Origin of the sequence: Paenibacillus glucanolyticus NBRC 15330 (genome assembly GCF_004000885.1) — a bacterium.
In the GTDB taxonomy this organism is placed as follows: Bacteria; Bacillota; Bacilli; order Paenibacillales; family Paenibacillaceae; genus Paenibacillus_AQ; species Paenibacillus_AQ glucanolyticus.
Genome location: NZ_BIMC01000004.1, coordinates 1 through 230,686, shown reverse-complemented (window position 1 = coordinate 230,686; position 230,686 = coordinate 1). Strand labels below are relative to the sequence as shown.

Sequence of the window (230,686 nt, the reverse complement as noted above, 5' to 3'; positions counted from 1 at the left end):
AAAGAAGGTAGCACCCATGAAAAGCTATAAAGGAGACCATTCGATTCATTTGGTAGGACAGGCCTGGCAGATTCGGATTATGCTGAAGCAGTGGCAGCAGCAATGGGGCTCAGAGACGAGAGTTATGGATATTATTTCAAAAAATACAATAAATAAACGCGAAAGCGGGACACAGAATTAGGTTCTAAGACCTATTTTTCGACTTTTTTCTGTTTTTTTCGAATATAGACCATGACCTTTTCACCTAAACGGGTGTTATACCATTGGGAGGCTTCGACATGCGACAATTACCTATTATTGAATCCGAACCAATTACAAATCCACCATCAACTGATTATGAACGCGGAAAATGGTACAAAAGACGCGGGTATCTCGATAAGGCTCTGGAAAGTTTCAAGGAAGCTGCGAAGTCCGATCCAACTGACAATACCCGTTCCGGATGGAAAGAGATTGACCTAAGCTGGCTTGAGTACGGGTTATTAAGCATGCGTATGCGCGCCTTCCACAAATCTGAGGAGGCCTTTAAGACCGTCCTGCATCACGCGGGTACATATGCTCAGGAGGCGCTCAATCACTGGGCAGCCCTTCTGCTTCTGCAAGGGACGACCGATGAGGTTATATATGAGCAGCTATTGGCTGAAACGAACCGCTTTCCCGCATCCCATGCAATGGTTGGCAGGTCGTTGTATTACATCGGAGCTTACCCTTTCGCTTCCCTCTGTTTTGCCAATCAGGAGAACTTGAATCCCGATACCTGCATCCCATACGTGTCCTGTCTCATTATGACCGATCAGCTGCCTGAGGCCATAGAGCTTATTGACAGTTATCTGCATGGCTCCAAGAACAGCCAAGGAGAGCAGGCCTGCCCGAGAGCAGCCGAAAGGAATCACTTGGCTAGAATCAGACAGCTCTGTGAGTGGAAATGGGAAGGTAGAGCTCCGGACAGGTTCATCATCATGTCCGAATTGCTTGAGTTAGCCCGTACCGCCATATCACTTGGCATGGTATCAGTAGCCGAGGAGCTGCTTGCGGATTGCAGCGATCACACTGATTATGCACTGATCTGTTTTCTTTATTATGAAGGTTACAGGGGACTCGCTGTATCCAAAATAAATCAATTGGAAGCGCTCCCTCTCCAAGAACATGGCAGCTATAGTATGAACGTATGTTTTATAGCGGCAGAGAGTCTGTATGACCAAGGAAAATACGATGAAGCCGCATCCTTGCTGGAGCAGCTAAGACGGTCTTATCCTGAACACACCGAGACGCGATTCGGCGAAGCTGCCTGTTATTTACAGTCTGCCTTGATATCCCTCTCCTCACGACTGGAGGAGCAGTATCCATCAGAACCTGCGCGGAAGGAAATCGAGCAATACATGGACAGCATCCATGCCGCGCTGCATGTTGTAGAAAGCACGAACTGGCATACTACCTGGTCGCCTGCACAGAGACGAATAGAAGGCAATTCGTTGACGATGTCATTCTTGAACTGATAGATAAATTCACAATAAAAGCCCGAAGCGGACTTCATCGTCTGCCTCGGGCTCTTTTATTGTATTCCTGTCAACTAAGCCTTAGCCGTTTCTTGGATAATCCCTACGACAATCTGGGCAGCTTTTACCAGATCAGCCGCTTGAATGCGTTCCTGCGTGGTATGGATTTCTTGATATCCGATGGCCAAATTGACGGTTGGAATGCCAAGACCATTGAAAATGTTGGCATCACTGCCACCGCCGGACTGGAAGGTTCGGGTTGGGAAACCTAATCCACGGATGGCACGCTGTGCCAGCTGAACAACCTCATCATGTTCATTAAAACTGAATGCTGGATAAACGATTTCGCTGATGAACTCGCAATTGGCGTTGTATTCGCGAACCGTGGTTTCGAGCGCCTCACGCATATCATTGACTTGTTTATCCACTTTCTCCTGAACGATGCTGCGCGCTTCCGCATCAATCTGTACATGGTCGCACACGATATTCGTTGCGCCCCCGCCCTGAAACTTGCCGATGTTCGCCGTGGTTTCCTTGTCGATGCGTCCCAGCTTCATTTTCGATATGGCTTTGGAAGCCACTTGAATTGCACTGATGCCATCCTCCGGATTGACACCTGCATGAGCAGATTTTCCTTTGATAATCATCTTGATTTTTGCCTGGGTTGGCGCTGCAACAGCAATCGAACCCAATTCGCCATTGGAATCGAGGGCAAACCCGATATCCGCGTCCAAATAATCGGGATCGAGCGCACGGGCTCCGACCAGCCCCGACTCCTCACCTACCGTAATCACAAACTGGATTTGTCCGTGGGGAATGTTATTTTCCTGGATTACCCGAATACCCTCCAGAAGTGCTGCGATTCCCGCTTTGTCGTCCGCGCCGAGAATGGTTGTGCCGTCGCTTCGAATCCAGCCGTCTTCACCAAGTACGGGTTTGATGCCTTTACCGGGTGTTACGGTATCCATGTGGCAGGTAAAGAGCAATTTAGGCGTTTGTTCAGCAGCCTGATCCGCTTTCCAGGTAATAATCAAATTACCCGCGCCGTGACCTGTTTTTTCCTTTGCATCATCTTCGGTGACATCAAATCCAAGACGGGTAAATTTATCTTTAAGCACTTTCGAGATCTCTTCTTCATGTTTCGTTTCGCTATCCACCTGAACTAATTCCATAAACTCTCGAATGATACGTTCTTCTGAAATCACTAGACTTCCCTCTCTTTCGCAGATACGATACAATATCCTTATATCCATTTCTTAAATCGATGATGCAGATGCAAGTCTTGTTCATCATTAAACCTATTTCAAAGGAGTTACACCATGCAACGTAAAAAGTGGTTTCGAATTGTTATCTATCTTATGCTGATTGCTATGATCGGATCAACGCTTCTGATTGTACTTGAGCCTTTGTTCCTTCGTTAAGGCCTTGCCACTACTCACAGCTCCCGTTTACAACCAATGAGCCTCATATGGAAATACCCGGGTGAAGTAAGGCACGATCTCCCGGGCTACTTCCTCTACTTCAAACGTATGCCCCGTACAATCCTCCAGCGAAGTTACACCAAATTCCTGTATTCCGCATGGAATGATGCCTGAGAAGCCCGCGTCGGCAATTCCGGATTTAATATTAAACGCAAACCCGTGGCTCGTCACAAATCCGCGATGCTGTCGACATTTATTAAACTTAACGCCAATTGCGCAGATTTTCGAATCCCCTACCCATACCCCGGTATATTCGGGTTTGCGCCCTGCTTCAATATGATAGGAGGCCAGGTAATCAATAATAACCTGTTCCACATCGCGAAGAAATCCGTGCAGATTCAAATTCTTCCCGCCATCCAGAAGCAGCAGCGGATATCCGACCAGCTGCCCTGGTCCATGATATGTAATATCTCCGCCACGATCAATTTCAAACAGGCCGATTCCCTGTTTCTCCAGCTCCTCTTTACTAAGCAGCAAATGCTCCGGATGGCGCTGTGAACCCATCGTATAGGTTGGAGGATGCTGAAGGAGCATCAAACTTTCGTGACGCTCCCCTTGATCAATGGCAGAAACATGCAATTTCTGAAGTTCCCAGGCCATACCATAATCTACAATTGGCGTATACGATACGTCTAACGGTTTATTCATCTGCTCACGCCTTCTTTCATAGGGTTCCGACTAACCTAATGAAAACTTTATGCCACTGACTTCATACGAAAAAAACGGCAATTTTTAGTAGAGCTTTGTATCCAAGGTATAACCTTCGAGGTTATCTTTAACACGCTGCAGGAACCTTCCGCAGATGACGCCATCCAAAATCCGATGATCCAGAGACAGACACAGATTCGCCATCGAGCGAACAGCAATCATGTCATTGATGACAACCGGCTTTTTAACGATGGATTCAAAGGTCAGAATCGCCGCCTGCGGGTAGTTGATGATCGGATACGACAGAATCGAACCGAAGGATCCCGTATTGTTTACCGTAAACGTCCCGCCCTGCATATCGTCCAGCTTAAGCTTGCCCTCGCGTGTCTTGCGTGCCAGCTCCTCGATCTCTCTTGCCAATCCGGCAATGTTCTTCTGATCGGCACGATGAATAACCGGCGTCAGCACGGAATCCTCTGTTCCGACTGCCAGTGATAGATTGATATCGCGCTTCACCACGATTTTATCCACTGCCCAGAAGGAATTCATGATCGGATAATCTTTAATTGCGTTCACAACGGCTTTGAGCAAGAAGGCCAGGTAGGTGAGATTAACTCCTTCCTTGCGCTTAAACTCGTCCTTCAGCTGATTGCGAAGCAGCACAATGTTGGTCACATCTACTTCAATCATGGTCCAGGCGTGCGGGATTTCCGTCACGCTTTGACGCATATTTCTAGCGATTGCATTGCGCATTGGAGTAACGTCAATAAAATATTCCGATCTTCCGCCCTCCATTCCTTCCACTTCGATGGTTGGAATCTTCGGCGATTCCGTCAGATGCAGCCCGGAGTGGCGCACATTCGGGATAGCCGTACCGAGCGGTGGCGACGGTTCCGACGGCGTCTGATGCTGCAGACCTTCAAATGGTGACATCGAACGATGCTGTACCGTCTCTTTCGGGGCTTGCGATGGATTGAAGGCCGCTCCTTCGGCCGCATAACTTGCGGCTGCTCCACCTTTTTCGATATAAGCCAGTACATCCTTACGCGTTATTCTTCCACCCATGCCGGAGCCCTGTACTTGCGAGAGGTCAATCCGGTGCTCTGCAGCCAGACTCTGCACCGCCGGTGAATAACGCGAGCGCATCGAATACGCTTCATTAGTACCCTCTTGGGGTTGACCCGCTGTGGAAGCACTTCGGTTGACTGCCGTATGTGACAACACCGCTGCCTCCTGAGCGGAAGCAACCGATATCCGGCAAATAACCTCACCTACATTAACGGTTTGACCTTCCTGGGCAAGAATCTCTCCCATGACGCCATCCAGCGTAGATGGAATCTCCGCATTAACCTTATCGGTAATCACTTCGCAGATCGGTTCGTACTGCTCTATGGAATCCCCCGGCTTCTTCAGCCATTTGGCAATTGTCGCGGAAACAAGGGATTCCGCCAGCTGAGGCATCGTAACATCGGTCAATTTCTGATTTTCAGACATGCTCACAACTCCCTGTTCTTAATAAAGCGCCAATTGACGCATGGATTCTTTGACTTTGTCCTTGTTAAGCATAAAGAACTTCTCCATCGGTGGACTGATTGGCATGGCCGGTACATCCGGACCACAGAGACGCATAATCGGGGCATCCAAATCGTAGAGGCAATGCTCCGCAATAATAGCGGATACTTCCCCTCCAACGCCGCCGGTCTTATTATCCTCATGCACGATCAGCACTTTGCCCGTTGTACGGGCTGCTTCGATAATCGCTTCCCGGTCAAGCGGTTGAATGGTACGCAAATCCAGGACATGGGCGCTGATGCCCTCTTCGTTCTCAAGCTCCTCGGCAGCCTGCATAACAAAATGCAGAGGCATGCTGTAGCTGATTACCGTAATGTCCGATCCTTCACGCAGCAAATTTGCTTTGCCAATCGGTACAACGTAATCATCGTCCGGAACATCGCCGGTTATTAGTTTGTAACACTTCTTATTCTCAAAGAACAGCACCGGGTCCGGGTCGCGTACAGCCGCTTTGAGCAGTCCCTTGGCATCATAAGCTGAGAATGGGGCAACAATCTTAAGTCCCGGTGTTCCAAAGAAAACGGATTCCGGACATTGGGAATGATACAATCCCCCGAATATCCCGCCGCCAATAGGTGCACGAATGACAACCGGGCAGCTCCAATCGTTATTGGAACGATAGCGGATTTTTGCCGCTTCGCTAATAATCTGATTGGTAGCCGGGAACATAAAGTCGGAATATTGCATCTCGGCAATCGGCTTCATGCCATACATCGCAGCACCAATCGCCACGCCGGCAATCGCGGATTCTGCCAGCGGCGTGTCAAGCACCCGTGCTTCCCCGAACTGGTCCATTAAACCTTTGGTTGTGGTGAATACGCCGCCTTTTACGCCAACGTCCTCACCAAGGACGAATACCGATTCGTCACGCTCCATCTCTTCCTTCATGGCCAGACGAATTGCATCTATATACTCCATTACCGCCATTCTGCTGCGCCCCCTTCATCATCGGCATATACGTGAAGAAGCGTATCTTCCGGCTTCGGAAACGGAGCCAGGTCTGCAGATTCCGTCGCTTCTTTGATCTCCAGATTCAATTGTGCGACCAGATCCTGATCGCGTGTTTCGTCCCAGAGCCCAAGGTCGATTAAATAGGTCTTAAAGCGGGCAACGCCGTCTTTTTTCCAGTTCTCTTCAACCTCTTCTTTTGTCCGGTAAGCCAGATCGTTATCCGATGTGGAATGAGGGGACAAACGGTACATCATGGATTCAATCAGCGTAGGTCCTTCCCCGCGAATCGCACGTTCGCGTGCTTCCTTCACGGCTGCGTACACTTCAAGCGCATCATTGCCGTCTACTCGAATACCAGGGAAGCCATACCCAAGAGCACGATCGCTCACCTTACCGCTAATCTGTTTATGAAGCGGCACCGAGATGGCATATTGGTTATTCTCACACATGATAATGACAGGAAGCTTGTGAACACCTGCAAAGTTGCAGCCCTCATGAAAATCGCCCTGATTGCTTGATCCTTCACCAAATGTAACAAACGATACAAAGTCCTTCTTCTGCATTTTCGCGGCAAGCGCAATACCGACCGCATGCGGAACCTGGGTTGTCACCGGGCTTGAGCCCGTCACAATCCGCAGACGCTTGCTGCCGAAGTGTCCTGGCATCTGGCGTCCCCCGCTGTTCGGATCTTCAGCCTTGGCAAATGCCGACAGCATCAATTCCCGAGGCGTCATGCCAACGGCCATTACAAATCCGTAGTCACGGTAGTATGGTAAGAAATAATCCTTCTCCCGGTCCAGTGCAAAAGCAGCAGCAACCTGGCATGCCTCCTGCCCGATACCCGATACGTGAAAATTAATTTTGCCCGCACGCTGCAGCAGCAGGTTGCGCTCATCGAACTTTCGCGCCAGTACCATATATTTGTACATGTCTAGCACTTGTCCGTCGGTCAGTCCAAGCTGCTCATGCCTATTGTTGTTCGCCGTAACCGTTTCATGTTCTTTCATGGAGATCCCTCCTTTATGTGAGCCATGACTATCAGGCTTGACCTGCCCATTTCGTTAAGAAGGGGGCATATTAGATCAAGTATTAAAACCTGGTACTAAGACTTGGCTTAATGTTATTATAATCCCTTTCTCCGCAAAAAGAAATGAGGGATTCCACAAAAGAATACACTCATCTCTACAAACCAATAGCCCGTCCATCCACCGCAAGCATCGCTTCGCCTATAATTTCCGACAAAGACGGATGGGCATGGACAGCCGTCCCCACTTCCCATGGTGTCGCATCCAGCACTTGAGCTAATGCCGCTTGACCAATCAGCTCCGTTACATGCGGACCCACCATATGCACACCCAGAATATCCTGTGTCTTCTGATCGGCAATGACTTTAACAAACCCTTCCTTCGTTCCATGGATCAGTGATTTGCCAATCGCCGAAAACGGGAATTTCCCAATCTTGATCTCATGCCCGCGTTCTCTGGCCTGCTTCTCGGTCAGACCAACGCTCGCCGCCTCATGACGGGTGTATACACAGCGAGGAATCCATTCACTGCGGAAAGTCTCCGACTTCTCGCCCGACAGATGGTTTACGGCCGCAATGCCTTCATGACTCGCCGCATGGGCAAGCTGAAGCCCCCCGATGCAATCTCCGATCGCATATATGTGAGGCTCTGTCGTCTGCATATTCGCATTCACCGTTATTACACCGTTCTCCACCCGAACATCGGTATTCTCAAGGCCAATATTCTCGGTATTGCCTACTCTTCCGACTGAGAGGAGCAGCTTGTCCGCGGATAACCTTCTTGTCTCATCGCCTTGCTCGATCGTAATGGAGACGCTATGATCCTGGATTTCGCAGCTGTCGGTCAAAAGATTAATGTTCGTGATCACCTCAACGCCTCTGGCGGAAAGCATCTTCGTAAGCGCTCGCCCGATTTCTTCATCTTCGGATGGCAGCAGATGAGCGGAGGCCTCTACTACCGTCACCTTCACGCCAAAATCGTTCAGCATGGAGGCCCATTCCACGCCGATGACGCCGCCCCCTACGATCATAATGGATGAAGGAAGCTCCTCCAGTTGAAGTGCATGATCGCTTGTCAGTATATGTATGCCGTCCGGCTCAAGGCCCGGTAAGTGACGCGGCCGCGATCCGGTCGCAATGATCAGATGGGCGGGAACCACCGTCTCCATCTCCCCATCCGGAAGCTCAACCGCCACAGCACCGCTCCGCGGGGAGAAAATCGATGGACCGATGACTCTCCCTTTTCCTTGTATGACGGTGATTTTATTTTTACGCATTAAATATTGGACGCCCTGATGCAGCTTATCCACGATGCCGTCTTTACGCTTCTGCACGTTGCCAAATGACAGCCGAATCCCGTTCGTCTCGATTCCGTAACTCTCGCTATCCTTCATTTCTGCATACAGTTCAGCACTGCGAAGCAATGCTTTGCTGGGAATACAACCGCGGTGAAGACAGGTTCCCCCCAGTTTGTCCTGTTCAATGATGACCACATTTTTGCCAAGCTGGGCAGCACGAATGGCAGCTACATAACCACCGGTTCCCCCGCCAAGAATTGCTACGTCACAAGTTATAGCCACAAACGGCACCTCCATAATAAGTCCAGTTTTCACTATCATTGTACTCTCTTTTTTTCGGATTACAAAATCCGAATCGATAATCGAAATAGACATCATCATATGAAAAAGGTATGATAAACGTTAGTTACTTACATCAGTCGCAGGAAGGAATCTCCTATGAAAATGTTAATTTCCCGCTTTATTGCCATCTTGATTTTGGTCATCCCGGGCTTCATGGCAATGAAGGGTTTCTTAATGATGAAGGATGCGGTTTTTCTATATATTTCCGTTCATGGGGATGATAGCGTGGCGAATCCCGCTTTCGGCTGGCTGCCGTTTTTAGGCGGACTTGCGCTGTTTGTCATCGGCATCAGTTTCTTGGGCGGGTGGATCCTGTTCCGGGATCGCAAACGGAATTACGTCGGCCCGAGATTCAAAAAGAAGCGTCCGGCGTCAAAATCAGGAACGCCATCCAAAAGTTAATCAAGCGATATGAAACAAACACCGGAGAGCCATCTCCGGTGTTTGTTTTTTTGATTGTTTGAACCAGCTATTCCATCAAAGCATCCTTCAGTTTGCTCGACATTCTTGTCTGTTTGGAAGTGGCCTTCAAAACGGTTTTGCGGAGATTCATGTTTTGCTTCGTTATAACTTCAAGTTCTTCATACATGGCATGAATTAACGTTGCTGCTTCCAGAGATAAGCCTCCCTGCGACTCCACCTCTTGCATACGTGCCTTCCAGGTTTCCATCTTGTCACTCATGCTTGTCTCCCTCTCAGAGCATTTCACTCTACTCATACTTGAACGATCTATCCGTTCCTATTAACGAACTATCGAACCTTCAGATCAGCAGACAATTCAGCAATCAATTTTGGCATCCATTCCTTCAACTCCCAAAACGAAAAGCCGGCAGCAGCCGCTTTGGCATGATCCATCGTCCAATCCCCCGGAATGCCGAAAGGAGACATATGCTCAGGTGCCGCCGATGTCTGAAGCGGTGCCGATCTTCCAATTTCCTGCTGAATCAAGCCCATGATTTCTCTGACTGATATTGTACCGACGGAACAAGCATTAACCGGTCCTTCAAACTGAACCTGACCTGCCCACTCCAAAAACTCGGCCGCCTCCTCAGCATGCACAAACGATATTTCCGCATCCGGATCGGGCAACCCAATAGCTTCTCCGCTGGCAGCATGCTCAATATGGAAGAGCAGTCTTCTTGTATAATCATCCGGTCCCAGGACAATCGGTAATCGAACGGCGGTGACATTCAGGTTATGTCGGCTAAACAACACGGCCTCAGCCTGACGCTTGCCTTCCTTGTAGCTGTAATCCTGGCTTGCATTCATCATGACAGGATATCTGTAAGGATCGAAGTCCTCTTCCCGCACAGGGTGATCTGCAAAATCATATACCGATAGCGTGGAGGTCAGCACATATTGTCCAACCCGTCCCGTAAAAATATCGGCTGCTTGTCCCGCTTCTTCTGGAGTATAACATATATTATCGTACACGATGTCAAAGTCCTGATTCCCCACCGCTTGCTTCAGGCTTTCCGGATCTTTGCGATCCACGGCAACTCTCTGTACAGCACCTCCAAAAGAATCCTGGTGTTGTCCCCTCGTCAAAATCGTAACGGCATCTCCGTTAGCCAGCAGCCGGTTAACAAGCCTTCTGCCAAAAAAACGAGTGCCGCCCAATACTAGAATCTTTGCCATTTATAATTCCTCCTTACCAGGAAATAAAGTTATCGCGTTTAAAATTCGGTGTATTCTTTCTTAACCAATAGTTATCGTTGTCTGTCCCTTTTTCTCCATCCGCATCGCAGACTCCTTCTTTTCTCCTATTTTATCTTTGTAACCATCTTCCCAAAAAGCAAAAACCGACCAAGCTGGCGCTCAGTCGGTTGGCTGCTGCATATACGGAGCTGCTGCTCCTGTTATACGAATTAGAATCAGGTTTAGGAGCAGAGGTTATGACCTGGATGCCAGATCACTATCCGCTCTCGGTACCCCGAAATCCGGCATTCCATCCTCTGTCCACTGGAAAATCTGCACCCGCGTATGTCGATTCGGATCGTATAAGGGGTCTCCCACAATCTCCTTATAACTTCTCGCATGGTAGACCAGGATGTCCTGCGAGCCATCCTCGGAAACGGTGAAGCTGTTATGCCCTGGCCCATATTGGCCGTTAGCTTCCGATGTAGCAAATACAGGCGATGGTGATTTCATCCACGAGTCAGGATTTAACAGGTCACTGTCCTCATCTGCCGTCAGCAGTCCCATCGCATAGTTATGGTCGGTGGCGCTTGCCGAGTAGGTTATGTAAATACGTCCGTTGCGCTTAAGCACAGCGGCCCCCTCGTTTACGAGATATCCGATCTTCTCCCATTCGTACTCGGGAATCGATATACAGACCTGCTCGCCTGTCAGCGTCCATGCGTTTTCCATCAATGAAATGTACAGATTGGAGTTGCCTGGAATAGCAGGATCCTTCTGAGCCCACACATAATACCGGTTTCCTCTATGCTCAAACGTTGTTGCATCCAAGGCAAACGACTCCCACCGGGTAATCACTTGGCCTTTCTCCACCCATTCCCCATCCAGCGGGTTTGCCGCCTCGTTCTCCAGCACAAACATACGATGATCAAACAACCCGTCCCTTGTTTCTGAAGTATGGGCAGCTGCATAATAGACATACCATTTGCCGTCGATGTAATGCAGCTCAGGAGCCCATATGTTGGCACTCATCAGGCCTGATTCATGCTTGCGCCAGATCGTCGCCTCTTGTGAATCCACGAGCCCTTGTATCGTTGTCGAGCGCCGTAGCACAATGCGGTCGTATTCCGGGACGGAACCGGTAAAATAATAATAACCATCGACATGTTTATAGATCCATGGATCTGCCCGCTGCTCGATCAGGGGATTTTTTATATATAATTCAGACATGGTGACGACTCCTATACCTTATTATTTTATTTGTATTCTATCTAACCCTTGATACCGGCGTTTAAGTTAATAGACTGCACAAAGTATTTCTGGGCAAACAGGAACAACAGCAGCGTCGGAATGATCGCTAGAATGGCAGAGCCCATTAATTGGCCGATCATGCGATAATTGCCGTATATGTCCTGCAGCAGCAATAGACCTGCGGTGACCGGCATTTTCTCCACATCCGTATATACGATGACAGGCCAGAGAAAATCATTCCAGGACCCTGTGAAGGAAAACAACCCGCACACAATCAATACCGGCTTCATAAGCGGCAAGATGATAGAGTAATAGATTTTAAAATCTCCCGCACCATCAACACGAGCCGATTCATCCAGATCCTTGGGAACGCCCATCATAAATTGCCGAACCAGAAAAATGTTACCCATGCCCGCCAACCCCGGAATAATCATCGCCCATGACGTGTTCACCCAGCCCAGCGCATCGATGATTTTGTAAGACGGGATGAGATTAACCACGCCAGGAAAAAAGGAGATACCCAGCAAAGTAAAGAACAATGCATCTCTGCCTTTAAACTTCATGCGTGAATATCCATAACCAGTAAGTGAAATGACCACAATCACCAGCAGTGTATGCAGGGTTGCAATGAACACCGAGTTCATCAGCCAGCGTAAAATAGGGGCCGTCGACGTGTTCTGCAGAATGGTAACATAATTATCGAAAATCCAGTTGACGGGCAGCAATCTGAAACCGCTGGACACCACTTCAGCTTGCGAGCGAAAAGACGTGGTAATACCAAAAATGACGGGAATTGCCCATATGATACACAGCACAATCAGAAATGTGTAAGCTATATATTTTGAGATGCTTATATGAGATGCAGCCTTCTTCGGACCGGATGGACCAAGCCTTGGATTCTTCATATCGGTTTCATTTAATACCGGGTTCGACATTGCACAGTACACCTACCTTTATCGTTTCCGTTGCTTGCAAGCATGACTCGCCATCTATGAAGCGTTTCGGTTCATGACATAGTATTGAAGAGCTGAGATCACAAGTATGACTAATCCCAGCAGCACTGCCATTGCGGAAGCCATACCAGCAATCGATTCTCCATGACCGAAAGCCAGCTGCCGAATGTACATCATCAATACCGTTGTGCTCTGCCTTGGTCCCCCGTCCGTCATCATGAGCGGTTGACCGAATACGTTGAAGGCTCCGGCCGTTGTCATAACAAAGGTATAGATCAGCGGAAAACGAATCGACGGCAGCGTAATGCTCGAAAACCTGCGGACCGGTCCTGCTCCGTCCATTTCTGCTGATTCGTACAAATCCTTGGATACGCCGCTTATGGAGGCGCGGTAGATAATCATGTTTCCACCCACGCCGCCCCATATCGTAATGACAATGATAATGAGCCAAGCGTAGGGTTGATTTGCCGCCCAGACGGTTTCCGAACCGAAGATATTATTGGTGATTCCAAGCTGCTTATTAAATATTAATGACCAAATAAGTGCCGCCGCGGAAATCGAGATGAGTCCGGGTATATAGAGAATGGACTGGATGACATTTTTCATTTTCACTTTTTTATGCTCAAGTGAAACAGCAATCATTAAAGGGATGATAATTAATACAGGCACGCTCAGCACAACGAAAATCAGCGTGTTTTTCAGACCATTCATAAACTGGCTATAGAACGTGGACTCCGTGTTGAACAGAATTGTTTTATAGTTGGCAAGCCCAACCCACACGGGATCATTGATCAAATTCCATTGCGTAAACGATGCATATATCCCGTAAATGGTCGGCAGCAGGATAAATACGATAAATAAAATCAGATGGGGACCTACAAAGAAAAAAGGCGTCAACGACTTCTTATTCATACCCTTTCATGTCTCCTTTGGAGAAGAAATGTGTCTTGGATCCAACGACACGTTTCTTTTTTTCAATCGGTTCGGTTCAGATTCCCTGCCTGTTATTTCGCGCCGCTATTGCCCTCGGCTATTTTATCCTCTACAAACTTTTGCATTGTCACCAAAGTTTCGTCGATATCGACATTTCCTCTTACGATATCCCCTGCATAGGTATCTACGGCTTCTGCCACATACGGATAGTATTCATAGGTGTAGATGTACAACGATTCGATCTCCTTATCGTTAGAAGTGAAGAACGACTGGATGTAGCTGTCGTAATCAGGGCTCTCAATGACTTGTTTACTGGCCACGATCTGTCCCGCCTTTGCCCACTCTATGGAGTGTTCCCGTATGAATTCGAGGAACTGGCCGATGGCTTGTTCTTTTTCATCCGTTCTCTTCTCGTTCTTCAGCATGGAGAATAAGTGTGAGGAGGCACGGTTCGTGAATGTATCTGCACTGGTCGAATAGATGTTGGTTACGCCAAAATCCAATCCTTCCACGCTGGCATGTGCCGTCGAACTCCATGTGCCGTCTGTAGAAAATAAAACGTTTCCAGCTTGGAACATCAAGTATCCGTCTTCGCCGAACGGAGTCATTAACCCCGCATCCGATATCTTCTTAATCTCGGTCAGGGCCTGCTTCATGGCTTCTGTGTTTACGGCCGGCTTGCCGTCTTGCTCGATACCGCCGCCCAGATTCTGAATCTGAGCCAACACAACCCAGCCTAACAATGCATCGTTGACCACATAGTCGCCTTCATCTAACTTTCCTTGCAGGGATAATATTTCATCAATGGTAACGACATCGTCATCGAGAAAACTTTCGACATTGTATTTTTTGAGCAGGTTCTTGTTGTAATACATCGCATTGCTATGAATATCGAGAGGCACAGTATATTGGGTACCCTCCACATTTCCGGTTGCCCAGGCTTGTGGCAAATAATTGTCTTCTTTCAGTTCTGGTTGCGCTTGCATAACCGTTGTCATGGGTTCAAGTACGCCTTGCTTCACAAAGCTCGGCACCCGGTCGGCATGAATAATGGACAAATCCGGTACGCCCTTGCCGGAGTTCAGAACCGTGGATATCTTGGTATACATATCCGAAGTAATCACATGTTTCACTTTATACTCGGGATTTGTTGCATTATAGTCCTTTACGAGCTGATCCATGTAAGCTCCGTCATCACCTGTCAAAGGCGTCCAGAAGGTGATGGTGTTTTTGTCTCCGTTTCCACATCCCCCTAGAACTGCTACGGCTAACCATACAAGTATCAGTGAAACCCCCATTTTTTTCTTCAACAAACTCTCCTCCTATTACTAATCATTTGGTTAATCATTCACCTGTCAGGGAAATGGAAACGATTAACTTTGGTTCAGTATACACTCGCTCTGAAAGCGGTGTCAATAACTTAAATATAAATCTAATATAATAATTTTATATTTAATTAACTATTATGTTAATCATATACTCGAAATTTTGTTTCTATAAAAGAGGTGATTTATATACAGGTTAACCTTGCCTATGGTATGATGCTTATTAGTTAATGATCTTTGTTCATCTTGGTTCATGAAAACTTTTTTGAAAGAAGTGGTCATATGCAATTGGAAATAGACAAGTCATCGCTTGTGGTTTATGAGGCGTTGGCCAGCGAAGTTCGAATCAAGATAATTCAGCTGCTCTCCAAAAACAAAATGAATATCAAGGATTTGGCTCAAGAACTTCAAATTAGCAGTCCGATTGTGACAAAGCATATTAAAAAACTGGAAGATGCGGGGATTATACGCACGGAGAAAATCCCCGGAAAATCCGGACAGCAAAAAATTTCAATCCTGAAAGTGGATCATATCGAAATCAATTTTCCCAAAAAAATTTTTCATTCTTTTGCTTCCTATGAAGCTTCGGTGCCTATCGGCCATTACACGGATTATGATCTGAAGCCTACCTGCGGCCTTGCGACTGAAAAGGAGTTTATCGGAAGGGTGGATGAGCCTAAGTATTTTATGGATCCGAAGCGGGTTGATGCAGAGATTCTATGGTTTACCGAAGGGTTTATCCAGTACAACATCGCTAACTTTCTTCAGAAGGACGAGAAGCTGCAGCAGTTCGAGATCAGCTTGGAGCTGTCGTCGGAATTTCCTTTTTCCAACGATGTTTGGCCTTCGGATATTACGTTCTCATTAAATGGGATTGAACTCGGTACGTGGACAAGCCCCGGGGATTTCGCAGATACGCGAGGGAAATATACACCTGAATGGTGGCCGCACAACATCAACCAATATGGACTACTGAAAACGATCCGGATTACAAGCCATGGCACATACATTGATGGCGACCCGCTCTCCCCTGTCTCTGTGAACGATCTGGATACCACTTGTGACCGTTGGACCTTTCGAATTGAAGTAAAGCCAGACGCGGAGCACGTTGGAGGAGCCACGATATTCGGCAAAAAATTCGGCAACCACGAACAAGATATCGAGTTCAAAATGTATTATCTGTGAGGGGGATAGGCCCGAGCATTAAGAATGAGGAGCATATAGCGAGAAGAAACCAGCCGAATCAACGGCTGGTTTCTTTTGTGGAGATCTTATTTTTTATTTCACTTAGCAGGAAGATAATTTCGGCAAACGCTATTGTGAAAAAACCTGATACGGTACCAATTATCAACCAGGGTAAAGCAACCATATAATTAAAATCATCATATGACATTTCTGGCTTACCAATCATAAAGAAAACAATCACTGAACAGATTACCTCAATAATTCCGATCGAAAATACGATACTTCCAATCGTATTCTTACGCTGATTGCCTGTTTCCACGGATTTAAGAGCGATAGAACTATTCACGTCTGTTTCCTCTTCGTTTGTTGCTGTCCCACAATGAATACAAAACGGTGCATCAACAGGTAGATCTTGTTTACAGTTGTTACAGTACATTTTGACCTCCTACATTTTATCTCCCTTCTCTTTTTATCGTATACTGTAACTTTTTAATGAAGGGTATACTCAATAAACAAACTAACAAAAAAATAAAATCACTCCTTCACAGGTTTCTCATTCGCAACCAATAAAGGAGTGATTTCAATGTTAGTCCTTACCCTTTCAAGAAACCTTGTGCTCGATTCTCAGCTTGTCTGCGACCATCGCGATGAATTCGCTATTTGTTGGTTTGGATTTGCTGATGTTGATGGTATAACCAAACAGATGGCTGATGGAATCGATATTGCCGCGCGTCCAGGCCACTTCAATGGCGTGACGGATGGCACGCTCCACTCGGGAAGGCGTTGTTTTGAACTTCTCGGCAATGGCCGGATACAGCGTTTTGGTTATCGCACCCAAAATTTCGATATTGTTGTATACCATAGTAATCGCTTCCCGCAAATATTGGTAACCTTTGATATGAGCAGGAACGCCAATTTCGTGAATAATCGATGTGATATTCGCATCCAAATTCTTGCCCTTGCCCATAGGAACCACATTGGATTTCATGCTTGAAAACGGCGTGCTGGACGAGATATTGCTTGGCGATCCAACCAGCTGGCGAATGCGGCTAGCCAGAACCTCCATATCAAACGGCTTCAGAATATAATAAGAGGCACCCAATTGCACAGCACGCTGAGTAATATTCTCCTGACCAAATGCCGTGAGCATAATGACTTTCGGCTGTGGAGACAGGTTCATATCGCGTAAACGCTCAAGTACGCCAAGTCCATCCAGATGAGGCATAATAATATCAAGGATTAGCACATCTGGTGCTTTTCCTGATTCCTCAATCATGTTCAATACTTCTTCGCCATTATAAGCGATTCCGGATACCAACATGTCTTGTTGATCCGAAATGTATTCACCAAGCAGGTTTGTAAACTCACGGTTGTCATCTGCCAATAATACTTCGATCTTTTGCAATTCGTGCTCCTCCTTTATCAGATCAGTGATTAGTTTAGAACATTTTCTTGTGTATAAAGTTTTCGACATGCTTATTTAAATTCCTTCTGTCGAAAATTATTTTTCTTTATTTTTTTTTGAAGTTGATTTATAATTAAATATTTTGTTTCAAATTAATCTGTATTTCGTTCTTTTACGACAAAAAATCTCAAGGCATTAACCTGCCTTAAGATTTTGAGGAGTTGACTCTGTAGATTGTAGTACACCGGAATCCTGAAGCATCCATTCAATAAAGCATCCATATCCCGATTTGGGATCATTCACAAACACGTGGGTTACAGCTCCAATCAGCTTACCGTCTTGGACGATTGGACTGCCGCTCATGCCCTGTACGATACCGCCTGTCTTCTTGAGCAGCCTTGGGTCCGTAATGCGCAGCACAAGCCCTTTCGTTGCCGGAACGTCCTGTTTGGACACATGAACAATCTCAACTGTAAAGCGTTCGACTTCCTGACCTTCAACAACGGTCAAAATCTCGGCTGGGCCTTCCTGAACCTCATGAGACATGGCAACCGGTATCGGCTCCTGATAAAGCCCGTGATCCGGCAGATCATTCATTTTACCAAAAATGCCAAAGTGGGTGTTACGCTCGACGTTGCCCAAAATCTTGCCGTCCTTCGTGAAGGTTGCCCGTTTTTCTCCCGGCTCGCCTTCTTCACTACGGCTAATGGACGTGACGTTAGACTGAACGATCTGGCCACTTCCAACCTCAATAGGGGTTTGAGTATTCATATCGGTGATGACATGGCCCAGGGCGCCATAGACTTTCTGGTGGGGTGCATAGAAGGTCAAGGTGCCTACACCTGCGGCAGAATCACGGATATAGAGGCCAAGGCGCCAGCTTTGATCTTCCTGGTCATAAGCTGGACTCAGCTTGGTCTTCATTTCTTTACCGCCCCGCTTAAAAGAGATATCCAGTGGCCGCTTGGCTTTGCCCGCCTTCTCCACGAGATCTGCAACCTTAGTTACGTCATTGAGCGGCTTGCCATCCATCGTCGTAAGCAGATCGCCAAGTTTTAAACCTGCTGCTTCTCCGGGTGACACTTTGGCACCGTTTTGAACGCGTACCAGGTGATGACCAACCACGAGAATTCCAGAGGATTTCACTTTGACACCGATGGTTTGACCACCCGGGATTACCTTGAGTTCAGGCATCACTTTGACATGTACAGTCTTCAGAGGAATTTTACCGAATAATTTCAGTGTAACTTCAGCTTTTCCGCTTTGCTGAGGATTTAAGTGCAGCGGATGCTTCAATGATACTTGAAGCTGCGATTCGCTGGAGCCGTTGAGTTGCACGACATCCGGACGATCTACTGAAGCGAGTGCTTGAACGGGCATGGCAACATCCAGGCGGGACTGCTGACCGGAAATCAACCTAAGCTCATCAGGCAATGAAGCAAAAGATTGGACAGGATCAGCAGATCCAAGGAAACAAAGAAGGAAAGCAAGAACGAAACCGAGCAGTTTTCTCCTGAGGTTAGGCTTCAATGGCTGTCACGCTCCCTTTTTCTTCTTTCGCTTGACGAAAAGGTGGTCGCCAATTGCGTACCTTTAAGTTACCCTGCCCTTAAGGTTTTATAACTGTCAATCATTGACCCAAAGCCTTTCTGGAAGCCTTTTGCGCTGCCGCCAGATTGAGCATTTCCTGGGCATGATGCAGCGTCTTTTCCGTGATTTCGACTCCGCCAAGCATCCGTGCAAGCTCTTTTACACGCCCCTCTTCCGTCAGGTTCTCCACTTGGGTCATCGTTCTGGAGGCTTCAAGTTTCTTCTCGATTAGATACTGATGATCCGCCATACAAGCCACCTGAGGCAAATGCGTAATGGAGAACACCTGACAGGTTTTGGCCAGCAAAAACAGCTTCTCAGCAATCGATTGGGCTGCTCTGCCGCTAACACCCGTATCGACTTCATCAAAGATTAAGACCGGAATTTGATCATGACGGGCAAATATACTCTTCATCGCCAGCATAATTCTGGACATTTCACCGCCTGAAGCAATCTTGGCAAGCGGACGCAGCGGTTCTCCCGGATTGGCGGATATGAGGAATTCCGCTGTATCCATTCCTTGTTTGGTCAGCCGTACTCGATGTCCTTCATATTCATATCCGTTAGGATCCACCTGCAGCTCTAAACGTACCTCCAGAGAGGTTCGCTCCATCTGAAGATCCTTCAGCTCGCCTTCCACTTGTCGTGCCAAATCCTGCGCGCACTGCTTGCGGGCAATACTGAGCTCTTTAGCACTAACCAAAAGCACGCTCAATAGCTCATCCCGTCGCTGCTCCAACGCTTGAATAAATTCGTCCTTGTTTTCCAGCATGTCAGTTTCCTGCTGAATTCTCACGTAGTATTCCAGAATTTGCTCCACATTATCCCCATATTTTCGGCGTAATCCGGATATCATATCTAAACGAAGCTCAATGTCGTTAAGCCGCTCGGGATTGAATTCAATCCCGTCCCGATAATCGCGAAGCTGGAATACGGCATCCTCAAGCTGATAATACGCAGATTGAAGCTGCTCAACCAGCGGCTTTAACCCCTTCTCGTCATAAGCAGATACATCTTCCAATTTCGACAGTGCCCGGCTGACGGATTCGAGACCCGAGGCACCGTACAAGAGGTCGTATGCTCCTGCTACGGAATCCATCATTTTCTCACTATGGGACAGCTTGGTCCTTTCATCGGAAAGTTCCTCGTCTTCGCCTGTTTTTAGCTCGGCTGCCGCTATTTCCTCCAGCTGAAAACGATACATATCCAGCATTTGATACGCCTTTTGGCTGGTCTCCTGCAGGTCCCTAAGCTCTCTTTCCACTTTACTAAACTCGGAGTACAGCTCCTGGTATTTACGCTTGGCAGGTCCTATGACCTTATCTCCGTACGTATCCAACAAGCTCATATGCTGCTCTGAACGCAGCAAACTTTGATGCTCATGCTGACCATGGATATTAATCAGTTTCTCGCCAACTTCACGGAGCATGCTTAGATTCAGAAGCTGTCCGTTAATACGGGACGTGCTTTTCCCTTGGGCTGTCAGCTCTCTTCGGATCAGCAAATGTTCCTCCCGATCCGCTTCCACACCCAGCTCCTTCAGCGTATTCCATACCGGATGATCAATGGGAAGCTCAAATAAGGCTTCGATCTCCGCCTTGTCACAGCCGTAGCGAATCAGCTCAGCAGAACCGCGCCCGCCTGCAATTAACCCAAGCGCATCGATAATAATGGATTTACCCGCCCCAGTCTCCCCTGTAAGGACATGAAACCCCGGATAAAATTGCACATCCACACTCTCAACAACTGCCAAATTACGAATGGATAACGTGTTTAACATGCTTAACACCTCCACAGCCTGCTTATATATAGGACATTGACTTACGATATGAATTTATTGATCTGGGATACAACGTGTTCCCCATCGGCCTCCGTACGGCAAATTAACAATATGGTGTCATCTCCGCAGATGGTTCCCATAATTTGGGACCACTCCATATTATCCAGCAGTACCGCAACCGAGTTGGCTGTTCCAGGCAAACACTTCATGACGACAAGGTTTCCCGTACGATCGATGTATACGAAATTATCGATCAGCGCTCTTTTGAGCTTCTGTACAGGATTGTAACGCTGATCAGTTGGCATGGAGTATTTGTAACGCCCATCGTCCGTTGGCACCTTAATGAGCAGCAGTTCTTTTATATCTCGTGAGATCGTAGCCTGTGTAACCTGAAAACCCTCAGCACGCAAAGCATCCACAAGCTCATCCTGTGTCTCAATATCATGGTGGGTAATTATATCCCTGATTTTAATATGGCGTTGTCCCTTCATAAAGAGCCTCCTGAGTATTAACTGTTGTATTCATCATTGCCGATCCATTCTTCGTCTGACCAATCTAAACCTAAACGGTGAATGACCTGTTCATTCATATCGATATAGAGCAGCCCGGCACATTCCGGATACAGCAGCAAAAATGGCATGAGCCGGTCACGGATGCCCGAGCCTGTCCAATCGACCGGCATTCGGTCCCGCGACACCTTTACCATATACAGCTCACCGCTGTCATCGGATGCAACATAATCGACAAACAGACGACTATGGATCGGCCTCTGTCCCGTTTCGAAAGATAAGTTTATTTTTACTTTACCCCCAACCACATCATATCCTTCTTCTTCAAGCATCCCAATCGCTGGATGATCTGGTATTCGCTCATTGATCGGGATACCCGGCAGCCGGTCCGGTGATGGTGACATCAGCCAACGATTCAGCCTATAGCCGATAAGCAAGGCAATGACGACACCAAGCAATATCATTAATAACCAATCATAACGCTCATTCATCCTCTCACCTCGAATTTTGTATTCGCGGATGAGAACATAAATTCCTCTTTTTCAGCAAAAGAAACCCATCATTTCGATGAGTTTCCCGTAAATGTATGAGCCGCTTGTGTTACAACGGTGTCAATCCATTGACTCAAGTGGACAGCATCTTGTCCATCTCCCTGAATCGGTGCTTCCGAAACTTCAGAAACCTCCGGCTCTAAACGCCAGTGGGCCAGGAATTCAATATTTCCTTCCCCTCCGGTAATCGGTGAGAAAGTAAGATTTTTCAATTTGAATCCTATCTCTTCAGCAAAAGTCAGCACCTGCGTTAGAACTTCCTTATGAACCTTCGGATCCCGAACCACGCCGGATTTACCGACCTTCTCCCGCCCTGCCTCAAATTGAGGTTTGATCAGAGCGGCAACATCTCCGGGTTTACCCAGCAGCATTTTCAAAGGTGGCAAAATAATGCGGAGGGATATAAACGACACGTCAATGCTTGCGAAATTAGGCGGTGGGCCCTTCAAATCCTCCGGTGTCATATATCGGAAATTCGTTCGCTCCATGACACACACGCGCTCATCGTTACGCAATGACCAGTCCAATTGATTGTAGCCGACGTCAATTGCATACACATAACTTGCCCCGTGCTGGAGTGCGCAATCCGTAAAGCCGCCAGTCGAAGAGCCGATATCCAGCATCGTGCGCTCCTTCATATCGATATCGAATTCACGAATCGCCTTCTCAAGCTTTAAGCCCCCACGACTGACGTACGGATGAACAGAGCCTTTGACTTTCAGTTCTGACGTCCTCGGGATTTTCATGCCGGCCTTCTCGATCCGCTCGGTTCCAGCGTAGACCAGTCCCGCCATAATCGCAGCTTTGGCTTTTTCCCTACTCTCATAATATCCCTGCTCCACGAGCAGGACATCAATCCGTTCTTTCTGAGATGAATCCATATTATACTCCCGATCGTTACTAAGACATAAAACTTCTCTTGCCAAGCTCAGCGGTCCGAGCGGTCTTCAAATTCCGGATTTCCTGACACACCGATTCCAAGGTCAGCCCTACTTCTTCACGCTGCTGCGGAATGCTTCCATGCTCGATAAACCGATCCTCAATGCCCATTAAGGATACGACTGCATCATGTATTCCCTGTTCTGCAAAATACTCCAGAACCGCACTGCCCATACTGCCCGCTTGGGAAACCTCCTCTAGAACCAGCATGGACGTACCGGTCTCTGCCAAATTCTTGAGCATCTCTCCGTCGAGCGGTTTAAGGAACCGGGCATTAACGACTTCTACCGAAATGCCTTCCCGCTTAAGCTGCTCGGCCGCTTCCTCGGCTAATTGTACCATCGGGCCCGAAGCCAATATGGCATACCCTTCACCCGGACGAACGATTTCCCAAGTTCCAATAGGAATGGGTACCAGTTCGGTATCCATCGGGACACCACGAACATTGTTCCGAGGGTAACGATATGCAATCGGACCCTCATTATAGTCGAGAGCTGTTTTCATCATATGACGAAGCTCATTCTCATCTTTCGGCATCATAATGACGATATTCGGGATGTGACGCATAAAGGCCACATCGTATACCCCTTGGTGTGTTTCTCCATCAGCGCCAACAAAGCCGGCGCGATCAATCGCAAACATAACGTTGGCATTATGACGGCAAATATCGTGCACGATCTGGTCATAAGCGCGCTGCATAAACGTCGAATACACGGCAAATACAGGCTTCATGCCTTCCATTGCCATTGCTGCGCACAGTGTTGCTGCATGCTGTTCGGCGATGCCCACGTCAATCATCCGGTCAGGGAATTTCTTGCTGAACGGGATTAAGCCGGACCCGCCTGGCATCGCTGGCGTAACGGCCACGATGCGTTTGTCCTGCTCACCCAGCTCAACCAAAGTCTGCCCGAACACTTCCGTGTACATCGGATTTCCTACGGCTTTAAGAACTTGGCCGGATTCAATCTTATAAGGCGTAATTCCGTGCCATTTATGAGAATCTGATTCTGCAGGACGGTAACCCTTGCCTTTGGTGGTTACCGCATGAACCAGAACAGGTCCATCTACGTTGTCAGCCTGATTTAACGTATCGATCAGCTTGTTCAGATCGTGTCCGTCCACAGGTCCCAAATACGTAAAGCCAAGCTCCTCGAACAGAACGCCGGGAACCATCATGTATTTGAGGCTGTCCTTCATCTTCTCCGCAGTCTTTGCCAATTTCCCGCCGATAGCAGGAATCTTCTTCAGCACCATCTCCACTTCGTCTTTAGCGCGAAGATAAAAGCGGTCTGAACGAATTTTGCTTAAATAGTTATGCATGGCACCCACATTGGGTGCAATCGACATTTCATTATCATTTAAAATGACTATCAGCTTTTTCTGCTCATGGCCAATATGATTGAGAGCCTCAAACGCCATGCCGCCGGTAAGGGCGCCATCCCCGATCATGGCGATAACCCGATTGTTCTCACCCTTCAGATCGCGTGCCATAGCCATTCCCATTGCAGCTGATAGCGAAGTGCTGCTGTGCCCGGCTTCCCAGACATCATGCTCGCTTTCAGAACGCTTAACGAAGCCGCACAAACCCTTGTACTTGCGGAGCGTGTCGAACTGATCCATCCGACCCGTCAGGATTTTGTGTACATAGGCTTGATGACCCACGTCAAAAATCATCTTGTCACGAGGGCTGTCAAAGCAATAGTGCAAGGCCAGCGTGAGTTCAACCACTCCCAGGTTCGGTGCAAGATGGCCACCGGTAACGGACAGTTTTTCAATTAGAAAATTACGGATTTGTACAGCTAAATCCTCGAGTTCGTTCACCGATAAGTTCATTAGTTGTTTGGGATGTTTGATATTTGGAAGAAGCACGAAGAATCTCCCCGCTTTCCTTGATTAAGTTTACGTTTCTGAGGCTGACTTGTGAATCAGCCATTAATAGACATTATATCACAAAAAAACCTTATGCATGTAATGCACGCTTAGTGATCCCGAGCCATCAAGAAATCTGCAATCTCAAGCAGTCTGGATGGATCGTTGAAATTCCCCTCGGTGATAACCCGCTTGGCTTCTGCTGTCAGACGTTCAACCTCTCGCCTTGATGGGTCCAAACCGATGAAGTACGGATAAGTTACTTTCTCCTGCTTCACATCGCTCTGTACCGGCTTCCCAAGCTTGGACTCATCCCCGACCAGATCCAGAATATCATCCTGAATCTGAAAAGCAAGCCCGATGTGGTGTCCAAAAGTCCGAAGCGACTCAATCTGGGCTTCCGTGCATCCGGCGATATGCCCGCCTGCCATAAGTGAGAACATGATCAGATCACTGGTCTTGTGCAGATGGATATACTCCAGCTGCTCCAGCGTCGTCAACCCTTGTTCACCCTCCATGTCGGCAACCTGGCCTCCTACCATTCCCCGAGGCCCTGCATACTCAGCAAGATCCTCCACAATCGACAGCACGCGTTCTGCCGGAACGCCAAACTGTCTGGAAGCCTGAATTATGCTATAGAAAGCGTGGGTCAGCAAGGCGTCACCAGCCAAAATAGCACTGGCCTCACCAAATACCTTGTGATTTGTCGGTTTGCCTCGGCGGTAATCGTCATCATCCATCGCTGGCAGATCATCGTGTACGAGCGAATATGTATGGACCATCTCAACAGCACATGCCACCGGAATTGCGGCATCGCGTGATCCGCCCCCCGCTTCGCAGGCAGCAATCACAAGCAGCGGACGCATACGCTTTCCGCCTGCCATTAAAGAATACGACATGGACTTGTGAAGGGTTTCAGGAACTTTCCAACTTGGGGGAAAAAGATTCGTAAGCTCACTATCAAGCCTGTCACAAATTTCATTCATATATTGATTGATCGGTTGTCTATTATTCACCCAGTTCACCTGTCTCCTCCAGCGTCCCGCCAAAGGGCTTGCGCTTAAGTTCCCCGCCTTCTTCAACAATCATTTCGATCTTCTGCTCAACCTGCTCCAGCTTTTGGCTGCACATCTGCGACAGCTTCATGCCCTGTTGAAATAAATCGATGGCCTTCTCCAGAGGTACGTCTCCATCTTCCAATTGCTCTACAATGGTCTCAAGCTGAGCCATTGCCTCTTCAAAACTGATCTCCACGGTTTCATTCCCCATGCCCTTCATCCTCCTTCATTCCCCATACTTGACACTGCAGCTGTCCATCACTGACCCTCACATTAACCAAATCGCCCAACTGCACATCCTCTAAAGACTTCACGAGTCTCTGCTCTTTCTCGTCATACACCAGACTATACCCTCTGGACATAATCTTAAGCGGACTGAGTGCATCGAGATGCCGCATTTCGGTTTGAAGCTGTGACAGCCTGGATTTCATGATGGACTGCATCGCATTCATTAACTGGCGGTTAGCCTGATCTTTCCTTCGCGCCGCAAACTCCGCTTGCGTGCGCGGATTGTACCGAATCAACCCCTGATGCAGTGATTTTTGCCGCTGACGGCTCAGGGATAGCTGCGATTTCAAATTCCCGTGCAGCCGCTGTAACAGCATGTCCAACCGCTCAGCATGCTGCAGCATGTATCGGCGAGGGTGAACAAGGACGGGAGAGCGCTGAAGTGAAGCTAAACGCTCACGGCTCCGCTTCAGGCGCTGCTGAAGCCCCTGATTCAGCTGCCGCTGTCTCTGAACAAGCTGCCCCTTCAATTCTGCGCTGCTTGGTACCGCAAGCTCCGCTGCAGCAGTTGGCGTAGCTGCCCGAAGATCGGCAACAAAATCGGCGATCGTAAAATCCGTCTCATGACCAACGGCCGATATGACAGGAATGTCCGATTCATAAATGGCTCTTGCTACGATCTCCTCGTTAAATGCCCACAATTCTTCAAGCGATCCACCGCCGCGTCCTACAATGAGTACGTCTGCCTCAGCCATGTCATTCATTGTCCGAATCGCTTTAACAATCGAAGGAGCTGCTCCTTTTCCTTGGACCAGAACGGGATACAATATGGTTCTCGCTTGAGGGTACCGCCTTCTAATGGTAATCATAACATCCCGAACAGCGGCTCCCGTCGGCGAGGTAATGACGCCAATCGTCTTGGGATAAAGCGGCAGGGGGCGCTTGCGATCAGCCGCAAACAAACCTTCCTCCTCCAGCTTGGCTTTCAACTGTTCATATGCCAAATACAAACTGCCGATACCATCCGGCTGCATTTGAACAGCATAGAACTGGTACTGCCCATCCCGTTCGTAAACCGACACGTTTCCACGAGCTATGACCCGCGAGCCTTCCTTCGGAATAAAGGGAAGTCTCTGATTGTGTGTGGCAAACATAATTGCACGAATCCGGCTTCCTTCATCCTTGAGGGTGAAGTACATGTGACCGCTGGAATGATGGGTGAAATTCGAAATTTCACCTCGGATCCAAACATCTGAGAGCCGCGAGTCGCCTTCCATTTTCATACGAATATAACGGTTTAAATCCTTTACGGATAAGACGCGTCCTGGATCTGCTGATTTCATATCAGGCCAACCCATTCAGCCTCTTGGCGGCTAACAAGGTATTCTGCATCAGCATCGTGATGGTCATGGGGCCTACGCCTCCAGGAACCGGGGTAATAGGGCCGGACACTTGCTTCACGCTCTCGAAATCAACATCCCCGGCAAGCTTTCCGTTCTCCAGGCGATTCATCCCGACATCGATGACAACGGCTCCAGGTTTCACATAGCTGGCATCGATCATATTGGCTCTGCCGATCGCGACGACCAGAATATCCGCTTGACGAGCAATTTCGGCCATGTTGGCAGTTCTGGAATGACACATCGTAACCGTGGCATTCTCCCGCTGAAGCAGGAGGGACACCGGCTTGCCCACAATATTGGATCTGCCGATTACAACGGCATGCTTGCCCGCAATCTCTATGCCGGTTCGTTTAATCATTTCAATCACACCTGCTGGAGTACATGGAAGCAAGCTGTCATCGCCTATTACGAGGTTACCCACATTAACCGGATGGAAACCATCCACGTCCTTCTCCACCGAGATTGCATCGATGACAGCTTTCTCATGGATGTGTTTGGGCAGAGGCAGCTGAACCAGAATCCCGTGAATGGAATCCTGGGCATTAAGCTTGTCCACCAGCGCCAGCACTTCTTCTTGGCTGGAATCCGCGGATAGCCGATGCACCTCCGAATAATAACCCAGATCCTGACATGCCTTTTCCTTGTTACGAACGTAAACATGCGAAGCCGGATCATCACCTACAAGTACAACAGCCAAACCAGGACGTACATTCTGCTTGGACAATTGTTCTACTTCTAACGCAATCCCCTTGCGAATTTCCTCGGAAATCTGTTTACCGCTAATAATCGTTGCTGCTGTCATCCTTATCTCTCCTCCACTATGATGGAATGATGCGGCCTTTACGTTAAGTGCGCACAGTTCAAGACTGACGCAGCTTCAATTTGACTTGGTCCAGTTCTTGAATCATCCGGCCCAGTACGCCGTTCACGAATTTACCGGACTCATCGGTTCCAAAATGCTTGGACAACTCAATTGCCTCGTTTACGGCAACCTTCCCAGGCACATCTTCACGACTGCTCAGTTCATATACTGCCAAACGCAGAATTTGACGATCCACACGGGAAAGACGACTCACCTGCCAGCCTTTCAAATAATGAGCGAGCAGTTCATCAATGGATTCCTTGGATTCCCAAGTTCCATTAACGAGCTGCAGTACATACTCCTTCATTTGGACTTCGTCACCGATTACCCGCTCGGTCTCATTCTCTTCGGCCGCTTCCGAGAGCAGCATCGACACGGCTTCCATGCTGTCGACTTCGTTCATCTCCATTTGGTAAAGGCTCTGAACGACAATCTCTCTAGCTACACGTCTTTTCATTTCGTTCCTCCTGTGGACCCTGCCTGAATCCATTTTTTCTAATTAGTATGATCCATTTATCATCAAGACTTGACAACAATAAAACTCCAAAAAAAAACCTGTGAATATCTCTCTCCGCAAAAAAGGCGCACTAAACCTGTCCTCAGCATTTTTTCCGGAGAAAGCATATCACAGGGTTCATTTAAACGGCCGCCAACGCTCAGAAAGCCAGCGCCCCCATTCCTGAAAGTGGAACATGGAGCCTTGCTTCAAATCCTTACGTTTGCCAAATATATAGCCGATAAATACCACTAATGCAAAGAACAACATATCCCAAAAACCGGATAATAAATAAATCAGTCCGCACACAAGCCCGCCGGTCACGCCGGCAATTCTTCCTCTGTGACTCTCCCATATTTCTTTCCAGGGCATTTGGGAAGCTCACCTCTATTCCACGCGGCTCTTGAAGCTTGGTGCCTGAACCACGTTAGCAATATACACGGATACGGATGACACAGGTATTCCAGTTGTATCCTCAACAAAGTCGTGCACCTGCTTCTGTACTTCGGTTGTCAGCGTTGGAATGGATTCCTCTCCATCAACCACGGCGCGAATCGCGATATCCAGACCTGACTGGGATACTTTGATTCGGGACTTCAAATCCTTTACGCCTCGGACGCGTGAAGCAGCCTTGAGACACAGATTCTCGATCGTCTCCACAGAGATTTGGATATCGCCAAATTCTGTACGCTGATCAATGGAATTCAGGTTCGAGCGATCACGTCTTACTGAGATGTAGAAGAAACGAATGCTCAGCAAAAACAACACCGCAGCTACGATAATTCCAGCCCAGAAAAGACGTTGTTCCTGCACACTCGTTAACGTATACGGAACAGCGCCGCTCAACAGGAGGATGGCAACTACGGATATAACACCGATGCTTAAGCTGTAGATAAACAGCAGAAGTCTGTCCATTATTTTGGCCACGATTCAGCACAGCCTCCCTTATAAATTAGAGTAAACCCTCGACATCGCTGCCCAGGGCTAGCCTGAAACTATTCTATTTCACGCGTTGAGCCAGATCCAACTCTTCCGTCTTCTCTACGGATTTCATGAAATGGACATCATGAATATGTACATTGACTTCAATAACCGTAAGCCCTGTCATATTCTCTATTGAACGTTTCACGTTGCGTTGGATTTCTCCAGCTACTTCCGGAAGACGATACCCGTATTCCACAATAACGGATACATCAACAGCAGCTTCGCGTTGTCCCACTTCCACTTTAACACCCTTGGATAAGTTTTTGCGTCCGAGCAGTTCAGCAATACCGCCTGCGAAGCCTCCGCTCATTCCTGCAACTCCACGCACTTCAACCGTGGCAAGTCCAGCGATGACTTCAATAACTTCCGGCGCAATCTGAATCTCACCGATATCTGTACGTTCGAATTCTGTAGGCAAAGTTTCCGCCATTGTCTCAACACACCTTTCAGAATAAGTAAGCGGATGCACCCGAACTGCATAAGGCATGCGCTCTTATTACTCATACTATACCATTTGGCCAAGTTTATGACAAACTTGGCCAAAGTATTCAAATCTCATTTTCTTCCAAAAATTTAATATCAAAGTCACCCTTCAGGAAGGTGGGATGATTCATCAGTTTTTGATGGAACGGGATTGTAGAATAGATTCCCTCAATCTCGAATTCCGCCAAGGCGCGCTTCATCTTCGCAATCGCTTCTTCACGAGTCGGCGCCCATACAATCAACTTGGCAATCATGGAATCATAATAGGGCGAAATGGTATAGCCGGGATATGCCGCGCTGTCCACCCGCACGCCAGGACCACCTGGAGGTAGATAGAACTGAATCGTTCCCGGTGCAGGCATGAAGCCTTTGTCCGGATTCTCGGCATTGATGCGGCATTCGATGGACCAGCCGTTAATGACAACATCCTCTTGACTGAAGGAAAGTGTGTTGCCTTCAGCGACAGAGATCATTTCCTGGATCAGATCCACCCCGGTTACCATTTCGGTCACCGGATGCTCTACCTGAATCCGCGTATTCATTTCCATGAAGTAGAACTGACCGTCTGGCGACAATAAAAATTCAAGCGTTCCGGCACCAGAGTAATCAACAGCTTTCGCCGCGCGCACCGCCGCTTCTCCCATCCGGCTGCGTACCTCTTCACTTAGCACCGGACAAGGAGCTTCTTCAACCAGCTTCTGTCTCCGGCGCTGCACGGAACAGTCACGCTCTCCGAGATGCACGGCGTTGCCGTGTTTGTCAGCCATAATTTGAATTTCGACATGCTTCATGCCGGTTAAATATTTCTCAAGATAAACTCCCGCATTGCCGAATGCTTTCTGAGCTTCCTGCTGTGCGTTTGTAATCTGCTTAACGAGCGACTCTTCGTCCTCTGCGATCCGAATTCCCTTACCCCCGCCACCTGCAGTGGCTTTGATAATGACCGGATAGCCGATATCCCGGGCAAGCATAACCGCCTCGTTCAGATCCTCTACCAAACCGTCCGAGCCCGGAATAACCGGTACACCGGCATCCTTCATCGTTTGTTTTGCAACGGCCTTATCCCCCATACGGTTGATTGCGTCAGCCGAAGGACCGATAAAGGTAATATTGCAGGATTCACAGATCTCAGCAAAGTCCGCGTTCTCGGCCAGGAAGCCGTAACCCGGGTGAATGGCATCACACTCGGTCAGTGTGGCAACACTCATAATATTGGTGAAATTCAGATAACTGTCTTTGGATAGTGTAGGGCCGATACAATAAGCCTCATCCGCTAAGCGAACATGCAGCGACTCGCGATCCGGCTCCGAGTATACAGCAACGGTTGCGATGCCGAGTTCCCGGCATGCCCGGATGATACGAACGGCAATCTCTCCCCTGTTCGCAATAAGCACTTTTTGAAATGTCATGCAGTAACCTCCTTCGGACTCTTACGACTCTCGTTCTTGGCGAGTCCCTCCATATTACTCCGGCTTCACCAGAAACAGAGGCTGCCCGAATTCTACAAGTTGTCCGTTCTGAGCGAGAACCTCTACGATTTCGCCTTTGATCTCTGCTTCCAGTTCGTTCATCAGCTTCATGGCCTCAATGATGCAGACCGTCGATTTATCAGTCACCTTGTCCCCGGGACTAACAAACGGCCCAGCTTCTGGAGACGGGGAACGATAAAAGGTTCCTACCATCGGTGAAACGATTTTATGTAATGAGCTGCTGCTATCCTCCACTGTATCCTGCCCCGGTGCGGCTGCAGGCGCCTGATTCCCCGTATTCGGCTGTACGATCTGTGGTGCCATCACTTGCTGTGCTGGTATGTACGCTTGCGGCGCAGCTTGATAGTTGTTTACAACCTCAGCTGCATTGGGTTTCTTAATGGACAAGCGTGTACCTTCGCTCTCAATCTCCAGTTCATGTACGGAAGTTTGATCCACCAGCTTAATAAGTTCTTTGATTTCGTTTAATTTAAACATTATCGACGTTCACTCCTTCACTTTCTTGGAAGCCCTTGCTTAGGACAGTCAGTCAATAGCTTAGAGTATTATATCACAATCAGGCGAAATAGAAAGAGCCCAAGGCAATCCTTAGACTCTTTCAAGAGTATCGTATAAAGATGCTTTATGTTGAATCCTGCAGACGGGCTTACGGCGTAACATATCGGACAGTTACTTTATCCGGTGAAACCTTCAGTTCCTTCATCACAAGATCGACAATGCCGGCTGCGCCTTTGGCATCAAGTTTGTCGCTCAGAACAACAACATTGTACTTCTCGCTTTCTTCTTTTACAACAGCGTTGCCAAATTGCTGCTGCAGCGACTCCTCGATGCTGAGAATCACTTCCTCTTTCTCTTCAGCCGCTTTCAGCTGTTGGGTTGCTTGTGCCGTTTGCTCCGGCTTATCTTCGTGATTGTCGATCTTTGTCATCAAATCATCGTATAATTTCATATTTTTTTGTGCCCGCTCTAATTTATAGGACTCCAATTGAGCTTCAGCGGAAGTTGCGTTGGCAGCCACTTGCTCTAATATTTCTTTCTCTGATCCCTCTCCGGTATTCGTGCTGCTGGTATCTTTGGAATTCTCAGCTCCATCCTTGGATTCCTTCACCTCAGGCTCTGCCGGTTTTTCTGCTGCCCCATTCTCTTTTCCTTCATCCCCTTGCTCTCCCTGTGTCGCTTCCGCAGGGTCTTGGGCACCTGTGGCACCTGTGTCGGTTGTTCCAGCCCCTTGCTCATTAGCACCGGAATCGCCGTCCGTGCCTTCTTCGAGAACTTCGTTCACAACCAGTTCGTCACCAGTGCCTGTAGTTCCGTTTGCTTCTTGTCCAGCACCTGGCTTCTGTCCGTCAACCTGCGTGCTCTCGGCAACAGGCGGCGCTTTGGTTCCGGAATCATCCGTAAATAAGTAGTAGGCTGACAGAATGACCATTAAACTCAGCATGGAAACCAACCAGATGGTTTGTCTTTTGTTATTCATTTGAACTTTTCCTCCTTTAATTGAAAAACCTTGGAATGAACGATCGGCTCATTCGCGAGACTCCTTGCTTACTACTGCTTGCGTGGGACAACGGATATTCGATAGGATGGGACATTGAGGCCGCGCTGGATCGCATCTACGATCAAGCTTTTGACAATTTCATTCTCCGCGCCCTTGGCTACGACAAGCACACCCCGGACCTGCGGCTTGATCTTCTTGGTAATAATGGGCGTTTGATCACCGGCTGAATCGTAAGTGACGATCTGCCCGTCGCGCTGATAGCTTGTAACATGACGTTTCCCCCCGTTTGCATCGGTTTCCTCCGTCAGCTCTTGTGTATCCTTCATGTTGCGCTGAACCACCAGTTCTTCCGTAGAATCCACGGTTACCATCACATCGACGGATCCTACGCCTACAATCTGTTCCAACATGGTCTTGGTACGCATCTCGAAATCCTGCTCTATCGATTCAAAATCCGCTCCGCCGCTGCTTGAAGTCCCCCCTTGCGTTGTAGATACTGAGGCCGATTCGGGCGGTGGCTCACGGCCGATATTCTCGTGATCAAGCTTCTTTACATTCACGAAAGAATTGAACAGCATGATTGCCACACCGATAAGACCCAGAATGATCAACCAGCGGAAGGTTTGTATTTTTCTCGCTCCGCCAGCTCCTCCGCCAAGCCACTGTTCCAATCGCTTCAACCAATTCCCCATCATCCTCACCTCCGTTACAGCTTTTTATCCTGCTCCTGGCCTGGCATATATATCGTGATCAGATCTGGCTCCAAATCCCAGCGACGGCTGATGTAATCCCGTACGGGCTCCGCCCTTCCCTCCTCGGCTATGCTTACGGCCTCTGCGTTATCCTTAGCGTTTGCCTTCCCATCTCTTTCCGTTGATGAAGGCTCAACGTTGACTCGAACAGAATCCACCGGGGGGATGCCGATGGGGTGCTGATTTTCTTCCTCTACTGCAGCATCCGCTTGTTCCATCCCGGTCAGTCTGACATCGACAGAACGTATTGCCGCGCCGGAATATCCCTTGTCCTGACCGGCAACCGCAGCCAGTACCACCTTAACCTCTTGTACCGCTTCCCCAGTTTCTGCGGAAATTTCTTCCTTCATCACCCGTGCCAGTTCATTGCCTGCCCACTGAAGGCTTTGACTCTGCTGCATATCCTTCAGCTTCTCAGCCTGTGCCATAATCTGTTCCAGTTGAACCTCTTCCGGCAGCCCCTTCTCCTGACGCTCCAGCTCCATCGCCAATTGGTTCTCGGGCGGGTCCGTAATCAGCGAGATAATCGGACTTAGCAGTGTGAGCAGAATGAGGAGGCTTAGAACTAACCGGGCATAACGTTCCATCGCCTTGCCAGGCAGTATCAGATCAACGAAGGCCGCAAAGAGGACCACCATAATGACGCTTTTCAGCCAAGCTCCAAGCCAGTCCATTCGTCAACCCTCCTAAACTGCGACTGTTGCATTTACCTTTTCACCTCATCATGACGGTGATGTTGCCTGCGGTGAGCAATATCGTTATCGCCAGGAAGAACATCATGCTCACGGCGGCCAAGGCTGCAAACACATACAGCATCGTCTTTCCGATCGTTTGCAAGCAGGTCCCGATCGGGGTGTCCCCAAGCGGCTGCATCACCGCAGCTGCCAGATTATATATCAAGGCAAGCGTCAAGATTTTGATTGCAGGAAATGCACACAGAAACAAGATGATGATGACCCCTGCCAGACCGATGGAATTCTTAACGAGCAATGAGGCCGAAATCACGGTATCCGTCGCGTCTGCAAACATCTTGCCGACTACCGGAACGAAATTGCCTGTTACATATTTGGCTGCCCGGATCGTCACGCCGTCCGTAACCGAGCTGGTTAACCCTTGAACGGAAATGACGCCGAGGAACACGGTAAGCAGCACGCCCAGAACCCCCATGGAGATTCCTCTAAGCAGATCGGCAAGCTGGGTCAGCTTGTACTTTTCAGACAGCGAACTCACAAGATGCAGCAGTGCCGAGAAGAACAGCAGCGGGAAAACAATCGTGCTTATCAAGGTGCCTACCGTATGTACCATGAATATGACCAGGGGATGAGCAACCGATACCGTTACAACATTCCCCATTGACGCCATGAGCGCAAAGAGCAGGGGAAGCATCGCCATCATGAAGTCAATCATCTGCGTGATCGCATCCCGCGCATATCCAATCGCGATGCTGAAGCTGTTAACAGCAATGACCAGCACGACCATATAACAGATCGTATAGGCTACGCGGCTCACCGTGCTTTTTTCAAAAGCCGTCTGCAGGTTCTCCAGGATGAGGCTCATGATGCTCAGCATGACGATGGTAGCCAGCAGTTTGCCGTTATAGAGCACCTCATGCCATAAATATTTCCCAATGCCGGACATAACCCCTTTGAAACTTAACCCGTCGCCGCCCGGCAGCAGCATATCCATCAGAGACGGCGTCTTGCCGTCCGGGAAGAATCCGCCGTAATCCTTCATCAACCGGTCCCAGTATTTCTCAACCTGGTCCGTCGGCAGCTGCTCCGTCTGCTGCTCCACCCAATCTCCTGCCGGATTTGATGCCTCAGCCGCGGATACCGTGCCGCACAACAAGCCGGAGAGAAACAACATCAAGGTTAGTAAACGAAACACGGCTAAGCTTTTTTGAATGGTCGCTCCTCTTCCCATGTCCCCCCACCTTTATCAAGCCGGGAGGAGCTTCAGGACCGTCTCGATAATGATCCCGATAATCGGTACAGCGAGCACCAATATGAGCACTTTTCCCGCCAGTTCTATTTTGGATGCGATTGATTCCTGTCCGGCATCTCGTACGATCTGGGCTCCCATCTCCGCAATATAGGCAATGCCGATAATCTTCAGGACCGTCTTTAGATATATGATCTGGACTCCGGAGTTCTCCGCCAAATCCTCCAGCATGGATATGACATTTCCGATCTTCCCGATGAGGAAGAGAAAGATCAGCACTGAGGTCGCCACGGCGAGAAGAAAGGCAAAGAGAGGCTTCTGTTCCTTGACCACCAATATCAGCACGGTTGCGATGAGACCCAGCCCTACCACCTGGATAATTTCCATAAAGGTCCACCTACTGGAATAGAAAAATACTTTTGATTTCCTTAAGCAAATCGTCGAGCAGTCTTATGACCATAAACAGCACCACCACAAACCCGATAAGAGTCACCCAATGCGCCATGTCTTCCTTGCCCATTTGTTTCAGAACGGTATGGATCATGGCGATAATAATGCCGATACCCGCGATCTGGAAGATGGCATTCACTTCAATGTTCATTTCCTTGGCACCTCGCTAAAAGATCAAAATGACGATCAATGCTCCAATTAGCAGCCCCAGACTCTTGCTCATCTTTTCATATTTGACCTGGTCGTCCCTAGCCGCTGCTTCTTCATGCTTCAGCTGACCGACGGCCAGAGCTATATGTTTGATCTGGTCCTGCCTGTCACTGGTGCCAAGTACGCCGCTAAGCTGCTCCAACACCTCTCGCTCGGCACTTTTCATCGATGTTCGCTTCCAATATTCGCCAAGTGCCTTCCGGATGCTGTCCTGTGCGGATAACCCGTAGTCGGGTCTCATGTAAAGTGCAGCTGAGGCAAACAAGGATCTGAGCGGCTCTCGAAGGGAAGTGCCAATTCGCTCCAGTGCATCGGGAAGCGGTGTAAAACCGTAGCTGATTTCCGTCTCTAGCCGTTGAAACGCCAGAATGAGTTCTCTTAGCTGCCTGGGTCTTGTCGCAAACTGCTGGGCTTGAAAAAATCCGGCCAAAGTACCTGCTCCCAGCACGAGCACCGCGCCCACCAGTTTAAGCATAGGCATCACCGCCAGGCGGGCCGCTCGCAGCCGGCTGAAGTGTGCGCTGACCTCCGTCATACAGCTTGTATGATCTTTGGTCACCCGTTCTGTTAAGAACGGCATACATCTCAAACATCCGGTTCTCCAGTAATCCGGAGAGTGCTGGTCGGCCCCGCATATCCTGGACGGATGAACCATGCGCCGTTGCAATCACGCTTATGCCTGCATGCAAGGCTTCAATGACAGCTTCGGCGTCTTCCGGGCGGCCGATCTCGTCCACAATCAGCACATCCGGCGACATGGACCTTATCATCATCATCATCCCTTCCGCTTTCGGACATCCATCCAGCACATCCGTACGGGGACCCACGTCAAATCCCGGCACTCCCCGCAAACAACCTGCAATTTCAGAACGTTCGTCAACGATGCCAACTTTCATTCCCGGCCAATGCACGGCCGACTTTCCCCATTTGCCATGGCTGATTTGCCTCGCCAAGTCCCTGAGCAGCGTGGTCTTGCCTTGCTGAGGCGGAGATAGAATCAGCGTGTGCAGGACCCTCTTCCGCTTGCGGTCCAGTAAATGCGGGATGATATCGTCTGCTGCTCCCTGTACTTCCTTGGCAATCCGTACATTGAATCCGCTGATGTCCCGAATGTGTTCAACTCTACCTCCGCTAAGCACGGTCCGGCCTGTGAGTCCAACCCGATGACCGCCGGGTATCGTGATGAACCCTTTGCGCAGCTCCTCTTCCATGGTGTAGAGGGAATGATTACTGATGAGATCCAGCAGCCTGTGGGTGTCTTCGCGTGTCGGTTTATACGCTTCTTCTGGCCGCAGAGTGAGTCCGCCCCGCAGGTCCAGAAAGTGATGCTTACCCGCCGAATTGATTTCGAGCGGACGCTCCTCCCGGATGCGCACCTCCTCCACATGATGGAGAAGCTCGTTCGATAAGCCCAGCAGCATTCGTTTTACGGTTTCGGGAAACAGTTCTAACCAGCTCAGTGTCATCTCAATTTCCCCCAAGTTGTCCTTTTTTGAAATATGGCGCTTTACAGAACGTCATTTAAATAAATAGAACTTCTTATCCCATGTGTATGCTTGTACCGAGAAATTATGCAGCGAATCTATCATTTTTTTAAAACTCCGTATAAGAGACAGGAGACGCCGCACAAAATCCAGCCAATCTTCCCCCAAGACAATTTATCTGCCATTCCTACAAGACCGATCGTTGTCGTAATAATCAACACCAGCGGACCCGTGAAAGCCAGTGCTGAATTAACAGCCAGCGCTTTATCAACTTGATTCAGTCGAAGCATGATGATGGCCGCCACAATCTCGAGACTGCCGGAGAAAATTCGCAATGTAGCCATACTAGCGACAAACTTGTCCAGCATGCTGTTTATCCTCCTTCTTCCTTCTTCACGTCAGTGATGTTTAAAAATATGCGAGTGACTCTCGTTTTATCTCTATTTTTTTCAATTTCATAGAACCGATATCTGAAGCGAATGAACAACGCAAAAAATCCCGATCGATATCGACCGGGATTACTCTATTAAAACAGGTATAATAGCTGAAAATGTTATCGTCGAACCTGCGGTCCGCCAACGGAAGCCTGCTGGTCTGTATCCAGCCCGTACGCAGTATGCAGCGCCTGTACAACACCTTCGAGATTGCTGCCCTCAATTACGCAGGACACTTTAATCTCGGAAGTGCTAACCATCTTGATGCTGACGCCTTGCTGTGAAATCACATCGAACATCTGAGCTGCCACGCCAGGATGGCTGACCATTCCCGCTCCGACAATCGACACTTTCACAAGATGATCTTCCGATGTCACATCACGGTACGGAAGTTTACCGCGAATCTGCTCAATTACGGACAGTGCGCGTTCGCGATCGCTCAGGGAAACGGTAAAGGAAAAGTCCGCTTCGCCATTCTGCACACCACTCTGCACGATAATATCGACGTCAATCGCTTCCTTCGCCAGCTCTCCGAACACTTGAGCCAAGACACCCGGCGTATCGGCAACACCCAGGATACTGATTCTGGCTACATTCTTGTCAAATGCAATTCCGCTGACAACCACACCTTGCTCCATGCTTGTTTCCTCCTTAACAACCGTACCCTCGTTATGATTAAAACTGGATCTGACGACTAGCTTGACTTGATTATGCTTCGCATATTCAACCGCACGCGGGTGAAGGACCGCTGCACCAAGATTGGCAAGCTCCAGCATCTCGTCATAGGAAATCTCCTTCAGCTTCCGCGCGCATTGGACTACCCGCGGATCTGTAGAGTAGATTCCGTCCACATCCGTATATATTTCACATACATCCGCTTGAATGGCTGCTGCAAGAGCAACCGCGGTGGTGTCTGATCCTCCGCGACCAAGCGTCGTAATTTCTCCTTCTTCGGACATTCCCTGGAATCCCGCGACAATGACGATGTGACCATCGTCAAGCGCCTTATGCACGCGCTCAGGCATAATGTCGGTTATACGAGCTTTGCCATGGACCGCTTCCGTACGGAAGCCTGCCTGCCAGCCAGTAAAGGACATCGCCTTGCGCCCCAGGCCGTGAATAGCCATGGACAGCAGTGAAATCGATATCTGTTCCCCTGTGGTCATCAGCATATCCATTTCCCGCGCCGGCGGGTTATCATTCAACAGTTTCGCCTGATCGATCAAATCGTCTGTTGTATCCCCCATAGCAGACACTACAACTACACATTGATGACCTTCATCTTGTTTCTCTACAATTCTTCTGGCAACACGCTTCATGCGTTCTGTATCCCCAACAGAGCTGCCTCCGAATTTCATGACGTACAGTGACAATGCTTCTTTCACTCCCCGCTAATCAGTATGTAACAGCATTCAGGTGGTTTCTCACTTTAAAACAGTATAATACGAAAGTGAGTCATCCCGTCAAGGCTTTTCAAAAGCAAAACGTGCACAGCGCATGGATCCAGACCCGGCTCATCGCAAAAAACTCCCGTACATGCGTACAGGAGTCCTTGATTTAGAACATATTGGCACCCTGCGAGTCTTCGAAGGGTTCCGTTTAAGCCACACTAAGCACGGGAGATATATTTACCTTCGCGCGTATCAATCAGAAGCACATCGTCTTCGTTAATGAACAGCGGAACCTGCACATTGAGGCCGGTTTCCACTTTCGCACTCTTCGTAGCACCCGTAGCCGTGTTGCCTTTGATTCCAGGCTCGGTCTCAACAACCTTCAGCTCAACGCTGTTTGGCAGGTTGATACCAAGGATCTCACCTTGGTAGCTGATGATGTTAACGTTCATATTCTCTCTCAGGAAGTTAAGCTCCCACTCCAGCTGCTCGCTGGTCAAGCTGAACTGATCATAAGTTTCGTTGTCCATAAACACATGCTCTTGTCCGCTTGCGTACAGGTATTGCACTCCGCGGTTGTCGATGATGGCACGACCGATGGTTTCCCCCGCACGGAATGTCTTCTCAACGGTGTTGCCGTTGCGAAGGTTTTTCAACTTGGAGCGCACGAAAGCTGCGCCTTTACCCGGCTTCACATGTTGAAAATCCAAAACACTAAAAATATCGCCATCCACTTCTACGGTCAAACCTGTTTTAAAATCGTTAACTGAAATCACTAAGATTCCCTCCTAAAGATACGGTCTAATGAATTGCATTTCATTCCTGATCAAACATTCTTGGTCATAAGAGACTCCTGGAGCTGCCTCTTTATAGTACAGTGTAATCTTTGGACGAGCTAGTCAGTATATGAATACCCGTTTCCGTGATTACGATATCATCTTCGATACGCACGCCGCCAAGCCCAGGCAAGTAGATACCCGGCTCGACCGTGACCACCATGCCCGGCTGCAGCACATCATCACTCATCTTGGAGAGGCGCGGAGATTCATGAACCTCCATACCCAAACCATGTCCCGTGCTGTGGCCAAAATATTCGCCATATCCATAACGTGAAATGATATCACGTGTTAAGGCATCTGCCTCGCGTCCCGTCATGCCTGGTTTAATATGATCCAGTGCGTGAAGCTGCGCTTCAAGCACAATATCATAGATTTCCTTCAGTTTAGGGTCAGGATTGCCGAGTGCAACAGTTCTTGTCAAATCGGAGCAGTATCCGTCAAGCAGCGCACCGAAATCAAATGTAATGAATTCATTCCCCTGAATGACGCGCTGACTGGCAACACCGTGCGGAAGGGCGGATCGTTCGCCGGAGGCAACGATGGTGTCGAAGGAAGAGGAGGTCGCTCCATGCTTGCGCATGAACATTTCCATTTCCAGATCGATCTCCCGTTCCGTTTTACCGCTCGACAGAATGGTCAGCACATGACTGAACGTTTGATCCGCCAAATCTGCCGCTCGCTGCATGATACTCAGCTCTTCAGCATCCTTAAATATACGCAGTTCCTCCACAAGGCCTGTAACCGGCGCCAAGCTGATTGGTGCAAGCTGTTCGGAATATGTGGAAAACACACCGTATGTAACATGATCCTGTTCAAAACCAAGCGAGGTGATTCCTTCTGCAGCAAGCAGATCTTTAACCGTATCCATGACCTTCGGTCCATGCTCGACCACTGTAAACCCAACCGCTTGCTGCGGAGCCTGTGTCATGTAACGGAAATCCGTCAATAGATAAGATTCATTCAGCGTGATCAGCACATAACCGGCAGATCCGGTGAATCCCGTTAAGTATCTGCGGTTGACCGGACTTGCAACCAGCATAGCCGACAAGCCTTTGCCTTGAAGTTTCTCACGCAGCTCAACAACTCGTTTGTTACTCATTCGTTACCCTCTCCTCTCACCCATTTCCCAAGAGCAAACTATCCTTCTTGGTCATCCAGAACTTGTAAAAGGGCTGACAAGCCCAGTGTGTAACTGGCTGCGCCAAAACCCGCGATTTGCCCGACAGCAACAGGTGCTATGACGGAAGTATGACGAAATTCCTCCCTGGCATGAATGTTCGATAGATGAACTTCCACTGTCGGAATACGGGCGGAACTGATGGCATCACGTACAGCGTAGCTGTAATGAGTCAGTGCGCCTGGGTTAAGGAGTATGCCGTCCGCGAGCCCAATAGCTTCATGGATCCGGTCAATAATTGCACCCTCATGATTGGACTGAAAGAAGGTAATACCGATACCGGCGAGATCCGCCTGTTTGCGCAAATTATCTTCGATCGCCTGCAGGCTGAGTGAACCATAAATCCCCGGTTCCCGGAAGCCGAGCAGGTTTAAGTTCGGTCCGTTTATCACCCATATGGATTTCATAGGGTTTCCCACCTTTTTCGTCAAATAACCAAAAGCTATTTTACCATAGGCAGCATGAGATTGAGAAGTTTTTCTTGTCTAGCCTGTCACCTTCTTCGGTTCGCGCAGTTTCTCATCGGTGAATTCCTGCGCTGCCGTATAGCCGATAAATAGTCCCCACAATATAAAAATACAAACTTCGGAGATGTTTGTATCCCACGGCAGCTTCTTGACCGGGTCCGTCAGTCGGAGCCACGGGTTGAGGGCAATAAACAACACAGCCCACCATAAAATTCCATAAGCAATCCCGGGCCATGGACCCTTGAGTTTCCTTAGCAAGAACACATAGATAAGCGAAGCAATGACGGAAAAGGCGATGAAGGATAGCCACCCGGCGATTTGACCCGCTGTGCTCTTGAGAAATTCATGTTTGAAGAATGGCTCCAACAAAAATCCAGGCAGCACCTTCGTAAAACTCAGCCAGTAAAACAACCAGAGTACAGCCCCCCAGATCAGTCCAGCATAATAGCCCAGCTCCAAGGCAAACAAGAATGGACTCGTTACCTGATTCTGCTGCCGAAATTGATGTTCATGCATCTATCGATTCTCCTCTCTATGCTATGGAAACACTTCATTGCCTCAGTTCTTCTTTCAAAGTAGTATGCACCTCTTCCCTTGCGGCTAATCCAACTAGAAATTACTTTCAAAATTCGATACAATAGTTCATAGAACGAAAAACATGTCAGGGAGGGTGAACTGGTTGTCCGATAAGTCAACCCCGATCAGCTATGGAGGCCAAGCTGTAATCGAAGGCGTTATGTTCGGCGGCAAGCATGTCAATGTGACAGCCGTGCGGCGAAAAAATAACGAAATCAAGTTTCTAGAGGTGCCTCGCGAAGACAAGACATGGGTTCGTAAGCTGCGGAAGATTCCGCTTCTTCGCGGCATCGTCAGTCTCATAGATTCAACAATCAAAGGTTCCAAACATCTGAATTATTCGGCTGATGCTTACGCAGACGATACGCTGGAGCCGGAAGAACGCGAGAAACAGAAAGAGAAGGAAGACTCAGGCTGGAGTTTAAGCATGATTATTGGTGTCGCCGCCGTCAGTGTGCTTTCCTTTATATTCGGTAAGCTGTTGTTTACACTCGTACCTGTTTTTGTAGAAGATTTCTTTTTTGGCGATACATTTGATCACTATATTGTGCATAACCTGATTGAAGGCGTTATTAAATTAATACTGCTCCTTGTGTATTTGTGGGCGATCTCCCAAACACCTGTCATTAAGAGACTGTTCCAGTACCACGGTGCTGAACATAAAGTCATAAGCGCATTCGAAGCAGGTGAAGAACTGACGGTGAAGAACGTTCAGAAATATACGCGCCTGCATTATCGCTGCGGCAGCAGTTTCATGATGCTGACTATTGTGCTCGGCGTTGTGGTTTACTCGGTAGTCCCATGGGATACCATGACAGAGAGGGTCATTCAACGAATCGCGCTTCTTCCGGTGGTGCTGGGCGTTTCCTTTGAGTTTCTGAAACTCACCAATGCCATGCGTGATACGCCGGTGCTTCGTTTCCTCGGATATCCCGGTCTGTGGCTGCAGCTTCTGACTACAAAGGAACCTAATGATGCTCAGGTTGAAGTATCCATCGCATCCTTTAACAGAATGCGTGAGTTAGATGCTCAATACGAGAATGTTACCGTTCACCAATCTGTGACAGGAAGTGTGCTGGATCCCGCGAAAGGGTGATAATCCATGAGAAGGCATGCGATCATTTTTTGGACGGCTAGCACCTTAGCCGCCGTAGGGCTGCTGGTACTCCTGTTAGAACCTGGATCAAGAATGAGTATTCTGATCCCCTTGATTATTGTTGGCGTTGTGTATTTGCTCTACAAGTTTCCGCCGCGCCGCTTAAGCAAGCGTCCCAAGGTGAAGCCTTCCAAGAGAACAGCGGCAAAAATGGCAGCCAAGAATGCTCCGGTGCGAAAGAGCAGTCCAGCTAAACGCAAACAGTACCCGTTTCAGGTCATCGATGGGCAAAAAGGTAAATCAGACCCGCCGGATGATGTTCCTAAATATCATTAACAATAAAAAACCGCCCCCTGCATTTAAATGCCGGGTGGACGGTTTTTTTATTGTTCAGAGCTCCAGCGGCTGAAAAATATCGTCCCTGCCGTTAATCCGGAATTATACAAATCCTCACTCTCGTCCTTCGTCAGGTTGAAATGTGTCGTTCCGATGCCGAGCGTCGGGATTTTAATCGTTCGGTTTCGATTTTTCTGCTCGATATACCGTTCATCGTGGGCCGACAGCATCGTCTCAAACATGGCAGTCAGCATGCCGATGGGCCCCTCGATCAGATGAGGAAAGTTGCTATTCTTTCCAACCATTTGAAAACCAAGCACAGGCAGCGGCTTAGGCCCCCCTTTGGAATCACGGTCAAAGAGCCACAACGGGAAATTGCTAAGCAGCCCTCCATCCACAATGTAGACAAACTGATCTGCCAAGGATTTGCCCTTAGCAGCCCTGCCCAATAAGCGAAGAATGACCGGATCAAAAAAATAAGGAATGCTGCAGCTCATACGAACAGCCTTGGCCACAGGGAACGTTTGCGGGTTAATTCCATATTGACGAAGATCATCAGGAAGCACCAGCAGCCTTCCGTTTGTTATGTCAGAGGCTACAATATACAGCTTGCCTGCCGGTATGTCCGAGAAGGTAAAGATCCCTTTCGCAAGTAAAATGTCTCGAATCCAGTTCTCCAGGGCTTCTCCGGAATACAGACCCTTCTTAATCAACACCCGCAAGGCAGGACCGATAAACTTCGTATTAAATATCGGGGCGCGCTGGAGAAACGAATGAAAAGGCGTTTCCTCGATAATATCCTTGATCTCATCCGCGCGGTAACCGGCTGCCAGCACGGACGCAATGATTGATCCGGAAGATGTTCCGGCAACGCGGCTGAACTCTACCCCGGCATTCTCTGCTGCTTTGACAGCCCCTGCAAGCGAGATGCCCTTGACTCCCCCACCTTCAAAAACCGCATTGATTTGCATACAAAAATCCCCCGCCTCACATGGTCTAATGACTATGTATGAGCACGGGGGAAATTTCATACCTATAGGACTTGCTGGATTATCTATAATATGATTGCAATTGATCTTTAAGACCTAACGGATTGCTTAAAATATTTTCTGCTCTAAAGAAAATGCTGCCTGTAACCTCTGAATAATTCTGATTGTACTTCAATTGGTTAATGATTTCCGATGCGCTTTGCCAACCGATTTCACTGGTTCCAAGCTTGTAGGGTGCATGACCGATAATGAGATCCACGTCCGTTCCTCGAACCTCGCCAACCCACCAGTCAACCAGCTTGTCATAATCGACAGCCGGATTACTCATGCTCCAGTAAATCTGTGGAGCTACATAATCGATCCAGCCGTTCTGGATCCACGCCCGTACGTCGGCATACATGCTGTCATAAGCGGTCACACCGGCTTTGGTATCGGATCCGGTTTTATCCACTGACTGGTTGCGCCATACACCGAATGGGCTGATTCCGTATTCGACGTTAGGCTTCGCACGGTGAATACTCTCACCAAGCGACTGGACAAATGCATTGATGTTGCCGCGGCGCCAGTCTCCGAGATTGGAGTAAACTCCATTGTTGTACTGTCGGTACGCGGCATCATCGTTAAATACCGTATTGGATGGATAGAAGTAATCATCCAGATGAATGCCGTCGATATCGTACCCGTTCACCACTTCCATAATGGTATCAATAATGTGCTCACGCGCATCCGGGATACCTGGATTGATATACAGCTGCTTACCGGTGTTCACGATCCAGTCCGGATGGCTTAAGGCCACGTGAGATGGATCGAGTGTTGCTGTCAGGATATCGGTGTTGGCCCGGAACGGATTGAACCAAGCGTGGAACTCCATATTCCGTTTATGTGTTTCTTCTACCATGAATGCCAGCGGATCATACCCCGGGTCTGCCCCTTGAATGCCAGTCAGCACCTTGGACCAGGGAACCATGGAGGAAGGATACAAGGCATCTCCAGCCGGACGCACCTGCACGTACACGGTATTGATGCCAACTTCCTGGAGTGAGTCCAGTAAGGAGGTATAGGATGCTTTTTGCTGTTCGGCGCTGGTTTTCGATTTTGGCCAATCGAGATTGAACACCGTGGAGATCCACGCCCCTCTGATCTCGTCTCCCGTGGATACGGGCGGCGGAACGACTACCATGCCTGTGAAGAGCGAAATACGCTGTGCCGTTTGATTCCACTCTACTTGCAGGCCAAGATTCTCACTGATAAACCGCAGCGGAACCATAACCCGACCGTTCTTAATCTCAACCGATGCATCCAGGGCTACGGATGCGCCGTTCACAAATGCTGCTTTTTTGCCGGAAGTCAATTGAAGATTGGAACCGTCCTTACCGATCGTTACCGTCTTCGATTTCTGATCCCAATCGACCGATGCGCCAAGCCCCTCACTGATAATACGTGTTGGAACCATCGTCACATAGACCTTGGGCAATATGTAAGGAGATACGTCACTGTTCAGGTTAACACCGTCCAACTGTATGCTGATACCGGCTGTCTTCGCTTGCGCAGTTGGGACCACCGACGGGAGACACAATAGCAGCATAATCAGCACCAACAACCATCTACGAAGCTTCATTTCTATTATTCCTCCGAAAATATGAAATTTGCAGGTAAATCTAACCTATTAATAAAACACTAGAAATATGACAGTTTAGTTTAAAAAAGCATCTGTCACAAGCGGACAGATGCCACATTACGATTCGTTGACTAATTCGTTATGAACGTCACGCAAATCCTGAAGTCGATTCTCATCACGCTTGAAATACTCGACAAGCGTCTCAATTCTCATAATGGAATCCCAGCTCAAATGATGCTCGATTCCCTCAACGTCCTTATAAATATTTTCATCCTGTACACCGATCATCTCAAGGAATTCCTCAAGCAAATGATGGCGTTCCATGAGCCGCTTGCCCATTTTTTTGCCTTTGCTGGTCAACACCAATCCACGATATTTTTCATAAATCAAATATTCGTCTTTGTCCAGCTTTTGAATCATTTTCGTGACGGATGAGGGGTGAACCTCCAAGCCTTCGGCAATATCCGAAACGCGCGCATATCCTTTTTCGTCAATCAGCTTGTAGATGCGCTCCAAATAATCCTCCATGCTAGGTGTCGGCATCTTATTCCCTCTTTTCTATAATTACATAACCATTGCAAAAAAACCTCTTTTACCTGCACTAGTAATGATACATGTTTTTAAGACCCGTTGGCAAGTCCTGGTCCAATCCTATAACATTATTGACTTATGAATTGGACCAGCTTAACCTGCTCATTAGAATTTGAGCCACTCCGGTGTAATGCCTTGCAGCCAAATCGTAATTTTGTACATTTGATCCGTAAAGAGCAGAACCCCCATCAGAATCATCAGGATGCCGCCTACCTTCATCAACGTGCTGGAATATTTCAGGATCCAGCGGGTAGAGCCGATAAAGAATGCCAAGATGAAAAATGGAACGGCAAATCCTAGTGAGTACGAAGTGATCAGCGGGAACCAGGTTCCTGGATCAGAGGCTGCCAGTGCAATGATTGCCGTTAAGATCGGCCCGACGCAAGGCGACCATCCTGCGGCAAACCCGATGCCAAACAAAAACGTTCCTATGTATCCGGTCGGCTTCGATTTAAAATTGAATTTCCGATCCTTCATTAGAAATTTAGGCTGGAAAAGGCCGATCAGCATAAGTCCCATCACAATGATAAGCAGTGCAGACAACTGGCGAATCAGATCCTGATACTCTGTAAAAAACTCCCCGAATAAACCTGCCCCCCAGCCAAGGGTGTAATAAACGGCAGAAAACCCAAGGATGAACGCCAAAGTGTGCGTCATGGTCCGGAAGCGGACCTCCTTGCGGTTCTGCTCGTTCTTCAGGTCATTCACCGACATGCCTGTAATGATGGATAAGTAGGACGGGTATAACGGTAAGCAGCATGGAGATATAAAGGAAGCAAAACCGGCAGCAAACGCAATGCCGATATTAATATCAGCCATTTTATTTCAGAACCCCCTTATGTCGTAAAGCCCTTTTTGCCGACAAGTGTGACGATAAGCAGACTAATCAGCAGCAGCACGATAGTTGCACCCGGTGCCAAATTGAATACGCCCGCAAGCATCAGCCCCCCGATAACGGCAATTTCGGAGATGATAACCGATAAAACGATGGAGCTTCGGAAGCTTCTCGCCAGCAATAAACTGATCGCTACCGGTATGGTCAGGAGCGCAGATACCAGAAGTGCGCCCACAATCTTGATGGCCGTGCTTACGACAAGTGCGGTCAGAACCGTAATGATCATGTTCATCATTTTGACAGGCAGCCCGCTGACGCTTGCCGCATCCTCCTCGAAACTGAGCAGGAAGAATTCTTTGAAGAACATGACCACCACCGCGATCACGATAATCGTTACACCGCCTACCATATAAATATCGGTGGTATCCAGCGTATAGATGCTTCCAAATAAATAACTCATAACATCCGTATTATAGCCCATTCCCAATGTGAAAAACAGCGAAGCCAACGCTACGCCGCCAGACATAATAATCGCGATTGACAGCTCGGCATAGCTTTTGTATGCCTTTCTCAGCTTCTCAATCGCAAAAGAGGCCAGAACCGCAAACACAAGTCCTGCGGCTAGTGGATATACTTCAATCAAAAATCCCAGCGCCACACCCGCAATCGTGACGTGCGACAAGGTATCGCCGATCATGGACAGCCTGCGCAGCACGAGGAATATCCCGATAAGCGGGGCTGTTAAACCGATCAGAACCCCTCCGATCAGCGCCCGCTGAAAAAAATCGCTAAGCAAAATATCAAGCAATGATAACGTCTCCTTCTCCTGCTTCACACAGTTCCGTATGCAAATGCATTATACGAGCGAATGCTGCAGGTCAACTTCCGCGCAATTCTCGATTTCATGGGAATGGCGAACATAAAATTGTATTTTCCCGTTCTGCGATACCGGCGACTCTCCCAAGTAGTCTTTAACCATGTCCAAGTCATGGGTCACCATCAAAAAGGTCATATGATGATGGGCATGCATATGGGTAATCAATTCAAAAAATCCGGCCTGAGTCTCGGCATCAATACCAATCGTTGGCTCGTCCAATATGAGCAGATCCGGACGATTGATAAGCGCACGGGCCAGGAATACACGCTGCTGCTGACCGCCGGACAGGGCGCCGATCCGCTTGTCTGCAATATCCTGAATACGCATGACTTCCAGAGCATCCTCGCATTTCTGATGATCCAGACGGGTCAGACGGCGAAACATTTTCTTGCGGTTATATAACCCGGACATCACCACTTCGCGCACGGTTGCCGGAAACAACGGGTTGAACGAATTTTTCTGCGGAACGTATCCAATCCGCTCCCAGTCCTGAAATTTCCGGATCGGCTGACCAAACAGTTCGATGGATCCTTCCACGGCAGGCAGCAATCCAACGATCATGCGAAGCAACGTGGTTTTGCCCGCTCCGTTAGAGCCGACCATCCCTACAAAGTCTCGTTCTTTGATGGTGAAATTAAGATCCTTGATCACCTGCTGATCGCGATAATGAAAGGATACATTCTTGATTTGTATAATCGGTTGATGGCAATCCTGCGCTGCCGGTTCCATAACCAGGCCGCCTTTCTCTCTGTAGTCTCTCTATCAAGTATACGAGCATATTAACATTCCATGACACAAAAGAAGAGGGGGATATTATCCCCCTTCTTATTTATTGTAATGCCTTCGTTAGATTTTGCAAATTTTTCTCCATCAGCGTGAAATAATTCTCACCGCTGTCCACCTGCTCCTTCGTCAATCCCTCTACCGGATTCAGCACCAGCGTTTCCACGCCCGCTTCATTAGCCAGCGTTTTTGCAAGTTTATCCGATACAAGTTCTTCGAAGAAAATATATTGAACTTCCTTCTCCTTCACCGTTTTGGTCAGGTTCACAATGTCCTGTGCTCTCGGCTCAGCATCTGGAGACAATCCCATAATCGCATGCTGTGTCAGACCATAATCCCGGCATAGATAACCGAATGCCTGATGAGATACAACGATGTCTTTTTTCGGCAAACCGGACAATTGATTCGTAAAGTCGTTATCCAGCTTCACGAGCTTCTCTTTCAATCCTTCATAGCGCTGTTCATATAAGTCCTTATGTTCGGGATCCACTTCAACGAGGCTATTCTTGATGTTCTCCGCCATCGCCAATGCCGATTTCGGACTTACCCATGTATGTGGATCTGCATGATGCCCACTCGCGTTATTCTCCGTTGCGCCTTCTTCGTGGTCATGGCCTTCATGATTTTCTTCGGCACCTTCCTCGTGGCTGTGGTCGTGCTCCTCTTCATGAGCTGCTTCTCCATGCCCGTGACCATCGTCACCCTCTGCATCAATCAACTGAATGCCTTGGCTGACTTCGACTGGTTTCACCTGGGTATCCTTATCAAGCCCCTTCAGAAAACCGGGTACCCATCCCTCAAGACCTGCGCCATTATAAAGAAACAGCTGAGCTTTGGAAGTGTTGACGATATCCTGGCTGCGCGGAGTCCAATCATGCGGCTCTACGCCGGTTGGCAAAAGATTTACCACATTGACCTCGTCGCCGCCGATTTCCTTCGTAAATTCATATATAGGATAAAAGGTAGTAATGACGTTGACCTTGCCTTCTACAACGCCTCCGCCCGATTTACTGCCACACCCGGACAAAATGACAACTGCCAATAACATGGAGGTTATACTCCAGGTCCAACTGTTAAGCATATTCTTTCTCTTACTCATGTTCATCTCCCCACACCGCTCCGTTCATTTAATCGTAAACTTTACTAACAAGATTATAAGAGCAGGAAAACCCAATTGTCAACCAAATCGTAAAAATTACTATTAGATTTCGATAGAGATGTTATGTACTCCTTATTAACGGAAAAAAATAACGGCGTACCCTTAACAGGGTACACCGTCTATTCCGACTTCATTCAACATAGTCGCACATTATTTCACGACAGCTCCATTAGGCATGCTGTCCGGTACCGTTGCAAGCGTTAACTGATCCCCCTCGGAAGCGGCCAGGATCATCCCTTGCGACATTTCTCCTCTTAGTTTCACCGGCTTCAGATTGGTCACACAAATCACTTTGCGTCCCACCAATTCCTCCGGCGTGTAAAACTTGGCAATGCCGGATACCACTTGCCGCTGTTCGAAACCAAGATCAAGCTGCAGTTTCAGCAGCTTGTCTGCTTTCTTCACGGGCTCTGCGGAGATTACCTGCGCCACTCGAAGCTCGACCTTGGCAAAATCCTCTATGCCTATCTCCTCTTTGAGCTCTACAGGCTCTGCTACGCTATTCTCGGATGAAGAAGCACCCGAGGCAGAAGCCTCTTCCTGGACAGCCTTCGTGCCGCCTGTCATCGCCTCTACGATGAACGCCACTTCTTGCTCTGTGTCCAGACGAGGGAAGATCGGCTCGCCTTTTTGCAGTTTCGTTCCGGCCGGAATGGCCCCGAACTGACGGCCGCTCTCCCAAGTCGTCAGCTCACCCTCCACCAGGCCGAGCTGGTCCCACATTTTCTTCGGCGTACGGGTCAGGAACGGCTGCAGCAGAATGGACGCTACGCGGAGCGTTTCCACCAAATGACTCATCACGGATGCGAGTTCGTGGCGTTTGCCCTCATCTTTAGCCAGCGTCCATGGATGTGTCTCATCAATATATTTGTTGCTGCGGCTGACAAACTGGCTGATTGCCGTCAAGGCAACCGAGAATTCCATATTCTCCATAGCGGTCTCGACTTTGTCATACACGGTCTTGGCGGCTTCCTCTATGGCGGCATCAAACGGTGTCACACCTGCAATTAATGCCGGGACTTCTCCGTCAAAATATTTATCGACCATGGCCACGGTGCGGTTCAGCAGGTTGCCCAGGTCGTTGGCAAGATCCGAGTTTACCCGCTCGACAAAGCTCTCCGGCGTAAACGTACCGTCCGCGCCAAATGGAACCTCGCGCAGCAAATAATAACGAAGCGCATCCAGTCCATACCGGTCAATCATCGTGACCGGATCAACCACGTTCCCTTTGGACTTGGACATTTTACCGTCCTTCATCAGCAGCCAGCCATGGGCAAACACTTTTTTCGGAAGTGGCACATCGAGTGCCATCAGGATGATCGGCCAATAGATCGTATGGAAACGCACAATCTCCTTACTCATCAGGTGTACATCGGCTGGCCAGTATTTATCATACATGCTGGTGTCCTCTGCACCGTATCCAAGTGCCGTTATATAGTTCAGGAGTGCATCAATCCACACATAAATCACATGTTTCGGATCGCTTTTGACTTTTACGCCCCACTCATAGGTCGTACGAGAAACAGCCAGATCCTCAAGGCCCGGTTTAATGAAGTTGTTGATCATCTCATTCTTGCGGGACACCGGCTGGATAAAATCCGGGTTCTCTTCATAGTACTGAAGCAGGCGGTCCACATACTTGCTCATGCGGAAGAAGTAGCTCTCCTCCTTCACAAGCTCTACCGGACGACCGCAGTCCGGACAATTGCCGTTCACCAGCTGACGCTCCAGGAAAAACGATTCGCAAGGTGTGCAGTACCAGCCTTCATACTCGCCCTTGTAGATATCATCTTGCTTGAGCAGTCGTTCAAATACCTCCTGCACAACCGTTGTATGGCGCTTCTCCGTGGTACGAATGAAATCCTCGTTCGAGATGTCCAGCTTCTTCCACAGATCCTTGATTCCAGCCACAATGTCGTCCACGAACTGCTGAGGGGTCTTCCCTGCTTCTTCCGCTTTCCGTTCAATCTTCTGTCCATGCTCATCGGTTCCCGTCAAATAACGGACATCGTAACCTCGAAGCCGCTTGTAGCGAGCCATAGCATCTCCTGCCACCGTGGTGTAGGCATGCCCGATATGCAGCTTGTCGCTTGGATAATAGATGGGTGTTGTAATATAAAACGTCTTTTTGTCGGCCATAAAAACCTTCCTTTACCTTAAATTAATTGTTGTATCAAGCCATTGCCGGCATGCAGGAAAACAGCAAAAAACCCCCGTCCCCATGGGACGAGAGTTGTTCTCACGTGTTACCACCCAAATTCCCTGTACCCTTAAGGGCAACAGGCTCTTCTGCCGTCAAGCGGCCGTCCATTAACGCTGGCTCACGCCGCCCCTTTACGGCAGCCTCCCATGCTGGCTGCAGCGCTCAAAAGCGGATCCTCCAAGACCATTTTCCGAAATTCGCCATGACCGGTTTCCAGCTTCCCCGGCTCTCTGTACAAGGCGCAGCTTTTCGTACTTATCTCTTCCTCGGATTTACCTATAATTTCTTATCATTTTAATAAAATGGGCTGCCGGGTGTCAAGCCGGTCTGTGCGGACATCCTATTCCTACTGTCAGCATGCCACAACCGCAAGCATTTTACCAGGGACAAGGGCTATTCCTCCGTCAATGGAGAATGCGACTCTCCTTTGCGCGGCGGAACCATGTCAATGCCGCCAGGATTAAACGGATGACATCTTGCAATCCGCTTGGCCGCCAGCCAGGACCCCTTCAAGGCACCGTGCACTTCAACGGCCTCCAAAGCGTAGGCTGAGCAGGTCGGATAAAATCGGCAGGTTGCCGGTTTTAACGGTGAAATGAATTTCCGATAGAAGTGTATCGGCACCTTCACAACCCTGCGCGCGGTGCTCATGCCCGGTTGTCCCGTTTTCCTCCACTTGAAGGTGAGGTTCCCTTATCGGTATTATCCTTGCTGCAATCCCGGCAGTAGCCAAACACTTCGAATTTATGCTGAACGACTTGAAAATCATCCGGCGCATCGGTCAACTGCATCGGACAGAACGTGATCGGATATGTCTTCTGGCATTGCAGGCAGATCATATGATGATGGTGATGATCCTCGCTGCACCGTCCTCTGAACTTGATCCCTTCCTCGAACACGACCTGCTCCAATACGCCAAGCTCATACAATACCCGAAGATTACGATACACCGTATCAAAGCTCAAACCGCTGTACTTCCGGCCCATATATTCGTATACATCCTTGGCTGTCAAATAGCCGGGATGTTCCCCAAACAATTTGGCAAGCGTCTTGCGCTGATCGGTAATGCGCAGCCCCTGTTCCGACATGGCGTCGATAATCTCTTCTGTCGTAAGCATACGCAATAACCTCCTCTTCATGAAGATACTCTCTCCTTATAATGCCTGAAAAATGAGACATCGTCAATGTAAGCGGTTATGTGCCTGCTGTGTTCGTACATTGAAAGCCATGATTTAATAACGACGGCTTCGGATCACCGCACCGACGGATAAGAATCATCATAAAAAGGGCAGCCCTCTCACCATTTCCGTGGTTGTAAGGACTGCCTTTGTTGTCATAAGAAAGTAATATTAGTTCTTAACCTGCGGCAGCGGCTGCAAGAGGATGTTGATTGGCAGACTGCTTCCCGGTGCTGCTGTGAACAAAATCTCTACGCTCTGCTCGTAATTGCCTGTACGGTACAGTACTGCGGCTTCATTCGGAGCGGAAATTGCGCCTCCGCTTGTATTCGGCGTCTGAATGATGTTTCCGTTCACCATCATCGCGCCCATGTATTTGCCTCCGCGCGGATTCAGGGTAATGAGCGTATTAGGCGCTACGCGATGCAATTTGATTTTGTACAGTACACCGAAGTTGCCGGCATTGGATTGATATGAGCCGTTAATGCCGTCATACCCTTCCAAATTCGGATCATTTGTCTTGTCACCCAGCGCAAGCCGGGAAGGTGTATTCCCTACCAGTTCGTAAGACTCGATGATCCGCGTGGAATCCGGATAGGTTCCCCGATTATGAACGCCATCACTCGGATGCAGAATCAGATAAGGAAGCTTTTGAATCGGATCCTTGACTTCATCAATCATGATAACGTCATATCGGATCGGCGAATCCGAATACAGATCAGCAAACATCGAGAGCACCTGCTGGTTCTTCATCGTTTGCGCGCTTAAATCTTGTAAAATGATTCGACTTTCCCCAGGTGCAAGGGAAATCGTCTTGAACGAATCCGGTGACTGCATCGATTCAAGGTAACGCTGCACGGCTGCTTTGCCTGTCGCTGTAGGAATATTAATCGGTCCGCCCATTCCGGTATACTCGGTTGTCAGGCGTGCCGTCGATGTGTTGATATTAGTTGCGACTACGTACATCTTCATGTTTTTTCCGGTTGCGTTCAAATGGTGAATCATGAAGCGTGTGCTGGCATTGCCAATCTCGCGGTACACAATCCCCTCTTGATATACTGTTTCCGGAGAGTTGCTGCGGATCAACAAGCTGGGCTCGGAGCTTCTCGTAATGGGCATAAGATTCCATGTTGGCACCGCTGTTCCGTCAAACGTATATTTGTCGCCGATACCCGTAAATAACTGATCGAATTGATCCTTTGTATACAAGACCTCATTCGTTACGTTAATGATTTTCTCATAAGAGCTGGTGGCGCCATGCTTATCCGTAACAATCAATAACACTTTATGCGGGCCGGCCGTGAAAAAGGCCTGATCATTGTTTTCCCATTTATACGTAATCTCATCGGCAGGATCACTGTCATAACTCTGGTTGATATACGTAATTTTCTCACCGATCTTATATTCCTTCTTATCGGTATCAAACATCGCTACAGGCGGGGTGTTTGGAGCTGATATATGGATGCTGAGTGTATACGGCTCGCTCCACTCCCCACTCGAATCCTGTACGGAGTAGGAAACCGTATGCACGCCGGGTTCATTGAAAACCTCTTCGCGGCCTTCCCAATGCTCATTTACGATCGCAAGGCCTGTCGGCGAATACGAGTTCGTTTTATACGTAACCTTCTGACCGGCAAGGATCTCACCAGACTGAACGGTAAAGGAAGCCACCGGCTTTGAGCTCACGCTGAGTATAATCCGCTTGTTCGGCTGATCCACCCGATAAGAGATATCAAGCGCCTGCGTAATGCTGGTCAGCGGCACCATGAACGTATTGTTGGACTGGTATGCCGGGCCCTTCATTGATTTTCTCTGACCATTCACAGTATATACGCTGCTGTTCGTCTTGAAGCGAAGCTCATCGCTGCCACGGATAATGATCGTTTCTTTTGTTTTCCCGTCATAAGTCAGTTTCAGGCCGACCCGATCGACAAGGGAACGAATCGCAACATAGGATACGCCATTCTTGACAGCCATCGGCTGTCCAGCGGTATACGTTTTCCCGTTCTGGTACATCTTGTTGCTGTTCATCATCAGGATCAGGTCATTGGGGCCAAGATTCGGTATATTGGGTGTCTCGCTCCCTGGTTCCCCGCCGTTATTTCCACCGGGTTGTTGACCGCTATTGTTGTCATTGCCCATCTTGGATAAATCCAGAATAACCTTCTTCTCTGGCTGATTAACCTTATATGGAATATCAAGCGCTTGCGTGATTGCGGTTAATGGAACCATAAACACATTGCTGCTCTGATAGGCAGCGCCTTTCATTGGGCGCACCTGTCCGTTCACTTTATAATTGCTGCTTCCTGTCGTAAAGCGTAGTTCATTGCCGTCTTTAAGGATGATCGTTTCCTTTGTCTTGTTATCATAAGCCAGCTTTAGTCCTGCGCGTTCAACCATCGCACGGATAGCCACATAGGATACTCCTTGCTTCACAGCCATCGGCTGTCCTGCCTTGTACTGCTTACCGTTGTGATACATCACATTGCTGTTCATCATCAGCACCAGTTCATTGGCTGAAACCTGGAAAGTGCCGATCTCGGACTTATCTTTGGTCGTACTGCCCTCTTCATTTTCTGATACCGTATTATCGGAAGGATCGCTTTCCTGCTCCTCCTGCTGTTCATTTGGTGCAGAAGAATCGGAATCAGGATCACTTATCGTACCTTCGACTGCCTGGGTCGGTGTTTCATTTGGCGTTTCTTCGGCTTGCTGCAATTCCGTCTGCTGTTCTCTGCTCTGCTGGGTTTGTCCTTCCACCGGGGACTGCAGCGCTGAATTGCTAATTAGCGCCGGAGCTGTAATATCCGGTGATTCAGCTGCCACGGGAAGAGCCGTTGATACTTGGGCCGCGGCAAGGACTGTAATCATCGAGATTCTTTTGAAATTCATCCTTTACTCCTTTAAAACACTCAGTATAGTCTGTCTGCCTCTATGGGACATAGTATTAGACGCCAACATTCCCGAAAAGTTGCTCAGAAATAGCTGGAAAATAGGAAAACCGGAGCATTCCCCGTAAGGAAGACTCCGGCTCCAATAACATTTATTTAATTATTGACATAATCCTGGTGGCCGCTCCAACCCAGCGGATAAGTATCGCTAATGCTGACCGGGAGTTTCCCTTCCGGTATCACCTTGCCCAACAAGACGCCGGCAGCCGCATTCATATAATAAGGTGTGTTCTCGTAACTGCACAGATATGTTGCAACGGGAGGAAGGTCATTCATATCATATGGATTGCGGGTTGCAACAACAACGATTGACACACCCTCAAGCTCAGCCAGCTTATTCACCAGCTTCTGTTGTCCCGCGGGGAGACTGCTCTCCGAGGTGTACGTAGCCACTACAATTTGTCTATAGCCTTCAGCAGCCTTAACTGCTTGCTCTACCTCCGCATCCGACATATCGGTTCCGACACGCAGATCGTCTGCCTGCACCCCATAACTTCTCAGCGCATCGCCTAACGTATAGCTTTTGCTCCAAGCTTCATCCACCTGGGTAGCTTGCAGCAGCTCTGGCCAGATAACCGCAATCGCTTGCTCTGCCTGAAGTGGAAGCTGGCCTTCGTCTTTCACCAGCGTGATTCCTCTGCCCGCGATTTGGGCCAGTAATTGTTTGGTCTCTTCCGTCACCTCTCCAATCGATTGGACCGGCAGCTCTTCGGCAAGCTTCGCATTGCGCTCCTTGAGCGCTAATATCCGCTCTACAGACCTGTCAATCAGGTTCATGGACAATCTTCCGCTTTGAACGGCTTCAATGACAGCTGTAATCGCTGCGGTCTGCTCTGACAGGGTATGGCTGACCAGCACGCAGTCCGCGCCGGCTTCAATAGCACGAATCGCTCCTTCAGGAATGCCGTACTCTTTGGAGATGGCATGCATCTCTAGACAGTCTGTCACGATCAGCCCTTCAAACCCCATCTCCTCTCGAAGAAGTCCGGTCAGCACGGCATGCGAGAGGGTTGCCGGGAGATCACTCGATTCGATTGCCGGGAAGCTGACGTGCGCGGTCATAATCGCATCAACGCCAGCCTTGATCGCTTGCGCGAAGGGGTATAATTCTACACGGCGAAGCCGTTCCATATCATGCGGCACAGAAGCCCGCCCCAGATGGGAATCGACGCTGGTGTCGCCATGTCCGGGAAAATGTTTGGCTGTTGCAGATACTCCCTCTTCCTGGTATCCCTTAATCGCAGCTGTCCCAAGGGCAGCAACGGCTTGCGGGTCTTCACTGAAGGAACGTACGCCGATCACCGGATTGCGAGGGTTGTTGTTGACATCCAGACAAGGCGCAAAGTTCATGTTCACACCGAGTGAACGAAGCTCACGCGCCCCAATCTGTGCCACCCTGTAGGAATCTTCCGCGCTTCCCGCTGCGCCAAGCGCCATATTACCAGGAATGCGGCTGATGCCTTCATGATCGATTCGTGCAACCATGCCGCCTTCCTGATCAATCGAGAGCAGAAGCGGAAGCTTCTGGCTGCCTGAGGCGAGCTGCTGCAACGATTCCGAAAGCTCGGCCAGCTGGGGCAGCGTTCTCACGTTTCGGCGGAAATAACAGATACCCCCGACCTGATATTGATCGATCAGTATGTTTGCATGTTCATTCGGCGTTAGGGCATTGAATCCGCATATAAACATTTGCCCTACCTTTTGCTCTAAAGATAAATCCGCTATCGTCCATTTCATGGTTTCAAAAACCTACTTTCTATCAATTTAAGGACCATGCAAGGCTGGTTGAGCGGGTTCGTATGATGACTTGGCAGCCCGCATTCGTACAGGGCAGATCTTAGACCGTTGCCTCCCCGGACATTTCCCGGAATTCGGATGGCGTCATGCCCGTGGCCTTCTGAAACACCTTGGTGAAATAACGGCGTTCATGATAACCGACAAAAGAACCGATCTGCGCAATATTCTTATCGCTGTTCACAAGCAGAAACTTGGCAGCCTCCATTCGCTGTCTCGTCAAGTATTCCACAAAGGTAAGACCCACATGGTTCTTGAACAATAAGCAGAAGTAACTTGAGCTGATGCCCAGATGTTCCGAGAGCTCCTCAATGCCCAAATCCTGCCCCATATGGGTATTGATATACTCTAATGCGGATGTAACCAATTGGTCGGGTGTTTTCTTGACAGCTACAGGATTTGGAGCCTCATCAATTAGCGAAACGGTGCTGTAATACTTCTCTTTCGCTCTCTTCTTGCGGATTTCCTCCCCAATGTCCCGAATCTTCATCTCCAGTTCACCGTAATGAATCGGCTTGCTGATATAATCTTTAACGCCAAGCTTGATTGCTTCCCGCGCATATTCAAATTCCTGATAACCCGTCAGCAAAAAGATTTCCGCCCTGCTCCCCTTATCGCGGATCTTCGTAATAAAGGACAATCCATCCATCACAGGCATCCGGATGTCCGACAGAATCAAATCGAGATGATGCTGATCAGCTACTTCAAGTGCCTCCATCCCGCTTCTGGCAAGTCCGACAACCTTCATCCCCATCTCTTCCCAAGGCAGAACCCTGCTGAGATTGTTCAAGATGGGAGCCTCATCGTCAACTAATAATACCTTCAGCATGCTGCCCTTCCCCCCTGTCATAATTGGGTATGACACATTGTATAACGGTTCCGCCGGGACGGCTGGAGCATATGAACAGACCGTAATAATCCCCGTACTGAATCCTCAGTCGGTCTGCCACGCTTCGCAGTCCTAGTCCACGCCGTTCCTGGTTCACTTTAAGGTTCTGCATCGTTGTCTGTTCGGACACGTTATCCTCGGATACCATATATTCAAACATCGACAGCTGTTCGGAGGTCATTCCAAGCCCGTTATCCTCCACCCGGATGAAAACATTCCCGAGTTCCTTCCACGCGGATATGCGAATCATTCCCGTATAGGCTATCCCTTCAAATCCATGCTGTATGCTATTCTCGACAAGCGGCTGCAGCGTCAGCTTCAGGATACGGCTGTGCATAAGCTCCCTCGGAACGTCGATTTCATATTCGAACAAATCCTCGAACCGAAACTTCTGAATTTCGAGATAGCTCTGCAAATGCTTGATTTCTTCCTCGAGTGTGATCTCTTCCTTGTCCTGTATACTGATTCGCAAAATGCTGGCAAGCCGGTATACCATTTCACTGACCTTGCGCCCTTCATTCTGGATGGCAAGGACATTGATAGATTCCAATGTATTAAAGAGAAAATGCGGCTTAATCTGTGCCTGCAACACCCGCATCTCTGCTTCGGTCTTCTGCCGCTGTTCCTTCTTGATCTGCGCAAACAGATTGTTGATCCGGTTCATCAAATTGTTGAACCCTTTCGAGAGGAGCAGCAGTTCATCCTCTCCCTTCTCTTCAACCCTCGCGCTCAAATCCCCATCCTCCACTCGGCGCATAAAGCGTACAATGACAGCGATCGTGCCGGTAATCCGGTTCATGAACAGACGGTTGAACACAATGGCTGTGACAAGGCTGATGCCCATAATGACAAAGAACCATTTGGCAAAGGAAGTAACCTCCTGCGACAAAGAATTCCAATCGGTAACCGAAACGAGATTCCAGCCATAATCGTTCAGATGATAGATGGAGACAATGTTCTCATTGCCGTTAAATTTGGCTTTAAAGCTCTGGTAGCCTTGTTTAAACTCGACTTTTTGCTTCATATACTGACTGATATTTTGGCCATCCATATCATTCTTTGGATCAAAGAGGATTAATCCCTCATTATTAACTACCATGAATGAGGTGTTCTGCAGATTGTTCGGGAGTGTAAGGTTACGGAAGATCTCTTCAAACTCCCATTTTTTGATCTGAACAACAAGAATACCTAGCTTGCGAAGTGTGGAGACATCCTTAATGAGCCTGATCTGGGTGAAGACCGGGTCCGCACCCGTCAATTCCGGAAATTCATGCGGAGCCAGCCATTTGGGAATTCCGTTCAGTTTGACAACCTCTTCATATAGAGGACTATTCTTAAATTGTTCGTAAGGCAGGGTTCTGAAATTTTCTTTACTAAAAATCGGAATCGGTGGCGACTCTTTGCTGAAATGATACAAAAAAGCATAACTGATCGCAGGATGATTATATAGAAGGTTTCGAAAACTGCGCTGTCTGTCATTGAGTTTCAGCTGATCCGCATTTGATTCCTTGATCAGATTTTGCGCATCGGGGTCCTTGGCATTCAGCGCCATCGCAAATACGGATGTGGCAATCCCGTTATCCGTGACATATTCCATTTCCTTAAACACGTTCAGAATGCTGTAACTGATCGCTTTAAGGGAGTACTCGGCTTGCTGACTGTACTTTTTCTCAATCGAGTTATAGGTAATAAAGAAAGTAAATAGACCTAGCACAAATAACGGAATAATAATGAGCCCCAAAAAGGCCGTAAATAGTTTGTTCCGCAAATTCATACGCATGCTCCCGCTCCTGTATTACCCCTTGACACTTCCTGCGGTGACACCTTCAATAATCTTCTCTTGTAGAACTGCATAGATGATTAGGACCGGAAGTACGCTGAATACGATACCCGCCGACATCTGCGCGTAGTTCATATTATAGGCGTCTCTGAAACCGACCATTCCGACAGGCAGCGTTCTCAGTTCATCATTAGATAGGAAATAGTTAGCAAGCAAGAATTCGTTCCAGTTACCGAGGAAGTTGATAATGAAAACGGTAACGATGGCCGGAACGGTTAGAGGTAAGATAATTCTAGCAAACAACCCGCCAGACCTCAATCCATCAATAACTGCCGCTTCTTCTATTTCTCCGGGCAACGACCGCATGAAGGCTGCCAGAATAATGACAGAGAAGGGTATCGCATTAGCAACATACGGTAGAATGAGAGCCATATGTGTGTTCAAAATGTCGAGCTGTCTCATCATGCCATAAATCGGCAGCATCAGAGAATTGTTAGGAATCAGCATCCCTATTAAAATACATTGGAAAACAATTGCGCTGATCCGGTTGTACCGCATGCGTGTGACCGCAAATGCCAGCATTGCCGCAAACAGGATCGACAAGCAGGCAGACAGCACGCCGATGTACAAGCTGTTCCAGAAGTAGGTGCTGATCTTGGCGTTAACCCACGCATTGACGTAGTTATCGAATACAAACGTGCTTGGCAGTCCAAACGGGTTCGACGCGATGGACTGATTATCCACCTTCACGGAAGAGAACAACACGAACAGGAATGGATAGAGAATGATGAGCAGATAAGCCATCAGGAATATATGCGGGATCAGTTTCTTCAGTGCTCTCATCAGTATTCAATCCTTTCGTTGCGACGTGCAATCAGCACCTGGTAGAGCACGGTTACGATAATCGTGAAGAGGAAGATCAACACGGCAATCGAATTGCCAAAACCATGTTTGAAACTCGTAATTGCATATCGAATCATATATGTTGCCATAACGTCGGTTGAGCCGGCCGGCCCGCCCTTGGTCATAACCAGAATAATATCCGCCGCTTTCATGGCTCCCGCGATCGAAAGCATGATCACTACAGAGATAATTGGCATAATTAATGGAAGCGTGATTTTCGTGGCTCTCTGAACGCCTGTCGCACCATCCATCGCGGCAGCCTCATCAAGCTCCTTAGGTATGGATAGAATCGCCGCAAGCACCATCACGATGTAAAAGCCGGTCCATTGCCAGCCGTTCGTAATGAGGATGGCAATCATGGCCCATTTTCGATCAGACAGCCAGTAAATTGGCTCAACGCCAACCAATCCTAAAATTTCATTCATCAGGCCAAAGTCCGGGTTGTAAATGAACCCCCACAAAATGCCGATAACTGCTGTTGACATAATAGATGGTGCAAAAACCGCTGTCTTGTAAAGTCCCTTCAGACGTTTCACGTTTGCAATAAGCAATGAAAAAATCACGATAATCGGAACCTGGATCAAACAGGAAAAGAGAATGAAATAAACGTTATTCTTAACTGCTTTCCAAAAAGCATCGTCATTAATTGCGGTAACATAGTTATCAAGCCCAATGTACTTCACATCTTTGGAGATGCCGTTCCAGCTCGTAAAGCTGTTATCAAACGCAGTGAAAATCGGGTATATGAAAAAGGCCAGAAACAGTATGAATGCCGGCAGCACAAAAACGATGTAAATCAGAGGATTTCTCAGCGCTTTGTTCATGGTAACCTCCGTATTTATGTCTGTAATTTAGACGAAAGGGCACCCCCATGTCTAGCAGCGGGTGGTGCCCTTTAACGTCTAATCTTGATTATTTATTCCTCTGCAGCGTTAGCCGCTTCTTGTGCTGCTTGAACATTCTCCAGCATCTTCTCGGCATCAAGCTCGCCGCCGATGACCTGTTGAATCCCCATGCTCAGTGCCGTATTCACGTCTGCTTGAACAAGTGCATCAAAGGCAGGGAAGGAATATTTGATTTCACTTACCCCTTTGAAAATATCCTGCATGAGCGGATCGTCCGAAGTGGAGTTCATGGTTGCCAGATCCATCTTCATCGCCGGCAGCACGCCGTCTTCTTTCAGACCGCGAAGCTGCATTTCATCTGTCCACATATTTTTGATGAATTCTTTAACCGCTTGAAGTTTACGAGGATCCTCAGCCACCGAAGCAGAGAAGCCGTATCCATTATTAGCATCCTGCATGACAATCACAGGATCGCCTTCATTAACCGGAGGCAGGTTAAAGTATCCGATCTTGCCTACCATATCGCCTGCTTGAGCTGGATCTCTGAATACGGAGTTAGCCCACGATCCGTCCATCATCATCATAGCTTCGCCGGAGATGATCTGGTTTCTCATGTCCGCATACTCGAAACCGAGCTCGCCTTTTTTGAAGTAACCCTTTTCAACCCATTCCTGATGTTTCTTCACGCCTTCTACGACTTTTGGATCGGTCCATTTGGTTTCTCCGGTCTTAAAGCCATACGTAACTTCCGCTCCTGCATAATAGCTCCATAGATTATTCGTGGTCATGAGCGGAATCCATGCGTCCTTGGAGGATTGTGCAAACGGAATTTTTCCGTCGGCTTTGATTGCTTCCGCAATTTGCTCCAGCTGCGCCAAAGTTTTCGGCACGGTCAGACCTTTCTGTGCAAAGTAATCCTTGTTATAGAAAATCCCTTCAATGGAGCCGCCGATTGGCAATCCGTAAATCTTGCCTTCATGCGTGAATGGATCCAGTGTTGTAAATTTGTCTTTAATGCCGAGTTCTTCCAAAATAGGGGTTAAATCAAGCATCAAGCCTTCTTTGGAATATACGCCTGCGTCCGGGCTTCCGAACACATCGAATACTTCCGGCGGCTTGCCTGCGGCCATCTCGCCTCTTAATTTCTCTTTACGGTTCACTTCGGAGTCTACTGCGTCCAGCTTGATTTTAAGCCCGGGTACAGCTTCTTCGGTTTTGCTGACCACATCGTTCAGCAATGCAAGACGGAACTTCTTGGATTCGCCTACCTGTGTATGGCGAATTGTAATTTCAAACGGTTCATTGCTGGCCGCGCCTTCCGTACCACCTGATGGTTTCTCTGCTCCCTTGTCACCGCATGCGGACAAAAGTGCGGACGAGACGAACAGAAGCGACATTAATAATGCCAGACCCTTTTTCTTCATTGTCTTTGACCCTCCCGAAGTATTTGTATATTTGATAGGCGTTTTCCTTACATCTTCATTATAGAAAGCGATTCCACTTTTCGATAGGTCGATATTTTTCTATCTAAGGGATAAAATCCTCCACAAAAAACAATAACCCTTCCATAATGAGGAAAGGTTATTGTTATAAATAATAACATATTATGTTCAGTATAATACAGCAAAATTAGTTCGCCACCGATTATTTTTGCTCGGCTGCTTCGCCAATCAACTGATAAGCGCGTGCGATTTCTTCCTCTGACGGTGACGGAACTCCTTCTAGCGGATATGCCATTCCGTGTTCCTTCCATTTGTACACACCCATCTGATGGTAGGGCAGAATTTCGAATTTATCAACGCCTTGTAAAGTGCGAATAAATTGACCGAGTGCCCTCAGGTCGTGTTCGCTGTCATGGATACCCGGCACATATACGTGCCGGACCCACATTTTTCGACCATGGTGGGACAGCCAGCGGGCGGTCTTCAGCGTCCTCTCATTCGACTTCCCGGTCAGCTTGATATGCTTCTCATCGTTGATATGCTTCAGATCGAGCAGAACCAAGTCGGTATGCTCCAGCAGCTCCGATATTTTCTCCGGCTCATTATAACCGTTGCTGTCAAGGGTCGTGTGCAGATTCCAGCGGCGCTTTACTTCCTTAAACAGCTCGGTTACAAAAGGATACTGCAGTGTCGGCTCGCCTCCGGATACGGTCAGCCCTCCACCGGAAGAACGATAGTAACTTAGATAAGGCTCAATCTGAGCCAGCACATCCTCTACCGTCATTTCCTGTCCTTCATGCAATCCCCACGTATCCGGATTGTGGCAATATTGACACTTCAGCAGACATCCCTGCATGAAGAGTACAAAGCGGATACCTGGACCGTCCACCGTTCCGAACGTTTCTATGGAGTGTATATGACCTTTAAGCATAGGGCGTCATCCTTTCTGTATCCGCTGTTGTTACTTTCCATTCTTACATCGTACCGTGGAAGGTACGATTGATCACGTCGAGCTGCTGTTCGCGTGTCAGTTTGACAAAATTGACCGCATACCCGGATACCCGGATCGTTAACTGCGGATAATTCTCCGGATGTTCCATCGCATCCATCAGCTGCTCCCGGTCAAACACGTTCACGTTCAGATGATGAGCCTTGCTTCCAAAATATCCATCCAGCATCGCAACCAGATTGTTCACGCGAATCTCGCTTTCCTTCCCGAGGGCTTTCGGTACAATCGAGAATGTATTCGATATCCCGTCGAGGCTGTCCTCATAAGGCAGCTTGGCCACGGAAGTCAATGAAGCGAGGGCACCCTTCTTATCGCGTCCGTGCATAGGGTTCGCACCCGGCGCAAACGGCTCGCCCTCCTTGCGGCCGTCCGGTGTGGTTCCCGTTTTCTTGCCGTATACGACATTGGACGTAATGGTCAGCACCGATTGGGTCGGCATCGCATCGCGGTATGCCTTGTGTTTGCGAATCATGCTCATGAAGGCTTCAACGAGTTCTACGGCGATGTCGTCAACCCGATCGTCGTTGTTACCGTAGCACGGAAAGTCGCCTTCTATTTCAAAATCAACTGCAATCCCTTGCTCATTGCGTACAGGCTTCACCTGTGCATGCTTGATTGCACTCAGCGAATCCGCCGCTACGGACAGGCCCGCTATACCGCATGCCATCGTCCGCAGAATATCCCGATCATGAAGCGCCATTTCAATCCGTTCGTAGCTGTATTTATCATGCATATAGTGGATCACGTTCAGTGTGTTCATATACAGCTTTGCAAGCCATTCCATCATCGGCTTGAATCGCTTCATGACCTCGTCATAACTCAGAACCTCTGCCGTAATAGCAGGGTATTCCGGACCAACCTGGGCGCCGGATTTCTCATCCTTCCCGCCGTTGATCGCATACAGGAGCGCTTTGGCCAGATTGGCTCTGGCTCCGAAGAACTGCATCTGTTTCCCGATGCGCATAGCGGATACGCAGCAAGCAATCCCGTAATCGTCTCCGTAAATCGGACGCATGAGATCATCGTTCTCATATTGGATCGAGCTGGTTTCGATCGATACCTTCGAGCAGTATTTCTTGAAGCCTTCGGGCAGTTTCTCAGACCATAATACCGTCAAGTTCGGTTCCGGGGCAGGGCCCAAATTATACAACGTATGCAGGAAACGGAAGCTGTTCTTGGTTACTCTTGTTCCCCCATTTAACGACATACCGCCAATCGATTCTGTGACCCATGTTGGATCACCGCTGAACAGTTCATTGTAGTCCGGTGTACGCAGGAACTTCACGATCCGCAGTTTCATGACAAAATGGTCAACCAGCTCCTGTGCAGTCTCTTCCGTCAGCTTGCCTTCAGCCAGATCACGCTGGATGTAGATATCAAGGAAAGTAGATACCCGGCCAAGCGACATGGCTGCGCCATTCTGTTCCTTGATAGCAGCTAAATAACCGAAATACAGCCATTGGAATGCTTCCTTCGCCGTATTCGCAGGCTTCGAAATGTCAAAGCCGTGCATGCCCGCCATTTCCTTCAATTCCTTAAGTGCACGGATTTGCTCTGACAGCTCTTCCCGCAATCGGATCACCGGCTCATCCATCGCATCAACCTCAAGCTCACCCAGCTCTCGCAATTTATCCTGGATCAAGACATCTACACCATACAAGGAGATTCTACGATAATCGCCAATAATACGACCGCGGCCATAAGCATCGGGAAGACCTGTAATAATCCCTGCCTTACGGGCTGCCCTCATCTCCGAGGTATAGGCATCAAACACGCCCTGGTTATGTGTTTTGCGTATGCCTGAGAAGATGTCCACTACCGCTTGCGGCATTTCAAAACCATATGCGTTGCAAGCATCAATCATCATTCGGATTCCGCCGAACGGCTGAATCGAACGCTTGAACGGCTCATCCGTCTGTACGCCGACGATCTGTTCCTTCTCCTTATCCAAATAGCCAGGTTGATGGGACACAATCGTGGAAGGCGTATTCACATCAACATCCAGCACCCCGCCATTATCCCGTTCTTTTTTGGTTAAATCCGATACGATATCCCAGAGTGCCTTCGTGTTGTCCGTTGGTCCTGCCAAAAAATCATCAGAGCCATAATAAGGTGTTATGTTCTCTGCAATAAAATCATTAACGTCAATCCGCTTGTTCCATTTACCTGATTTAAAACCTTTCCAGCCCACTTCTTTTTCAATCACCGACATATTGAATCCCTCCTAGATTATGCTGCAGCTTGCTGCACAGGCGGAGTCACACATTGATCCATCTCAGATCTTAATGTGATTATTTTCACGATCAATATGCCTCGACCCCGCCGTGTACCTTCAAGCTTCTATATCAAAGACCTGAGATTCAGCTTTCTTCTACACTTTTATTGTAATCCTGTTCATTCTCAGCATCTGTGATAAAAATCACAAACTTATCTTTTCCCGTGATTTTTATCACTCTGTTTTACCCGCCCGCTTCTGTTATGCAGTCCGCAGTCCACAACCCGTCTCTCGTATTTCTTGGATTTAAAAGCGGCCGTAGAACGTGTTGCGGTATACTTCCGCAAGCTCTGTGACAAGCGGCAGCTTCGGATTGCTCGTAGTACACTGGTCTTCAAAGGCCCGGTCCGCCAAATGCTCAACACGTTTCTCAAAATCTTGAGGATCGATTCCCAGCTGCTGGAACGACTCTTCGATGCCCAGCTTCTTGTTCAGCTCTCGGATTGCACCGATCAAACTGTTGACGCCCTCTTCCGTCGTTCTTGCAGGCAAGCCCAGAATCCTTGCAATTTCTGCATATCTCTCATCGGCTACAAAGTGAGTGTATTTAGGCCAAGCGGCAAATTTGGTTGGCTTCTTGGCATTGTAACGGATGACGTGCGGCAGCAGGATTGCATTGGTTCGCCCGTGAGCTGTGTGATACTGGCCGCCCCATTTATGCGCAAGGCTATGATTGATGCCAAGGAATGCATTCGCGAAGGCCATGCCGGCAAGCGTCGAAGCATTATGCATTTTCTCTCTGGCCAGCTTGTCGCCGGTAAGCGCCGACTGCTCAAGATACTGGAACACCAGCTGTATGGCCTTGATTGCCAAACCATCTGTGAAATCGTTAGCCATGACCGATACATACGCCTCGATGGCATGTGTCAAAACGTCCATCCCGGTATCCGCTACCGCTGTTTTTGGCAGGGTGTATACAAATTCCGGATCGATAATCGCAACATCCGGGGTCAGCTCATAGTCAGCCAGCGGGTACTTGGTATTCCCCAGCACTTTATCCGTAATGACCGCAAACGAGGTCACTTCCGAGCCCGTTCCCGAGGTGGTTGGAATGGCAACGAATTTTGCCTTCTGTCCAAGCTTCGGATATTTATAGACCCGTTTGCGGATATCCATAAATTTTTGCTTCAGATTATTGAAGTTCGTATCCGGGTATTCATAGAACAGCCACATCGCTTTTGCTGCATCCATCGGCGAACCGCCGCCGAGGGCAATGATGCAGTCCGGCTGGAATCGCTTCAGCATCTCCGATCCGCGTTCTACCGTCGTTGTGGAAGGATCCGGCTCAACCTCCGAGAACACCTCGATAGCAACCGGCACTCTGCGCTGATGCAGATAGTGCTCTACCCGCTCTACGTAGCCAAGCTTCACCATCATCGGATCGGTTACGATAGCAACCCGGGTAATATCGGGCATTTTGGCAAGATACTGCGTGGATCCTTTTTCAAAATAGATTTTATCCGGCACTTTAAACCACTGCATATTCACGGTTCTGCGGTTCACCCTTTTCACGTTGATGAGGTTGACGGCTGTTACGTTCGACGAGGTAGAGTTACGGCCATACGAACCGCAGCCCAGCGTCAACGATGGCAGGTTCGTGTTGTAGATGTCACCAATCCCGCCTTGCGAGGATGGCTGGTTCACCAGGATACGGCAGGTCTTCATCCGGTCCGAGAATTTCATGATGATTTCCTCATTGTGCGAGTGGATGACCGACGAGTGGCCCATGCCGCCAAATGCTACCATTTCTTCCGCGCGCGTAATTCCTTCCTCTGCATTTTTCACTTTATAGCAGGCCAGAACCGGACTGAGCTTCTCGGCAGACAGTGGATATGCAGGACCTACTCCCTCCAGCTCGGCGACCAGAATTTTGGTGCTCTCCGGCACTTCAAAGCCGCAGGCCTCGGCAATCTTGAATGCCGGCTGTCCGACGATTGACGGATTAACCGCACATTTCTCCGATACCATCGCGTGTGCAGTCAGCTTCGCCAGTTCCTCCCTGTTTACGAAATAACAGCCGCTGGCCATCATTTTTTTCTTCACTGCCGTATAGATAGGCTCCTCAATAATGACTGCCTGTTCAGAAGCACATATCATACCGTTATCAAAGGTCTTGGACAGAATCAGGTCATTTACCGCCTGATCCAGATCTGCACTTTTTTCAATGAAGCAAGGCACATTGCCGGGTCCTACACCAAGCGCAGGTTTACCGCAGCTGTAGGCTGCCTTTACCATCGCGGATCCGCCGGTAGCCAGAATGCAGGCAACATCAGGATGGTTCATCAGTGTATTGGTTTTATCCATGGAAGGAGCCTCGATCCACTGAATGCAATCGGCCGGAGCACCTTGAGCAACAGCAGCATCCCGCAATATCAGGGCAGCTTCCCTGCTGCATGCCTGTGCGGATGGATGGAATCCGAAAATGATCGGGTTTCTTGTTTTGATGGAGATCAGTGCCTTAAAAATTGTTGTGGAGGTGGGATTGGTTACCGGGGTAATCCCCATGATGATCCCGATCGGCTCCGCAATTTTCTGAAAGCTGTCAAAAGCGTTATCCTCAATGACACCCACCGTTTTGTCATACTTGATGCTGTTGTGGATGTACTCTGTGGCAAACAAGTTTTTGATAATTTTATCCTCATATACACCGCGGCCAGTTTCTTCTACAGCCATTTTTGCCAGCTGCATATGCTTATCAAGGCCTGCGATGGCCATCGCCTGCACAATCCCGTCAATTTGCTCCTGATTCAATTCCATAAACTTTTCTTTCGCCTGGTTCGCTTTGTCAATCAGACCTTGAATGTACTCCCCTGCTGTCTGTCCCTTTACTTCGATCGTTCCTTTGCTCACAGCCATATCTCTCATCCTCCCATGGTTCATGATTCTTTCTCTTCTACGGTTTGATCGTATCACAGCCATTTCTAAAATCATGTGAAATATTTCACAATATTAAAATTTATCTTTTCTGTGTGATTTATACCTGTCTTCGCCCTATTTCAAGTGAAAGAGATCACAAAGTTTGAAAATTCGCCATCATTTCCCTCTTGTTCCGCCCCACAAGTGAATGTTTTCACGTTATAATGTATTTAAAGATTAAACAGATCAAATTTTAGGATGTTAGGGGATACCAACATGAAAACTGTAGACAATGTAATGGAAATCGAAAACCTAGGGAACACTCAGTGCTTCTCGGAACAAAACCGCAACCGTCTGCTGGTCACCATGAAGGAAAGAGTACTCCCTGAAGGCTCCCATTTGTTCTGGGAAGGTGACTTCGCCGACAAGTTGTACTTCGTGAAACAAGGAAGAATTAAGTTAACCAAATCGACTGATGAAGGCAAAGAGCTTATTCTATATATGTATCATCCAGGGGATATGGTCGGTCAGGCCGATCCATTCTTCAGCACCAATCACAGCTTCTCGGCAGAGGTGCTTGAGGATAGTGTAGTCGGGGTTATCGAGCATAAGGATTTGGAGATGCTGATCTGTCAGCATTGTGATTTTGCCATTGATTTTATGAAGTGGATGGGCATTCACCACCGGATCACCCAGACCAAATTCCGTGATCTTATGATGTACGGCAAGCCGGGTGCATTAACCTCGACGCTGATTCGTCTGAGCAATACGTACGGTCAGCATCAGGCAGATGATACCATTCTCATTAATAAGAAGATTACCCACACCGATCTCTCGAACATGATTGGGGCAACCCGCGAAAGCGTGAACCGGATGCTGAGTGATCTCCGTAAAAAAGACGCCATTGAATATGCCGGTGGTATGATTGTCATCAAGGATCTGCCGATGCTGCAGGAAATATGCCATTGCGAGATGTGTCCGCTCGAAATTTGCCGGATTTAATGTCACTGCGTCTCGCTGTGCATAATATACAGCCTTTTGACCACAATAAACCTTGTCTTTCCAAACCAAAATTAAAGGGAGTGCTCAGCATGCGTGAAGGTTTGATTCCTGCTGTTCTTGGAACTGTGGTTTCTGCTTCGGGTGCCGCTCTGCTTAGCAGCAAGTATAAACTTGCCGCAACCGGTATTCTCGGCTTCGGACTGGCTCATCTTGTGCTTGGTGCGATTGACCTGGTGGAACACCGGTAAACGATTGGAAAGACTGCACGTCATAAACACACCTTCCTCTAGAGGGTGTGTTTATCTATGTTATATGATCTGAGCCTCCATATAGGCTCGTTCTCCGCTTGGCACTTTCAGATAAGGCCGGATCCCGGCAAACCCCTTCGCATCCAAATCCACACCCGTCATCCAGTTTCCCTCCAGCCAGTCACTGCCCGATTGCATAATGACAGCCGGTGCCTGAATATGTTCCTGATACAAAATGACGCCACCTTGAATAGCCTTGAACGTCTTCCCTTGTTGCAACAAGGGTTCGGCACTGATGTACGTCGGCACAAAATAAGCAGCAATCACATCCAGCTCCTCCCCGTCAAAAAACGGCTCACTGCCGAGAAATGGATGGAGCATTGCAATCTTCTCATAATGGGACCAGATTATCATCTGCAGAAATCTGCCCAGACGCCCCTTATCCTGCCCGCCGGTTGTTTTTGATTTATCCGTTTCATAACCGATGAATTTCCATCCACGGGGACCCTTCACCCATTTCTGAAACATGTCGTTCACATCGCTGCAATTCCGGCTGGCGGCATCCGCCGATTCTGGGCTTGTTCCGGATAAAGCCAACCACAGCGGCTCGGGCAAATACTGACTCAGCATCCGCTTGGTCTTCTCAAAAATATGAAGGACTTGCATTGAAGCGTTTTCAAGTTCTGAGATATCCTCTTGTCCATAATGAAAATGGGAGATATACGTTCGCTTGATCATGGGCTCGCCTCCTTGATTTACCGCTGGGTTATATACATCATATAGCAGGTGCATCGGATTGGTGCATGTCCACATATCTTGCTTCATTGTAAAAAAATCATACTTCAAATTTTGAAAAAAAACCCTGAAATGAGTTGTCTCATGCCAGGGTTTAATCGTCAACGGGGATCTTAAGATGACTCATCTTTCGACCCATTGCTCTGCCCAGGAAGCCACTTGTTCCATTACCGGACGAAGTGCGTTCCCTTTTTCAGTTAGTTCATATTCGATACGTACCGGCGTTTCCGGATAGACATGACGAATCAATATGCCTTCGCACTCCAAATCCTTCATCCGCTCCGAGAGCATTTTGTCACTCATGGACGGAATCAAATTGGAAATATCCTTAAAGCGCTTAGGCCCGCTCATCAATGTCTGAATAATCAAACCGTTCCACCGTTTGCCCAGAAAAGAAAACGCAGATTCAAAACGGGGACACATCGTAACATTTGTAACTTCCATATCTCTTCACCTCTTTACGAAGTCACCTTGTTTATAGAAACTCAATAAACTAAACCATAATTCTTGCAAAACTTACGAATTGTAAGTATGTTTCATTTTAGCATATTTTCGAGAAGCTGAAAACCACCTAGCCCCTTTTTCCCAGAAAATCAGCACTTATCCTGAAATCATCCGAGCCAATATATCCAAATCGGACTCGATCAAACGGGATAATTTCCTATTATACAGTACCGCAGCTGGATGGAACAGAGGAAAAATCATATAGGTTTCGGTTGAGAACCTATATCCAGCCGAAGCATCCTCCAGGCTAATCGCCTGTTGTACAGGGCCCTCGATCAGCTTTCCATGCAGCGATGTCACCGTTTCATGGCTTCCGATCAGCCGATGCAGCGCGGTATTTCCCATGGGAGCGATGATCTTCGGCTGGACCCATCTGATCTCTTCATCCAGCAAGGGCGCATGCGCCAAAATTTCCGCTTTGGTGGGTGTACGGTTCGAACGGCTGATGATGTTCTCACCGGACGCCCGCACGATCACCTTCTCCTTATAGGGCCTGCTTCTCATGGCACTGGTAATATACACTTGCTCCCGCGTCAAGTTCAGTCGCTCCAGATAAGCATTCATCTCCTGACCGGCCTGCCCTACAAAAGGTCTTCCTTCCAAAACCTCATGGGCCCCGGGCGCTTCTCCAACAAACATCACGGCTGCGGAGCTTGTTCCTCTCCCCAGCAGAAAACCCTCAACAGGTTGATGAGCCAGCCTGGCCTGGCATATGGCGATAATGGTGGGATCGACAGGTGCGCTTTGTACTTCATTCATGCGTACAGCCCCCTTCTTGTATAACATACAATACCCCATACTTACGTATATTCTATCCCTGGCCTCCAAAAAAATTACGATTCTGCCGCCGCAACTGGAAAACGAGCCGAACAAGGACAGATCCTTGAACGACTCGTCGTTGTGTTTACTTAAGTACGCTTGTATAAAAGGCTTAGACTAGTACTGGAAGCGCACGAACAGGCTGGCTGTTGCCGAATGTTTGCTTACCTGCAGTTGAATGAGCCCAGTTGATAGCGTTGGTTATCACTTTCAGTACTTCGGGATTGTAGTAAGTTGGATAGGTCTCGTGTCCCGGACGGAAGTAGAAAATGTTCCCATGACCGCGCTTGAACGTACAGCCGCTGCGGAAAACTTCGCCGCCTTCGAAATTGCTGACAAATACCAGCTCATCCGGGGCTGGAATATCAAAGAACTCCCCGTACATTTCCTCATGCTCGATCATGATAGGACCCGTAATTCCCGCCGCAATCGGATGCGTTGGATTTACACTCCAGATAATTTCCTGCTCGCCGGCTTCGCGCCATTTCAAATCACAGCTCGTTCCCATCAACGCTTTGAACGGTTTGGAAAAATGCCCCGAATGAAGAACGATCAGACCCATACCGTCCAGCACGCGCTTAACGACTTTGCTGACGATCTCGTCACTAACCTGGTCATGAGCCATATGCCCCCACCACAGCAGCACATCCGTCGAATCCAGTACATCCTCAGTCAACCCGTGCTCTGGCTGATCCAGCGTTGCCGTTCTGATGATGAAATCCGGATTATGCAGACCCTCCGCCAGGGCTGTGTGAATCCCTGTCGGATATACACTCCGAACCTCATCATGGATCTTCTCGTGTACGAACTCATTCCATATGGTTACATTAAGCATGTTGCTGTTCCCCCTAATTGCGTATTCGCTAGGTTGCCCTAAGATGTTAGACCCACCACATTTCTCCGAGCGGCTCTTCGATCAGCACTTGCTGAAGGTTTTGCACCGCTTTGGAGAAGCCTTCTTCGATGGACATCAGTCCATCTTCATGTTCAATACTTACTACATAGTCATATCCAACCAGACGCAGAGCACTCATCATGTCTGCCCATTCCTTCACATCGTGTCCATAACCAACGCTGCGGAACTGCCATGCACGGTCCAGCATTTTTTCATAAGACTGCATATCGGTCAGACCGTGCTTGTTCACGTTAATCGGATCGATGCTTGTATCCTTCGCATGGAAGTGATGAATAGCTCCCTCGCGGCCCAGAATTTGAATCGCTTGAACAGGATCAATTCCTTGCCACCACATGTGGCTCGGGTCAAGGTTCGCACCAATGACTTCACCCGCTGCTTCACGCAGTCTGAGAAGTGTGCCTGGCGTATGAACCGAGAAGCCGCCGTGCAGCTCAAGACCGATTTTAACATTACGGTCAGCGGCGAATTTACCCCACTCGGTCCAATAAGGAATGACCTTGTTGTCCCACTGCCAAGTCAGAATCTCTTGGTAGTCGTTAGGCCAAGGTGCTACCGGCCAGTTCGGATATTTAGCATCCTCATGATCGCCCGGGCAACCGGAGAAAGTATTAACGACAGGCACTTCCAGCTTCTCTGCAAGCTCTACCGTTTTTACATACACATCGTGGAACTCTTTAGCGATTGCCTTTTGCGGGTGGAGCGGATTGCCGTGACAGCTCAGTGCGCTAATGATCAACCCGCGGGACTCTACCGCGTTCTTGAAGTTTTTCAGTGCTGTTTCATTTTCAAGCAGCTCTGCAGGGTTGCAATGTGCATTACCCGGGTAACCGCCAGTTCCAATCTCAACCGCTTTAAGACCCTTGGATGCCACATAATCCAAAGCATCCTCCAGCTTACGTCCGCTCAGCAATACCATAAATACGCCTAATTTCATTGTGTACCTCCTGGTTTTTCATTTTGTATTTGTATTTCTTGTCAGGTTCTTAATTATCGAAATAAACGGCTTTTCCTGTCTTGGCTGATTCATAAATCGCTTCCAGAATCTGCGTTACCACAAAAGCCTGCTCCGGCTTAACGACAGGGTCTTTATCTTCAATAATGGCTTCAATCCACATTCTTGCCTCGCGGTCTGCGTCGCTTTCCTTGGAACCGGAGTAGAACGCCACACCGCCAGCATTCAGATCCACTTTGGTTTCATACAGTCTGCTCTTTTTCTCCCCGTTAATGCGCAGACCGTCCTTCATGTCAGCTCCGCCTTCAGTACCTGCCAGAACGGCCTTGGCTTCGCCAGTCTCAACAACGTTAAGCGCCCAGCTGGATTCCAGAACAATCGTTGCACCGTTCTCCATGGTGATGAATCCGAACGCTGAATCCTCCACCTTGAATTCCTTCGGATCCCAAGGACCGAACGCATTCGCAGCATTCTCACGATGTCCCAGCTTATGGAAGGTTGATCCAAGCACACTCTTCGGCTTGTAGTTGTCCATCAGCCACAGCGTCAAGTCCAGCGCGTGGGTACCGATATCGATCAGCGGTCCTCCGCCCTGCTTCTCTTCATCAAGGAATACACCCCAAGTCGGAACGGCACGGCGGCGGATGGCAAGTGCTTTACCGTAATAAATCTCGCCGAGCTCGCCTTCTTCACAGATTCCTTTCAAATACATGCTATCGTCACGGAAACGGTTATTGTAACCGATGGTAAGTTTTTTTCCGGTACGCTCTGCAGCGTCCAGCATCGCCTTGGCTTCAGATACCGTCTTGGCCATTGGCTTCTCGCACATAACGTGCTTACCGGCTTCCAAAGAGGCTACCGTAATTTCAGAGTGGGAATCGTTTGGCGTACATACATGGATGACATCAATACTGCCGTCTTGAAGCAGCTCTCTGAAGTCCGTATATACTTTGGCACCTTCGACTCCGTACTCATCGGCTGCTTTTTGCGCACGCTCTTCTACGATGTCGCAGAAAGCTACCATTTCTGCCTGTTCCTGCTTCTTCAGGCTTGGCATATGCTTGCCGTTGGCAATTCCCCCGCAACCGATGATTCCGATCTTCAATGTTTTCGACATGTCCATTTCCTCCCATACGCATCTGTTAATTTTGGATACACTCCAAATATTATTGCAACGCTTTCATGCGGATTGCTGCCAAGAGTTCATTCCTGCCAAATCCGTCAGAAGCTGGTTTGCAAGTACTTCATAACCAGTTTACAAGAATAGAAGCCGGGCTGCCAGTTCGCTAAAGGCTCATGGATACATACGAGAAAACCAGGACCTGCCTGCTCGCCATTCAGTCACTCACAGTGCCATTTATTCAGCAGATTCTGCCTGCTGCGGCGATGGAAGTCTGCCGAAACGGTATGTGCTTTGCAGAACAATATGTCTGCCTTCAAGCGACGACTGCTGAAATGACTGCATGATCTCCAGCACATGGTAAGCCAAGCGAGCGCTGACGCGGTGGTCCTTCTGCTCATGGATCGATTGAATCATGTCATCAATGCCCAGACCCCGCTCATTCTTGCCGCATTCAAATACAGGATCCAGCAATCCCCACTCTTCGGAGCCTGGTTTACGAAGCTTTACCTCTCCATTGAAGAAATTGGGATCACCCAAACTAAGACTTCCCTGGGTACCGTAGATTTCAAGCCATGGCAGTCCAGAACCGCCGAAGATATCAAAACTTGTAATCATGGTCGCAATGGCACCGTTCTCAAAATCCATCGTTCCGGCTAAATGCGTCGGTGTTTGCACTGTTATCGGTTTTCCCTCCAGCGGGCCGGAGCCGACAACGCGGTCGGGAATCTGAATGCCTGTGGATGCGCTGATCCGGCTTGCAGGACCCAGCAGCTCAACCAAGGCCGATACATAATAAGGCCCCATGTCCATCATGGGTCCTCCACCCGACGCGTAGAAAAATTCAGGATTCGGATGCCAGGCCTCCGGACCGGAACCCATCATGAATGCCGTAGCAGCGATAGGCCTGCCAATCAGGCCGGATTCAATGGCCGCTTTAGCCGTTTGTACACCGGATCCCAGAAAAGTATCGGGTGCGCAGCCGACACGAAGGCCTTTTTGATCCGCAAGATTCAGCACACGGCGGCCTTCATCAAGGGTAATAGCCAGCGGCTTTTCACTGTAAACATGCTTACCTGCTTCCAGGGAGGCAATATCAACATTGGCGTGGCTTGACGGAATGGTCAAATTAATAATGAACTCAATATCAGTCTGTGCGAGCATCTCCTCAACGGTATACACGTTCGGGATGTTGAACTCATCAGCTTTCGTTTTCGCGTTTTCGATAATAAGGTCAGCACATGCCACGATTTCAACCCAAGGGCTGTTCTTTAAGTTCGTGAAGTATATGCCGCTGATGTTTCCGCAGCCAATTATACCTGCTTTCATTTTTTTCATCGCTGTCACTCCTTGAGTGTTTAGATGTGCTCTAGACTAGTACAATGGTATTCTTTTATGCTTTCGTTTAAAATGAAGAATATGATTAAAACATGAACAATCTGGTCATTATTTTCTTATTCTTCAAAGGGGACTTTAGCAATGGATTCAAATCTTTCCAACCAAGTCGTAGCAGCAGATTTCTCTTTTCACCGCAAACCTTTCAAGATGTCCCTGGCGGACGGTTTTGATACCTACTTAATGCGATGGCAGACCGACGGAAAATGCCGCGCGAAAATCGATGATAAACTATCGCTCATTGAGGCCGGAGATCTGTTGATTTTCATTCCCGGACAGCCATACGAGCTCCGAATTGATGATGAATACAACGCTTTGGGAGAGTTAACCATTGAAAGCGGGGATTATCATATTTTTTTCAAAGGGCCTTGGGCTGATGCATGGTGGAATTCGAAGAAACGGCCCACCAAAATCCGTGTTCCGCTCGAAGAACGCTACCTGGGTCTGTTCAGGCAAATCCTGCTGGAGCAGCGGCGCGTATCCGATCCTTATCCGGAAATCTCCGATTATACAGTGCGCATTCTGTGCCTCGAAGTGGACCGTCTGCTGTCGGAGCAGCCTTCGACGACGCCCAAGACGTATCTTGCTTATCGCATGAAGAATTATATTGAAGAGAATGCCTCCTCGATGTTCAAGCTGGAGGATGTTGCCGCCCATGTCGGGATCAGCGTCTCCCGTGCGGTTCATCTGTTCAAGGAGGCATTCGGTACAACCATCATGCAATACACCATGGACGTGCGTCTGAGCATGGCCAAGGAACGGATTGTGTTCAGTCCTCTTTCGCTGGAGGATGTAGCCGAAACCTCCGGCTTTGCCAACTACACTTATTTTCACCGTGTTTTCCGTTCGCGATTCGGTGTTTCGCCTAAACAATTCCGGATGGCCAGCCGAACGTCAAATTAATGAGCCATTCTGACCATAAAAAAGCGGGTCGACCAAGGTTTTCTCCTTGATCGACCCGCTTTTGCCTAAGATCACATGTAAGATATGCCATGAGTTCACGCTTACTTCTTATCGGCACCAAATGTGGCTACTGCCTCAGAGACAACGATCGCCAAATCCTCGTTTCCGAATAATGACAGCACTCCAAGCAGGGTCTGATCCGGTATCTCACCCGCTTCTTCCTTAGGCACCGTTAATGCCAGAACCCGGGTCAACTGATCGTTGGCGGGCTGACTCGGATATGCTTTGCGGTAAAGTTCGGCTGGATCCAGACCGTGATTCACGCACCACTGGGCAAATACGAGGATCATCATATCCTCATCCTGGCGGTACGATTCCGCAATCCGTTCTTCCATGGATTTTCCGGCTGCTGACTCCATGTAATAACTCCTCCTCATGCGATGGGAACTTCTTTGTCGTTCCTTTCGTCCATGAAGATATTATACCGCTTATTGCACCCTATACAAAACCAAAGCTAATCGACCATCTTTACATGGACCGGATTCCTCTTCGCTTTGTCCTCATTCTTCTTCTTCATCCAAGTTCCAACACCAATGATAATGGCGATGACCAGAATTTCAAAACCGTACTTCAGAAAGTCATTTGAGAACCAGTCATGAATCATGGGCTCTGCTACGATCATCTTCGATGCTGTCCATGCAAGCACCGCTGCACCGATGGTAATAATGATTGGAAAGCGATCTGTCAGCTTCAGGATAATGGTACTGCCCCACACCATAATGGGAACAGAAATTGCAAGTCCGATAATGACGAGCATGAAGCTTTCACCCGCTGCTCCGGCTACCGCAAGGACGTTATCGAGTCCCATCATGGCGTCCGCGATGATGATCGTACGGATTGCTGCCCACATTTGGTTGCCGGTAGATATTTCATGCTGTTTCTCATCCACCAGCAGCTTGTAAGCGATCCACAGAAGTGCAATGCCGCCGATCAGGCGCAAGCCGGGAATCATTAGGAGCTGTACAACGAGAAGTGTAGCCACAATCCGAATGACAATCGCACCAACGGTACCCCACAGGATAACCTTCCTCTGGTCTTCTTTCTGGACATTACGAGCCGCAAGTCCGATAACAATGGCATTATCGCCTGCCAGCACCAGGTCAATGAGGATAATCGACAGCAGTGCCGTCCAAAATTCCACCGACATCAAATCCATGCTTCTCCCACCCTTTCTTTGATTTCTTTTAGGTTTCCACCTGCGAATGCCCTCCATCCAAAAAAAATGCTGTTACCTTAATTTATAAGGTCTACAGCGTTTTTTTGAACGCAAAAAGAGACCTTCACCTCATTCATAAATAAATCAGGCAAAGGTCTCGCTAAACAACAAATTCGTTGCCAATAAAGCCGGGGATAGTTAGTCCCGTCATGACGACTTTATTTATGATATAGAACTTATGAGTAATCAGCAGAGCTGGATTAAACTCTATATCGCAAGAAAACCCATCTTCGAATCGCGGTCACTCATCCTTGAAAAAGGCCACGATATAGGTTTTCTTATAAAGCTACTCCCCTTTGGGATATTCAATTTTACATATTATAACATATGGAAAATCGCTTGTATATTCAATTTTTTCCATAAAGTCATAGTCTCTCCGCACCGAAAATCGGGCAGAATTCCCGCTTTTTTGCTATTATTATGCTATTCAGCTTTATCATGCAAAGCGAGGAGACATAATGAAACGATGGTTTATACCGGCAATTTATGCTGCCGTCCTGGCATTAGGTTTTACATACAGAGCAGAAATCATGGACTGGCTTCGAGGAGAACCCTCGCTCTTCCTGATGGTGATGCTGGCCACGCTGCTGGCCCTGTTCCCTATTGCACCCTACAAAGTCGTAATCGCTGTACTCGGATACGCTTACGGCACGATCTGGGCTGCAGCTATTTCTTGGTTCGGCACAACGGTAGCCGCCATTCTCCTGTATGCGGCAGTTCGCGCACTGTACAAGGAGAACGGCAGGCGCTTGCTGGGGAAATATGCGGCTGCAGAAATGTTTACCACAGCGGTGGAACGCCGTCCGTTTCAAGCCATATTGCTCGCACGGCTGCTGCCCGTCATACCGCAGATGGCCGTCAATATCTATGCAGGGGTGGCCTCCATTCCCTTCTGGACATATACAGCTGCTTCCGCCATCGGTAAAATCCCTGCGATTCTCCTGTACGCTTGGATGGGCAGCGGACTTGCCGAGCATCCGGCAATATTCGCTGCCATTGCTGCAGGACTCATGCTGGTAACCGCTCTAGGCCTGGCGATATTCCGCCGCCTGAAGGCAAGGAAACATGAAGATTGAGCAATATTTTGGTTTCGCCAACCAAAAATGATTATAATAATAATAAGACTTACATTTATATTGTTATTACGACGGAGGGATAATATATGAGTAATCGTTCAAACCCAAGCGAATTGGCTACCTTTGCGGGAGGCTGCTTCTGGTGTATGGTCTCTCCCTTTGATGAGCTGCCCGGCATTTTGAATGTTGTATCCGGCTATACGGGCGGACATAAGGAAAATCCGACCTATGAAGAGGTGTGCTCTGATACAACAGGCCATTATGAGGCCGTGCAAATCACCTACAACCCGGAAGTGTTCCCATACGAGAAGCTGCTTGAACTCTTCTGGCAGCAAATCGATCCTACCGATGAGGGCGGACAATTTCATGACCGCGGCTTGTCGTATCGGACCGCTATTTTCTATCATACAGAAGAACAGCGAGAACTGGCAGAGCAGTCGAAGCAGGCTGTAGCGGCCAGCGGACGATTTGATGGACCGATTGTAACGCCGATTATTCCGGCCAGCACCTTCTATGCAGCCGAAGAATACCATCAGGATTATCACAAGAAAAATCCGGGCCACTACAAACGCTACCGCAAAGGATCCGGCCGCGAAGACTTCATTGACCAGCACTGGTCCGATCCCGTCGATACCGAGGATCTGAAACAGCGTCTTACACCGATACAATACGAAGTAACTCAGAATAATGCGACCGAACCTCCGTTCCACAACGAATTCTGGGACCATCACGGAGAAGGAATCTATGTAGACATCGTGTCGGGTGAGCCGCTCTTCAGTTCTACGGACAAGTATGATGCCGGCTGCGGATGGCCAAGTTTCACCCGTCCGATTCGCGAATATAACATCAAGGAAAAAATGGATCTCACCCATATGATGGTCCGCACCGAGGTGAGAAGCAAAAAGGGCGACTCACACCTCGGTCATGTATTCGACGATGGTCCTGAACCCAATGGACTTCGTTACTGCATCAATTCAGCGGCACTGCGTTTTGTTCCGAAGCAAGACATGTTACAGGAAGGCTACGGCGAATATTTGCAGCTGTTTGAATAAACAGGAACATCCAAAGTACATTGTCCAATCAACGGACAATGTACTTTTTTTATGGAGTTAGAGTGTTTATTCATTTTTATAGGACAGGGTAATAATACAGTACATACTGAATCCAATGAAATGGAGGGATCGCAATATGCCTTGGAGCAAAAATGATTATCCGCCATCGATGAAAAATCTGGAGCCCCGTGTGAGGAATAAAGCGGTGGAAATAGCCAATGCCTTACTGGAGGAAGACTACGATGAAGGTCGGGCCATCGCAATCGCCACCGCCAAAGCGCAGGAGTGGGACGAAAATCACCCCAAAGAGGGGAAGTAACATCCATTCATCCCTGACCGCATACTAAAGAAGCTCACCCTGATGCGGGTGAGCTTCTCTTAATGGGACCGTATTATGAACGGCCGCTAACGGTATGCTGTGCTGCCTTCGGAGTAACCGGAGTGCTTGGGGCACGGACCGCCTTCCGAAAAGGTTTCTTTTCCGTTTTCTCGGTACCGTACGTAACTGTGATCGTGATCACTTGTCCGGCAATCGATACGGCTAATATGGTGTATAAAGTCTCAACCAATGGCATGTAGAATAGCGATAATAGCAGTACTACGGCATCCATCAGGAAAAACACCGTCCCTACCTTAAGCCCGCTCCACTCGCTGAAGAGCACGGAGATCACATCGTCTCCACCTGTTGCCCCACCGAATCGGAGCACAATACCGGCTCCAAAGCCTGTTAATAAACCAGACAGCAGCGCGGCTGCCAGTAAATTATGACCCAAATCAATCACGAGCGTAGAATACCGCTCTATTAATGCGTAAAACACAGTGAACATACTCGCTGCAACAACCGTATTGAAAATAAACTTCCGGCCTTTGATAAACAAGGCAACCAGCAGTACCGGTATGTCCATCAGGATCATACTTAATGCCGGCGGAATATCGAGTGCATATTTGCCAAGCAGCGCAAGGCCAACAAAGCCGCCTTCGGTTAAATGATTGTGAAAATTAATGTGATAATACGTAAAAGCCATTAAAAACGTTCCGAACAACATCGCCGACATGGTGATAATTGTGTTTTGTCTTTTCCTCATACAGGATCCCTCTTGTCGTAGTAGATTGGTCAGACATAGGCCAATCTCTACACTGAGGAAACCTGGAGGAGCTCATCCTTCGAACCATAGTTCCCATCCTTTCGTGAGAGACCGTCCTTGTCTTCAGACGTCCGACTTCGCTCTACGAAGGAAGCTATGTGTATGAGAGATCATAACGTTTCCAAATCGTCCTTTGGGGATTCGTCCTTCGGGGACACATGGTATCCTGATCCTTTCTTTCTCGTTATAGTTAACTGCTAACATTATTATAACACAGATTGCAGGCTAGCTAAACAACCATCGGTACTCATTGGAATTTAATGGATGAACACTTGTGTGATGCGGTACATCATCACCCCCAGGAAGATACGCTCTGCCTAAACATTGGCTTACCATGGATTACATGAACATCAACATAATTGCACACTCAAGTTGAATATCCATCCACTCTATTCATGATATGTACGCCTATATCGTGAACATACCAAAAATTATACATTGCGCGAAGCATAATCCTCGAATACGATGTGTATATTAGAACATATGTTCTTATACGTATTTCATTTATGAGGAAGTGTTACTTATGAAGCCTTCAACTCCTCCACTGCCCTCTGAAGAAGACGAAGCATTGATCAGAGACTATCTCCTGTACAACCTGCTCCAATCGCTTCTTAAGCGGGACATTCAAATCCTGAAGACCCTTAGTCTCAAAATGGCAGACCTCTACATTTTAAATTTGCAATACATGCAAAAAGGGAATTCTGATCATGCCTGGTCGGTTCAGCAGCAGATGAGGCAGCGCGGTATCCGGATTCAGAACCAGAGCCGTACCGCAGAAGATGGGGTGCAGGTGCTGTATCTATGCCGCGGATATGAACGCAGGCTGCTCAGCGACTGGGCCTCTCTCAAGGAAGCAATAAAGGAACAGCTTGTTTCGTATCTTGGCACGGATTTGGCGGCATACTAGCTCCAACTACGTACAAGACAGGAGCTTTCATGAAGAATATTTTCCATATTTATTCTACTGATTTAAATAGAATCGTTCGAAACTGGGCCGCAGCCGTCATCATCACCGGGTTGGCCATTCTCCCTTCACTATATGCCTGGTTTAATATTGAGGCCTCCTGGGATCCCTACGGCCAGACTTCGGGGCTGTCCATCGCTGTCGCCAACTTGGATAAAGGAACCACCCTCCGCGGCGAACCGATCAATCTGGGAAAAGAAATCGTGGAGTCTCTCCATCAAAATGAAAAGCTGGGCTGGCGGTTTACGGAGGATAGCGAGAACGCCATTCAGGGGGTAAGGCGCGGTAATGATTACGCGGCCATTGTCATTCCGGAGGACTTCTCTGCCCGTATCGGCACGGTGCTTAGCAACGAGCCTGTCAAAGCCCAGATCCTCTACTATACGAACGAGAAGATTAACGCGATTGCCCCCAAAGTCACGGCACAGGGCGCATCCGGCGTTGTCGAGGAAATCAGCAAAAACTTCATCAAAACCGCCAACGGTACCATCTTCGAGATTTTTAATACGCTCGGGATTGAAATCGAGAACCAACTCCCTGCGATTAATAAAGTGCGAAACCTTCTGTTCCGGCTTGAAAAAAGCTTTCCTGAGCTCAATGAAGCGGTAACCACAGCTCAGGAGGATATTAAGCTGGCCAACCAGCTCGTTCAGCAAGCCCATACCGCCCTCCCCCGCCTGGAAGGAATCGCTACCGAGGGCAAGGAAATGGCGGGCGCACTGGCGGACTTCGCCAATCAGGCTGCCGGTGCCTCGAAGTCTCTGGAGCCTGCCTTGCGTCAAGATTTGGAGGTATTGGGTGCAGCTACTGGTGCCCTCTCTCAGGCGCTGGACGCTTTAGGGCAAGCCGACATGGATCCGAAGGAGCTTGCCGACCGCCTGAACGCTGCCCAGGCTCGCGCCGAGACAGCTGCTGAAGCTGCAGCTCGGCTGAGCCAATTGTTTAAGCGGCTGGGCTCCGTCTCCCCCGCAGCAGCTTCAGGTGCCGCCAGGCTTGAGGAAATTGCGGCAAGATGGAAATCTGCGCAATCCGTGCTCCAGACCCTAACACAAGCGGTGGAACGGGGCGAGGAAGCACCCGCCGATTCCGTTGCTAAGCTGAAAAAACTTGCCGATGACATTACAGATCTGACCAACACACTGTTAAGCCGCTACGATAGCGAGATCGGTCCAGCCATAAGCAAAGCCTTCAGCAAGGGCTCCGATACCGCCAAGCGTGTCCAGAATGAGCTGACACAGGCGCTGACCAGCGTGCCCGACATCCAGCGCCTGTTAAAGGATGCCCAGAGGGGGCTCACAGTGGGGGGAGAAGAGGTGCAGCTTGCCCAGAGCCGCCTGCCGGAGGCCGAGCTTCGCATTACAACGCTGGCCAACCGGCTCCGGGAGATGGAAGCTGAGGGCGATATTCAGGAAGTCATCGATCTGCTTCAGAACAATTTTGAGCTCGAAAGCCAATTTTTTGCCGAGCCTGTCACACTGGAAGAGAATCGGCTGTACCCGATTCCGAACTACGGCTCCGCGATGTCTCCCTTCTTCACGACCTTATCGTTGTGGGTGGGTGCCTTGCTGCTTGTGTCCCTGCTCTCCGTTGATATTCATGATGAGGAGAGAAGCTTTCGCAGCATCGAGGTCTACTTCGGGCGCTACTTAACCTTTCTGACCCTCGCTCTGTTCCAGGCGCTGTTTGTCACCCTCGGCGACCTCTACCTGCTCCGGACCTATGTGGTGAATCCCGGCTGGTTCATCCTGTTTGCGCTGCTGATCAGCTCCATCTTCATGCTGATTGTATACACTCTGGTGTCGGTATTCGGCAATGTCGGAAAAGCAATGGCCATCGTGCTGCTTGTGCTGCAGCTGGCGGGTGCGGGCGGCACCTTCCCGATTCAGATGACACCGCCATTCTTCCAGGCGCTGCACCCGTACCTGCCCTTTACCTATGCCATTAGTATGATGCGGGAAGCCGTTGGCGGCATCCTGTGGGACATCGTGATCCGGGATGCCTTGCTCATGCTCATCTTCGCTGCCATCGCACTGGTCATCGGAATCGTGCTCAAGAAGCCAATCAACCGCGCCAGCAGCGGACTGGTCCGCAAAGCAAAAGCCTCGAAACTGATTCATTAAATCGGCATGCAAATAACCCTAATGAAAAGGACATCCCCACCGGCTTCTTATCACCAGGGGATGTCCTATGTGCTGTCGTTCCATTATCACTTTTTGGTATCCGATATTTCGTTCAATTGCTGCAGTGTATCCTCTCCCACGTCCCCCAGCCGCCAGATCGCAATCTTCGCGATGCCGGATGCCCGCGCCGTTTCAATCCAGCCCGCGACGGTCGTCCCATCCGCATACCACACGGTATGATCAGCGCCGAGGTCGTCGGTATATTCAAAATACAAGGCCCCGCTCGCTGGGTCTCTCTGCGGCTCGTCTGGAATTGAGTTCGCCAGCTCGATCGCCCGCTGCTCCGTCAGCGATGTGACTTTGCCACCCTCCGCCCAGTCAAACCCGCCAAGAGACAGAGCCAAACCATGCTCGCCGGGGATCTGCTGCAGCTTCTCTGCGAGCTCCCGGATCATGGCATGATCCGCCTTCGGTCCAGGTCCGCTGTGACCACCGTGCAAATTATAGGCCATCAGGACATAATCCGGCCCCTTCGGCAGGTCAAGCGATGCCGCGCGGACGCCCGGCTCCAGTACAATTCGAAGAGACAGATCTTCTGTCCGCAGGCGCTCATACAATTCACTGTACAGAGCGGACAGATTATCCCAGTCTTCCTTACGGACCTTCTCGTAGTCCAGTTCCACACCGGTAAAACCATGCCGGGTCACCTCAGCCACGATGTCCCCGATATGCCGGCTGCGGCTTTCCGGCGTAGCCACGATCCGGGATACAAGATCTGCATCTTTCTGCACCGTCGATCCATCCGTATTGAAACGGTCGTTCACGATGGTCAGAACCCTGCGAATCTGTCCGTCTTCCCGGGCAGCCTCCATGACCTTAGGGAGAGCCTCCAAATAATCCGGTGTAATGTGGAGTTCGTCTTGATGATTGAAGTAAACCGCAAACAGATGGATTTCTTCAAGCCCTCCGGCAAGCAGCTTCAAATCCGTTATCCCCGTCTTCCACTGCCAGTCCGTAATCCAGGCGGACAACCTGACCCCTGTCTGGGGCGGCTGTAGTACCCGTTCCTTCTCTTTGCCTTGTGGCCACCAGATGATGACAGCAGCGCACATGCTCACCAAAACTGTTGTTGCTGCCCATTTCACCGTTCGATACCTCATTCGTTGATCACACCCTACGCCACCCTAATTTTAAAAAGTCTCCACGGCCCAGTCGACAGCCCGGTTCACGGTTCTCTGCACGCTTGTTACCATACCGGTAAATCCAGTCGGCTTGTTGGTAAACAGCAGCTTCTGATCCCTGTCCGAAGACTTCGACAGGATCCTGACGTCTTCAAAAATGGCATCGTAGATGTCATCCTTCTCATTCTGCTCATGAAATTGCGATTCGAACGCTACGCCACCGGCACCAATCGAAGCATGCACTGGCTGCTGGTCCAGAATCAGCTGCTGATCAACGCTCAAGGACAGTGAATTGCCATCCACCGAGATCTCCAGCACCCGGCTTCCGCCGATGTTCACAGGATAATCGTTCTCGTCATCACGGGCGCCGGACTGCGTTTGTTCCTTCGTATACACCGACGCCTTGTCGAACTGCAGATCCTCTTCCCCCCATCCTACCTTCGGCAAGGAGTACGTGAACAGTGTCTCGGGAGGCTGCCCCGCAATCTTCTGTTCCACCGCCACGTTATTATTCTCCAGCAGAAGGCGCAGATAAGAACCCTTCATCCGGTCGTAACGAACATAGACGGATTGGCGTCCCACCACATTACCGAGCGCTTTTGCCGAGACGGTAACGTCAGACGCTTCACTTCCCTTCAAATATACGCCACCTGCCTGGGAGGGCGGAGACGTAACCACCATGCGGTTATCCTGGAATTCGGCCGCTCCGCCAAGCAGCTCCCACTTGTCGGCCTGCCGCTTGTCCCCCCGAACAAACTGCATGGGCTGCCCTTGATCCTTGCGCAGCTTCATGACAAGGTGATTGGTGGACCAGTAAGGCGCAGGCTGAACCCGAGTCAGATTATAAAGATCGCTGTCCTTCGTGTTAAAGGCGTTGCCCTCCCGGTTGAAATTCATGCCGAACAGCTGTTGAATCTGATCCGTATTCGCGTTCGCAACAAGCTGATTCATCCCGCTGCCAAGCGCATTGGCGTGCATAATCATGTAAGTGCCGGGAACATAGCCAAGCGCCTCCGTGTAGACCTTATTCATCACCTCATAATCTGCACGGACCCGTTCTTCCATCTCTACGCGATTCTCCAGCGGAATCATATTCTCATCGCGGATGAAATCCATCAGATAGTGGTTGTAATACTCCACGCTGGCTTTGCTGGTCAGCTCGCTCTCGTCTTTAACACCGATATAGCGGCCTTCCTTGTCAAAAATATTAATATACGTCAGTCGGTTGCCGTTGGTCCCCAGCTCCCAAAAACCCGTGCGGGTCATCTTCAGCATATCCTTCGGCTGCAGAAACTTCCGTTCGCTGTTGCCCATTTTGTTCGCGTAAGACAAAAAGGTTGCCTTATAATTGTATTTCTCCAGCAGCGGCTGCGCGAACAGGGCAGAATCGTTCCGCCCGTCTTCAAAGGACAGGTACAGCGCTTTATCCGGCAGCTTCTTGCCTGCGGCGTAATAATCGATAATATCCTGCTGCGATATCGTGACGTAGCCCTGGTCATGCAAAGCCTTCAGCTGGGCATCCAGCTGGCTTTTGGACACCAGCTTGGACGTTCCGGTACGACCAACTCCAAAATAGGACAAAGCGATAAAACCCTGTTCCTGACGCCAGGCCGATTTATCCGGCTCCTTATAGGCTCTGAAATCGAAAATCGCGTTCGCCAGCATAATCGCAACTACGCCCAAAATCAGAATCTGTGCCGTAACCTTTATGATTTTCCCGCGATTCTTTCGCCGAACATTAAGGGCAGTATTTTGTTTCTTCCCCATTTGTCATCCTCACTTCAACCGCTTTGACACATCAGAACGGTAATCCGAATTTTTTGCCTTTGCGCTTGCGGGCTTCCTTCTTCAGTCTGGCTTCAATATCCTGCGGCGTTTCCCTGGTCCCCCAGGTCGATTTCCAGAAGGTAAACCAGGCCACCGGCATTTGCCATAACAGCACAAATTCATAGAACAGACAGAACACGAAGCCGAACACCCAGAGCCTGCTCTTGCGAAACAGTAAATGGGCAAGGCTCATAAGCAGCGCCATCAGCAGCAAGCCCATCAGGAAGGTTCCCGGAAAAATGCCGTGAACGATTGGCACATAAATCAGGTTGTAGGCAACCACAACAGGCGCCGCGATCGGCACAATCAGCCCGATATAGAAGAACAGCGCCATGAACGGCTCTTTCCGCCATATAAAACTGCCAGCCCGCAGAGACTCGCGCAGCCAGGAGCGCTTCCAGCGCATCTGCTGCTTCAGGAATACCTTCATCTGTGAAGGAACGATGGTTGAGCATATGGCCGAATCCTGATAGCCGGTACGGTGTGTTTTTAGAATAAAATTGGTCATGCTCCGGTCATCACCGAAGGTTGCGGGTCTGCCGAGGAACTTCTGGTTCAGCCATGCATCCGCATGCTGGACAATCAGCTCTTTTCGGTAACAGGACAACGGACCCGACAAACAGGTTACGCTGTCAAACCATGATTCTGCCGCTTTCATAATCCGAAACGCAATATAATATCTGACCGTCTGAAGCTTCGTCATATTATTGGTATATTTATTCTCGACGTCTGTCCGTCCGGCCACACCGCCCATTTTCGGGTCCTGGAAGGGTTGAACGAGATGGCGTATGGCCGTCGGGTCCAGAAAACTGTCGGAATCCACAAAAACAACCAGATCATGCTTCGCCATCTCCACACCTTTGACCAGTGCGGCCCGCTTGCCTGCATTCTCCGGCAGCACCGTATAGGTCAGACGTTCCCGGGTAGCGTAACGCTCCGCCTCGGAATGAATCAGTTCGATCATATCCTGGATCTGCTGCACCGATTGGTCCGTCGAACGGTCATCCACCACGATAACCTCCAGCTTCTCAACAGGATAGTCCTGATTGATACAGCTGAGAATCGTGCGTTTGATCCAGTCGGCTTCATTAAAGCAGGGAATGATAATCGACACGCCAGGTGTATACCCGGGATTGATCGGCACATCGCGGTATAAGGCTCCGAATAGGTAACGAGTCAAGAGAAACAGTGCTGCAATAATGCTGTATAAATACAGCACCATATTGTATTTAAAATAGATGATACTCTCGGCGCGCATAAGCATAATGAAGAGCACCGACACGAACAGAAGCGCGCTGGCGGAGTAGACGGAATATCCCCACCGTTTTCGCTGAAAATAATCGGTTAGCGGCTTCTCGAATTCAATGGCAAGCATCAACTCGTCGCCGGATTCCGTTTTGTTTACAAACTGGCGAACAATGCTTGCATCAATCCGCACAGCCGATTCGAAGCCCTCGGGCATCGCACCCGGAGGAATTCGGAATCGGGCCTTCACCATGTCGCCAACTTCAAGGCTCGATGCGTCCGGCACCCTAAGCAGCAGGCCTGTACCCGAAATATCGGCCGCCTGCCCCTTGGTTCCAGAGCTTTTCTTTTTCCCCTTAGGAACAAGCAGCACCTCGAAATCTGCCACATAACGCAAACTGAGCATCCGAAGTTTATTCAAATATTCGGTATTGGACAGATCGTCTCCAGGTTGCAGCGCTCGATTCCCCCTCCGGTCCGCATTCATGCGAATTTGCTCCGGATCAGGCACATAGGAAAGAGTCCTTCTGTCCGTACGCGGTAACGTAAGTACTTCCTTGGTACTCTTTTGTTGCTTACTTTTTTTTATCCCCATTGCGTTCTCCCATCGTTATCTCACAAACTCCAATAATGAAAACCGTTGGCTTCACATTCGGCCTTTGGATAAACTCCCTTCACATCAATCAAGAGTTTCTCCTTCTCCGTGCTGAACATCCCGTTAAAGTCGGAAATCGCAAGCTGCTTGAATTCATGGTGAGCGACCGCTACGATTGCAATTTGGATTCCTTTTAACTCACGCATATCCGACAGCTCGATACCATATTCTTCATATGCCTGCTTCGAATCTACGTATGGATCCGTCACCATCGGCTGTATCCCGTAATCCTGCAGTTCGCGGATAATATCGATGACCTTGGAATTGCGGATATCCTGGCAATCCTCCTTAAAGGCAAGACCCATCACCGCAACCTTCGCTTGCACCAGATCAAGACCTTGGCGAACTGCAAGTTTAATGACATTCTGGGCGATGTATTTTCCCATCCCGTCATTGATATGCCTTCCGGCCAGAATGATCTTGGAATGATATCCGGTATCCTCGGCCTTGTATGTAAGATAATACGGATCGATTCCGATGCAATGTCCACCGACGAGACCTGGCCGGAACGGCAGGAAATTCCACTTCGTTTCCGCTGCCCGGAGGACGGCATTCGTATCGATATCCATCTGGTTGAACAGCATCGACAGCTCGTTCATAAACGCGATATTGATATCGCGCTGAGCGTTCTCAATGACTTTGGCTGCTTCGGCCACTTTGATGCTTTCTGCCCGGTGGACGCCGGCTTCGATAATCAGCTCATATAGCCTGGCGACCGTCTCCAGCGCTTCCGGATCGCTGCCGGACACGATTTTCACAATCGTTTCAAGCCGGTGCACCCGATCTCCCGGGTTAATTCGTTCCGGGGAATATCCCACCTTGAAATCCACGCCAAAGCGCAGACCTGACTCCGCTTCGAGGATTGGAATGCAAATTTCCTCCGTAACGCCCGGATAAACTGTCGATTCATAGACAACTACAGCCCCACGCGATAAGGCACGACCCACCATCCTGCTGGCACTGCGCACGTATTTCAAATCCGGCACATTCCCGCTTTTTACGGGGGTCGGAACGGCTACAATAAAACAACCAGCCTCCCTCAGCTTGTCCGGATCTGAAGTGAATACCGCCCTGCAGTCCCTAAGAGATGCATCTCCGATCTCACCGGTGGCGTCCATTCCGCTGCTGTACTGCTTCACCTTGTCTTCACTCAGATCAAAACCGATAACGTCCAGTTTCTTCGAAAATGCAACCGCCAGCGGAAGACCTACATATCCAAGACCCACCACCGCCAATTTGTCCAAGCGGTCTACCATGCTCTCATACAACCCCATATTATTCCATCTCCGTTGCGGCCTTGTTTTGCTGCATCATGTCCGCCATTTTAACAAACGTGTATCCCTTGCCTTGCAGGCCTTCCAGCACGCTTGGCAGAGCTTCTATCGTGTGAATATCATCCAGCATGTGCAACAAGATGACGCTGCCTCGTTCCGTTTTGGTCATAACTCCGTTCACGATATCTTTCGCACTGTTTGAAATGTCCCAATCCAGCGTTGTCACATCATACATGGCAATCACCGGATAACCGACAGCGGCCAGCGCTTTCGCCCGCTCATCATCTACCACGCCGGTTGGCGGACGGAACAGCATAACGGGCTGTTGTTGAATGGCTTCCGTAATGACCTGATGAGCCTTGACCACATCTTCCTGCAGCTCTTGTGGTGTTAACGAAGTAACAACAGGGTGACTATAGGAATGGTTGGCCACATCATGGCCGCCTTCTACCATCGCCCGTGCCAGGTTCGGGTTGCTCTCCACTCCTTTTGCCCGCAGGAAGAAGGTGGCCTTTACATCATGCTCTGCCAAAATATCGAGAATGCGGGTCACCGTTTTGTCGCTTCCGAAATCGTCAAACGTCAAGGCTACCTCTTTTTTGTTCGTATCCACTTTGTAGACGAGTTCATACTTCGCCTGTTGATAATCCGGATTGATTCGGGCTGCGTCATATCCCGGAATCTGTTCAAGCGGTTTGCGCTCTCCGCCATTCTCAACAAGCTCGTTCAACGTAACAAGCTGATACCCGATATCATCTGCAGCCTGGGCTATATATTGAATAGATGAGATCACTTCCGGATTGACGTCGGTATTCATCGAGATAATACCGCCTCTTGAAATGAATTTGGCCACATACTCTCCGATCTCTTCCGCACTCTGCATATTACGGTCCTTGGGGTTGATGTTGTAACTCACAACCGCCTTCATGCCGAGATGCGCAGCCGCCAGGGGTACATCGGCAGGGTAATCGCCGGAGCGTGTCCGAACATAGCGCGGCTCTGCTCCGGTTTCCCGCTTGATAACGTCATTCGCCAATTTGATTTCCTTATAGATCTGGTCATAATCAAGCTTGTTCATATCCAGTTGGTTCAGTGTATTGTTCTCGATTTCGTGACCTCTGGCCAAGATGGCACTGGCAATATCCGGCTCCTCCGCCACTCTCATGCCCGGCAGGAAGAAAGTTGCCTTGATCCCCCACGCATCCAGTTCATCGATCAGAGCGGTCATGGTCGCTTTATCACCCATGCCATTGAAAGTAAGTGCCAATTCTTTTTTGGCTGTGTAAACATACGGGATCTCCCTGCTCTTCTCCCCGGTATACCGCTCTACCTTCGGCGCGGGCGCCATCGGACCGGTTCCTTCATTAGAGGCTGGTTTACCGCCAAATAGACCACAGCCTCCCAATAATATCAGGATCATGAATAGTGCAGTCATTCTCGAAAGTATGTATGGAACTCGGAATTTAATAGAAACTCTTTTCATCTGGTTACTCCTTCTATATTTCAAACCGGGACTTTTGTCATGCAGTCATCCTGAACAAACCAATAGAATATAACACCATCCGTCCATAATTACTACAGCTGTTTTAAAGAATTCATGGATTTTTTTCTTTTTTTAGATGGCTGTAACCAAATTGAGGGGTATATGGTTCATTATACCTATTCACTCGATCCATCCACTGCTTTTGAATCATCTTTCATCCTCCTAGACTTGATGATTCATTATAAAATTCAATTCTATACAATTTCTAAACAATTCAAAAAACGCATAAAAAATACCCCCGAAGATCTCTGAAGACCTTCCGGGGGTACGCTGAAAGTTGAATGAGTGAATGATATGAAGCTGCTTGCACATTAACCCGGAATACGGACCGGGCTTACTACAAAATCACCGTTTTTCCTCGACCATCACCGTCCGTTTGTGAACCCAAGCCTGGTAATGATGGACAGCCAGGCCTGCAAAGGAGGAATGGACGCTGCCAAGCTTGGCGGCGCTCAGGGCTTCATCCTCCATTTCCTGCTCGCTCTTGGTGAAGAAGGTCAAATGCTCCCCTTCTTCCGTATCCCCAAGCTCCATGCCGATCCAGACGGACTTGCCGAGTTCGTCCGCCTGCTTCAGCTCTTCCTTGGACAATTCATACATTTGCTCCCCGCTGTCCCGGTATGCCATAACGGCAATTGCATCCGTATTCTGAATCATCCAGCGGCTGAACGAATCCGAATTCTCGCCTTTCGGTCCAGGTATGGAATCAAGCCAGAACGGAACGGCGGCACTGAGCGGGAGGTTCTGACGCTCCGCCTCCTGCACCCACACTTTCATGTTCGCGCTCCATTCTTCCACGACCTGCACCTGTTCCCGGTCCCATCTCCTTAGCACATAGGGCTCGACATCGAACTGCACACCCTCAAATTTCTCCTCAGGTGCAGAAGCCTGATTGTACTCGTCCAGCCAGGTTAACAGCTCCATCCCTTGACCCTGGCCTTCCCCATAAGCCCAATCCGGCTGCCCGCCCAAAGCATGTACGCTGATGCCCTTCTGATGGGCAGCCGCCACAAAGCGGCGATATTCCTCTTCCGTAACCTCTTTTTGGATTTGCAAAAAAATCGTTGTAATTCCTTCCCTCCCGCTAAAGGCTACAATCTCCTCCGTTTCACTCCGGATCAGACTTGCATCCCACAGCCAAGTGGCTTTGTTCTGATTCACCTTGCCTGACGGAAGAAGAAAAAGGATCAGCAGCAAAAGGCAGATGCCGGCAACCAGGATGATCAACTTCGCTTTTGCGTTTATATACCTCAGTCTTCTCGTCCACTTCATCAGATCAAGACGGCCTCATCCGGCTCGGCAACATGCTGAACGGAATGGCCAATCTTGTAGATATGAGGCTCGGCATACGCCTTAAATGCATTTCTCGTATCCAGGATCGGCACGCCCGCGGAAGCGATGGAATGGTAATCGAGATTACTATGATTCGTGATCAGCACAATGCAATCGTAACGACTGAATTTGGTGAGGTCATACTCCACGCTGCGGATCGTTGTGCCATGCTTGTCCACAAAGCTGTTGGCGTACGGATCGTAATATTCCACATAGGCGCCGTTCTCCTTAAACTGCTCATATACTTCAAGTCCCGGCGATTCGCGCAAATCGCTGATGTCCGGTTTGTACGCCATGCCAAGCAGCAGGATGTTGGAGCGCTTAATCGATTTGGCATACTCATTCAGAATCGTAGCCGTCTTGTTGATCACATAGTATGGCATATTGTCATTTGTGGATTGCGCCAGCTCGATGAATTTGCTGTAGAAACGGAAACCCTTGGCCTTCCAGGATAAGTACATAGGGTCCAGCGGAATGCAGTGACCGCCGATGCCCGGTCCCGGATAGAACGGCATGAATCCGAAAGGCTTGGTTGCTGCCGCATTAATTACTTCCCAGATATCAATGCCCATGCGATCACACATCATGGCCATCTCGTTCACGAAGGCAATGTTCACGCTGCGGAACGTATTCTCTAGCAGCTTGGACATTTCCGCAACCTTGGGGTTGCTGACAGGCACAACCGTCTCCACGTACTGCTTGTACAACGCCTCGCCCAGTTTAAGGCAAGCATCCGTTGTTCCGCCGATCACCTTCGGCGTATTGCGTGTATTAAACCGGCTGTTGGATGGATCTACCCGTTCCGGCGAGAAGCACAGGTAGAAGTCCTGACCAACCTTATATCCGAGCTTTTCGATCTGCTGCTGGATCAGCTCCTCGGTTGTTCCCGGATAAGTGGTGCTCTCCAGAGTAATCAACAGATTGGGTTTCATGAAGCGTTTGAGCTGATCGACTACCATTGTAATGTAGGATGTATCCGGGTCCTGGTTCTCGCTGAGCGGCGTCGGCACACAGATGCTAACCGCATCAATGACCGTAATCATGCTGTAATCCGTTGTTGGTTTAAAGCGTCCGGTCTCCATGCAGGCTGCAAGCTCTTCGGACGAGATGTCCGTGATATAGGATTCTCCGCGATAGATTCGATCAATCTTGTCTGAATCGAGATCGATTCCAATCACCGTAAATCCCTGTCTTACCATTTCTACGGCGAGCGGTAATCCTACATAGCCCAGCCCCACAACACCCAAAACAGCTTTCTTATTTTCAATGGCACTCAATAAAGTTTCGTATTCCTCATTCACAAGTATTCAACCTCCATCGGATGTATAGTCTGTTAGTCTATCGTCTCACTTTTTGGCTAAAGGATAGACCTCGTTTTGTTGAACTCTCTCCTTGCGATTAAAGAACTTCTCAGCTCAACTAATCACGTATCCATTCTTCATTCAAACATTCCTCATCAAGCTAAAGACGTTAATATCCATGTGTTTAATGAAGGCACCGGCGGATGCGGGCATCCAGCTCTACCGGCGAGAACGGCTTGGTTACATAATCATCCACCCCGTTCTGGAAGCACTGGCTGATGGTCTGCTCCACACGCTTCTCGGTCAATACAACAATCTTCGGCGGTTCCTTCACCTTGAGCTGCTGGATATGATGAATGAAGGGCAAACCATCGATGCCGTGCAGATTAAGCTCCGTCAGCACAAGATCAGGCTCCCATTTCGGGATAAGATCCAGAGCCTCCAAGCCATCCACCGCTTCGAGTGTTTCATAGCCTTGCATGGCCAAGCGTATTTGCAAAAATTCTCTCACCGTGGCGTCCTGATCCACAATAAGAATTCGACTCTGATCACGGTCTGCTTCCTCCTGCGTGAATATATGAATATCCGAAGAGGTGCTGAGCCTAGCCGCTTCCGCCATCTGCTTCATCGTCTGCGTTGACGGTGTTTCAGTAAGCGCTGCAAGCGTAATTCTCGGATCCGACTGCTCCAGCCGGCCCTGAAGATGCTGCTTCAAGAGCAGTGCCTGATAGTGGGCGGCATCCAGCGTATACCCAGGCAATGTAAGGGCCAAGACGCCGGTACTGACATCTCGCAGAACCTCGCTGTTCACACCGGACAGCTGGTCCACAAAGCTTTGGACCTCCGTCAGCTCAGCATCCGTTCCGGACGGATCGCCAGCACAGTACAGAAACAGCAAAGCTGTTCCGTTTCGGTGTCCTCTCACTTCCTCCTCCAGGCGGCCGTAAAAATCAACGGCCTGCACGCGTTGCAATGTTGCGGATTGAGACATAATTGTAAGTCCCACCTCTCTTTATGGTTTGACGCTGTAAAAACATGAACCGGGCCTTGATGTCAGGCTGCCTCGTTCTTGTCTTTCCAGCTCTGCCGGGTCATGGTTCCCCATGAATTGTTGTTTTGCATGTATTGAATATGCCCCTGTACCCTCCACAGCACGCCCAACTGGTGGTAACCCACAAATTTGAGTGCCGAGAAGAGAAGCATCTTCACCAGATCCGACAATTTGGTATACCGCCGGAAGGCCATCTCCTCCAGGATGAGGGCGCCTACACTGAGCAGGTACCCGCTTAAGAAGTTGACGAGTCCAAACACGACCAGTACTTGCCAATTTGTCATATCCAGCATTACATATCCAAGCAGAGCCAGAAGGCCCGTGATTCTGAAATAAGGGTTTAGCGCTTCAAAAATAACGTTGTAGGGCATTGTCAGCAATCCCATGACTTTATATTTCGGGTTGAACAGCATATTGCGGTTCTCGATCATGTTCTTCAAATTTCCCCGTCCCCAGCGCTTGCGCTGGTTGGACAATATGTTGTAGCTGTCCGGCGCCTGCGTCCAGCACACTGCTTCCGGACAGAAGGAGACTCGATATTTGATTTTATTTTCCAGCATATAGCGGTGCAGCTTGATGATGATATTCATGTCTTCTCCGGGATAACCGCCCCGATAGCCGCCTACGGCAATGACATAATCTTTTCGAAACATGCCGAAGGCTCCGGAGACGATGATAAGCCCGTTAAGATGACTCCAGCCGATTCGTCCCCCCAGAAAAGCTTTGAGGTATTCAATCGATTGGAACATGGGCCACATACGGCGCGGCAAGGATACGTCCTTAACCTCTCCGTTCTCAATCACGCAGCCGTTGGCAATTCGAACATCTCCCCCGATGGCCACCGTCTCTTCCGGGTTCTCCATATACATCCGGGCCATCCGGATCAGCGCATCCTTCTCCAGCAATGAATCCGCATCAATGGAAGAGATCAGCGGATAACGGGAGAGGTTGATTCCCGCGTTCAATGAATCCGCCTTGCCGCCGTTCTCTTTATCAATCACGTATAACTGCGGATACTGGGGGTTGTAATAAATCCCGCGCATCTTATGGGTATGGATGTTCCCGCGCAGCTCCGGATTTGGCAGCAGCGTCAATCCATACTCCTCAATCAGCACCTGCAATGTGTCGTCGGAAGATCCGTCATTGATGACAATAACCTCGTACGTGGGATAATTCAGTGTCATCAGACAACGAACATTCTCTGCGATCGTCAGCTCTTCGTTGTAAGCGGGAACCAGCAGGGATACGGATGGTACCAGCTCGGAGCCGGACAGCGTATTGTATTTTGAGTAATTAGCCCGTCTGAAAATATCCCGGATATTTCTGAAAGAGAACAACAGAATTACAAAATAAAGCGCGCTAACGGCCATGACGTAATATATCGCCACCATGCCGTAAGTGAGCAGGATGTCTCTAAGCAGTGTAATCCCCTCCTACTCCTGCAACGGTGCCGATGCGCTTACTCGGTTGAACACCGAAATAACGATCGTACACCAGTTTTCTTTTGTTATAGGCAACCATTTGCTCCACTTGTTCATGTTCGCCTTCCTTGGCCATGATCCGTTCGATCCGGTACAGTGCCGTTTCCCTTGCCGGACCGGTTCCTGTCAACGCAGCCTGACACAGTGTCTCGAAGCCTTGTTCTCCAAGCATGGCAAGACTCTCGGCGCTATGATTACGCACATACCAATTGTCATCCTTCAGGGCAGAAGCCAGAAGCGGAATGCTGCCTGCGGCATGAAGCCGTCCCAGCGCCTTCGCTGCTGCTGAACGTACTTCCCACGCATGATCATTCATTAGCTCCTCAATGGTGTCATCCTTCAGGGCAGGGTTGGAGCTCAGGTACAGCTTGACCGCTTCTGCGCGTACGTCCTTCTCCTCGGATCCCACCAGTTTGCCCAGTGCAGGAACGACCGCCGGAATGGCTTGCCCCCACATGGCAACGAGTGAAACCTTGACCAGTCCCGGATCCGGATCATCCAGAAGCTTACGCATAAGGCTGGCCGAATCCAGCCGGGTCTCGAGCAAAATATCGGCAGCCATATGATGAATGGCTTTATCGTACGAGAGCAGCTTCGACAGCATCTCCCGAATCTGCTGGGACTGCACCGCGCTTTTGGCTATTGCCCGCGCAATGATGATGGTCATGGGACCGTATTTCATGCGATTCATCATATGCTGAAGCTGCGGCACCGCCTCTTCGGCACGCATCCCCCCAAGCCGGTAGGCCGCCTCGATTCGGCGGTCTTTCCGCAGGCTGGACAGTGCCCGGATATCGGCCTCCACAAATCCGGCATCCCTGCACAAGCGAAGCAGCTTCTCTCTGGCATCCCCTTTGAACTGCTCGATCCATTCCATAAACTTGGCCTGAATGACCCGGCGTTCTGCCGGGGTCAGTTTGCCAGGCGGAAGCTCTGGCGTTATATCGCCATGCAGATGGGTCTGCACATACACAAAGTAATCATGGTACTTTTTCTTTAAACGTTCCATTTCTTTCTGCTCGGCATTATGCTTGATCTTCATTTGGAACAACAGGATAATGCCGGCTGCAATGAGGCCGAGACATACATAGATGAATACGTACGCCATGGCTAAATTTGAAAACATATCCGATGGCTCCTCCTTTTATTTAGCATCTGATTGCCGCCCCGGTTCAGGCAGGCGGGTGAAGATTTCCTGCATATCGTAATAGCTTTGCTTCAACCGCTCACTGTACTTGGTGGCTTCCCACAGCTCCCATGTATAGGGTTTGATATCCTGCAGGTTTATAGCCTCCGGCGATTCGGCTGCCGAAGCCCCGTTCTGCTTCGAGCGTTCCGCAATCCATGGTGCCAAGCGAATTCCATCCGCCGTCACGGTGCTGAATGAGCGCTTGTCTTGAAGCGGAGTGTAATCCACAACCTGCAGCGAGCTTGGGTCTCCGAATCCCAATAGCATCCAAGGAATTCGCATCTCAATGAACTGTCCTTGATACTGCCACGCTGTAAGAGAATTGAAATCCGGAGATTCCGGATCGGTGGTCCCCCGTTTGAGAATTCCTACGGTTTCATCCACAAACGGATGAGAGAAACGGGTGTCCGGGGGATTCATCAGCAGGCTGATCGCCAGCTTCCAGGAGTGAAACGATCCACCCGGTACTACAGGATCATTCTTCGTGCCCTTGGCTTCCTCCCCTGGCAGCATCCAATATCCTTCTTCGCCGTACAATCGGCTGTGAAAGTCATAAGATGGCGCTATGGTTACCTGGGACTCGTCCTCTTGCCCTAACTGAATCAAAGTCTCCAAAGCTCCGCCGGTAAGCGTTCGTCCTGCCAGCTCCTTCTCCGGGATGTCTCCGCCTTGAATCGTGTCCGCTCCAATGAAGAGCTTCGAACGCTCAGGGTCAAACACCTCGCCCAGCTCCATGCCAATGTACAGATAGGCTTCATCATGAGTCAGCCTCATGCTCTTCACCCCCGGAGCCGTTCCGGACCAGGCCTTAACTTCCCCATCGGGAAGCTTATCCCAGTCAGCCAAATCTCCGTCAATCGTAATCTGCTCTGTTTTACCCGGCTGCATGGCCAGAACCCCGAACATCTTCTCGTTGGTCAGAACATTCAACCAGAATGCCCGGCGGTCTGCTGGGATTTCAAAAGGCATCGTATTCCATGTTTTCTTGAACCATTCGTCCTGCCACATGAACAGGATTGCCCCGGAATATCCCTCATCGTAAATATCCTGGGTTAGTGAGACGTTGACCAGACCCTGCTCTGCTTCATCATGTCCGCCTTGATCCCTCCCTCCAGGACCATGGTGTGAAACGCCTATGGATGACGGCACGCCATATTCGGTGACCATGATCGGCATATCCTCGAACTCCGCCTTCAATTTGCGCAGGTAGGCTTTGTATGTGTTGTATTCCCCGTCTCCATCAGGAATGGTCTGCAATGTTTCGTCCGTTCGGAAGAAATCCGGATAGTACGGATACACATGGTAAGCCGCAAAATATCCTGCTTCCCAATTCACCGGTGTGACATGCCTCGCGTCCACAGACACCAGATCCTCCTCGAACAGCGGTTCGCCGGGATGCTCCAGCACATCCGTTGTGACCCAATTCGTAAATGTCATCGGATGCTGCCAGCCATACTTCTGCTCCTCGGTAGCCGTATAATCCAATAAAGATGCCAGCCAATTCTCGAAGGGGCTTGCGTCTTCCGTCCCCGAGAAATAGGAGCCCTCGTATTGAGGAACATCCTTATGTACCGTATTTGTTTTCTCAACCATGGCGGGGTCCCACTCTGTACCCACATGCCAGGCCATCAGGTACTTGCCTGCATTGACCTTATACTTGCCACTCGACTGCCCATGTTTGGGCTCTACGTTGATATCCCCATAGACAGCCGCGACTGCCTTGGATATTTCGGCTTTAAACGTCTGGACGATTTCCTCGTCATAAGCATCCTGACGCTCGATCAGCTGCTCCTCCGGCGACCAGATGCCCTGCATAAAGTACAGGGGGTCTTCGCCTTTATCACGGTTATATTTCACCAAAGCCGAGTAAAAGACCGGATTGTGCACCGTATAGACCCTGATGACGTTTGCTCCCATGTCATCAATCTGCTTGAACCAACGCAGGTAATCCTCCTCCGTTGCCGGCAGCTCACCAGGATAATGCCCCGGTACCGTTGCACCCAGATTCACGCCTTTGGCAAAAACCTCATTCCAAACCTCTTCGTTTTCATATTCCAATAAAGAGGTGCCCTCGGTTTTGAACTTCATTTTCACGCCGTCCGCATCCGCATACGTTTTTAATGACGGTCTTAGATATCCTAGAATTACAGCGGCACCGCAGAGAAGCACTATAGTGCAAAGCGCTGCGATTACCCACCATTTTCGTCTGCTCATCGTCTTCGTTGCTCACCTGCCCCTTCTATGACATGCTGATTGCTGCACCGACGTTCATGACGTGAGCTATACTCGTCATTCTATAGCCGATGCGTTCCCGATACCATATTCCTTCTTTACCAACTTTTCTAATACCGACAGTAGTCTTAAAGAAGCGGATTTAACACTCCCATAACTTTTCCCCCGAATCATGCATCGCCGTCTCTTCAACCTTGTCATTTGACAACTTCACAAGATGATGTTAGTTACGTGTAGCTAACGGGCATGGCCCCGAAGAAGCTGTAGCCTGTATGACTTTATCCCATGAAAGGAGTACAGCGTGTTCAGACCGTTTTCAGAAAATTTTCGTGAATCGTAATATTAAACGCAGAAAAATTGCTAAAGTTCCGGTCATTTTTACATCATTATCCATAGTTATGACAAAATTGATACCAAAGTCGTATAAAAAAACGGCTGAGAACCGCATTCTGTAAAGGATTGGCAATATTAGCCTTTTATACAAAATGAGAACAGAGTCCTGTACCGGGATTGGGTAATATTCTATAGATTTGATTATCAGGATCAAGTGGTAAGTATCGCCTATTTTTGATGATTTCGGTCTCGATTACTTAGCAGTAGTTTACATAAATTAGTTTGAAAATTTACACAAATCCGGGCATGACAACATAAAACAGACCCGATAATTAGTCTTGCGGGTCTGTTTGTAAGGCTATGAGGTTGAAAAAGTTACCTTGATTACCGTTTATTCTACAGGCAAATGTCACCTTCACCTCCAAAATGTCGAATATCTCCACTCCTCTACCCGCCCCTATATAAGCGCCAGTGGCGTTAATTGATTCATCGTTTAGACATCGGCAACATCCGACCCTGAAATCCACTGTAGTTCCCCGGACATCTGATGAATTGCCCACGTCTTTGTGACCAAGTCGATTGTACCTCCCCCCGAGGATAAAACCCGTCCTCCTTATTTCTGAAAATTCAGGAGATCAAGCATTCGATGCACGCCGACACCCTCGATCAAGATCGGCATACGGGGACCTTCATCGCGGCCAAGGACCAATTGATAGATAAGGCTGAACAAACGCTTCTGATTTTGTTTCATCATCTTCTTATCATCATGGTGGCAGATCGCATAGATCTTCTCCATTCGTGTTGATCCAGTAAGCTCGGCATCCTTCAGCAGATCGCATACGGTGTGAAGCCATTGCCGCTCCAATGAATCCAACGTCTCGTACCGTTGGTGATCCTGGTGCTCCTTCACGGTAATCAGCTTTTGCGGATACCAGTGTTTGATCCAATACTCGGCTCGTCGTGCGGTGGGTTCGAGCTGCTCCTTCGCATAACTTTCACCAACTCGATGCAATAGCTCCTGCAGAAGTCGGTAATCAAAATTCACGAGCGGCAATATGCCGGATAGCTGGCTGAATTTGGGAGCCCGGCCCGGATGGCTGTCCGGCATGGAGAGCTCGAGTGCAGCCTCAATATCAGGGCTTAACTCCTTAGAAGCAGCAGGATTGCGGTAACGCTCATATTCGGTATAGTTACGGATCACATCTTCATCAAGTCCGATATGGAAGGGTGCATTCGGCTGATACTTGGCAAACATAAACAGAATATTCTCAGGCGCGTACACCTTCAGCAGGTCCCCAGGCGTATAGTTGCTGCCGGAAGAGCTGGACATTTTTGCATGGCTCCCCTTCATGCTTATAAATTCGTAGGCCGCATAGGAAGGCGCTGGATTTCCGAAAATGTTCTCCGAGATCACTTTGGATACATTGTAGCTGCCTGTTTCCGACGAATGGTCTCTGCCTCCCGGCTCGAAGGCGACATTTTCCATCTTCCAGCGCATGGGCCAATCGATTTTCCACTGCAATTTCATATGCGTTGCCTGCAGGATCGACAGGGTGCCCCGATGCCCACAGATGCAGGCATAACCCAATCTTTCCGTTTGCTCATCGAATTGCTGTATCGTCGTTGTATCCCTTCTGCATTCCTCACAGTATACCTGTACTGGATAATAAACAGCCCGTTCTTGGTCATGGGCTCCACCCGTTTTGAAGGCATGCAAGATATCGTAAATTTCCGTCCTGTGTCGGATCGCGTGAAGCATAAGCGAATTATACCGCCTGGATTGGTACTCCCGGCTCTGATAAATAAACTCGGGTTCGATCCCGAATTCGGCTAAGGCAAGCTCGAACTCCTTCTCATAATGCTCCGCATAGGAAGCATGACATCCGAACGGACATGGGACCTCCACGTAGGGCATGCCGATGTACTGCTCAAACCCCGGGTCCACTCCCGCAGGAACCTTCCGGAATCGGTCAAAATCATCCCAAGAGAAAATAAACCGAACCTTCCTGCCCTGCTTTCTCAGCGCTTTTGTTACAAAATAGGCCGTCACGATTTCCCGGAAATTTCCGATATGCACAGCCCCGGAAGGACTGATTCCGGCTGCGCACACATAGGTCTGCCTATCTGGATACCTCTCGATCAATTCGTTCGCGATTCGTTCTGACCAATGCATTCCGAGCCCTCCTCTAATTCGTTTGGTAAAAACCAAAAAAAGCCCTCATCCGCAAGATTGTCATCTTGAGGACGAGAGCTTTGAGAATACGCTTCGTGGTACCACCCCGGTTTGTGAAAGCTGTCACCAGTTCCACCTCTTCAGGTACGGCATCACGATGCTTATACCCTATCTCTGTAACGGGAGAGGCCCGTCGTAACATCCTTGAGCCCTTCTGCCCAATTCCTTACGCAGCTCCGAGTCTTTGTTCATTAAGAATATTGCTGCTCCATTCCCACCTGCCAGGAGCTCTCTGCAAACAACGTTTCTCAACTACTCTTCTCTTCATAGCTTTTCATTGTTTCCATAATATTTAAGCCATATTAAACCATGGCAATTCGAAATGTCAAGCAAGTTTACCAACAATCCGCCTATAGGTTGCCTCGTCCGAGACAACATACAGCTTGGCGTCCCGCGGGATCGGCTGATCCAGCTTGCGGTTAATGGTGAGGTCGTTGCGATCGGAGATAAGCGTCGCTCCCTGCCGCAGCAGATCCTGAAAGGCATCGCCATAAGTCTTCCATGCCTGGTTCAATGACACTTCATATATATCATCGCCATGCTCACGGCTAAGCAGTTGCATCAGCACATCCGAATTGCCCTCCTGCAGAGCTGCACGTACCGCTAAGCGGGAAACCGCATCATGCGAAAGAACAAACTCGTTCACATGGTTGTGGCGGAAATTCTGAACATGCTTCTCCTGAACAATCTCCACCGTGGTATGTACATTTGGTGCAATCCGTTCAATGCTAGAAACAATCAAGAGCGATTTGCCATCCACCAGCGCCGATTCATCAATCCGAGCGTCTGCAAATACAATCGCCGATTTCGCCTCCAGGATATTGGCCCGCATCAGCACGTCATCTGCTGACGGGTCCCCGCTAATAAAATGCACCTGTTCGAGATGCTCTGCAGGATGCTGACTGGAATCATCAATGACAACAATCTCGGACTCCGGCGAATACGACAAAATCTCATCGATGGCGGATTGCGCTTTTTTGCTCCAGTTTATAATGATCACTTGACCGCTGCCCCGAAAATTCAACCTGCCCGCCCCTCTCTGCCGCTGCATACTTCCAAACGATTCGATCACTTTACCAATTACTAAACTCAGCAGCCCGATACCAAAAATATATATAAATATGGTCAGTATCTTGCCGGGCACTGTGACTGCATAATAATCGCCGTAACCTACGGTTGCCATCGTGGTAAGCACCCAATAAAAGGCGTTAAACCCGTTCTGAAAGGTTTCCGGTTCCAGCAGAAATGCCAGCGTCGAGCACAGTACCACAAACAGAATGACAAGTACGCTTATCGTCGTTTTACGCAGACGCATCATTTTCAAAGATAATCTTAGAAAAAAGTGCACGTTCCTGATCCTCTCCCCAAGGGCGCTATTCTTCCTAAATAATCAAGCTGCTGATCGCAAAGGCTGTACCGATAAACACCATAGCGAGCAGAATTCCGATAGCTACATTCCCCTTTTGCAGTTGCTCGGAGATGCGAAGACCCGGCGTAACCAGCTCGAATACCCAATAGGCAACGATCAAACATACATACCCTACGGCAAACCACAGAATCATATGCCAGATCGATGAATTCGTGTATGCTGATATCCCCAGGATAATGGCCGTTGCCATAAATTTGCCTCCAAAAGCCAGTCCTACCGCTGTATTCCCTTTCTTCAGCTCCTCCATGTCGTTAAACCGGGTCATCCAGCTAAATATTAACATTCCCAGCAATTGAAGCACGATAATGCAGAGCACACTTATTACAATATTAACAACGACCGTCAATCCGCCCACCCCCGAAATTTTGCATAGGCCAAGTCGTAATCGGCGAAATCATGGACTTCCTCCAATACAACATCAACCGTTTTCTTTTTCTCCATTGCGGTAAAACGCTTCTCGTCAATCGGCTGTTTGATCCGGTTTCCTGTCGGCAATTCAACTACCGCAAAATGTCTTGTTTCTTTTTTGTATGTTGTTTTGTATACACCAATCAGCTTCACATCCGTTTTAACCGTGACTTTCAGGTTGGTTAAATCCGCTTGCGCGCTCTTCTTGTCCTTGAACGATTTGATCGTCTGCCAGGAGGATAACCGGATATCATTCCGCTGATTCGCATCGGTGGCGAGTTCGGCGTCCATGAATTCAAGCGTCCAGATTTTGTCCCCGGTCGCATAATTGTTGTCGTTTGGCAGCAGCTCGTTATCCGGCAGCACTGTCATATCTCCGCCAATCAAATCGCCTACCGTGCCTTCAACAATTCGGTAGTCCCATGGCACACGGGTAGAGGAGGATACTTCCTCTGAAGAACCGCTATGGAACACGGACGACTCATTGCTTCCGCATGCGCTCAGCGCCAGCACCATGATCGATAGAATCAGTACAGCCAGCACGACAGAAGGCTTCCTCTTCCTTAGAGGAGCGCCGCTTGGCTGCATTCCCTTTTGTTTCAACTGCATTTATTTCACTCCCATTGCGATAAAATGGCTGGAATTCCCCGTAATCAAGCCGCCCGCCCGTCCGAGCAAGCCGCAAGGGGTTCCATTCAGCACGAACAATCCGGTCAATAAATGAAATGCTCCTTCCGCTGTCTCAACCCGAGCCAAGTCCGCTCTTCGTTGATAGACCGTCGGGAACATCACACTCGTGTCGTAGCCGTCCTGATCCTCTACTTCAAGCTGACCTGCCTGATCGTACAGTTTAACAGAACCACCTTCACGGCCGAACATGGATTTGGAGACAAAATGACCGGAGAACACCGGTTTGTTGTATGTCGGCAGCATATATTTAAGGATGGCTTCCCGTTCGTTCTCCTCGTACAGAAGCCCCAGCTCATACATCCCCCACATGGCGGCAAGCAAACCTTTGGATTGCAGCAGAATGCTGTGCGGTGAGTTGAACAGCTGCAGTCGTCCCGTCTCGATGGCATAGGCCAGCGCATCTCCGCCATCATCGACGGACATCCATTCCTTCGGGTATAGGGCAAACATTCGGTGGATCTCCCGGCCGGCACCGTCCTTCAGCATGCCTTCATCCACCCACAGATCAAGACAATCCACCAATTGAATATCAAGACCGCTATGCCGGACCAACGCTTCAATCGTACCGGAGTCCTCTTTGTGCTCACCATATGCAATACAGGCTGCCGTATCGGGACGCTCCACTCCCCACGCCGCTGCAACCAGCTCCTGCATTCCTTCATTGGGCGAGAAGATTCCGGCTTGCCGACACAGCCATGGAGTGGCAATGGAAGCTTCAACATAGCCTGTAGGCGTATCCGCATTCAACTCAAGCAGCTTGATGCTGCCGTCATGGGCAATGGCAAAGTCAAACCTGGCATACCTGCTGATCAGCCCCTCCTCCGGGAGCGGGCATTCATCGAGCATTTGCCATAGGATTGGCGGAATGCCAATCAAACTGTATATGTGATGATTGCGATGAATATTGCGAACGGTTTTGTCTAAAATCGTCCACAGTATAGATGCCGCTTCTTCCAGCTCGTGATAGGTCTCTTGACGCATGGTCACAATCTGGTCTATCCAGTAGGCTTCCCCTTCCATGTCCGCCCACGTAAATCCAAGCTCCGCAAGCTCTGACACCCGCCCGTTCCGATTGAGCTCGGGCTTTCCTGTAACTTCAAACACACTTTCTTGACTCATCCGCCAAAACCACCGGATCTGGAGCTGGATTTCGAACCCGAGGAGCTGAATCCACTGGAATTACCACCAATGCCGCCGGATTTGGACGAGGTGGAGCGGCGTGTAATCGTACCCGAAGATGAGGTTGAAGTTTTGGGGCGAACAGTCGAGTTTACCACCGGTTTGTTCTGGAACGTACCACTCGAATACGTGCGGGGTTTGTATGGTTTACCACTGTTCGCGTAATAACCGCGGTGATTGTTATACCATCCGCTGGATGAATAATAGGAACCGTTGTTAAACAGCATGTGATAGAGCAGTAGATCATCCCAGCCGAAGCCTGAGTTGTACCCGCCATAGTTGTTGACAACCGTCGTTCCGCCGCCTGAGCCTGCTGCAGCTCCCTCGACCGGCTCATCCTGGAATTCTTCCTCGCTTGGAAACGGAATGTTCCAATCCACATTCTTATCAAAATACTTCTTTACTTCTTCTGTTGACCAGGACACCAGCTGCGGCTCGTCAGCCGAGGTAACCGCTTCCGATGCGAGATCCTTTGCGGCTGCGCCCGATACCAGAAAAGCATTCGCTAACAAAGCGATGCCGAGCGAGCTTGACAAGACCCGGATCGGTTTGCCATCCGGCGTCAGCCATTTCGATGCCGGATGCTCTTTTTTGTCTTTTTCATGACTCAAGATGATTTCTCCTTTCGGACAGGGTTCATTCGTTCCGCATCGGAACGAGCAGAAGCTCCAGTTTGCCCGTGTCTACATTTAATCTGCCTTCAATCGTTTCGTATTCCCGGCCGCCTGCGACGATATAGTTCACATGCTCCAGTGCGGCAACCATGTTAATCGTCCATGCACGCTCTTCAATCTGGATCAGTTCACCATCCGGTCTCTTTTCAAACAAAATGACATTCATTCCATTATCCACTGGTTCTTACCCCTTCCATCTAAGCAGTGAGTATTGATACGTGCAATATTTGGAATCGTTTCAGAAATCTATGATCAGTTATCAACGCTTGCAGAAGCGATAATCTTCCAAAAGACGCAATCCATATAATAACACCGCTACAGATTATTTACACCTTCGAATTAACATTAAAAAACTCCCGAAAATGAACATTCTAGCCATACAATGCCTGATTCTTTACGTTTTATAGGGTGTAGCATCAAATTTCGTGATCATGGTCTCCCTTGACATTGCCACTCATGTCATCGTTTAAAATCAAGGGCATTGCCCGCTTGATGCGGAAGGCTCCAGAAGATGAACGACGCCCGGCGCGATAAGCAACGCGCTGCGATCGGGAACACCACATGCAAAGAAGCATGGATCATTCCGCGAGGAACGAACCATGCTTCTTTTTTATAACCATAATCGCTGGTTTATCTGAACAATTCCCTGATTTCTTGCAGGTTATCGGCAAATCCGATAAATACGTTATCGCCAATAACGATGGTAGGCACAATCTGTTTCCCCGTCAGACGCCTCACTTCTTCCGGATATTCCGGATTCTGTGTGCAATCATATTCCATGTACGGAACTCCCTGCTCCTTGAAATAACGCTTGGCGTGATGGCAGTCGCTGCAGGTGGGAATGGTGTATATTTTCAATGTTTCCGTCATATCGATCACTCCTTGTAAGTGAATATTACTGGATCTCAACGACAAAAGGCACCGTCATCACTTCGCCCTGGTGTTGAAATTGCCCCCAAATCTTGTAGATGCCGCTATGCGGAAAGGTAGCGACAAACTCCGCTTTCGGTCCCGTGCTCTGCTCCTCCAGAGGATGCACATGGATGTACTGCTGGGCGTCTGCGGACAGAATGACAACATGCCCGACCGCGCCCAGGTATGGCTCCAAATCGCTGATTCCCTGCTTTGTCTGCGCATCCCGAATATGATAGCTGAGCACAACCTCTTCATTCGATAAGGTATTGCTCAGGCTCAGTTCAATTTCCTTGCCGTTTACTTGTTGGATCAGACTGGTGTCAGGTTTAACTGCCGAAGCTTCTCCTTCTTCTCCCTCGATCCGGAGCCATTCGCTTAGCGTCGTCCCTTCAGCACCCTTGGGGACAAAATCCGCAAACCATTTATATTCGCCGCCAGCCGGAAAAGTAGTTTTCACGGTAAATTTACCATTCTCCATGTAATCGGGATGGATATGGTGGAAAAAAGACAAATCCCGATTCACGATGATCAGATGCAGCAGTTTCTCATGATTGACATCAAATTCCTGGACGGGTGCGCCGTTACTGTCTGTGATCTGAATCGATAGCTCGGTTTCGGTGCCTGCGCTTACCGGCTCATTCGATGTAACTGCAGCTTTGTAGTTGTTCGAGGCAGCCTCATGCCCGCCTTCGTGTCCACTGTGTCCGTTCTCTTCCTGGTTTGCGTTTTCCTGATTTGGGTTCCCTCCCTGGCCACCCGTATCTTGTACCTGCTTCGCGTTATCGCATGATGTCAACAATCCCAAAGCAAGCAGGCCCGTTAAGATTAGCAAGGTCCCCTTCTTATTCCACATAGGCTATCACTCCAATCATGGATATACTTTGCGGTGCCTTTAATTCTCTTTTATTAGTATACCCCCCTATCCTATATTTAATCAATTTTAGTTTTCTTCCTCCCCACACAGATAACACCTTGCAATTGAGGCAAGGTGTTCTTCTATTCTTCACTATTACCCCAAGAACCCATTTTATTCCTTATGGCTATAAGCACGTACAGCCGATGATTTCATAAATCTTCTCCATGTCCACATGCTCCCGCACGATGTCTGCCACACGGTCGAATTCCACGAATTTGCGTGCCTCGGCTTGGAACGTTACCGGAATGGCATCCAGTCCCTTACTCCCCCGGACACCGTTCAGCCATGACCTGCGGAAGGCATCGTTGTCAAACAACCCGTGCAAATAACTTCCCCATACTCGGCCATCGGCGGTAGCCAAGCCTTCTAGATGGATAGGAGTATCTTCTTCACTTTTTAAAGAATTCTCGCAGTCTGCTTCTATTAAAAACAGTGGATGGTGCCCCGATCCGCCAGGCATCGAGGTCCATTCGGTCACGCCCATATGGATTTCATAGGCCGCTATCGCCACATTGGCCTCTGTATCCGGTAGAATGAGTCTCAAAGGATGTTCCTGTGACAATCTCCCTTTTACGCGAACGGTCCTTTTCTGTTGTAAAAAGGAGGTCCGGATCGGCAGCAGCCCAAGTCCTGCCGCATCCCGTTCGTTTCCTTCCACCGCATGCGGATCGGACAACTGCTCGCCCAGCATTTGATATCCTCCGCAGATGCCAACCAGCTGCACATCCCGCTGCTGCGTCTGTTTCATAATCGCATCCGCCAGCCCCCGATCCTGGATAAACCCGAGATCGCTGATCGTATCCTTGGTGCCAGGCAAAATAATGACGTCCGGCGTCCCGAGTTCATCCACCGATTGGACAAAGCGCACGGTAACATCCGGCTCCCAGCGCAGCGCATCAAAATCCGTAAAGTTCGAAATCCGCGGATACCGGATAACAACAATATCGAGGTCGCGTTTTTCCTGTCTTTGATATTGAAGCTCATCCAGCACAACGGAATCCTCAGCCTCGATTCGCATGTCCTGAATATAAGGGAGAACGCCCAGCACGGGAATGCCCGTCCGCTCTTCTAGCCAGTCCAGTCCCGGCTTCAGCAGTGCCAAATCCCCGCGGAACTTGTTGATGATAAACCCCCGGACCCTGGCAACCTCATGGGGCTCCAATAGTTCAAGGGTGCCTACGATGGAGGCAAACACGCCGCCGCGATCGATGTCTGATACCAAAATCACCGGCGAATCCGCCCATCCCGCCAAATTCATATTCACAATGTCGCGGTCCTTGAGATTGATCTCCGCCGGACTTCCCGCGCCTTCCATAAGCACGATATCGTATTGCTCCCGGAGCCGATCGAGTGCAGCCAGTACGATTCCCTTGGCCTTCGGCAAAAACTCCGTTCGGTAATCCATCGCACTCATCTGCATTTCGGGCACGCCGTGGATTACGATTTGCGAAAACATGTCCTTCATCGGCTTGATCAGGATCGGATTCATGTCCGTGTTTGCGGCAATGCCGCAGGCTTCGGCCTGCACGCCCTGCGCTCTGCCGATCTCTTTGCCATCCAGCGTCACGTAGGAGTTAAGCGCCATATTTTGCGACTTGTATGGAGCTGTGCGATAACCATCCTGGAGGAGAATACGGCATAGCGCGGTCGTTAGGATGCTCTTGCCTACGTCCGAGGCCGTGCCCTGCAGCATAAGTACTGCTCCCCGTGCCTCGCCGTTATACGTATGCGTATCGTTTATGTATGTTCGTTCACTCATCTTCCTCACCCTTTTCCATGACTTGATCTGCTTGTTCATCATTATAACAAACCGCTGCAAAAGGGGAGCATTATGACTCCATTCCGGAATCTTAGGTTCCTGTTCGGCGAAAACGTACACAAAGCAGGCGATCCGCCTGGATCACCTGCTTTGTGTCATTCAAAACCTTTATAGACACTCAAATGTGCGAGCGCTTAGGGACAATATTTTTCACAATGAGGGATACATTCATCTATTAATATACTTTTTTAGTCAAAGTTGTATTATCTTGGATAGGTGACTAGAGTGGTTAAGGGAGGAACTGATTGAATGTTAATGTATTTCAGCGAGATTAGCAACATCTATATTCATGTAAAGTGGTTTACGGACAATTTCGAATGGGTTCCCCTGCCCTTCCCCCGTGTCGTTACATTGACCTTCTTATTTTGGTTAGCGTTTACATTGTTCGTCTTACTGGTATCGAGTGTGTTCAACGATCCGTTGGGTAAGACGCGGCCCGTGGTGCGGATTCATCAATTCCTGTACCGTCTCAGGCCGCATACCGAAGTCATTCTCCGCATCGGGCTGGCCATCGGCCTAGTGCTTCAGCTTCTGAGCGGTTCTTATCTGGCACCCGAATTCAGAACCAATTCCATGTGGATTATCCTCGGCCTCTCTGCCGCCGCTGCGTGTCTTCTCTATCAGCGTACATTGCCGATCAGCGGTGCCATCCTGTTCCTGTTGTATATTCAAGCTTCATTAAACTACGGTATCTTTCATTCCATTGATTATTTGATTTATATCGGTATTGTGTATTATCTGTTCGTGTGCGGCACGCCCTTGAAAAAAACGGCCGCTCCAGTCATGTATGTATGCACAGGCATGTCCCTCGCCTGGCTCGCCATGGAAAAGCTGACCATTCCAGAACTGGCGTGTTCTGTCATGGGCAGCTATGGACTGCCTACCTTCGGATTCTCCATCGAACACTTTGTTATGATCAGCGCTTTTATCGAAATTGGACTGGCGTGGGCATTCATCGTAGGCATCATGAGCCGATTCACCGCCCTGCTGGTATCAGGCATTTTTATTATGACAAGCCTTGTATTCGGTTACAAGGAAGTCATCGGGCACACTATCATTCACACGCTGCTGATTCTGTTCCTGATCGAAGGCACAGGCGATCTGCGGACACCTTTTCAGTTCCACCGCTCGCCCGTCCTTCGCGGATTATTTGTAAGCGTAAACTTTTGCCTGTTTCTGTTCAGCTTAATGGCCTTGTACATCTGGATGGGCAAAACACTGTGAGACAGCTGTTAATTTCCTGGTCCCTGAACCCCGGCTTTAATTCGGGAGCTCTACTGCTGCCCTGGCTTCGCTTGCCCGGATTACGGCATCCAGCACCTCTTGATTCCGATAGCCGTCCATGAATCCAGGAACTCCATCGGCAGGCGCACCGCGTAATACGGCTGCAAAATCCGCATATTGCTTCACCTTGCAATGCTCCGGCACTTCCATTGTCGTTCTGGAGAGCTGACCTGGCTCCTCCTCTCGAATCCATATGAGCCGGTCCGGGTCCAATGTGCTGGCATGTGCCGTACCGAAGTCGCCATATATGGACACCTCATGCTGATTGCCTGAGCCAAATGCATTGCGCGATGTCTGGAATACGCCCATAATGTCACCCGTCATCCGCGCCTGAAAGCTTGCAAAATCGTCTACTTCGATCCGGGCCATTGCGCCCGTTACCGGATCGCGGCGTTCCGGAATAATCGTGTGCAGCTGTGCGGTTATTTCCTTGAACTCCCCGAACAGAAAGCGCGCCATATCAATCATGTGCGATCCCAAATCACCCAGAGTGCCTGTGCCCGTGATGGCTTTATTGTATCTCCACATGTAAGGAACCTGCTCGCTTGGCACACCGAACCCTTGCAAATACTGAATCGAGAAGTGACGAATCGTACCCAGCTTGCCTGTGCGCACCAGCTCTCTGGCATAACGGAAAGCCGGTGTGTAACGGTATGTAAAACCGATCATGGCCGGAACGGGCTGTCTTTCATACTGCTCCAGCAGGGGCACCGCTTCTTCGAAGACGCGAGTGAATGGCTTCTCCGCCAAAAAAGGCTTGCCTGCCTGCAAGCATGCACTGATAATATCTGCGTGCACATTGTTAGGTGTAATCGAGATTACGGCATCGACGTCCGGATCTTCAATTAAATGATGGAAGTCAGCGTAACGCTTGCTGTCCTCAATGCCGAGCTGATCGCCTACCCGAGCCACAGCTTCACCATTTACGTCACTAACGGCGACAAACTGATACATGTTCTCTTCATTCATCCAGCGGATATGCTCCTGAGCCATGCCCCCCAAGCCAATTAATCCAATGCGAAATTTATTCATCTAGATGCACTCCTCTTCTATATAACTGATGGTCTTAGGATTGAACAACAGGGACGATGGGCGCAACCCGTCCGTAGGATGTTTTTGCCCCATCAACAGGCGCAGCCCAGAACACGCCGTTCGTGATCACCTGCAGAATCTCGGGCTGGTGGTACACAGGGAACATTTCATGGCCTGGACGGAAATAAAACAGCTTCCCTCTGCCTCTCCTGTAACAGCACCCGCTGCGGAACACTTCGCCGCCTTCAAACCAGGAGATAAATACCAGTTCATCCGGTGCCGGTATTTCAAACCGTTCTCCATACATTTCTTCCCTCGGAATTTCGATATATTCACCAAGACCCTTCGCGATAGGATGACCGGGCTCGACCACCCACAGCCGTTCGATCTCACCATCGTCGCGCCACTTCAGCATGCCGGTGTTTGTACCGAGAAGCTTGGAGAAGATTTTGGAGCCATGACCGGAATGCAGGACAATCAGTCCCATGCCGTCCAGAACGCGTTGACGCACCTTCTCGACAATCTCGTCCCGCACCTCATCATGTGCCAAATGGCCCCACCACAGCAGCACATCCGTGTTCGCCAACCGCTCATCGGTCAATCCGTGATCCGGCTCATCCAATACTGCGGTAGCTACTTCTAAACCTTCAACTCCTTCGAGATGACCCGCTATTGCTCTGTGAATCCCATTCGGATAAATGCTCGCTACCTGTTCATTATGTCTCTCATGCCGGTATTCATTCCATACTGTGACTTTGATGTTTCCCATGATTGCAACCCCCTGTAGGTCGATAGAGTTCTTCTTTTATTCCCTGAATAATCACACTGCCCCACAGCCTATTGAATCTGCGGGGCAGCCTGAATCCGTGCAACCGATCCTTATTTTACGCTGATATAACGCTGATAAGCTTCCTTACGGATCTCGATCAATCGCTCTAACCCCATGTCGTTCAGCTTCTTGACATAAGCGTCCCATTCCGCATCGATATTGCCTTCGGATATCCACTTCGCCCGGGTTGTGCCGACAAAGCCATCGATATCCGTTGTGAGTGTAGGCAGTTCCTGGAACTCCTCAGCACTGTACATCACATTCGGGAACGGCGTGGTTACATAATCGCTGCCCAGCTTGTCAATGACCAGCTTCAGACCGTCCCCCGTAGTCTCATCCAGAATGATGTTTTTCTCGAAGCTCGGGCTCACATACTTCGGTCCGAAATCCCGGACGGACTGTTCCCAGTACCAAGCGTCGGCACTCGTTCCTTCCGGAGGATTCATCAGGGTAAAGGTACCGTCATCGTTCTTCTGGATTACAGTGCCGATGGCTCCCCAGAAATTCTGGATGCTCGCTTCATTGGTGTAGAACTGATCCGCCCAACGAGCTGAGACCTCCGGATGTTTGTTCGACGTTGTAATGAGGAACTCATTTCTTCTTAAACTCATGCCCTGCGGCTCACCGCCCTGATATCGCTTGCCGTCAGGTCCTGCGATGGACGGGATTGCAATGTATTGATCCTTCCACTTGCCAAACACGGCATCCGGGACCCATTGATTGGAGAAACCGATCAGCGCCGCATCCGGGTTCTGATGTTTCGCCGTGGACATGGTGCTGTCCTGCGTGAAAATCTCTTGGTCGATCAGGCCTTCCGAATACAGCTTGTGTGCCCACTTGATCGCTTCCTTGTAATTCTCCGTCACCGGATAATAAACAGGCTCATTGTCGATGACCATCATGCTGTTGGCATTGATGTCAGTGATGCCGAATGGATTCAACAAATCCATGCTGATATTGCCCGATCCGCTGACCGGAATTTCATCCGCCTTGCCATTTCCGTTCGGGTCCTTATCTTTAAACGCCTTGAACACTTCATACAGCTCGTCTGTGTTATCCGGAACATCCAACCCGAGTTTATCCAGCCACGTTTGGTTAATGATCGGCTGGATTGACGCCTTCGGTCTCGACGGCAAGCGTGCCGGCAGGGAATATATTTTACCGTCCGGGAATGTGCTCATCTTCTTCATCTCTGGCGTTTCTTCCAGCGCCGCTTTCAAATTTGGCATGTATTGATCAATGTAATCGTCGAGCGGACGGAAATAAGACAGGTTGTTCACGATGTCGGAATCGCTGAATACGATATCACCGAAAATAATATCAGGCAGCGTCCCGCTGGCCAGCATTATCGATTTTTGCTCTCCCCAATCATTGGAGGACATGATTTGCCAATTGATTTTGACATTAGTCTCCTTCTCCAAATCCTTGAGCCACTGGTTCTGAAGGAAGGTGTCCCCCATATTGCCCCAGCGAACAGTCAGGACGTCCAGGGTTATCGGCTCATTCACAATCGGCAGGCCCTCTCTATTGAAAGCGGCCTCGGTATCCGTCTTAGCCTCATTGTTCTTGCTGCTGCTGCAGCCGGCCAGGTTTAACAGCAGGATTGCCGCCATCATAATAGAGACAGCCCATTTCAGATGATGCGGCCTCTTTTTATTGTTTGTTCCCATACCACCATTCCCCCAATTATTATTTTCTTGGATCCATCCGGTTTTACGACTTCACGGCTCCGATCATCACCCCCTGATTGAAATACTTCTGCACAAACGGGTAGATGCACATGATCGGCACCGTTGCCACGATAATCACCGCGTAACGCATAATGTTAGCCAGACGCAGCGCAATGGCCGCGGCCTCTCCAGTACCCATGGCAGACTGCATCTGGTTGGTGACCAGAATGTTACGTAGAATCAGCTGCAGCGGATACAGGCTGGTATCTTTTAAATAAATCAAAGCATTGAAATAGGAATTCCAGTGACCCACGGCCGTCCACAATGCAATGACCGAGATGACCGCTTTGGATAGCGGGATTACAATCGTCATGAAATACCTGAGGTTTCCGCAGCCGTCAAGCTGAGCCGCTTCCCATAAATCCTCCGGAATGCTGCTCTGAAAAAAAGTCCGGGCCACAATGATGTTAAACGCGGCAACCGAGAACGGCAGCACCATGACAAGGAACGTATCGTAGAGATGAAAATCCCGGATCGTCATAAAGGTAGGAATCAGACCGCCGTTAAAAAACATCGTAAATATAAAGAGCAGCGAAAAATACTTGCGGCCCACAAGGTCTTTCCGTGACAGGGCATACGCTGCGGAAATGTTAACCACGAGTCCGATGGCCGTACCCACAATCGTATACAGTATCGTATTTCGGTACCCAATCCATATATTAGAGTGCTTCAGCAATTCCTGATAGCCTGCCAGCGTAAAATCCTTGGGAACAAGCCACACCTGTCCATTGGCAACCGCTGCCGGCTCGCTGAATGATGCAATGATTATGAAGTAAAGCGGGTAGATCAGCACGATCAGCATCAGGACCGCGAACACATACAGGCCGATTTCCAGCGCTTTATCGGAAGATCGAGTATTTTTCTGCCGCGGCGCCCTTTTCTCTCTAACTTCCACTAAGCCCATAGAACCCTTCCTCTCTTTTTGTTACCACAGACTGTTCTCGCTGTATTTTTTCGAAATCTGGTTGACCAGAATAAGCAGCGCAAAATTAATGACTGTATTAAACAGATTGATCGCCGAGGAGAAGCTATACTGGCTGCTCAGCATCCCGATTTTGTATACATAGGTGGATATGACCTCGCTTGAGGTAATATTGAGGCTGTTTTGCATCAGATATACTTTTTCAAAACCTACGCCCAGCAAACTGCCAATCCGCAAAATAAGCAAAGTGACCACGGTTGGCATCAGCATCGGAATATCAATAAACCGGATTTTCTGCCACCGGCTTGCCCCGTCCATCGTTGCCGCCTCGTACAAGCTCGGACTCACCGCGGAAAGCGCCGCGATATAGATAATGCTGTCCCAGCCCGTATGCTGCCACACATCCGACCATACATACACACTGCTGAACAAGCTGGCAGAGCCCATCAAATTCGGAGCCTCCGCACCGAAGAGACGGAAGATATTCCCGATCAGTCCCGAACCTGGCGAGAATAGAATCAGCATGAGTCCCACCATGACAACCGTGGATATAAAATGCGGCATATAGGTTACGGTCTGGAAGAACCGCTTGAACCTATTCTGCCGCATTTGATTGACCATCAGGGCGAGCATGATCGGAATCGGAAACGTTGCGACACTGTACAAACTGATGACCAGCGTATTGGTAATAGTGGTTGAGAATTGATAGGAATTGAAAAACTTCTCGAAGTATTTCAGTCCTGCCCACGGGCTATCCATAATCCCAACAGCCGGGCTGTAATCCTTAAATGCGATCAGTATGCCGTACATCGGAACGTAAGAAAATAACAAGACCAGTACAACCGCAGGCAGCAGCAATAGATACAGGCCCCAATTTTTTCTTATCCGCCCGAGTGTCGGGTGTGTTGAGCTATTCAGTTGGCCTGCTTTCAAATCGATTCCCCTTTCTCCTCTTGTTGTCGTGAACCCGGTATGTCGTGTAAGCAACTCAAGTATACTTCCGCCCAGAATCGTTATTTGGACCTCATGATGCTCTATTCGGACCTTTGCCCCTTTCTACAGCCAGGGAAGCTCTAAATTTCAGGGAGGAACATGCTATGATCCGGACTTTACGATGTATTATTCGGACTTTATGGTAAAAGCGACTGCGTTCGCTCCTGTTTTTTTTGCCTAATCCCTATATAATATCGTTATCATCAATAAAACGCTTTCATAAAAAGGCGATTGGAAAGGAACCCCGGACATCCCTATGGTTAAAGCACTGAATAATAAGCCTTATCCCATCCGTCACTACGTCAAAATCATGCTCTTCATCTCGATTTTTGCCCTTGTAGTGGATCTGGTGATCAGTTTCGCGTCCATCTTCATCGTGAAGCAGCAATCCACAAGGTATCTTCAGGATACAGCGAATCTGTATATAAGGCAGATCAATCATGACTTCTCGTACATCAACCACTATATGGGGTGGACACTCGCGAATGATGAAAGCGTCAAGATGATGGACACCCCGGGCACCGACTATGTAGATTATATTAAGTCAAACGAACGAATGCATAAGCGCTTTAACGAGCTTCAGAAAAACTATGGTCAAGAATACAACTTTTTCTTCTATCTAAAGGATCAGGATTTCTTCCAGAACTATGCGCCTATGTCGCTGTCGTATGCAGAGTTCCGGGACTTAAAGGAGCAGATCGTAACACTCACCGATTCCAAAAACGTATACGAAACCTTCTACTCGAACTGGAACCCGATTCAGGTTCAAGACAAGTTCTACGTAATCAACATCGTGCCTTATCATAATCGCTATCTGATCTGTCTCATCTCCGCGGATGATTTGATCCGTCCGCTGCAGCAGCTGAATCTGGGTGAGGAGGGTTCTGTCTCCCTGGTGGATCTTCAAGGTGGGTCCCTCTCCAGCCCGGGTGCCCGTGAAGCCGATAGTCTGAATCTCGAAGGCACCAAGGCTTCCCTGCTTTACTTCTCGAAGCCGCGCTCAACGGTTACCGAAGGGTTCTCGAATGCTTCCTTCAACGTGCAGCTGGTCATCCAATTCGGCGTATTCGAGACCATTATGATAGCCCAGCTGCTCATTATGCTTCTGTTCGTGGTGCTCACGTGTACGCTCAGTGTTGTCATGCTGTATTTCAAGAAAAAGGTGTTGAAGCCGATTCAGAATTTCTCGGAGAATGTGAGGCGCATTCACGAGGATAGCGAGAATCTGGATTTTATGAGCAGCGAAATTATAGAGCTTGAGCAGGTGAATTCCCAGTTCAAACATCTGATCGAACAGATCAAGAAGTTTAAAATCGATATTTACGAACAGGAGCTCGAGAAGCAAAGAATTCAGCTGGATTATATGAAGCTGCAAATCAACCCTCATTTTTTCCTGAACTGCTTGACAAACATCTACAGCATGGCGCAAATGCACATGTTTAAGGAAATCGAATATATGTCGCTGTCCACATCCAAGTATTTCCGTTACATCTTTCAAAGCGTGGATCATGTCGTACGGCTGGAAGACGAAATTGAGCACGTCCGAATCTATTTGGAGATCCAGAAGCACCGTTATCGGGATGCTTTTTCTTACCGCATCGAGTATAAGGATGATCTTGCCGGCCTAACCATTCCTCCCTTGGTACTTCAGACTTTCATCGAAAACGCGGTAAAATACGCGGTATCCAGAGACCAGGAGCTGCAAATACGGCTGTCCGTCGCCTTGGTGACAGAAGGAGAGAAGTTTTATACAGTCATCCAGATATCCGATACGGGACCCGGGTTTCCTGTGGAGGTATTAGATAAGCTCGCTAACGGCAAGCCACTGGATCAAAGCGAAGGAAAACACATCGGGATCATGAATACCATGCAGCGGCTAGAGCTGCTCTATCACCATCGGGCTCAAGTTGAGTTTTCGAATCCGGCAGGCGGCGGTGCCTGCGTCAGTTTGACGCTTCCACAGGCCATGCAGGATATAAGGAGGGAAATTCAATGAATGTATTGTTAGTGGATGACGATTATTTTGTCGTGGCTGCGCTGGAGAAGAAGATTGATTGGCGTGCACTCTCCATTGAGCAGGTCCATACTGCTTACAGTGTTGCACAAGCACGTGACATTTTACAGAAGCATTCCATTCAAATTCTTGTCTGTGATATCGAAATGCCGCAAGGGAGCGGGCTTGAGCTTCTCGCCTGGATACGGGAGGAACAGTACAGCATCCAAACGATATTCCTGACCAATTACGCCGATTTCAACTATGCCCAGAAAGCCATTGAGCTGCAAAGTTTTGATTATTTCCTGAAGCCGATTGAATTCGATAAATTAAGCCTCATCATCTCTAAAGCGGCCTACAAAGCCAAGGAACAGCAAAGTTATCAGGAAGCAATCCAGGATGGGCAACTCTGGAAGAAAAATCAAAAGAAACTGCAGGACCATTTCTGGCGCAGGCTGATCCGGGAGAAGAAGGCTTCGTCGGACCGGGCGGCCATCGCAGGTTATATCGCGGAACAAAACCTGTCCTACCAGTTGTCGGATCTGTTTCTTCCCGTGCTCATCACCATCTTTCCGTATGACAAAAGTCTGGGCAAGGAAGACAAGGATCTGTTTGACTATGCGTTCCTCAACGTGTTGTCCGAATTGTTCCTGGACCCTCTTATTTCCGTCGAAACGGTTATGGAATATAAGGATTACAATTGGGTGGCCATGCTGAAATGGAATCGGGCCCCCGATACCCGGGTAATCGAATGCATCTGCTTGTCGTTCATTGAAAAAGCCAATCAATTTCTCAGAAGTGATGCTTGCTGCAACGTATCGACCTCGGTGGCGCTGGAAGCGATCAACAAGTCCATACGGGACCTGCTCCAAATGAACGAGGATATGATCAAAAAGCGGAATCAGATCTTTTTCCTGGAGCAGTATCCGCTGCAGGAAGCCGTTTATGCGCCTCCCCCTCTTCAAGACTGGGAAGAGCTGCTGAACCAGAACAACCCGGGAACTTTTTTGGGAGAGACCCGCAATTACTTGCAGAACCTGGCCAAGAATGGCGTCTATAACGCCTCCGTGCTGCGTTTGTTCCGCCTGGACATCGTGCAGCTCGTGTACGCCTATCTGAAGAACAAAGAGATTCAGGCACACAAGCTCTATACGGGTAAAACCAATGATCAATTATTCATGCAATCGCTGAACTCGATTGAAGATATGGAGAAATATATGGAATATCTGGTCAGCACGGCAGCAGAATACCATTCCTTTGCCGACCATTCCCAAACCGTTGTGGAGGAAATCAAGCACTATATTCAATCCCATTACGGTGACGAGCTCACACGAATGAGCCTGGCGGAGATTGTCTATCTGAACCCGGATTATTTAGCCCGCCTGTTCAAAAAAGAGACGGGGATCTCTTTGGGCACCTATATCATTCAAGCCCGCATTAAGGCGGCCAAACATCTGCTGGAGGCAACCTCGTTATCTGTATATCAGATTGCGGCCAAGGTGGGGTATGCCAACTATTCCTATTTCTCGAAGCTGTTCAAGCAGGATACGGGCTGGCCGCCGAGCGACTATCGAAGGGAGCTGCTGGCCGGGCAGCGCGTGCAAGTGGATCATGTAAAATAACGATAGCTTGCACAGCCATCAGGGCAGCTTGTAAGCCCAGTGACGGAAAAAGAAAAAGCACCCCGGCTTCAAGCACAATCTGCTTGGCCGCGGTACTTTTTTTGCAATATTCAATGAATGCTCGTCCGTGCGAATTACGCAGGGTATATGTCAAAATCCTTCAGGGTATCGCCCGTTCTGGCCGATTCGAACACCGCTTCGATCAGATTCAGGACGCGCAGCACTTCCTCGTTCTTCACGATGGGTTCTGCCTCGCCCCGGATAACGGCCGCAAAGTTATCGAAAAAGCTGCTGGATTGACGATACGGCTCAGGCAGGGCTCCTGTAATGGTAGCTTCTTCGGAAGGAGGCGCCATCGTTTTGGTCAATCCCACTCCGGCCTGAATCGGCTTCGGCTCTACTTTTACGGCATCCTGGTTGCGGGTAACAACTCTGCCGTTTAACGACCAGTCCTCAATAATGCCTGTCCCTTCCGTACCTTTGACATACCAGCGGGGCAGTGTAATGAAATTTGTTGTTCCCACTTCAATCAGAGCCGAGACCCCGTTCTCGAATTGCAGCACCGATTCAAAGCCGTCGTCCACCTCATCACCCAGAATAAAACTCAATCGGCTGCTCAGGCTGACGATCTTGCTGTCCACCATAAACAGGATCTGGTCCAGCAGATGCACGCCCCAGTCCAGCAGCATGCCGCCGCCGTACTGTTCAAGATGGCGCCAGTCCCCCGGGATGCCGTTCGCTCCGTGCACCCTCGATTCAATCCGGAACAAATCGCCGATCGTTTTCTCATTGTACATCTGTTTAATCGTCAAGAAATCCTCGTCCCAGCGGCGGTTCTGGTGAACCATCAGCACCCGCCGGGCAGCATCGGCAGCGGACACCATCTCTTTAAAGTCGCTTACAGAAAGCGTTACCGGCTTCTCGCAGATGACATGTTTGCCGGCGGTAAAGGCCTGAAGCGCAAGTTCCTTGTGCACGTCATTCGGCGTTGCAATCAGAATTACGTCCACTGCAGCATCCTGAAGCACTTGCTCGTAGCTGACATAGGCAGGGTATCCGTCCTCAGAAGACACCTTCCGCCGATCTTCCAAAATATCATAGGTTCCCGTAACCTCGAGATATTCATTGTCCTTGATCAGCTTGGCATGGTAACTTCCCATTCCCCCATAGCCTACAATTACAATTGCTTGTTTGGTTTTCCCCATAGTCATAGATATCCGGCTCCTTTTTAACATCTCTCAGCTGTTCTTGCATCATTGTCATTATAATATATTCCGTGAAATAACGGTTCTCTTTTACGATATTGTATTACCGCGGCGATCTCAAGGCTGTGAGTTACTTCGCTGTGATCGCATATAACGGGTTAAAAATAAAAAGCCGCTGATCATCAGCGACTCATTAAACCCTAATATTCATTCACTTCAAAAGTTATTATTTTATCGTAGACGATATAGTCCTGCCTTTGCTTAAATGGTCCTTTATTATTATTGTGTTTATTAATGGCAAAGGTAACCGGACCATTTCCAGCAGCTCTTGCCTCATACCAGCTAATAAATTGCTGTACCTCTTGCATGGAAAGGTCGTACTCCTTCTCTGTTCCATTGCTTAAAGTGAGCACGAATATGGCTCGCTCACCGACAGGATCTACAGGTGGTTTAGGTTCCACGGGCGGTTCGGTTGGATCCGTTGGTCCTGTTACTTCACCACCAATTGCAAAAACAGTCCCACTTGAGTCTGCTATATATAGAGTTCCATCTTCTGCAATAGCCGAGGCAGAAATGAAATTAGAAGCATTAAGTGCCAATGACCACTGCTCTACTCCATTAGCATTTAGAGCTACTACTTTACCCCCTACACCAATATATACAATATTATTCTTATCGATAATAGGGGATGAATACATGGCTGTTGAATTATAAATCCATTTAATCGTACCATCTGGATTTATCGCATAGAAATCCTTGGTGCCATTAACCGAATAAATAGTTCCATCTGGACCAACAATTGGATCAATTACGTTCGTAGAAGAAAGATTTCTTTCTACACTGACCTTCCATTTTTGGGTACCATCAGGGTTAATGGCATAAACAAAACCATCCTGAGAAGTAACATAAATTGTACCATCTTTTGCTATGGCAGGTGCCGATCTAGTCTCGCTACCGATTATACCTTTAAATTCCCAGTTCAATTGACCAGTTTGAGAATTAAAGGAGTATAGACTTCCATAACTTCCATAACCAGCTTTAAATACTAATGAACCTTGATCTGTAAGGGCAGGGTAACCTGAATGATAGGACGATTCAAAGGAACTTATCCATTTGGGAGTACCGGAAGGATTATAAGCAGCTAACCTACCGGCAATTCCCGATAAATAATAAGTCCCATCACTTCCTATTACCACTTCGTTTGAATAACTAGTGGGAAGACTCATTTCTGTTACAGCGCCATCATCTATGTTTAATGAAAGTAATTTGGAACCGGCAGGAATAATCAGCTTGTTGTTGCTATTGATAATTGGCGTACCGTATACCAAACTATCAATTATTGGTTGTTTCCACTTCAACGTACCATCTGGATTGATAGAGTATATATTAAATTTAGGATTAGAAGATGATTCATAATTTTTAGTGAAAATCGTACCATCTTTACTAATAACGATTGAAGAATTTCCTCCAGAAGGCATCTGATACTTCCATTTTAGATGGACATTTGAATTTACCGCAGCGAATCTGGAGTTCCGATTCCAATTGTGCCCAATAGGTTGCATAGCTTCTTTATCATATGCTCCTTGATGATAGCCAGCTCCTTGTGAAAAAGGAGTACTCGCTGCATTAACGTTAGATGTCATAAATGAAAACAACAACGTAAATGCAGTTAAAACAGTTAAACTTTTCTTTATTCTCAAATCTAACTCATCCTTCCATTATTGATAAATATTATATCGGATAGTTCTTAAGAATTATTTATATTTTGTATCAATGCGTCTATTATCCCATCAAAAAAGCGTTACCCTGCCCATTTCACCAGGGTAACGCTTCTTACAACTCCAGATTATTCCTTAACCACTAATTTTAGCGGTGCGGCAATATTCTCTTCGACCTCTTTGCCCTGCAGCACATCCCTGGCCGCGCCGACAGCCAGTTGGCCGATTAACTCGGGCTGCTGCGCTACTGTTGCTGTAAGCTTGCCGGCCTCGATGGATTTCAAGGCATCGTCATTCCCGTCAAAGCCGATGACCATGATGTCTTTGCCCGAACTTTGAATGGCTTCAATCGCGCCAAGCGCCATCTCGTCGTTGTGGGCAAAAATCGCTTTGGCGTCCGGGTTGCCCTGCAGCAGGTTTTCCGTTACGGTAAGCCCCTTCGTCCGGTCAAAATCCGCCGCCTGCTTCGCCACCACACTCAGCTGCTCATCGGCGATATCATGGAATCCCTTTCCGCGCTCGCGGGTCGCAGAAGCGCCCGGTACGCCTTCAAGCTCGATCACCTTCGTATCTTTGCCGAGCTGCTCCACAATATATTCGGCTGCCATCTGGCCGCCCTTCACATTATCGGAGGCAACCAGCGCAGCGACCTCGCCTTGATCCGCCGAACGATCCAGCGTAATAACCGGTATGTCCAAGCTATTCGCGGTTTGAACTACTGTTGAAATCGCAGAGGAATCCGTCGGATTAATTAGTAATGCATGAACACCTTGTTGAATCAGATCGTCAACGTCATTGCTCTGCTTGGCCGAGTCGTTCTGTGCATCAACGACAACAACCTGCATCCCTTGTTTGGCCGCTTCAGCGACAACGCCATCCTTCAAGGATACAAAGAACGGATTATTCAGCGTGGAGATGGAAAGACCGATCTTGATATCTTTGACATCCCCGCTGGTTTTGGGCTTCGCCCATTCCGGCGGCTCCAGGGAACACCCGGTTATGAAGATCAGCATAAGTGATACCAGCAGCAAAGTTGTTTTTTTCATCGTTCATTCTCCCCCTTAAGCCGATTTTCTACGGTCGAGCAGTACGGCAATCGCTATGACTACGCCTTTGACAACCATCTGATAGAAGGAATTCACGCCGAGCAGGTTGAGTCCGTTATTCAGTATGCCGATAATCAGCACACCGATCAGCGTCCCGACAATTCGGCCCCGTCCGCCGGTCAGACTGGTTCCGCCGAGAACTACGGCAGCAATTGCATCCAATTCATAGGAAGTGCCCGCCGTCGGTTGTGCGGAATTCAAACGGGATGTGAGAATCGCACCGGCCAGGGCGGACAGCATCCCTGCCAGGGAATAGATCATAATCTTCACGCGCGGCACTTTAATGCCGGATACAAGCGAAGCTTTTTCGTTACCGCCAATGGCATAGGTTTTGCGGCCAAAGGACGTTTTATGAAGGATGACCCACAACACGGCAAAGGTAATGATCATGGTAATGGCCGGCACCGGAATGCCAAACAGATATCCGCGTCCAAACAGCTGGAATGCCAGGCTGTCACCCAAGCCCGTGATCGGGTTGCCGTTTGTATAGACAAGTGTAAGTCCTCTGAATATGGTCATCGTGGCCAAGGTGGCGATAAACGGTGCCATCTTGCCCTTGGTGATCATGAGACCATTGATCATCCCCATCACCCCGCCGAGCGCAACGCCGATAATGATCGCAAGAATCGGGTCAAACCCGGCCAGCATCATATTCGCAACAAACGCACTGGACAGTGCCAGAATCGATCCGACCGACAGGTCAATGCCCCCGGTCAGAATAACAAACGTCATGCCGAATGCAATCAATGCATTAATCGATACCTGACGCAGCAGGTTCAGAATGTTAAGCGGTTCCAAGAAGCTTGGATTCAGGACGGATACAATGACGATGAGAATGATTAGTCCGAGCAGAGGACCGAGCTTTTGCGTCAAACCTGAGACCTTAAATCCTTTTTCCGCCTTGGCATCGTTGATAGTTGTCATATTACTGTCCTCCTGTAGCTAGAGTCATGATTTGTTCCTGCGTTGCCTGCTCGTGGTCCAGTTCACCGGATATCCTGCCCTCATGGACAACGAGTATCCGGTCACTCATCCCGAGCACTTCCGGCAGCTCCGAAGAGACCATCAGAATCGCGACGCCGCGCTCGGTCAGCTCATTCATCAGCTGGTAAATTTCCCGCTTCGCGCCGACGTCCACGCCGCGTGTCGGCTCATCCAGGATGAGTACGCTCGGCCCGATGCCAATCCACTTCGCGATAACAACCTTCTGTTGATTACCGCCCGAAAGATTGCGTGCCTGCGTTTCCGAGCTGTGTGTCTTGATCTGCAGCCGCTTTGTCAACGTATCCACGAAATCCTGCTCCTTCTTCCCGGAGATGAACCCTCTCGAAGAGAAGCTGAACAGATTGGGCAGTGCCATATTCTCGCGAACCGAGAAATCCAGAACCAACCCTTCATCCTTGCGGTCCTCCGTTATAAATCCAATGCCGTGTTTGACGGCATCATCCGGCTTCCTGATGGAGACCTTCTTGCCTCGTACCCAAACCTCGCCGCTGTCGAGCGGGTCCAGTCCAAAAATCGCTCTCATCATCTCGGTACGTCCCGCTCCCATCAAACCGGATACACCTACGATTTCACCAGCGCGAACCGAGAAGCTTACATTCTCGAACCGGCCTTTTCCGCTAATATTCTTCACTTCGAGAACGGTCTCTCCCGGAGACGGCTGCCGCGCCGGATAACGCTCGGTCAGCTCCCGGCCGACCATTTTCTTGACAACTTCATCAAAACTCGTGTCCGGTATCGCCTGGGTGTCCACCGATTTACCGTCCCGCATGACCGTAATCCGGTCGCAGATCGTAAAGATCTCTTCCATTCGGTGCGAAATGTAGACGATGGATACGCCTTCTTTTTTCAAAGAGCGGATGACGTCAAACAGCTTCTCGATTTCCCTTTCGGTCAGCGCTGCCGTCGGTTCGTCCATAATGATCACTTTCGCTTGGGTCATAAGTGCTTTCGCAATCTCAATCATCTGCTGCTGGCCGACGGAGCACAATCCCGCCTCCTGTGTCAACGGAATCGTAACCGCCAGTTTGCGGAACTGTTCCTTCGCAAGCGCCTTCATTTGTTTCATGTTCAGGAATCCGATACCCGACGTCAACTCTTTGCCGATAAACAAGTTATCCAGCACCGTCATCTCCGGCCAAATGTTAAGCTCCTGATGAATGAAGGCTACACCTCGCTCCTCCGCTTCCTTCGGGTTGGCAAAATAGGTCTCCTGACCGTCGACGACAATCTTGCCTTCATCCCGGCCGTGAAGACCGGTCAAGATATTCATCAGCGTCGATTTGCCTGCGCCATTCTCTCCCATCAGGGCATGGACCTCTCCTTCCCGGAGATCAAAGTCCACGCCTGCAAGCACCCGATTCGTGCCAAACGATTTATGAATATTCGTCATCTCAATGTTCATGGTGCTTCCTCCTTTTTTTAACCGAAATGAACGCCAGCCTGTAAAATGCAATTCGCGTAGGGTCTCGCTTCTCCCGTACGAATGACCGCCTTCGCGGTTCGAGTCCTCTCTTTAAACAATTCGTGTGGGCAAGCCTCGATCTCGTTGCCTTGAAAAAGGTCCTGTATATCATGCAGTGTTTCCTTATTATCAAGCTTCATTTCTTCGGCAATGACGATTTTCTCGATCACCATATCTTCGGCAATCGCCTCTACCACTTCCATGAAACTTGGCGTGCCTAACTTTAATGCCAGATCAATCTTGAGAACTCCGGGAGGAATCGGAAGGCCAACATCGCCAACAACGATGGTGTCGGTGTGCCCCAGATCAGCCAGCACTTTTGCGATATGACTGTTCAGCATTCCGCTCTTCTTCATAATCAGAGGCTCCCTTCCACTTCGTCACGTGTCGGCATCCCGCCTTGTGCTCCGAACTTCATAACGGATAAAGATGCGGCACGGTTCGCAAATCTTAAGCTGTCCGTAATGCTCATGCCCTCTGCGAGAGCCACGGCGAAGGAACCGTTAAACGTGTCGCCCGCTCCCGTTGTGTCCACCGCTTCAACCTGGTAGCCCGGCACAACCACCTCTTGGCTTCCGTCAAAATAACGCACTCCGTTCTTGCCTTCCGTCACGATCAGCTTGTTCGGATATCGGCGCAGCACGTCGCTTAATGGCTCATCTCCAAAAAGGATGGCGGCCTCGTGTTCATTCGGCGTAATATAAGCCGCCTGTTCGATAACGCGGCTCGGTACCGGGCGAGCAGGAGCCGGATTCAGCATCAACGGCACATGGTATTTCGCGCATATTTCACTGACGTGCACCACCGTTTCTTCCGGAATTTCCTGTTGAATCAGCACGATATCCGAAGCCTTGATCACAGCTGCTGCCTGATCTACGTAGGCCGGGGTAATCCGGTCGTTGGCTGCTTTCACAACCACAATGCTATTGTCACCCTCCGCCAAAATGATGTGCGCGGTTCCGCTCTCTATACCTGTAACCGGTTCCACATAGTCCGTAACAACACCATTCGATTGCAAATTGTTCAAAATCGTTTTACCGAAGGAATCGTCGCCCACGCAGCCGACCATCGTCACCTCTGCGCCAAGCCTTGCGCAAGCAACAGCCTGATTGGCTCCCTTCCCTCCGGGTACCGTCTTGAAGCTGTCGCCAAGCACCGTTTCCCCCGCGCCGGGACGCTTGGCGGCGGTTACCACCAGATCCATCGATGCGCTTCCAATCACCACGATTTTTGCCATTATGATTCCACCTTTCTCGTTGTCTGCCGCTCCATAAATTCTACCGGGAATTCAATGCTGCTTCTCTCAATATGCTGCCCTTCGATAAGTTCAATAAGTAATCTTGCCGCTGCCCTGCCCATTTCATACGCGGGCTGATGTATGGTTGATAATGAGGGAGCGAGCAGGCTGCTAAGCAAAATATCATCAAATCCGATGATTTGTACGTCTTCCGGCACCCTTTTCTCCAGCCGATGCGCTTCCTTCAGTACCGCTGATGCAACAATGTCGTTACTTGCAATCACGCCATCGGTGTCCGGATATTGGCGAAACAATTCATAAGCAAACCCTTCTGCGTCGGTTAGGGAAAAGGATGTCGTCTTCAGCACTTGATATGCTGCCCCCCGTTCTTCCAGAACCTCTACGGCTCCTTCAAAACGCTCCAGCGCCGGCCGCACATCCGCCGGACCTTGCATAACCGTAATTTCCTTACTGCCCCGGAGCATCATCTCCTGTGCGGCAATTCTGCCGCCCTCGCGGCCATCTGCGAATACAGAAGGCCTATCGTTCGAGGTTCGGTCCAGAAAAACAACGGGAATGTTCAGACCGGTGTACATATCGGCCTCCGGATCATTCGTTGACGAAATGACGCCAACTACATTGTTCTGAACGAAGGTCTGGATGTATTCCATTTCCTTCTGCTTCTTCTCATCGCTATTTCCAAAAATCAACCGGTAATCGTTCTCCTGCATCTCATCCTCAACCCCGCGGGCAAGCTGCGGAAAATAAGGGTTCATGATGTCCGGAAGAAGCAAGCCGATCAATTTGGATTTTCTTTTATATAAAGAACGCGCCACTTCATTCGGCGTGTAATTCAATTCTCGAATGCTCTGTTCCACCTTGGACCTGGTGTCCTCGTGCACGTAACCGTTTCCATTTAAAACCCGCGAAACTGTCGCTACAGATACTCCTGCCTGCTTTGCCACATCTTTTATCGTTGTCATTCTAAAATCACCTCATCCGTGTGTAACCGGTTACAGGTATAAGATATCACATCTTCTTCTGAGCTGCAAGCTTTTTGAAGAAGGGATATTCTTGCATCCCTTCCGGTCAAATCCTCTTCCATTCTTAGATTATAAAGTAATAAATTACGGTAATCTTACAAAATCCCACACTGGATTTTACATCTGACTCCTATACTCAATACCTGTAAGGCCAAGCTGGAAAGTGAGGTAAACATGATTATGGAAAAAGAATTTACGCTCCCTTCTCCGGGGCACTCTCTAACACCATCCGTCAGCGAGGCACAGGCTTCAAATGAGACAAAACCCGTCTCAATCAAGAAAACCAAGCGCAAGGAAATCATGCTTGCCTATGCCTGTTTAGCCCCTTCGCTGCTCATCTTCGGTCTGTTTCTATTCTACCCGCTGCTCAAATCGGTTTATCTCAGCCTGTTCCTGACCGATCCGCAGGGCCGGGTGGCTGAATTCGTCGGAATGGACAATTTCAGGGAGATATTAACCTCCGAGATGTTCTATAAAAGCTTTGGCAACACACTGCTGTTTATACTGCTGACGGTCCCAACCGGCATTGCGGCTGCTGTTCTGCTGGCAGCTCTGACGCATAACAAACTGAAAGGCATGAAGGTATTCCGCTTCATCTTCTCGCTGCCCATGGCCGTCTCCGTTGGTACCGGCTCCATGATCTGGATGATTCTCTACCATCCAACCCTGGGCGTACTGAATTACTTCCTGTCGCTAGTCGGAACTCAGCCGATCCAGTGGCTGACCGATCCGAAATGGGCCATGATCTCCATCGCGCTGATGACAGTCTGGATGAACCTGGGTTTCAACTACATCCTGATGCTGAGCGGGATGCAGGGCGTATCCGAGGATATATATGACAGCACAAAAATAGACGGCTCCGGTCCGTTTCGGACGTTCTTCCGGATTACGATGCCGCTGATTTCCCCTACTTTATTTTTCACATCCGTTGTGTCGGTCATCGGCGCCTTTCAAGCGTTCGGACAGATTAACATCCTTACGAAGGGCGGTCCGATGAACAGCACCAACGTCATGGTGTTTAACATCTATCAGGATGCGTTTGTCAATTTCCGATTTGGCATCGGCAGTGCGCAGGCACTGATCCTGTTTGCCATTATCCTGCTGTTAACCGTCTTTCAATTCAAATTCGTGGAGAAGAAGGTGCATTATCAATGAACATGCGTCTCCTGCCCAAAAGCTTCGTTTACATCGCCCTTCTTCTAGGTTCGCTGGCTGTTGCTTTTCCGCTGCTGTACACCTTGTCAACATCGCTTATGAGTGAGGCCGAATCGGCCGTTTATCCGCCGCCTCTGCTTCCCGAGGCCATCAATCTGTCGAACTTCGCCAAGGTGATTGATACGATTCCCGTGCTGACCTTCATTGGAAACAGCTTGATCGTCTCCATTGCGATTATGCTGGGGCAGATTGTGACAGCAAGCCTGGCAGCTTACGCCTTTGCCTTTCTCCGGTTCCCGGGAAAGACCCTGCTGTTCAGCCTCTTTCTCGCCACCATGATGATTCCTTGGGAAGTGATCATGATTCCGAACTATTTAACGGTCAAAAGCTTGAATTGGCTGGACACCTATCAAGGGCTGATCGTGCCGTTTCTGGCTACTGCCTTCGGTACCTTCCTGCTGAGACAAACCTTTTTGCAGCTGCCGAAGGAACTGTTTGAAGCGGCTCGGGTGGACGGCTGCGGACATGTCCGGATATTTCTGAAAATGGTACTGCCGTTATCGATTCCCGGAATCGCCACACTGGGCGTGTACTCGTTCTTGAACAATTGGAACATGTACCTATGGCCGCTCTTGACAACAAACCGTGTCGAGATGCGCACCGTCCAGATCGGGATCGGCATGCTGCAGTTTGAGGAGATGAATTCGTGGAATCTGATTCTATCCGGTGTTCTGCTGCTTCTGCTTCCTTCCCTGCTGCTGCTGGCACTTGGGCTGAAGCCTCTTGTTCGAGGCATCACGGCAGGCGCATTAAAGGGTTAATGGCTATATAGCCAAGACCATGCATGATCAGCCTTGCGAGCCGGTTGTCTCTAAGAGACGAGCCCACGCAATTTCTGATAGATAGAACCATACTATATTTTCAAAAGGGAGAGATTAACCAATCATGAAACGTTTTGGGAAAAGATCCTTCACGCTGCTCCTGCTTTCCTGCTTAATGCTGATCAGCGCCGCTTGCAGCAATTCGCCTACCACCGGGGAGACGACTGCTGCCGCAGGCAGCGAGCCGTCCAAGGAGCCTGTAAAAGTTGTATGGTGGCACTCCATGAGCGGTGAACTCGGCACGGTCGCGGACAAGTTAATCTCCGATTTTAATGCCGCTCACGAAGACATACAGGTAGAGGGCGTATTTCAGGGCACCTACGATGAAAGCCTGAACAAACTCAAAGCTTCCCTGGGCTCAAACAGCGGCCCTACGATGATTCAGGTGTACGAGATCGGCAGCCGTTTCATGATGGATACCAAGGCAATCCGTCCGGTTCAGGACTTTATGGATGCCGAGCAGTACGACATCTCTTCCCTGGAGCCGAATATCAAAAATTACTATACGTTCGACGATAAACTGTACTCGATGCCGTTTAACTCCTCCAACCCAATTCTGTATTACAACAAAGATGCCTTTAAAGCAGCCGGTTTGGACCCTGAGAATCCTCCAAAAACCTATGAGGAGGTAGCGGAAGCAGCAAAAGCCCTGACAAAAGGCAATCAAGCGGGCGCATCCTTCGCCATCTACGGCTGGTTTATGGAGCAATTCCTTGCGAACCAGGGCGTTGAGCTGCTGAATAACGGCAACGGCCGTACATCCCCGGCCACCGCTTCACAGGTTAACAGCCCTGCCGGCGTGAAGACACTGGAATGGTGGAAGCAAATGGTGGATGATAAAGTGCTGCTGAACCTGGGGCGTAAAACGGATGACACCAAAAAAGCTTTTGCAGCCGGACAAATCGCCATGACACTGGACTCCACGGCTTCGCTTCGCGGCATTGTCAGCGCGGCGGAAGGTAAATTCGAAGTCGGTACCGGCTTCCTGCCCAAACCGGCTGACGGCGGCGACGGCGGCGTCATTATCGGCGGTGCCAGCCTCTGGCTGATGAACAACAAATCGGAAGAAGAGCAGCAGGCCGCTTGGGAATTCATGAAGTATTTGGCCGAGCCGCAAACGCAAGCTTACTGGCATGTCAACACCGGCTACTTCCCGGTTACAACCAAAGCCTATGAAGAAGAGCTTGTGAAAGAGAATCTGGAGAAATACCCTCAATTCCAAACAGCCGTGGATCAATTGCATCAAACCACAGCCAATCTGGCAACACAAGGCGCTGTCATGGGGGTATTCCCTGAAGCTCGCCAGCTTACCGAAACGGCCATCGAAGAGGTGCTGAACGGTCAAAAAACACCACAGGAAGCCCTGGACAAAGCTGCTTCGGAAATCAGCTCCAAGATCGAAACCTATAATAAAACAGTAAAATAATAAAAGAGAAATCGTTCGATTCTTTCAACACCCTCCTGCACAGACATTGGACCTATGGGTCCCGATGTTTGGCCGGAGGGTTTTTTTGTGTGAATCTTCATATGCCCGCTACAATCAGCTTGTATGGGGATTAACCCAAGTCACGAAGCCGGGCCAGTGAATACAATGTTACAAAGTGGAGGTGAGTCCATAATGAGAAATCTTCCGTCCACCGTAACAATCCTCTCGGTGCCTTTTGACCGCGGAGCTACCCGGCGGGGAGCCGGTCAGGGACCGAATGCGATATTCGGATCGGGTCTGAAGCGCAAGCTTGACACACTCGGTATCCCCTATCGCGTCGAAGAGCTGGCTGCCCCCCCTGAAATGAAGGATGAGGCACACAATCCTCAATTAAAACATGTGCAGGAAGTATTATCGATCAACGAGTTGCTCGCAGCTCGCGTATACGCCCTGGCAGAGACAGGGGTCTTCCCGCTTGTGCTTGGCGGTGACCATAGCATCGCAATTGGCACACTGGCCGGACTGACCCGGCACCACCGCAATCTGGGGGTCATCTGGCTGGACGCCCATTCCGATCTCAATACGCCGGATACAACGCCATCTGGCAACATCCATGGCATGTCACTGGCTGTCAGCTTGGGTAAAGGCGATACACGGCTGACATCCATAGGCGGTGCAAAATCCCCCATTAAGCCGGAAAATGTGGTGCTCATCGGTTCGCGCTCCCTCGATCAGGGCGAACGGGATCTGATTCGGCAAGAAGGCATTACTTGCTTCACGATGCAAGACATCGACCGCTTGGGCATGTTCCGGGTCATGGAAGAAGCCATCCGCATTACCTCGGCGGGGACGGATGGTGTTCATCTGTCCTTTGATATCGACAGTGTCGATCCCAAAATCGCGCCTGGCACGGGAACGCCGGTTCAGGGCGGACTCAGTTACCGCGAAGCACATCTTGCCATGGAGATGCTGTCTGAATCCGGCATCGTAACCTCAGCCGAATTCGTCGAGAACAATCCGCTGCTGGACCGCGGTCAGACCACGTCCCGACTGCTTGTTGGCTTAATCGCCTCCATGCTGGGCGAAAGCATCTTGTAATCTTGAAGCTTCTCACGTCTGCAAGCTTCATGATGAAGTGTCTGCGTCGTGGAACAACTACCTATCAGGGCTTCTTAGACTTCTCCAACCTCTCCGGCTTCTTCAGACTACTAAGGAGGTTACGCCATGGACCCTACAAGGCTTCATATCGAGAAAGCCGAAACATACGGTGCAAGAAACTACTTCCCCCTTCCCATCGTCATCGCGGAAGCGGAAGGGATTCATATCACGGATGCGGACGGCAAGCGATACATCGACATGTTAAGCGCCTACTCCGCTCTGAACGCAGGCCATCGTCATCCCCGAATCATTCAGGCGCTGAAAGATCAGGCGGATAAGGTGACATTAACCTCACGCGCTTTTCATAACGATCAGTTGGGAGACTTCTACGAGAAGCTGTCCGCATTCACCGGCAAAGGCATGATTCTTCCCATGAATACCGGAGCCGAAGCTGTTGAAACCGCGCTCAAGGCGGCTCGCCGATACGCTTATCGGAACAAAGGCATCCCGGCGGATCAAGCAGAAATTATTGTCTGCGAGGGTAATTTTCACGGCCGTACCCTTACCGTCACCTCGTTCTCCTCATCCAGCGAATACCGGGAGGACTTTGGCCCGTTCACCCCTGGCTTCAACATCATTCGCTATGGGGATTTGGAAGCGCTCGAGCAGGCAATTACACCGAATACTGCCGCTTTTCTTGTCGAGCCGATCCAGGGAGAATCCGGAATTGTCATTCCGCCTGACGGATATCTGAGCGGCGCTATGGAACTGTGCAAACAGCACCACGTCCTTCTGCTCGCCGATGAAATTCAAACCGGCTTCGGCAGAACGGGAAAACGGTTTGCTTGTGACTGGGAGAACGTGGTGCCCGATATGTACATTCTTGGAAAAGCGCTTGGCGGCGGCGTCTTCCCTGTCTCTGCTGTAGCGGCGGAGGCAGATATTCTTGGTGTATTCGAGCCGGGATCCCACGGCTCTACCTTTGGCGGGAATCCACTCGGCTGCGCGGTAGCGATCGCCTCAATGGACGTTTTTGCCGAAGAGGGGCTCGAAGCCAGATCCTTAGAGCTTGGCGAATACTTTCTCCAGCAGCTTCGTTCCATTCGGCATCCCGATGTTAAAGACGTGCGCGGCAGAGGATTATTCATCGGTATGGAGCTGCATGTACCGGCCAGACCCTACTGCGAGAAGCTGAAGGATCTCGGACTGCTCTGCAAGGAAACCCATGAATCGATCATTCGCTTTGCACCGCCGCTCATCATATCGAAACCGGAGCTGGACCAGGCAGTGGAGATCGTACGGCAGGCGTTTACGTGACAACGGATACCTGGCCGCCGCATATGCACCAATAAAAAACAGTTTGTTCACCCGGCCAAGAAGAACGCGGGCGCAACAAACTGTTTTTCTTATGGGTATCCGTTATCCATTCCGTGCAGGCGCCTAACAAGCAGCACGAATCCGTTGATTCAGCCGGACGTCGGCTTCATTCTTCTTGTGAAGAGGAGCAGCTGAGATACCACGGCAAGCACGGGAAGCTCGATCAGCGGTCCGATGACCAGGGCAAGCGCAATCAGGGGCTGGTCCGGAAAAGCTGTCACCGCGATAGCCAGGGCTACCGGAGAATTTCGGGCAATGATCGTTAAATGTAAACTGACCGAATCCTCATAGGAGAAACGCAGCATTCTGCCTACCAGACTGCCCAGGACGTAATTGACCGTGAAGTAGATCAGGATCGGAACGATAAGAATATAGATCATTTCCAGGTTCTTCAGTAAATACGAGCCCTGAGATGCAAACATCGCCACAATGGCCAAAGACAGAAACATAATCTGTGCTTTGGCAAAGAACGGCACCAGCTTCTGGTCCAGCACCTCCTTCTTTTCCCTCAGCAAAAACCGGGTGAGATGTGCGAGGGTGAACGGCACCACGAGCACCAGCAGCACACTCTCCATGATTGTTGTCATCCGCATCGTTTCAATCGTGCCGGCGAACAGCAGCAGATAGAGCGGCAGCAGCAGCACCTGAAGGATCAGATTGATGGGCAGAACCGATACGGACAAGGGCACATTGCCTTTTGCAATTGAAGTGAACACCAAATACCAGTCGGTGCAAGGAGTCACCATCAGCATGATGAAGCCTATCCAGAGGGCAGGATGATCCGATAAAAAGACAGCACCCAGCACCCAAGCCAGCAGCGGCGTCCAAATAAAATTAATGATGGTGCTCGACCCTAGAAATCGGATGTTCTTGAAGGCCTGCGTTAATTGCCGCAGCGGTATCGTCAAGAACAATCCATATAACATCAGCAGCAAAAAGGGAACAATCACATATTCCGCATAACCCGAAGCGGCCGGAAGCTGCCCCAACAGCAGCCCGATCCCGACCGCACCCATAATGATCAACGTTTGAAGCTTCTCAAATAAACTCATCCTTCACTCCTTACTTCTTGCTACGGAGCACGAGGCTCCTGCAAATCTTATGGCGGAGTCCTACCGCATTTCCTGTATAATTGATTGTATAATATGGACTTCCAATTCGTAACCCCAAGCGTCATTCGTAAAGGGTCGTTAAGCCTTTCCCCTTCATTTCCGTGAATCACGCTTATCGTATTTTAATCATACACCGACAACATATCGCTCAAGGAGGTTTTTTCATGAGAATCGCTGTTTGCGGAGGCACCGGATTTATAGGCCAAGCATTATGCAAGCGTTGGCTCCAAGACGGGCATGACATTGTCATTGTAACGAGATCGGTTCCGAAATCTCACGCACAAACCGAACATAACGGGCACTTATCCTATCTGACCTGGGATGAGATGAAGTCCAATCCCGAGCGATTTGAGCATTTGGACGCGCTCATCAATCTTGCCGGCTCCTCTCTGAGCCAGCGCTGGACACGGGAGGGCAAACAGAGAATTCTGCAGTCCCGGCAAAAAACCGTATCCTCTGTAGCTGAATTGATGCACAAGTTGGAGCATAAACCAGCGGTCATTGTTCAAGCTTCAGCGATGGCGATTTATGGTACTTCCGAGCACAAAACGTTTGATGAGGAGAGTCCTGCCACCATTATGGATTTCCCGTCCGAGGTTGTATCGGAGTGGGAACAGGCAGCAGACCGCATCCCTGTTGACCGGTTAATCAAGCTGCGGATCAGTGTCGTGCTGGGCAATCCAGGCGGGGCGCTCCCCAAGATGCTGCTGCCTTACAAAGCGGGCGTCGGCGGTAAGATAGGCAGCGGCAAGCAATGGTTATCTTGGATACATATCAACGATATCGCAGATTTGATTGACTACTGTGTCCGGCACAAGGAAATATCCGGAGCCGTCAATGCCGCTTCGCCGCATGCGGTCAGGAACGATGAATTTGGCAGATGTGTGGCCAAGGTCTATCATCGTCCACATTGGCTCCCCTTGCCTGCCTTTATGCTGCAAGCAATCCTCGGAGAAATGTCCCTCATTCTGTTGAAGGGCCAGCGAATCGTCCCGGCCAAAGCTCTGCGTCACGGCTTTCAGTTTCGCTATGCGGAATTGACGGAAGCGCTGCGCCAGATTAGAGAAAGCTGATAACTCATAAAAAAACAATTGGTTTCCGATTATTGGAAACCAATTGTTTTTTTATACTTTTTTATTGAACCGAAGACAGTTCGCTTTCCGTCACCCATTTATGGTTCTTGACTTCTTCACCCGTGGTTGATGTGAAGTCCACCATATACACCGTCGTTTGTTCCGCGGAATCGATGACCGCAGTTGCGCCCTCCATCCCTTCCATATGGTCCGCGTTAACTACAACCTCCGTACCTGGCTGCAGCGGTTCCTTACCGGCATCCTTCAGCTCTTCTTGAATCACCCATTTATGATTCTTCACTTCGGGACCGCCATTCGTTGGTGTATACGATATCGTGTACACCGTAGTATCATACGCTCCAACAATTGTTGCTTTAGCCCCTTTCATCCCGGGCATATGGTCAGTTTCAATGAGCGCTTGGGTACCAACCGGATAAGTTGGATTCTCTGCCGCCTTCAATCCTTCCGGAACCTCGCCTGAGCCGGAATGGTTCATGCTGCCGTGATCCATCCCGTCCATGCTCCCGGAGGTTTCCTTGCTTGGTGTGCTCTCGGGGTTTGCACCGTCCGTGTTTCCGCAGGCCCCCAATATGAAGATGAGAGATGCTAACACTCCCAGGATGATCGGCTTCCATCGTTTCTTAGCTGACATGGTATAAACTCCTCTCTAGAATTGAATATTTATAGCATAGCATCTACTTATGAAGAACTTGTGTAGCTGTCTATGCACAACATCACTATACCCATTTTTTCTTTATAACTTATCATTATGATATAAAATAGAGAGACATCGTATTATCCTGTAACTTACATGACCGGCAGATACAGAGCCGTTTTTGAGAAGGAGAAGACTCTCCCATGCTGATTGACAACCATTTATTTGTATCGTTTTATAAACGGGCCAATTCCATCCTGAACCGTACCCTGAACCGTATTGAACAGCAGGATCTAACCGTTCATATTCACTATTGGGGATTCATGCCGCGTCATTACGACAATACGGAGCATAAACATTCTTTTTTTGAAGCTTGTTATGTATTAACAGGTAGCGGCTCGTATATAGAAGACGCTACAGAGTTCCCCCTTCAACCAGGCACCATGTTTCTCTCCCGCCCAGGCGTCCAGCACCGGATCCGAAGCAAGGAGGGCTTGTCCTTATGCTATGTTGCTTTCGAGCTGGATGAAACTGCACATAACGAGCTCTATGCGGCCGCATTCCGGCTGTTAGCCAAACAGGGCATTCCCGTGCTTCAGGAAGGGCAGCTGCAAGCGCCCGGGCTCCTGTGGCTGTCGCTGTTATCACAGTTTCATTCCGTGGATAAAACCTATTCCCCGCATGTGCTGAACAGCATAGCCACGTCACTGATTTTATCCATTGCTGCAGCCCACGGCCCCGGCTTCTATCAAGAGCCTTCCGGAACTGAGGCTCATGATGAAGGAATCTCGATGTTTCATCAAGCCGAGCTGTTCATCAAGGATAATCTCAACGAGCCGCTGTCGCTTGAGCGGGTGGCGGGCCATCTCCACATCACAACCCGTCATTTGACACGGCTGTTCCGCAAATACGGTCATCAATCCTTTGTCCATTATGTGCAGGAGCAGCGCGTGCAAAAGGCGAAACATCTGCTCCTGCATACAGATCGGCAGATTAAAGAGATTGCTGTATTTTGCGGATTCGAGTCCGTACACTACTTCACACGGGTGTTTACGTCCAAGCTTGGCGTGACCCCCGCCCGGTTCCGGCGCTCGCAGTTTTCTGAGGGTCGCTATGACTCCGAGCTCTAGCATTTCTCCACCGATGTCCTGATCGTACAAAAACACTTCCTCTTTTTATAAAGACGTATCCTCCCTTGCCTTCTACAATGAAGTCGTAACCAGACAATCCGAAGGGAGGATACATCCATCCATGACATCTGCAACTGCCTTTCAATCACATCCAATCAACCATTTGGACTTTCGCAAGCAACCCCTGTTTATGAAGTATGGGACAGACGCTTGGTGTTCTCTTATCCTATCCGCCTATAACATGAAGTCGCAGCAAGAGATACCAGGAAAACCCGGAATCTTTGTAACTCTCGATGGAACACACGGTGCTCATTTCGATCGATTGCTGGTCAAGCTTCAGCAAATCTGTGACCAAGAGGGGATCCCCTTCCTGAGTGATTCCACGTCCTATTATGTAAAATCCGAGGCCGAGCTCCGAGCTGAGATGGCGCCTTATTTGACCGATAACCGGGCGTTCGGCTATAAGGCAGCTGATGTCAGACCCAGTCAATATTTTCAGCATAATGCAAGAGAATCCTTAAAAAAAAGCGCGCTCGAATTTGAAACGAAAAAAGGCATTTACGTTGTATACGGACCCGGCGCCTCCATGCTGGCGGACAGAGATCCTGATCTCCGCTTCTATGCCGACTATTCCCGCGAGAACCAGCAGCGGCGACACGCCCAGCATATGGGCAGCTTCGGCTTGGGCATGAGTCACGACAAGGTTGAGACGTACAAGAACTGTTTATTTCTCGAATGGCCTGTTTGGGAAACTTACCGCCGCGACTGGTTAGCTTATTATGCCCAGCATGAGGATAAGATGGCGTTCTACATGGACTTGAATCACCCGGATGAGCCGGTGTGGCTGCCTGTAGCAGCCTTGAAGGAAGTACTGCACAAAACCGGTCGGCAGCCGTTTCGGGTCAAGCCGTTTTTTGCCCCCGGGATTTGGGGCGGTCAATACTTGAAGGAATTATGCGGCCTTCCCGAAGAATGGCCAAACTGCGCCTGGAGCTTTGAACCCATCGCTCCTGAGAATACACTGCTGCTGCGGGTTCAGGACGTCACCCTGGAAATTCCCTTCACCCTGTTGATGGAGGCATCGCCCCATGACATATTGGGACAGCGGAATGTCGAGTTATTCGGCGATTACTTTCCGATCCGGTTTGACTATCTGGATACGATGCAAGGCGGGCAATTATCACTTCAGGTGCATCCGCTGCAAGAGTATGCCGAATCGCAGTTCAATGAGCATATGACACAGCAGGAGTCCTATTACATCATGCGCAATTCCCCTGGAGCCAAGGTGTATCTGGGACTGAAGGAAGGAATAACCGGCGGACAGCTGCTTGAAGCGGTGGAGAATGCCCACCTTCACGAACAACCGCTTGAACTCTCCTCCTACGTTAACGAATATGAATCGCAGACGGGGGATCTCTATCTCATTCCGCCGGGAACGGTGCACTGCTCCGGCAAAGATAATCTGGTGCTCGAAATTTCCTCAACCACCTGGTGGTTCACTTTCAAAATATACGATTATTTGCGGCTCGATGGGGACGGCAGGCCTCGTCCGATGAACCCTGATCATGCACGCCGCAACATCAACGATGCCATGAATACTTCAGCCGTAGAACACGGGCTTATTGCCCGGCCAACGCTCATCAGCAGGCAAGGTCAGAGCACGCTGGAACTGCTCGGCCAACGGGAGGATCTTCTCTTTCAGGTCAGCAGGCTGTCCCTGCACGATACGTGGAACGCAGACACACACGGGGAATTTATCATGTACAACCTCGTGGAGGGTGAACGCGTCCGCCTTATCCCGGCAGCAGACGAGGATGCTGCCGTTGAGTGGGGCTACGGGGAGTCCTACATCGTCCCGGCATGTGTGGGCGAGTATCGTCTGGAGAACCTCTCCGGCTCTCCCTGCACGCTGATCGCCGCCCGAGTCAATCCGGAGTGGAGCCATCCCCTGCTTCCGCCTTCTTGGACTTCCGGAGAGGAGAATTTCCATGCCCTGCGATGATGGAGCAGATCACCCAAGCGAGCCGTTTCCTGCCCGAATCACCATCACGCTTGATGCCGGCGGCACATTCCTGAAAGGGGCACTCACCGTGAACGGGGCGTTTCTTCCCGGTTCGTTCCTTACCTGGCCGTCGAAGTCTCAGGGCTCGGCAAGCGATACGATCGCCAGCTTTGCCAATGCCTGCCGGGAGCTGCTAAACGTATTTGCCTCCACCTGCAGACCATTGGATTATCACGATTCGATCCGAATCGGTTTTGCTTTTCCCGGACCTTTCAATTATGCAGAAGGCATCGCCCTCCTTCAGGGTGTCGGCAAATATGAATCGCTCTACAGATTGTCGGTGCGCGACCTGCTCCGAACGGAATTCCAGAAGCAGAAGAGCTTATTCCCGGGCATCATGACCAATCGTTTAACCGCAGCCAATATCCGGTTCGGCAATGATGCCTTCATGTTCGGGCTTGGCGCCAGTATCCGGTTTCCGTCCGAGCGGTTAATATGCCTTACGCTCGGCACAGGCCTTGGGTCAGCCTTTATAGAGAATGGGCAGATCATCGCTGGCAGGAACAGGATTCCTGACAGCGGAATGCTGTTTGCCGAACCCTACCGGAATCATACGGTGGACCGTTATTTTGGGAGAAGGGGCATTCTGAATTTGGCTAGCGAGCGGGGACTGCTCGTGGACGGAATGGATGTAGCCGATCTTGCAGAAGCGGCTGCACGCGGTCACAAGCAAGCTGAAGACCTGTTCCGCGAATACGGTTGCAGGCTGGGAGAGATGCTGCTGCCTTATATAGCTGACTTTAAACCCCACCGCCTGGTACTCGGGGGGCAAATCTCAGGCAGTTTTCCCTTATGGGAAAGGGATATACAGCTGGCTTTAGGCCAATATGCCATCCCCATTCTCACTCTCGAGGATGGAATCAGCGCTGTGTTTAACGGCATAGAGGGAATTTTTGTAGATGGATAGCCACACATACGTCCCACTTCATAAATAGGAGGTTACTGTTACATGAACTTATCAAACCAAGGTGATCACAGACCCGCTCGTCCCTGGACCATTTATGCCATCCATCATTCCCACACGGATATCGGTTACACCGAGCGCCAGGAGAGGATCGAGCAGTACCACGTTGACTTTATTCGCCAGGCGGTCGGCATCGCAGAAGCCGCACATCGCGGGGAGCGTCCGGATTGGAGCTCATTCCGCTGGACCTGCGAAACCTTCTGGGCCGTGGAGAAATTTCTGGAAGCGGCCTCTCCCGAAGAGAAAGAAGCTTTTCAGCAAGCTGTCATCCGAGGGGATATTGAGCTGTCGGGAACTTATCTGAACATGACCGAGCTCCCGGACTTTGACCTCCTGAAGCGCAACCACGGGAAGGCTCAGCAGTACGCGAAATCCTTCGGACACCGAATCGACAGCGCCATGACAGCTGATATTAACGGCTACGGATGGGGATATGCCGACAGCCTGCTGCAGAATAACATTGAGCACCTGTTCTCCTGCATCCACACGCATCACGGCATGTATCCGCTGGGTCGCAAGCAGACCCCATTCTGGTGGGAAAGTCCGGAGGGCGGCAAGCTGCTTGTGTGGAACGGCGAACATTACATGTTTGGCAACGAGCTCGGATTCTGTCCGGATGCACTCGGCAAATACATCATCAAAGACGAATTCCAGCATAACCTGATGGAGCCTGAACATCGCCACAACAACATCGCATTATTACGGATTAACCGATATTTATGGAATCTTGAACAGGAATCCTATCCCTATTCCTTTGTTCCGATCATGGTGTCCGGTCTTGGGACGGATAATGCATCTCCGAATGCGGACATTGCGGAATGGATGACCAGTTGGAATGAGCAGAACGGTGACCGCATTACGATTAAGTTGGCTACCCTCTCCGAATTTTTTGCGGCTCTGAAGCAGGAGGACTTATCCGAGCTGCCGGTGCACCGGGGCGACTGGCCGGATTGGTGGACGGACGGTGTTGCCTCCACGGCGATGCACACCCAGATTTACCGGGATGCCCAGCGCACGCTTCGCAAAGTGAAGCGGCTGGATCCGGCTTCCGAAACGGTAAGCCCCGCCGAGATCGATGATGCTGCACAAGCACTAACTATGTACGCGGAGCATACGTGGGGTTATCATTCCTCCGTGTATGAGCCATGGCATCCGCAGGTTCAAATGCTGGAGGTTCGGAAGCAAGCCTATGCAGCTGAAGCAAGCAAGCTGGCATACCGGGCATTGGATAAAGCGCTGGTTGCCCGTCAGGGTGCGCTTCTGGCCCCCCATCGCCCTCTGCGGTATGAGGTGATCAATACAGAGCCCGCCACAGCCACACTGCAGGTCGCTATTCCGCTCGATGGCTGGGAGAACGTCATCTTGAAGAGGAAGTTCGAGCTTATCGATGAATCGAACGGACAGTCGCTCCCGTATCAGCTGACGCACACAGGCGCCCTCGCAGCCGAGCTGACGCTAACGCCGGGTGAATCCCGCACGCTGTCGATCCACCCGCTCGAAATGGCAGAGGTCGGCTCCCCTTCCGGGAACATGGTGACTGCGCGCAACACCGAGCCAATTGCTTGTGAAGGAATCGCCGACATTCGGTTGGAGCCCCTGGTCCCTTATCCGGTCATAGTGGGTGAGAGCTTCATCGAATCGGATTCGTTCCGCATCGAATGGGAGATCAACGCGGGCATTACGGCTTGGATCGACAAGACACGTTCAACCGATCTGCTGGATGATACACGCCGGCATGGGCCGTTCACGCCGGTTTACGAGGTTACGCCTGCACAGGATGAGCACAGCCCATCCCAGATATGCGCTACCCGTGCCCGTATGGGCCGCAACCGGAAGGGTACCCATGTGCAGCGCGATGCCGGGCGCCTGACTCGCGTCAACGTGCTCGACAATGGCCCGCTGTTCGCTCTGATCGAGCTGGTCTTCGAAGTGAAGGGGCTCAGCTACTATGCCCTCCACATCAAGCTGTTTGCGAACCAGCCTCGTGCCGAGGTGTCCGTCCGCTTCCACAAGGACAGTGTCTGGCTCCCCGAAAACGTATATGTGGCACTTCCATTCTCCATGGGTCCCGAAGCGGAGCTTTATGTTGAAAAAGCCGGCTGCCACATCCGTCCATGGAAGGATCAAATTCCGGGAAGCTGCATCGATTACACCAGTGCCCAAGAGGGCATATTCTGGTACTCGGCCCAAGACCGGGAAGCGCTCGCTGTATCGATGACAGACACGCCGCTTGTGCAGTTGGGAACGCTAGAGCATACGCCGCGCCAGCTCCATACCATGCAATCGGCGGACAGCCGGCCTTACACGTATGCGTGGATATTGACCAACTACTGGGAAACCAACTTCAAAGCCACGCTCGGCGGCTTCTATGAGTTCCGATATGCGGTAGAGCGGCATCACGGGATCGACCCACAACAGACCAAGGAGGCTCTGCATGCTTCAACCGGGCAATTTACGATTCATCGGATAAAATAATCATGTATGAAAAACAGCTGCCTTGAATTCAAGGCAGCTGTTCTGATTATATATAGGGAGAATCAACGTGTACCGGACCCCTGTTCATTTTTCCGAATCCTGACTCGTCAGTGGTCTCGATCCGTTGCACCCTGTGTACCCCGTTATCCCTTTGATCAAAACCAACAGAAGCCTGAATGATCAGACTTCTCAGAATAACAGTCGCAGACTGTTTTTACGTGTTGACACCGAACCCCCCTGGAAGTTTCTACGTCCAAGCCCACATAAACCCGTCACGATCCCAGGCAATGCGGCCGCCATGCAGTTTGCGGAATGCCTTCTTCACTTCCTTGGACAGCGAGGCATTTCCGTTCTCGTTAACAAAAACGAACTCCTCACCGAAGTGCTCGCTTACATACCGTATGGCCTCGGTCTGATACAAATTGCCTGTGAATCTGATTTCCTCGACCATCCATTCGGCCACCTGCTGTGCTGTAAATGCCATATTACATCTTTCCCTTCCTTCATGCGTCCACTTATTATAACAGAACTGAACCCATACACACACGAAAGGCCACCGTACTTCTCGTTGCCCCTCACCCTCGATAGAATTCCGAAGCACATGGTTAGATGTGATATGTGCCGTTTGTTTAATGATTTCCTATTTTGACCGGCAATCCCGTTTCAGCAGACTGCAAAGCTGCATATGTAATCTCCATTGTGCGGACGGCATCCTCATAAGAGGATAGGATTCCTGAAGTTTCGCCTGTGCGTACCGCATGAATAAATGCTTCGTTCTCCCGTTGATATGGGTTGGCCGCATTCCGGTATTCCGTTCTCCTGCCTTGTTCATTAACGATCAGCCTGTCTGCTCTGATGTCAAGACTCCCCTGTTCCGTATAGATAACCAAGCCTACCTTCTCCGATTCTGGCAAAATACAGGTATTGGAGATGGCTGCCACTGCCCCGCTCTTTAACTTCAGTGTAGCGGTTCCCACATCGTGAACGCTTACATTATCATGCATATCCTTCATCGCTCTATGGGCAAAGGCCGCATACACTTCATCCACTTCCCCCAGCAGGCAGCGCAGCAGGTCAACCATATGCGTGGTTTGTTCTATGAATTGTCCTCCAGAGCCTTCCTGTTGTCTCCACCAATACACCTGCGGCATATCACCCATCCAGTAGCCAAGAGCCATGCCGATCTTTCGGCTTTCCAGCAGCTCAGCCGCTTTGATGGCAGCGTCCGTATAACGGAAATGATAACCGACTGACGTCATTAGCCCTGACTTCTTCACCCCTTGCGCAATCTTCTTCGGGATTTCCAGATTCGTGCCAAGCGGCTTCTCGACCATAAACGGAATATGCCGATCCACAAGCAGGGACTCTATCTCCCCATGCGCAAAGGGTGGAACACAGATATAAACAGCATCCGGCTTGCTATTATCCAGCATCTGCTCAACGTTCGCATACGCTTTGGCAGAGCTGTATCCTTCTATCGCTTGGTCTGCCTTATCCTGGCTTGTTCCGACAAAGGCAGCAACACTCACTCCGTCCATGTCGGATAAAATACGGGCATGCATCTTGCTAAACCAGCCGGTGCCGATGATTCCTACGTTCAATGCCATATGATTCCTAGACCTCCTCCTGAATTAGAAACGCAATGGTTTTCTTCTCATCGATTGATAAAATAAACCCAGCAGCGAACATAACAAACATCAGAATGTTGGCCATGCTATCAACCGCTGTGGAGCTGATGTCTTCAGATTACATCAAATGGACCTGCGTTCCAATGATAATCATAAAGATAATAGCTGCAGACCCTATCCATGAAAAAAGGATGCAAAAAATAAAAGCAGCCGGTACATCGTGTGTACTTGGTTTGAACGTTAGATGTAGCTGTCCAGCGTGGAGGGAATGAAGCCCCGTCCAAGTCCTTTATCATAAAAAAACTGCCCCCCGTTCACTGTAACGGGGAGCAGTTGCTGTATGTTATTTAAAAATCATCCATATAACAATGAATGCAATTAAGGATGCCAGATAGATGATGAGCAGCTTCGTGAGATTGGTCTTGGTTTTCCGTTCATAATTCGGATTAGCCTTCTTATTCTCTTGTGATAACCCTACAAGAAGTGTTGATACTCCTCCAATTAATGCCAGCGCAATGACAATCATGTACATAACCAACCCCAAACAACCCCATTCGATTATTCATTATACAGAATCTGCTATTGACCCGAGGCACCAGGATCAACATCATTCATCATAACTTGTTCGTTCAGCCTCATTATAATGAACAAACGGTTAATGCACACCATCCAATTGCGCGTCAGTTCTGACCATCCAATTGGTCCTTTAGCTTACCATCCATTTCATCGTATTCTAAATCACGTATGATTAACCGCTGCAGCCTGTCCAGCGCCTCTTCAGCTTCAGGCATCGGAAAAAGAGGCCAGACATGCATCATATATTCATACTCCCAGTACTCCGTATCGACACCCTCAACATCCAATCGATCACGCAGCAGCCGGGCATCCGGCAGCAGGGAATCATCGGTCCCGATCAGGATCACCGTGCTTGGCAGGTTCTTCATATCGCCGAACAATGGGCTGACCGCAGGATCGTCCATGGGCAGATTCCCTGCATACATCCTTCCGACTGCTCCAAGACCAGCCGGCTGCAGGAAGACATCCCGCTGCGGTATGCCGAGATTGGCTATCTGCGGATTGTCCATGGCGACGTCCACCCAAGGTGCAATCAGAATTAATCGCTTGGGCGTAAGTGGCGTCCCTTTGAATCCTTGGGCCACGTTCAGTGCTAATGCGCCGCCAGCCGAATCCCCCATCAGAAGTACCGGACTCTGGGCCTTAGAGCAGACAAACTTATAATATTCGCGCATCAGCTCAGTCAGATCCCCTGCTTCTATGCTTGGCACGGTCGGATAGTTGGGCATATATATCGATAATCCGGTTAATTTCGTCCACTGTTTAACAAAAGCAAAATGAGGCGGGAGAATTTCTTCGATATAGGCGCCGCCGTGCAAATATAGGACCGTTCCCTTATCCCTAGCACCATGCGATATATAATAGTTCATACTCAAACCGCTTTCGCTCTGGAAAGATCGCATTTCAAATCCTTCCTGCTCGCCGGTAAGGGCGGGATAAGGAGGCATGGTAGCGATATACTGCCGAATTGCCTTGGCATCCTCCCATTTATGATGAAATCCCTCGGCCGTCAGTTTCTGTTTGATAGCTATGCTTTCTTTACTCGGCATCTGGTCCAATCCCCTTTTGTTTGTGTTATTAATCGTATGTAAGTCCATCTATCCTCAATATTATCACTGCACATTGCACCCGGGCTGTAGCAATTGATACAAGAACAACGAGCAGCAAAGAAGCCTCGCCTTTCACAAATGAAAGCGAGGCTCCTTGGTTTGATTATTCTATTTTGCTCTTGTGAGCGATTGGGAAAGCTCCGTAAATATAACCCCGAGCGCATGTGCCCCGGCGTCCGGGTAGCCGATGCTCCGCTCGCCGACGGTTCCGGCTCTTCCCATGCGAGCTACGAGGGCCTCCGTGCTTTTTCCACCCTCCACGGCTGCCCGTGCCGCTTGAACGCCGGCAGCCAACAGATTCTCCCCGTCATGCGCGCTAACTCTCCAAGCCTCAGCATACGGAATGAGTGCGTCCATCAGCGTCTTATCCCCCACAACTGCCCCTCTTCCAAAGGATCTTTCACCCGTGTCCTGTATTCCTTGAACCACGGCTTCCATCATCTCGGCGATTTCAGCTATGGACAGCTCCTTCTTATGCAACGCATATTTGCCCGCCGCCCGAAAGGCAGAGCCCCAGATCGGACCGGATGCGCCGCCGCAATGCTCCATGATAATCAGTGAACAGGCGTTCAAGAAACTTCCGATATCAGCGGCCTCGGATATAAGCTCCTCCCATTCGGCTTTGAGTTGCTTGAATCCCTTGGCAACACTCATGCCAAAATCACCGTCACCGGCGTGCGCATCCAGTTCACAGAACGGGACTTCGTTCGCAATAATGACCTCACTCATTTTGTCTATCAAGTAGATGATGTTGTTCAGTGACAATTGATCGTCCGAAACGGCAGCATACTCTTCATGTGTCACCATGTTGTAGGATTCCGGCTGCTTCTTATGCCAGGATTCCTCTAGAACATCGTGAAATACGACAGGCTCTAGCGGTCCTCGTGTTACGAGTGCAGGCGTGTCACACGGCTCGCCCAGCAAATATTTCAGCTGGTCCGTCAATTTCATGATGGAGACCGAAGCGCCTACCATATCGATGCTTGTCATGTAATTGCCGACAAAGACTTTAAGCACCGTAACGTTCCGCTGATTTAATTCCCGCATGACAGAACGGTTCAAGAGATACAGCTCCTGCAGCGGGGTGCCCCCGAAGCCGTTGACCAATACGGCAACTTCCTGCGGGCTATCACCGTTTACTTGCAGACTTTCCAGCAGCTCCGCTACCATTCTCCGTGCCAGCTCGTCAGCCGGAATCATCTGCTCACGGCGGATTCCAGGCTCGCCGTGAATGCCTACGCCATACTCCATTTCCTGCTCGCCAATGGAGAAAGTCGGCGTCCCCTTGGCAGGCACCGTGCAGGACGTGAACGCACAGCCAATGCTTTTGACATTATCGATGGCATGCTGAGCCGCTTCTTTAACCTGCTCCAGCGACATGCCGACCTCTGCGGCCGCACCCGCTATTTTATGTACCAAAACCGTGCCCGCGACCCCTCTTTTTCCTACGGTGTACAGGCTGTCTTCAACCGCGATGTCATCGTCAACCTTCACATAGTCGACTTGAATGCCATCTTCATTCGCCAGATAGGCGGCATTCTTGAAATTCATCATATCTCCGCTGTAGTTCTTAATAATCAACAGGGTGCCCTTCCGACTGGCCGATGCCCGGATTGCCTGATACACCTGAATTTGGGATGGAGATGCAAACACATCGCCGCAAACCGCGACGTCCAGCATGCCCTTGCCGATAAAACCCGCATGCGCAGGCTCATGCCCGCTCCCCCCGCCACTGATCAAGGTTACTTTGTCCTGGTTCATGTTTTTCTTTTGGATAAAGGTATGCTTATGATGAAATTCCAACTCTGGATGAGCCATGACGAAGCCGCTGCACATCTCTCTGACGAGGGTTTCCGGTTTGTTCATGATTTTCTTCATAATTATCGCATCCTTACGATTTGGAGTGGTTGATTTAGAGCAGACCCTATATTAATCTGACTGATTCCACAGAAACGATCCTAATCTTCAGTAGACGGATCAACATGAATGTCACTGTCAGGATCGGTCATTACCCAGCGTGTGAAGGTTACGTGCAGCCCGGAACGGGTCGGCGAACAAATAAAAGGCCCTGCCTGACTTGCTGTATTGATCGGAAAAGGCGCCACTCGAAGAGTTCGCCAAGGATGCGTCTCAGTTCTCGCCCTAATGATGACCGCATCATTCATTCTCGAAGCGCGGATCGTGACATTCTCGCCAACCCACTCCGGTACAGGTGCGAGCGACCAATCCGAGTATCCTTGAGTGACAACAACAGCAAGCTGCGGGATTCCATCATTAATCTCGATCCCTGCTTTGATCCATTGCCTCGGAGCGTTCATCAGCATGATTCCTGCCTGATCATAAAGCTCCGTAAACGATTGCAGCTGAAACGTTACTTCCATGGCCGTATCCTTTTCCCACCGTGTGAGCAGAGAATGTCCGCTGTCGCGTTGAAACCCGTATAAGGTTTTCTCCCAATAATCACTGCCTTCTCTGGACTCTACCTTCAAATATTGTCCTTCCTTCGTCTCGGTGACTGATATCGGCACGGTTGTCCATTGACCCGAATCCCAAGATATTCGGCTACGTATCATTCCATCACGACTCCTTACCTCATCTAATGTTATTTCAGTATCTTCACAAGCGGGATTCCTGAATGAACTGCTCCGCGCTATGCAGTAAAAGAATGCAGAAGGAACGGTTATGTCCGATGAAAAACGAAGACACATCGTAGCGGCTACGGGAAGGCTCATAGGTTATGAGCGCTCGATGTTTCATGTTCCTCATAAGAAGGTTCGTGAACGACTCCGCAGGACCGCGGTCGGAAAAATACGTAAGATAGGCATACAGCGAATGGTCCACAGGTTCATCGAGGGGACTCACACCAGCGCAGGAGAACTCGGTGACCAGTCCTGCACGCTGCAGCCGGATCAATATCGGATGCAGCTGCTCGTCAACCGGCGTTTTGCCGAATAGCCGCGTACGCTTGGGCAGCTTGCGCACCTTGGGTCTGTTAATCCAATCGTTTAACTCCCGCCTTCTCCGACGCCACTGCTCGTCGGTATGTGTGCTCAGCAGCAGCTCGCCGCCAGCATCATGTCGTTCCTGATGCATATCATCCCTCCTCTCTTCAATTTTGCAGGAACCTGCTAATCTCAGTGTAGTCCCATTTCGTATGAAGTCAAATAAGCCGGACCATGGGTCCGGCTCCTGGTGGTTCGTATGAACTAGCGTGTTTCCCGATGAAGTGTTACTCGCTTCAAGCGCGGACTATATTTGCGCAACTCCATCCGCTCCGGGTGATTTCGTTTATTTTTTGTCGTTGTATAGTTGCGGTCACCGGTTTCCGTGCATGCCAAAGTTACCGTCACTCTCATATTCAGCACCTCCTCATCTCACATTTTATTAATCGTAACGATTACGATTAGTTAAACCATACTTTAATCCTGTTCTTATGCTTTGTCAAGAAGCAGGTCTGATTGCGCTTAGTCTTCGGTACCGGCTCCCGCCGCCTTGGCGGCTCTGGATAAACTCCACAGCAGGACGGTGATTAACAGAAACGCGGTTAGAGCCATAACAGGAATTGTAATAAAACCCAGCCAGGTAAAGTAATTTACGTTGCAGGGAGTGGGGCCGCAAGCTGCTAAACCATGATTGCTAAACAACGAATAGAAGCGCTGATACGCGATGTGGTATACCGAGATGGCTCCTCCGATACAAGAGAGAGGAAGAACATACTTCATGATTCCCAAATCTTTCTTGTAATACGCAATGCCCAAGAGAATGGTTAGCGGGTACATAAAAATCCTCTGAAACCAACACAAGTCACATGGGATATATCCTTTGATTTCGCTAAAATAAAGGCTTCCCAGAGTTGCTGCAATCGAAATGATCCATGCAGCCCCGAGTCGGAAATCTGGCTGGAATTTATAAGTCGTCAATGGGTTCATTCTCCTTATTCATCTCATATTTATGCTGCTCTGTATCATCATAGTGCACATGCTGTCCCCGAAGAATGACCCTTACGGGCTATATTCGCTCGTTCTCTGGACGATAATACGAATGATCATCGGCACAAATGTTTATCATGCTTACCCCATCCAATTCACGGTCTGAAGGCACCATCCATGTTCAACAGATTGATAGAGATTTGTCATCATAATGATAAAATTATGAAAACCCTTTATTTGTGCATAGTGATATGATCAAGATTACAGACAGGAACAACCTGAATATGTCATGAGAGGATGAGGAAAGTGTGGAAGCCGGATCGTAACAGCACACAACCTCTATATCAGCAAATTGCTGATGATCTGGAGCAAAGAATATCTTACGGTGAGTTTCCGCCAGGGAGTTTACTTCCATCCGAACGCAAACTCGCCGAGCAATTGGGAGTTAATCGAAGCACCGTGGTTCTGGCTTACTCGGAGCTTCGGGCGCTTGGTATCATAGAGAGCCGTTCCGGGAGCGGAACTCGGGTCAGCAGCTCCAAGTGGGGAGCTACACCCAAGCATACGCCGAACTGGCACCGTTACGCGGAGGGAGGAAACTTCCTGCCTAACCTGCCTTTTCTCCGTCGCATTCGGGAAGCATTGGCTTATGATCCCTCCCTGATTGATTTTGCGAGCGGAGAGCTTGCCGGCGATTTGGCGCCGAACGAAGAAATGAATACGATATTGAGTCAGAAACCGGATACTCCCTACCTGGGTTATGACAATCCGCAAGGATATGGTCCACTACGACAGGCATTGGTAACCTATCTCAAACAATATCGGGGGATTCATACCACCGAATCGTCCATATTAATCACGTCAGGCTCCCAGCAATCGCTGTACCTCATTACGCAGTGCTTGCTTTCGCCTGGTGACGCAGTGGCTATTGAAGACCCGTCATATTGCTATTCACTGCCTATGTTTCAATCTGCCGGTCTTCGATTGTTCAGACTGCCTGTTGATGAACGAGGGGTACAGCCAGAGGACATACGCTCCCTGTACAAGAAACACCGGATCAAGATGATTTTTATTAATCCGAATTTTCAGAATCCGACAGGCACCGTCTTGGCTGAAGAGAGAAGAGCCCAACTGCTTGATGTTGCAAGTGAGCTTGGGCTTCCTATCGTGGAGGATGACCCCTTCAGTTTGACGGCCTACCAGTGTTCGCCCCCTGCACCGCTGAAGTCCGTGGATTCAATCGGGTCGGTGCTGTACATTGGATCTCTATCAAAAATCGCAGCGTCCGGCCTCCGCGTAGGCTGGATGGTCGCCCCGAATTCTGTCGTTGAACGGCTCGCGGACGCCAGACAGCAGATGGATTTCGGGCTGAGCGTGGTTCCCCAAAGCCTCGCTGGACAGTTTCTCAGCTCCTCCTATTTTGCGCCTCATCTGGACAAGCTGAGAGCTAGCTTACTGTACAAGCGTGACTTACTGATGGAGTCCCTTCGGAAAGAGCTGAACGGTCTCGTTCAGTTCCATGTGCCTGAGGGCGGTTTGCATCTCTGGTGCAAAATCATGCCGGAAGTGAATGATAGCAAGCTGCTGGAAGCTTCCATTCAAAAGGGCGTTATTTTTGCGCCGGGAAGCGTATACGGTTCAGCATCCGGTTACGTTAGATTCACTTATGCCCGTGCCAGGGCTGAGGATATCCCGTCCGGCATCTCGAGGTTTGCTCAAGCTCTGCACGCCACGATTCAATAGGGCAGACGTTAACGGATCTTCTCCTCCCTGGAATAAAGAACAAGGTTAGCTTACCAGAAGCTAACCTTGTTCTCGTGTCCTAACACACTTGTTCCTATTGAATCCTGCTCATCAATTCCTTGACGAACGCAAGACTCGGCAGCTCGCCGGTGACTCGATCAACCATTTTACCCTGGTCATCAATCAAGACGGTTACCGGAAGACCGCTGATGCCGTATTGGCCTTTGATTGTATTGTGCTGATCCAGCACAATCGGCATCTCCAAATGATGCTTCGAAGCGAATGCCTCCGCTTTCTCTCGGCTTTCTCCTATATTGACAGCGATAATCTGAGTGCCGGATTCCTGCGCGTACGCTTCGTTCAGGATCGGCATTTCATTAACGCAGGGACCGCACCAAGACGCCCAGAAATTTAACAGCACGGGCTGCCCTCTGTAATCGGAGAGCCTGACGGGCTCGTCCTGAAGATTCACCGCCTCAAAGTCGGGAGCCGTTTGGCCAATCTCAGCGGTTTCCTGATCCCCCAGCAGGGCATGTACGAGAGCGTATATTCCGGCTGCCGTTACAAGCGCAAGAATCAGCCATCGGATCCATGATGAATGAGCTAATCGGTTCATTTCATTCCACCTCGCTTAGACCGCCCCTACTTCAGCAGCGATTTAACGTCCTTCAGGATTTTGTCATAAGGCGGGTCCATGTTGCCATCATATTTCGCGACAACCGTGCCCGATTGGTCTATCAGGTAGAAGGACGTGCCATGAATGACCTGATCTGCTGCTGTATCCATGGCAATAGGTGCTTTAAAGGATTGCAGCACAAACGATTTAATATCGTCAAACGTATATCCCGTGAGCGCATGCCAGTTCGTGAAGTTAGCATCAAATTTGCCCAGGTAACTCTTGAGTGCCGCAGGTTCATCCCGTTCCGGGTCTACCGAAAAGGATACCAGCGTGGCTTCGAGCCCCGCATCACTCAACCGCTGCTGCAGCTCTGCCATATTGGCAGTCATGGTTGGACACACCGTAATGCAGCGTGTGAATACAAAGTCCGCGATCCACACCTTCCCTTTCAGATCAGCTAAAGAGACCTCCTCTTCATCCTGATTGATGTATTCAAATGGCTGGACCGGAATGCTCAGCTGACTCGGCTTGGAATTGCCGCATGCGGCTGCCACCAGCGTCACCAGCATGAGCACGCCTATGAGCATGATCTTTTTCATGTATCCCCCTCCTGCTCCTCGTTCATGTTCGCAAGCCACGCCGCTATGGATTGGATCTCGCTCTCCTCTAGAATCTTCCTGTAGGAAGGCATGCCTCTATAGCCATCCGTTACAATGTCGCGTATTTCATCCTCCGAGAGCCTCGTTCCGACATCTTTAAGACTAGGACCTACCCTTCCGCCTAAATCGATAGCATGGCATGAGAGGCACTGACTCTTGTAGAGGGCAACCGCCTTTTCTTCCTCCGGTGTAACAATACTGGCGCGAAGCGCAGAGTCGTCCTCGGTTCTTTCACTGCAAGCAGACAACACCAGCATCGCCAGCATAATAAGCATCAACCTGTATTTTCGGGTCATTGTATCCGCCACCCCTTCTTACCCGATCACTGCTACCTCAGTTCACTTCTCCACATGATCTCCTACAGCAATCTCTTTTTTTGGCATCACATGCATGCCTCTTGCGGTCACATGCGCAGTCACTTCATAGGTCCCTTCGACCTCAAAAGCCTTCTCTATTCGGTACCTTCCGTCTTCTTCATGTTTAGCTTCTATCCGTTGGAACTCATCCTGATCGGCCAGTCGGAACTCGAATTCCACCTCTTGGGCATCTTCAACAAGCGACTCGCCTTGTGTCACTCGCGCTTCAAAAGGGACGGTCTCCGAGGTCTTTACCGGACCCGTCGGCAGAATCAGATCGACCCGGATCAATTCTTCAACCTCTGCATCGGACGCAGGAGCCGAAGAACACGATACTAATAGCAGCACGCACAATATAAGAACAATCAACCCCGATTTCTTCATCATTTCACCCCATTATGCATGCCTATCATTAAAGCGCAGGCGTATCCAGAATCATAACAATGAACACGATCATCAAATAATTTACGGAAATCATGAAATTGGTTTTAGCCCAGCGTTCATCCTCCGAAACGGTTATTCCATGCAGCGTATGCAAGAGCCATATCACACCACCAATCACAGACACCGTCAGAAATACGGGACCGGAGAAGCCGTAAACGTACAGCAAAATGACGGTTGGGAGCAGCAGCGTTACATAGGGAATCATCTGCACTTTGGTACGCCTAACTCCCTTACGGACAGGCAGCAATGGAAACCCTGCCGCTCTGTACTCCTCCACCCGCCGGATGGCCAGCGACCAGAAATGCGCGGGCTGCCACAGGAACAGCAAGCAGAATAACAGAACAGCTCCGGTATCCACGGTTCCCGTGCCGGCACAGTATCCGATAACCGGCGGAACCGCTCCCGATACCCCGCCTACAGCGGTGCTCCAGGTTGAATTTCGTTTCAGCCACATCGTATAGATGACAATGTAAAAGAACATCCCCAGCAATCCAAGCCACCCGGCAACCTTGTTCACGTTCAGGAACAAAATGACTTCTCCTGAGATACCAAGAGCCACAGCACACCAAACAGCATGGGTTAACTTTATTCGTCCCGTCGCTAGTGGCCTATTGCAGGTTCGGGCCATTTTGCGATCCAGCTTGTAATCCCAAACGTTATTAAAGATGCAAGAAGATGCCATCGTAAGTGTTGTTCCAAGCAGCATCCAGCACAACAGGCCAAAGTCCACCACCCATTTGGAGGCTAGCCAGTAGCCTCCAAATGCAGCAACCAGATTAAGCTGAATAATGCGCGGCTTTATAAGCTGCATCCAATCCCCCAGTAAGGTGGCATTCTTCATACAGCTACCATGTTATACAGCATGATCCACATGGACCCCGCTACGATAACCAGCAGGATAACCAGACCCAGCACCAGCGATATCAGATTGTAGCGCGGCTTGTTCTCCTCACGCAAATGCATGAAGAATAAGAGCTGAACCATAAGCTGCAGCACCGCGGCAGTCATCAGCACGACCGAGTTCCAGGTTCCTTCCAGCCAATCATTCATCACAACGGTGATGGGAATCAGGGTCAGAATGATTGAGCAGAAGAAGCCGATGGTATACGATTTGAAAGAACCGTGACCCTCCGGGGTTTGATGCGAATTCGATGGAACCATATTAACTCACCCCCATTAAGTACACGACCGTAAATACAAAGATCCACACCACATCAAGGAAATGCCAGAACAGACTAATCACATTCACCTTCCGTTTGGTTACCGGGGTGATTCCCCGCTTGGCCAGCTGAATGATCAGGGCGATCATCCAGACCAGTCCAAACAGTACGTGCAGTCCATGCGTACCCACCAGGGTGAAAAAGGCGGATAAAAATGCGCTGGTTCCTATCGTCGCGCCTTCGTGTACCAGATGATTGAATTCGGCAATTTCCATCCCGATAAATATGGCGCCCAGTCCAGCTGTAACCGCCAGCCAGGATATGAGACCCTTAACGTTGTGCTTGTGCATGGACAGCAGCGCAAGACCGCAGGTATAACTGCTGGCAAGCAAGATAAACGTGCTTGTTATAATTCCGCCCATTTGAAACAGGTCTGCAGGTCCCGGACCTCCGTCCGTATTTTGCTGCAGCACGATATAGGTGGCAAAAAGCGTTCCGAATATAATGACATCGGTCATCAGGTAAATCCAGAAGCCGAACGTTCGCACTTCCTCCATATCCGGATGACCATGATGTTCATCATGCGCGTGAGCTTGCAATATTTGTTCTGATGTTTGGGACTCAGCCATTAGATATTCACCTTCCTTATGGCAGCTTCTGTTCGCTCGATTTCATCAACCGGAATATAATAATCCGTATCATAGTTAAAGGAATGGTACAGCAAACAGCCAACAACGCCTGCCAATCCGGTATATATGAATCCGGTCCAATCGAATATGAAACCAAAGCCTGCTATAAACCAGAAAGCCGACATGACAATCGGGACTCCGGAATTTTTAGGCATATGAATCGGCTCCAGCTTCTGCTTAATGGTTTGATGCGCCCCTGCGGATTGTTTCTGCTCCCACCATTCATCTTGACGGGATACATTCGGCAGAACGGCAAAGTTATAGACCGGTGCCGGCGACGGAATGGACCATTCCAGCGTGCGGCCATTCCACGGATCGCCCGTGGTGTCCCGGTTCTTGGCCTGGTGCTTGAATCCATCCACGATCTGCCAAACCTGAAACAGAAAAGCAATAGCCATCAGCACGGCACCGATCGTGGACACCAGGTTCAGCTCCCACCAGCCTTTGTCCCAGCTGTAAGTAACCACCCGGCGGGTCATTCCCATCAGGCCGAGCACATACTGCGGCATAAAGCAGCAATAGAACCCGATGTTCCAGAACCAGAACGCCCATTTTCCGATGCGTTCGTTCAGTGTGAAACCGAACATTTTCGGCCACCAATAATACAATCCGGCAAAGTACCCGAATACGACGCCCCCGATGATCACCTGATGGAAATGTGCGACCAGGAAGTAACTGTTATGGAACTGAAAATCCGCCGGAGCTACGGATAACAGAACTCCGGTCAAACCGCCGACAATAAAACATGGAATGAATCCAATCGTCCATAACATCGGCGTTTCGAATGTGATTCTCCCCCGGAACATGGTGAACAGCCAGTTGAACACCTTCACACCGGTAGGGATTGCAATCAGCATGGTTGTCAAGGCAAAGAATGCATTGACGTCCGCGCCCGATCCCATCGTAAAGAAGTGGTGGGCCCATACCAGGAAGGACAGGACGCTGATGATCATCATGGCCCATACCATGGACTTGTAGCCAAACAGCTTTTTCTTCGAGAACGTGGATACGATCTCTGAGAATATCCCGAATGCCGGCAGAACGATGATATACACCTCAGGGTGTCCCCACATCCAGATCAGGTTGATATACATCATCGGGTTCCCGCCGCCGTCAAGCGTGAAGAAATGAGCCCCGGCATAACGATCCAGAAACAGCAGCGCAAGCGTCGCGGTCAGAATCGGAAACGAGAAGATAATCGCAATACAGCTGGATAGCACCGACCAGGAAAACATCGGCATTTTCATAAGTTTCATGCCCGGTGCCCGCATTTTCAGAATCGTCACCAGGAAGTTGATCCCGGTCATCAAGCTGCCGAGCCCCGAGATTTGGATTCCCCATATATAGAAGTCCTGCCCCACGCCCGGATTGTACATGGTACCCGAATACGGCGGATACGCAAGCCAGCCGGCATCCGGCGAGCCTCCGATGACAAACGACAGGTTAAACAGCATCGCCCCTGAGAAGAACAGCCAGAAGCTGAGCGAATTCAGGAACGGGTAGGCTACGTCTCTCGCGCCGAGCTGCAGCGGCACCATGATGTTGAACAAACCGAACATGAACGGCATGGCCATGAACAGAATCATGATAACTCCATGCGTAGTGAAAATCTGGTTATAATGATCCGGCGGCAAAAAATTAAGCTCCGGCATGGCCAGCTGCGCCCTCATTAAAAGCGCATCCACTCCGCCCCGAAACAGCATCAGGAAGGCAGCCAATATGTACATAATGCCGATCTTTTTGTGGTCAACGGTTGTCAGCCATTCCCGCCATAACCACTTCCACTTCTTGAAGTACGTCAAGCCGCTTACAATGGCGATCAAGGTTAGCACGATGGTGACATCCGCCCCATAGATTAACGGATCGCCCGTTACAAAAAACTCGGAAGCAAACTCTTTTATTTTTTCCCACATTAGAAGCTCTCTCCTTACCTAGTCACCTGGTCCTCGAATTCGAAGTTTTGCGTGTTTTTCCATGACAAACCATGGTTGTGAGAAGCGGCATATTTGGTCACCGTCATCTCGAACAGACCTTCCGGAAATGCGGAATACGATTGAACTTCAGATGTGGACGGCTCTCTCAGCTGTTTATAGCCTTCCAAAGTCAGCTTGGGCGAATCGGTCTTGACCTCCTCCACCCATGCGTCAAACTCCTCCTTGGACGTGGCCTCCACATCAAAATACATCTTGGCAAAATCCGTGCCTGTAAAGTTGGCTCCGGAGCCCCAATACTCCCCTACCTCATCGGCCTGCAAATACAGCGTCATCGCCATGCCCGACATGGCGTACATCTGACCGCCCAGCTGCGGTATCCAGAACGAATTCATCGGCGAATCCGCCGTAATTTCGAAGCGGATGGGCACATCCTCCGGAATCTTCAACTCATTCACCGACGCTATGCCCTGCTCGGGATACTGAAACAGCCATTTCCAGTTCAGGGACGTTACCTGCACCGTAAGCGGTTTCTCGCTGGAGGCGATCGGTTTCGACGGCTCCAGGTCATACGTTGCTTTTACCGTGATAATGGCCAGCATCAATATGATGAGCACGGGAATTCCCCACCAGATCAGCTCCAGCTTCGTGCTATGCTCCCATTCCGGCGTATACGCTGCTTTTCTTCCTTTTTTATCCCGATACCGCCAGATGATGACGGCAGTCAAAATCAATACCGGAACGATGACGATGCAGCACAGCAGGGTCGAAATAATCATCAAATCGCGCTGCTGCTCCGCAATGGGCCCTTTCGGGTTCAGAACAATGATATTCTCGCTGCATCCGGTCATCGCCAGCAGCATGATGGACAGCAAAAAAACCAATCCCATCCATCGAAGTGCTCTCGGTCGTTTCATTACATTCAGCTCCAATCTCTGCTCACTTGTCGTGACTTACTTTAGTGGAGAAGACATTCGGTGTCACCAGCCGTTCGTTCACTAAAAATACAGGCCAAGTTCAATTTTTTGTAACAAATTTCATATACAAGTCCGAATTTTCAATCTCATCAACTCATCGTCTCTTCCACGAACGGATCGCAAAAACAGAAAGCAAACTAAAAAGCAAGGTGGCGAGCACGTTGTGAACCAGGCTTGCAAAAATATAGACATGGCTGTTGTTCATCGCAAGTTTCAGCCACGCCCCGCTCAGAATCTGAGCGAGCACCACGAGATTGAGACCAACTGCCAGCGCTGTCAGGCCTGTTGAGCGCTCCCTGATCTCGTATCTTCTTACGGCTAGAAACAGAATGATCAACAAAAGCAGTAGAATCGCAGCAGCAACACGATGAAGAAAGACGATGCCCGAGGCGCCTCCCAGATAGGGGATAACTTGGCCATTGCACAGTGGCCAGCCTATACAACCCGCCTCCGACTCGGTATGCCGGATATAGGCGCCAAGATACACCAGACCGCAGCAATACAGCCAGATCCCCCAGCCCAAATAACGAATAGATCGCGGAACCCTGGCATTGGAACGGTAATCGTATGGGCTTGTGCCATACATCCATACCACCAGCAGCATGCTGCTGGCCACCGCAAATAAAGAGATTCCGAAATGAAGAGCCATGACCGCTGGCTGCTGGGGCCACATGACGGCCGCTGCCCCCATCAGAGCCTGGATGACGGTGAACAATAAGGTGCCGCCGGCATAATAGCGTGCTTCCTTATGGCCCCCGTAATACTTCCGGATCACGATATACGTGACAAGAACGAGGATGCCGACCACCCCGGTTATCATCCGATGCGAATATTCAATCATGGATTCGAGTGTATATGCCGGGATGAATTTCCCGTTGCACAGCGGCCAATCATCGCCGCAGCCGCGACCGGAACCGGTCTTGGTTACAAGCGCCCCTGCCAGCAAAACGAAGAACATGCCGATAAAAGATGACCATGCCAGCATGCGGTGCCGTGATGTTATTGCGTACAATATAATCCACCTCTTGTGTCTGAATTTAAGCTGGAGCAAGATCCGTTTTATGACCTGTCCCATTGCACAGAATAAAGAGTTGTCGGCCATTCGTGACCATCCATTATGGGTCTTTTTCTGCCATCCGCTTCACGTAGTTGACAAAAAAAAAGAACGCCCTGAGGCGCTCTTAGTCTGAATCGTTGTTACGTTATCCATCATTCGTTCTTTGATACAGTGCCAGTAACAAAATCATTCCGATAATGCAGGCCGTTCCCGCCCACTGAAAAACGCCAAAAGGCTCTTTCAACCAAAAAACGGTGGTTAGCACAGCCGCCAAGGGCTCGAGCGTTCCAAGCAAACTTGTTTCTTTGGGCGAAAGGCTCTGCAGACTTTCGATGTAGAACCAAAATGCAATCATCGTGCCAAAAACGATCACAAAGACTAGATATAAATAGGCCTCTGATTGCAAGCCGGCCAGATTTATTTTCCATGGCGGATGAAACCAAGCAAGAGCACTTCCTCCAATCAACATAGCCCATCCAACAATAACAAGGGAATCGTATTGTTCAAGTAGAGGAACTGCATATATCGTGTAAAAGGCCAGCGCAATTCCGGATAGAACCCCCCACACGATAGCAGGTGTCGGCACGGAAAGCTGCGTGACGGAGCCATTGGACAACAACAAGAAACAACCTGATACAGCTAGCAAAGCCGTAATCATATCTTGCCTGCTCAGCAGCTTTCGTTCCTTTATAGCAAGGTATACGATGATCATGACAGGTGCTAAATACTGCAATAGCGTCGCAACCGCTGAATTCCCATGCTTTATCGATGCTAGATAGGTATACTGAACCGTTAGCATGCCAAGTAATCCGAAAACCATCAATTTCATCGCTGTTTTGCCATTCTTCCAAATCTTCCATATCTGGGATCGGTCCTTGACGAAAAACTGTATGCTCAACAGTAAAATTCCGGCTAAGCATAGACGCGTCGTCACCAGCCAATTTAGATCTATAGCGTACTGCTGCATGAGCTTTTGCGCTACGGTTCCTCCCATTCCCCAACATAATGCGCCGATGATGACAAGACCTAATCCGGTTCTCCGTGCAGGTGTTCCCATGTTGATGTCCCCATTCAAAATATCATGATATTGATATTGTAAAGGCTGATCAACAGATGGGATATAAAAATAAGATCTAAAAATATAAGTATATTGAGGTGTCTTCTTGCAGCACAAAGAGATCAAAATTGATGCGGGCAGCTTAAGAGAGCTTACGGACCATCGTACCATTGTACTTCCTCTTGCCTGCTATGAAACGGTCATTAAGCAAAACATACACGGTCACATACCGCTTCATTGGCATACCGAGTTACAGTTTGTTTATGTTGTTCAAGGAACAGCGTTCTTTCGCGTCAACGAAGTCCAGCAGGTGGTCAAACAAGGCGAAGGCATATTTATCAACAGCGGGAGCTTGCATATGGCCGAGGATGGGCATCATTCAGGCTCTGTTTACATTTGTTTGAATGTGTCGCCTTCGTTTGTCCTGCCCCAAGAATTATATACGACCTATGTATATCCATATATCCATGCAACCAATCTGCCTTTTCTGTTCCTTGCCCCCTCCGAACCATGGGCTCTCCGTATTTTAAGTTCGATTGAGGCGATCAACACATGTATCAAGTTACAATCGCCGTATTATGAAATCCATATCGTTGAACATCTGGCTTCCATATGGAGAAACTTCATGCAGAATGGAATGGTACTGGAGTACAATCAGGCCGAAACAAGAAAGAATCAGCGCATGAAGGAAATGCTGAACTGGCTCCATATGCATTATGCGGAGAAAATCAAATTGGAGGATATCGCAAAAGCGGGGAACTTGAGCCGCTCCGAAACGTGCCGTTATTTCAAGCAAATCCTCAACACATCGCCAATGCAGTATGTGATCGATTATCGGATCAAACAAAGTCTCGTGCTGCTTCACGATCCTGAATCGAGCGTGACAGATGTCGGTTATCGGGTCGGTTTTAACAGCACAAGCTATTTTATAGACAAGTTTCGAGATGCCATGAACATGACGCCCTTAACGTACAAGAACCAAGTGCCTCGACAGAAGGATATCAGCCCGTAAATATAGGGCATGCTGACTTGGTCAGTACTTCCCATCTGAATTTGCTTCCTTATTTAACATTTCAACCTGTCTATGAAAAAAAGCCGGAAAGCTTCCGGCTCCTTCCGTCGCCCGTATATTCTTCGGTCCCCCACCGCACTTTCAATACATCATCTGGCTACTGTTTTCTTTATATAAACAAAAAATGCATCTATTGCATATTGATCAGTTGCAAAAAGAACATACGTTCGGTATATAATAAAAAGGAGTCTAGCGAGGCACAACGTGAAGCCAATCCGATCGGTTCCCCTCTGTCGCTGTAAACCGTGGGAGAGCTGCATATTCAGATGCGGGTGCGGAGCGAGACTAGAAGATCTACACCAACCTATAAGCGAGGTATAATACTATGAATCTTAACCCAAACGCTGTTAACTATGCCCATCAAACCGGACACGATAGCGGGGAAACCCGTCAGCTTCTGCAATCGCTGCTATGGAACAGGCATGACCTGCCCTCTCTGGAGCACAGCCGTCTCTACCAGCATCAAGAGGGATTCACGCTCACCGGAACGGTCGTAGCCAGTCTGGATACCCAGCCCCTCCATTGCTCCTATGAAGTCGAAACAACAAGCGGCTGGAAGACCCGTGAGGTTCGGATTTACCTCTCTAATGGCACCGAGGAACAGTCCCTTCACCTGAAACAGGATGAGGACAACCGCTGGTGGAGCAGCGGCACAGAATTAACGTCATTTGCGGGAATGAATGACATTGATCTCGGGATCACCCCGTCCACCAACACGCTCCCGATCCGGCGTCTGCAGCTGAAACCGGGGGAGAGTGCGTCCATGATCGCTGTCTGGATTCAGTTCCCAAGTCTGACCGTCAGCCCTCTTCCTCAACGATATACGCGTACGGGTGAACGCTCCTACCGTTATGAGAGCAACAACGGGGCCTATCAAGCGGATCTGGAGGTCGACGAGCACGGGCTTGTCACGAAATATGCGGACGTTTGGAGCCGAACCCGCTGAATAAACTCCGGTGGAGTTTGGATGCCGAGGATGACCTGCCCCTTATTTTGCCGGATCGGGTAAAATAACTTTTACGCGTTCCCCATCCTGCCTTCAACATGACAAATATCCCCTGCGCGGTCTGGCTTGAACTTGCAGGGGATTTTTATACTTCTTACCTATTGCTTCTTTCCTCTGGCTTATTACCTCTTGCTTCTTATCTCTTAGATCACGGCTTTATGTGTTCATGCTTCTTGCTTCTTGCTTCTTACGTCTTGTTTCTTGTTTCTTGCTTCTGCTCCATGCTTACTGCTGATTCTACCCTCTTGCTTCATCCTTCCTGCCCTAACTTTCCAATCAATGCGGGACAAATACAAGCTGCAGCACAAACAGCACGGCAAAAATATACATCAGCGGATGAACTGCCTTCCACTTGCCCTTCACGATTTTCATGAGCGGGTAGGAAATAAAACCGAGCGCAATTCCGGTCGCGATGCTGGATGTAAGCGGCATGGTCAAGATGACCAGAAACGCAGGGAACGCTTCGTCAAAATCATTCCACCGGATGTGCTGGACATTGCTCATCATCAGGCACCCTACGACGATGAGTGAAGGCGCCGTAATGGCAGATAGTCCGGCCACCGCTCCGATTAGCGGACTGAAGAAGGCCGCAACCACAAACAATCCGGCAACCACAACCGCTGTCAGGCCTGTACGCCCGCCTGCGCCGACCCCTGCAGCGGACTCAATGTACGCGGTTGTCGGGCTTGTGCCAACCATGGATCCCGCTACCGTTGCCACCGAATCAGAGAACATGGCACGCTCGGCTCGGGGCAGCTTGTTATCCTTCATCAGCCCCGCCTGCTCTGCAACACCGACAACCGTACCAGTGGTATCGAACAATGTCACAAGCAGGAACGAGAACACAACGGCGTAAAGCCCGTGTCTGATCACATCCGAGGCTGCCGTAATCGGATTCCATACCAGAATGCCCTCCGGCAGTGTAGGAACAGACATAATGCCACTCGTAAAGGACAGCATACCGGCAAAATAAGCAATAATTCCGGTAATGATCATACCGATAAAGAGGGCACCCTTCACATCCCGGGACAGCAATACAAGTGTAACCGCCAGCCCGACCAAAGCGAGCACCACCGAGGGCTGATGCAAATCGCCAAGGGCTACCAGATTATCCGGATGCGCCGTAATAATGCCGCTCATCCTGAGACCGATAAAAGCAATGAACAGGCCGATTCCGACCGTGATTGCATGCTTGAGATTCGCAGGGATCATCTCGATCAGCCTGCGCCGAAGTGAGGTCATCGACAACAGCAGAAACAGAATACCCGCGATGAAAACGGCGGAGAAAGCTTCAATATACCCAAGTCCGGCATGTCCTTGAACGACAGAGTAGGTGAAATAGGCATTCAATCCCATCCCTGGCGCTACAGCGATCGGGTAACGGGCTACGAGCCCCATCAGCAGTGTACCGATGACAGCGGCTATAATCGTAGCCGTGAAGCTTTGTTCAAATGGCACGCCCGCTTGCGATAATATCAGCGGATTCACAACGGTCACATAAGCCATCGTAAAAAATGTCGTGGTCCCGGCAACAACTTCTGTCTTAACCGAGGTACCGTTAGCTTTTAAATCAAACACAAAATATCCTCCATTCATGATGCATGGACCAGCCAAAGAGTCTGGACCTTTTGGTAAGTTGCATGATGTTTGTTATACTCAAAACACAATAGGTGTTTACTCTATATCCTCGATTGGTACGCTATTTTCAGGTAGGCGTAAGCCACATCGATTACAGGAGGCCATAGACTATGTGCGGACGCTTTACACTCACCGTGACGTGGGAAGAGCTTATGACCAGGTATCTTATCGATCCCGAGTCGGTATCTCCCTTTCACATTCCCCGATACAACATTGCTCCAACCCAAATGGTAACGGCCATCATCAATGACGGCAGCACCAACCGAATCGGACAACTGCAATGGGGGCTTGTCCCGTCCTGGGCCAAGGATTCCTCCACAGGCGCCAAAATGATCAACGCACGCAGCGAAACACTGGAGGAGAAGCCTGCTTATAGGATGCCCTTTTATCGGAAAAGATGCCTAATTCCTGCAGACGGTTTTTACGAATGGCAAAAAAACGAGAATGGCAAACAGCCCTTTCGCATCGGCTTGAGAAGCGGTGATTTATTCAGCATGGCAGGTCTGTATGACATCTGGATCACCCCCAGCGGAGAAAAACTGAGCACCTGCACCGTCATCACCACCGAGCCCAACACACTCATGGAGCCCATCCATAACCGGATGCCGGTTATTCTCAGACCCGAGGACGAGGCATTATGGCTGGAACGGACGACAGCTGCAAGTGAGCGTAACCCCTCCAACCTGCAATCTCTCAAAGAGCTTCTGAAGCCTTATCCCGCTCAGGATATGCAAGCCGTACCAGTTAGCACAACGGTCAATTCCGTCAAAAATGATACGGAGGACTGTATCCGCTCCATTACTCGCAGCTAAGTCAGCCTGAACGCAAAAAACCTTTGCCTATCCTCCTGTCTCCTCGCGACATTGCCTGGGCAATGATTCAATCGCCTGTGCCTGGATCCATACAACCCAGTCGTCATTCAGAATTGCTTGCAGAATTATCATTCCTGTTTCAACAACATTTAAGCCCCTGCTCATAAGGAGAAGAGTACTCCAGAGAGGGGCTTCTTCTATGCTTGTAAAACCTTGATGTCATCCAATGGTTTAACGAAACATTCCCCACAGCTTGATCAGATGGAATGTATTGTTCGGGTCAATACGCTGTGCAAGCACGAATTGCACCATTTGCTGCTCCTGCGTTGAACTCAGCTTCTCATTCAGTATGCCGCTGGCGGTTCGGACCAATTGATGCACCTTGGTACTGTTTTGAAGATCGGCTTTGGTCAATCCTTGGGTGAGTCCCTTGATTTTCTCCTTGATTGCCGGGTTTTTCATTTTAAGTTTAATCCGCTCCACCAGCTGCGGACTAATCCCGTACTGCTGATAACCCAATGTTGAAGCACCTCCAGTCATAAATGCTGTCACCTTTTTTGATTATATGACGAAGGTCTGTCCATTGTGCCAACAGATTACACGCCGCTAATCCATGATATCGCCCTGAAAAATCTTCTCCTGCTGCAAAAATTCACGCAAAGGCTCATACTCGGGTGACGTCCAGAAGGCAGTGTCACTGACCAGAGCAGCGGCATCACCTCTGGCTTCTTCCACTACTTTGAAGTCGGCCACCATGTCGGCCAGCCGGAATTCCGGCAGCCCGCTCTGCTTCGTACCGAAAAAGTCGCCAGGGCCGCGCAGCTCCAAATCTCGCCGGGATACCTCAAAGCCGTCCTCGGTTTCGGTCATCACCTGCATGCGCTCCTGTCCTACCTCCGACTTCGGATCGGCCACAAGAACGCAATAGGAAGCATGCTGTCCCCGGCCTACACGCCCGCGCAGCTGGTGCAACTGCGACAGGCCGAAGCGGTCCGCATCCATAATAATCATCAGCGTTGCATTCGGCACATCCACCCCAACCTCAACTACCGTTGTAGAGATGAGCAGCTGCACTTCATTGCTGTAGAACTGGCGCATGACTTCATCCTTCTCGGCAGGCGTCATGCGGCCGTGCAGGAGTCCGACAGCATACTTGGGAAAGGCCTGCTGCATCTGAACATGCAGGTCAATCGCGTTCTGGACATCCAGCTTGTCCGACTCCTCAATCAATGGAGCGATCAGGTATGCCTGCCGTCCCTGGTCTACTTCCCGGGAAATAAATCCGAGCACACGCTCCATGAGCTCGTGTTTGACCCAATAAGTTGTGATCGGAATACGCCCTTTCGGCCGCTCCGACAGGGTGGATACATCCATATCCCCAAAAGCGGTAATCGCCAGCGTCCGCGGAATCGGAGTTGCCGTCATCGTCAGCACATCCGGGTTATAACCTTTACGCCGGAGCACGCTCCTCTGATTCACGCCGAAGCGGTGCTGTTCGTCCGTCACAACGAGCCCAAGCTCACGGAAGTACACATCATCCTGAATAAGGGCATGTGTGCCCACCACAACGTCTGTCAGCCCCATCTGCAGGGAAGCCAGCAAGTCCTTGCGCTTCTTCCCCGTAACGCTGCCTGTCAGCAGACCCACGGTAATTCCAAAGGGTTCAAACAGCTTCTGCAAGGAACGCATATGCTGTTCCGCAAGAATTTCCGTCGGCACCATCAAGGCACCTTGAAAGCCCGAACGCACGGTTGTAAACAGGGCAATGGCAGCAACAATCGTTTTTCCCGAGCCCACATCCCCTTGAAGCAAACGATTCATGCAGTAGGGGGAGCGCATATCGTGCAAAATCTCCAGCTCCACCTTCTTCTGCGCATCGGTAAGCTCAAACGGGAAGCTGCGCACAAACTCCCGAATGGTTGCATTGTCAGCCGTATGTACAACACCGTCCATCCGTCCCCGGTTCAGTGCCCGGAACGCCTGCATCTTCAGCTGGAACAGAAAGAGCTCTTCATACACCATCCGGCGTCGCCCTTCCTGACCTTCCCTGGAATCCACAGGCTGATGAATCGTCAAGATAGCCCCTTTACGGGGCATCAGATCATACTTTCGAAGCAAAAATTGCGGCAGAATCTCGGGAATCATCTCCCCGTACTGCTCCAAAGCCTGTCCCATCGTTTTTCGGATCCAGGATTGCGTAATCTTCCCACCGATGGAGTAGACCGGCTGCAGCGTCCCGCTGCGGAAGGCCCCTTTATCCGGGAACTCCGATTCGGATACCGTAAGCTGCATTCTCCGTTGATCCCACTTGCCCGTCAGCACGATCTCCCGGCCAGCCGTCAGCTGATCCTTGAGAAAATGCCGGTTGAACCAAGTCGCAGTGAACATCCAATTCTCTGCGAGCATTTTGCAGGTTAGACGGGATTTCCCACCATAGCGCTGCAATACAGGCACACTGGCGATCTTCGCTTGAATGGTGATTCTGTCTCCGTCTTTCACTTCACTTAAGGACCGGAGCCGGTAATCCTCATACCGGAAGGGGTAATATTCCAATAAATCCTTAACCGTAGAGACGCCAAAGGCGTGAAGCTCCCCTTCTTTCAGGGCGCTCACGCCGTTGATCTGTCTGACGGATATTTGATCGAGTTTGAGACTCATATCATCTACCTCACTTAAGCAGGCCATATATATGCTGCAATGGTTCCCGGTCCAACATGCGTACCGATAACCGGACCGATCTCGGAGAACACCGTTTCCTCAATCGTAAACACAGCGGACAGCTGCTGCAGAAAATCCTCAACCTGAGCAGGGTCAGCTGTATGACCCACAGCCACTTTAATATTTTTTACGCCGGATAAATCCTGTTGAAACAGCTCAATGATTTTGGCGGTTGCTTTCTTGCGTCCGCGCACCTTGTCTACCGGGAAAATGATTCCTTCACCATCAATGGACAGGATAGGTTTAATGTTGAGCAATGTGCCCAGCACTGCCGAAGCTTTACCGATCCGCCCACCCTTCTGCAAATATTCCAGCGTGTCTACCAGGAAGTAGAGGCGGCGCTTGGAACGAAGATCTTCCATGGACAAAATAATATCTGAAGCAGCAGCTCCCTCTTGAGCGAGCTTGGCTGCATGAACAACAAATAATCCGAAACCGTAGGAAGCTGATTTGGAATCCCACACGGTAATATCCGCTTCACCTTCCATAAGAGAAGTTGCAAGCAATGCGGACTGATACGTCCCACTCAAGCCCGATGAGATGTGAATCGACACGATGGAGCAGCCTGGATGCTGTTCCAGGATGGACTCATACACGGCTACAAAATCTGCGGGAGATGGCTGGGAGGTCGTTGGAAGCTGTGGCGATTGTACCAGCTTGGTGTAGAACTCGCCTGGCGTAATTTCGACTCCGTCCAAATACGTATCTTCCCCAAACATAAGTCTCAGCGGCACGATATGAATGTTGTGTTGCTTCGCCAGGTCTGCCGGAATATCCGCTGTGCTGTCTGTCACAATAACGGTCTTATTCACCGGAACCCCTCCTAAAAATATACCCTGCATAATGTTGAATCCTCTATACACGTACACATACTTCCCTATTTCTTGAATCAGGACTCCACAGAGAACAGATAAGAATAAATCGGCTGTCCGCCATAATGTACTTCAACTTCTGCGTTCGGGTAGTGCTCCCCTAGCCAGTCGGTCAGGGCGTTGGTCGATTCCTCGGTTGCATCCGCTCCGGTAAGAAGCGTGACAATCTCGTCGCCGGATTCCAGCATTTTGCCAAGTAAATCCTGCGAGGTTGTAATCAGATCCGCATTGGCTGCAACAATGTTGGAATTGCGAATTCCGATAAACTGGCCTGCCTTGATCTCCAGATCATCAATCGTGGTATCCCGAACCGCATAGGTCACTTGACCGGATTGAACGCGGGTGATGGCGTCCAGCATGCTGTCCGTATTCATGTCCGCACTTTCGTCCTCCTGGAATGCGAAAGCTGCCGCCATCCCCTGCGGAATCGTCTTGCTCGGAATAACCGTCACGCTGCGCTCGCCTTCCAGAAGCTCCCGAGCCTGCTGGGCAGCCAGCACGATGTTCGAGTTATTCGGAAGAATGAACACTTGCTGAGCCGAGATCGAAGAAATCGCATTGACAAAATCCTCCGTGCTCGGGTTCATTGTCTGTCCGCCGGAGAGAACGACGTCAACGCCCAGGCTTTTGAAAATATCGGAAATGCCTTCCCCTGACGATACCGCAATGAAACCATAAGGTGCAATTTCGTCCGCAGGAGGAACAGCCGGCGCTTCCGGCGTTACATGCTCTGCCGGGATATCCGCAAACAGCTCTGGCATCGGTGCAATATCCATCCCTGTTGTCAGAAGATCACGATGCTGCTCACGCATATTCAAAATGTGAATCTGAGTGATTTCTCCATACTGAAGCGCCAAATTCAACACTTCGCCCGGAGCTTTGGAATGCACATGCACTTTGATCGTTTCGTCATCGGAAATGACAATGATGGAATCTCCGTTCACTGCAAGCGCTTTCCGGAAATAATCTTCATCGAATTCCGCGCCTGCTCCCTCTCCAAGCTGTCTGTTAATAAAGAATTCCATATCATATAAAAATTCAATGTCCTCTGTGGACAGTCTGGACTGGGCTGAAACCGGAGCTTGAACCGCAGAGAAGTCAGGGACCGCATGGGAGACCGGTGCTGTATTGCTCTGTTCGGCTTGTCCTTCCGACACAGCATATGATCCGGAGGGGACGTCTTGTCTGAGTGCCTGCAAGAAACCTTCGTAAATGTATACCAGGCCTTGACCGCCCGAATCCACGACACCAACCTGTTTCAGAACAGGGAGCATATCCGGTGTCTGGGAGAGCGTTTCCTTCGCTTTCGCCAGCACCTGCTCCATCAGCTCAACAACATCGTTGCTGCGGCGGGAGAAATAGACTGCATGTTTAGCCGCTTCCTTTGCTACCGTAAGGATGGTGCCTTCTACGGGCTTTACAACCGCTTTGTAAGCAGCTTCCACGCCTGTCTGGAGCGCAGCAGCAAATTGATGGGTATTAAGTTCTGTATATGGTGCTGCATACCGGCTGAAACCGCGGAACAACTGGGATAAAATAACCCCTGAGTTCCCTCTGGCTCCCATTAGAAGCCCCTTGGACAGCACACCGGCACTATGTCCGACGGATTCCGAGTGCTTACTCTTCAGTTCTGCAACGCCTGCAGTCATCGTCAAATTCATGTTTGTCCCCGTGTCGCCATCCGGCACCGGGAAAACATTCAGGGAATTGACGTGTTCTGCATGCTGCTGCAGCTGCTCCGCTCCGGCTAGGACCATCGCGGTAAATTCTGTTCCATTCAAAGAACGCTTACTCAATGAGAATTCCCCTTCCTGGCTTGATACCCATAACACTTCTTTTCGTAAATTTCATTATCTATTTCATAGCTTATAGCTGACGAAATGCCCAAACGGTAAATAATAGACTTGCCATGATTAAATCGATCATAACATCTTGATGGGCTACCCTCTCGTCCTCTACGTCTGCCGGCGTTCCCAAGCATCTTGAGAGCCATGCCGACTAGCCCACAATATATTTCTTCGGAAATATTATGGACTAATCAACATTGTACTATAAGAAGAAAGAGAAATAAATGTTTTTAGGATAGTTGACGGAGCAATTTTTACTGTGATATTATATTTAAGTATTGTTTTATGCAGGGTTAGGTACAAGGAGGTGTAATGAATGGCTCGCAAATGTTATGTAACTGGCAAGAAACCAAGCAGTGGTAACCACGTTTCTCACGCTAACAATCACAACAAGCGTTCTTGGGGTGTCAACGTTCAAAAGGTTCGCATTTTGGTGGATGGCAAGCCAAAACGTGTATACGTCAGCACTCGTGCTTTGAAATCCGGTAAAGTGACTCGCGTATAATCATCTCGTGTTATATGAAGAAAAACTTCTTAATCTCCAGGCACCGTTTGTGGGCTATCCGGGACAAGGAAGTTTTTCTTGCGTTTAGATACATATTCTTCTCCTAAACAAAAAGCACCTTGAGCGGATAGCAGGTGCTTTTTTTATTTAGATATAAGAAAAATGAACGAGCAAAACTCCCGCTTTCTTATATCGCAAGAAAACTTCCGGTCGAACGCGGTCTGTCTTCGATAAGTACGTCGCTAGACACTCTTCTTTTGATATAAGAAAGCGAAGGAGACATCGCGCTTGGCTTACTTATACCGCAAGAGAAACTTCCGCACGAGATGCGGTATCTCCTCCATGCGCGGATCGGAGTGTTCTTGCCTCTTTCCCTAGAACCGGCAAGGCGGTGCCAGTCCCGGGCGGAGGTTTTGTTACGCCGGGACAAGCTGTCAGCTCTTGTGAAACGTATTTAAGATCGCCTTCACAAAACCTCCCAGAAACTTCGGCAGCTTGAACGTATAGAATTTCATGTCTCACCCTCCCCATCATTCTCATGCCTTCCTAGATTATGTTATGCACCAAGCCCATAGATGTGAACACAGACAAAAAAGGCTACATGAGAACCCTGCTCATGTAACCATATTTATGCGGGAAAACCCCGCCCTATGCATCCCTTGCTCACGTTCCGGTCAAGATGTTACGCTGTTTCGAATATTTGCGATGGCTGCTGCGCGATCCGGCTTGCCGAATACCGCGCTTCCCGCCACCAGGACATCAGCTCCTGCTTCCACCACAAGGGGCGCTGTCTCCGCTGTAATGCCTCCATCCACTTCAATATGGATATTGGGGAAGTCAGAGCTTGAAATCCATTCACGGAGCTGTGATATCTTGTTAACGGTCCGCTCGATAAAAGCTTGTCCGCCAAATCCAGGGTTTACAGTCATGACCAGCACCAGATCCAAATCAGGAAGCACCTCCTGCAGCACATGGGCCGGCGTGGCCGGATTGATCGCAACGCCTGCCTTTACGCCATGCTCCTTAATAAGATGGATCACACGATGAAGATGCGGACAGGTCTCGGCATGAACCGTAATCAGGTCAGCTCCTGCCTTTACGAAATCCGCTATATAAAGCTCCGGCTGCTCGATCATCAGATGCACGTCAAGCGTCAGGCTCGTGTGCGGTCTGATCGCTTGGACGATAGGCGGACCCAGCGTAATATTAGGCACGAAGTGACCGTCCATCACGTCCACATGAATCCAATCGGCTCCGCCGGCCTCGGCATCCTTAATTTCTTGTCCCAGCTTGGCAAAATCAGCTGACAGTATGGATGGGGCAATTTTTATCATAGTTTCAGTACCTCCGCTTCTTGTCTTTCATTTCTGCAAAAAACTCCACATAATGCTCGTAGCGGCTGGCAAGAATGATTCCATCCTCTTTGGCTTGAATCACCCGGCAGCCCGGCTCATGCAGATGACTGCAGCCTCTGAATTTGCAGTTGTTGGCATAAAGAGCAAACTCCCTGAAACAGGTCGAAAGCTCTTCGACGCCCAGCTCCAAAAAGTCCAATTGGCTAAAGCCCGGTGTATCGGCAACGTACCCGCCGTTATCAAGCTCGATCAGCTCGACATGACGCGTCGTATGCCGACCCCGGCCAAGACGCAAACTGATTTCACTGGTCTCCAGCGTGAGGCCGGGCATCAGCGCATTAAGCAAAGACGACTTCCCGACACCGGATTGACCGGAGAATACGCTAATATGGCCCGCCAAGCGATCCTTTACCTGTTCGGTGCCTGTACCTTCGACCGAGCTGGTAATCATCACTTCGTAGCCTATTTGCTCGTACTGGCGCTTGACCTGCTCCAGTATATCGTCCGAGGCATCCGCAAGATCCTGCTTCGTCAAACAGATCAACGCTTCAAGACCGGCATGCTCAATATGTACCAGGAACTTGTCCAGCAGGTGCAAGCTCAGGTCCGGTTCTTTAACCGAAAACAACAGCACCGCCAAGTCGACATTAGCGACAGGCGGGCGAATTAATTGGGAAGACCGTGGAAGAATTTCTTCCACGGTCCCTTCCCCATTCTCAGTCAGTGAGTACATAACGTGATCTCCAACGAGCGGAGAGATGCCTTTCTTTTTGAAAATGCCGCGGGCTCTGCATTGAACCGCTGGGTCCTCCCCGGATATAATGTTGCCGTCTTGCAGTGGTTTGACATAGTAATATCCGCTTAGTGCCTTCACGATCAATCCCTCAAGCATATAATAGGCCTCACCTTTCTTGTTGAAATTTTAGTGTTCTCATGACTTGTGTCCTAATCATTATCCTTGTTGCCTCGACCCTTGCCGTTGCCATTATTGCCGGATTCCCAATGATTGGCTGCATCGTCTTCGCCATTGTTACCCTCTTCCCCGTTGCCTTCGTCCGGATTGGTGTCGACCGGCACATCAGGCGGAGCAGGCGGCTCTTCAAAGGTCGGCTGCGGCACGGTTCCGTTCTTGACGTCGCTGTAACTTACGCTGTACGTATCCACCTGGCGGCCATCACGGAATATCATCACCGTGGCATCCTTGTTCGGTGCCAGCAGCAGCTTGACAGGCACCATTTCCGACGTCGTAATGACCTTGTTCACGACTTCCTGGTTTTCTCCCAATGCATCGGTAAAGACCACACGAATCTTGCTTTCTTGGCCCTCCATGCTAGGTGATACCGGCACGCTGTAATTATATTCAAGTGCATCCGATGGATAGCCGGAGCTGACGAACAGCGTGATTTCGGCGCCTGGTGCAACTTGTTGATTGGCCTCATGCGGCCACTGCTCTATTACGATGCCCTTCTTCACTTCAAAGCTGGATCTCTCTTTAATTGGCCCAATCTTAAAACCATTCGACTTCAAAATATTGACGGCGTTCTCCTGCTCTAAACCAACCACGCCCGGCATAGAGACCAAATTTTTGCCCTCGCTTACCGTTAAGGTGATTTCCACCTCATCGGGATTGAATTCTGTTTCAAAATCCGGACTTTGTTTAAAGATCAGACCCTCCGCGACATCATCATTTTTCTGCGAAGATTGTTTAATGGAGATTGGTTTGACTCCCATCTCTTTCAACTCGGCAACGGCCTCATCAAACGTCTTGCCCGAGAGATCCGGCATTTTTTCGAGCGGCTTCTTATCCCCAACCGACAATTGAACCGGAGAACCCTTCTTCAGCATGGTCTCTGCTTCCTTGTTCTGCGCAAAAACAATGCCTTCATCGACATTCGGTTTATATTCCCGGAGGACTTCCTCATCCACCGTCAAACCGCTCGCCTCGAGCTCGCGAATCGCTTCCTCTTCCGTCATGCCTACAACCTGAGGAACCTTAACCTCCGGTACCTCCAGCATGTTGTTCACATACATGACAACACCAGCCATGATACCCAGGAACAGGAGTACCGATCCGATGATAATGGTCGGCTTGACCCATTTTTTCTTCGGTTTACCGGTGGGCTTTTCCTCATATTCCTCATTGTCCGCATCATCGTCCGGGTCATCATGCTGACTGCGCTGCATCGTTTTGAGTGCCGGCATGACCAGGGTTGAATCGGCATCTTCCTCAAACTCCATCTTCGGTTCATTGAGACGCATCGGGTGCAAACACGTCTCTAGGTCGTCCATCATCTCTTCCGCAGACTGGTAGCGCTCCTCCGGATTTTTGCGCATGGATTTCAGAATAATGTTCTCCACGCTTTGAGGGATAAGCGGATTGACCTCTCTCGGCTCATCAAATTCCTCCTGGAGATGCTTCAGAGCAACACTAATCGGGCTCTCGCCCAGAAAAGGAAGACGGGCAGTAAGCATCTGGTATAACACGATACCAAGCGAGTATAAATCCGATTTCTCTCCGGTCACGACGCCCTTGGCGTGCTCCGGTGAGAAATAATGCACAGAGCCCACAACGGAGCCTGTTTGCGTAATCGTTGTCGACGTGACCGCTCTGGCAATCCCAAAGTCGGTTACTTTGACCCTCCCATTGCGGCCAATCAGAATGTTATGCGGTTTGATATCCCTGTGTATGATCTGATTATGATGGGCATGCCCCAGTGCATCACAAATCTGGGTAGCAATCCGCACGGCTTCTTCCACCTGCAGCGGCGCCCGTTCTTTAATGATTTCATTCAAGTTCTGGCCTTCGATATATTCCATGACGATGTAATGCACTTCTTCCTCCTGGCCCACATCATAGATGCTGACCACATTGGAATGCGACAACGAAGCCGCTGATTGTGCCTCGCGCCGGAAACGGCGAATAAATTCCTCGTCGTGCACAAACTGCTGGCGCAGCACTTTGATCGCTACGTTTCGGTTCAGCAAAATATCCTGAGCCTTGTAGACCAGCGCCATGCCACCGCCACCGATGCGTTCAATAATCTTATAACGACCAGCCAATTCATGTCCGATCATGAATCCCACCCCTTTATACGTTGCCCGTCAACCTCTTCATGATGTTCAAACATTGCGACAGTAATGTTGTCCTCACCGCCAGCGAGAAGTGCCAGTTGAAGCAGGCGATCCGCTCTTTCTTCCAGAGGAAGGTCAAGTGAACCCGAAATTTGTCCAATCAGTTCACGGCTGACCCGGTTGCTTAGCCCGTCACTGCAGAGAAGCAGCACTTCGCTTTCTCCTATCGTAACCGGTGTAAGCTCAACCGTCACATCCACATCCGTTCCAAGCGCCCGGCTTAATACATTTTTCCGGGGATGGGTTTCCAGTTGATCTTCCGTAATCTGACCACTTTTATAAAGCTCATTGACCAGTGTGTGATCATCCGTGAGTCGAATCACTTGTCCGGGAATGATTTTGTAGGCCCGACTATCCCCGATATGTCCGATATAACCCTCGGATCCTCGCAGCAGCACCGCTACAATTGTCGTTCCCATATTGTGAAGCCGCTCATCAGACGAGGCTTCCCGATAGATAACTGCGTTAGCATGCAAAATGGCATCCCCCAGCGCAGCCCGAATACTTTCCATGGACATGTCCTGCTCCAGTGAGGACAAATCCTCGGCTACGGTGTCTACCGCAAGCCTGCTGGCGGTGTCACCTGCAAGATGACCTCCCATACCGTCAGCAACCACACCTAAGGTGTAGCCATGCTCCAGTGTGCTAACAAATACCGAATCTTCATTAACAGGACGAACACGTCCCACATGGCTTACATGAACCGTCTTGATCAAATGTTCTCACCTCAACTCCATATGCTTGGCCCGCAGCTGACCGCAAGCGGCAGCGATATCATGGCCTTGTTCACGACGGATGGTCACGTTGACCCCCTTGTCTGCTAACGCACGCTGAAATTTGAAAATGTCGTTTCGCGATGTGCGAACATATTTCCGCTCCGGCACGTGATTAACCGGAATCAGATTGACAAAGCAGTTCATGTCCTTGATGACGTCCGCAAGCTCTTCGGCATGTTCAATCTGATCGTTCACCCCACCGATCAGCGCATACTCAAACGTAATGCGCCGTCCGGTTTTCGCCTGATAATGACGAAGCGATTCAATCACATCATCAAACGGAAAACGACGGTTGACCGGCATCAGCTTCGAGCGCAGTTTATCGTTCGGTGCATGAATGGAGATGGCCAGATTAATCTGGGTATTCTCTTCTGTGAATTTATAAATGTTAGGCACAATGCCACTCGTCGAAACGGTGATGTGGCGCTGGCCGATATTCAGCCCTTTTTCATGGATCATCGTGCGCAGAAACTTCATGGTTGCCTCATAGTTCTCGAACGGCTCGCCTGAACCCATGATCACGATGCTGCTGACACGCTCTCCCGTTTTATCGAGAATCTTCTGCGCCTGAACCACTTGGGCCACGATCTCGCCGGAGGTCAGATTCCGCTTCAAGCCTCCCAAGGTGGATGCACAGAACGTACATCCGATACGGCAGCCCACCTGTGTCGTAACGCAAATGCTGTTACCGTAGTTATGCTTCATAATGACCGTCTCGATGGCATGGTCATCATGCAGGCCGAACAGGAACTTGACCGTTCCGTCCTTGGATTCGAGCTTGGTGATTTCGGACAACGTAACGAAGCTGAACTGCTGCTCCAGCTTGCCGCGGAGCTCCTTGGACAAATTCGTCATTTCCTCGAAGTCATTTACCCGCTTCACGTACAGCCAGTCATAGATCTGGGTTCCGCGAAACGCCGGCTCTCCATTCTCTTGAGCCCATGCTTGTAGTTCTTCCAGTGAATAATCGTATATAAAAGGTTTCATTCTCACCACACCTGTCTAATTTAGAGGATATTCGGAAACATTCTCCTGAAATCCCGCTATTACATTCATATGCATCTCTTTTTTCATTCTTCCTATTCTAACATAAATAAAAGAGACGGTAAAAGAGGAAAACCCGCCGGCACTGGCGGGATACGACTATAGTCATAACAGCAGGACGCCCTAAGAGGACTGTCTGCTGATTCTTGCAATGTAGAAGCCGTCACTATGATAGTGTTGGGGCAGAATCTGAACTCCGCCTCCTCGCAGAAGGGATTTCTCCTCCAGGCGGCTCAGACTCCCAAGACCATCGTCCGCGATGGCAAACTCCGCATGGCCTTCCAGAAAAGCAGATACCACGCCTTCGTTCTCCAGCGGTTCCATGGTACACGTGCTGTATACCAGGATTCCGCCTGGACGAAGCAGGGAAGATACCGACTCCAGCAGCCTTAACTGCAGCGCGGCAATCTCAGCGATGTCCTCCTCTGACTTGCCCCACTTCAAATCGGGCTTGCGCCGGATCACACCAAGCCCCGAGCAGGGAGCATCCAGCAAAATTCGGTCAAAAGACGCAGGCTCGAAGCGATCGGCCAAATCCAGCGCATCCCCAGTCACGGTCATAATGCTGTCCAGTCCCAGGCGGCTTGCCTGGTCCGATATCAGCTTGCCTTTGTGGGTATGAATGTCGTTGGCAATAATGGAGCCTTCATCCTTCATCAGTTCGCCCATGTGGGCGCTTTTGCCGCCAGGAGCCGCACAGCAATCCAGAACCCGCATACCCGGCTCAGGCTGAATGGCTTCAGCGACCAGCATTGAGCTCTCATCCTGGATGGAGATCAGCCCATCCCGGTACCAATCGGTCAGCGCCATATTTCCTGCGCCTTTAACTACAATCCCATAGGGACTGAGGGGCGAAGGTGTCGCATCCAGGCCGTGGCTGCCCATCAGCTTTAACATCTCCTCACGGCTGATCATCGTTGTGTTGACTCTGACGCTGACAGCCGGCGGTTCATTGTTTGCGGCACAGATCGCCTCTGTCGCCTCGGTTCCGTACTGGGCAATCCATCGCTCAACCAGCCACTGCGGATGAGAATGCAGGAGAGAGATCCGCCGGGCAGCAGGCATGTCTTCAGGGATTGTCAGGTCTGCCTTCTGACGCAGAATATTCCGAAGCACCCCGTTCACCATGCCGGAGATCCCTTGATGCCCGCGGCGCTTCGCCAGATTAACAGCCTCACTGACAACCGCATGATCTGGAATCCGATCCAGATATACGACCTGATACAGACTCATTCGAAGCAGCGCTCTTACCCAGGGCTGAAGCTTGGCGACCCCTTTGTTGACATACCTGTCCAAAAAATAATCGAGAGTGTTCAGCCTCGATATTGTGCCGTAGATCAGCTCCGTAGCAAGGCCTGCATCACTCTTGGATAGCGAGGCCTTCTGCAGAGCCGAGTTGAGCAGGAGATTGCTGTACGCTCCCTCCTGCTCCACCTGTGTCAGTACATTCATCGCCAGCTCCCGCGGGGATTCCTGGCGTCCCTTCGGGTTACGGTTACCGCTCACGTTAGCACCGTCCCGACCGCCAGGCTTGTCCCGCGCACGAATTGGGCAGCATCCATCGCCTTCTTGCCGCTAGGCTGGACGGTAAGCAAAGTAAGTGAGCCGTCACCGGTCTTCACAACGATGCCCTCTTCGTGAAGTCCAAGGACCGTTCCGGGCTGGGCTTCGCTGGATATCACTTGAGCGCTGCTCGGATTGGCCGCTGCCCATACCTTAAATACTTCTCCGTTCCATAGCGTAAATCCGCCGGAATACGGAACAAGACCACGGATTTGATTATAAATTTCACGGGAGCTGCGGCTCCAATCAATCTTCTCATCATCCCGGGTCAAATTCGGTGCATACGTTGCCTTCGCCTCGTCCTGAGGCTCAGCATCCACCTTGCCCTTCACCAAACGCGGAAGCTCCTGCTGAAGCAGCTTCGCGCCAGCTTGGCTCAGCTTCTCGAACATGGTTCCGGCCGTATCGGTTTCTTCAATGGGAACTTCGGCCTTGGCAATCATGTCGCCCGTATCGAGACCCTCTGCCATATACATGAGCGTAATGCCTGTTACCGCTTCTCCATTGATGATGCTGCGCTGGATTGGTGCTCCTCCCCGGTAAGCGGGGAGCAGCGATCCGTGTACATTCAGACAGCCCAGCGATGGCATATCCAGCACTGATTTCGGCAGGATTTGACCATAAGCGGCCGTTACGATTAGATCCGGCTTATATTCCGCCAGTTCAGCCACAGCTTCCGGGCTCCGCAGGCGCTGAGGCTGCAAAACCGGGATACCATGGCGAAGCGCGGCTTCCTTCACCGGCGTCGGAGTCAGCACTTTTTTACGCCCTTGCGGACGATCTGGCTGCGTAACCACGGCCGCTATGGAATAACCTTCGGCAATCAACATTTCCAGGCTGGGTACTGCAAAGGCCGGGGTGCCCATAAATACGATCTTCATCGGTTCTCCAGCTCTTTTCTTGGCTGTTCCGGAACATATTCATACACCCGATCAGCGATTTCTGTAAACAGCACCCCGTTCAGATGATCAATTTCATGCTGAAACGCACGTGCAAGCAGCCCCGTACCCGTAATGATGAGCTCATTGCCTTCAGGATCAAGCCCTTTAACCGTCACTTTCTCCGCGCGGCGCACATCCCCGTTCCATCCCGGTATGCTAAGACAGCCTTCCGGTCCGAATTGCTCGCCTTCGCTCTCCACAATCTCTGGATTGATCATCTTGATGAGACCGTGCTCGTCACCAGCATCAATGACGATCAGACGCTTCAATATGCCGACCTGCGGCGCAGCCAGCCCCACGCCATCTGCATCGTACATCGTATCTGCCATGTCATCCAGCAGCTTTTGTACGTTCGGCGTGATTTTGGTAACTTCCTTTGCCTTCTTGTGAAGAACCTCATCCGGTTCTTTAACGATAATTCGAATCGCCATGTATACGACACCATCCTTGTGCTTTTCATCATTATATGCGGTATTACATTAACATTTGCGGATCAACGTCAATACTGATTTGGAGTTTGCTGTCCCGCGCCGAATCCTGAAGCTTCTCGGCAACCACACGCACCAGCGAGACGGCATCCATCGTTCCTCGCCATTTTATCATACATTGAAATCTGTATCTATTTTTTAACCGCGGAATTGGCGAAGCCACGGGACCCAGTATATCGAGCGCGCTCGCGTCAAACCGGTCCAGGCTTCCGAACCATCCTCGCCGGTCGGATTCGCTTTTTATGGCAGCGGCAAAATTCTCCGCCATTCTAACCAGCAGCGGCAGCTGCTCATGGGATAGCGTCACCAGTATCAGCCTGCAATACGGCGGGTAGTGGAGCGCCTTGCGGTGCTTCAGTTCGTCCTTGACGAAGGATAAATAATCATGGCTGCTCGCGTGAATGATCGAATAATGTTCCGGAGTATACGACTGGATGACCACTTCACCAGGCAGCTGATGGCGCCCGGCACGTCCGGCAACCTGAGTGAGAAGCTGGAACGTCTTCTCGGCAGCCCGGAAATCGGGCAGGTTCAGCGCCGAATCGGCTGTAATGACACCGACTAAGGTAACATCCGGGAAATCCAGTCCTTTGGCGACCATCTGGGTGCCGAGGAGGACGTCTCCCTTTTTATCTCGAAATTGCTTAAGCAGCTTCTCGTGGGAGCCCTTCTCTGTGGTCGTGTCCACATCCATTCGAATGACGCGTATCCCGGGAAACAGCTTGGCCAATTCTTCCTCGACGCGCTGTGTGCCCGTACCGAAATAGCGTATATGCTCGCTTCCGCAATCCGGACACACCTCTGGTGCCTGTGCCGCATAACCGCAATAATGGCAGCGCAGATTGTTCGATTTCTGATGATAGGTCAGCGAGATATCGCATTCCGGACAACCTGCCACATATCCACAGCTCCGGCACATCACAAACGTAGAGTAGCCCCGCCGATTCAGAAGCAGCACCGTCTGTTCTCCGCGTTCAAGCCGCGTTGTAATCGCTGCATGCAGGGAACGGCTAAACATAGAGCGGTTTCCTTCGCGCAGCTCCTCCCGCATATCCACGATCTGCACCTCGGGCAGCCGGTTCCCCAGCGCGCGGCTTGGCATCTCCAGCAGCTGCGGCGCAAAATGATCCTGCGCCTGCGATTTTGCCGCATGATAGCTCTCAAGCGAAGGCGTTGCAGAGCCTAAAATGACGGCAGCGCCGGTCAGCGAGGCCCGGTGAATCGCAACGTCCCTGGCATGGTACTTCGGTGTTTCTTCCTGTTTATATGATGTTTCATGCTCTTCATCCATAATGATCAGACCTAGGCGATCAAACGGCGCAAACACCGCCGATCGGGCACCCACAACTACAGAGGCGCGGCCTTCCCTTATTTTGCGCCATTCATCATAGCGTTCACCGTCCGAAAGCCGACTGTGCATGACGGCCACGCGGTCGCCAAAGCGGGCTTTGAATCGTTCCACCATTTGCGGGGTGAGCGATATTTCCGGAACCAGAACAATCGCCTGACGCTCCTGTTCCAGGCAGCGCTGAATGGTCTGCAGGTAGATTTCCGTCTTGCCGCTGCCTGTAACCCCATGCAGCAGAAATACGCCATGCTCACGTTCGTCAAGCTTATTCACGATGCTGCGGTACACCACCTGCTGCTCCTGCGTGAGCGCCAATGGGGTGCTCGGCGTGAAGTTCCGCCCTCTGTATGGGTCGCGAAACACTTCGACATCTTCAAGGGTAATCAGCCCTTTGTCAGCAAGCGCTTTGACGGTACCCGCTGTGACGCCAAGTGTCTGCAGCAGATCCTTTTGCGATATCGGCAGAAAGTCCTCCATCTCCAAAATATATTGGAGCACTTCCTTCTGACGCTGAGCCTTCGCCGGAAAAGACGCTAAAGCCGTGCTCGCTTCCTCGCTCGAAACGGCAAGCTCTATCGCCTTCATCGTTTTTTTCTGCAGTTTATCCTTGATCTGCTGAAATTCGCTGAGCCGTCCTCGGCCGATCAGCGCTTTTATCGTTGCAGCCCCATCCGGAAACGCCCGGGATAGCTGCTGAAGCGACACCTCGCCCTTCTGACCGACAAACCGGATGATCTGCTGCTCCAGCTCACTCTCGGGCAGGAGAGCAAATAGTCCGTCCGCTTCCTCTGTGCTGTCCATGTCCATATCAGAATGGGCAAGGGAAATATAGCGCTCCGCTTTTCCTTTCAGCGCCGTTGGCAGCATCGATTGGAGAGCAGATATATGACGGCAAGCATAGCGCTCCTTCATCCATTCCCCGACCTCAATAAGTTCAGGAGAAAGAGGCGGCATCACATCGAGCACTTCCTGAATCGGCTTCATTTTGGCCGTATCCATCTCGGGACGCGGATGCAGAGAAACCACTAAACCCTGCAGCGTACGGTGTCCAAAGGGCACTCCGACACGGCTTCCTACCTCAATCCAGGGGCGCAGATCCTCCGGGATCAAATAATCAAAAGGCCGGTCCGTATCCTTGGACGGCACGTCCACAATTACACGGGCCATTTCCATTAGGATAACCTCCCGGGTAACCGCTCCGCCGCCAGCGTTAAGAGCCTCAGGGCCACTTCCTCCTTGGACATTACGGGAAGCTGCAATACCAGCCCCTCTGCGTCAAAGATATGAACGCTGTTGGTATCCGTGCCAAATCCCGCGCCCTCCTGCGTAACATCGTTGGCAACGATCAGATCGCAGTTTTTACGCTTCAGCTTCTCTTGGGCAAACTGCTCCACACTATCCGTCTCTGCGGCAAACCCGATCAAGAATTGCGAGATTTTCCGGCGCCCCAGACTCTCCAGAATGTCCGTTGTTTTTACAAGCTCAAGCGTCATGGTCTCGCCGCGCTTCTTGATCTTGGACGCTGCAACTTCTGCCGGGCGATAATCAGCGACAGCTGCCGCCTTAACAACGATATCACTGTTCTCAAACACGCGAAGCACCGCTTCGTACATCTCCTGAGCTGATTCCACCTTTTCCGTGGAGATTCCCTCAGGCGGAGCTTCATCCGTGTGGGCGGCAATGAGGCGAACATCCGCTCCCAGCATTTGGGCAGCTTTAGCAATCGCAAACCCCATTTTCCCGGAAGAATCATTCGTGATATAACGGACCGGATCGATACGCTCTACCGTACCCCCAGCCGTGACAACCACTTTTTTACCTTGCAATGGGCCAAGAGACTCGCTTCCCGTGCTCATGCTCACCTCTTCCAGCTGAGATGCTTGATCATTGAAAAACCGTTCAACCACGTCAACGATCGTATCCGGCTCTTCCATCCGTCCCTTTCCGACATATCCGCATGCCAGAAGACCTTCTCCGGGTTCAATCATGGCCACTCCGCGGGAAACCAGCGTCTCCATATTCGCCATAACGGCCGGATGCGTGTACATATGCACATTCATCGCCGGTGAGATCATGACGGGTGCAGTGGTCGCAAGCAGCGTTGTGGTCAGCATGTCGTCTGCCAGGCCGTGCGCCATTTTACCAATAACATTCGCAGTTGCTGGAGCGATCAGCACCAGATCGGCCAAGTCGGCCAAGTGGATATGCGAGACTACCGACGGGTCCCTCTCATCAAAAGTATCGCTATAAACCGGGTTTTTGGTCAGAGTCTGCAGCGTTAATTCCGGAATGAACTGCTTCGCCGATTCCGTCATAATGACGTGCACATCCGCTCCCCTCTGGACAAGCCTGCTGCATAAAGTCGCTGCTTTATACGCGGCAATGCCACCTGTAACGCCAAGTACGATGACTTTTCCGTTCAACATGACAATCCCCCGCTTTCGATTGGTCTGAAAGTTACACTATCATATCTTGTCAAAAAAATAACAACCTTTCGGTTGTCACATTTTTGCGCGCTAACGCTGTTGTATTCAAATGTCGGAAAAAGTCCTAGTCCTGGCCCTTCTCAATCTTCACGTAATCGCCGTAGATCTCTTCCAGAGCGACACCGACATACTTATGAGATTTCGGATGTTTCAACTCGCTAACTTCTCCTTCACGCAATTGGCGTGCACGGCGGGAAGCCGCAACCACAAGAGAATATTTACTGTCTACCTTATTCATCATTTCATCAATGGATGGATATAACACAGTCGAAGCACCTCTTCTTATTTTACTTGAAAGTTTATGCCGTCTATGAACAGACAGACAGCTTACTTTCTCACCTTACAATGTTCGGCTATAATGATAGATTCTATTCTCTTACAAGCGAGATTGATTTCATCATTCACTACCGCATAATCATAATGCTGCAGCAGATTGATTTCGTCAACAGCTACGGACATACGATGGTCGATTGTAGCCTGACTCTCTGTTCCCCGGCCCTGGATTCGGTCTTTCAATTCATCCAGCGACGGCGGCATGAGAAACACAAAGATACCATCCGGAAACTTCTCCTTCACCTTCAGTGCACCCTGCACTTCGATCTCCAGTATAATATCCTTACCAGTGGCTAATGTTTCTTCCACAAAATCACGCGGGGTCCCATAATAGTTCCCGACGTATTCCGCATATTCAAGCAGCTGATCATTGTCAATCATATCCATGAATTGCTCGCGACTTTTGAAAAAATAGTTCACACCATTTACCTCACCGAGCCGCGGCGACCGTGTCGTTGCCGACACCGAATACACCAATTCCGGAACCCGGCTGCGAAGCGCCGTACAAACGGTTCCCTTTCCCACCCCGGAAGGACCGGACAATACAATCAATAATCCTTTAGACATAGTACTCCCCATCTTATTCGTCGTTGTCGTCATCTTTGCTGGACAGACGGTGAGCCACCGTTTCAGGCTGCACAGCCGATAAAATCACATGGTCGCTATCGGTAATGATAACAGCCCGTGTCCTTCGACCATATGTAGCATCGATCAGCATATGACGGTCCCGTGCTTCTTGAATAATCCTCTTGATCGGAGCCGATTCAGGACTCACGATTGAGATGATTCGATTGGCCGATACGATGTTTCCGAAGCCAATATTAATAAGTTTGATTGCCATAGTGCGGTTGCTCCCCCTATACATTTGACTCTTATTTGCCGATGAAGCTGCGGTTATTCCACATTGGCGGCTTGCTCACGAATCTTCTCCAGTTCCGCTTTCATTTCGACAACACGGTTTACCAGAGTCAGATGATTGGCCTTCGATCCAATCGTATTGACTTCTCTGTTCATTTCCTGAATCAGAAAATCCAATTTACGGCCTACAGGATTTTTCTGATGAAGCAGCTCCCTGCACTGTTCCAAGTGACTGTGAAGACGAATCAGCTCCTCGTCCACATTGGAACGTTCGGCAAACAGAGCGACTTCCATTCCGAATATATGTTCATCAACAGCAAGCGCCCCCTCAGCAAGCGACTCGATGCGCTGCCGCAGACGCTTCCGGTATTCTTCCGGCACGTCTGGAGCGAGCTCGGTCATCTCGCGGTGGAGCAGCTGCAGGCGGTCAAGTCTCTGTTCGATGTCCCTCACCAAAAAAGACCCTTCCCTGCCGCGCATTTGCATCAGACCGTCCAACGCTTGCTCAAGACCTTGAAGAAGCGCATCATTCCATAACTTCTGCTGCGCTTCATCCATGGGAAGTCCGCTCGGACTAACAAGAACATCTGGCAGCGACATAATATCCCGCACCGCCAGATCTCCCTTAATTCCGTATGACTTCAAATCCTCGGCAGCCTGCAAATATGCCTTAACCATAGCGTGGTTCAGCACAGCACCCTGGGACTCGCCGTTGTTTTCCTTGTTAATATAAACATCAATCCGTCCGCGACCGATTCGGCTCTGTACCGCCCTTCGAAGCGAATCCTCGAAGCATGCCCATTCACGAGGCATTCGAAAGACGATCTCACAATACCTGTGATTGACAGACTTCAATTCGAAAGAGATATTGTAACCTTGAAAATCGACAACGGATTGCCCATATCCGGTCATGCTCAATGACATCGGAATCACATCCATTACACTATTGTAATTGATAATTATTAATGAAACAAGGGGGTCAATCGGCGGCCCGATTTCTCCCAGACATACTCCATTAATTGCACACTCATTTCATAGAACATAAACGGAGTCATCAAGTAGATGCCGTTAAAAAGCTCTGTTGCCACGTCCAGCAGCTCCTTGCCGATCTTGACGCCCATGGCCCGTCCCGCTTCACCTTCAAGCCCGGCCATGCGCATCCGAACTTCGTCCGAAAGCTGAATGCCCGGCACCTCATTGTGCAGGTACTCCGCATTCCGTCCGCTTGCCAGCGGCATGATGCCGATAAAGATTGGAATCTCCAAATGAGCTGTCGCTTCTCTAAGTCTAACCATCAGCTCGGGGTCGTACACAGGCTGCGTCATCACATAATCCGCACCGGAGGCAATCTTCTTCTCCAGGCGTGCAACCGCCTTGTCGAGATGCCGGACATTGGGATTAAATGCGGCCCCGACAACAAACTTGGCTTTTTGCTTGAGCGGCTTGCCCGAGAAGGCAATGCCATCATTCAGTTGTTTGATCATTCGTATGATTTCAAATGAGGTCATGTCATAAACCGAGCTGGAATCCGGCAAGTCTCCGAATCGCGCCGGATCCCCTGTCACGGCCAGCACGTGATCGATGCCAAGAGCATCGAAGCCCATCATATGCGACTGCGTTCCGATAAGATTGCGGTCACGGCAAGCGATATGAATCAAGGGCCGCAGACCTGTGCGCGCCTGTACCAGATGACCGAGCGCCATGTTGCTCATACGCGTTACGGCCAGCGAATTGTCAGCCAGGGTCAAGGCGTCGGCACCGGCTTTTTTCAAAGCTTCCGCACCTTTCATGAACTTCGTGATATCCAGATCCCTTGGAGGGTCCAGCTCTACGATAACCGTGTGACGCTCCTTCACGATATCTACGATTGTTGGTTCCCCGCTGCGCTCATAAAACTGCTCTTGAGCCGACTCATGGATCACGATGCGGTTGACCTCAGCCTCTTCAACGACTGGCAGCGGTGAAGGCACGTACCCGGATAAGGCCAAGGAGATTTCTGAAATATGCTCCGGTGTGGTTCCGCAGCAGCCGCCGATAATTCTGGCACCCCGATCCGCAAACTCCAGGGCCGTCTTGCCGAAATACTCCGGACTCGCGCCATAACGGTATTCTCCGTCCACGTAATCGGCGATCCCCGCATTAGGGTAGACCGATGCCGGAAGATTCATAACGCCGTTCAAGGTTTCCAGCGCGCGCATAATGCCGTTAGGACCGGTCCGGCAGTTGAAGCCGATGATGTCCGCGCCTTCCTGGCTCAGGATGCGGTAAGCATCCGGCATCGTGAAGCCGTCCAGCGTACGGGCTATATCCTCGACCGCAAACTGGCAGATTACCGGAATATCACTCAGCATTCGCGCCTGCGCCAACGCCAGCTGCATTTCGTCCACGTCATAGAACGTCTCCAGCAGGATGCCGTCAACGCCTTCCGATATCAGAACCTTCAGCTGCTCTTCGAAGTAACGCTTCAGCTCGCTGGTAGAAATGTTGTTTCTTTTGCCTGCCCGAATGGAGCCCACAGCCCCCACTACGTATCCGTGATTACCGGCAGCTTCACGGGCGATTCTTACACCTGCACGGTTAATCTCTTCTACCCTCGTCTCCAAACCGTATTTGGACAGTTTGTCGTAGTTGGCAGAGAACGTGTTCGTCTCGATCACCTGAGCACCAGCTTCAACATACTGGCGATGAACGTTCCCGATGACCTCCGGGGAGGTTAAATTCAGTTCTTCATATGATATGCCTACAGGAAATCCCTTTTGATATAAATAAGTACCCATCGCGCCGTCACCGACCAGTACCTGATTCTCCCATGCCTGCCGAAGATCCGGTTTCATCGCGTTTTCCCTCCACCTGACATTTATTTTCAACTAATGTATCATAAAACTCTCATAAAGATAAAGAGTCAAAAGGGAGACCTTCCAAAGGCCTCCCTACCGTGTCCACCCCTACAGGACAAACTTTATAAAATGCTAGTTTTTATCTCGCAATCGTGCCTAATCGCCAACAGCTGTGCCTTAAATGGCTAACGTTCCTTTATACACGAGCTCGGCTGGGCCTGTCATATAGACATGGTTGTCGTTCTCATCCCACTCGATAAACAAGTCTCCGCCTTTCAGGGATATCGTTGCGCTGCGGTCTGTTGATCCATTCAGCACAGACGATACCAGCGTCGCACATGCGCCCGTTCCGCAAGCCAGGGTCGGACCTGCGCCGCGCTCCCATACCCGCATATCCACTTGATCCCGTGAATTCACGGTCGCAAACTCCACGTTAATCTTTCTCGGGAACAGCGGATGCACCTCCAGCTTAGGTCCCCATGTACCCAGATCAAAGTTAACAGCATCGTCAACATAAATCACGCAATGCGGATTACCCATGGATACTGCAGTGAAACGGAACTCCCGGCCGTCCACCTCAACGGGATGATCCACAACCGGGTTGAGATCAATGGTTGTTGGCACACTCAGTCCATTCAGTACAGGCTCGCCCATGTCTACCCGCACACTGCTCACTTGACCATCCTGCACCGTAAGGCGAACCTGCTGCACTCCGGCACCGATGGTTTCTATCGTTATCTCCTCACGGTTGATATGCCCGTGATCATATACATACTTCGCGACACAGCGAATGGCGTTGCCGCACTGCTCGGCTTCGGAGCCGTCCGAGTTCATAATTCGCATCATGAAGTCCGCCTTCCGGGAAGGCAAGATATATACAAGTCCGTCAGCACCGATACCGAAGAAGCGATGGCACAGCTTCACAGCCCGTTCGGACGCATCATTAGGAAGTTCTTGTTCACCGTATACAACAACGAAGTCGTTGCCAAGTCCGTGCATTTTCGTAAATTCCATAGTAAAAACCCATCTCCTCTGCAATTGCTACGCTTGTGCATAGTTTATCGCAGAAGGGATGGGCCATCCATTCATTTTACGCCGAAATATTTGCACTCTTCGTCATCATGCTGCGGCGGTTGCGATTCCGTCTGCCTCCCCACACGCTTCCCGCCCCCATCAGGAACGTAGGGATCCCGGCAGCCACGAGCGTAAGCGCCCATTCCTTCAGACCGAGCGGAACCGTTTTGAAGATCGGCTGAAGCGCCTCGATGTACATCACGCCAAGCATCAGTAAGATCGAGGACAGCACGGCCAGCACCAGGGCTTTGTTCTGGAGCGGATTGCGGTGGAAAATCGACCGCGAGCTGCGGCAGTCAAACACATGGATCAGCTGTGCCATGACGAGTGTAGCAAAGGCAACGGACTGCGCTTTGGCCAGCTGGGCGGGATCGTTTGGCGCAATGCGCAGCGTGACCCAGAAGGCGCCGAGTGTACACAGGCCGATCAATATACCGCGGCTGATGATTTTCCAGCCAAGACGTCTTGCAAAAATATTTTCCTTGGCTCCCCGCGGTTTGTGCTCCATCAGATCCTTCTCCGGCTGATCCACGCCAAGCGCCATTGCCGGGAGGCCGTCGGTGACCAGGTTCACCCACAAGATCTGGATCGGAACAAGCGGAAGCGGCAAGCCCAGCATCATGGCAAAAAACATCGTCAGAATTTCACCAACATTGGAAGCAAGCAAATAACGGATGAATTTACGGATGTTCTCATAGATGCTACGCCCCTCCTCGATCGCCGAAACAATCGTGGAGAAATTGTCGTCGCTGAGCACCAGTGACGAAGCTTCTTTGGTTACATCTGTTCCGGTAATCCCCATTGCAATCCCGATATCCGCTGCCTTGATCGCCGGTGCATCATTCACGCCGTCTCCCGTCATGGCAACTACATGCCCTTTGCGCTGAAGCGACTTGACGATACGGAGTTTATGTTCCGGCGATACACGGGCATAAACAAAGGTCTGATCCACCTTCGCATCCAGCTCCTTGTCATCCAGCCGTGCCAGCTCTTGACCCGACATCGACAGACCGTTCCTTGGAAGGATGCCAAGCTGGGCGGCGATTGCTTCTGCCGTTGTCCGGTGATCGCCCGTTATCATTACGGTCTTGATGCCTGCACGGCGGCAAGTCGCAATCGCATCTCGCACTTCGCGGCGCGGCGGGTCAATCATCCCTGCCAGTCCAACAAAAATAAGCTGACTCTCCGCCTCTTTCTCCGTTTCGGGCTTATCGTAAGAGCGCAGATCCCGATACGCCAGGCCAAGCACGCGCAGTGCATCGGAAGCCATGCCTTCATTGGCTGCAAGCACCTTCTGACGGAGCGTCCCCGTGAGCGGGACGATATTGCCGTCCCACATTATATAGGTACAGGCATCAAGCAGGACATCCGGGGCGCCCTTCGTACACAACAAGCGTCCGCCCTGATGGCTGACGATGACAGACATCAGCTTCCGTTCCGAATCAAACGGGAACTCTTTATCTCTTTGATAGACAGAGTTCAGGCTGCTCCGGTTTAATCCCATTTTGGACGATAGCGTCAGCAGCGCTCCCTCTGTCGGGTCCCCTTTTAGTTCCCAGGCAGCGGCTGCCGGTTCTTCCTTGCTCTTCCGCTTGTTCCGCATTTCTTCCTGCACGTTCTCATAAATCTCGGCATTGTTGCACAGCCCGCTAATTTGCAGCAGCCTGCGCAATCCCTGATCCGATCTCAGTTCAACAGGCTTGCCTCGGTGGAGGATCTGGCCCGTCGGGTCATAACCTTGTCCAGTTACTTCCAATGATCGGCCTCCCAGCCAGACTTGGGTCACCGTCATTTTGTTCTGGGTAAGCGTTCCGGTTTTATCTGAGCAGATCACGGACGCGCAGCCAAGCGTCTCCACGGATGGCAGCTTGCGCACAATCGCTTTGCGTTTAATCATCCGCTGCACGCCCAGTGCGAGGGCAATGGTTACGATCGCCGGCAGACCTTCAGGTATAGCGGCAACCGCGAGGCTGACACCTGCGAGGAACATGCCCGCAGCAGGCTGTCCATGCAGAATGCCTGCAAGAACGACCAGAATCGTCAGGCCTAACGACACGCCGATCAAAATTTTGCCAAGCTGCTCCAGGCGATGCTGTAGTGGAGTCTCCTGGGATTCCGTATTCTGGATCAGATCGGCGATTTTGCCCATCTCCGTGTCCATTCCTGTGCGAATGACAACGCCCTTGCCTGTGCCTCGGGCCACCATCGTGCCCATAAATCCGATGTTCTTGCGGTCACCCAGCGGAACATCCGCATCGCTTATCGGCTCGGCATGTTTGTTAACCGGCAGGGATTCTCCGGTTAATGCCGATTCCTCGACGCTGCAGCTGCTGATTTCGAGCCAGCGAACATCGGCCGGAATCCGGTCGCCGCTCTCGACCAGTACCACATCGCCCGGTACGAGCTCTTTTGCCGCAAGCTGAACCACTTTCCCGTCCCGAATCACCCTGGACGTAGGTGCGGACAGCTGCTTTAATGCCCGGAGCGAGCGCTCTGCTCTAAACTCCTGAACGAAGCCAAGAATCCCGTTGATCAGAATGATGGCTACAATCGTTACAGCATCCAGATACTCGCCCAGCAGGCCGGACACCAGGGTGGCTCCAAGGAGCACCAACACCATGAAATCCTTAAATTGATTCAAGAACAGAACAAATGGAGAAATTTTAACGCCCTCGGAGAGCTCGTTATAGCCGCTTTTTTTCCGTCTCTCCCCTGCCTCCTCTTCCGTGAGGCCCTGCTGCGGACGCACTTGCAGCACCTGCTGCAATTCTTCCACATCCATCTGGTGCCATTGCTTTTGTTCCATGCTTCCATTCCCTCCCGGTTGTTTTGCAAGTTCCGGCGGATGACAGCTTTTCCACCCTTTCTACGTAAATGTATTCGGACAGGTCCTGAATTATCACAGAAGGGGCCTTAAGTTTTTGAGGGAAATATGGCATCATAGAGAAGTACGATTAGGAAGGGTAACAGACAGATAGGAGAATGAATGATGGCATTAGACGGTATTGTCACACGCGCAATCGTGCATGAGCTTCAATCATGCCAGGGTGCGCGGATCAATAAAATATATCAGCCGAACGATCGGGACATCGTCCTTCATATGCGCACAAAACAAGGAAATGCCAAATTGCTGCTATCGGCCAACCCTACATATCCCCGGGTGCATCTGACACAGGAGACGTTTGTGAATCCGGCTGAAGCCCCGATGTTCTGCATGGTCCTGCGCAAGCATTGCGAGAGCGGCATCATCGAGGACATCCAGCAGGTCGGCATGGAACGGATTATTCATATTACGATCCGTCAGCGTGACGAGCTCGGGGATATATCCTCCAAAAAAATCATCATCGAGCTAATGGGCAGACACAGCAACATTATTTTGCTCGATCCCGCAAACGGCACCATTCTGGACGGCATCCATCACGTAACCCCGTCCATCAGCAGTTACAGAGTGGTTATGCCCGGGTTCTCCTACACGAATCCGCCGGAGCAGCACAAACTTAATCCGCTGGAAACCGGGCAGGAAGCTTTCCGGGAAGCTTGTTTGATGAGTGAGGAGCAAGCCGTTCCGTGGCTCGTAGGGACATTCAGCGGTCTAAGCCCTCTGGCAGCCCAGGAGATAACCCACCGCACGGGCGCTCATGCATCTGCCGAAGAGGAAACGGAGAAGGACTGCGGCAGCCTGTGGAGCACTTTCGACGAGATCATGGAATTAGTTCGGAGCCATCAATATACCCCGGTTACAGGCCTGAATGGAACGGGGAAATCGGTCTTCTCCGTCATTCCGTTAAGCCTCCTGGCAGGAGAAGCCGCAACCTACGACTCCGTCAGTCAATGCTTGGAGGATTATTATGGTGATAAAGCGCAGCGGGATACGGTTAAGCAGAAGGTCAGCGACCTGCTTCGGTTCCTCCAGAATGAACGAACCAAGAACATCAAGAAGCTGAATAACCTGAATGCCGATTTGGAGGAAGCCGGTGATGCAGACCGGTATCGCATCTATGGCGAGCTGCTCTTCGCCTCGCTGCATCAGATTCAGAAGGGAGACCGGGAAGCAAAGCTGACCAACTTCTATGATGAGGACCAAGCTTCCGTTACCATTCCACTGGATCCGCTTTTGACTCCATCGGACAATGCGCAGCGTTACTTTAAAAAATACAACAAATACAAAAATAGCCTCGCCGTCATCGATGAGCAGCTGATTAAGACCCGTGAAGAGATTGATTATATCGAAAACCTGCTGCAGCAGCTGGCGCACGCTTCCTTGAACGATATCGACGAAATACGCGACGAGCTGATTCAACAGGGATATTTGAGAGATCGAAACCGCAAAGCCAAGAAAAAGAAAAAAAATGACAAGCCGACGCTGCATGTCTATACTTCATCCGAAGGTGTCGAGCTCTACGTTGGCAAAAACAACCTTCAGAACGAATATGTGACCAACCGTCTCGCATCCTCCAATGATACATGGCTGCACACCAAGGATATTCCAGGCTCTCACGTCGTCATCCGAAGCAGTGATTACGGTGACGCCACGCTGCAGGAAGCGGCTCAGCTTGCCGCTTATTACAGCCAGGCTAAAGAATCGAGCAGCGTGCCGGTCGATTACACACTCATTCGACATGTTCGCAAGCCGAATGGAGCCAAGCCCGGATTTGTCATCTATGACAATCAGAAAACCTTGTTCGTCACACCGAACGAGCAGCAAATCAAGGCCCTGCCCAATTCAGTGAAAAACAACCGAAATTAATACAAGCTCAAACACAGTGGCATCGCTACACAAAGAAACGGGTACCCTGGCAGATCAACTGACCTGCCAGGGTACCCGTTTATGATTTAGCTTGATATGGTTCGCGCCTGCTGAAGCTGTTCCAGCACCTGCATAGGCACCTGCCGACTGCCGATATCCCCATGAAATACCTGGCCCTGCCTCACGCCATGATAATCCGATCCAGCTGTGACGATTAAGCCGTATTCCTTGGCCATTGCCAAATACCGCAGCTCATCCGGGGCTTCATGATCGGAATGATAAACCTCAATTCCCTTAAACGCCGCCGCCTGGATTACCTCTCTTACCAATCCATCGTCACCGTACAGCCCCGGGTGCGCAAGCACCGGTACTCCGCCGGCCTCGCGAATCCATTCGCAGGCCTCCTTCGGTTGAATTCGCGGCTGAGGGACGTAGGCCGCTGCGCCTTGCGCTAGATAACGATCAAAGGCATCCCTCAGATGGAGGGCATGTCCTTTCAAAACCAGCGCATCCGCAATATGCGGGCGCCCGATGCTCTCATCAGGCTCAAGCAGCCGTCCCAAACCCTTGATTACATCCTCCATCGTAAGCTCAATTCCCAGCTCCTGAAGTTTATCTATGATGCGCTCATTGCGTTGTTCCCTTGTTCGTCGCAGCTCTGCCAGACGTTCAAGAAACACGGGATCCCGGTAATCTACATAATAGCCAAGGACATGTATATCCGTTCCTCCGGCCATGGTGCTGATTTCCACGCCCGGAACGACAACCATGTTCAATCGTTCTCCCGCCTGCAACGCCTCCTCGACGCCAGCCACTGTGTCATGATCCGTTATTGCCAGCGCTCCCAGTCCCCGCTCGAAGGCAAGCTGCACATTCTCTGAGGGACGATTCATTCCATCCGATGCCTGGGTGTGGGAATGAAGATCACAGCCCATCCGCTCCGTCGTTTGGTCCATCCTGCTCCATCTCCTTTCTTTGCTGCCAGTTCCGATATGCCTTTGCCTAGCGCTGACGCTCCCTTAGATAGGACAGAAACGTTATGGCTGACATGGGCAGCAGCGCTGAACGCAATTGTATCGAATAAAAGTTCCGTTTAAACGAGGCATCGGCAATATCAATCATTTTGACTAAACCGAGCGCAGTTTCATGTTTGACCGTTGAGATCGACAGCATCGTAATGCCGAGGTCTTCCTCTACGGCTGATTTCACCGCCCCTGTGCTGCCAAGCTCCATTACCGTTTGTATGCTCCCGGGGTCAAACCCCCGCTCCAGCAGAACATCCTCCATGACCTGCCGGGTCCCCGATCCCTTCTCGCGAAGGACAAACGGATAGGCCAGCACTTCCTCCAGATAGATTTTGTCTTCCCTTGCCGCCAGTGGATGCCCTGAGGGTACAATCAGTTTGAGCTCATCCTCCATGACCGCATCGAGCACCATATCCGGATGTTCCACCGGGGCTTCAATCAACCCGAAATTCAATTGGTGGCTTGCGATTTCCTCAAGAATCTGCGTGGTGTTCATCACTTTAAGCATAATGGATATGTCCGGATACTCCCGTCCAAAAGGACCCAGCAAACGGGGCAGAACATACTCTCCGATGGTCAGGCTCGCCCCGAGCTGCAGCCTTCCCTGAAGTTTGTTCGAGAAAGCGGCCATCGCCGCATCCGTTTCCTGAGACAGCTCCAGACTCCGTCGTGCAAAAGGAAGCAGCGTCATCCCTGCCTCGGACAATTCCATGCGTTTGGTGGAACGATTAAGAAGCTTTGTCCCGAAGTATTCCTCCAGCGCTTGCACCTGCATCGTCACGGCCGGCTGACTCATGTGGAGCGCCTGCGCGGCAGCGGAAAAGCTCCCCCGCTCGGCGACCGTGTAAAAAATATGTAGCTGATGAAAGTTCATAACATCGGTTCCCCTCTCGCTGCCTCTCTTGTTTTATCATTGTAACGGATCACAGCAGCGCATACAAAAAAAGACATCCGCGCTTACGCTCGCATGCCACATCATGAATTATGGTTCATCTCTATTTACGCTTACGGCTGTTCTTGATCAGTGTCATACGACGCGAATGGCGAAGCCATGAGTAATAAGACTTCAAATCACGAAGCTCAATGGTTTCAGACATACGTCCCAGAAAAGTTACAATGATCATCCGATGCAGTGGATTGCCAATCAGATCACGCTCATGCTCCAGCTCCGAAAACTCCGCCACAACAACCAGGTCGTCATCAATCAGATAGACGTCCTGTTCGTTACGATAATACGGCACGATCCGGTCCTGCTTCAGGCATTCCCACATCCAGGTTCCGATCTCCTCATGGGATGTGTCATTGCCCTCCACCCGGTCTGTATAACGGCTCTTCGCATGGTTGGTAATCACGATGTCGGCTACCTTTTTATCATTTAACGTAATATAAAACGGCTCATAGGTGCTCCACCGCTCAGTCCCTTTGTCGCGCATGGAATATCACTCTCCACCAAATGGGTCTTTGTATCTATGTATATATACCCAACATATTACATCATTCCACTAGTATTCACAAGATTGAAACATCGTTTCTTGTGAACAATCACCGAAAATTTAGAAAAAGCTCTAGTTGTATCCTGTGTGGGAAGGTGCAACGTCATATGGAATGATGGACCAATTAAAGTGTAAATTGTACCGTATTTATACTATTTTATCAAACAAGATTCCGATTTATGCCAATCTATCGTCCCCATTCCATAATAAACTTTGCGCAGCGGAGGTGAGCGATGGAATTTCAACAAAAAGCGAAAGCTGCAAACTGCTGACATGCTTATACAAAAAAAGCGGCCCCCCGGGAAGGGGCCGCTTTACGCTCATCCGCCAACTATGCGATTACCGTTGACTTCAAAGTCCGGTACAGCCTGTGGGCTAGGGGCCGTAAAACTTCGCCTTGTCCGGCCCTTTGCTGCTGTACTCCGTCTTAATCTCATTCCGGTAGGAGCGCTCGATCTTACGAACGTAGGACAATCTCCGGATGTTCTTCATTGTCTCTTCGGCACGGTCAGCGTTGACGTACATGACAACATAATGCATACGGCGTGATATATAATGTACGCTGCCGTATTTCTCCAAGTTCCTTGCTGCCTTTACATCGCTGACCCATATAATAAAACCGGTCCGTTCAGCCAACATCCTAAGCTCCTCGCCTCACTTTCATCTCTATCTCTAGTGTGTGCCTCTTATCCGCAGGAACAAGCTCCGCCGCTGCCGCATCCCTTCTTCGGAAGAGGATCATTGCCCGGAACCTTGATGCTCTCGGAGACCGAAAAAGCAATTCTCTCCGACATCGAGTGCAGCAAATCGTCCAGATTCTTCTCGGCCTGCTTGAACCGCGCGACAGGCTCGTACGCCTCCAGCTCGGATTCCACTGCGGCTACTTCATCCTTCGCCGAATGATAATTCGGGTGGAAGTGACCGAACCGCTGAGTCTCATCAAACAGTTCTTTCTTGGATTCAAGCTTTCTGATCAAAGCCTGGATCGTCGGATCACTCTCTACTTCCTGCTTCCAATATAGATAATCCGCCACTTCGACGGAAGCATTAATCATGTCGCCTATTTCATAGGCATAGGTGAGCACCTCGGCCATATCGACCGTGTTTAATTCCGATACGCTCATGAACTCATCCCGCTTTTCTATTAGTTTGGCCCACACCTGGGTGGAGTGGACTCTTTTATCATAGCATAACGCTCGCATCTTAAGAAGGGGAAATTCAAACGCTTTTACGGAACGACAAGCCGCATTTCCTTCCATTCCCCTTCACCTAACTGCACGGTACTCCCCATCTTTTCCGAATCCGGTTCGTATAGCGCACCCGAAATTTTCCATGGCTGGCGTTCAAGCTGAAACGGAATAAACTCCATGCGGCTGCCATCGATCGCTATCTCTAATTTGGCTGACAACTCAAGTGCCTGCTCCATCATTTGCTTCGCCGTCGAGCTGTGATACGATCGCCAATCCCGCGTCCACATCACAGGAATATGATTCAGGTCCGGAACGATCGAAACTCTATCCGGAACGCAATCATCCAGCTCAAGAACAAACTCCCTGCGCGCAGGGAGCATCAATCCGCAGGCTGGATTGCACACATAACGAGCCGCATGGTAACGATTATCCGATCCGTCGCAGGCCAAGACTTCGACTCTTTCCTCCAGGGTTATGCTCGCCTGTGGTAAGTTCTCCGGATTCCACGATCTTTCAGTATCCTTGCCCCACTGACATAACGCAGCCTGCACGTTCTCCGGAACCCCCGTCCCCGCATGCTCCTTAAGGAAGGACAGTATCTTTTCCGGTCCCATTCCTGCTTCCGCTGCCTGTGCCACAGAGTCTCTGGTCAGACGGTAAACCGTCATAAGATCATCCGAGATGCGTTCCGTGCACATGGCAGCCGTATATTTAACCGTATAAGACACATCTGGTGGGATCAATAATTCAAAATCCGGTTGGATAAAGAGCTGCCCTTCCACGGGATGATTGCGGTTCCCCCCACTCAGCAAAGCTGATGGATCCATACGCCATCTAAAATGCAGCCTGCCTTCTTCATCGACTCCAAGATCGGTGTACCCGCACCCGGTCAGCAGCCGTACCCATGGAGCAGCATCCTGCACCGACAAGCTCTGTGCCTTGGACGCATCCCTTTCGGGCCGATCCATGCTGCTTGCCAGCAGCTGATCAACGGCAAACCAGATGCCTCTGGTTAGAGAAGAATCGCATATCCGCCAGGTAAAATGCTGATATTCCGCTTGATTCGGAACATAGCGCTCCATCATGTTAAGAAGCACTAATCGGTCCATCGCTTCACGCGGAAGTGCCAGCCAATGCTGCAATGCGGCCGTGTTTGCCTTCAGTGAGCCCTGCACCGGAGCTGCCAGCTCAAACGTGAGCAGCAGATCCAATATAACCGCGACATGAGGAGGGTAAGCTTCATCATGGGCATAACGGAGAAGAAGTCCCTCCACGTCGGACGGTGTTAGTTCTGCCACGCTACCAAGCCTCTGAATATGCTTCTTATGCAGAACCCCTTTGCCGGTCATAGCTGCGTGATGCTTGGCAATATATACGAGTACATTGAACAGATCGACTGTGATGCCACTCCTGCCTTCCTGCAGCAGCTTCACGGCTGTCGCGGTAAGCGGTTCAGGCTTCAGATGACAGAAAGCCTCCTGAAGCGTCTGCAGCTTGTCAAAAGGGATAAAGTACAGCCTCTCGCTCCATCCTTTTTTGACCGCCTGGACCCAGCCCTGCTGCCGCAAGGATACAAATGCGAGCTGCACCTCCATCCCGCTTAGACGCTGAACATGCATGGAGCGCAGCCTGTCGTCGTCAAAGCTCTGTCCCGCAAATCGGCGCCAGATGTGTTGGAGAACCGAACGCTCCTTCGGATGAAGCTGGTCTAAACTGCAGCGTCCCGCGCTGTTCTGCTGGTCCGTCATCTCCAGGAAGCCTCCTTCCCACGAGATAATTCGAACCGAGAAGTCCCCGAAATCCCGCGCAGATCAACAGAACCCGGAGGCTTCGCCAGAACCGTGTGATATGCATACCCCTGCTCAATCAAGAACAGCTGCCTCCGTATGGCAAACATCTCCTCCCGGCTATCCTCCGAGACTACTGCATAAAAATAAGCCCGGTTCTCCCCTTGCTTCGGCCGCAGCAAGCGTCCGAGCCGCTGTGCCTCCTCCTGCCTTGAACCATAGCTGCCCGAAACCTCGATCGCAACGGAAGCATCCGGCAAGTCCACTGCGAAATTAGCCACTTTAGAAACGACAAGCACGCGCACGGCTCCTTCCCGAAACGCCTTATACCATTCATTCCGCTGATCCTGCGCCATCTGTCCCGTAATGAGGGGTGCATCCAGTTGCCGGGCAATAGTATTGAGCTGATCCAGGTATTGGCCGATGACCAAGATTTGAGCTCCTTTGTGTAAATCCACGAGCTGCTTTACAACTAGCAGCTTGGACGGATTCTCGGCCGCCAGCCGATACTGCTCCCTTTTGCCAGCAGCCCCGCAAGCTTCTTTGAGTTCTTCCGGCATCGGCACCTTCATCTCAACGCAGTCCACCGAGGCAATCCAGCCCTGTTCCTCCAGCCGTTTCCACGGCATTTCATACCGTTTGGGACCGATCAGCGAGAACACGTCATGCTCCCGTCCATCCTCCCGAACCAATGTGGCCGTCAGGCCAAGCCTGCGTGTTGCTTGAATATCGGCCGTTGCACGGAACACCGGAGCAGGAAGAAGATGAACCTCATCATAGATGATCAAACCCCAACGGCGTTCGTTAAACAGCTTCATATGCGGCTGCTCATCGTCCTTTCCCTGGCGATGAGTCAAAATTTGATAGGTGGCTACCGTGACCGGCCGAACATCCTTGCGCTGACCGGAATATTCACCAATGTCATCGACAGACAGCGACGTTTTGTGTAACAGCTCGGTGATCCATTGTCTGACAGACGTTGTGTTGGAGGTAAGGATCAGCGTCTCACACTGCAGCTCGCGCATGGCAGCCATGCCGATCACCGTCTTTCCGGCTCCACAGGGCAGCACGAGCACCCCGTTGCCTCCTTCACCGCCGATATCCCTGAAGGATTCCACAGCTTTCTGCTGATACTCGCGAAGCTTGAATTCTTGATCAGCTTCTTCCGGCAACTCTCCGCTCGATTCCTCACTTCTTCTCGTATCCGGTCGTTCTCCCGCCCAGAAGATGTTCAAATATTGTCCATCCAGATATCCCGCATGATCCAGAACAGGATAGCCAAGCCGGGTCAGCTCCTGTTTTAATACGCCACGGCGGCCGGCAGACACCTCTGCCTCGTTCGGCGAAATAAACTGCACCCCGATCTCCACCAGAGAGTGCTTGGACTTCAGTTCCTGCATCACGGATTCCTCCTCACTGCGCAGGAGCAAGGAATGCTCAAGCGTTGGATGCGGAAGCAGCGACAACTGCCCGTAGCGGCCAACGATCCGTCCAACCTCTTCCAGAAGCGCTGCCGGCACGTCCCACCTTGACAGCGATTGGAGACTCGAGCAAATCATCTCTGCCGTCATTCCCGCGGCGGCGGCATTCCACAACGTCAACGGGGTCAAACGATATGTATGAAAAGTTGCAGGACTTTTGATCAAATCCGCATAGTGCGCCAATTGTTCTCGTGCGGCCTCAAATTCAGCATGCGTGGTTTCAAGAAGTATGGTCCGATCCCGCTGGACAATGCATGGTTTGTTGTGCACCATTTTTCCCTCCTCGTATCATATGGATCTCCGTTTTCCATAGCTGAGCTAAAAAAAGAAGCCCACATCCAATGTCATGGATCTGAACTTCCCCTATGATTTATAGGATTTCCAAAATACGAGGGTTCATGCGCTATGAATGCGATTTTCTATGGGTTCTATTCCCCATTCTGATAACTCGATACCATTTCTATCAGCAGCTTCGCCCCGTAACGCATCGCATCTTCATCAAAGTCAAACATCGGATGATGGTGAGGATAAATCGCCTGCTTATCCGGGTTACCCGCCCCCACGAAAATAAAGCAGCCCGGGATCTCTTGCAGATAGTAAGCGAAATCCTCTGCAGGCATTAATTTAGGAGAGACCAGCACCTGCTCCGCTTCGAATACCTTAGGTGCCGTCCGAAAGAAACGCGCGGTTTCTGCTTCATCATTTACGACGGTCGGATAGCCGACGAGATATCGAACCGATGCCTCTGTGCCGTAGGTTTCCGAAACCGTCCGGGCCATATGCTCGATCCGCTCCCGGATCAAAACCCGGGTATGTTCGTCGAATGTGCGAACCGTTCCGGTAATCCGGCAAGTGGAGGCAATCACATTTTGCGCCGTCCCTGCTTGAAAGGTTCCTACCGTAACAACGGCCGGCTGAAGCGGATCAACGGTACGGCTTACGATCGTCTGGAGCTGCATGACAAGCGCTGCACCGGCCACCAAGGCATCAGCCGTAACATGCGGCATCCCGCCATGTCCTCCGCGCCCTGTAATATCAATGAAGAACTCATCTGCCGCTGCCATCAGCGGACCTGGCGCACTGGCTGCCGTCCCTACGGGGAACGGCGACCACAGGTGAAGTCCATACACCACGTTGGCTCCTTCAAGCGCTCCATCCTTGATCATCTCCACGGCTCCGCCGGGACACACTTCCTCCGCAGGCTGGAACATAAACCGAATCTCACCCTGAACCTCTTCCGGATACGTACTGTAATATGCCGCAGCACCGAGCAGCATGGAGGCATGACCATCATGTCCGCAAGCGTGCATAACCCCTTGAACCTTGGATCTGTATTCACAGCTTTTACCGTCTTCAATCGGCAGTGCGTCCATATCGGACCGCAGCACCACGGTCTTGCCGGGTTTATCCCCTTTTAGAATGCCTATAACACCATGCCCGCCTACATTCGTCTTGACCTCCAGACCCAACTCCTGAAGCCGGGACGCTATAAATGCTGAAGTTTCTTTCTCCTGGAACGAAAGCTCCGGGTTCATATGTAAATGACGCCGCCATTCCACCATCCGTGGAAACCACTGCTCCCAAAAAACTTCCTTCATCAAGTTGCATCTTCCTCTCCCCGCTATTATTGCGGCTCAATCGATCGCAAGAAATCCGTAAAGCTTACTTAACAGCAGTCCATGCCCGACCATCGCATCCATATGGCTGCCCTCCTTCATCTTGCGATACACCTCCCTGAGCGGAACCCACACAGCTGTCACATCTTCGTCATCCTCTTGATTCGACTCCTTCTTCCCGGACCCCTTCAAATCGTCGGTGAAATAATAATGCACGCAGCGGTTAGCCAGGGAAGCCATTGGATAAGCGCAACTCATATAGGTCAGATCCTTGCAAAGAACACCCGCTTCTTCCTCAAGCTCCCGCTTTACGGCCAGCGTGCGTTCCTCCCCCGTCTTAACCGTCCCGCCTGGGAGCTCCCACGTGATTTCATTAACCGCTTCACGATGCTGACATACCAACAATAAACAGCCCTGATGAACAGCCACCACCGCCGCCGATTCCGGAATCTGGTCCATCACAACAATTTCCTTCTGCGTGTTTTCTTCCACTGCGTAATAATCCGTGCGGTAAACGATGCGATTCATAGGTAATTTCCACCCTTCATCTGAATTGAAGCCCTATGAATATATAACCACTGGAATGGAAATCGTACATTTCACAGCGTTTTCACTTTCTTTTATTCTAACAGAAAAGAAGAATGCCTGTCGTTATCAAAATCTCTTCTGGATAAAAGGTCTCAAATGAAGCGTGACGGGCGCTTCAGGCTTGCACAAGTTCCTGAAACATACTATCATATTAAAGAACTTTGCAAGGACTATTAAGGGGGTTACGACCACATGATTTTCGAAAATACAGGCTTGGACGGATTGCACAGTGATTTAGCTTACCTTGACGAATGTGCTGAGAAAGTTGGTTTCATTCGTTGGCAGTGGGAATACTACCGTGCTACATATGACTTGAAAATCGAAGATAAAAAAAATCAGGCTGAGTACTTCCTGCGCATGAACACCCGTGCGGTTGAAGGCAAGCTCGAAAAACCGGATACCATCCTCAAAATCGAAGCGGTATACCTGGGTAAAGCTACGTTCCCGCACGGACTTGAGTATGAATCCATGGCTCCTCAGCCTGTTATGAATGTGGCAACCAAGAAGCTTCAAGAGCTCAAAGCTCTTCTGGAAGCGTAAGGTCGAACATTATGAATACGACCAAACCTCAGCCGAAGAGAGGGACGCCTGATTTTCAACTGCTGATCCTTACCTTGCTGTTAGTGGGATTCGGACTGATCATGGTGTTCAGTTCCAGCTCCAGCTTGGCCGTTTTCAATGAAAAATTTAATAACGATCCACTGCATTTTACGAAACGGCAAGTCGCATTTGCGGTCCTTGGCACGTTGGTTATGTTTGTCACGATGAACATCAACTACAAGAAATTCAAGAAGCTCTTTATTCCGGTGTTTTTTCTGACACTGATTCTGTTGATTCTTGTGGTCATCATCGGCTCAGCCACCAACGGAGCCACAAGCTGGTTCAACTTGGGGAAACTTGGCATTCAGCCGACCGAGCTTGCCAAAATTGCGACCATTGTCTATCTGGCAGCGCTGATCACCAAAAAAGGGGAACGAATCCGTCAGTGGAAGGGCGGTTTCTTCCCCGTACTCATTATTGTGGGGATCGTTGCCGGCCTTATCATGCTCCAGCCGGATTTAGGCTCCTGCTTCATTCTGGTCGCTACCAGCGGCCTGCTGATCTATGCAGGCGGAGCCAGCCTCAAGCATATTCTTGGCTGTATCTCGCTGGTTGTGCTCGGTTTGGCGCTCACACTGGGTATCGGATCGCTCTTTAACTCCGGCGGTGATCAGGAGCAGGCCTCCAAGAACTATAAAGTGGGCCGTATCGAGGCTTTCATGGATCCGTTCCAAGATGAATCAGACACTGGCTACAATTTGGTTCAATCGCTGATTGCTATCGGTCAGGGTGGTCTTACCGGGGCCGGTTATGGAGAAAGTGTGCAGAAGCTGCATTACCTGCCGAATCCCTACAATGACTTTATCTTCTCCGTCATCGGTGAAGAATTCGGCTTTATCGGAACCGCCATCTTCCTGCTGCTCTATCTATATTTCATACTGCGGGGAATCATTGTTTCACTACGCTGCTCGGATCCGTTCGGGACGCTAACAGGTGTCGGAATTATGGGACTCATCGCCATCCAGGCATTCATCAACATCGGCGGAGTGACCAATACCATTCCGATTACCGGTGTTACCCTTCCGTTCATCAGTTATGGCGGATCTTCGCTGCTGGTAATGATGCTGAGTATGGGTATTGTGCTCAGCATATCCAGAGACAGCAACCGTCCGATGAAAGAGGAGCAGGTTAAATCCGTAATTAAAAAAGACTACCGGGCAACCGTGTAGTCTTTTTTCTTCATTTTTTTCATTGTTCGCGGGGGAAGTAACCCCCTAGGATTCGTCTTATTTTGCTCGAAACTGAATATCGTCGATTTCATCGTCTTTAAATGCTACACCTTCGACCTTCACGTTTACCTCAACCACACGAAGCCCTGTCATGCTCTCCACTGCTTCGCGGACATTCTGTTGAAGCATGCGGCACACTTCATGTATAGGTGTCTCATAGAGCACGATAATCCGCAGATCGATCGCAGCTTCCAGCTGCCCTACTTCTACCGTAACACCCTTTTGCACATTTTTGCCGCTCAGTCGCTTAGCCCAGCCTTCTGACAATCCACCGGACATTGCTGCAATACCTGGGGTTTCCAAGGCAGCCAATCCGGCAATTTTCGAGACGACATCATCCGATATTCGAATCAAACCGTTATCCAGTTGAAGTTGTTCCGTCATGCCATATCCTCCTTCACCTCATTATCCGTTATTGTAAATGGTAACGGACCTAAAAAGCAAATGCTCACTTCGCAAAAGCCGGATAATTTTTCAAAAAAATTGGGTATATTGTAAAAAGTAATACGAGAATCGTCGTTTGGACTCGTATAGAACTTATCATTACATAAACTAAAGGTAGGTGCAGGTTATGAAAAAGTGGTTGAATCCCTCGCTTCTCATCTTTACCTTTCTGCTGAGCGCGCTTGGGCACTTTGCGAATTGGAATTTCACGCTCCAGTTTATTTTGTCTTCCATTTCGGTTATTTTTGTGGCCGGCTTTCTGGGCAGGGCAACCGAAAGTGTTGCGCATTACGCCGGTCAGCGGCTCGGGGGGTTCCTCAACGCCACCTTCGGAAATGCGGCGGAGCTGATCATCGCAATCCTTCTGATCAAAGAAGGTTTGTACGATATGGTCAAGGCAAGCATCACCGGCTCCATTATCGGCAACCTGCTGCTCGTGTTGGGTCTCAGCCTGTTTGCCGGAGGACTGAAGTTTAAAATCCAGAAATACAACGTGACGCTGGCGGGCCTGAATGGATCACTGATGACGCTGGCCATCATTGCGCTATTTGTCCCTGCAGTCTTTCTGAACACCCACTCCATTACGGAGGGACAAACCAAAACGCTCAGCCTCATTGTCGCGGGAATTCTAATTGTGGCTTACCTCGCATGGCTTGGGTTCTCGATGATCACGCATAAAAATTATTTAGCGGATGTCAGTGATGATCATCATCAGGATGCGCTGCCGCACGAGCACGGTCCCACCTGGTCCAAGAAACGCTCGATTCTGTTCCTTGTGGTTGCAACCGTCATGGTTGCGTTTGTAAGCGAATGGCTTGTCGGAGTGCTTGAGCCGATCAGCCATGAGTACGGTCTCAGTGAGCTTTTTATCGGGGCATTCCTTGTGGCCATTATCGGTAACGCGGCCGAGCACAGTGCAGCCATCATGCTCGCCATGAAGAACAAGATCGGTGCTGCGGTTGAAATTGCCGTTGGCAGCAGCCTGCAGATTGCCTTGTTTGTTGCTCCGGTGCTTGTCTTCATCAGTTTCTTTCTCGGCAATACAATGGATCTCGTGTTCACCACGCTCGAGCTGGTTGCAATCGGCGTCGCCGTATTCATTGCAAGGTCCATCACGCAGGATGGAGCCTCTAACTGGTATGAGGGCCTTCTGCTGATTGCTGTATATGTAATTTTAGGCGTCTCTTTCTTTATGGTATAGGCACAGCCACATAAGGGGAAGCCGCAGCCCCGGTATGAATGCAAGAAAAACCGCATGTCAAAAAACGCATGTCGTGTGGGCGCGACATGCGTTTCTCTATGTATGCGCCTGTACAAGTACAGGCTATTTGGATTGATTCATGGCTTCGTACAGGAGCGCCAGATTGCGTTCAAGCTTGCTGATCAGCTGCTTTCCCGTACTTTCCGGAAGAAGCCCGGCCCGCACCGCGAAATCAACCTCTTTTGAAAAACCGTACATTTGGGTATCCAGCACTTCCTCATAGAGAGGACAATAACGGGTCGCCAGATTCTCCATCTGTACTTCAATAAGCTTTAGGATTTTATCTGCATCTTCATGAAGAAGACTGATCGCTTTTAGATTCAGCTGTTCCTGTAAATCAGATGAAGTCATGATCTTCCCCCCTATGTCAAAAATCACAGCACAGTTACTATCTTTAATATTAGTCGAAATCGAATCTCAATACAAGGACCTGAATAAAATAGACCCCTGCTCTACGAAAAAACACCCTTCCATTGAATGGAAGGGTGTTTTTGGCGACTGTTATTCAGCCACGACGGATACATTCAAACCATGTTTGGTGAATACGTCGATCATTGCTTTTTTAGCTTCATCAGCATCTGGTCCGTGTACATGCAGTTCATAGCTTTGGCTGTTGACAAGCGTTGTGAACAGACCCAAGATGCTTTTCACATCGATGTACTTGTTCTCTGCCTGCAAAACGATAGAGGAAGAGAACTGGCTAGCGGTTTGTGAAATTTCCACGATAGATTGATTATTGGACATACGAATCCCTCCGTAACTTTAGGATCTGAATAAAGCTCATCACTGCACCTTCATGATACATTGAATCCGTTTTCTTATGCAACATTTTTTCCAATCTATTTAAGATTTTCCGGATTTAACGCTGCGAGTTCTGGAATCACAAATATACCATCCTTGCGAATCAGACGATCGTCAAAGTAGATTTCCCCGCCGCCGTACTCAGGCCGCTGGATTAAAACCAGATCCCAGTGAATGGAGGAGCGGTTGCCGTTGTCTGTTACATCATATGCTTGACCTGGCGTAAAATGCAGGCTTCCAGCGATTTTCTCATCGAACAGAATATCTTTCATCGGCGTCAAAATGTACGGATTAAAACCGATGGCAAACTCACCGATGTGTCTTGCACCCTCATCCGAATCCAAAATCTCGTTCAGACGCTTGGTGTCGCTGCCCGTTGCTTCTACGATTTTCCCGTTTTCAAAGCGGAATTTAATATTCTCGAAGGTTACCCCGTTATACAAAGTCGGCGTGTTGTAAGAGATGGTTCCATTAACAGAGTTGCGAACAGGAGCCGTGTACACTTCGCCGTCCGGAATATTTTTCTGACCGGAGCATTTTTCGGCACCGATGTTTTTGATCGAGAAGCTGAGTTCCGTACCGGGTCCGACAATACGAACCTTATCGGTGTTTCTCATCAGCTCGGCCAAAGGTTCCTGGGCACGGTCCATTTTGGAATAATCCAGATTGCAGACATCAAAGTAAAAATCCTCGAATGCCTCTGTGCTCGTGTTGGCAAGCTGCGCCATACTGGCGTTAGGATAGCGGAGAACTACCCATTTCGTACGCTTGACTCGCTCTTCGCTATGTACCGGGTGGGAATAAAGCGCATTGTACAGCTTCATATTCTCCTCAGGCACGTCAGCCATATCGTTGACGTTCTCGCCTGCACGTATGCCGATGTAACAATCCATTTGTTTCATACGCTCCAGGTCCAACTCGGCCCACAGCTCCAGCTGCTCCTTGTTGGCATTCTTCAGCATGGCGCGTTGAACCGTGCGGTCGGTCAACTGTACGAACGGACGGCCTCCTTGATTCCCGACCTCCTCAATGATCGCATTCAGCAAATCACGCTCCGATCCGATCATCTCGATGAGCACATTTTCTCCCGGCTGCATATCTACGGAATAATTCACGAGATTCTGAGCCAGTTTCTGAATTCTGGGATCACGCATATGTCTTATCCTCCTTGTGTTGACTGTTCCCTACTTCAATAATTGAACAGCGGTAAATTTATAGATTATTGTAGCATGGAAGCCGGCTTGCGTCAGCGCTCCACGTGAAAAATATTTTCACGTCACTTACGTCAATAGCCGGTAAATGTAACTTCAGACAAGAGCGTTTCCGTCCGAGTCTTGCCGTGGCTATCTATAAATGAAAGCTTTCGCTCCATCGTTAATTTGGCTGGAAGATGGTTTTTCTTGTTAATTGTCAAATGACTTACGGAAAGAGCATCCGCCTTCTGCAGCCTATTCCTCATCTCTTTATAATCTCTTTCCCACACGGTCTTCAGCTGTTTACGCACCTTGGGATTGTCGTTGTATAGCGGATCTCCTTTACGCTCAATCCGCTCTGCCAGCACCTTCATCTGTTCATCCAAGGAGCCATATGCCATCTCGGCTGCCGCTTCCGGGGACAATTCGATTCGAAGCACCTTCGTCCCTCTTGCCGCGCCGAGCTCTTGAGTCACCGTCTTCTCCGAATTACCCAAATACTCCAGCAATTCCAACGGATTGAGGCGGGTCATCCACATTTCGTCAGCTCCCTGTGATGAGAGTGTGCTCCACCTGCCTTGCTTGCGCTTAAGTGTCACTTTAAGCCCATCTGCTTTATATATCGAATCCGCCGGTCCCTTTTCTTGAAGCAGCTTCGCGGCCTCGCCTTTTGACGATAACGTTAAATCCTTGTGATGCTGCAAATGCCCTTCAAATGCCATACTTTGCTGAAACGGACCATTCTCCTCGCTCCGAATCGCCGCCTCCCCTTTAAATGAGAAATTGTCGATGCCAGACAGTCCCGAAAGGGCACGATTGAACGATTCTTCGGCGGACAGCTGTTCCTGCCAGGCACATCCCGTTAAGCAGCTTATGAGCAAAATCATTCCGATGAGTGTCCATAATTTCCTCATTCTCATAATCATCAGCCTCTCGTTGATCTTGCTCTTAGGCTATCCGCGGCTCATGACATTATTCAGATTACAAAAAAAACCCTGCAGCCACTCAGCTGCAGAGTTGTTAGTCCAAAGCAATCTCGGCTCCCGCCCTCTCCACGACGATCCGGTTGCGCCCGCTATTCTTCGCTTCGTACAGCGCCATATCCGCTCGATAGAAGAGCGATTCCACACTGATCTTGTCGTTGGTCCAGTTCCACTCGGAAACGCCGCAGGAAACCGTGACTCTCGGATCGGTCTCCTCCGCCACCCTTAAACGAATACGCTCAGCTACCTGCACTGCCTGTTGAATGCCGAGTCCAGGCAAATACACCGCCAGTTCCTCGCCTCCCCAACGGGCAGGAATATCGCTATGTCGAATGGTACTTTTCACAATGCTGCTGACCTGCTTCAGGATCTTGTCGCCTCTCTGATGGCCAAACGTATCGTTGACCAGCTTGAACTCATCGATATCCACAACAATCAGAGAACCGCAAAAATCTCGGTTTTGACATTCATGAATCATCTCATCAAGATAATGTCTTGCATACAGTTCAGTCAGCATATCCCGATTCGCCATTCGTCGCACCTCGGCATGCAAAAAGGCATTCCCGATTGCCAGACCGATATGGCTTGTAAGCGCTTGAAGCAGACGATAGCTGTCATATGAGAAATAATGCCGCTTCGCGTGTGTTAAGAGAACCACGCCCCGAACCTCGCCGTTAACCGTCAGCGGAGTTGCAATCATCGAGCTTGAATTCGTGCTGTCCATCAGTCTCGACTCCGCCGGACGTTCTTCATGATAATCCGACAGAATGAGCGGCTCCTTCGAATGATAGACCAGACCGCCCAGACCGTAATCCTTCTCAAAGACCTCCTTCGCCAGCCACTCGGCGTTGCAGGACACCACTTCAAGGCCGCCAAGCTCCTCGTTGTATATCAGAATGCAGCAATAATCCGCCTCTAGGATTTTGAGCAACTCATGGTTGGCAAATTGGAATATTTCCGCCAAATGCAAACTTTTGTTCAGGCGCTGCGTCAGCTCATTAATCATACGGAGCTCGTGGATCATCAGGTTGGACTGCTCGTACAGCTTGGCATTCTCAAACGCTGTACCCGCCGCATCGGCCATCATGCCGAGCAATTCCAAATCCATGTCCGGCAGTTCGGATTTGTCCACTTCCACGTGAAGCACGCCGTAAACTCCTTGCTTGCCCCCCATTGGAATCCCGATCTCCACTATAGGATGAGGAGGCTCATGTTCACGGATCGTCAAGGTGCCTTCCATAAATGTTCGGACGTAGACCTCCTCCTGCCAGTGATGGAGAAGCAAGGGACGCACCAGCGGATGCCCGCTTTCATGATCCTGGGACATAAACAATTCGACTTTCGCCCTAGGATACAGAGCCAGGACACTATCAATGGCCTCAATAAGCACGTTGTCCACATTAATCTGAACATGCATCCGCTTTACATACTGAAATAAAATGGAACGGCGATGAACTTCGCGCTCCGCCTGGGAATGAACTTTCTCCAGATCATCAGCAAATATGTATTCGAGCTGGCGATAGAAGCAGGAGCGAAACAACAAGGCATGACTCTCTGCCAGCATAAGCGATTGCTCCTGTTCCATGGCATCTGTAGAGACGCAGACCAGCACCCCAAACAAATCGCCATGAACACGGGTGAACAGCGGAACAGAGCATAGCACTCTCCCCTCAAACGACTCCTTACCCATACCTGCCGCGGCTTCTTTAGCAATCATAGTATGCGATAGCGTATCGTCTTCGCTCGCATAAAGGTATTCTCTTATTTCAGGTGCCCCTGTCAGCCAAGTCCCCTCATGAGATAGAAGGGCCCAGCTGAATTTCTTCATCGCTTGTGTGCCTGCACTTTCTCTCTGCCACTCCATATAGCTGTCTGTTATGAGAGGCTGAAGGTAAGGGAAATCATGGGGTGTAATATCCAAGCCCTGAAGCCAAAGACAAGGCTCATTTCCCGGAATAGGCCCGGAATCATTGAACATGACCACAGAACCGGGAGAGCTTTCGTACACTTTCCGTTGTTCTTCTGACATATTGGGCGCTCCTTTGCACCATTATAAAAGGCCTATCCAAGACTGGCGTTCCGATTCATAATGTAAGGATCCATTAGTGCTGCCGCTTTTAGATTGCGGTAACCCAGCTGTTCAACATGTTGGGGAGTATAATCACCGAAAACGTTCCGTTATGTAACTAGATAAATGCGACTACTTAATTCACTAATATCTTACTCTTTTCTACCCATTTTTGCATTAAAATTTATGCGTTTTTCACAATATTTTTAGGTCCATGGTCCTATCGACAAATTTAGACAAAAAACAAGAAATGGTAAGTTACAGGTTGAACTTGACTTTATATCATTACTTCATATAATATTTATTGTTGAGTAAGAATGCAATGCATTCGATGAATTTGGGCGGGTTGTGTCACCCTCACGTTATTTGTTACTGACAGGACAGCGGCTGAACTTTCCTGACAGATCTTCCGGAAATCACGGGTTAGAGTAAACAAATACGGCGCAAATAGAGCCCTAATGAAACTTTAATTAAAAAGGAGTCTATATAACATGGCACGTTACACCGGTCCTAAATTTAAATTAAGCCGTCGTCTGGGAATCTCCCTGAGCGGTACAGGTAAAGAATTGGCAAAACGCCCTTTCCCTCCAGGTCAGCATGGTCCTAACCAACGGAGAAAAGTAAGCAACTACGGTATGCAGCTTCAAGAAAAGCAAAAGCTGCGTCACATGTACGGCTTGGGCGAGAAGCAATTTAAAACCCTGTTTAACAAAGCAACTAGCATGAAAGGTATTGCTGGTGAGAACTTCATGTTCCTGCTTGAGAGCCGTCTGGACAACCTGGTTTACCGTCTTGGCTTCAGCAACAGCCGCGCAGGCGCTCGTCAATTGGTTGCTCACGGTCACGTGACTGTGAACGGCAAGAAAGTCGATATCGCTTCTTACGCTGTAAGCACAGGCGATGTTATCGGTCTTCGTGAAAGAAGCCGCAGCCTCTCTTCCATTAAGGAAGCTTTGGCTAACCGTGTACATCTTCCAGCTTACATCGAGCTTGATGAAGCTTCAATGGAAGGAAAGTACATCCGTCTTCCAGAGCGTTCCGAACTTTCCCAAGATATCGACGAGAAACAAATCGTCGAGTTCTACAACCGTTAAGATTAACGCAGAACTCAAAAAACCTGAAGGCTCCTGCCTTCAGGTTTTTTTATGCCTAAATACGGACCCTCTTGATTCATCCGATACCCAACAGAGTGTAAAACCGTCTTGTGTCTTTTCTCTCTGTGATCACGTACTTTACTGTGCCTTTGTTTTAAGAAAGCTTTAATCTGGCAAATTTACGTTTGCCCACCTGAATAATATCGCCATCTTGAGGAGTGATTTCACCATAGATGTCAGTCCATTTCTCTTCATTCCATTTTACAGCGCCCTGCTGGATTGACCGCCTGGCCTCAGCGTTCGAAGCCGCAAAGCCAAGTTGCGTAAGCAGCTTGATCAAACCAATCTTGCCGTTCTCCAGTGTCTCTTCGGCTACAACGAAATCCTCAATCTCTTCAGGCAGAGCATGCTGCTGGAAGACGGTTACAAAATGCTGCTGGGCAGCATCCGCTGCTTCCATTCCATGATACATACGTACCAAAGTGTGCGCCAGCCCCATTTTGGCATCCCGAGGATGTACACTTCCGTCCTGTAGCCCTGTCTCCAGCTTGTTCAAATCCTCGCTTCTTGCATCGGTAGCCAGCCTATAGTATTTCAGCATGAGCTCATCCGGAACGGACATGGTTTTGCCATAAATTTCGTTAGGTTCTTCATCGATTCCGATGTAATTGCCCAGGCTTTTACTCATCTTCTGCACGCCGTCAAGTCCTTCGATAATCGGCATTGTGATCGCAACCTGCGCCTCTGTGCCATACTCCTTCTGCAAAGTACGCCCCATCAGCAGGTTGAACTTTTGATCTGTACCGCCAAGCTCTACATCGGTCTTAAGCGCAACGGAATCCATTCCTTGCATCAGCGGGTAAAAAAACTCGTGAATACTGATCGGCAGCCCGTTTTGGTAACGTTTAGTGAAATCATCACGCTCCAGCATACGTGCAACGGTTACCTTTGCCGACAAACTGACAACTTCTGCAAAAGTCATCGGTGCGAGCCACTCGGAATTGTAGTATATCTTTGTTTTATCAGGGTTCAGCACTTTGTAAATTTGTTTTTTGTACGTTTCCGCATGATGCTTCACTTCTTCTTCCGACAACTGCTTACGCGTTTCGGATTTACCGGTTGGATCCCCGATTCGGCCGGTAAAGTCGCCAATGATGAGTTGCACCTGATGACCAAGCTCCTGAAACTGGCGCAGTTTCTGCAGCACGACGGTATGGCCTACGTGAAGATCCGGCGCAGACGGGTCCATTCCCAGCTTCACACGCAGCGGCTCGCCGGTTACGACCGATAGCATCACCTTATATTTCATCTCATCTTCCGGAACGATCTCCACGGCCCCACGGGAGATGACCTCCATCTGACGCTCTACCTCCTGCCGCTGTACCATTGACAATAGTTCCCACTTCATGTTTCAGCACGCCTCCTCTCTATTATGAAACGCAAAAAAGCCCCTTCTCATCCCAAGGGACGAGAAGGAGCGCTCGCGTTACCACCCTAATTAAAACCCGTCTTCACACAAAACCTTCGCGCAAAAAAACGGATTTTCACTTCATTACCATAACGGAATTGTCATCCCGGAACCGGACTACACAGCAGCTGTGCACCAAATACGCAGCTCTTATTCCCCCGGACAGCTCTGGACGGTAATTCAAAGGGGTATCGTTATCGGTTTGCACCAGCCACCGACTCTCTGAAACGATAGGATCCGCCTTCTACTGGAGTCCTTCAACGCTTTTTTCGATATGAACTTTGCATTATTTGTAACATAGGCTTTGCGAAAAAGTCAAACTTCCTCAAAAAAGGACACGCTATACGTGTACACATGATTCAAAACCTTCGATTTATGCTATAATAGGTGCGTTAAAAGGAGGAGTATACATTCATGGTTGAGGAGAAAAAACAGGAGCCTGAGAAACAGAAAAAACCGCGCAAACGGTCCTTTCTGCGGGTTTTCGGATCCGTTATCGGATGGCTCTTTGTGGTAGGTCTGATGGGCGCTTTGTTCGCCGGAGGAGCCGTAGCCGGCTATGTAACCTCTATCGTTGAGAATGAGCCAGTAAGATCAAGAGCGCTCATCGAGAACACGATGAACGATAATGCCATAACCGGCTTCGCCTACTTCGCGGATGGCTCACCGATAGGACAGCTTAGAACCGAAGAAGACAGACGACCGGTGGAGTTCAAGGAGCTCCCCCAGCTTGTTAAAGATGCCGTCGTATCTATAGAAGACAACCGGTTTTATACACATAAGGGTGTTGACATAAAAGGTACAGCTCGCGCCGTAAAGGAACGTGTGCTGAATGAGCCGGTCCAAACCGGCGGCAGTACCTTGACACAGCAGCTCGCCAGGCTAACTTTCCTAAGTCGCGATAAAACCGACAACCGCAAGGTTAAGGAAATGCTGCTGGCCATGCGTATGGAACGTTTTTTAAGTAAAGATCAAATTCTAACAGCTTACTTGAACAAGGTTCCTTACGGTAACGGCTCAAGCGGATACCAGTTGTTCGGCATCAAGGCCGCCGCTCGAGGGATATTCAACATCAACAATCTGAATGACCTGAACGTTGCTCAAGCAGCATATTTGGCAGGTCTTCCGCAGCTTCCATCCTCCTACTCTGCCTTCAACGGCAAGGGAGAATTTGATGAGAAGGCATTCAACCGCGCGGTGAACCGCCAGCACCGGGTACTGGCGAGCATGCTCGAGGAAGGCAAGATAACCCAAGCTCAATATGAAGAGGCTAAAGCATTTGATATCAAACAATCACTTGCCCCTCGCACGCAGAAGGCTTATGTGACTTATCCTTATCTCATGATGGAAGTAGAACGCCAAGCATCGAATATTCTGATGAAACTGGGTCAGGAAGCGGATGAGAACGCAAAAGGCGCCCAAGGGAACTCAGAGCTTATGGATGCTTCCAGAACTCAGCTGAGTACTGGCGGTTACCGTGTTTACACAACGATTGACCGTACATTGTACAAAACGATGCGCACCATTGCGGAGGATGATAGCAACTATCTCCCTGACAGCGCGGAAAAAGGAATGGAACAGACCTCCGCCATGATGATTGACAACAAAACCGGCGCCATTCTCGGTATGATCGAGGGCAGGGATTTCAACACCGAACAAATGAACTATGCTACGCAAATGAAACGACAACCTGGATCTGCCATGAAACCTATTGCCGCCTATTTACCGGCACTGGATTCAGGGGCACTCCAGCCTGCGAGCGTAGTCGATGATTCACCCATCATATTAAAAGACTACAGCAAGGTGTACCACATCCCTAAAAACTCGTACACCGGGTACAGAGGATTGATGACAGCCAGGCAGGCACTCAACGATTCGACCAATACGGTGGCACTCAAACTGTTTAACAACACGGTCGGCATTGAAAAGGCTTGGGAGTTTTCCAAGAAGCTGGGCATCACTACCTTGGAGGAAGACGATTATAATGCTTCAACCGGTGTACTGGGGGGATTGCATTACGGAGTAACGGTAGAAGAGCTTACCAATGCTTACAGCGCCATCGGTAACCAGGGTAAATTCACCGATGCATTCATGATTGAAAAAATCGTGGATTCCAAAGGAAAAATCGTCTACAAGCACGATGTAAAGCCGGAACAGGTATTCTCCGAGCAGACAGCGTATCTCATGACGGATATGCTTCGAACCGTTATTACGAACGGTACAGGCAGCAAGGTTAGAGACAATTACAAGAAATTTAATGAAGTTCCGGTTGTCGGTAAAACGGGCTCCACCCAGAATTACGGGGATGTCTGGTTTATGGGTTATTCGCCTGACATTACACTCGGAGTATGGGTCGGATACAAGGAGCAAAAAAACACTCTGGTTGGCGATCAGCGCAAGCACGCCCAAGCCATTTGGGCAAGAATCATGAACGAAGTGACAGACGTCAAACCGGACCTGTTCCCTACCAAAACGTTCGAGAAACCGGAAGGCATTATCTCCAAAACAGTCTCCGCATACAGCGGTAAAATACCGACGGCATTAACGGACAAATTCGTAACGGATCTGTTCAATGCGAAGTTTGTACCTACTGAAAGCGATGACGGTGTCGCAAAGGCGAAATATATCACTTACCGGGGTGTAAATTACATTCCGCAGGAAGCAACGCCGCTTGATATGCTCAGGGAGCAAATCGTAATCAAGCGAGAGAAACCGCTTGATGAATTGATTGTTGAGCTGCAGAATGCCCTGAAAGTCATGAAAGGAGATAAGCGACCTCTAGAATCTTATCTTCCACAAGACGCAAAGAAAGGCATGCCAAGCAAGGTCGACCCAAGAACCGATGATGGCAAAGCCCCTACTCCACCGAAAAATGTACATTATTCGATGGGCAGCGGCTCGATAAGCTTTAATGCCAGCGGATCGCCTGACGTTGTCGGATACCGACTCTTTAAATCCATTAACGGCAGTCCGTATACGCATCAAGGTCAGGTTATCCTTGGCGACGAAAGCCTTGTCTTCTCAGGCCTTGGGGCTAACGGCATGTTTGCCACGTATTATGTTGTAGCCGTTGATGTAGCCGGGAAAACATCCGAGCCAAGTGCAATTGTGGGGGGTACCACACCAGGATTCCCTCTTCCAGGCGAAACTGGAACGAATCCTGATGATACCATCGACAATCCGGATGACGGGATCACGGAGGAAGATCCCAATATCGATCCTGGACTCGGGAATGAAGGTGCTTCAACCGTACCGACTGCACCGGGTCAGCCGACCCTGGTGGCTACTCCTGAGGGCTTCTCGGCCAGCTGGAGCGGCAATGCTCCAGAGGAAGAGGTAATGGTCTACAACATTTACATCAGTCCAAATAGCGACGGCAACTACCAAATTCTTGGCTCTAGCAAGAGTACGGAGTTCTACTATTCCTCTGGTGGTCCGATAGGCGGTACCTATAGAATTACTGCTGTGAATCCGATCGGTGAATCCCCGGCTTCACCGGCCGTATATTTTGAGAAGAAATAGTTGCGTTAAATAGAAAGCCAGTCCCTCTTACAGATTACCTGTTCGAGGGGCTGGCTTTTTTGTTAGAATCAGTTCATCGTATCTTCTCTGAACACAGAACGCATATAACAGAAGTTACTACTTGCTGGATCAGGTTGACGGGCCTCTATAAGTTTATGCTTCCTTATCTCTTAAAAAGGCTGAGAACGAGCATGGTCGAAACCGTGCTCATTCTCAGCCCTGCATCGATTCTTAGTTTAATCTTCAATCGTGGACAGATCACCTGTAGGAAGATCCAGCTCCCACGCTTTCAGTACGCGGCGCATAATCTTACCGGAACGTGTCTTCGGAAGTTTATCCTTAAACTCAATTTCCCGTGGGGCTGCGTGAGCAGATAATCCTTCCTTCACAAAACGGTAAATTTCATCCTTGAGCTCCTGAGAAGGAGTATATCCTTCACGCAAGGAGATAAAGGCCTTGATGATCTCGCCTCTGGTAACGTCAGGCTTACCGATAACGCCTGCTTCGGCAACAGCCGGATGCTCAACCAGTTTGCTCTCTACCTCGAACGGTCCAATCCGCTCGCCTGACGAATTGATAACATCGTCGATTCTGCCCTGGAACCAGAAGTATCCTTCTTCATCCATATACGCCGAGTCACCTGAAATGTACCAGCCTGGAATTCGGAAATATTCTTCATACTTCGCTTCGTTATTCCAGATTCCTCTCATCATGGACGGCCATGGAGTCTTAATTGCCAGATTCCCCATCGTGTACGGAGCTACTTCTCGCCCTTGATCATCCAGGATCGCGGCCGTAATGCCTGGCAGCGGGCGTCCCATGGATCCTGGCTTGATTGCCATGCCCGGATAGTTACAGATCAGCTGACCGCCAGTTTCTGTCATCCACCACGTATCATGAATACGCTGGTGATAAGCCTTGTGACCCCAACGGACAACCTCGGGGTTAAGCGGCTCGCCGACGGACAACACGTGGCGCACATTGCTCAAATCATACTGGTCGATAAGCTCCGAGCCTGCACCCATCAACATGCGGAATGCAGTCGGGGCGCTGTACCATACCGTCACTTTATTGTTTACAAGCGTGCTGTACCAATCCTGCGGACTGAAACGGCCACCACGGACAACATTCGTAACCCCGTTCAACCAAGGCGCAAAAATACCGTACGAAGTACCCGTTACCCAGCCCGGATCCGCCGTGCACCAATATATATCATCTTCCCTTAAGTCCAAAACAACCTTGCCGGTATAATAATGCTGAATCATCGCATTCTGCACATGATAGACGCCCTTCGGTTTCCCGGTAGAGCCTGATGTATAGTGCATGATCAATCCATCTTCCCGCTCAAGCCATTCAAGCTCCAGATCACTGGATGCAGCTTCTACTTCTTCGAAGTAACTTACTAGCCGCGGATCCTCTTCCTCCAGTTCACCAACAACAAAAATATGCTTCAGCTCAGGCAACTCGTCTCGCTTTACACGCGACAACAATGCAGGCGTAGTGATCAGCGCAACAGCTCCGCTGTCCTCCAAACGGTCCTTCACCGCCGTCTCCATGAATGCTTCAAACAGGGGTCCAACCACAGCGCCGACTTTCAAAATCCCCAACAGTCCTGCATAGAGTTCGGGACCACGCGGCATAAAGATAAAGACCCGATCTCCTTTGCCGACACCATACTTGCGCAGCACGTTGCCGAATTTGTCGGATTGCTCTTTCAATTGTGCATAAGTAAGAGATTCCTCGCGTGAAGCATCGCTATACAAGAGAGCAACTTTGTCTCCTCGTCCCTCCGCTACATGCCGGTCAATAGCCTCATACGCCATATTCACTTTACCCGACTCATACCAAGTAAAATGTCTCTCGATTTCGTCCCATGAAAACTCGGAGCGTGCCTGCTCGTAACTCTTCATATTGGAATGTGAAACTTCACTTGGCAATATTTCGCTATGCGTTTGATTCATGATAACATCCTCCTCATTCTCATATCGTCTCCTCATAGTGGACAGCGCTTACAAAATGATTGAATGAAACATACGATTTACACATTGCGGTGGGCCGTCATGTTGTCACAGTCATCGAGTAATGAAGCCCTAGATTTCGCAAGGAAACATATCGTTAAGTACGATATAATTGTGAAGGTTTTATGTCGAAAAGATTATATCATAGCTGTTGTTTGCCTGTCATTGCTTTTCATTTTTTTATTTTTTTGCTATAAGTAGGGTATGGAATTGAAAGGAGCGTAACGGATGGAACACTGCAAGGTATACCAGTCTCATGTTTTGTTCCCTGAAGACCGCCGCCTGATCATCGAAGGCCCTGTACCTCCCGAGCAACTATCCGAACTAACCATGCACCCTGATCTCAAGGCTTTTCGTCGTCCTGGTGAGCAGCATGAAGCTTTGGTGGAAATTGCAGGCCTGCCCGAAGGCAGAATTATCATCACGAGAGACCGCAACATGATCGTAGGATATGTAACTTTTCATTACCCGGATGAGCAGGAACGCTGGTCTGAGGGCAATATGAAAGATTTAATTGAGCTGGGTGCTATTGAAGTAGCGAACGACTACCGTTCGCTGGGACTTGGGCAGCAGATGATTAAGACTGCCTTTCAAGACGGACAGATGGAGCAGTACATCGTCTTCACCACAGAATATTACTGGCATTGGGACCTCAAGGGAAGCGGCCTTAACGTATGGGATTACCGCAAAATGATGGAGCGATTAATGAAAGTGGTCGATATGGAATGGTATGCTACCGATGATCCGGAGATTTGTTCCCACCCGGCCAACTGTCTGATGGTCAAAATCGGGCGACATGTGCCGCTATCATCGCAAGAGCAATTCGACCGCATCCGGTTCAGACAGCGATTCATGTATTAATCGATAGAATATAAACAAACTCCCCGGATTCCCCGGGGAGTTTGTTTATATTGTCCTGCACTACGCTACGATATGCAAGACTATGATAGTTTCGCTTTATACTATTTCGTTGCTAGAGTCTGCCCAGCATATAATTCACGATTTCGTGAGAGCGCCTGGAAGCTTTCACTGTAAACTCGGGGAAATTGACATGCGCCGAACCGTCTGCCTTGTCCGACATGGATCTGATCACGACATAAGGCACGCGGTTCATATAGCATACCTGCGCAACGGCAGAGCCCTCCATTTCCGCGCAAGCTCCGTTTAGATCCTCGTAGAGAGTCTGGACGGTTTCACGGCTGGCAATGAACTGGTCACCGGACAGTACCTTACCGATCACATAGTGATCAACAGACAACTCTTTGCAAGCTTCTTCTGCGAGCTCGATCAAGGATTGATCCGCAGGAAAATCAGATACCTCCTGATAAGGAATCATGCCACGGGCAAATCCTAACGGGGTCACATCCATATCATGCTGCATACATGAAGAGGAAATGACAATATCGCCGATATTCAGATCCGGATGCAGCGCACCTGCAACACCCGTAAACAATATTTTCGAAACGCCAAAGGAGTCAATCAAAATTTGCGTGGTGACAGCAGCATTAACCTTGCCCACCCCGCTCTTGCAAACCACAACCTGTTTGCCGTGAAGCGTTCCCGAAGCATAAGTAACCCCTGCTTTAACCGTCGTCACTTTATTCTCCAATTGACCAAGCAGCAGCTCCACTTCTTCGTCCATGGCCCCAATGAGGCCGATTACCTGTGTTGTCATACTTCGTCCCTCCTGTTCAAAAGCGCATAAAGATTTCCACCAGAAAAAAGCCCCTTAAAACCAGGAGCTTTCTTCAGATTAATTCGGTGTTAATTTTAAAGCTTTGGTACTCTCTTCTTACTCGTTCACATGGCTAACCGACAGACGAAGAATCGTTTCATGCGGCAGAATCACGCGAGGATTCTCCACGTTCTCTTTCTTCATCAGCTTGGTAAGCAGACGCATCGCCACTGCACCAAGATCATACATCGGTTGAGCTACGGTTGTCAGCTGCGGACGAACCATCGAAGCCATCCGGATATTATCTACACTGATAATCGAGAAATCATCCGGTACCTTATAACCTTCATCCTGAATGCTGTGAATGGCACCAATCGCCATCTCATCGGTAGCGGCAAAAATCGCTGTTGGTTTCTTCTTGAGTCCCAGGAAGTATTTCATAGCTTCAACACCGGACTCATAGCGGTAGTTCCCGATCCGCACCAGATCCTCTTGATATTCGATGCCTGCAGCCTCAAGCGCCTTTTTGTAGCCTTGAAAACGGGCATAACCGTTAGCCGGATCCTGCAATGTACCGCTGATCATAGCGATCTCGCGATGTCCATGCCGAACCAATGTGCTAACCGCATCAAATGCCGCCTGCTCATGATCAATATCGACTGAAGGATACGAACCTCTCTCATCGCTTGTCGCACACAGAACAATCGGCACAGCCGATGTCTGGAATGCCTGGATGTGCTCGTCCGTCACAGTCCCGCCCATAAACAGCAGGCCATCCACTTGCTTCTCCAGCAATGTGTTGATTACGCGGATTTCTTTTTCCTTCCGCTTGTCGGCATTACACAAAATTATATTATAGTGGTACATGTTAGCAATATCCTCAATACCACGGGCAATTTCCGCAAATATCGAGTTCGAAATGTCCGGGATCACAACGCCGACGGTTGTGGTCTTCTTGCTGGCCAGACCTCTGGCTACCGCATTCGGACGATACCCTAAACGTTCAATCGCTTCGTATACTTTTTTCCGGGTCTGAGGCTTAACGTTCGGGTTATTGTTTACAACCCGGGATACCGTCGCCATGGAAACGCCTGCTTCGCGCGCAACATCGTAAATGGTTACCGTCAAATTCCTTCTCTCCATTGCCAATAGATTTTCATTCGTTCAATACCAATTGAATTTATGATACGACAAATTACTGCTTTGTGCAACGACACGGCACTAGATGCCGTCCAATTGAGTTTTCAGCGCTTCAGCCGTAATATGAAAATGGGATGTATGCCAGACTGGCGCTCCTTCTTTTACAAGAATAACTTGTGGCGATTCGTGTACAGTGCTCAGAGTTTCCGCAGCCTGAGTCGATATCGGTCGGTCAGCAATGACGTCGATCCATACATAGTCAATCTGCTCGTTCGGCCGGTACTGGAGGTAAGCCTGGACTTCCTTATAAGCTCTGGCACTGATTGGGCATCTGGTACTATGTTTGAACAACAGCAAGGGCTTCTGTTCCGAAGATTCAAGCGTGTTGCGTAACTCCTCGATAGTAGTCATTTTCGTCAACGTCGCCATAGGATATACATCCCCTTCATTGTATTGAAGTTCCTATCCTCTATCCTAACAAAAAGTGCGTGAAAAATCCAACAACCGCGAAAATTTTCTGAAAATTATCTTGAATAATGACCGGAGTTTTCAGGAATGAGGGATTTTATGGCGCTTAACTGCTCAAGTCTCCCCTCCATTTGTCTCATCCAGTCATCATCGCCCATGTTCTGGGCATACCGAAACAGATCCAACAGCATGTTAATTCGGTCATCAAAAGCTTCCATGCAGCGTGACTGCAATTCTACCATAGAATCATCAACGTATGTACGGAACACTTCTCGTAGAACATAGGCTGACTCATTGACATCTGCAAACGAGACGCTTATTCGCCTGCTCTCATTGCTAATCGATGCGAGATAGCGAAGTAAATCCGGTTTAATAAGAGGTAGAAGCTCATACTTCTTGCAAGCCTGACAGGCATAAACAGGAACATGACATATTCGAGTTTTTCTTTCATGAATCAGCTTTCTTAGTTCTAACTTCATAAATTGTCCGCAGTTGCAGGTTTTGAACAAATTGCCCACCCCAAATCCTATCGCGTAATCTAAAACCAAAAGTCCCTTGTCACAAATCTGTCACCTAAACTAGTTCTATTCGACTATCATACCAAAGAATCCTGCTAATTTGTGATAATGCTTTATTTACCAAATATGTTTCCAAATGTCCATTTCCGGGTCATTCCTATGAAACGCCCCACTATCTTTGTTACAATATATACAGACTCAAGAGATGTAATCAGTCGTAATACGGATAGATCAAAACATTCGCGGAGAAAGGAGTCTGTTATAACATGAGACTGACAGGAAAAAAAGTTATAGCGCTTGTAGACGAGGAATTTGAGGATCTGGAATTGTGGTACCCCGTATACCGGGTCCGTGAAGAGGGGGCGGAGGTCCATCTTGCCGGGCTTGAAAAAGGAAAAACGTACACCGGCAAATATGGTGTTCCGGCTCAGGCCGAGTATGCATTCGAAGAGCTGAACAGCAAGGACTATGACGGGATTCTCGTCC

Annotated in this window: 215 protein-coding genes and 2 other annotated features; of the genes, 41 read left to right on the top strand and 174 right to left on the bottom strand. The window is 49.7% G+C overall.

The genetic code is table 11. The features are described 5' to 3' along the window. Nucleotides 1-16 precede the first annotated feature (16 nt). Together mciZ and PGL02S_RS09075 are read left to right on the top strand one after the other, a co-directional pair. Entirely contained in the window at nucleotides 17-181 is a 165-nt protein-coding gene (gene mciZ, locus PGL02S_RS09080; RefSeq protein WP_006209401.1) for a Z-ring formation inhibitor MciZ, read from the top strand. A gap of 97 nt (nucleotides 182-278) precedes the next feature. Beyond that, complete coding sequence (locus tag PGL02S_RS09075; protein ID WP_006209400.1) at nucleotides 279-1,493, top strand: tetratricopeptide repeat protein; 1,215 nt, start codon at nucleotides 279-281, stop codon at nucleotides 1,491-1,493. 74 nt (nucleotides 1,494-1,567) lie between these two features. On the opposite strand, the gene PGL02S_RS09070 is transcribed toward PGL02S_RS09075, so the two are convergent. Then, nucleotides 1,568-2,698, bottom strand: a complete 1,131-nt coding sequence (locus PGL02S_RS09070; protein ID WP_036636787.1) for a tripeptidase T — start codon at nucleotides 2,696-2,698, stop codon at nucleotides 1,568-1,570. A 114-nt stretch (nucleotides 2,699-2,812) separates the two neighbouring features. Between PGL02S_RS09070 and prli42 the strand changes: the two genes are divergently transcribed. After that, entirely contained in the window at nucleotides 2,813-2,914 is a 102-nt protein-coding gene (gene prli42, locus PGL02S_RS09065) for a stressosome-associated protein Prli42 (RefSeq protein WP_006209398.1), read from the top strand. Nucleotides 2,915-2,941: 27 nt separating this feature from the next. Here the strand turns inward: prli42 and lipB are convergent, their stop codons facing one another. The 5 genes from lipB to lpdA form a co-directional block, all read right to left on the bottom strand. Next, nucleotides 2,942-3,622, bottom strand: coding sequence for a lipoyl(octanoyl) transferase LipB (gene lipB / locus PGL02S_RS09060; RefSeq protein WP_036636785.1), 681 nt, complete (start codon nucleotides 3,620-3,622; stop codon nucleotides 2,942-2,944). 84 nt (nucleotides 3,623-3,706) lie between these two features. Continuing rightward, nucleotides 3,707-5,116, bottom strand: a complete 1,410-nt coding sequence (locus PGL02S_RS09055) for a dihydrolipoamide acetyltransferase family protein (RefSeq protein WP_036636783.1) — start codon at nucleotides 5,114-5,116, stop codon at nucleotides 3,707-3,709. 18 nt (nucleotides 5,117-5,134) lie between these two features. Next, a complete protein-coding gene (locus PGL02S_RS09050; protein ID WP_006209395.1) occupies nucleotides 5,135-6,121 on the bottom strand; it encodes an alpha-ketoacid dehydrogenase subunit beta in 987 nt (328 codons plus the stop codon). Then, complete coding sequence (locus PGL02S_RS09045; RefSeq protein ID WP_006209394.1) at nucleotides 6,112-7,152, bottom strand: thiamine pyrophosphate-dependent dehydrogenase E1 component subunit alpha; 1,041 nt, start codon at nucleotides 7,150-7,152, stop codon at nucleotides 6,112-6,114. The genes PGL02S_RS09050 and PGL02S_RS09045 overlap by 10 nt, the downstream gene beginning before the upstream one ends. A gap of 175 nt (nucleotides 7,153-7,327) precedes the next feature. Then, a complete protein-coding gene (gene lpdA, locus PGL02S_RS09040) occupies nucleotides 7,328-8,749 on the bottom strand; it encodes a dihydrolipoyl dehydrogenase (RefSeq protein WP_006209393.1) in 1,422 nt (473 codons plus the stop codon). 156 nt (nucleotides 8,750-8,905) lie between these two features. Here lpdA and PGL02S_RS09035 point away from each other — a divergent pair, with 156 nt between their 5' ends. After that, nucleotides 8,906-9,211 (top strand): DUF2627 domain-containing protein, encoded by a 306-nt coding sequence (locus tag PGL02S_RS09035; protein WP_036636781.1) that lies wholly within the window; start codon nucleotides 8,906-8,908, stop codon nucleotides 9,209-9,211. 67 nt (nucleotides 9,212-9,278) lie between these two features. On the opposite strand, the gene PGL02S_RS09030 is transcribed toward PGL02S_RS09035, so the two are convergent. From PGL02S_RS09030 to PGL02S_RS09005, 6 genes are all read right to left on the bottom strand, one after another. Beyond that, nucleotides 9,279-9,491, bottom strand: coding sequence for a hypothetical protein (locus tag PGL02S_RS09030; RefSeq protein WP_036636779.1), 213 nt, complete (start codon nucleotides 9,489-9,491; stop codon nucleotides 9,279-9,281). 68 nt (nucleotides 9,492-9,559) lie between these two features. Further along, nucleotides 9,560-10,447 carry an NAD-dependent epimerase/dehydratase family protein gene (locus tag PGL02S_RS09025; RefSeq protein WP_036636778.1) on the bottom strand — a complete coding sequence of 296 codons (888 nt, stop codon included), beginning with the start codon at nucleotides 10,445-10,447 and terminating at the stop codon, nucleotides 9,560-9,562. A gap of 255 nt (nucleotides 10,448-10,702) precedes the next feature. Next, nucleotides 10,703-11,677 (bottom strand): glycoside hydrolase family 43 protein, encoded by a 975-nt coding sequence (locus tag PGL02S_RS09020; protein WP_036636777.1) that lies wholly within the window; start codon nucleotides 11,675-11,677, stop codon nucleotides 10,703-10,705. A gap of 41 nt (nucleotides 11,678-11,718) precedes the next feature. Continuing rightward, complete coding sequence (locus PGL02S_RS09015) at nucleotides 11,719-12,633, bottom strand: carbohydrate ABC transporter permease (RefSeq protein WP_006209388.1); 915 nt, start codon at nucleotides 12,631-12,633, stop codon at nucleotides 11,719-11,721. A 54-nt stretch (nucleotides 12,634-12,687) separates the two neighbouring features. Continuing rightward, nucleotides 12,688-13,563 (bottom strand): carbohydrate ABC transporter permease, encoded by an 876-nt coding sequence (locus PGL02S_RS09010; RefSeq protein WP_006209387.1) that lies wholly within the window; start codon nucleotides 13,561-13,563, stop codon nucleotides 12,688-12,690. 92 nt (nucleotides 13,564-13,655) lie between these two features. After that, a complete protein-coding gene (locus PGL02S_RS09005; protein ID WP_036636775.1) occupies nucleotides 13,656-14,897 on the bottom strand; it encodes an extracellular solute-binding protein in 1,242 nt (413 codons plus the stop codon). A 294-nt stretch (nucleotides 14,898-15,191) separates the two neighbouring features. Between PGL02S_RS09005 and PGL02S_RS09000 the strand changes: the two genes are divergently transcribed. Beyond that, complete coding sequence (locus PGL02S_RS09000) at nucleotides 15,192-16,094, top strand: ArsR/SmtB family transcription factor (RefSeq protein ID WP_006209385.1); 903 nt, start codon at nucleotides 15,192-15,194, stop codon at nucleotides 16,092-16,094. A gap of 58 nt (nucleotides 16,095-16,152) precedes the next feature. Here PGL02S_RS09000 and PGL02S_RS08995 read toward each other — a convergent pair whose 3' ends face one another. From PGL02S_RS08995 to PGL02S_RS08840, 32 genes are all read right to left on the bottom strand, one after another. Next, nucleotides 16,153-16,530, bottom strand: coding sequence for a zinc ribbon domain-containing protein (locus PGL02S_RS08995; RefSeq protein WP_036636773.1), 378 nt, complete (start codon nucleotides 16,528-16,530; stop codon nucleotides 16,153-16,155). A gap of 165 nt (nucleotides 16,531-16,695) precedes the next feature. After that, nucleotides 16,696-17,499: a sporulation transcription factor Spo0A gene (gene spo0A, locus PGL02S_RS08990; protein WP_036636771.1), complete on the bottom strand. Its 804-nt coding sequence runs from the start codon at nucleotides 17,497-17,499 to the stop codon at nucleotides 16,696-16,698. A gap of 195 nt (nucleotides 17,500-17,694) precedes the next feature. Then, nucleotides 17,695-19,029 (bottom strand): SpoIVB peptidase, encoded by a 1,335-nt coding sequence (spoIVB, locus tag PGL02S_RS08985; protein WP_006209383.1) that lies wholly within the window; start codon nucleotides 19,027-19,029, stop codon nucleotides 17,695-17,697. A gap of 100 nt (nucleotides 19,030-19,129) precedes the next feature. Next, the gene (gene recN / locus PGL02S_RS08980; RefSeq protein WP_036636768.1) at nucleotides 19,130-20,869 is read right to left on the bottom strand and encodes a DNA repair protein RecN; all 1,740 of its coding nucleotides are present in this window, start codon (nucleotides 20,867-20,869) and stop codon (nucleotides 19,130-19,132) included. 41 nt (nucleotides 20,870-20,910) lie between these two features. Continuing rightward, a complete protein-coding gene (gene ahrC / locus PGL02S_RS08975; RefSeq protein ID WP_006209381.1) occupies nucleotides 20,911-21,360 on the bottom strand; it encodes a transcriptional regulator AhrC/ArgR in 450 nt (149 codons plus the stop codon). Nucleotides 21,361-21,377: 17 nt separating this feature from the next. Next, nucleotides 21,378-21,869: a hypothetical protein gene (locus PGL02S_RS08970; RefSeq protein ID WP_006209380.1), complete on the bottom strand. Its 492-nt coding sequence runs from the start codon at nucleotides 21,867-21,869 to the stop codon at nucleotides 21,378-21,380. 68 nt (nucleotides 21,870-21,937) lie between these two features. Then, nucleotides 21,938-22,810, bottom strand: a complete 873-nt coding sequence (locus tag PGL02S_RS08965; protein WP_006209379.1) for a TlyA family RNA methyltransferase — start codon at nucleotides 22,808-22,810, stop codon at nucleotides 21,938-21,940. A gap of 19 nt (nucleotides 22,811-22,829) precedes the next feature. Then, nucleotides 22,830-24,737, bottom strand: a complete 1,908-nt coding sequence (dxs, locus tag PGL02S_RS08960) for a 1-deoxy-D-xylulose-5-phosphate synthase (RefSeq protein WP_006209378.1) — start codon at nucleotides 24,735-24,737, stop codon at nucleotides 22,830-22,832. Nucleotides 24,738-24,847: 110 nt separating this feature from the next. Then, nucleotides 24,848-25,723 (bottom strand): polyprenyl synthetase family protein, encoded by an 876-nt coding sequence (locus PGL02S_RS08955; protein WP_152825305.1) that lies wholly within the window; start codon nucleotides 25,721-25,723, stop codon nucleotides 24,848-24,850. A 22-nt stretch (nucleotides 25,724-25,745) separates the two neighbouring features. Further along, nucleotides 25,746-26,006 (bottom strand): exodeoxyribonuclease VII small subunit, encoded by a 261-nt coding sequence (gene xseB / locus PGL02S_RS08950; protein WP_006209376.1) that lies wholly within the window; start codon nucleotides 26,004-26,006, stop codon nucleotides 25,746-25,748. Next, complete coding sequence (gene xseA / locus PGL02S_RS08945) at nucleotides 25,996-27,366, bottom strand: exodeoxyribonuclease VII large subunit (RefSeq protein ID WP_036637021.1); 1,371 nt, start codon at nucleotides 27,364-27,366, stop codon at nucleotides 25,996-25,998. The genes xseB and xseA overlap by 11 nt, the downstream gene beginning before the upstream one ends. Before the next feature lies 1 nt (nucleotide 27,367). Beyond that, nucleotides 27,368-28,228 (bottom strand): bifunctional methylenetetrahydrofolate dehydrogenase/methenyltetrahydrofolate cyclohydrolase FolD, encoded by an 861-nt coding sequence (folD, locus tag PGL02S_RS08940; RefSeq protein ID WP_036636766.1) that lies wholly within the window; start codon nucleotides 28,226-28,228, stop codon nucleotides 27,368-27,370. Between the two features lie 58 nt (nucleotides 28,229-28,286). Continuing rightward, the gene (nusB, locus tag PGL02S_RS08935; protein ID WP_006209373.1) at nucleotides 28,287-28,745 is read right to left on the bottom strand and encodes a transcription antitermination factor NusB; all 459 of its coding nucleotides are present in this window, start codon (nucleotides 28,743-28,745) and stop codon (nucleotides 28,287-28,289) included. Nucleotides 28,746-28,922: 177 nt separating this feature from the next. Beyond that, the gene (locus PGL02S_RS08930; RefSeq protein WP_006209372.1) at nucleotides 28,923-29,156 is read right to left on the bottom strand and encodes a DUF2273 domain-containing protein; all 234 of its coding nucleotides are present in this window, start codon (nucleotides 29,154-29,156) and stop codon (nucleotides 28,923-28,925) included. A gap of 15 nt (nucleotides 29,157-29,171) precedes the next feature. Continuing rightward, nucleotides 29,172-29,711: an alkaline shock response membrane anchor protein AmaP gene (gene amaP / locus PGL02S_RS08925; protein WP_006209371.1), complete on the bottom strand. Its 540-nt coding sequence runs from the start codon at nucleotides 29,709-29,711 to the stop codon at nucleotides 29,172-29,174. Nucleotides 29,712-29,784: 73 nt separating this feature from the next. Beyond that, on the bottom strand, nucleotides 29,785-30,198 hold the full coding sequence (locus tag PGL02S_RS08920; protein ID WP_006209370.1) for an Asp23/Gls24 family envelope stress response protein: 414 nt from the start codon (nucleotides 30,196-30,198) through the stop codon (nucleotides 29,785-29,787). A 118-nt stretch (nucleotides 30,199-30,316) separates the two neighbouring features. Then, complete coding sequence (gene accC / locus PGL02S_RS08915) at nucleotides 30,317-31,660, bottom strand: acetyl-CoA carboxylase biotin carboxylase subunit (protein ID WP_036636762.1); 1,344 nt, start codon at nucleotides 31,658-31,660, stop codon at nucleotides 30,317-30,319. Nucleotides 31,661-31,714: 54 nt separating this feature from the next. Continuing rightward, nucleotides 31,715-32,218, bottom strand: a complete 504-nt coding sequence (accB, locus tag PGL02S_RS08910; RefSeq protein WP_006209369.1) for an acetyl-CoA carboxylase biotin carboxyl carrier protein — start codon at nucleotides 32,216-32,218, stop codon at nucleotides 31,715-31,717. A 169-nt stretch (nucleotides 32,219-32,387) separates the two neighbouring features. Further along, the gene (locus PGL02S_RS08905; protein ID WP_006209368.1) at nucleotides 32,388-33,218 is read right to left on the bottom strand and encodes a SpoIIIAH-like family protein; all 831 of its coding nucleotides are present in this window, start codon (nucleotides 33,216-33,218) and stop codon (nucleotides 32,388-32,390) included. Nucleotides 33,219-33,289: 71 nt separating this feature from the next. Further along, nucleotides 33,290-33,931, bottom strand: a complete 642-nt coding sequence (spoIIIAG, locus tag PGL02S_RS08900; RefSeq protein WP_006209367.1) for a stage III sporulation protein AG — start codon at nucleotides 33,929-33,931, stop codon at nucleotides 33,290-33,292. 14 nt (nucleotides 33,932-33,945) lie between these two features. Then, on the bottom strand, nucleotides 33,946-34,665 hold the full coding sequence (spoIIIAF, locus tag PGL02S_RS08895) for a stage III sporulation protein AF (protein ID WP_036636758.1): 720 nt from the start codon (nucleotides 34,663-34,665) through the stop codon (nucleotides 33,946-33,948). Nucleotides 34,666-34,705: 40 nt separating this feature from the next. Continuing rightward, on the bottom strand, nucleotides 34,706-35,914 hold the full coding sequence (spoIIIAE, locus tag PGL02S_RS08890) for a stage III sporulation protein AE (protein ID WP_086936514.1): 1,209 nt from the start codon (nucleotides 35,912-35,914) through the stop codon (nucleotides 34,706-34,708). Nucleotides 35,915-35,929: 15 nt separating this feature from the next. Next, nucleotides 35,930-36,319 carry a stage III sporulation protein AD gene (gene spoIIIAD, locus PGL02S_RS08885; RefSeq protein WP_006209364.1) on the bottom strand — a complete coding sequence of 130 codons (390 nt, stop codon included), beginning with the start codon at nucleotides 36,317-36,319 and terminating at the stop codon, nucleotides 35,930-35,932. A gap of 10 nt (nucleotides 36,320-36,329) precedes the next feature. After that, nucleotides 36,330-36,533: a stage III sporulation protein AC gene (gene spoIIIAC / locus PGL02S_RS08880; protein WP_006209363.1), complete on the bottom strand. Its 204-nt coding sequence runs from the start codon at nucleotides 36,531-36,533 to the stop codon at nucleotides 36,330-36,332. Nucleotides 36,534-36,548: 15 nt separating this feature from the next. Further along, nucleotides 36,549-37,067, bottom strand: a complete 519-nt coding sequence (spoIIIAB, locus tag PGL02S_RS08875; protein ID WP_006209362.1) for a stage III sporulation protein SpoIIIAB — start codon at nucleotides 37,065-37,067, stop codon at nucleotides 36,549-36,551. Further along, nucleotides 37,060-38,058 carry a stage III sporulation protein AA gene (spoIIIAA, locus tag PGL02S_RS08870; protein ID WP_006209361.1) on the bottom strand — a complete coding sequence of 333 codons (999 nt, stop codon included), beginning with the start codon at nucleotides 38,056-38,058 and terminating at the stop codon, nucleotides 37,060-37,062. The genes spoIIIAB and spoIIIAA overlap by 8 nt, the downstream gene beginning before the upstream one ends. Nucleotides 38,059-38,177: 119 nt before the next feature. Continuing rightward, a complete protein-coding gene (locus PGL02S_RS08865) occupies nucleotides 38,178-38,444 on the bottom strand; it encodes a YqhV family protein (protein ID WP_006209360.1) in 267 nt (88 codons plus the stop codon). A 185-nt stretch (nucleotides 38,445-38,629) separates the two neighbouring features. After that, nucleotides 38,630-39,883, bottom strand: a complete 1,254-nt coding sequence (locus PGL02S_RS08860) for an aspartate kinase (protein WP_006209359.1) — start codon at nucleotides 39,881-39,883, stop codon at nucleotides 38,630-38,632. Nucleotides 39,884-40,119: 236 nt separating this feature from the next. After that, nucleotides 40,120-40,677, bottom strand: a complete 558-nt coding sequence (gene efp / locus PGL02S_RS08855) for an elongation factor P (protein WP_006209358.1) — start codon at nucleotides 40,675-40,677, stop codon at nucleotides 40,120-40,122. A 91-nt stretch (nucleotides 40,678-40,768) separates the two neighbouring features. Then, on the bottom strand, nucleotides 40,769-41,839 hold the full coding sequence (locus tag PGL02S_RS08850; RefSeq protein WP_036636756.1) for a M24 family metallopeptidase: 1,071 nt from the start codon (nucleotides 41,837-41,839) through the stop codon (nucleotides 40,769-40,771). 38 nt (nucleotides 41,840-41,877) lie between these two features. Continuing rightward, on the bottom strand, nucleotides 41,878-42,324 hold the full coding sequence (gene aroQ / locus PGL02S_RS08845; RefSeq protein ID WP_036636754.1) for a type II 3-dehydroquinate dehydratase: 447 nt from the start codon (nucleotides 42,322-42,324) through the stop codon (nucleotides 41,878-41,880). A gap of 78 nt (nucleotides 42,325-42,402) precedes the next feature. Then, nucleotides 42,403-42,900, bottom strand: coding sequence for a YqhR family membrane protein (locus tag PGL02S_RS08840; RefSeq protein ID WP_036636752.1), 498 nt, complete (start codon nucleotides 42,898-42,900; stop codon nucleotides 42,403-42,405). A 163-nt stretch (nucleotides 42,901-43,063) separates the two neighbouring features. Here PGL02S_RS08840 and PGL02S_RS08835 point away from each other — a divergent pair, with 163 nt between their 5' ends. Together PGL02S_RS08835 and PGL02S_RS08830 are read left to right on the top strand one after the other, a co-directional pair. Next, nucleotides 43,064-44,056 (top strand): DUF1385 domain-containing protein, encoded by a 993-nt coding sequence (locus tag PGL02S_RS08835; protein WP_006209354.1) that lies wholly within the window; start codon nucleotides 43,064-43,066, stop codon nucleotides 44,054-44,056. 6 nt (nucleotides 44,057-44,062) lie between these two features. Continuing rightward, on the top strand, nucleotides 44,063-44,392 hold the full coding sequence (locus PGL02S_RS08830) for a hypothetical protein (RefSeq protein ID WP_036636750.1): 330 nt from the start codon (nucleotides 44,063-44,065) through the stop codon (nucleotides 44,390-44,392). A 47-nt stretch (nucleotides 44,393-44,439) separates the two neighbouring features. Here the strand turns inward: PGL02S_RS08830 and PGL02S_RS08825 are convergent, their stop codons facing one another. The 20 genes from PGL02S_RS08825 to adhE all read right to left on the bottom strand — a co-directional run bounded on the left by PGL02S_RS08825 (nucleotide 44,440) and on the right by adhE (nucleotide 71,369). After that, nucleotides 44,440-45,363: a patatin-like phospholipase family protein gene (locus PGL02S_RS08825; protein WP_006209352.1), complete on the bottom strand. Its 924-nt coding sequence runs from the start codon at nucleotides 45,361-45,363 to the stop codon at nucleotides 44,440-44,442. Between the two features lie 79 nt (nucleotides 45,364-45,442). Then, the gene (locus tag PGL02S_RS08820; RefSeq protein WP_036636748.1) at nucleotides 45,443-46,999 is read right to left on the bottom strand and encodes a family 10 glycosylhydrolase; all 1,557 of its coding nucleotides are present in this window, start codon (nucleotides 46,997-46,999) and stop codon (nucleotides 45,443-45,445) included. A 117-nt stretch (nucleotides 47,000-47,116) separates the two neighbouring features. Then, nucleotides 47,117-47,542, bottom strand: a complete 426-nt coding sequence (gene mntR / locus PGL02S_RS08815) for a transcriptional regulator MntR (protein ID WP_006209350.1) — start codon at nucleotides 47,540-47,542, stop codon at nucleotides 47,117-47,119. A 153-nt stretch (nucleotides 47,543-47,695) separates the two neighbouring features. Continuing rightward, nucleotides 47,696-48,409, bottom strand: coding sequence for a cytochrome c biogenesis CcdA family protein (locus PGL02S_RS08810; protein ID WP_006209349.1), 714 nt, complete (start codon nucleotides 48,407-48,409; stop codon nucleotides 47,696-47,698). A 17-nt stretch (nucleotides 48,410-48,426) separates the two neighbouring features. Continuing rightward, entirely contained in the window at nucleotides 48,427-49,233 is an 807-nt protein-coding gene (locus tag PGL02S_RS08805) for a metal ABC transporter permease (protein WP_036636746.1), read from the bottom strand. Nucleotides 49,234-49,281: 48 nt separating this feature from the next. Then, complete coding sequence (locus tag PGL02S_RS08800; RefSeq protein WP_036636745.1) at nucleotides 49,282-50,031, bottom strand: metal ABC transporter ATP-binding protein; 750 nt, start codon at nucleotides 50,029-50,031, stop codon at nucleotides 49,282-49,284. 100 nt (nucleotides 50,032-50,131) lie between these two features. Continuing rightward, nucleotides 50,132-51,190 carry a metal ABC transporter solute-binding protein, Zn/Mn family gene (locus PGL02S_RS08795; RefSeq protein WP_081742689.1) on the bottom strand — a complete coding sequence of 353 codons (1,059 nt, stop codon included), beginning with the start codon at nucleotides 51,188-51,190 and terminating at the stop codon, nucleotides 50,132-50,134. A gap of 204 nt (nucleotides 51,191-51,394) precedes the next feature. Further along, a complete protein-coding gene (metG, locus tag PGL02S_RS08790; RefSeq protein WP_036636741.1) occupies nucleotides 51,395-53,383 on the bottom strand; it encodes a methionine--tRNA ligase in 1,989 nt (662 codons plus the stop codon). An 80-nt stretch (nucleotides 53,384-53,463) separates the two neighbouring features. After that, nucleotides 53,464-53,723 (bottom strand) — a binding site (T-box leader). Between the two features lie 117 nt (nucleotides 53,724-53,840). Further along, nucleotides 53,841-54,098, bottom strand: a complete 258-nt coding sequence (gene yidD / locus PGL02S_RS08785) for a membrane protein insertion efficiency factor YidD (protein ID WP_006209344.1) — start codon at nucleotides 54,096-54,098, stop codon at nucleotides 53,841-53,843. Then, entirely contained in the window at nucleotides 54,095-54,565 is a 471-nt protein-coding gene (locus PGL02S_RS08780) for a Fur family transcriptional regulator (RefSeq protein ID WP_006209343.1), read from the bottom strand. The genes yidD and PGL02S_RS08780 overlap by 4 nt, the downstream gene beginning before the upstream one ends. A 231-nt stretch (nucleotides 54,566-54,796) precedes the next feature. Continuing rightward, nucleotides 54,797-57,517, bottom strand: coding sequence for a stalk domain-containing protein (locus PGL02S_RS08775; RefSeq protein WP_036636739.1), 2,721 nt, complete (start codon nucleotides 57,515-57,517; stop codon nucleotides 54,797-54,799). 155 nt (nucleotides 57,518-57,672) lie between these two features. Next, nucleotides 57,673-59,313 (bottom strand): beta-N-acetylhexosaminidase, encoded by a 1,641-nt coding sequence (gene nagZ / locus PGL02S_RS08770; RefSeq protein WP_036636737.1) that lies wholly within the window; start codon nucleotides 59,311-59,313, stop codon nucleotides 57,673-57,675. Between the two features lie 100 nt (nucleotides 59,314-59,413). Further along, nucleotides 59,414-60,199 carry a response regulator transcription factor gene (locus PGL02S_RS08765; RefSeq protein WP_036636735.1) on the bottom strand — a complete coding sequence of 262 codons (786 nt, stop codon included), beginning with the start codon at nucleotides 60,197-60,199 and terminating at the stop codon, nucleotides 59,414-59,416. Next, complete coding sequence (locus PGL02S_RS08760; protein ID WP_006209340.1) at nucleotides 60,177-62,033, bottom strand: cache domain-containing sensor histidine kinase; 1,857 nt, start codon at nucleotides 62,031-62,033, stop codon at nucleotides 60,177-60,179. The genes PGL02S_RS08765 and PGL02S_RS08760 overlap by 23 nt, the downstream gene beginning before the upstream one ends. A gap of 21 nt (nucleotides 62,034-62,054) precedes the next feature. Continuing rightward, nucleotides 62,055-62,882 carry a carbohydrate ABC transporter permease gene (locus tag PGL02S_RS08755; protein WP_006209339.1) on the bottom strand — a complete coding sequence of 276 codons (828 nt, stop codon included), beginning with the start codon at nucleotides 62,880-62,882 and terminating at the stop codon, nucleotides 62,055-62,057. Then, nucleotides 62,882-63,766, bottom strand: coding sequence for a carbohydrate ABC transporter permease (locus PGL02S_RS08750; RefSeq protein WP_006209338.1), 885 nt, complete (start codon nucleotides 63,764-63,766; stop codon nucleotides 62,882-62,884). The genes PGL02S_RS08755 and PGL02S_RS08750 overlap by 1 nt, the downstream gene beginning before the upstream one ends. Before the next feature lie 92 nt (nucleotides 63,767-63,858). Beyond that, nucleotides 63,859-65,211 carry an ABC transporter substrate-binding protein gene (locus tag PGL02S_RS08745; protein ID WP_036636733.1) on the bottom strand — a complete coding sequence of 451 codons (1,353 nt, stop codon included), beginning with the start codon at nucleotides 65,209-65,211 and terminating at the stop codon, nucleotides 63,859-63,861. A gap of 220 nt (nucleotides 65,212-65,431) precedes the next feature. Further along, a complete protein-coding gene (gene pflA, locus PGL02S_RS08740) occupies nucleotides 65,432-66,160 on the bottom strand; it encodes a pyruvate formate-lyase-activating protein (RefSeq protein ID WP_036636730.1) in 729 nt (242 codons plus the stop codon). Nucleotides 66,161-66,203: 43 nt separating this feature from the next. Next, nucleotides 66,204-68,450 carry a formate C-acetyltransferase gene (gene pflB, locus PGL02S_RS08735; RefSeq protein ID WP_036636728.1) on the bottom strand — a complete coding sequence of 749 codons (2,247 nt, stop codon included), beginning with the start codon at nucleotides 68,448-68,450 and terminating at the stop codon, nucleotides 66,204-66,206. A gap of 309 nt (nucleotides 68,451-68,759) precedes the next feature. Beyond that, entirely contained in the window at nucleotides 68,760-71,369 is a 2,610-nt protein-coding gene (adhE, locus tag PGL02S_RS08730) for a bifunctional acetaldehyde-CoA/alcohol dehydrogenase (protein WP_036636726.1), read from the bottom strand. A gap of 276 nt (nucleotides 71,370-71,645) precedes the next feature. Between adhE and PGL02S_RS08725 the strand changes: the two genes are divergently transcribed. Together PGL02S_RS08725 and PGL02S_RS08720 are read left to right on the top strand one after the other, a co-directional pair. Beyond that, nucleotides 71,646-72,371 carry a Crp/Fnr family transcriptional regulator gene (locus tag PGL02S_RS08725; RefSeq protein ID WP_036636723.1) on the top strand — a complete coding sequence of 242 codons (726 nt, stop codon included), beginning with the start codon at nucleotides 71,646-71,648 and terminating at the stop codon, nucleotides 72,369-72,371. Between the two features lie 89 nt (nucleotides 72,372-72,460). Continuing rightward, nucleotides 72,461-72,619: a hypothetical protein gene (locus PGL02S_RS08720; RefSeq protein WP_006209333.1), complete on the top strand. Its 159-nt coding sequence runs from the start codon at nucleotides 72,461-72,463 to the stop codon at nucleotides 72,617-72,619. A gap of 60 nt (nucleotides 72,620-72,679) precedes the next feature. Here PGL02S_RS08720 and PGL02S_RS08715 read toward each other — a convergent pair whose 3' ends face one another. From PGL02S_RS08715 to PGL02S_RS08685, 7 genes are all read right to left on the bottom strand, one after another. Then, nucleotides 72,680-73,357, bottom strand: coding sequence for a hypothetical protein (locus PGL02S_RS08715; RefSeq protein ID WP_036636721.1), 678 nt, complete (start codon nucleotides 73,355-73,357; stop codon nucleotides 72,680-72,682). A 180-nt stretch (nucleotides 73,358-73,537) separates the two neighbouring features. After that, nucleotides 73,538-73,858: a winged helix-turn-helix transcriptional regulator gene (locus PGL02S_RS08710; RefSeq protein ID WP_006209331.1), complete on the bottom strand. Its 321-nt coding sequence runs from the start codon at nucleotides 73,856-73,858 to the stop codon at nucleotides 73,538-73,540. 156 nt (nucleotides 73,859-74,014) lie between these two features. After that, entirely contained in the window at nucleotides 74,015-74,677 is a 663-nt protein-coding gene (locus PGL02S_RS08705) for a uracil-DNA glycosylase (protein WP_036636718.1), read from the bottom strand. 172 nt (nucleotides 74,678-74,849) lie between these two features. Further along, entirely contained in the window at nucleotides 74,850-75,572 is a 723-nt protein-coding gene (locus tag PGL02S_RS08700; protein ID WP_006209329.1) for a ThuA domain-containing protein, read from the bottom strand. A 46-nt stretch (nucleotides 75,573-75,618) separates the two neighbouring features. Next, nucleotides 75,619-76,587 (bottom strand): sugar phosphate isomerase/epimerase family protein, encoded by a 969-nt coding sequence (locus PGL02S_RS08695; protein ID WP_006209328.1) that lies wholly within the window; start codon nucleotides 76,585-76,587, stop codon nucleotides 75,619-75,621. 49 nt (nucleotides 76,588-76,636) lie between these two features. Continuing rightward, entirely contained in the window at nucleotides 76,637-77,722 is a 1,086-nt protein-coding gene (locus PGL02S_RS08690) for a Gfo/Idh/MocA family protein (protein WP_036636715.1), read from the bottom strand. Between the two features lie 240 nt (nucleotides 77,723-77,962). Then, complete coding sequence (locus tag PGL02S_RS08685; protein ID WP_036636713.1) at nucleotides 77,963-79,063, bottom strand: Gfo/Idh/MocA family protein; 1,101 nt, start codon at nucleotides 79,061-79,063, stop codon at nucleotides 77,963-77,965. A gap of 141 nt (nucleotides 79,064-79,204) precedes the next feature. Between PGL02S_RS08685 and PGL02S_RS08680 the strand changes: the two genes are divergently transcribed. Next, on the top strand, nucleotides 79,205-80,023 hold the full coding sequence (locus PGL02S_RS08680) for an AraC family transcriptional regulator (protein WP_036636711.1): 819 nt from the start codon (nucleotides 79,205-79,207) through the stop codon (nucleotides 80,021-80,023). Nucleotides 80,024-80,124: 101 nt separating this feature from the next. On the opposite strand, the gene PGL02S_RS08675 is transcribed toward PGL02S_RS08680, so the two are convergent. Next, nucleotides 80,125-80,442: a hypothetical protein gene (locus tag PGL02S_RS08675; RefSeq protein WP_006209324.1), complete on the bottom strand. Its 318-nt coding sequence runs from the start codon at nucleotides 80,440-80,442 to the stop codon at nucleotides 80,125-80,127. A 95-nt stretch (nucleotides 80,443-80,537) separates the two neighbouring features. Beyond that, nucleotides 80,538-81,239, bottom strand: a complete 702-nt coding sequence (locus PGL02S_RS08670; protein WP_036636709.1) for a TerC family protein — start codon at nucleotides 81,237-81,239, stop codon at nucleotides 80,538-80,540. 518 nt (nucleotides 81,240-81,757) lie between these two features. Here PGL02S_RS08670 and PGL02S_RS08665 point away from each other — a divergent pair. The 3 genes from PGL02S_RS08665 to PGL02S_RS08655 all read left to right on the top strand — a co-directional run bounded on the left by PGL02S_RS08665 (nucleotide 81,758) and on the right by PGL02S_RS08655 (nucleotide 83,746). Next, nucleotides 81,758-82,375: a TVP38/TMEM64 family protein gene (locus PGL02S_RS08665; protein ID WP_006209322.1), complete on the top strand. Its 618-nt coding sequence runs from the start codon at nucleotides 81,758-81,760 to the stop codon at nucleotides 82,373-82,375. An 86-nt stretch (nucleotides 82,376-82,461) separates the two neighbouring features. Next, nucleotides 82,462-83,427, top strand: a complete 966-nt coding sequence (gene msrA, locus PGL02S_RS08660) for a peptide-methionine (S)-S-oxide reductase MsrA (RefSeq protein ID WP_036636707.1) — start codon at nucleotides 82,462-82,464, stop codon at nucleotides 83,425-83,427. Nucleotides 83,428-83,563: 136 nt separating this feature from the next. Next, nucleotides 83,564-83,746: a DUF2188 domain-containing protein gene (locus PGL02S_RS08655; RefSeq protein ID WP_006209320.1), complete on the top strand. Its 183-nt coding sequence runs from the start codon at nucleotides 83,564-83,566 to the stop codon at nucleotides 83,744-83,746. 73 nt (nucleotides 83,747-83,819) lie between these two features. Here PGL02S_RS08655 and PGL02S_RS08650 read toward each other — a convergent pair whose 3' ends face one another. Then, nucleotides 83,820-84,512: a YitT family protein gene (locus PGL02S_RS08650; RefSeq protein ID WP_006209319.1), complete on the bottom strand. Its 693-nt coding sequence runs from the start codon at nucleotides 84,510-84,512 to the stop codon at nucleotides 83,820-83,822. A gap of 583 nt (nucleotides 84,513-85,095) precedes the next feature. Between PGL02S_RS08650 and PGL02S_RS08645 the strand changes: the two genes are divergently transcribed. Together PGL02S_RS08645 and PGL02S_RS08640 are read left to right on the top strand one after the other, a co-directional pair. After that, nucleotides 85,096-85,479, top strand: coding sequence for a hypothetical protein (locus PGL02S_RS08645; RefSeq protein ID WP_006209318.1), 384 nt, complete (start codon nucleotides 85,096-85,098; stop codon nucleotides 85,477-85,479). A 29-nt stretch (nucleotides 85,480-85,508) separates the two neighbouring features. Next, nucleotides 85,509-87,656, top strand: a complete 2,148-nt coding sequence (locus PGL02S_RS08640; protein ID WP_036636705.1) for a YhgE/Pip domain-containing protein — start codon at nucleotides 85,509-85,511, stop codon at nucleotides 87,654-87,656. 86 nt (nucleotides 87,657-87,742) lie between these two features. Here PGL02S_RS08640 and PGL02S_RS08635 read toward each other — a convergent pair whose 3' ends face one another. The 21 genes from PGL02S_RS08635 to PGL02S_RS08535 form a co-directional block, all read right to left on the bottom strand. Continuing rightward, on the bottom strand, nucleotides 87,743-88,816 hold the full coding sequence (locus PGL02S_RS08635) for a glycosyl hydrolase family 18 protein (RefSeq protein WP_036636704.1): 1,074 nt from the start codon (nucleotides 88,814-88,816) through the stop codon (nucleotides 87,743-87,745). A gap of 30 nt (nucleotides 88,817-88,846) precedes the next feature. Beyond that, a complete protein-coding gene (locus tag PGL02S_RS08630; protein ID WP_036636701.1) occupies nucleotides 88,847-90,604 on the bottom strand; it encodes a polysaccharide deacetylase family protein in 1,758 nt (585 codons plus the stop codon). Between the two features lie 31 nt (nucleotides 90,605-90,635). After that, the gene (locus PGL02S_RS08625; protein WP_036636698.1) at nucleotides 90,636-92,504 is read right to left on the bottom strand and encodes a glycosyltransferase family 2 protein; all 1,869 of its coding nucleotides are present in this window, start codon (nucleotides 92,502-92,504) and stop codon (nucleotides 90,636-90,638) included. A 20-nt stretch (nucleotides 92,505-92,524) separates the two neighbouring features. Next, a complete protein-coding gene (locus PGL02S_RS08620) occupies nucleotides 92,525-93,838 on the bottom strand; it encodes a nucleotide sugar dehydrogenase (protein WP_036636695.1) in 1,314 nt (437 codons plus the stop codon). A gap of 1 nt (nucleotide 93,839) precedes the next feature. Beyond that, nucleotides 93,840-95,258 (bottom strand): polysaccharide deacetylase family protein, encoded by a 1,419-nt coding sequence (locus PGL02S_RS08615; RefSeq protein WP_409347448.1) that lies wholly within the window; start codon nucleotides 95,256-95,258, stop codon nucleotides 93,840-93,842. 468 nt (nucleotides 95,259-95,726) lie between these two features. Continuing rightward, entirely contained in the window at nucleotides 95,727-96,653 is a 927-nt protein-coding gene (locus tag PGL02S_RS08610) for a hypothetical protein (protein WP_036636690.1), read from the bottom strand. Then, a complete protein-coding gene (locus PGL02S_RS08605) occupies nucleotides 96,653-98,014 on the bottom strand; it encodes a nucleotide sugar dehydrogenase (RefSeq protein WP_006209308.1) in 1,362 nt (453 codons plus the stop codon). Before PGL02S_RS08605 ends, PGL02S_RS08610 begins: the two co-directional genes overlap by 1 nt. A 184-nt stretch (nucleotides 98,015-98,198) precedes the next feature. Beyond that, nucleotides 98,199-99,005 (bottom strand): response regulator transcription factor, encoded by an 807-nt coding sequence (locus PGL02S_RS08600; protein ID WP_006209307.1) that lies wholly within the window; start codon nucleotides 99,003-99,005, stop codon nucleotides 98,199-98,201. A 62-nt stretch (nucleotides 99,006-99,067) separates the two neighbouring features. Continuing rightward, nucleotides 99,068-100,456: a glycosyltransferase family 2 protein gene (locus PGL02S_RS08595; RefSeq protein WP_152825183.1), complete on the bottom strand. Its 1,389-nt coding sequence runs from the start codon at nucleotides 100,454-100,456 to the stop codon at nucleotides 99,068-99,070. A 22-nt stretch (nucleotides 100,457-100,478) separates the two neighbouring features. After that, on the bottom strand, nucleotides 100,479-101,672 hold the full coding sequence (locus PGL02S_RS08590) for a HEAT repeat domain-containing protein (RefSeq protein ID WP_036636687.1): 1,194 nt from the start codon (nucleotides 101,670-101,672) through the stop codon (nucleotides 100,479-100,481). A gap of 18 nt (nucleotides 101,673-101,690) precedes the next feature. Further along, nucleotides 101,691-103,949 carry a hypothetical protein gene (locus PGL02S_RS08585; RefSeq protein ID WP_036636685.1) on the bottom strand — a complete coding sequence of 753 codons (2,259 nt, stop codon included), beginning with the start codon at nucleotides 103,947-103,949 and terminating at the stop codon, nucleotides 101,691-101,693. Nucleotides 103,950-104,913: 964 nt separating this feature from the next. Then, entirely contained in the window at nucleotides 104,914-106,473 is a 1,560-nt protein-coding gene (gene lysS / locus PGL02S_RS08580) for a lysine--tRNA ligase (protein ID WP_036636682.1), read from the bottom strand. 385 nt (nucleotides 106,474-106,858) lie between these two features. Beyond that, a complete protein-coding gene (locus tag PGL02S_RS08575; RefSeq protein WP_006209300.1) occupies nucleotides 106,859-107,881 on the bottom strand; it encodes a potassium channel family protein in 1,023 nt (340 codons plus the stop codon). A gap of 34 nt (nucleotides 107,882-107,915) precedes the next feature. Continuing rightward, entirely contained in the window at nucleotides 107,916-108,308 is a 393-nt protein-coding gene (locus PGL02S_RS08570) for a DUF350 domain-containing protein (RefSeq protein WP_006209299.1), read from the bottom strand. Next, entirely contained in the window at nucleotides 108,305-108,979 is a 675-nt protein-coding gene (locus PGL02S_RS08565) for a hypothetical protein (RefSeq protein ID WP_006209298.1), read from the bottom strand. The genes PGL02S_RS08570 and PGL02S_RS08565 overlap by 4 nt, the downstream gene beginning before the upstream one ends. Beyond that, a complete protein-coding gene (locus PGL02S_RS08560; RefSeq protein WP_036636677.1) occupies nucleotides 108,980-110,179 on the bottom strand; it encodes a glutathionylspermidine synthase family protein in 1,200 nt (399 codons plus the stop codon). Beyond that, nucleotides 110,176-110,850, bottom strand: coding sequence for a hypothetical protein (locus PGL02S_RS08555; RefSeq protein WP_063455996.1), 675 nt, complete (start codon nucleotides 110,848-110,850; stop codon nucleotides 110,176-110,178). The genes PGL02S_RS08560 and PGL02S_RS08555 overlap by 4 nt, the downstream gene beginning before the upstream one ends. Nucleotides 110,851-110,875: 25 nt before the next feature. Then, complete coding sequence (locus tag PGL02S_RS08550) at nucleotides 110,876-111,091, bottom strand: hypothetical protein (protein ID WP_006209295.1); 216 nt, start codon at nucleotides 111,089-111,091, stop codon at nucleotides 110,876-110,878. A 452-nt stretch (nucleotides 111,092-111,543) separates the two neighbouring features. After that, complete coding sequence (locus tag PGL02S_RS08545; protein WP_006209294.1) at nucleotides 111,544-111,783, bottom strand: glutaredoxin family protein; 240 nt, start codon at nucleotides 111,781-111,783, stop codon at nucleotides 111,544-111,546. A gap of 25 nt (nucleotides 111,784-111,808) precedes the next feature. Then, nucleotides 111,809-112,681, bottom strand: a complete 873-nt coding sequence (locus PGL02S_RS08540; protein WP_036636675.1) for a hypothetical protein — start codon at nucleotides 112,679-112,681, stop codon at nucleotides 111,809-111,811. A gap of 187 nt (nucleotides 112,682-112,868) precedes the next feature. Next, entirely contained in the window at nucleotides 112,869-114,503 is a 1,635-nt protein-coding gene (locus tag PGL02S_RS08535) for a cobyric acid synthase (RefSeq protein WP_228029915.1), read from the bottom strand. 309 nt (nucleotides 114,504-114,812) lie between these two features. Between PGL02S_RS08535 and PGL02S_RS08530 the strand changes: the two genes are divergently transcribed. Then, on the top strand, nucleotides 114,813-115,787 hold the full coding sequence (locus PGL02S_RS08530) for a hypothetical protein (protein WP_006209291.1): 975 nt from the start codon (nucleotides 114,813-114,815) through the stop codon (nucleotides 115,785-115,787). Between the two features lie 36 nt (nucleotides 115,788-115,823). On the opposite strand, the gene PGL02S_RS08525 is transcribed toward PGL02S_RS08530, so the two are convergent. The 5 genes from PGL02S_RS08525 to PGL02S_RS08505 all read right to left on the bottom strand — a co-directional run bounded on the left by PGL02S_RS08525 (nucleotide 115,824) and on the right by PGL02S_RS08505 (nucleotide 121,293). Further along, nucleotides 115,824-116,879 (bottom strand): Gfo/Idh/MocA family protein, encoded by a 1,056-nt coding sequence (locus PGL02S_RS08525; protein WP_036636673.1) that lies wholly within the window; start codon nucleotides 116,877-116,879, stop codon nucleotides 115,824-115,826. Between the two features lie 34 nt (nucleotides 116,880-116,913). After that, entirely contained in the window at nucleotides 116,914-117,648 is a 735-nt protein-coding gene (locus PGL02S_RS08520) for a ThuA domain-containing protein (RefSeq protein WP_036636671.1), read from the bottom strand. A gap of 110 nt (nucleotides 117,649-117,758) precedes the next feature. After that, complete coding sequence (locus tag PGL02S_RS08515) at nucleotides 117,759-119,378, bottom strand: extracellular solute-binding protein (protein ID WP_036636669.1); 1,620 nt, start codon at nucleotides 119,376-119,378, stop codon at nucleotides 117,759-117,761. 43 nt (nucleotides 119,379-119,421) lie between these two features. Then, nucleotides 119,422-120,342: a carbohydrate ABC transporter permease gene (locus tag PGL02S_RS08510; RefSeq protein ID WP_036636667.1), complete on the bottom strand. Its 921-nt coding sequence runs from the start codon at nucleotides 120,340-120,342 to the stop codon at nucleotides 119,422-119,424. 21 nt (nucleotides 120,343-120,363) lie between these two features. Beyond that, entirely contained in the window at nucleotides 120,364-121,293 is a 930-nt protein-coding gene (locus PGL02S_RS08505) for an ABC transporter permease (RefSeq protein WP_036636665.1), read from the bottom strand. 316 nt (nucleotides 121,294-121,609) lie between these two features. Between PGL02S_RS08505 and PGL02S_RS08500 the strand changes: the two genes are divergently transcribed. Further along, nucleotides 121,610-123,349 carry a sensor histidine kinase gene (locus tag PGL02S_RS08500; protein WP_036636662.1) on the top strand — a complete coding sequence of 580 codons (1,740 nt, stop codon included), beginning with the start codon at nucleotides 121,610-121,612 and terminating at the stop codon, nucleotides 123,347-123,349. Further along, nucleotides 123,346-124,968, top strand: a complete 1,623-nt coding sequence (locus PGL02S_RS08495; protein ID WP_036636659.1) for a response regulator transcription factor — start codon at nucleotides 123,346-123,348, stop codon at nucleotides 124,966-124,968. The genes PGL02S_RS08500 and PGL02S_RS08495 overlap by 4 nt, the downstream gene beginning before the upstream one ends. Nucleotides 124,969-125,102: 134 nt before the next feature. On the opposite strand, the gene PGL02S_RS08490 is transcribed toward PGL02S_RS08495, so the two are convergent. The 8 genes from PGL02S_RS08490 to PGL02S_RS08455 all read right to left on the bottom strand — a co-directional run bounded on the left by PGL02S_RS08490 (nucleotide 125,103) and on the right by PGL02S_RS08455 (nucleotide 133,684). After that, complete coding sequence (locus PGL02S_RS08490; RefSeq protein WP_036636656.1) at nucleotides 125,103-126,179, bottom strand: Gfo/Idh/MocA family protein; 1,077 nt, start codon at nucleotides 126,177-126,179, stop codon at nucleotides 125,103-125,105. A 194-nt stretch (nucleotides 126,180-126,373) separates the two neighbouring features. Then, nucleotides 126,374-127,873 (bottom strand): PQQ-binding-like beta-propeller repeat protein, encoded by a 1,500-nt coding sequence (locus tag PGL02S_RS08485; RefSeq protein ID WP_228029914.1) that lies wholly within the window; start codon nucleotides 127,871-127,873, stop codon nucleotides 126,374-126,376. A 146-nt stretch (nucleotides 127,874-128,019) separates the two neighbouring features. Continuing rightward, complete coding sequence (rbsB, locus tag PGL02S_RS08480; RefSeq protein ID WP_036636654.1) at nucleotides 128,020-128,937, bottom strand: ribose ABC transporter substrate-binding protein RbsB; 918 nt, start codon at nucleotides 128,935-128,937, stop codon at nucleotides 128,020-128,022. A gap of 15 nt (nucleotides 128,938-128,952) precedes the next feature. Beyond that, nucleotides 128,953-129,921 carry a ribose ABC transporter permease RbsC gene (gene rbsC / locus PGL02S_RS08475; RefSeq protein WP_006209282.1) on the bottom strand — a complete coding sequence of 323 codons (969 nt, stop codon included), beginning with the start codon at nucleotides 129,919-129,921 and terminating at the stop codon, nucleotides 128,953-128,955. A gap of 1 nt (nucleotide 129,922) precedes the next feature. Continuing rightward, the gene (locus PGL02S_RS08470; RefSeq protein WP_006209281.1) at nucleotides 129,923-131,404 is read right to left on the bottom strand and encodes a sugar ABC transporter ATP-binding protein; all 1,482 of its coding nucleotides are present in this window, start codon (nucleotides 131,402-131,404) and stop codon (nucleotides 129,923-129,925) included. Between the two features lie 17 nt (nucleotides 131,405-131,421). Continuing rightward, a complete protein-coding gene (gene rbsD, locus PGL02S_RS08465; RefSeq protein ID WP_036636652.1) occupies nucleotides 131,422-131,820 on the bottom strand; it encodes a D-ribose pyranase in 399 nt (132 codons plus the stop codon). Between the two features lie 2 nt (nucleotides 131,821-131,822). Then, entirely contained in the window at nucleotides 131,823-132,701 is an 879-nt protein-coding gene (gene rbsK / locus PGL02S_RS08460) for a ribokinase (protein WP_006209279.1), read from the bottom strand. Next, a complete protein-coding gene (locus PGL02S_RS08455; RefSeq protein ID WP_006209278.1) occupies nucleotides 132,701-133,684 on the bottom strand; it encodes a LacI family DNA-binding transcriptional regulator in 984 nt (327 codons plus the stop codon). The genes rbsK and PGL02S_RS08455 overlap by 1 nt, the downstream gene beginning before the upstream one ends. A 234-nt stretch (nucleotides 133,685-133,918) precedes the next feature. Between PGL02S_RS08455 and PGL02S_RS08450 the strand changes: the two genes are divergently transcribed. The 5 genes from PGL02S_RS08450 to PGL02S_RS08430 all read left to right on the top strand — a co-directional run bounded on the left by PGL02S_RS08450 (nucleotide 133,919) and on the right by PGL02S_RS08430 (nucleotide 139,621). Further along, entirely contained in the window at nucleotides 133,919-134,899 is a 981-nt protein-coding gene (locus PGL02S_RS08450; protein WP_036636650.1) for a carbohydrate ABC transporter permease, read from the top strand. Then, on the top strand, nucleotides 134,896-135,720 hold the full coding sequence (locus tag PGL02S_RS08445; RefSeq protein WP_006209276.1) for a carbohydrate ABC transporter permease: 825 nt from the start codon (nucleotides 134,896-134,898) through the stop codon (nucleotides 135,718-135,720). Before PGL02S_RS08450 ends, PGL02S_RS08445 begins: the two co-directional genes overlap by 4 nt. Before the next feature lie 124 nt (nucleotides 135,721-135,844). Beyond that, complete coding sequence (locus tag PGL02S_RS08440) at nucleotides 135,845-137,206, top strand: ABC transporter substrate-binding protein (RefSeq protein WP_006209274.1); 1,362 nt, start codon at nucleotides 135,845-135,847, stop codon at nucleotides 137,204-137,206. 192 nt (nucleotides 137,207-137,398) lie between these two features. Then, the gene (gene rocF / locus PGL02S_RS08435) at nucleotides 137,399-138,304 is read left to right on the top strand and encodes an arginase (RefSeq protein WP_036636648.1); all 906 of its coding nucleotides are present in this window, start codon (nucleotides 137,399-137,401) and stop codon (nucleotides 138,302-138,304) included. 126 nt (nucleotides 138,305-138,430) lie between these two features. Next, nucleotides 138,431-139,621: an ornithine--oxo-acid transaminase gene (locus PGL02S_RS08430; protein ID WP_036636646.1), complete on the top strand. Its 1,191-nt coding sequence runs from the start codon at nucleotides 138,431-138,433 to the stop codon at nucleotides 139,619-139,621. A gap of 149 nt (nucleotides 139,622-139,770) precedes the next feature. Here PGL02S_RS08430 and PGL02S_RS08425 read toward each other — a convergent pair whose 3' ends face one another. Beyond that, complete coding sequence (locus PGL02S_RS08425; protein WP_036636644.1) at nucleotides 139,771-140,733, bottom strand: arsenic resistance protein; 963 nt, start codon at nucleotides 140,731-140,733, stop codon at nucleotides 139,771-139,773. A gap of 224 nt (nucleotides 140,734-140,957) precedes the next feature. On the opposite strand from PGL02S_RS08425, the gene PGL02S_RS08420 reads away from it, so the two are divergent. Continuing rightward, nucleotides 140,958-141,866, top strand: a complete 909-nt coding sequence (locus PGL02S_RS08420; RefSeq protein ID WP_006209270.1) for a TIGR01777 family oxidoreductase — start codon at nucleotides 140,958-140,960, stop codon at nucleotides 141,864-141,866. Between the two features lie 61 nt (nucleotides 141,867-141,927). Here the strand turns inward: PGL02S_RS08420 and PGL02S_RS08415 are convergent, their stop codons facing one another. Then, nucleotides 141,928-142,518: a YdhK family protein gene (locus PGL02S_RS08415; RefSeq protein WP_036636642.1), complete on the bottom strand. Its 591-nt coding sequence runs from the start codon at nucleotides 142,516-142,518 to the stop codon at nucleotides 141,928-141,930. Between the two features lie 206 nt (nucleotides 142,519-142,724). Between PGL02S_RS08415 and PGL02S_RS08410 the strand changes: the two genes are divergently transcribed. The 4 genes from PGL02S_RS08410 (at nucleotide 142,725) to PGL02S_RS08395 (ending at nucleotide 149,152) form a co-directional block, all read left to right on the top strand. After that, the gene (locus tag PGL02S_RS08410) at nucleotides 142,725-143,651 is read left to right on the top strand and encodes a helix-turn-helix domain-containing protein (RefSeq protein ID WP_036636640.1); all 927 of its coding nucleotides are present in this window, start codon (nucleotides 142,725-142,727) and stop codon (nucleotides 143,649-143,651) included. A 121-nt stretch (nucleotides 143,652-143,772) separates the two neighbouring features. Then, nucleotides 143,773-145,653 carry a class I mannose-6-phosphate isomerase gene (locus tag PGL02S_RS08405; RefSeq protein ID WP_036636637.1) on the top strand — a complete coding sequence of 627 codons (1,881 nt, stop codon included), beginning with the start codon at nucleotides 143,773-143,775 and terminating at the stop codon, nucleotides 145,651-145,653. Then, the gene (locus PGL02S_RS08400; protein WP_036636635.1) at nucleotides 145,640-146,620 is read left to right on the top strand and encodes an ROK family protein; all 981 of its coding nucleotides are present in this window, start codon (nucleotides 145,640-145,642) and stop codon (nucleotides 146,618-146,620) included. The genes PGL02S_RS08405 and PGL02S_RS08400 overlap by 14 nt, the downstream gene beginning before the upstream one ends. Before the next feature lie 42 nt (nucleotides 146,621-146,662). Next, on the top strand, nucleotides 146,663-149,152 hold the full coding sequence (locus tag PGL02S_RS08395; protein WP_036636632.1) for a glycoside hydrolase family 38 N-terminal domain-containing protein: 2,490 nt from the start codon (nucleotides 146,663-146,665) through the stop codon (nucleotides 149,150-149,152). 247 nt (nucleotides 149,153-149,399) lie between these two features. Here the strand turns inward: PGL02S_RS08395 and PGL02S_RS08390 are convergent, their stop codons facing one another. The 9 genes from PGL02S_RS08390 to PGL02S_RS08350 all read right to left on the bottom strand — a co-directional run bounded on the left by PGL02S_RS08390 (nucleotide 149,400) and on the right by PGL02S_RS08350 (nucleotide 156,394). Beyond that, nucleotides 149,400-149,636 (bottom strand): DUF6953 family protein, encoded by a 237-nt coding sequence (locus PGL02S_RS08390; protein ID WP_006209264.1) that lies wholly within the window; start codon nucleotides 149,634-149,636, stop codon nucleotides 149,400-149,402. Between the two features lie 145 nt (nucleotides 149,637-149,781). Further along, nucleotides 149,782-150,759: a Gfo/Idh/MocA family protein gene (locus PGL02S_RS08385; protein ID WP_036636630.1), complete on the bottom strand. Its 978-nt coding sequence runs from the start codon at nucleotides 150,757-150,759 to the stop codon at nucleotides 149,782-149,784. Nucleotides 150,760-151,123: 364 nt separating this feature from the next. After that, nucleotides 151,124-151,312 carry a hypothetical protein gene (locus tag PGL02S_RS08380; RefSeq protein ID WP_036636628.1) on the bottom strand — a complete coding sequence of 63 codons (189 nt, stop codon included), beginning with the start codon at nucleotides 151,310-151,312 and terminating at the stop codon, nucleotides 151,124-151,126. A gap of 148 nt (nucleotides 151,313-151,460) precedes the next feature. Then, on the bottom strand, nucleotides 151,461-152,405 hold the full coding sequence (locus PGL02S_RS08375; RefSeq protein ID WP_036636626.1) for an alpha/beta hydrolase fold domain-containing protein: 945 nt from the start codon (nucleotides 152,403-152,405) through the stop codon (nucleotides 151,461-151,463). 168 nt (nucleotides 152,406-152,573) lie between these two features. After that, complete coding sequence (dhaK, locus tag PGL02S_RS08370; RefSeq protein WP_063455995.1) at nucleotides 152,574-154,343, bottom strand: dihydroxyacetone kinase subunit DhaK; 1,770 nt, start codon at nucleotides 154,341-154,343, stop codon at nucleotides 152,574-152,576. 80 nt (nucleotides 154,344-154,423) lie between these two features. Continuing rightward, complete coding sequence (locus PGL02S_RS08365) at nucleotides 154,424-155,038, bottom strand: DUF1349 domain-containing protein (protein ID WP_036636624.1); 615 nt, start codon at nucleotides 155,036-155,038, stop codon at nucleotides 154,424-154,426. 43 nt (nucleotides 155,039-155,081) lie between these two features. Beyond that, the gene (locus PGL02S_RS08360) at nucleotides 155,082-155,558 is read right to left on the bottom strand and encodes a hypothetical protein (protein WP_036636622.1); all 477 of its coding nucleotides are present in this window, start codon (nucleotides 155,556-155,558) and stop codon (nucleotides 155,082-155,084) included. A gap of 113 nt (nucleotides 155,559-155,671) precedes the next feature. After that, nucleotides 155,672-155,821, bottom strand: coding sequence for a 50S ribosomal protein L33 (gene rpmG / locus PGL02S_RS08355; protein ID WP_006209254.1), 150 nt, complete (start codon nucleotides 155,819-155,821; stop codon nucleotides 155,672-155,674). 108 nt (nucleotides 155,822-155,929) lie between these two features. After that, nucleotides 155,930-156,394: a disulfide oxidoreductase gene (locus PGL02S_RS08350; RefSeq protein WP_036636620.1), complete on the bottom strand. Its 465-nt coding sequence runs from the start codon at nucleotides 156,392-156,394 to the stop codon at nucleotides 155,930-155,932. Between the two features lie 306 nt (nucleotides 156,395-156,700). Here PGL02S_RS08350 and pdxR point away from each other — a divergent pair, with 306 nt between their 5' ends. Next, the gene (gene pdxR / locus PGL02S_RS08345; RefSeq protein ID WP_036636618.1) at nucleotides 156,701-158,137 is read left to right on the top strand and encodes a MocR-like pyridoxine biosynthesis transcription factor PdxR; all 1,437 of its coding nucleotides are present in this window, start codon (nucleotides 156,701-156,703) and stop codon (nucleotides 158,135-158,137) included. Between the two features lie 94 nt (nucleotides 158,138-158,231). Here pdxR and PGL02S_RS08340 read toward each other — a convergent pair whose 3' ends face one another. The 11 genes from PGL02S_RS08340 to PGL02S_RS08290 all read right to left on the bottom strand — a co-directional run bounded on the left by PGL02S_RS08340 (nucleotide 158,232) and on the right by PGL02S_RS08290 (nucleotide 167,086). Further along, complete coding sequence (locus PGL02S_RS08340; RefSeq protein ID WP_006209252.1) at nucleotides 158,232-158,753, bottom strand: redoxin domain-containing protein; 522 nt, start codon at nucleotides 158,751-158,753, stop codon at nucleotides 158,232-158,234. 26 nt (nucleotides 158,754-158,779) lie between these two features. Beyond that, the gene (locus PGL02S_RS08335) at nucleotides 158,780-159,355 is read right to left on the bottom strand and encodes an SCO family protein (protein WP_036636616.1); all 576 of its coding nucleotides are present in this window, start codon (nucleotides 159,353-159,355) and stop codon (nucleotides 158,780-158,782) included. Continuing rightward, entirely contained in the window at nucleotides 159,352-159,690 is a 339-nt protein-coding gene (locus PGL02S_RS08330) for a c-type cytochrome (protein WP_244892251.1), read from the bottom strand. The genes PGL02S_RS08335 and PGL02S_RS08330 overlap by 4 nt, the downstream gene beginning before the upstream one ends. A 63-nt stretch (nucleotides 159,691-159,753) precedes the next feature. Then, complete coding sequence (locus PGL02S_RS08325; protein WP_051449081.1) at nucleotides 159,754-160,155, bottom strand: FixH family protein; 402 nt, start codon at nucleotides 160,153-160,155, stop codon at nucleotides 159,754-159,756. A gap of 28 nt (nucleotides 160,156-160,183) precedes the next feature. Next, the gene (cyoE, locus tag PGL02S_RS08320) at nucleotides 160,184-161,056 is read right to left on the bottom strand and encodes a heme o synthase (RefSeq protein WP_036636609.1); all 873 of its coding nucleotides are present in this window, start codon (nucleotides 161,054-161,056) and stop codon (nucleotides 160,184-160,186) included. Then, nucleotides 161,053-161,376 (bottom strand): cytochrome o ubiquinol oxidase subunit IV, encoded by a 324-nt coding sequence (cyoD, locus tag PGL02S_RS08315; protein ID WP_006209247.1) that lies wholly within the window; start codon nucleotides 161,374-161,376, stop codon nucleotides 161,053-161,055. The genes cyoE and cyoD overlap by 4 nt, the downstream gene beginning before the upstream one ends. Before the next feature lies 1 nt (nucleotide 161,377). Further along, nucleotides 161,378-162,004, bottom strand: coding sequence for a cytochrome o ubiquinol oxidase subunit III (gene cyoC, locus PGL02S_RS08310; protein ID WP_006209246.1), 627 nt, complete (start codon nucleotides 162,002-162,004; stop codon nucleotides 161,378-161,380). Beyond that, entirely contained in the window at nucleotides 162,004-163,977 is a 1,974-nt protein-coding gene (locus tag PGL02S_RS08305) for a cbb3-type cytochrome c oxidase subunit I (RefSeq protein WP_036636608.1), read from the bottom strand. Before PGL02S_RS08305 ends, cyoC begins: the two co-directional genes overlap by 1 nt. A gap of 14 nt (nucleotides 163,978-163,991) precedes the next feature. Further along, nucleotides 163,992-164,912, bottom strand: a complete 921-nt coding sequence (gene cyoA, locus PGL02S_RS08300; RefSeq protein ID WP_036636606.1) for a ubiquinol oxidase subunit II — start codon at nucleotides 164,910-164,912, stop codon at nucleotides 163,992-163,994. Between the two features lie 154 nt (nucleotides 164,913-165,066). Further along, a complete protein-coding gene (locus PGL02S_RS08295) occupies nucleotides 165,067-165,957 on the bottom strand; it encodes a COX15/CtaA family protein (protein ID WP_036637003.1) in 891 nt (296 codons plus the stop codon). A gap of 217 nt (nucleotides 165,958-166,174) precedes the next feature. Then, complete coding sequence (locus tag PGL02S_RS08290) at nucleotides 166,175-167,086, bottom strand: DMT family transporter (protein WP_036636604.1); 912 nt, start codon at nucleotides 167,084-167,086, stop codon at nucleotides 166,175-166,177. Between the two features lie 106 nt (nucleotides 167,087-167,192). On the opposite strand from PGL02S_RS08290, the gene PGL02S_RS08285 reads away from it, so the two are divergent. Together PGL02S_RS08285 and PGL02S_RS08280 are read left to right on the top strand one after the other, a co-directional pair. Further along, nucleotides 167,193-168,098, top strand: coding sequence for an AraC family transcriptional regulator (locus PGL02S_RS08285; RefSeq protein WP_036636602.1), 906 nt, complete (start codon nucleotides 167,193-167,195; stop codon nucleotides 168,096-168,098). A gap of 385 nt (nucleotides 168,099-168,483) precedes the next feature. Continuing rightward, entirely contained in the window at nucleotides 168,484-169,104 is a 621-nt protein-coding gene (locus PGL02S_RS08280) for a putative glycolipid-binding domain-containing protein (protein ID WP_036636600.1), read from the top strand. A 336-nt stretch (nucleotides 169,105-169,440) separates the two neighbouring features. Here the strand turns inward: PGL02S_RS08280 and PGL02S_RS08275 are convergent, their stop codons facing one another. Then, entirely contained in the window at nucleotides 169,441-170,742 is a 1,302-nt protein-coding gene (locus PGL02S_RS08275) for an NCS2 family permease (protein ID WP_006209237.1), read from the bottom strand. Nucleotides 170,743-170,912: 170 nt separating this feature from the next. Between PGL02S_RS08275 and PGL02S_RS08270 the strand changes: the two genes are divergently transcribed. After that, nucleotides 170,913-171,614, top strand: coding sequence for an SOS response-associated peptidase (locus PGL02S_RS08270; protein WP_006209236.1), 702 nt, complete (start codon nucleotides 170,913-170,915; stop codon nucleotides 171,612-171,614). Between the two features lie 231 nt (nucleotides 171,615-171,845). On the opposite strand, the gene PGL02S_RS08265 is transcribed toward PGL02S_RS08270, so the two are convergent. The 4 genes from PGL02S_RS08265 to PGL02S_RS08250 form a co-directional block, all read right to left on the bottom strand. Further along, on the bottom strand, nucleotides 171,846-172,133 hold the full coding sequence (locus PGL02S_RS08265; RefSeq protein ID WP_006209234.1) for a stage VI sporulation protein F: 288 nt from the start codon (nucleotides 172,131-172,133) through the stop codon (nucleotides 171,846-171,848). A gap of 87 nt (nucleotides 172,134-172,220) precedes the next feature. Next, complete coding sequence (gene recG / locus PGL02S_RS08260) at nucleotides 172,221-174,272, bottom strand: ATP-dependent DNA helicase RecG (protein ID WP_036636596.1); 2,052 nt, start codon at nucleotides 174,270-174,272, stop codon at nucleotides 172,221-172,223. Nucleotides 174,273-174,286: 14 nt separating this feature from the next. Continuing rightward, entirely contained in the window at nucleotides 174,287-175,144 is an 858-nt protein-coding gene (locus PGL02S_RS08255) for a DegV family protein (RefSeq protein ID WP_006209232.1), read from the bottom strand. Between the two features lie 77 nt (nucleotides 175,145-175,221). Then, nucleotides 175,222-177,000 carry a DAK2 domain-containing protein gene (locus PGL02S_RS08250; protein ID WP_036636594.1) on the bottom strand — a complete coding sequence of 593 codons (1,779 nt, stop codon included), beginning with the start codon at nucleotides 176,998-177,000 and terminating at the stop codon, nucleotides 175,222-175,224. A gap of 367 nt (nucleotides 177,001-177,367) precedes the next feature. Between PGL02S_RS08250 and rpmB the strand changes: the two genes are divergently transcribed. Next, complete coding sequence (gene rpmB, locus PGL02S_RS08245; RefSeq protein ID WP_006209230.1) at nucleotides 177,368-177,556, top strand: 50S ribosomal protein L28; 189 nt, start codon at nucleotides 177,368-177,370, stop codon at nucleotides 177,554-177,556. Between the two features lie 434 nt (nucleotides 177,557-177,990). Here rpmB and spoVM read toward each other — a convergent pair whose 3' ends face one another. The 18 genes from spoVM to PGL02S_RS08155 all read right to left on the bottom strand — a co-directional run bounded on the left by spoVM (nucleotide 177,991) and on the right by PGL02S_RS08155 (nucleotide 198,597). After that, nucleotides 177,991-178,071, bottom strand: a complete 81-nt coding sequence (gene spoVM, locus PGL02S_RS08240; RefSeq protein ID WP_034273235.1) for a stage V sporulation protein SpoVM — start codon at nucleotides 178,069-178,071, stop codon at nucleotides 177,991-177,993. 159 nt (nucleotides 178,072-178,230) lie between these two features. After that, nucleotides 178,231-178,890 (bottom strand): ribulose-phosphate 3-epimerase, encoded by a 660-nt coding sequence (rpe, locus tag PGL02S_RS08235; protein WP_006209229.1) that lies wholly within the window; start codon nucleotides 178,888-178,890, stop codon nucleotides 178,231-178,233. 4 nt (nucleotides 178,891-178,894) lie between these two features. Beyond that, a complete protein-coding gene (rsgA, locus tag PGL02S_RS08230) occupies nucleotides 178,895-179,803 on the bottom strand; it encodes a ribosome small subunit-dependent GTPase A (protein WP_036636589.1) in 909 nt (302 codons plus the stop codon). Nucleotides 179,804-179,856: 53 nt separating this feature from the next. Next, complete coding sequence (gene pknB / locus PGL02S_RS08225; protein WP_006209228.1) at nucleotides 179,857-181,986, bottom strand: Stk1 family PASTA domain-containing Ser/Thr kinase; 2,130 nt, start codon at nucleotides 181,984-181,986, stop codon at nucleotides 179,857-179,859. Further along, nucleotides 181,983-182,759 (bottom strand): Stp1/IreP family PP2C-type Ser/Thr phosphatase, encoded by a 777-nt coding sequence (locus PGL02S_RS08220; protein WP_006209227.1) that lies wholly within the window; start codon nucleotides 182,757-182,759, stop codon nucleotides 181,983-181,985. The genes pknB and PGL02S_RS08220 overlap by 4 nt, the downstream gene beginning before the upstream one ends. A 6-nt stretch (nucleotides 182,760-182,765) precedes the next feature. Next, entirely contained in the window at nucleotides 182,766-183,806 is a 1,041-nt protein-coding gene (gene rlmN / locus PGL02S_RS08215) for a 23S rRNA (adenine(2503)-C(2))-methyltransferase RlmN (protein WP_036636586.1), read from the bottom strand. 180 nt (nucleotides 183,807-183,986) lie between these two features. Continuing rightward, the gene (rsmB, locus tag PGL02S_RS08210; protein ID WP_036637001.1) at nucleotides 183,987-185,315 is read right to left on the bottom strand and encodes a 16S rRNA (cytosine(967)-C(5))-methyltransferase RsmB; all 1,329 of its coding nucleotides are present in this window, start codon (nucleotides 185,313-185,315) and stop codon (nucleotides 183,987-183,989) included. Between the two features lie 50 nt (nucleotides 185,316-185,365). Next, entirely contained in the window at nucleotides 185,366-186,307 is a 942-nt protein-coding gene (fmt, locus tag PGL02S_RS08205) for a methionyl-tRNA formyltransferase (protein WP_036636584.1), read from the bottom strand. After that, a complete protein-coding gene (gene def, locus PGL02S_RS08200) occupies nucleotides 186,304-186,798 on the bottom strand; it encodes a peptide deformylase (RefSeq protein ID WP_036636582.1) in 495 nt (164 codons plus the stop codon). Before def ends, fmt begins: the two co-directional genes overlap by 4 nt. 43 nt (nucleotides 186,799-186,841) lie before the next feature. Then, nucleotides 186,842-189,376 (bottom strand): primosomal protein N', encoded by a 2,535-nt coding sequence (priA, locus tag PGL02S_RS08195; protein WP_036636580.1) that lies wholly within the window; start codon nucleotides 189,374-189,376, stop codon nucleotides 186,842-186,844. After that, the gene (gene coaBC, locus PGL02S_RS08190) at nucleotides 189,376-190,629 is read right to left on the bottom strand and encodes a bifunctional phosphopantothenoylcysteine decarboxylase/phosphopantothenate--cysteine ligase CoaBC (RefSeq protein ID WP_036636578.1); all 1,254 of its coding nucleotides are present in this window, start codon (nucleotides 190,627-190,629) and stop codon (nucleotides 189,376-189,378) included. Before coaBC ends, priA begins: the two co-directional genes overlap by 1 nt. 124 nt (nucleotides 190,630-190,753) lie before the next feature. Then, the gene (gene rpoZ / locus PGL02S_RS08185; RefSeq protein WP_006209220.1) at nucleotides 190,754-190,954 is read right to left on the bottom strand and encodes a DNA-directed RNA polymerase subunit omega; all 201 of its coding nucleotides are present in this window, start codon (nucleotides 190,952-190,954) and stop codon (nucleotides 190,754-190,756) included. Nucleotides 190,955-191,016: 62 nt separating this feature from the next. Next, nucleotides 191,017-191,589: a guanylate kinase gene (gmk, locus tag PGL02S_RS08180; protein ID WP_006209219.1), complete on the bottom strand. Its 573-nt coding sequence runs from the start codon at nucleotides 191,587-191,589 to the stop codon at nucleotides 191,017-191,019. 13 nt (nucleotides 191,590-191,602) lie between these two features. Next, a complete protein-coding gene (gene remA, locus PGL02S_RS08175; RefSeq protein ID WP_006209218.1) occupies nucleotides 191,603-191,863 on the bottom strand; it encodes an extracellular matrix/biofilm regulator RemA in 261 nt (86 codons plus the stop codon). 53 nt (nucleotides 191,864-191,916) lie between these two features. After that, complete coding sequence (locus tag PGL02S_RS08170) at nucleotides 191,917-192,804, bottom strand: YicC/YloC family endoribonuclease (protein ID WP_006209217.1); 888 nt, start codon at nucleotides 192,802-192,804, stop codon at nucleotides 191,917-191,919. Nucleotides 192,805-192,842: 38 nt separating this feature from the next. Further along, on the bottom strand, nucleotides 192,843-194,714 hold the full coding sequence (locus tag PGL02S_RS08165) for a bifunctional homocysteine S-methyltransferase/methylenetetrahydrofolate reductase (RefSeq protein WP_036636576.1): 1,872 nt from the start codon (nucleotides 194,712-194,714) through the stop codon (nucleotides 192,843-192,845). Nucleotides 194,715-194,894: 180 nt separating this feature from the next. Next, on the bottom strand, nucleotides 194,895-195,731 hold the full coding sequence (dapF, locus tag PGL02S_RS08160) for a diaminopimelate epimerase (protein WP_006209215.1): 837 nt from the start codon (nucleotides 195,729-195,731) through the stop codon (nucleotides 194,895-194,897). A gap of 76 nt (nucleotides 195,732-195,807) precedes the next feature. After that, nucleotides 195,808-198,597 (bottom strand): calcium-translocating P-type ATPase, SERCA-type, encoded by a 2,790-nt coding sequence (locus PGL02S_RS08155; RefSeq protein ID WP_036636565.1) that lies wholly within the window; start codon nucleotides 198,595-198,597, stop codon nucleotides 195,808-195,810. 183 nt (nucleotides 198,598-198,780) lie between these two features. Here PGL02S_RS08155 and PGL02S_RS08150 point away from each other — a divergent pair, with 183 nt between their 5' ends. Further along, a complete protein-coding gene (locus tag PGL02S_RS08150) occupies nucleotides 198,781-200,538 on the top strand; it encodes an Rqc2 family fibronectin-binding protein (RefSeq protein WP_036636561.1) in 1,758 nt (585 codons plus the stop codon). A gap of 86 nt (nucleotides 200,539-200,624) precedes the next feature. Here the strand turns inward: PGL02S_RS08150 and PGL02S_RS08145 are convergent, their stop codons facing one another. The 9 genes from PGL02S_RS08145 to PGL02S_RS08105 form a co-directional block, all read right to left on the bottom strand. After that, entirely contained in the window at nucleotides 200,625-201,494 is an 870-nt protein-coding gene (locus PGL02S_RS08145) for a PHP domain-containing protein (protein ID WP_036636560.1), read from the bottom strand. Between the two features lie 46 nt (nucleotides 201,495-201,540). Next, nucleotides 201,541-202,437 carry a LysR family transcriptional regulator gene (locus PGL02S_RS08140; RefSeq protein WP_006209212.1) on the bottom strand — a complete coding sequence of 299 codons (897 nt, stop codon included), beginning with the start codon at nucleotides 202,435-202,437 and terminating at the stop codon, nucleotides 201,541-201,543. Nucleotides 202,438-202,558: 121 nt separating this feature from the next. Beyond that, a complete protein-coding gene (locus tag PGL02S_RS08135; RefSeq protein ID WP_006209211.1) occupies nucleotides 202,559-202,996 on the bottom strand; it encodes a hypothetical protein in 438 nt (145 codons plus the stop codon). A gap of 435 nt (nucleotides 202,997-203,431) precedes the next feature. Continuing rightward, entirely contained in the window at nucleotides 203,432-203,695 is a 264-nt protein-coding gene (locus PGL02S_RS08130; protein WP_006209210.1) for a YlbG family protein, read from the bottom strand. A 47-nt stretch (nucleotides 203,696-203,742) separates the two neighbouring features. Beyond that, nucleotides 203,743-204,180 carry a YlbF family regulator gene (locus PGL02S_RS08125; protein ID WP_006209209.1) on the bottom strand — a complete coding sequence of 146 codons (438 nt, stop codon included), beginning with the start codon at nucleotides 204,178-204,180 and terminating at the stop codon, nucleotides 203,743-203,745. Nucleotides 204,181-204,284: 104 nt separating this feature from the next. Beyond that, nucleotides 204,285-205,994, bottom strand: coding sequence for a helicase-associated domain-containing protein (locus tag PGL02S_RS08120; protein ID WP_036636557.1), 1,710 nt, complete (start codon nucleotides 205,992-205,994; stop codon nucleotides 204,285-204,287). Further along, nucleotides 205,991-207,787 carry a DNA repair helicase XPB gene (locus tag PGL02S_RS08115; protein ID WP_152825152.1) on the bottom strand — a complete coding sequence of 599 codons (1,797 nt, stop codon included), beginning with the start codon at nucleotides 207,785-207,787 and terminating at the stop codon, nucleotides 205,991-205,993. Before PGL02S_RS08115 ends, PGL02S_RS08120 begins: the two co-directional genes overlap by 4 nt. A 155-nt stretch (nucleotides 207,788-207,942) precedes the next feature. Next, nucleotides 207,943-209,112, bottom strand: a complete 1,170-nt coding sequence (locus PGL02S_RS08110) for a M20 family metallopeptidase (protein WP_081742687.1) — start codon at nucleotides 209,110-209,112, stop codon at nucleotides 207,943-207,945. A gap of 36 nt (nucleotides 209,113-209,148) precedes the next feature. Then, the gene (locus PGL02S_RS08105) at nucleotides 209,149-209,658 is read right to left on the bottom strand and encodes an NUDIX hydrolase (protein WP_036636550.1); all 510 of its coding nucleotides are present in this window, start codon (nucleotides 209,656-209,658) and stop codon (nucleotides 209,149-209,151) included. A 252-nt stretch (nucleotides 209,659-209,910) separates the two neighbouring features. Between PGL02S_RS08105 and PGL02S_RS08100 the strand changes: the two genes are divergently transcribed. Both PGL02S_RS08100 and ftsW read left to right on the top strand, forming a co-directional pair. Further along, nucleotides 209,911-210,258: a YugN family protein gene (locus PGL02S_RS08100; protein ID WP_006209204.1), complete on the top strand. Its 348-nt coding sequence runs from the start codon at nucleotides 209,911-209,913 to the stop codon at nucleotides 210,256-210,258. 11 nt (nucleotides 210,259-210,269) lie between these two features. After that, complete coding sequence (gene ftsW, locus PGL02S_RS08095; RefSeq protein WP_006209203.1) at nucleotides 210,270-211,487, top strand: putative lipid II flippase FtsW; 1,218 nt, start codon at nucleotides 210,270-210,272, stop codon at nucleotides 211,485-211,487. Between the two features lie 57 nt (nucleotides 211,488-211,544). On the opposite strand, the gene PGL02S_RS08090 is transcribed toward ftsW, so the two are convergent. Next, a complete protein-coding gene (locus PGL02S_RS08090) occupies nucleotides 211,545-211,931 on the bottom strand; it encodes an Asp23/Gls24 family envelope stress response protein (protein WP_006209202.1) in 387 nt (128 codons plus the stop codon). Nucleotides 211,932-212,118: 187 nt separating this feature from the next. On the opposite strand from PGL02S_RS08090, the gene cax reads away from it, so the two are divergent. Further along, a complete protein-coding gene (gene cax, locus PGL02S_RS08085; RefSeq protein ID WP_006209201.1) occupies nucleotides 212,119-213,192 on the top strand; it encodes a calcium/proton exchanger in 1,074 nt (357 codons plus the stop codon). Between the two features lie 123 nt (nucleotides 213,193-213,315). Here cax and PGL02S_RS08080 read toward each other — a convergent pair whose 3' ends face one another. From PGL02S_RS08080 to PGL02S_RS08060, 5 genes are all read right to left on the bottom strand, one after another. Further along, on the bottom strand, nucleotides 213,316-213,603 hold the full coding sequence (locus PGL02S_RS08080) for a YlaN family protein (RefSeq protein ID WP_006209200.1): 288 nt from the start codon (nucleotides 213,601-213,603) through the stop codon (nucleotides 213,316-213,318). Nucleotides 213,604-213,753: 150 nt separating this feature from the next. After that, nucleotides 213,754-213,996 carry an HPr family phosphocarrier protein gene (locus tag PGL02S_RS08075; RefSeq protein ID WP_006209199.1) on the bottom strand — a complete coding sequence of 81 codons (243 nt, stop codon included), beginning with the start codon at nucleotides 213,994-213,996 and terminating at the stop codon, nucleotides 213,754-213,756. 95 nt (nucleotides 213,997-214,091) lie between these two features. After that, the gene (locus PGL02S_RS08070; RefSeq protein WP_036636549.1) at nucleotides 214,092-215,207 is read right to left on the bottom strand and encodes an aminopeptidase; all 1,116 of its coding nucleotides are present in this window, start codon (nucleotides 215,205-215,207) and stop codon (nucleotides 214,092-214,094) included. A gap of 131 nt (nucleotides 215,208-215,338) precedes the next feature. Next, a complete protein-coding gene (locus PGL02S_RS08065; RefSeq protein WP_036636548.1) occupies nucleotides 215,339-216,166 on the bottom strand; it encodes a hypothetical protein in 828 nt (275 codons plus the stop codon). Between the two features lie 100 nt (nucleotides 216,167-216,266). Further along, on the bottom strand, nucleotides 216,267-218,258 hold the full coding sequence (locus PGL02S_RS08060) for a sensor domain-containing diguanylate cyclase (protein ID WP_036636546.1): 1,992 nt from the start codon (nucleotides 218,256-218,258) through the stop codon (nucleotides 216,267-216,269). A gap of 530 nt (nucleotides 218,259-218,788) precedes the next feature. Between PGL02S_RS08060 and rpsD the strand changes: the two genes are divergently transcribed. Further along, nucleotides 218,789-219,391, top strand: coding sequence for a 30S ribosomal protein S4 (gene rpsD / locus PGL02S_RS08055; protein ID WP_006209195.1), 603 nt, complete (start codon nucleotides 218,789-218,791; stop codon nucleotides 219,389-219,391). A 154-nt stretch (nucleotides 219,392-219,545) separates the two neighbouring features. Here rpsD and tyrS read toward each other — a convergent pair whose 3' ends face one another. Then, nucleotides 219,546-220,799 (bottom strand): tyrosine--tRNA ligase, encoded by a 1,254-nt coding sequence (gene tyrS / locus PGL02S_RS08050; protein ID WP_006209194.1) that lies wholly within the window; start codon nucleotides 220,797-220,799, stop codon nucleotides 219,546-219,548. Nucleotides 220,800-220,851: 52 nt separating this feature from the next. Next, nucleotides 220,852-221,129 (bottom strand) — a binding site (T-box leader). A 144-nt stretch (nucleotides 221,130-221,273) separates the two neighbouring features. On the opposite strand from tyrS, the gene PGL02S_RS08045 reads away from it, so the two are divergent. Continuing rightward, entirely contained in the window at nucleotides 221,274-224,381 is a 3,108-nt protein-coding gene (locus PGL02S_RS08045) for a penicillin-binding protein 1A (RefSeq protein ID WP_036636545.1), read from the top strand. Between the two features lie 236 nt (nucleotides 224,382-224,617). Here PGL02S_RS08045 and acsA read toward each other — a convergent pair whose 3' ends face one another. Further along, a complete protein-coding gene (gene acsA / locus PGL02S_RS08040) occupies nucleotides 224,618-226,342 on the bottom strand; it encodes an acetate--CoA ligase (RefSeq protein ID WP_036636544.1) in 1,725 nt (574 codons plus the stop codon). Between the two features lie 285 nt (nucleotides 226,343-226,627). Between acsA and PGL02S_RS08035 the strand changes: the two genes are divergently transcribed. After that, on the top strand, nucleotides 226,628-227,260 hold the full coding sequence (locus PGL02S_RS08035) for a GNAT family N-acetyltransferase (protein WP_036636543.1): 633 nt from the start codon (nucleotides 226,628-226,630) through the stop codon (nucleotides 227,258-227,260). 112 nt (nucleotides 227,261-227,372) lie between these two features. On the opposite strand, the gene PGL02S_RS08030 is transcribed toward PGL02S_RS08035, so the two are convergent. The 4 genes from PGL02S_RS08030 to PGL02S_RS08015 form a co-directional block, all read right to left on the bottom strand. After that, nucleotides 227,373-228,074 carry a 5'-methylthioadenosine/adenosylhomocysteine nucleosidase gene (locus PGL02S_RS08030; RefSeq protein ID WP_036636542.1) on the bottom strand — a complete coding sequence of 234 codons (702 nt, stop codon included), beginning with the start codon at nucleotides 228,072-228,074 and terminating at the stop codon, nucleotides 227,373-227,375. Nucleotides 228,075-228,191: 117 nt separating this feature from the next. Next, nucleotides 228,192-229,202 carry a catabolite control protein A gene (gene ccpA / locus PGL02S_RS08025; RefSeq protein WP_006209191.1) on the bottom strand — a complete coding sequence of 337 codons (1,011 nt, stop codon included), beginning with the start codon at nucleotides 229,200-229,202 and terminating at the stop codon, nucleotides 228,192-228,194. 93 nt (nucleotides 229,203-229,295) lie between these two features. Then, on the bottom strand, nucleotides 229,296-229,643 hold the full coding sequence (ytxJ, locus tag PGL02S_RS08020) for a bacillithiol system redox-active protein YtxJ (RefSeq protein ID WP_036636541.1): 348 nt from the start codon (nucleotides 229,641-229,643) through the stop codon (nucleotides 229,296-229,298). Between the two features lie 95 nt (nucleotides 229,644-229,738). After that, on the bottom strand, nucleotides 229,739-230,161 hold the full coding sequence (locus PGL02S_RS08015) for a hypothetical protein (protein ID WP_228029924.1): 423 nt from the start codon (nucleotides 230,159-230,161) through the stop codon (nucleotides 229,739-229,741). A gap of 305 nt (nucleotides 230,162-230,466) precedes the next feature. Between PGL02S_RS08015 and PGL02S_RS08010 the strand changes: the two genes are divergently transcribed. Further along, on the top strand, nucleotides 230,467-230,686 hold a 220-nt coding region (locus PGL02S_RS08010; protein WP_174806171.1), incomplete at its 3' end, for a DJ-1/PfpI family protein.

Excerpts from the sequence above, each read along its gene's own strand:
- mciZ (WP_006209401.1), top strand. The coding sequence starts at position 17 with ATGAAAAGCTATAAAGGAGACCATTCGATTCATTTGGTAGGACAGGCC.
- PGL02S_RS09075 (WP_006209400.1), top strand. The coding sequence starts at position 279 with ATGCGACAATTACCTATTATTGAATCCGAACCAATTACAAATCCACCA.
- prli42 (WP_006209398.1), top strand. The coding sequence starts at position 2,813 with ATGCAACGTAAAAAGTGGTTTCGAATTGTTATCTATCTTATGCTGATT.
- lipB (WP_036636785.1), bottom strand. The coding sequence starts at position 3,622 with ATGAATAAACCGTTAGACGTATCGTATACGCCAATTGTAGATTATGGT.
- PGL02S_RS09055 (WP_036636783.1), bottom strand. The coding sequence starts at position 5,116 with ATGTCTGAAAATCAGAAATTGACCGATGTTACGATGCCTCAGCTGGCG.
- PGL02S_RS09050 (WP_006209395.1), bottom strand. The coding sequence starts at position 6,121 with ATGGCGGTAATGGAGTATATAGATGCAATTCGTCTGGCCATGAAGGAA.
- PGL02S_RS09045 (WP_006209394.1), bottom strand. The coding sequence starts at position 7,152 with ATGAAAGAACATGAAACGGTTACGGCGAACAACAATAGGCATGAGCAG.
- PGL02S_RS09035 (WP_036636781.1), top strand. The coding sequence starts at position 8,906 with ATGAAAATGTTAATTTCCCGCTTTATTGCCATCTTGATTTTGGTCATC.
- PGL02S_RS09030 (WP_036636779.1), bottom strand. The coding sequence starts at position 9,491 with ATGAGTGACAAGATGGAAACCTGGAAGGCACGTATGCAAGAGGTGGAG.
- PGL02S_RS09025 (WP_036636778.1), bottom strand. The coding sequence starts at position 10,447 with ATGGCAAAGATTCTAGTATTGGGCGGCACTCGTTTTTTTGGCAGAAGG.
- PGL02S_RS09020 (WP_036636777.1), bottom strand. The coding sequence starts at position 11,677 with ATGTCTGAATTATATATAAAAAATCCCCTGATCGAGCAGCGGGCAGAT.
- PGL02S_RS09015 (WP_006209388.1), bottom strand. The coding sequence starts at position 12,633 with ATGTCGAACCCGGTATTAAATGAAACCGATATGAAGAATCCAAGGCTT.
- PGL02S_RS09010 (WP_006209387.1), bottom strand. The coding sequence starts at position 13,563 with ATGAATAAGAAGTCGTTGACGCCTTTTTTCTTTGTAGGTCCCCATCTG.
- PGL02S_RS09000 (WP_006209385.1), top strand. The coding sequence starts at position 15,192 with ATGCAATTGGAAATAGACAAGTCATCGCTTGTGGTTTATGAGGCGTTG.
- PGL02S_RS08995 (WP_036636773.1), bottom strand. The coding sequence starts at position 16,530 with ATGTACTGTAACAACTGTAAACAAGATCTACCTGTTGATGCACCGTTT.
- recN (WP_036636768.1), bottom strand. The coding sequence starts at position 20,869 with ATGTTAAACACGTTATCCATTCGTAATTTGGCAGTTGTTGAGAGTGTG.
- ahrC (WP_006209381.1), bottom strand. The coding sequence starts at position 21,360 with ATGAAGGGACAACGCCATATTAAAATCAGGGATATAATTACCCACCAT.
- PGL02S_RS08970 (WP_006209380.1), bottom strand. The coding sequence starts at position 21,869 with ATGAATGAGCGTTATGATTGGTTATTAATGATATTGCTTGGTGTCGTC.
- PGL02S_RS08965 (WP_006209379.1), bottom strand. The coding sequence starts at position 22,810 with ATGGATTCATCTCAGAAAGAACGGATTGATGTCCTGCTCGTGGAGCAG.
- PGL02S_RS08955 (WP_152825305.1), bottom strand. The coding sequence starts at position 25,723 with ATGAATGAAATTTGTGACAGGCTTGATAGTGAGCTTACGAATCTTTTT.
- xseB (WP_006209376.1), bottom strand. The coding sequence starts at position 26,006 with ATGGGGAATGAAACCGTGGAGATCAGTTTTGAAGAGGCAATGGCTCAG.
- xseA (WP_036637021.1), bottom strand. The coding sequence starts at position 27,366 with ATGAAATCAGCAGATCCAGGACGCGTCTTATCCGTAAAGGATTTAAAC.
- folD (WP_036636766.1), bottom strand. The coding sequence starts at position 28,228 with ATGACAGCAGCAACGATTATTAGCGGTAAACAGATTTCCGAGGAAATT.
- nusB (WP_006209373.1), bottom strand. The coding sequence starts at position 28,745 with ATGAAAAGACGTGTAGCTAGAGAGATTGTCGTTCAGAGCCTTTACCAA.
- PGL02S_RS08930 (WP_006209372.1), bottom strand. The coding sequence starts at position 29,156 with ATGCCCTGGAAAGAAATATGGGAGAGTCACAGAGGAAGAATTGCCGGC.
- PGL02S_RS08920 (WP_006209370.1), bottom strand. The coding sequence starts at position 30,198 with ATGGCGGAAACTTTGCCTACAGAATTCGAACGTACAGATATCGGTGAG.
- accC (WP_036636762.1), bottom strand. The coding sequence starts at position 31,660 with ATGACATTTCAAAAAGTGCTTATTGCGAACAGGGGAGAGATTGCCGTT.
- accB (WP_006209369.1), bottom strand. The coding sequence starts at position 32,218 with ATGTTTAAATTAAACGAAATCAAAGAACTTATTAAGCTGGTGGATCAA.
- PGL02S_RS08905 (WP_006209368.1), bottom strand. The coding sequence starts at position 33,218 with ATGAATAACAAAAGACAAACCATCTGGTTGGTTTCCATGCTGAGTTTA.
- spoIIIAG (WP_006209367.1), bottom strand. The coding sequence starts at position 33,931 with ATGGGGAATTGGTTGAAGCGATTGGAACAGTGGCTTGGCGGAGGAGCT.
- spoIIIAF (WP_036636758.1), bottom strand. The coding sequence starts at position 34,665 with ATGGACTGGCTTGGAGCTTGGCTGAAAAGCGTCATTATGGTGGTCCTC.
- spoIIIAE (WP_086936514.1), bottom strand. The coding sequence starts at position 35,914 with ATGGGAAGAGGAGCGACCATTCAAAAAAGCTTAGCCGTGTTTCGTTTA.
- spoIIIAD (WP_006209364.1), bottom strand. The coding sequence starts at position 36,319 with ATGGAAATTATCCAGGTGGTAGGGCTGGGTCTCATCGCAACCGTGCTG.
- spoIIIAC (WP_006209363.1), bottom strand. The coding sequence starts at position 36,533 with ATGAACATTGAAGTGAATGCCATCTTCCAGATCGCGGGTATCGGCATT.
- spoIIIAB (WP_006209362.1), bottom strand. The coding sequence starts at position 37,067 with ATGCTTAAACTGGTGGGCGCGGTGCTCGTGCTGGGAGCAGGTACTTTG.
- spoIIIAA (WP_006209361.1), bottom strand. The coding sequence starts at position 38,058 with ATGACACTGAGCTGGTTAGAACTGTTTCCCGAAACCGTAAAACGAATG.
- PGL02S_RS08865 (WP_006209360.1), bottom strand. The coding sequence starts at position 38,444 with ATGCTGGACAAGTTTGTCGCTAGTATGGCTACATTGCGAATTTTCTCC.
- PGL02S_RS08850 (WP_036636756.1), bottom strand. The coding sequence starts at position 41,839 with ATGAGTAACAAACGAGTTGTTGAGCTGCGTGAGAAACTTCAAGGCAAA.
- aroQ (WP_036636754.1), bottom strand. The coding sequence starts at position 42,324 with ATGAAATCCATATGGGTGATAAACGGACCGAACTTAAACCTGCTCGGC.
- PGL02S_RS08840 (WP_036636752.1), bottom strand. The coding sequence starts at position 42,900 with ATGCATGAACATCAATTTCGGCAGCAGAATCAGGTAACGAGTCCATTC.
- PGL02S_RS08830 (WP_036636750.1), top strand. The coding sequence starts at position 44,063 with ATGAGAAGGCATGCGATCATTTTTTGGACGGCTAGCACCTTAGCCGCC.
- PGL02S_RS08825 (WP_006209352.1), bottom strand. The coding sequence starts at position 45,363 with ATGCAAATCAATGCGGTTTTTGAAGGTGGGGGAGTCAAGGGCATCTCG.
- PGL02S_RS08820 (WP_036636748.1), bottom strand. The coding sequence starts at position 46,999 with ATGAAGCTTCGTAGATGGTTGTTGGTGCTGATTATGCTGCTATTGTGT.
- mntR (WP_006209350.1), bottom strand. The coding sequence starts at position 47,542 with ATGCCGACACCTAGCATGGAGGATTATTTGGAGCGCATCTACAAGCTG.
- PGL02S_RS08810 (WP_006209349.1), bottom strand. The coding sequence starts at position 48,409 with ATGGCTGATATTAATATCGGCATTGCGTTTGCTGCCGGTTTTGCTTCC.
- PGL02S_RS08800 (WP_036636745.1), bottom strand. The coding sequence starts at position 50,031 with ATGGAACCGGCAGCGCAGGATTGCCATCAACCGATTATACAAATCAAG.
- PGL02S_RS08795 (WP_081742689.1), bottom strand. The coding sequence starts at position 51,190 with ATGAACATGAGTAAGAGAAAGAATATGCTTAACAGTTGGACCTGGAGT.
- metG (WP_036636741.1), bottom strand. The coding sequence starts at position 53,383 with ATGGCCGACAAAAAGACGTTTTATATTACAACACCCATCTATTATCCA.
- yidD (WP_006209344.1), bottom strand. The coding sequence starts at position 54,098 with ATGAGCACCGCGCGCAGGGTTGTGAAGGTGCCGATACACTTCTATCGG.
- PGL02S_RS08780 (WP_006209343.1), bottom strand. The coding sequence starts at position 54,565 with ATGCTTACGACAGAAGAGATTATCGACGCCATGTCGGAACAGGGGCTG.
- PGL02S_RS08775 (WP_036636739.1), bottom strand. The coding sequence starts at position 57,517 with ATGAATTTCAAAAGAATCTCGATGATTACAGTCCTTGCCGCGGCCCAA.
- nagZ (WP_036636737.1), bottom strand. The coding sequence starts at position 59,313 with ATGAAATGGACGATAGCGGATTTATCTTTAGAGCAAAAGGTAGGGCAA.
- PGL02S_RS08765 (WP_036636735.1), bottom strand. The coding sequence starts at position 60,199 with ATGCTGAAGGTATTATTAGTTGACGATGAGGCTCCCATCTTGAACAAT.
- PGL02S_RS08760 (WP_006209340.1), bottom strand. The coding sequence starts at position 62,033 with ATGAATTTGCGGAACAAACTATTTACGGCCTTTTTGGGGCTCATTATT.
- PGL02S_RS08755 (WP_006209339.1), bottom strand. The coding sequence starts at position 62,882 with ATGAGAGCACTGAAGAAACTGATCCCGCATATATTCCTGATGGCTTAT.
- PGL02S_RS08750 (WP_006209338.1), bottom strand. The coding sequence starts at position 63,766 with ATGAACAAAGCGCTGAGAAATCCTCTGATTTACATCGTTTTTGTGCTG.
- PGL02S_RS08745 (WP_036636733.1), bottom strand. The coding sequence starts at position 65,211 with ATGAAGAAAAAGGGTCTGGCATTATTAATGTCGCTTCTGTTCGTCTCG.
- pflA (WP_036636730.1), bottom strand. The coding sequence starts at position 66,160 with ATGCTTAAAGGTCATATACACTCCATAGAAACGTTCGGAACGGTGGAC.
- pflB (WP_036636728.1), bottom strand. The coding sequence starts at position 68,450 with ATGTCGGTGATTGAAAAAGAAGTGGGCTGGAAAGGTTTTAAATCAGGT.
- adhE (WP_036636726.1), bottom strand. The coding sequence starts at position 71,369 with ATGGCTGTGAGCAAAGGAACGATCGAAGTAAAGGGACAGACAGCAGGG.
- PGL02S_RS08725 (WP_036636723.1), top strand. The coding sequence starts at position 71,646 with ATGAAAACTGTAGACAATGTAATGGAAATCGAAAACCTAGGGAACACT.
- PGL02S_RS08720 (WP_006209333.1), top strand. The coding sequence starts at position 72,461 with ATGCGTGAAGGTTTGATTCCTGCTGTTCTTGGAACTGTGGTTTCTGCT.
- PGL02S_RS08715 (WP_036636721.1), bottom strand. The coding sequence starts at position 73,357 with ATGATCAAGCGAACGTATATCTCCCATTTTCATTATGGACAAGAGGAT.
- PGL02S_RS08710 (WP_006209331.1), bottom strand. The coding sequence starts at position 73,858 with ATGGAAGTTACAAATGTTACGATGTGTCCCCGTTTTGAATCTGCGTTT.
- PGL02S_RS08705 (WP_036636718.1), bottom strand. The coding sequence starts at position 74,677 with ATGAATGAAGTACAAAGCGCACCTGTCGATCCCACCATTATCGCCATA.
- PGL02S_RS08700 (WP_006209329.1), bottom strand. The coding sequence starts at position 75,572 with ATGCTTAATGTAACCATATGGAATGAGTTCGTACACGAGAAGATCCAT.
- PGL02S_RS08695 (WP_006209328.1), bottom strand. The coding sequence starts at position 76,587 with ATGAAATTAGGCGTATTTATGGTATTGCTGAGCGGACGTAAGCTGGAG.
- PGL02S_RS08690 (WP_036636715.1), bottom strand. The coding sequence starts at position 77,722 with ATGTCGAAAACATTGAAGATCGGAATCATCGGTTGCGGGGGAATTGCC.
- PGL02S_RS08685 (WP_036636713.1), bottom strand. The coding sequence starts at position 79,063 with ATGAAAAAAATGAAAGCAGGTATAATTGGCTGCGGAAACATCAGCGGC.
- PGL02S_RS08680 (WP_036636711.1), top strand. The coding sequence starts at position 79,205 with ATGGATTCAAATCTTTCCAACCAAGTCGTAGCAGCAGATTTCTCTTTT.
- PGL02S_RS08675 (WP_006209324.1), bottom strand. The coding sequence starts at position 80,442 with ATGGAGTCAGCAGCCGGAAAATCCATGGAAGAACGGATTGCGGAATCG.
- PGL02S_RS08670 (WP_036636709.1), bottom strand. The coding sequence starts at position 81,239 with ATGGATTTGATGTCGGTGGAATTTTGGACGGCACTGCTGTCGATTATC.
- PGL02S_RS08665 (WP_006209322.1), top strand. The coding sequence starts at position 81,758 with ATGAAACGATGGTTTATACCGGCAATTTATGCTGCCGTCCTGGCATTA.
- msrA (WP_036636707.1), top strand. The coding sequence starts at position 82,462 with ATGAGTAATCGTTCAAACCCAAGCGAATTGGCTACCTTTGCGGGAGGC.
- PGL02S_RS08655 (WP_006209320.1), top strand. The coding sequence starts at position 83,564 with ATGCCTTGGAGCAAAAATGATTATCCGCCATCGATGAAAAATCTGGAG.
- PGL02S_RS08650 (WP_006209319.1), bottom strand. The coding sequence starts at position 84,512 with ATGAGGAAAAGACAAAACACAATTATCACCATGTCGGCGATGTTGTTC.
- PGL02S_RS08645 (WP_006209318.1), top strand. The coding sequence starts at position 85,096 with ATGAAGCCTTCAACTCCTCCACTGCCCTCTGAAGAAGACGAAGCATTG.
- PGL02S_RS08640 (WP_036636705.1), top strand. The coding sequence starts at position 85,509 with ATGAAGAATATTTTCCATATTTATTCTACTGATTTAAATAGAATCGTT.
- PGL02S_RS08635 (WP_036636704.1), bottom strand. The coding sequence starts at position 88,816 with ATGAGGTATCGAACGGTGAAATGGGCAGCAACAACAGTTTTGGTGAGC.
- PGL02S_RS08630 (WP_036636701.1), bottom strand. The coding sequence starts at position 90,604 with ATGGGGAAGAAACAAAATACTGCCCTTAATGTTCGGCGAAAGAATCGC.
- PGL02S_RS08625 (WP_036636698.1), bottom strand. The coding sequence starts at position 92,504 with ATGGGGATAAAAAAAAGTAAGCAACAAAAGAGTACCAAGGAAGTACTT.
- PGL02S_RS08620 (WP_036636695.1), bottom strand. The coding sequence starts at position 93,838 with ATGGGGTTGTATGAGAGCATGGTAGACCGCTTGGACAAATTGGCGGTG.
- PGL02S_RS08615 (WP_409347448.1), bottom strand. The coding sequence starts at position 95,258 with ATGATCCTGATATTATTGGGAGGCTGTGGTCTATTTGGCGGTAAACCA.
- PGL02S_RS08610 (WP_036636690.1), bottom strand. The coding sequence starts at position 96,653 with ATGAAGTGGACGAGAAGACTGAGGTATATAAACGCAAAAGCGAAGTTG.
- PGL02S_RS08600 (WP_006209307.1), bottom strand. The coding sequence starts at position 99,005 with ATGTCTCAATCCGCAACATTGCAACGCGTGCAGGCCGTTGATTTTTAC.
- PGL02S_RS08595 (WP_152825183.1), bottom strand. The coding sequence starts at position 100,456 with ATGGTGGCGATATATTACGTCATGGCCGTTAGCGCGCTTTATTTTGTA.
- PGL02S_RS08590 (WP_036636687.1), bottom strand. The coding sequence starts at position 101,672 with ATGTTTTCAAATTTAGCCATGGCGTACGTATTCATCTATGTATGTCTC.
- PGL02S_RS08585 (WP_036636685.1), bottom strand. The coding sequence starts at position 103,949 with ATGAGCAGACGAAAATGGTGGGTAATCGCAGCGCTTTGCACTATAGTG.
- lysS (WP_036636682.1), bottom strand. The coding sequence starts at position 106,473 with ATGCATTGGTCAGAACGAATCGCGAACGAATTGATCGAGAGGTATCCA.
- PGL02S_RS08565 (WP_006209298.1), bottom strand. The coding sequence starts at position 108,979 with ATGCAGTTGAAACAAAAGGGAATGCAGCCAAGCGGCGCTCCTCTAAGG.
- PGL02S_RS08560 (WP_036636677.1), bottom strand. The coding sequence starts at position 110,179 with ATGAGTCAAGAAAGTGTGTTTGAAGTTACAGGAAAGCCCGAGCTCAAT.
- PGL02S_RS08545 (WP_006209294.1), bottom strand. The coding sequence starts at position 111,783 with ATGACGGAAACATTGAAAATATACACCATTCCCACCTGCAGCGACTGC.
- PGL02S_RS08540 (WP_036636675.1), bottom strand. The coding sequence starts at position 112,681 with ATGTGGAATAAGAAGGGGACCTTGCTAATCTTAACGGGCCTGCTTGCT.
- PGL02S_RS08535 (WP_228029915.1), bottom strand. The coding sequence starts at position 114,503 with ATGAGTGAACGAACATACATAAACGATACGCATACGTATAACGGCGAG.
- PGL02S_RS08530 (WP_006209291.1), top strand. The coding sequence starts at position 114,813 with ATGTTAATGTATTTCAGCGAGATTAGCAACATCTATATTCATGTAAAG.
- PGL02S_RS08525 (WP_036636673.1), bottom strand. The coding sequence starts at position 116,879 with ATGAATAAATTTCGCATTGGATTAATTGGCTTGGGGGGCATGGCTCAG.
- PGL02S_RS08520 (WP_036636671.1), bottom strand. The coding sequence starts at position 117,648 with ATGGGAAACATCAAAGTCACAGTATGGAATGAATACCGGCATGAGAGA.
- PGL02S_RS08515 (WP_036636669.1), bottom strand. The coding sequence starts at position 119,378 with ATGGGAACAAACAATAAAAAGAGGCCGCATCATCTGAAATGGGCTGTC.
- PGL02S_RS08510 (WP_036636667.1), bottom strand. The coding sequence starts at position 120,342 with ATGGGCTTAGTGGAAGTTAGAGAGAAAAGGGCGCCGCGGCAGAAAAAT.
- PGL02S_RS08500 (WP_036636662.1), top strand. The coding sequence starts at position 121,610 with ATGGTTAAAGCACTGAATAATAAGCCTTATCCCATCCGTCACTACGTC.
- PGL02S_RS08495 (WP_036636659.1), top strand. The coding sequence starts at position 123,346 with ATGAATGTATTGTTAGTGGATGACGATTATTTTGTCGTGGCTGCGCTG.
- PGL02S_RS08490 (WP_036636656.1), bottom strand. The coding sequence starts at position 126,179 with ATGACTATGGGGAAAACCAAACAAGCAATTGTAATTGTAGGCTATGGG.
- rbsB (WP_036636654.1), bottom strand. The coding sequence starts at position 128,937 with ATGAAAAAAACAACTTTGCTGCTGGTATCACTTATGCTGATCTTCATA.
- rbsC (WP_006209282.1), bottom strand. The coding sequence starts at position 129,921 with ATGACAACTATCAACGATGCCAAGGCGGAAAAAGGATTTAAGGTCTCA.
- PGL02S_RS08470 (WP_006209281.1), bottom strand. The coding sequence starts at position 131,404 with ATGAACATTGAGATGACGAATATTCATAAATCGTTTGGCACGAATCGG.
- rbsD (WP_036636652.1), bottom strand. The coding sequence starts at position 131,820 with ATGAAGAAGAGCGGAATGCTGAACAGTCATATCGCAAAAGTGCTGGCT.
- rbsK (WP_006209279.1), bottom strand. The coding sequence starts at position 132,701 with ATGGCAAAAATCGTGGTGATTGGAAGCGCATCGATGGATCTGGTGGTA.
- PGL02S_RS08455 (WP_006209278.1), bottom strand. The coding sequence starts at position 133,684 with ATGACAACGATAAAAGATGTGGCAAAGCAGGCAGGAGTATCTGTAGCG.
- PGL02S_RS08450 (WP_036636650.1), top strand. The coding sequence starts at position 133,919 with ATGATTATGGAAAAAGAATTTACGCTCCCTTCTCCGGGGCACTCTCTA.
- PGL02S_RS08445 (WP_006209276.1), top strand. The coding sequence starts at position 134,896 with ATGAACATGCGTCTCCTGCCCAAAAGCTTCGTTTACATCGCCCTTCTT.
- PGL02S_RS08440 (WP_006209274.1), top strand. The coding sequence starts at position 135,845 with ATGAAACGTTTTGGGAAAAGATCCTTCACGCTGCTCCTGCTTTCCTGC.
- rocF (WP_036636648.1), top strand. The coding sequence starts at position 137,399 with ATGAGAAATCTTCCGTCCACCGTAACAATCCTCTCGGTGCCTTTTGAC.
- PGL02S_RS08430 (WP_036636646.1), top strand. The coding sequence starts at position 138,431 with ATGGACCCTACAAGGCTTCATATCGAGAAAGCCGAAACATACGGTGCA.
- PGL02S_RS08425 (WP_036636644.1), bottom strand. The coding sequence starts at position 140,733 with ATGAGTTTATTTGAGAAGCTTCAAACGTTGATCATTATGGGTGCGGTC.
- PGL02S_RS08420 (WP_006209270.1), top strand. The coding sequence starts at position 140,958 with ATGAGAATCGCTGTTTGCGGAGGCACCGGATTTATAGGCCAAGCATTA.
- PGL02S_RS08415 (WP_036636642.1), bottom strand. The coding sequence starts at position 142,518 with ATGTCAGCTAAGAAACGATGGAAGCCGATCATCCTGGGAGTGTTAGCA.
- PGL02S_RS08410 (WP_036636640.1), top strand. The coding sequence starts at position 142,725 with ATGCTGATTGACAACCATTTATTTGTATCGTTTTATAAACGGGCCAAT.
- PGL02S_RS08405 (WP_036636637.1), top strand. The coding sequence starts at position 143,773 with ATGACATCTGCAACTGCCTTTCAATCACATCCAATCAACCATTTGGAC.
- PGL02S_RS08400 (WP_036636635.1), top strand. The coding sequence starts at position 145,640 with ATGCCCTGCGATGATGGAGCAGATCACCCAAGCGAGCCGTTTCCTGCC.
- PGL02S_RS08395 (WP_036636632.1), top strand. The coding sequence starts at position 146,663 with ATGAACTTATCAAACCAAGGTGATCACAGACCCGCTCGTCCCTGGACC.
- PGL02S_RS08390 (WP_006209264.1), bottom strand. The coding sequence starts at position 149,636 with ATGGCATTTACAGCACAGCAGGTGGCCGAATGGATGGTCGAGGAAATC.
- PGL02S_RS08385 (WP_036636630.1), bottom strand. The coding sequence starts at position 150,759 with ATGGCATTGAACGTAGGAATCATCGGCACCGGCTGGTTTAGCAAGATG.
- PGL02S_RS08380 (WP_036636628.1), bottom strand. The coding sequence starts at position 151,312 with ATGTACATGATTGTCATTGCGCTGGCATTAATTGGAGGAGTATCAACA.
- PGL02S_RS08375 (WP_036636626.1), bottom strand. The coding sequence starts at position 152,405 with ATGCCGAGTAAAGAAAGCATAGCTATCAAACAGAAACTGACGGCCGAG.
- dhaK (WP_063455995.1), bottom strand. The coding sequence starts at position 154,343 with ATGAAGAAAATCATGAACAAACCGGAAACCCTCGTCAGAGAGATGTGC.
- PGL02S_RS08365 (WP_036636624.1), bottom strand. The coding sequence starts at position 155,038 with ATGATACGTAGCCGAATATCTTGGGATTCGGGTCAATGGACAACCGTG.
- PGL02S_RS08360 (WP_036636622.1), bottom strand. The coding sequence starts at position 155,558 with ATGCATCAGGAACGACATGATGCTGGCGGCGAGCTGCTGCTGAGCACA.
- rpmG (WP_006209254.1), bottom strand. The coding sequence starts at position 155,821 with ATGAGAGTGACGGTAACTTTGGCATGCACGGAAACCGGTGACCGCAAC.
- PGL02S_RS08350 (WP_036636620.1), bottom strand. The coding sequence starts at position 156,394 with ATGAACCCATTGACGACTTATAAATTCCAGCCAGATTTCCGACTCGGG.
- PGL02S_RS08340 (WP_006209252.1), bottom strand. The coding sequence starts at position 158,753 with ATGAACCGATTAGCTCATTCATCATGGATCCGATGGCTGATTCTTGCG.
- PGL02S_RS08335 (WP_036636616.1), bottom strand. The coding sequence starts at position 159,355 with ATGAAAAAGATCATGCTCATAGGCGTGCTCATGCTGGTGACGCTGGTG.
- PGL02S_RS08330 (WP_244892251.1), bottom strand. The coding sequence starts at position 159,690 with ATGCTTATTATGCTGGCGATGCTGGTGTTGTCTGCTTGCAGTGAAAGA.
- PGL02S_RS08325 (WP_051449081.1), bottom strand. The coding sequence starts at position 160,155 with ATGAAGAAATCGGGGTTGATTGTTCTTATATTGTGCGTGCTGCTATTA.
- cyoE (WP_036636609.1), bottom strand. The coding sequence starts at position 161,056 with ATGAAGAATGCCACCTTACTGGGGGATTGGATGCAGCTTATAAAGCCG.
- cyoD (WP_006209247.1), bottom strand. The coding sequence starts at position 161,376 with ATGGTTCCATCGAATTCGCATCAAACCCCGGAGGGTCACGGTTCTTTC.
- cyoC (WP_006209246.1), bottom strand. The coding sequence starts at position 162,004 with ATGGCTGAGTCCCAAACATCAGAACAAATATTGCAAGCTCACGCGCAT.
- PGL02S_RS08305 (WP_036636608.1), bottom strand. The coding sequence starts at position 163,977 with ATGTGGGAAAAAATAAAAGAGTTTGCTTCCGAGTTTTTTGTAACGGGC.
- cyoA (WP_036636606.1), bottom strand. The coding sequence starts at position 164,912 with ATGAAACGACCGAGAGCACTTCGATGGATGGGATTGGTTTTTTTGCTG.
- PGL02S_RS08295 (WP_036637003.1), bottom strand. The coding sequence starts at position 165,957 with ATGCTGGCATGGTCATCTTTTATCGGCATGTTCTTCGTTTTGCTGGCA.
- PGL02S_RS08290 (WP_036636604.1), bottom strand. The coding sequence starts at position 167,086 with ATGGGAACACCTGCACGGAGAACCGGATTAGGTCTTGTCATCATCGGC.
- PGL02S_RS08280 (WP_036636600.1), top strand. The coding sequence starts at position 168,484 with ATGAATCTTAACCCAAACGCTGTTAACTATGCCCATCAAACCGGACAC.
- PGL02S_RS08270 (WP_006209236.1), top strand. The coding sequence starts at position 170,913 with ATGTGCGGACGCTTTACACTCACCGTGACGTGGGAAGAGCTTATGACC.
- recG (WP_036636596.1), bottom strand. The coding sequence starts at position 174,272 with ATGAGTCTCAAACTCGATCAAATATCCGTCAGACAGATCAACGGCGTG.
- rpmB (WP_006209230.1), top strand. The coding sequence starts at position 177,368 with ATGGCTCGCAAATGTTATGTAACTGGCAAGAAACCAAGCAGTGGTAAC.
- spoVM (WP_034273235.1), bottom strand. The coding sequence starts at position 178,071 with ATGAAATTCTATACGTTCAAGCTGCCGAAGTTTCTGGGAGGTTTTGTG.
- rpe (WP_006209229.1), bottom strand. The coding sequence starts at position 178,890 with ATGATAAAAATTGCCCCATCCATACTGTCAGCTGATTTTGCCAAGCTG.
- rsgA (WP_036636589.1), bottom strand. The coding sequence starts at position 179,803 with ATGCTTGAGGGATTGATCGTGAAGGCACTAAGCGGATATTACTATGTC.
- pknB (WP_006209228.1), bottom strand. The coding sequence starts at position 181,986 with ATGATCGGACATGAATTGGCTGGTCGTTATAAGATTATTGAACGCATC.
- rlmN (WP_036636586.1), bottom strand. The coding sequence starts at position 183,806 with ATGAAACCTTTTATATACGATTATTCACTGGAAGAACTACAAGCATGG.
- rsmB (WP_036637001.1), bottom strand. The coding sequence starts at position 185,315 with ATGAATGTACTGACACAGGTGGAGCAGGAGGGAGCGTACAGCAATCTC.
- fmt (WP_036636584.1), bottom strand. The coding sequence starts at position 186,307 with ATGAAGATCGTATTTATGGGCACCCCGGCCTTTGCAGTACCCAGCCTG.
- def (WP_036636582.1), bottom strand. The coding sequence starts at position 186,798 with ATGGCGATTCGAATTATCGTTAAAGAACCGGATGAGGTTCTTCACAAG.
- priA (WP_036636580.1), bottom strand. The coding sequence starts at position 189,376 with ATGGAAATGGCCCGTGTAATTGTGGACGTGCCGTCCAAGGATACGGAC.
- coaBC (WP_036636578.1), bottom strand. The coding sequence starts at position 190,629 with ATGTTGAACGGAAAAGTCATCGTACTTGGCGTTACAGGTGGCATTGCC.
- gmk (WP_006209219.1), bottom strand. The coding sequence starts at position 191,589 with ATGTCTAAAGGATTATTGATTGTATTGTCCGGTCCTTCCGGGGTGGGA.
- remA (WP_006209218.1), bottom strand. The coding sequence starts at position 191,863 with ATGGCAATCAAACTTATTAATATTGGCTTCGGAAACATCGTATCGGCC.
- PGL02S_RS08170 (WP_006209217.1), bottom strand. The coding sequence starts at position 192,804 with ATGTCATTGAGCATGACCGGATATGGGCAATCCGTTGTCGATTTTCAA.
- PGL02S_RS08165 (WP_036636576.1), bottom strand. The coding sequence starts at position 194,714 with ATGAAACCGGATCTTCGGCAGGCATGGGAGAATCAGGTACTGGTCGGT.
- dapF (WP_006209215.1), bottom strand. The coding sequence starts at position 195,731 with ATGGAATTTACGAAAATGCACGGACTTGGCAACGACTTCGTTGTTGTA.
- PGL02S_RS08155 (WP_036636565.1), bottom strand. The coding sequence starts at position 198,597 with ATGGAACAAAAGCAATGGCACCAGATGGATGTGGAAGAATTGCAGCAG.
- PGL02S_RS08150 (WP_036636561.1), top strand. The coding sequence starts at position 198,781 with ATGGCATTAGACGGTATTGTCACACGCGCAATCGTGCATGAGCTTCAA.
- PGL02S_RS08145 (WP_036636560.1), bottom strand. The coding sequence starts at position 201,494 with ATGGACCAAACGACGGAGCGGATGGGCTGTGATCTTCATTCCCACACC.
- PGL02S_RS08140 (WP_006209212.1), bottom strand. The coding sequence starts at position 202,437 with ATGAACTTTCATCAGCTACATATTTTTTACACGGTCGCCGAGCGGGGG.
- PGL02S_RS08135 (WP_006209211.1), bottom strand. The coding sequence starts at position 202,996 with ATGCGCGACAAAGGGACTGAGCGGTGGAGCACCTATGAGCCGTTTTAT.
- PGL02S_RS08130 (WP_006209210.1), bottom strand. The coding sequence starts at position 203,695 with ATGTTGGCTGAACGGACCGGTTTTATTATATGGGTCAGCGATGTAAAG.
- PGL02S_RS08125 (WP_006209209.1), bottom strand. The coding sequence starts at position 204,180 with ATGAGCGTATCGGAATTAAACACGGTCGATATGGCCGAGGTGCTCACC.
- PGL02S_RS08120 (WP_036636557.1), bottom strand. The coding sequence starts at position 205,994 with ATGACGGACCAGCAGAACAGCGCGGGACGCTGCAGTTTAGACCAGCTT.
- PGL02S_RS08115 (WP_152825152.1), bottom strand. The coding sequence starts at position 207,787 with ATGGTGCACAACAAACCATGCATTGTCCAGCGGGATCGGACCATACTT.
- PGL02S_RS08110 (WP_081742687.1), bottom strand. The coding sequence starts at position 209,112 with ATGAAGGAAGTTTTTTGGGAGCAGTGGTTTCCACGGATGGTGGAATGG.
- PGL02S_RS08105 (WP_036636550.1), bottom strand. The coding sequence starts at position 209,658 with ATGAATCGCATCGTTTACCGCACGGATTATTACGCAGTGGAAGAAAAC.
- PGL02S_RS08100 (WP_006209204.1), top strand. The coding sequence starts at position 209,911 with ATGATTTTCGAAAATACAGGCTTGGACGGATTGCACAGTGATTTAGCT.
- ftsW (WP_006209203.1), top strand. The coding sequence starts at position 210,270 with ATGAATACGACCAAACCTCAGCCGAAGAGAGGGACGCCTGATTTTCAA.
- PGL02S_RS08090 (WP_006209202.1), bottom strand. The coding sequence starts at position 211,931 with ATGACGGAACAACTTCAACTGGATAACGGTTTGATTCGAATATCGGAT.
- cax (WP_006209201.1), top strand. The coding sequence starts at position 212,119 with ATGAAAAAGTGGTTGAATCCCTCGCTTCTCATCTTTACCTTTCTGCTG.
- PGL02S_RS08080 (WP_006209200.1), bottom strand. The coding sequence starts at position 213,603 with ATGACTTCATCTGATTTACAGGAACAGCTGAATCTAAAAGCGATCAGT.
- PGL02S_RS08075 (WP_006209199.1), bottom strand. The coding sequence starts at position 213,996 with ATGTCCAATAATCAATCTATCGTGGAAATTTCACAAACCGCTAGCCAG.
- PGL02S_RS08070 (WP_036636549.1), bottom strand. The coding sequence starts at position 215,207 with ATGCGTGATCCCAGAATTCAGAAACTGGCTCAGAATCTCGTGAATTAT.
- PGL02S_RS08065 (WP_036636548.1), bottom strand. The coding sequence starts at position 216,166 with ATGAGAATGAGGAAATTATGGACACTCATCGGAATGATTTTGCTCATA.
- PGL02S_RS08060 (WP_036636546.1), bottom strand. The coding sequence starts at position 218,258 with ATGTCAGAAGAACAACGGAAAGTGTACGAAAGCTCTCCCGGTTCTGTG.
- rpsD (WP_006209195.1), top strand. The coding sequence starts at position 218,789 with ATGGCACGTTACACCGGTCCTAAATTTAAATTAAGCCGTCGTCTGGGA.
- tyrS (WP_006209194.1), bottom strand. The coding sequence starts at position 220,799 with ATGAAGTGGGAACTATTGTCAATGGTACAGCGGCAGGAGGTAGAGCGT.
- PGL02S_RS08045 (WP_036636545.1), top strand. The coding sequence starts at position 221,274 with ATGGTTGAGGAGAAAAAACAGGAGCCTGAGAAACAGAAAAAACCGCGC.
- acsA (WP_036636544.1), bottom strand. The coding sequence starts at position 226,342 with ATGAATCAAACGCATAGCGAAATATTGCCAAGTGAAGTTTCACATTCC.
- PGL02S_RS08035 (WP_036636543.1), top strand. The coding sequence starts at position 226,628 with ATGGAACACTGCAAGGTATACCAGTCTCATGTTTTGTTCCCTGAAGAC.
- PGL02S_RS08030 (WP_036636542.1), bottom strand. The coding sequence starts at position 228,074 with ATGACAACACAGGTAATCGGCCTCATTGGGGCCATGGACGAAGAAGTG.
- ytxJ (WP_036636541.1), bottom strand. The coding sequence starts at position 229,643 with ATGGCGACGTTGACGAAAATGACTACTATCGAGGAGTTACGCAACACG.
- PGL02S_RS08015 (WP_228029924.1), bottom strand. The coding sequence starts at position 230,161 with ATGAAGTTAGAACTAAGAAAGCTGATTCATGAAAGAAAAACTCGAATA.